This window comes from Paenibacillus sp. 10L310 (assembly GCF_056395745.1).
In genome coordinates this window covers 115,344-346,029 of record NZ_JBFTKC010000001.1, presented here as the reverse complement: position 1 = coordinate 346,029, position 230,686 = coordinate 115,344, and the positions used below count along the sequence as shown (strand labels likewise).

Below are 230,686 nucleotides of genomic sequence, written 5' to 3'. Positions count from 1 at the left end.
TGAACTGTTTCATCAGATACAACCCGAGTGAATAGGCAAATGCCGGAATAATAACAGCCCAGTACGTGTCGATCCATCCGAGCCATGACATGATCATATAGTTTGGAATTGCCGTTACCGCAGGTGTGAACATCAGTGACAGTACGACCACTTGGAACATGAATACTTTGCCCGGAAACTTGTGTTTGGCAAGTGGGTACGCCGCTGCGGAAGCTAGCAGTACATGGCCTACGATACCGATGCCTGTAATAAATACCGTGTTGAATATATAACGTGAGAAAGGCACCCACGAGTCACTCAGCAGATTCAGCAGATCTGTAAAGTTGCTGAACGTGGGATTTTTGACAAACAGCGTTGGTGGAAAGGTAAAAATCTCATCCAATGGTTTAAATGCATTGTTGATCGCATAGATCAACGGCAGCACCATGAAGGCACCAAAAACGAGCAGAAGGGCAAACAGGGAGAGGCTTCCCGATAGCGAGCGATTCACCCGCTTTTTGCCTGTCGCAATTGCAGCCATAGCTATTCTCCCACCCTTCGAAGCAGTTTCTGGACCAGCAAGTTGGTGCCCACCATAATCATGAACAGCACGGTGGCAATCGCCGATGCATACCCCATCTCAAACCGCGTAGTACCAAAGTCGATCAAATGGGTCACCACAGTCTCTGCTGCATAGTTCACACTTGGGAACCCGGCCAGCGCGATCGACACATCGGCCACGGCAAACGAGGTTGTCAGCTGAATGACTGCGCCGAACATCAACTGTGGACGCATCGAAGGCAGGGTAATGTACCATAGTTCCTGCCAGCGATTTTTGATCCCATCCACCGCTCCCGCTTCGTACAATGTCCGGTCCACCGTCTGCAAACCAGCGATAAACGCCAGAAATCCGGTTCCGAGACTCAGCCATAGCTGCACGAGAATGAGAATAGGCATAATGTAGGCTTCCGTCTTCAGCCACTGGATTGGCTCCAGCAGAAAACCCCATTTGATCAACAGCCCATTGGCAATACCATAACGATCTCCCGAGAAGATCATCAGCCAGATAAAATACACATTGCCCGAAATGGAAGGCGCGTAGAAGATCAGCGTCATGAACGCTCTCCATTTCGGTGTTAACTCATTAATGATCCACGCGAAGACAAAGCAAGCAATATAACTGATCGGTCCGGTAATGATGGCGAACAACAACGTATTCTTGATTGCAATCAGGAATACATCATCCTCCAGAAACAGGCGAGTATAGTTCTGCCAGCCAATAAAACGCGGGAATTCCAGCATGTTAAAGTAGGTGAAGCTGAGTATGATCGAGATGACAACCGGAATCACGGTAAACATGAGGAACAGGAGCATATAAGGTGCAAGCAGAACATAGGAATGTTTGCTGGCCTTCATTTCCTGGAGCTTCCAGCTCCACCACGATTTCATGCCCATCCTTGACGCTTTCTCAGGAGGACTGTTTTGTCCGTCTCGGAGTGATATTTGTGGCACGATTAACCCTCCCTCTGCTTACGGAAGACTAAATTCATTACGTTTGACTCGAATCTCGTCCTGAATATATTGGGTATAATCCATGATGGATTCCCTGGCTTCCACTTGGCCAACAACGGTTTTGTAAAATGCATTGAACAGATGGCGGCCTGTAAAATAACCACCGGGTACTTCAGGAATGCCCTTCACCGTTTCGAATTGTGCCTTGAGATTGGCGTAATCCTCCGCAGGCCACGGCAGGGAATCCAGCGCCTTGATGTTGGCCGTTGGATACCGGGCAGCGGCACCCATCAGCCCTTCCATCTCCCGCCCGAATTCAGCTTGAATCGGTGTACTGGTCCACCACTTCATGAACTCCCACGCCGCATCCTGATCTTTGGCACCCTCCAGCATCATGACTGCGCTACCTCCACCCGGTACGTCCCGATTCAAGGTTCCATCTGCTTGAACGGTTCCCGGGACAGGAACGAATCCCCATAGTCCGCGAATCTCCGGTGCAAATACGGACAATTGGTTGTACATGGTGTAATCCGTTAGTCCGATAGGCATCTGTCCTGTCCGGAAACGGTTGGCAAAATCATATTCCCGCTCTAACTTGTAATCGGTATAGAACTCCGTCCACTGCTTGAACGTCTCAATTCCGATCCTTGAATCCAGATCCGACTCCTTGTCATCGTTACGATAGAAGGCGCCGCCGTTCTGAAGCAGCATCGTGGCATACTGAGAGTTCGGCGGAATATTGACACCCTGCATATTCGCTTGGGTCACAATCGGCATACCAAATTCCATATGATTTTTGCTCAGAATCGCGAGCAGAGCTTCGACATCTTCCCAGTTCTGAGGCACTTCAAGTCCGAGTTCTTCGAGCACGTCTTTACGATAAAACAGCATGTTAAAAGTTTGCGTTTCCGGCAGGGCATATACGCCTGAATCATAGGCATACGGCACGATTGCACTTTCCCTGAACTCCTGTTCCACGGTGCTATAATCACTGAATTGCGTCAGATCTACAGCCGAGTTCCGCATCGCAAAGTTCACCGGCAGATCATTGCCGATCTGCATCGCTACATCCGGTCCTTCACCGGACAAAGTCGCTGGTAGCAAGGTTCCCATATTCACCAGCTTCAGATTGACATTGATACCACTGTCTGGTGTGAAGGTCTTGTCAATCATCGCTTTCATCGTATTCGCCTGATCACGTCCGCTACCAATCCAGACGGTTACCGTACGCTGATCTTCAGATGTAGCTACATTACCAATCTGGTTATAATCAATGAAGAACGAATGATAGAATATCTTCGCTTCATGACCAAGCTTGGCAAGTGGCCCCATACCTGTTCCAGGAATATCGCGGTCAATCGAAGTGACGTACAGTGCATCGATTTCAAGGGGCTGCTCTCGTGCCTGCTGCACCCATGTGCCGAGACCGCCTGTATTGGTTTTATAAGCCGCAAGCCGTCTTGGAATGGTATCTGGCTTGTCAATCATCTCGTCCAGTTGCAGCGCCATCGTCTTAATCAGTGCTTCCTGATCGCTGGACTGTCCTGACAGAAGACGAAGCTGTGCGGCCACGTCCTTGAGACGTTTACTTTCTCCGCTGAATACTTCCAGCAGGTTCGGAATCTGTTTTTCCACCCGGTAATCACGGAATTCATCAGGCTTGGTGCCTGTAATCATCAGAATACGTCGGTACATGGAGTTCAAGTTGTACAGACTGTCCTCCACATTGCGGATAAGCGGTGCGAAGTCCCCGAGGCTGTTCTCCAGCCGCAGCACATGTTTTCCTTTTTCCATGTGAAACTTGTATGCTTCCTTGCCGCCCATCACGTCAATACGATAGTCACTTTCATAACGGAAAGGTGCTTTCGCCATCTCTGCAAACGGAACTTCACCATCGATGGTCAGTTTGCGTGTAGAATAGATGCCTTTGACAAAATTCTGCTGTGCGGTAAAACCGATATGATAAAGTCCACTCTCAGGCACATCCACTTCCCATTCAATCCATTGTCCTGGCAGACGCCAGTTAAAGCCGCCAATCGTATTGATGCGTACTTGGGAAGCGCTGTAAGGAGATACAGCAGAACTTGACCTCTCGCTGGTCGGGTATAACGTAGGTGAAGATTTGGCAATCGCGGCTTCTCCTTCAATGCGAATAAGTACATCCTTCGGCTGCCCGGAGGAATCCGACTGTTTTGCACCTGCAGTTTCCCCGTAAGGAACAGCTGTCTTCTCATTGAAAAGGCGAATGGACCGGATCACCATGGGTTCACGCGATGATTTTAGCGTTAGCGTGTGTTCCCCTTTTTCCAAATAAAACTTGAATGGAGTCTGTTCGTACCCGTCGGAGTCCTGAAACGTTTCTTCCAGCCAGCGTGGTTGCTCCACTTGTCTCGGGCGAAGGTCATTGCCTTGGTTATCCTGTTCAACGACATCTTTCTCATTCGCCCATACCCGGTCAAACTGCAAATAGGCGGCTTCCGCAAAAGGAAGTTCACCATCAATGTACAATGCACGCTCAATGGCCGAACTCTTGCCTTCTACGGGAAAATAGATTGCGGACAGGTTATACAGCCCGGTCTCCGGCACATTAATCGTCCAATCGACTTGTCCGGTCTCTCCGGTATGGAGAGATACACCATCCATTCCTTCATAATTAGTCAGTTTGCGGACGTCTTCACCTTCGGCTTTTATGTAATCTCCTGCTTCAATGGTGATGTCCACATTCGGCTGTGTAGCCTGATCCGTTCCGGATCGATACTGTTCGTATCCCTTTTTCTGCCGGGTCTGCTGCAAGACTGCATCCACTTCAATGGCAGGCAGACTGCCAGGTGGAATGTTTGCACTCTTTCCATCAGCGCCGGAAGTTATATATAGAATGATGCAGGCTGCCGCCACGATGATTACTGTGGACAATATCCATGTCTTACGTTGTAGAATTCCAGCCATCCTACGAGTCCTCCTCATCAAGGCTGATGCCAGCAATGCCGATTTGGTGGTTCAGGAAAAGGGGCTCCGTGCAACATTGCCGACACGAGCCCCCTGCCTGAATCGTTTGCTGGTGATAAGTGTTGTTATTGTTTGCCGAGTTTATCAATTGCAGCTTGTGCCTGTGCTTTGTATTTCTCGGCTGTTGCTGTCACGGAAGCATTGTTTTTGATGATATCGTTCACATAATCCCCGAAAGGGTATCCTGTGTAGGCATCATCCAGCAAGATGCGGCCGGTTCCAGCGATGTGCTCGCGAATGATCGCAATATCCTTCTCGTCGGTATAACGACTCTCCAGATAATCTTGACCTGGATACTCTTCAATCTGCGGGATGTCGAAGGTCTCTTCATAGATTTGGTAGACGATCTTTGGATCTTCCACACCTTTTGGAATGAACTTCGCTGATGCTGCATTGTTTGCATACGTTACCTCTTTGCTACCCTGTGGCCCGTTCGGAATCGGCACAACACCAACAGCAAAGGTGAGATCGCCCAACTGCCATTCAGCAGCGGTGAACAGAGCTACATCTCCATCTTTGAACGTATTGCTTTCCTCCCAATTGGTTTTGTCGCCGGTTTTGACCTTCACGACATTTTCCACGTTATACAGGCGTTTGACGAATTCGGCAGCTTCAATCGTTTTCGGATCGGACAATCCTTCTTTGCTATTGGTATCATCCACGATCGTTCCACCATTGGCTGCGGTAAAATGACGAACGACATCAAGCGCCCAGCCAGAAAATCCGTATACGTCAGTTTTGCCGTCGTTATTGGTATCTTTGGTTGCCTGTTTGGCAAGTTCCATGAATTTGTCCCAATCCCATTTGCCTTGGTTATACAGTTCTTGAGGATCAGGCAAAGATAATTTTTTGAACAAGTCACGGTTATAGTGAAGTCCCAGACCAATGCTGGTTGGAGATTCGAAGGCATATTCGTTGCCTGCAATGGCAGGAAATTTTGCAATCAGGTTAGCCTCTTGGTTGATGTTATTCTCAGGTGTAGTGAATTCGGAGATGGGCAATAGTTGCCCTTTGAGGATGGCGGGTAGTGCGGATTTGTACTCCATCTGAACGATGTCGGCGAACGGTTCGCCAGCCAGTGCAGACGTTGTGAATTTGTTCATGTATTCTTCAAAAGGTACGTTAACAAACTCCAGTTTTACGTTGTATTTCTTCTCGACCTCTGCAATTTTATCAAGTCTGGCCTTATCGGAGGCCGTCTCTCCCGCCGGTTTCAAGTCCCACCAGGCCGCGACCTTGATGACACGCCCACCCAGATCAGGCACATTAACCACAGCTTCTTCCGCTTCGCCCTCTTTCTCTGTCTCAGCGACCTCGGTGCTGTTACCTGAGTTCGTTGTTCCCTCTGCTTCGGTCCCCGTCTGCGCTGTCCCCCCACCACTGCAAGCGGATACAAAAATCATCACAGCCAATAACATCAGAGGTAGAACATTCCATCTTCTCATCATGATTTTAACAACCTCCCCGAATGTGTATACCAATCATGGTTCACCCTAAATCGTTAACCCCATTCATCAACCAATCGAAAATAAACAACCACCACCATTTGTTATTTCTTTGTTTGCTTTAGACAAACAAAATTTAACACAGCAAAATGTAAGCGTCAACATTTTTGTTGTTAACATTTTCTAATTTCTCTGATAAAATGCTGATTAAGCTGTAATATTCCTGTATCACAGCTTATTCAAAATCCTGGACTCTAAGTACAAACATATTAAACCTTAATTCTAACTTTGTTTATTTTGTTATTTTTATAAAATAACAAAATAATAATTCAACAGACAAAATTCGTCATACTATCTGAAAATATGCTTACCGTCACGTTGAACGTTCTTCCTAAAATACTGTGCATCACTAACATTTTGAATTCTCTGTCCGTTATTAGATTAAGAGAAATACATCATGTTATACTAGGGCGTGTCTTAAATCTCACTTAAGGGCATCTTTCACCGCCTTTTCGCCCCCTGCTGCGTCACTTTCTCTTGACGTACCCCGGTACGCCTGCGAAAAAGTTCCTGGCCTGGAACGAAAATTCGGCAAAATCTGCTCCTTTCGGAGTTATAAGATACGCCCCGGGATCAGTTGGATATCGCTCCAAATAAGGAATACGGCAGAACTACGAGTGTAAGGATGGTATGATGAAGACAAAGGTAACAATTCAGGAGATTGCACATTTTACGGGTTTGTCGAAATTCGCGGTGTCACGAGCTTTGTCTGGAAAATCGGGAGTTAGCGATCAAACGAGGGATGTCATTCTCAAGGCCGCTGGCAAACTTGGATATTTCAAAGATAACAGCATGTTGTCTGGTGAACTGTATAACAGCCATGAACTTCAGGAACCAAAGAACACACGTTCAAGCGGAACGGTCTTGATTTTGTTCCCCAATGTTCGGTACCAAAATCAAGACTCCGTATACTGGGGACCCGTCTTTAACGGGATCTCTTCCAAGCTGAACCAAAAAGGGATTAATATTCTGACCTTGACGGAACCCTCAGCAGACCAGCTATTTACCCTGCTCAACCCGGATGCCATTCGAGGAATCATTACCGTTGGCTCTATCTCTACCCCGATTCTGCTTGAAATCAAGCGTCTCAGTATTCCGGTTGTGATGGTGGATCATCTGGACCCTGTTTTTCACAGTGACAGCATATTCACCGATAACTTTGCATCCATGCGAGAGATCATGCTCTATTTGCTCCGCAAGGGCTTCAAAACATTCCAGTTCGTTGGCAATATCGGGGATGCTCATAGCTTCTATGAACGCTGGATTGCGTATACTTCTGTGCTTATGGGTCATGGGATGGAAATACATCAGATTCCCGAGCTGAGTAATCAGGCATTGGATGAGTTCCGCCAGACGTTCACTTCGGTGATCAGTGAGGATAACCTGCCTGAAGTGTTTGTATGTGCGAATGATTTCTATGGGCTATACACCATAGAAGCCCTTGAGAGTATGGGTATTCGTGTACCCGATCAGTGTGTTGTCACGGGATTTGATAATCTATACGACAATATCCCATTACTTGCCACAGTTAATGTGAACAAGGAGTTACTCGGTGCGCGTGCAGTGGATCAGATGTTATGGCGCATTGCGAATCCAGAGAGCAATGTCGAGAAAAAGTTGATTCTTGCTGATGTCATTATTCGTGAACAGTTTGGCAGACATAGTGGGTAATATGGCAGAATATCAAATACCCCTTTAACCGTATTTGTGCGGCTAAAGGGGTATTTGCATTGTTGTATGTTGTGTCATTTTTATTGTTTATTTACAATAGGCCGTCACATCATCCCGTTCTACGTATCTGTACGCACATCATCCCACGCCAGATCCAGATAACAGATCAGCCAGTTCAATGCACGGTGACGTTCATAAGCCACTCCACCATTCAGGCCAGCGGGAGGTGTTTTGTCATTCACCCGACTATCCACGCACACCCAGTTATAACGGTAGATCAGATCTGCTTCATCCAGAATCTCGCTTTTGTTACGCAGAGATGCATCGGAGAGAAAGTCGGTAAAACTATCCTTCTGCTGCAAATAACCGACATCCTTCCCTACGTTACATAACTCCGTTGGTGCACCTAGTTCCTTCACATAACCAAGCGCCCACAACATTACGTGGTACGCTTCATATCCCCAAGAGAAGGAGATAATCTCCTGCTGCTCTGCTCCGTGCTGGTCGATAAACCTCTTCTCTGCGGGTGAGAAAAAGGATTCAGCCTCATACTTGTCGATCACTTCCTGAACCAGTGCTGCGGTATCATCCGCACTTTCGCCGGCTCCCAGACACTCACCCTTAAGCGCGGCAAGACATAGGGCAACCGCACGACGCGCGACTTCCTCTTTACTCCGAATCGTGGTGTGCTCGTCTCCGGCCCTTACGGGCAAGTTCGCATTATACGGAATGCCTTGTTCAGTCAACAGTTGCTCTGACCGCGCTTTACGTTGAATGCCCGACTCCGACTGCGGTCTGTTACCGTCAAGGAAACTGGTGTGCGCTGTCACCTTGTAATCCTCCACCTCAGATTCTCTATTCACATCCAGCAATAGCTGACCTTGTGCATTCAGCAGAGATCCACCTCCCCAGAAGATAACAGCATCCAGCGCATCAGCCAACCGTAATAACTCGCCGAAGAATTCTTCCGAGATATCCTCTTCCGTCTCAATACCAACCACCATGTTCAATGTGGAACATTTGATCAATACCTTTTCCTGTAGCGAAGCATTGCGCCCTTTAATCTGACCCAAAAATCCAAGCATCCCCTGAATCATTGTCGTAAATTCCTCAGGATGTGTCTGGCTGGTCATGATATTAAAGCCTTTGGTTTTCTTACTGAGCCATTTTTTCTGAGTCACTTGAATATGGGTCTTGTCTTCCCGGCGTTCAATCGTACCCTCAGGATAAATGGATTGAATCACTTCAAACAGCTGATCCAGGTCAAACTGAGAGCTATATATCGCACAATTTCTCATGAAGTTCACCCTCTTTTCTAACTAATCCTTGTATGGATCGAATTCATTACCTCCGGCCATGGCGACACCAACGGGACGCAGCACATGGTTGATCTTCAACGTATTCGCATGTGCGTTCAGTACGTCTTGCAGTTTCTTGTACACAAACGGACTTTCGTCTGTGCCCGCTCCCCGCAGTTCGACACCATAGGCACGAATCGCCTCATGCATCTGTGCTTCGCTAATCTCACCGCCCATGCGTGTGCGCAGCTTGTAATTCATTTTGCCAGCCGCCTGGGTTCGACTCATCGTGCGCCCTGCCCCATGTACGGTGCTGCGGAATGACTCGGTATTCTCCTCGCTGTGGATCCCTTCCACAATTACCGAGATATCACCCATACTGCCTCCGACAAAACCGAGTTGCCCGGATGCAAGTGGCGTTGCACCTTTGCGGACCACAACTACCTCTTCACCCATGTGTTGTTCCTTCCAGGCAAAGTTGTGATGGTTATGTACGGCGTATTCAGCACTTGCCCCCAGAATACCGAGCACCTGTTCAATAACATAGTCACGTCCTGCATATGCGTATCGGCCCGCCAGAATCATTCCATCCCAATACATATCACCCATTTCGCTGTTCAGGTCAAACAACGTAGGCGGTTGATCCATCGATTCGCCAGGAGCTTTGCCACTGAACTGACGTCCTGCCGCAAGGTTAAGGAACCCACTCGCCACTTTATGACCGAACCCGCGGCTGCCAAAATGATTTGCAATCCACACCTTCCCCGTTGCCTCTTCTACAAAAATATCCACGAAATGATTGCCACTGCCTACGGTTCCAAGTTGGTTGCGTGCAAGTGTCTTCAGCTTATGTTGTAATCCCGGTTCAATGGTATCAAACAGCTTCCAGCTCGCGTCGTCGAACAGCTCATGATCCACGGGTGTTGGATTGTTACGACCCACGCCGAAAGAAATGGTCGAATTGATGTCATCCATGATCGTTACAATCTGATCCCCAATATCTTCCCACATCAGATTTGTACGCACAGCCTTATTGCCACAGGCAATATCATATCCGACACCTGACGGGCTGATCATATTCCGATAAGCGACAACACCACCGATGGGTTGCGAGTAACCTTTGTGATGGTCGGCCATCAGAGCCACACCCAATACATCTCCATATTGCGAGCAAGTCACCGCCTGACTTACGGCGTTCTCCAGCGGCTCCCCCCAGACTTTAATGTTATCTACGATCCGCATGATTGTGTTAACCTCCTATGTACTCTTCTTAACTCGTTTAATTTAATCCATTCTATCAGAACTCTGACTCTGAGACACGAAATCCGTATATGGGGAGTATAGGCCAGCTACAGAGAGCCAATTCCATATATATATGGCCTGCTCCCATCATCCTAAATTCACTAGATAAGTCCCAACATTTGCAAAAATACAACATTAGTACTAACATTAAATATAGTGTAATTAAATCCATATATAGCCTTTATCTCAATCATTTTCATTTTATTCACTATTAAAGGAGGTATTTATTTGTATCATTTCAGAAAAAGGAAAAGAAAAAGAGTTGCCGCTCTTACATTAACCACAGTTATTTTGGCTACTGCAACGTTGTTTCCCACAGGGCAAGTCCATGCCCAATCTTCCATCGAGACCATACAGGGTCATGTGACTGAAGTACAGACAGCAAGAACATCAGATGAAAAAATTGAACTGTGGAAACAATGGGCCAGAGAACATGCTTACCGGATAAAGAGTATTACACCTGTTCATGAAGATATTGAGAGTAATAGCTTTACAGACTTGGATATGTTAAAACCACTGCTCCAGGATAAACGAATCGTATTTCTGGGTGAAAGTTCCCACGGAGTAGCAGAATTCAACTTAGCTAAAACCCGATTAATTCAGTTTCTACATAAAGAGATGGGCTACAATGTGCTCGCCTTTGAGAGCGGTCTCTCTAATACATCACTATCTAACGCCATAATAAATCAAAAAAGCGCAGAGCAAACAATGCAAAGCTCCATTTTCGGCGTCTGGTGGTCCAAAGAAATTTTACCCTTGTTTGATTATCTCAAAACGAGTGCTCAAACTGAACAGCCATTAATTCTGACGGGTTTTGACATGCAACTGCAATCCCCCCTACTTGATGGTCACTGGCTGAAAGATCAGAAACTCGCCAAACAACTAGCACAAACAGAAAAACAATTGTCCGAGTTTTATATCGGGGCTGACCTTCAATCCTACCGTGCAAAGAAACAGGAAATGATTCAAACTTACAAAAATATTTTAAAATCACTGCAATCCAAAGAGAACCAAACCTATCTGCAACAAGAATATCCCAATCATCCGGAACTATCCAAGTTGCTGGAACGAAGCCTCGAAGATCGAATTCGTATGGCTCAGGAGTATATTGAAATTTCTATCCGTTCCATGATTGAATTGGAGGAAGGGAAGATGGATGCATTTCTGGACTCCCTTGTTTGGCGGGATAAAGCCATGAATGACAATCTGATCTGGTTAGCTACGGAAGTATATCCGAACGAAAAGTTCATTGTGTGGGGTCATAACGATCATATACGTAAAGCAAACAGCAAAGTGATGGATTCTTCATATCCAGTTCCACTAATGGGAGAGATCTTCCCCGAGGAATTGAGAGAAATCAGCTATGTTCTGGGGTTATATGCTTCAAGTGGACAAACAGCGGATAATGCAGGCGAAGTTCACAATGTCGAACCAGCGTTGCCTGGTTCAATTGAAGCTATCATGTCTGCGACAAATACACCCTACAGTTTCCTTGATCTTCGTTATCAAAAAAGAGAGGCAGGGAACGCCTGGATGTTCGAACCTCGATTTGCTTATAGCTGGGGCATATATCCAGAGAGCTTTGTTCCAAAAGAGCAGTTTGATGGTATTCTCATGATCGACAATGTTCATCCACCTCAATATATGAGATTCAACTCGTCTAACTCGAAAGAGTAATTGTAAAAGTAAGATCACAAAGAGAGAGAGCCACTGCCTCTCTCTTTTATGCATCTTTAGTTAAAGATGCTTTCGGTAACCCTGAACCTTCTCATCCTTGAAACCTAACTTCTCATAAAATATATGTGCTTCCTTACGCTGATCGCCAGACACCAGAATCATGTAACCACAACCCATATCTTTTGCAATCCGCTCAATCTGGAGCATTAACCTCTGCCCAATGCCCTGCCTGCGTACCTGATCCGATACAATCACATTCTCCACAACCATGAACGGTTTGCATGGCCCCACCAGATCCATACACTCAACCCCCATAACGGACCCAACCAGTTTGCCATTGTAAAATGCCCCAAGCACATGATAATGACCATTCTGCTGTATGTAATGAAACATCTTTTTCATCTGCTGTTCATTGGTAGGCATTCCCATCAACTCATGGTATAGCTGGCTTAGTGCCGGTAAATCTTCAAGTTCGATTCCTTTAATGGTAACCATGATAACCCTCCTGATTTTGTCCTATTTCGCACGCTTTGTCTTACATGAGGTCCTTTTTAAAATAATAATGACTGTGTCCAGTCGGTGCATTCTCGATCGTTGTGATCAATTGGTAGCCATGTTTCTTGTAAAATTCCGGTGCTTGATAGGAGAATGTGTTCAACATGACAAAATCACAAGATTTCTCTCGCGCAATTCGCTCAACTTCAAGCAACAACTGGGAACCATATCCCCGATCCCGTTGTTCAGAATCCACCCAAAGAATATCAACCTCCAGCCAGTTCCAGCAAAGTGTGCTAAGCACACCTGCAACAATCTCGCCGGTCTCATTTTTGATATTGAAATTCAGTTCTTCGTACCGATGCCTTAATTCCTCGCTCACATGTGCAGCATTAAATGCGATAAGTTGCTGGCGAACATACTCTGAATCCTCTGAAGTACTTGGATTAATATTTATTTGGGACATCTCCTAATCACTCCTTTTATCTCAACAGTTTATAATTTACGATAATGTAATTCATTCCGGATAAGAGAGTAACGCCTGTTGCAACCCATAGCAATGCCACATCTACTCTGATATCAGTCAGCAAACTAAACGGAACATTGTTCAACAAAATGGCAATGATGGCTGCCACCTGAAGCACCATTTTGATTTTTCCATAACGATCAGCTGCAAGAGCAATACCCTGTTCTGTGGCTACCATTCGCAATGCAGTAATGACAATTTCACGTCCTATAATGATTACAGCAATCCATGAACTGATCATATTCTCCTGAACCATCATGACCAGCGCAACCGCAATCAACAGTTTATCCGCCAGTGGATCAAGCAACTTTCCCAGATTCGTGATTTGGTTATATTTCCTCGCCACATATCCATCCAATTTATCCGTACCTGCCGCTACTGCAAATATAATTAGTGCAATCATCACGCTTTGCTGATTGAGAAAACAGATCATAAACAATGGAATCAACGCGATTCTAGCCAACGTGATTTTATTTGCCAGATTCATTAGACATCTATTCTCCCCTCATCCATGTTGGCTAAGTGACCTTTTTTCCATTTACGTAATCGGGTCCGAAAGGATTTAAAAGGAGCTACCGAATTAATCTGGATCCACTTCACCATAGCCCATCCGGGCTTGGTCCCCGTCCACTGCCTTATCCCTTGTACAAATAATTCCTCTTCGCTCAGCGAGTCAATCCAGTTCTGCCACTTTTGTTCTGTCTCCCGAAACAAAGAGCGCAGCTCCTCCAGCGTATAACCTGAATACTTTTCGTAAAATGATTCATTTAATTGCCCCAGTTGGTTCCATTTATACCCTGGTGCCGGCATATGACATTCATGTCCCAACTGTTCATTTCTCTCCCACTCCATCACCAGGTTCATCCATCCCAGCTGGTACGCGATCATCTGGGCAGGCGTCTTATCTACACCTTCAACCCACTTATCTTTGTCGCTGTTATGGATGTCATTGAATTCACCCTCAAACAATTCATAGGTGCGTCGAACCGTCTCACTTAACTCTTTCTTCGAGGCATATAGAACTCCAGGCACGCTACTCCCCTCCTCTTGTTTCACCGGTATACATGAATCAGAAGCATGGACTCTATCATCATTTCGACTCAATTCCATAATCATCCTTTTTTTCATAAAGCTATATTTATTTCTGCAAGAAAAAAGGGCAGTCTGTAAACAATACAGCTGCCCTTTACTCAACCTATTTTGCTATATCAGCATACTCGTGATCCCAATTCTACAAAGCTTCCTTAATCACCCGTTTATAGTACCACACAGACAACAGACCAAAGATCGAATATAACAATGTATAGACTATCATGACAATGACCGTAGGTGTCGCCAGCTCCGTACCAAAGAAAAACCAACCTGATTTCACGGCAAAGTAACTATGACTCAACCCCACCATAAGCGGAATACCAAAGTTAAACAACTGCTTGATCTGAATTCCACGCAACAGATTGCCTTGCGTAAATCCGAGTTTTCGCAGAATGGTATAATTGTCCTTCTCCTCTTCACTCTCGTTCATTTGTTTAAAGTACAGGATACATCCCGATGTAATCAAGAACGTCAAACCAAGGAAACCAACAATGAACATAATTAAGCCCATATTATTACGTTGGTTATTTCTGAACTCAATCTGGGAGAAGCTCGGTGCTTCCAACTGTAGCTCCTTATATACGGCATATGCCTCTTCAGCCTGCCCCTCATTCAGAATACGTACACCATAGTAATCCGCCCACTCGGATTTTTGCAACTCGGGATCGAGATCCTGCCGCAACTGCTGGTATACCGTTTCATCTACTACCGCTACAGGCGTGCCCCCAGAATAGTATCCAGGAAGAACCCCCTTTTGGGTGGTTCCGATCAGTTGTTGGTCTAGCGTTCGCTTCAATCCATGCAAGACAATTGGACCTGTCTCCTGAATGGAAATCAACTGCTGAATGGCATTTCCGTATCCCATGAAGACCGCTTCGCCTGGTTGCAGATCAATGTTATCTACCATCTTGTCACTCAACACACTACTGAATAGGTACTTTTCCGTCATGGACTCATCCATCACTTTATGAGCATCAATTTCAATATAAATGGGCTGTCTATGCTTCTCTTCATATGGAATCTGTTTGTGTTCCAAATCCGTTACAAAGCGATTTTTCACATCAACCTGAGCAAAAGAGAAATCCTCCGGCAAGCTTTCTTTCGCCTGAGCCTCTGCGGAATAATACGAAATGTAACTGAGTGACAGCATGCCAATAGCAAGCGCCGATACGGTTGTAATAATTGTAAGCAACAATGCATTGGACTTCATGCGGAACATGATTGAAGATAAAGACAACACCTCATGAATGGATAGGTAGCCGTTTTTACTTTTGCGAATCAGATTAAAGATAAAACTTACCGAACCCTTATAGAACAGGTATGTCCCCAGTATGACCGAGAAGAGAATCAGGATCATCGTATACATCAACTGCTGCATATCCATTGCCTCACCGCTGAACAGCCGTGCAGACATGAAGTATCCATACACAATCAGAGCAATGCCCAAGACGCCAACAATCATCTGTCCGACAGACATCTTCTGCACCTGCTGCTCCGAAGTGGCCGACACCCGAAAGAGTGAGAGAATGCTCTGTCTCTTGATAAAAGTGTAGTTCATCAGCATGATGAGCAGATACATGATCGTAAAAACAATCACCGTTTGCATCAGTGCCATCGGAGAGAAGTACAGTTTCGTAATCGCATCCACACCGAGAATTTTGAACAATATCATCAATACCAGCTTGGACGCAAGAAACCCAATTAACACACCGATAGCCATGGAGCCAAAATAAAGAATACTATTCTCCGCACTCAAAATGCCAAAAATCCTGCCTTTTGTCAGTCCGATCAATTGAAATAATCCAATCTCTTTGCTACGCCGCTTGATAAAGATCGTATTGGCATAGAGCAAAAAGATACCAACAATGACGATTAACAGTACCGAAGATGCGCCTATAGCCGCCGCACCTTTTGTTGAAGCAGCCACCTCATCCATGGAAGGATCATACTGTAACGTCACAAAGGAAAAATACAAGGCCACACTGAACACAAGCGCAAATACATAGAGATAATAATTCTTCAGATTTTTTCTGAGATTGCGGAAGATAATATAATTCAAGCTCATTGCTGCACACCACCCAATACGCCCTGGGTTTTGATAATATCGTTGAAGAACGATTGCCGTGACTCGTCTCCTTTATTCAACTGGGTGTAGATCTGACCATCTCGAATAAAGATCACTCTGCTGCAATAACTTGCGGCAACCGGATCATGGGTAACCATAATAATAGTCGCTTTTCGTGCGCTGTTCATATCACTTAACTTGCCGAGCAGATCCGAAGCGGACTTGGAATCCAGCGCTCCTGTCGGCTCATCCGCAAAAATGATACTCGGCTCGTGGACAAATGCTCGTGCTGCCGAAGTCCGCTGCTTCTGACCCCCTGAAATCTCAGATGGATACTTGTCTTTCAACTCGTAGATTCCCAGTTCACGTGCGATCTGTTCAAACTTCTGGTGTGCCTCCTGCTTTGGAATGCTCGTAATCGAGAGCGGTAATAATACATTTTCCTTCACCGTAAGGGTATCCAGCAGATTATATTCCTGAAAAATAAAGCCCAAATGATGTTTGCGGAACTCAGCCAGCTGTTTCTCCTTCATTCCGGTGAATTCCTTGCCCTCAATATCAATCGTGCCCTGGCTCACCCGATCAATGGAGGAAAGTACATTAAGCAGCGTTGTTTTACCCGAACCCGAAGGCCCCATAATACCAACAAACTCTCCCTTGCTTACCCCAAGATCAATTCCCTTCAGCACTTCCTGTTTATTTAATTTATTACCATAGACTTTATGAATTTTTTTGGCTTCCAGTATCCACATATCCCGCTCACTCCTCTTAGATCTTCTGCAAAATGCTCGTGTCTATATCATAATCGGAATGTGCAGTGTTATCGTGTGATTCACCGAACAAAACCAAAAAGCATGTGACATTGTTGTCACACGCCTGCAAGATGCAACATGTCGTTTTTTCGCGGAAAAGTAAGTGTGACGGTTGTGCCCTCGCCAAGAGAAGATTCTACTTGAATGTTCACATGAAGCGTCTGGACCACCTGACGAACCAGATACAGCCCCATCCCGGTAGCCGCCCCATCCATTCTGCCTCGGGTGGACGTAAATCCTTTATCAAATATACGCGGCAGATCTTGAGTCTCAATCCCTCGCCCGTGATCCTGAATCATGAGTATGATGTGTCCATCCTGTTCCCAACTTTCAATGAGGATGTCCGATGAATCGCTATATTTCACCGCATTACTCAACAACTGCCGGAGGATGAAGCCTAACCATTTGCTGTCTGTGAGCACGCGCGATACCATTAAAGACACATCAAAGCCAATGCCTTTGGAAATGCACCACGATTTCAACGCTCGTATCTCGCTATTCAATACTGGTTCAAGTTCCGTCTCTTCGATGAACAGATCATTATGCATAAACGGAATACGCTTCTGATGAAGCTGCTGATCCAGCAACTGATGAATTCGTAACCATTCATATGTCATTTGGCTCTGTAACTTGTCATCTGGCAAGCGCTCGATCATCAGTTGCAACGCAGTCAGTGGGGTCTTCACCTCATGAATCCAGGACAACATCTCGTCCTTCTCCTGTTCCAGAGCGATAAAATGATGTGACGACTCCTTACGATACCGCTGTGTCTGGGAACTGACGGCCTCATGTACAATCTGCTCATATGGACTTTCGGCGATATCGAGCTCTCCCAGATCATAGGTATGATCCCAGATGCTCAACTTTTTATAGAAACGGGTCTCTTTCAGGTATCTCGCCCAGATAAAAACAAGGCATACCACCACATTCAGTCCTACGATATACACCACAGATTGGAATGGAATGGACGAGTCCAGGTAGGCCACCAATAAAATAATAAGTTGCATGCTTACCAGTAGCCATAACCAACTAGCCCTTTCTCGTATGTACTTTCCGATCATGCTTCTGCCTCTTCCGTTGCCATGTACCCCTGCCCTACTTTGGTTTCAATGTACCGCTCCAAGCCGATGGGTTCAAGTTTCTTCCGTAACCGATTAACGTTAACCGTCAGCGTATTGTCACTCACGAAATGCTCATGATCCCACAAGCTCCGGATGAGGTCCTCACGGGTAACAATCTGATTTTTGTGCTCCACCAGCACTTTAAGAATGAACATCTCATTTTTGGTCAACAGGACAGATTCATCCCCGCAGGTCAGTGTATTTTTCACATACTCAATAGTGGCACCGCGCCAGGTTCGAAGTTCAATATGCTCTGTATTATAGTTATACACCCTCCGCAAAGTCGCTTGGATCTTGGCAATCAATACATCGAAATGAAAAGGCTTCTGGATAAAATCGTCTGCCCCCAAATGCATGGACATAACCATATCCGCAGGATGATCCCGTGAGGACAAAAAGATAATCGGCACATTGGAGTGCGAACGAATGATCCGGCACCAATGGAACCCGTCATATTGGGGTAACTGAATATCTATAATGACCAGTTGCGGCTGAATTACGCTGTACTCCTGCAATACCTTTCCAAAATCCTGCACACCATACACGTCATACGACCATTGGGACAATCGTTCCTTGATTTCACTGAATAACGACTCGTCGTCTTCAATGAGCATAATTTTAAACAAGAGACTTCACCACGTTTCTGATCTTCTAAGGTTGAATAAGGTAATTAGACTCCGTTGTTGCAGGATCACCTTTACCGTAACGTATCGTTCTTCCGATCGCTGATTCCAGTGTACAGGGAAGTTGGGCTTATATCAAAAGGTATCCATACTTCGTAAGAAAACGAGCTGAAAGAAGTATCGTATATCATATTAGCTCTCAACAGTGTGTATAACATGGCTTGAATCACTATTTTCGTCCATCCGCTCGATCAACTGCATCGCTACGTCTCGTGGCGATCTTAATTGTCCTGCTTCATATACTTGATTGAACATACCTGCAAGAGCGAACTCCTCTGCACTTTTGCCTCGTGCAACAGCCTGCAATTCCGTATCGACCATCCCCGGATCAAAAGCAATAATTTCAACAGGGTTCTGTTGGCCCGTTTGCTCCAAAGATACGCATTGGGTGAACATGTTCATCCCAGCCTTCGATGTACAGTACACTGCCATTGAAGGCGCGGGATAACTTCCCGAACCAGATGAGAGATTGACAATTTTACGTCTGGCGGACAGATGATTTGTTTGTTGAATAAAAGAGGAACTCAATATCATTGGTGCTGCGAGGCTGATGTTAAGACTCTGACTTATCTCTGCCGCACTGCATTGATCGATAGGTTTTAGAGGCTCCAGCATCGCTGCATTATTAATGAGTCCAATGAATTCAGCTTCCTGAGAAGGTATTTGGTCCAATATGCGTGTAATCAAATCATCGATCCCATTCAGGTCGGCAAGATCATACTGAACATGGCGGTAACGCCCGCTCCATTCCTCGCTTGATTCCAACAGATCCGAACCCCCGCGTGAAATACCGTAAACGTAATCCCCCTTAGCCAATAATAACTCTGCAAGTTGTAAACCGATCCCTTTGGATGTGCCTGTAATAATAAAGTGTCTTTTTCCTGTTTCTGTTCCCATTCCGATACCACTCCTCCTCTATTTTCAATGCATGTTTATTTCACTATTCTTACGAGTTTTTCTTTCTCCACAACGTGGCCCAGAGAAAAGGTACACCAAAATACGGTTCATGTTGCTCCAGCGACTTCATTGCACGGAACTCCACACATTCAAAGCCATCTTCCAGCATGTAGCGAAGCTTCTCCTCCGTGAACGCAAGACCACCGCGCATCGACTTCTCTTGATACACCTGCCAATCATTCATAACGATCTCAGGCCCACCAATATCGCCAAAACCAGGAGCAAAACAAGTCATTCCAAAGTATCCTCCAGGCCGGAGTGCATTGTGGATCATCTCTATGTAGGGAATGCGCTGATGTGGCAACAGATGGTGCAGACAACCCGAGTCGTAGACAAGATCATATTCTTGCTCTGGGGATAATTCGAACACAGATCGACATTCAAAATGCACGTCCAGTTGCTCCTCTGCCGCCCTCTCTTTAGCCCAAGCAATAGCTGTCTCCGAAAGATCATAAGCATCTACCTGATATCCTTGGCGGGTTAAATACAACGCATTTCTGCCCGGGCCACACCCCAGTTCCAGTGCCTTGCCGCCGCTCAGCACACCTTCGTTCACATGCGCTACCAGATTCTCATCCGGTTTGTTTGGGAAAAAGGGGATTGGTCTGTTCCGATCCTCATAGAAAGGTTCCCAAAACTGCTTGGCAGATCTGAAATCCGCATCGAGCATATCATATAGATCCTGTACACTTTTAATCGTCTTTTCCACAACCACATTCCTCCTTAACTGCTCCATTCAAACCTTCATTTTCGATTATTCATTCCTCGGCATTTTCGTTAAATCAGCCACACTCTATTATAACATTTTTACCCAGTAGTTCTCTATTTTTCTTGCGTTTTTCTACTCCAAAACATAAGCTTTTTCCCAACAAAAAAACGACCGACATGAATGTCGATCGTTTTTTTGTTGGGGTTTTGTGTTGTAACTTACTTCGCCCGTTCCAAAACTGCAAAGTAATTCCCTTCGTTATCAGCAAAGTTGAAGACACGCCCCGTTGGCATCTCGACAATCTCTCCCACCGTTACATGTTTACCAGCCAAGTCGGCATATAACTGATCCAGATTTTCGGTGAAGAACATTAACGAAGGTGTGCCCAGATTTACACCCGCCGACATCCGTTCAACGAACTCTTTGTCATGGAGTATAATGCTTGTCTGCGAGTCTGCGGTAGGCGCAATCTCAATCCATCTCATGCCCTCGTCAAGGTTTACTTCATCCACAATGTGGAATCCTGCAACTTCCGTCCAAAATGCCAGTGATTCATCCTGATTGTTGACATACAACATAATCTGGCCGACTTTGCTAAACATGCATCATTCACTCCTCTGATCATCTAATCTCTTAACATCCTGCTTATCATTCCTCAAATTCCAATAGAGTATAACATGCAGGACAGCTTTTTGATCATCTTTCTTTGCAAGTCCATGCAACTTAAACTGAAGTACACTTTTATGCTTCCACTTCAATTAGTTTTTTGAAGTTTCCTTATAATGTTTTAACAAGTGAAAGTCTATGAAACCCCGAGGTATAATAGTTCATATCAACACCTTCTTTTTGAAAATTCATTCGTTCATAAAATAGGAGCGCTGCTTCATTTTCTTCATGATCAAGTGTGTAAAGCATGACATCACCACTGCCGAATTCAGCTATTTTTATACATATTTTTGTAATTAGTCCACGTGCTACTCCCTGTCGAAGGTGTGATTTGCATGTAACAACGCCAACGATTTCATATCGGTTAACAGTAGGATGAAAGATATAACCAGCATGACCTATGACAACATCTGCTTCGTCAACCATGACATAATAAGCACTGATACGTTCATCCGTCATTTTTAAAAATAAATCCCAGCGCGCAGGATACTGATCGCGTATAAACGAAGGGAATTGAAAATCATGATCCGTCATCATTTTCAGCACTGCTGGTTGATCAATCGCTTGAAAAAGGCGAATAGTCATCTTTTTATCCCCTACCCTTAGTGTGCATGTAGACATCTTTTAAGTTACCAGCTTCATAATATGGATACTCTAGTTTTTGTTGAACTTGAAGGACGATCTCCGTAGACGTTAACATTTCGACCAAGTATAGTCCCAGGTCAATGGAAGCCGTAACCCCCGCACCCGTTACCGTATTACCATCACGCACTACACGCGCTGAGATCACTTCTGCACAATAAGGATTCAATAAATCATAAGCAGATGAGTTGGTAGTAGCCCTTTTTCCATTCAGGAAACCTGCTGCCTCCAACAGTAAAGCCCCGGTACAAATAGATGTTTTATATGTGACATTTTCTGCCGTTCGGACCCATCGCATAAAATCCTCATCAAATCGAAGCGTTCTAGTTGATAATCCACCAGGAAAAAATACTAGGTCAAAATCCCCTAGATGAGGTAATACTGCATCGGATTTCATTTTCAGCCCACGGTCATCCGAAATTTCCTCCTTATCTGCGCAGAATGTCCATGATACGTTTTCCTTTGCTTTCAGAATCGCTAGCCAAGTCACAGCTTCATAAAATCCAGCTAAATCCATGCTTGTCATTCCATCAAATAAAACAAACGCCATTTTCATTGCCGCCACCAGTCCTTTCGTTCCCTGAATAATAAATAAAGTGTTTGATCAAAAGATCAAACACTTTGCCCAGGCGTACGGCATATAATATATGTGCTCCCTCGTGGTTCACTCCACGTTTACGCCAGTCACACATAACAGATATTTACAACTAATATACATGACATCTTTCATATTGTATATATTATGAAATTATTGCGTGGCTTTTAACTTCTTCGTAAGATAAAGTACAACATCGTCGTCCATAATCGTTTCTTCACCCGGCTGAATGTAATGATCATGTTTGTGTACACCGTGACCGTCTGGTATGTACCCGCGATGGGCATATAGAACTTGCGCTTTGCCATAATCGGAAAACACACCTACACCAATGCCTGCTACATCCGTTCGTTCCAGAATAACTTCCTCTGCTCGGTCCATCAACCGTGAACCAATACCTTGGCGCTGGAACTTCATTAGTACATTAAAATCGTTAATTTCGGGAATGCCTTGTTCCCTGAAAGACGGGTAGCTGGAATTCCACAATACATTCACGTATCCGGCAAATTCTCCATTCAACTCGGCTACCAAGGTTACGCGTTCCCCATTCTGTTGTTCAGCCAAGTAATGAAGATACTGCTCAGGGGATCTCCCCCAACCCTGCTCCTGAAACGCCTTTGATATGATTACAGGATCGTTCTCATTTAATAGTCTGATATGTACACTCATTGATGAATCCTCCTTAAAAGATATTTCTAATAGCTATATTCCCAATCTATCCCGAAGCGATGTGATGTGAGCAACATGGTGTTTGCCGTGCCAAGCATACATGCCCAGATTGTAATCCAGTCTTGTCGTTTCTTCCGATGAGGGATGATAAAATTGTTTGGCATAATCTGCATCTGTCAGCGCGTTTAACAGAAACACCCAACGACGATGGAGGGCATCCAGAATCTGAAGCGAGAATTCGACATCCAGGTCTCTTGAATCACTCAGTTCAGCCCAGCGCTCTTCATAATAAGGCCGAATCGTTGGTGTATCCTCTGTCAGTGCCAACTTGAAACGAATCATACTGTTCATATGGCTGTCTGCCATGTGGTGAATAACCTGTTTGAGCATCCATCCACCTTCTCGATACGGCAGACTTAATTGCTCTTCACTCAGTCCCTTTACCGCTTCTCGTGCGCGTTCAGGCAACTCAGCAATGTCCTGAATCCACTTCTCCCGTTGTGCCAAAGTAACTTCACCCGTGTGTACAAATGGTCCTATCGGAAATCTTTCATCCATCCATTATTCCTCCTTGTTTATATGATTCAAATAACTTTAAGCAGGATCTACAGGGCATATTCCATAAGCCAACAGTCTCGCATCTGTCCTTCGTGCTGCTCATGTTTCTCCAACAGCTTAATCTTTTGGAAACCACATTTCTCATAACAGGATATCGCTCGCAAGTTCCAGGATTGAGGGTCCATAACCACTTTACGGGCTTGTTTTTCATTAATCAGATAAGCCAGCATGGATTGCATCAACTGTGTACCAATGCCTTTATTCCAGTATTCTACCTCACCAATAAACTGATCCGTTCCATAGATGATCTCATCCGTGTCTCCATAACCATACTCCGTTCGTTCTTCTTCCTCAAGCTCATAGAACTGAATGTATCCAATCGGATGTCCTCCATACTCAACGATACAACGAGTAGCACCATCTTTCTGATTGTAAAAATGCTCTCTCACCTGTTCCAGATCATGCGGCCGATCACGCCCTTCATAGTATTGAAGAACTTCCGGGTCTGACAGCCACTTCACCAGATGTTGTTCATCTTCTGTGTCCAAGAAACGTACAGTGATTTCATTCGATTCATATACATTCATCATTCTGATTACTCCTTATTGATCTCCAGATTCTCACTCGTAACCCAACTCAGATCCTTCCCTAACAAATGCTCGTTGTGAACATAATACACCACGGGATTCTCAAGCGGCTGAGTCGTTCCATCCAAAGATCTGAGCGTTAACCGCAACTTGTAGCTCCCTATCTCATCAGGTATCGCAAATCCTATCAGATTATCAGCTGATTTCATGGTCTTCCCCTGCGCCTTTAGATACTTTTCCAAAATGACTTGATCAAGATAGGAGCTGCCAACAGACGAAGGCATGTACCACGCTTCATCTTGTTCTTCAGTGAATGTGACCCCTTCCCATCCAGGGACAACGGGATACACCATATGTTGATCCTTGTCTTCTCTTTTTCGCGTTATCTCTAACTCTACCTCAACTACATCCGTATCAATCTGCCTGATTGTGCCTGCCATCACAACATCCTGGGCACTCACACTTGGAATAACATAGCTGTATATGAGCAGAGTCACCAAGAGAATTATCGCTATTCCCGTAATCCAAAATATTGTACTTTTACGCATCTGTCTGATCCTCCCCTCTGGTTAATCATACTTCTGGAGTAGCTTCTTCTCAGTTAAAGATTGAGTTAACCTATCCAACTCAGGGGATGCCGTCCAATCACTGGATGTATTCAATCCATGCTTGATGGTATGTATCGCGCTATGTGCAGACATGTATATATTATGGTGGATTCCAGGTTGGACAATGATGTGCTCTCCTGCACGCATCACTCGAATCGAAAACATCTGATCGTCTCCATAACTGGCATACGCAATCCATCCGGTTTGCACCACATAAAACTCCGTTAGATTGATATGTACATGACTGTTTTGCCATGCTCCGTGGGAAGAAGCAACGGTTCTACAATAATAACTGCCATCCTCGGCTATCATTTTATATTTCTGTTCCCCGTTAGCCATCTGCTCAAAGCTGGTTTTAACACCCGTTTCACCATATTTCTGTTCTGAAAATTCTGTGTTCAATCGGCTTCACCTCCTGACAAAAATTCCCTTTATTTAAACATTCGACATGGGTACGTCGATTCTCCTGTTTGGATATACGATATATCTTTTCTAAAATATGAAACGCTTCTCTTCCAGCTTCCGTATTAAGGTCGAAGCCGTATGTATCCCATATAATAAACCATCTGATCTGGAGGTAAAGCGCATGTCATTTTTCAAGAAAATGTTAGCCAGTGTAGGTGTTGGAGCAGCCAAAGTAAATACGGAATTGCATACACCAGAGGTCACGCCTGGAGGAATCATCTCGGGGGTTGTGTACATTGAAGGTGGAGATGTGGAACAGAACGTAGATCGAATCTATCTTTCAATCAAAACCCATTACATACGGGAGCACGATGATCGTAAAGTAAAAGAAACAGCCGTCATAGCCAAATATCTGCTCACCGAAGGTTTCACCTTACAGCCTGGAGCCAAATTGGAGAAAGACTTTTCATTTGACCTCCCAGAAAATCTGCCAATTACACTGCATCGTGCAGAGGTATGGGTGGAGACGGGCCTCGATATTTCAAGTGCTGTAGACCCCTCAGACCGGGACAGACTGCAGGTTGTTCCCAGCAAAGACATGAACACCGTGCTCGATGCAATTGATATCCTTGGTTTCAAACTGCGTGAAGTGACCAATGACTATGCACCAAAGCTGGGTGGCAATCTGCCATTTGTGCAGGAATTTGAATTTGTACCAACAAACAAATTCCGTGGGCATCTGGATGAGTTGGAAGTGCTGTTCTATCCGATGGGCGATTCGCTGGAGCTGCTATTACAGATCGACCGCCGCGCTCGTGGACTCAGTGGAATATTCTCCGAAGCGATGGGAACGGATGAGAGCTTCGTCCGCCTGCATCTGTATGAAAGACATCTGGAGCGGGGTGCGCATTCTGTCGCTCAAGGACTGGAAGAAGTCATATCCAAACATATTTAATCAATAGTTTGTGTAAACGAATAAAAACCGTCCTTTATCAGACAAATCTGATGAAGGACGGTTTTTCCCTTTCGAAAAGGGGATCAGAAAAATCTGGGGTTAACAGCGATCGGAAGGTTATTCTGTCATCGGAGTGTCAGTCGAATTATCCTTAGTGAACTTATATATTAATACGCTTCGGTACTTTTTAGACTCAACGTTTCACATACAAGTTGGGCAAAGGCATCGAAGCTGCCACAGGAGCGCAGGCTTTCCAACTTCTCCTCCTGCCGGATCAATTCTACAAACAGATCATAGATCCCCATCGCCTGTTCGTAATCCTCTTTGCAGATAGATAACATAAATACAGCATGTACTTCATTCTCCTCATCCCACGGAATCGGCTTCTCGAGCAGACATACCGATACGGTCGTACGAGTTGAACTCAGCTCCATGGGATGCGGAATCGCCATACCTCTTCCAAGCGCGGTTGAAGCCATCTTTTCCCGCTCCTGCACAGCTGGCCAGAATTGCTCCGTCACGATTCCCTTCTCCAACAGCGCTCCGCTCATCTCAGCCATAAGTGTCATTTTGTCAGGCTGATCGGACCGAAACATGAACAACGCTGGATCAAAGTAACGCAGTAGCGTCATTTCCTCCTGCTCATCACTAGTTCGCACCAGATGAGTGATCGTTGCCATGTCTCGTTCCGATGGAATCGCAGCAATGACAGCTGACGGCTTGCCTTTGGACTCCCGTAACCGGATCGTGGAAATGACCAAATCTTCGGGCACACTCCCCATCTCCTCGTACTCCCGTAGCGAAACTACACGTGAGACCTCCAGCTCTGCAAATAAAGAACGCAATCTGGATTCAAGAATACGAGCTGTGCCGTATCCTGACCCACAGACGAGTAATACGGATTTCCGTTTGCGATGAGGAATCTGGTATTTACGTTCCAATGCTGCACCAATATGAAGAGCCAGGTAACCAATCTCACTGTCATTGATTTCATGAGGTACGTATGTCTGTAGCTGTTTCACTGCACTTATCGTAATCTCATAGGCGAGTGGATAATATTTACGTATATGTCCCAGCAGTGGATTCCGCATATTCATGCCATGTTCCAGGCGAGTAATCATGGGCTTCAGATGGGCATACAGATCATTTGGCAAGCGTTCATCATCCCGCAGATCATAGGTGTACCGATCATAGATATGACCCAGCATCTGCTGTACAGCAACATATAACGGGTCACTTCGAAGTCCATTCCAATCGGTAGTGGTCATTTTTTTGCTAACAATATGCAACAGCAGATAATCTCGCTCTCCAACTGGACAGTGAATGGAATATAACAACTCCAGATCCTGAATAATCTGCTGTGCAAGTTGCTGATCCTGAACATTGGCCTCCACTTTCTCGAATTGCTCCAGTTCATGTCCCTGCTTAATACGTAGTACCATAACAGCCAGATGCGTAATCAAATCTTTCAGTGCCACATCTGCAATACGAACATCCTGTTGGCCTACATGGCGAATGACGATCTCGCGGATGTGCGCGGGTTCGATTGGATACAACAAACGTTCCTGTGCCACGGTCATTCCTTCGGGGCCCAGTTCTTCATCTCGCGAATCGGCGTACTCGGCAAGGCAATAGCGGAACCTGTGCTCGTCCCCGACAACTTTCACACCATGTCCTGGCTTGATCTGAAGCTGAAGCTGGTAGTTCTCCAGAATCTGACGAATGATTTTCAGATCATTGTTCATCGTTGCACGGCTTATATACAGCTGATCAGCGAGGTCTTCCATCTTGATATGACCCGTTTCACCAAGCAGCTTGAACAATTCATACCGGATACGCTCATCAGGCGATCCAGGTACTGGCGCACCTTTTTGCCGATCATCCTTCCGTTCCTCCAACAGCTCAGTATACCGCTTCGCATCATGCACACGAATGGAATAACCCCGCCCACGCTTGGATTCCAGGCTCCCACCATGCCCAGCAAGGATATGATCCAACTTCTTCAGATCATCCCGAATGGTACGCACCGTAACCTCTAGTCTGTCTGCAAGTGCTTGGCTCGTCCAGGCCTGTTCCTGCCCTTCACCATGAATGAGGTGGAACAGCTTTTTCAACCGTTTAGTTGGAAAAATCATACCGATATCCGACCTCCCTTCTGATCAGGATTGTGTCAAACTAAAGTTCAGCGTATATGGATACAAGTACCGTCATTAATTTGCAATGTTCGAGTTCCGGCAAACGAACGACCTCTTCTCCCTCGGTTAACCTCTGCTGAGGCTCCAGGGGTTGTTCACCAAGAGATACACGCTCTGCATGTACAGGTTGATTAAAGTGTATGTTCACGTTTGCAGACTGCGCCAAATATGGATTGAAGACACGTACAATGTAACCCTCACTCTGCTCTGCTTTCTTGAAACTGCTTAACACCACGTTGGAATCGTCGCTGAACGACATGAGGCTGTAGTCTGTATCAAGAACACGTTCCTCATCGCGGAAAGCAAAGATCAGACGTCCGTTCAAAAAGTCGCATTGCTGATAACTGCTGATCGGTGTCAAATATTCACGTGCAGTCCGAGCTACATTCGCTTCGTCGAACCCGGAAACCTGGATATGCAGGCCGAAGGTAAAGGAGAGCTCGCCGAGCAATTGCGCGTCAGGTGTTGTCACAATTTTCTCACCGGAGGCCCGTCCGGGACGATACAAGAGATTTTCCTTACCCATGAAACCGAAAGTACGGAACAAGGTCAGGGCAATGGTATCCATTTGCTCGCCAATAATCTCGTATTCACGTACACCTTCCGTCAACACAGCCATACCATGGGAACCGTTGTTCAACCCAGCATAACTCTGCATCGCTTCAATGGTGATCGGTTTCTCCTGCCATTGTTCGCGCTCCCATACGTCCACTTCTGGCAATGAGGTTGGACGAGCAATCACACCGAAAGGCTGGTCTGCAATGGATAGGGCGGAAGCAATTCCTGTATCAAAAAGGACACGCAGACGGTGGCTGAACACCTCATTCTGCACCTGAACCTGGAAACGGATCAGATTCTCTCCTTTGCGAAGAGATATCTCCACTTGCATTGGCAATGCTCCCGACGTGATGCCTGCGGCGCGCTCTTCCAGATCGTAGGGGACATCCAGCGTGAAACGCAGGGATAGTGTCTGAGATACAGACGTTTGGGTGGTCGTTGCACTCATCTGGCTACCTGCCGAAGAAACAATCTGATCCCGCTCGGGAGGAGAATAATTGTAGGAATCTCCGTCATCCCCGTTATCTTCGAAGACCATTTGATCCGCATACACTTGGCCAGATCGCTTATCTGTAATTTGCAAGGTGCCGTTTGCTTGTAGCGCAATGCTGAAATGTTCATTTTCAATCGTGTCTCCGTTACGCCGCTCAATAACAGGTGTAGCGCCCTGACTGAAATCAAAAACAATCTGGGTGTAACCCATCGCCGGGACCTCTTGCAGTTCCACCAGCAATTTGGCGCGATATACGCGTTCTGGCAGATGCACTTTGCGACTTGGATTCAGGTCAATGTGTTGTCCAAGCACATAATCGGTCTGATCTGCTTTTTCTACAATGGTGTAATCCAGCTCGCGTCCCTTCGTATCCCGAATGACAAAGGATTCTTCCGGAATATAAGCTTCGATTTCGGTAACCCCACCTCGCACATACGGTAGCGTGTTGAACAGGGTGAACGCAAATGTCTCCTTCTGCTGTATCGTTGAAGCAATCATCCGCATATGCAGGTCGAGCAGATTGAGTGCGATATCATAGGCCTGTTTGTAACGAAACGCAACGTCCTGATTGGTTGTATCACTGTTACAACCACCGATGCTGTCATGTGCCGCATTCTCAAACAACAGCTTCCAGATATCCTCCACAATACGATGCGGGTAGTCATGTCCGAGAGAATGGCTAATCGCAAGTACAGGTTCTAGCGTGTTAGCAATCAGATTCTCAATTCGGTTATTCTGTTGCTTGAGATCTGCACGGGTGGAAAAAATGGACTTGTGAATCCGCATGTGCTTGGCTTCCATTAATTCACCCCGAAGTACAGGCAGATCCTGACTATCCGCTTCGATCTCCGCCAGAAAACGTTCCGGTTCATTCATCACATATTCGCGTTCTGTATCCAGTGCATTGAACCGTTTAATCAACTCCGGCAGATTCAATCGCACAGGCGCCTGATCAAACCCATTGGGGAAATAGATATGTTTGGTGGAGGCTTTGCGTTCCAGCGCACCAATCTGTTTCTCCAGATAAGGGACCAGACCTTCTTCATTTTCCGGAATGTTACCACCGTAGTAATACCCGAATGGCATCTGTACAGCAAATACACGACTGCCATCCGACCCTTCCCACGTAAACTCGGTATGTGGATTCGTATTATCCGAGACACCACGCCAGAACAGGAAACGTTCAATGCCAAACTCCCGATAGATCTGCGGCATCTGTGCCGATTGTCCAAATGCATCCGGAACATAACCAACCTTCATCGCATGTCCGTACTTTTGTGCTGTTTTCATACCATAATACAGGTTTCGGACCATGGATTCACTGGAAATAACCAATTGATCCGTCTGTGTATACCAGGGTCCCGTCATCAGTCGTTTGGCAGAAACCAGTTGGCGGATCCGTTCCTCATCTTCGGGACACCAGCGGATGTAATCATCCAGCAGCGAGCCCTGTGCATCCAACAGGTAATAATGGAATCCATCGATATTCTCCAGTGCATCCAATACTTCCTTGACGTGTTTGACGAGATACACTTTGGAACGGGAGGTCGTAAAATACCATTCCCGATCCCAGTGTGTATGTGGAATCACATGTACTTTGGTACGCTTGCTCTCACTCATATCTCTATATCCCTCCAGGTGCTTTTTAAAGGTTGTTCAAGATACTGAAAACCGATCTTTTTGAACATGTACTTTTAGTCAAAAACGAGTTCGATTTCTTCCCCGTTTTTCTTCACTGAAGCTTCCTGAGTCTTGGCAGGCTGTTTCTCTTCTTCATCGCGGAAGTTCACCAACATGGTGCCACCCGCCACGATCAGTGCGCCGACAATGCCTCCGGCAAGGTACGCGATTGGGGTACCTACTGACACAGCTCCATATAATCCGCCAATTGGTGGCATGATGATATGTGCTCCCAGCAGTGCAGTCAAGGCAGCGCCCGTTGCACAGGCAAACATGTTGACCAGAATCATTTTGGCAGGGTTACGCAGTGTGAACGGAATTGCACCTTCCGTGATACCGATCACACCCATAATCACTGCACCTTTTCCCGCTTCCTGATAGGTTTTGGAAAAACGTTTCTTCATCAGCAATGTTGCCAAACCATAACCAAGCGGCGGAATGCAGATGGCAATATTAATGAAAATATTCGGCAGATAGACACCGGACAGGAACAGGGCATTTCCTGCCATCCATGCCGCTTTGTTGACGGGTCCGCCGAGATCGAATCCAATCATTGCCCCCAGAATAATGGCAAGCACAACCGTATTGGTTCCGCTCTGGCTCATGTTTTGAACCCAAGCAATGAGATACTCATTCAGCGCGCCCAGCGGGCCACCCAAAATGACTGCCATCAGAAATCCGGTTAAACCTACGGTAATCAGCGGTAAAATGATTAACGGTACCGAGCCAGCAGCCGGACCTGTAATCTTAACTTTGTTTTTGACCCATAAGGTGATGTATCCGGCAAAAAAACCGGAGATTAATGCGCCCAAGAAACCGGCATTGGTCTGCTGTGCCAGCACCCCGCCGATCAGACCTGCGGCCAGCGCAGGTTTGTCAGCAATGGAGTAGGCAATGTAACCGGACAGGACAATCGTCAATAGTCCGATGCCGCTCCATCCTACATTTTGCACGAGATATAAAATATGCAAGAATCCGCTTCCATCTTTGTACGGATCAAGATCAGTAATGCCCATTGATAGTGCGATAATTTTACAGATGGCAACGACCAGGGAACCCGCGATAATGACCGGCAGCAGATAGGAGATACCTGTCATTAGATGTGTTTTTGCTTCACCAAACCATTTTCTCATCGTACTCTCTCCTCATGTGGAAGGTGGGGTTAAGCTTGTGCGTTCACAGCCTCGACGGCTTTGGTTAATACCGCTTCTGCCTGACTTACGGCATGACCGATTTTGACACGTACGACTTTTTTGTCGCCAAACCGATCCATGTCTTTCACCGTTTGATCCGCTGCAATCAGTACAAAATTTGCTGCAGCAATATCTTCTTCCGTCAGCTTATTGACTTGTCCCATGGCTCCCTGCTGTTCCACTTTGATCTCATAACCCAGTTGTTGAGCTGCTTTTTCCAATGCTTTGGCGGCCATCGGGGTATGGGCGAGACCTGCGATACAAGACGTTACACCTACGATTTTCATTATGACACCATTCCTTCCGTATATTGATGAAGCAACGTATATACATCTTCCGGCTGCACCGCTTCTGCGATGGCCTCTTTGAATGAATCTTCCAGCAATAAGGTGGCAAGTGAAGAGATAATTTGCAGATGGGATACGTCTACATGACCTTTAGGCACAAGGATGGCAAAAATATATTTTACCGGCTTGCCGTCATGAGATTCCCAATCAATGGGCTCCCGCAATCGAATGACCATCACTGCCGGACGTGTTACAACTTCACTCTGGGTATGGGGAATTGCAAAGTGATCCTGAAGTCCGGTGGAGTAGACACGTTCGCGTTCCCACAGATCAGCCGCAAGTTGTGCACGGTTTGTAGTGATGCTGTAACGCTCTGCCTCCGCAGATATAAAATCAAATACATCCTCTTTACTATGCAATGTCTGATCGAGATAAATCTGATTGGTTGTAATCATGATCTCTGTCTCTCCTCCTCTCTCTATCCAAAACGATAAGCGCTTACAAGATCATTGTAACGGATTCTTCCTTGACCTTGGATCTAGAAAATTTCCCCTTCGAAGCGGAAAAACATTAGCCATAGTAAAAACCCTGAGTCTAATGGACTCAGGGCAATTGCAAATGAAATTCAATTGGTATGCTGCAAAGGCAGCGTAAGTAAGTACAGAACATGGACTCTAAGCGGATAAAACATCAAGAACGCTGTGTCCAACGCTGCATTCCTGATCGAAGACCGTAATATGCGGCGGCTAGCAAAATAAATCCGGCAACAGCCATAATCATGGATGTTGTATCCCATTGAACACGGCTTCCAAAAGCAATCTTGGATTGCAATGGGGTAACAGAAGAAGCGGTGTTCGTAAGATCAGGTACATAATTCATGGTCATGATCATGCCTTGAACGACATTCCAAGCTACAAAACCGATGATGAATAACAAGGTAACCAAAAAGGATTCCAACGCTAATCGTTTGTTCATGATTGTCATTTTGCCTCCTCTTCCCACTCAATTAGACAAAGCGTGCTGCATCTCCTGTTTCAAACGTTCTTTATTTTCGTCCACATATTGATACAGCAGGTCAAAGCTTTCTTCGTTATCCGATTGCATGCTCAAATTCGCGGCTTCCAGTTCAATCTGCTGTAATACCTCATGAATCTGTTCCCCGTGTGTTTGCAGGCTTGTCGTGATGTCATCTTCGGACAGGCCATTCACATTATCTCGTAATTGCCCGTGCGTTACACCGCTTTCGGACAACATCTGCTCTATCTTCTTCAGGATCACGGCATCTGCATCATTGCCAATCCGCTCCATAGCTGTTATCGTCTCACCCAGATACTGTCCGCTGGAATTCTCAAGGAAACCGGTCATCCCGTTCATGGACAGCTCGGTATCCAGATCAATGATTAGAATGATATCTCTCAATACTTGCGGAAGTTCCGGCCCACTTTCTCGAATCGTCGAAAATTCAGCCCGATAAAGGTCCATGGCAACACTCCCCACCACTTCTTCACCTGACATCTCTTCAAGCTGATCAAATGGTAACAACTCCTGCAATTCTTCTTGTAACTTGTTCATCTTTCTCTGCCTCCTGTATCTCTCTGTCTAAATAGTTTGAACGTGTTTTTTACACTGGACCACTACGCGGTCAGAATAAACTTCCGATCGCTGTTATCCCCAGATTTTTTCAATCCCTTTATTAAAGGGTAAAATCCGGTGATAAAGGCGAAGTGTAAGCTTCCGAAGCAGCTTTCTTGCAGAAAGCTTTTAGCTCCGCTTCTTCAGTTTTTTTCTGCCCTCTCCGTTTCGTGTAAATTTCAAGTTCAACTACGCCGACACGTTATTACATCATATCAGAATACGCTATATAAGTTGAACTTATGGAAGTTTACATGTTCGTGCCGAAGTCATTTTACAGGGAATATCGTCAAGTTAACATGCACTTGACCTCTGGAAAATATTCCGCTGTTATGATCTTGGCATCACGAGTCTTGGGAGGGGTAATGATGCGCCTGGCCTTGTTCACAGACACCTATCTTCCGGAAACCAATGGTGTTGCTGGCACGCTCCACCGCTTGAGTAACCATCTGAACCGCAGAAGAATTGAACATCTGCTGTTTACTCCGAACTACGTCATTGAAGGAAGCCATGAGACTCAAGTCCGATCGGTTGCCAACATCCCTTTTTTTCTGTATCCCGAATGCCGCATTGCTCTACCCAACAGAGCAGACACGCACAAGCAGCTACAAACCTTTCAACCCGATCTGCTGCATATCGCCACGCCTTTTAATATGGGGTTGCTTGGTCTGAGGTATGCGCTCAAACACCATCTTCCCCATGTTGTCTCCTACCATACCCACTTCGATCGTTATCTCGAATACTACCGGTTGAAAAGTATGATTCCTCTCTACTGGAAATATATCCAGTGGTTCCACCGTGCCTGTGATGCAACCCTAACTCCATCGCAGGAAACGTTAAACACCCTGCAAACCCAAGGCATTCAGCGTCTGAAACTTTGGTCTCGCGGGATTGATTGCAACCTGTACTCCCCTGATAAACGCAGATCGGATATCCGTGAACGATACCACATCACCGCTCCCCTTATTCTACTCTACGTTGGACGCATTGCCCCGGAAAAAGATATCGCTACACTCACGACTACCATGCAGCAGTTGCCCCAGGAAATGCAGTCCCGTGTACACTGGATCATCGTTGGCGACGGCCCATCTCTCCCGAAAATGCGTCTGCAATCCCCACCCAATGTCACCTTTACAGGTTATATGCATGGCGAAGAACTTGCTGTTATGTATGCTTCGGCAGATCTGTTTGTGTTTCCTTCCTCTACGGAGACATTTGGCAATGTGGTACTGGAAGCGATGGCTTCAGGACTCCCTGTGGTGGCGGCCAATGCTGGAGGTGTAAAGGATCTGATATCCCCTCACCGCAATGGTGTGTTATTCGAGCCAGGTCAGGCTGATGCACTGATTCGGGAGATATGTCTCTGGGGAAATCACGTGAACCAATTGAGGATAATGGGACTGGAAGGCAGAAAGCTGGCTGAACAGCGGTCGTGGGAGCATATTTTTGATACACTGATCGGGGATTATGAGGAGGCTATAGAACATCGGAACAGACAAACGAAAGATCGAATTATTACAGCGTAGTTTTATGAAATCAGTTTCTTCTACCAACCCATAACTACCGCCTCTGCCCTATGCTAAATTAAACCGGTTCGCTCGTTCAGGCTGCCATAGCATTTACACTCTGCTACGGTCAGCCTGAAACATGTTTCCATACGTTTCATAACAAAACCTCCTTCTTGGAATGGGTTAAGCTATTTACACGGTATGTAGAAACATAGAAGCCGAAGTTATTGAAATTATTTAGAGTATTTTGAATGATTGTATATATAGAAAAAGACATGACCTCATTGAACTGGATCATGCCTTTTATTACAAACAATCTATTGGTTGAATTTACTGAACGGGACTTTGATATCTACAAACCCTTTAGCGTAGGGTGCAACCTCATAAGGGTGGAATCGGATGACGATACCTTTGTCATATAAAAAGAATTCAGATGTTTGATCAAGCTGAAAATCATAAATATTTTCTTCAAAAATAGAAACTCCTGCATTATACATGGCTAATAGACTGTTGGAGATTGATTTCTCTACCTTCTCCATCTGAGTATCGTCTTTGACATACTCGCTTAGCTTCAGTTCTTTTCCCGTTCTTAAATCATAGTTATATGATTTTGTCGCATCCATTCCATGTGCTCCGCCAGTGTACACATGATCTTCATATACCACAGATAACTTTTCTTTTGCATTGTATTTTACACTGGCCATGGTGATGTAGAAATATTTTTTGTTTGATTTCTTTTCTTCTTTGTCCAGGCGAGCTGCTTTCACTGCGTGGAGTTTAAATGTCTTGTTCAGCTTATCCGTCACAGATTTATTTCCACCTGTTAGATGTATGTATGGCTGTCCTTTGTAATATTGGACCTTCGTTTTCACTGTAATCGTGCTGCCTGCCTCTACATGACTACTCGGAAGAATGATAGCAATCAGTACAGTGATCAACAGGTAATTTATCCATCTCAATTTTTTTCTTTCCATTCTATATTTCAACATTATCGATTTACCCCCTTTGGCTCAAACGATATCGTTTCCTGCATTCTGTTCCATATTACCTGTGGAGTGTTCTTTAGGTCTGTTCCGCTCTGAACGTTGCCAATCCAGATGTCTTCTGCTCCTGGGTGTTGTAAATAGTGCCTAAGCGTTGCTTTGATCAGAATAGACGAATGTAAGTCCAACACCTCATCCAGTGGTATCCAGAATAACTCGCCTTCATCCGAGGGCACAAAATGTCGATGCGTCGTCTCTCCGAAATATACAAACTGCTGCCAAATCTCACCACCGTTAACTTCCAACAGAATATATCGAAGCCGAAAGTGTTCGACATCCTCTTGCGTGAACCCGGTCTCTTCTTCAATCTCCCGATAACTGGCGCTCATGGGTACGTTCAGTTCCCCTTGTTCCAGATGTCCGCCAATGCCACCCCAGAATTCAAAATCAAACAATCTGCTACCCGCCTTCTTCATCATCAGCATGTCTGAGCCATTGCTCAAAAACGCTGTAGCCATCTGTCTAATTTCCATATGTTCCTCGCTTTCCAGACTGTGATTATAGGAATTCACTTGTTTATATAACCGTCTTCTAAAGCAGTTTCTTCAGCTCACTTAGATGCTTAATCGTATGTAAAGGACTAGTCGTAATCCTGTCCTGCCACGGCTGGTTGACCTTCATCCAGATGGTGCTCATGCCTACGCTTGCCGCTCCCTCAATATCGTTCACCGGATGATCGCCAATGTAGATGCATTGCTCAGGGCTTAGACCGAAATGATCTAGCGCAAGCTGAAATATGCGTGGATCGGGCTTTTTGACTCCAGCCTCCTCTGAAACAATAATATGGTCGTAATCCTCCCGGATACCGAGTTGATCGATTTTTCCATACTGAATATCGGTCTGCCCATTGGTAATTAACCCGGTTTGGTATTTCCCCCGCAGATGCTGAACGACTTCTCGCGCCTGTTCCATCAGAACTGAACTTCGCACATACTCTCTGCCATAGAACTCCATCAGTTCTGCATGTGGTGGATGCTCTGCCCAAGGCAGTTCATTCAACAACTCGTTGAACAGAAGGGGTTTGTCCTTATAACCATCCTGGTCGAGTTCAATAATTCGTTTGCTTATATCTTCGGTTGACTCAAGGTGACCAAAATAGGTTTTAATCAAACTCTGCGTGAAGCCGTCAAAGGTCATCGTTCTGTTCAGAATTGTATTGTCCAAATCAAAAATAACGGCTTTAATATGATCCATCTTCCTTCTCCCCCAATTCCAGTACATGCGTTATCTTCTCCATACTCTTCACTTCTCTAAATCCCAAGTCGCGATAAAAAGAGCCGGCAACCGGTTGATCCGTGTACAGAACCAGTCGAGCGTAATGATTTTCCGCTTTTTGAATAACCGCATCCATCAGCCTGCGCCCAACCCCATGTCTTCGAAATTCTCTCATCACATAAAGCCTGCGAATTCTTCCGGTATCAGTCCCTTCAGAATAAGGATCTCTGTTCAGACCACAGATCCCAACCACCTTATCGTGCACTCTGCATTCAAAAAGCGCTTCATCTTCTTGCTCGAATGTATTGATTCCTGTCTCATATTCATGGATTAATCGCTCGATATGTCTGAACCCCTCACTGGAGCTTTCGACCAGCATCGCCACTAAATCGTCATGATTCCACACCGATATCTCCTGTATCTGCATGGTGTAACCGCCTCCATCATTCTAAATCAATGCTACACATGCAAACCCAACCATATATTGAACGATGGCCGGGTTTATCTTGTACAGCTCATTCTCATTTTTTCTTTTTGTGATAGTGATAACCTGTGCACAGACCCTTTTGTTTGGATTTGGCTGAACAGTTATGTCCACCGTTCTTATCCAGTCTGCCTGGATGAGCATAAGCGGAAGAGGATACACCAACAAGTACGACAAGAGACAGGATTACGATAACAACCTTTTTCATAAGTCACCCTTCGATCAACACCCTATGCTTTAGGGCTTAATACGTGCTATATCATTCTACATGAAAATCCACAATTTGGATATCCTTCATCTTTTTAGCCGATCCATTCTCATAAAATCTTAAATTGCTTCAATGCATGGAAGACCCCATCTTCACTTGCCCGCAGGGTGACATAATCAGCGCTTTGTTTAATCCGTTCTCCGCCATTTCCCATCGCAATTCCGATTCCCGCATACACTAGCAGATCCACGTCATTCTCCCCATCGCCAAAGGCCATTGTATCCTCTCTGGATATCTTCAGGTAGTCGAGAACTTTCTCTGCGGCTATAGATTTGCTGACTTCGCTCGCTTCCAGCACATTCACTACATACGGATGGAATCTCACGAATCGTAAGGAAGGAAATCTGGATTGGAATTTCTCCGTCTCCGCTTCATCCGCATATAAGCAAATGCAATATACGTCCTGTTCCAACGTGCTGATTTTCTGTGGGGAATCCATAAGTCCAAGCGTATCTCTTAAAGCGTCAGTAACACGACCATCTGTTGTACACAACCCGTTCGTCTCAAATGATTCTGTAAAATATGAAATACTGTGCCCCTGCAACTCGGCAAACTCACTGAATGCTCTAAACATCTGTGCTGAAAGTACAGACTTATGTATCACTTCATCACCTGCTTTGATCAATGCCCCATTAGCCGAAATGATTGTATCGATTCCGAGATTTCTGAATTCTTCGCATAAATTATAGGGCCTGCCTGTGACGAGTACAACTTGAACGCCTTTACGAATCAATTTCCGGATTGACTCAGCTGTACGCGGTGATAAACTCCGATCTATTTCGCTCAGCAATGTACCGTCTACATCAAAGAATACAGCTCTAATCAAATTTTTCTTCCTCCTCTGTCTTCAATTAAAAAGAGCAAGCACAGAATAACCTGATGTGGTCTTCCTGCACTTGCTCTTGCAATTAACGGGTCTGAACATCTTGGGTACGTCCCATGTACCAAGATTGAAATGATTTCGCCGTATCCAGGGAAATGTCATGTGCCCGATGATGCAGTACTGGTTTGGCGCGGTTTACCGTATGAATGGAAGCCAGACCGAACCAACGCTGTAACACATTACGGGTGATCTGCACTTCGATGACTTTCTCACGTTTGGAGATGAAGAGGGTTGAAGTGAGCGCACCGGTTCGAAGTTGAATGAAATTCTGATGCAGAATGTATCGGGTATGGAAAAAGTCCATCACTCTGCATGTTGCAATCCACACGAGCAGAATCGCGGAAATCATCCACCAGGCATGTTTCTGCCCAAACACCACTGGTTTGAAATACCACAATAAACCCGTAATTATGATCCACCCCCAGCTTGGTTTGAGCAGGCGCAGCCATAGTGATATTCGTGGAAGTTTTTCCATCTCCTGCGTAACCCGATAGGATGGCAGGATCTCCTCAATCAGGGTATAGGCTTGCTTCACAGGCAAGAAAGGATAGAGCGAGTTCACCTCCTGCTCGGATTCCCCCAGACTACCTGCAGTGGTCAGTTCTACTTCCGCTAATCCAAGCAGCCTTTTCATCGGTGACTGTGTAATTTTCACGGCCTGGACTCGCTCTTTCAAGATTGAAAATGACGTTTGCTCCATCATGCCCTTCGAGATATAGATCCGTTTGGCATCCGAGGTGATCTGGAAATTGCCATACTTTACAAAGGTTCTGACTATGCCCAGAGCAATAGATATAATCAATAAAACTAAAATCATCAAACCGGCAATCCACCAGGAATCAAGCCAGGTTAATAACAAACTTTCCGTTACTTCTTCATCAGGGAAGAAGTCCTTCACCCAGGAATAGAGCGTAGCCAGGACCGGAATCAGTACGAGAAAACTAAGCGAGGTAAAGGATGCTTTGAATATGTCCTTGCGGGTGGAATGATAATGAACAACCCGTTCCTGTTTTTCTTTTGCAGGTAGAGACATGACTTCATCCGTTATAACAGGTTCGGATTGCGCCTCTCCCTCTTCCATAACCTGAACTGCATCCAACGTATCATGTTCCTCTGTTGCTCCTGCTGTTTCTGCTTCTTCAGCCATATGACCTGCTACAATCTTCTCCAGCTGTTCCGCTTCGGAAAGTGATACAACGTGTAACTGAAAGGTAGCATCTTCTCCCTTAATTCCGGTCTCGAATCGAATCGACGTCACCCTGAATAACCGATGAAACAACGTTGTATGACGATTCACATTCTGGACCTTCGTATAAGGTATCGTTCTTCGGGTACGGTTAAACACACCACTATAGATATGAAAGGCTGTATCGTCTGCTGCATAACGCGAGGTGAACCACTTCAGGATCATGGACAGGATGCTAATGGAGACACCTACATAAAAAGCGATTCTTCCATAGAATATCCATTGGGACTCCGAGCCCTGACGGAAAACAAACAAAAAAAGGACAATAGCGAACCAATTCTTTACCCGTTTCCACAAGCTCCACAGCATGGTTAATGGATGATGTCGCTTCATATCGATCATTCATCCACCTCATTAATTCGCGCATAGGACGCAATCTGATGACGGAGTGCAAGTGCAACTTCCTCTGGCAATGCCGGGATTTCATGCGATGAACCCATCGTGCCAACCGATACGGAATAGAGTCCGTATTTTCGCATTAAAGGTCCCTGATTTGTTGTAACCGATTGCACTTTCGCCATGGGGATGATCTGATGTACCTTGGTTAGCGCCCCGCGCTTCAGTTGCAGGAACTCCTCATTCACATCATAGTACCAATGCTTGTATAACCATGAAGGCTGGATGAAAATATCCCACACCGCATAGAGCACCGATATGCCCGTAACGCCCCACAAAATCCAACCAATCCACGTCTTCCATCCATAGATGGAGTCGAGTATTAACAGTACGGCAAGGATCAGGAAACCTATTACATTCCATATGATGGCGCTAATTCTCCACAAGTTTACCGCATGAGGGGACAGCCGTTGTTTGGGTGTATTCCACTGTATTGACATATGTTCACTCCTTTTTTCCTCGGGTACATAAAAACACACATGATACAATGTACGAACAATCGTCCACGATCGATGCAAAAAGATAAAGAGATGACCCCTATACAATACAGGTCGTCATCTCTTTTGTTCATTTCATTTTACTATAAAATCCTGTACTTCACACAGCCAAACCCTATGATCTGTTCCTTCTCCCCAATAGTTGTTCGCCACCACATAGGGTTCACCGAATTTGCGTTGCCACTTCTTCTGTGCGATCTGGTAACCGCTATCCAGGCAGAATTGCTGAATTCCCAGCCGTTGCAGTTCAGTAACCAGTGCAAGAATGAGCGCCGAACCAACCCCCTGTCCTTGAACCTCGGGCAACACATACAGGCTACCCAGTTCTCCGATATCGTTCAGCCGGCCCTCTGTACATTCTCGAATCTCCTTACCACACGGTCCATACGAGATTGTGCCTACAATAACATCTCCCCTTTTGGCGACGAGGAAAAATACACTTGCATCTATATTGTCCTTTGCTTGCAATGCCTTGTGAACCATCGCTTTTTTCTGTGTTATTTCATCCTGAATATCATCTAGAAGCGAGCCTATTCCCTCCTGATCAAATGCTGCGGGAATGGTTGTCTCGAACACCTGATACACTCCATCTGCATCCGATCGCGTCAAAGGTTCAATGGTAATTTTGTCATCCACAGGTTCTTCTCCGTCCCATATACCTTCTTAATCTATACGTCGCTGAATCAGTCTTCTTAGTTGATTCGCATCCTCAAGAGGAATGCTATATCCAGTATGCGTGTCTTCCTCGTTTACTAACAAGCCTTGCATCTTGGGATCCATTCCTAGTGAAAAATCATACCGTGTTATCGAGCTGTCCGCATTTGTTATGCTCATCTTGTACTGCGTACCATAATCAATAATACCCGGCATACGCTCTGCCTTATGTATTGCATCCATCATGATTCGAATCTCGTCAGGTCGATCAAACTCAACATCTTGGCATGGTTCCGAGGCAAGGTTGGGATTACACGTTAAAGTGATCAGTACAGGAAGCCCTTCTTCCGCGTTCGATTCATTCGGTTGACTGCACCCTGCAATGAACGTGGCAAGGACAAATACGAGCAACACTCCTACATATTTCACCATACTGCGTGCCTCCCTTACTTAGTATTAAATAAACTAGTAATGAGTAGAGAAGTAATAAATACAGTATATAATGAAATGACTCAACTGCACTAACTATCTATATTCATATCAAGTTACGTAACTCCGGGTCCCATGAAGACAACATAGAGATCAGTCGCTCTACGGTCTCTTCCACAAATACTTGAACTCTCTCACCCGTGATGAACTCAGGAGTAATTCCCGGTTCTTCCCCATTAAGAAAAGAAAACGTGTGGTCCCGCCAGCGCACAATCTCATCAGCAGTTAAACGGTCCGTCATGTCATAACCCGGTGAGCTGTTGAGCACCTGCCATACTTCTTCGCTCCAACTTGAACCTTGATAGAGATTAAAATCGATCTGGTCCGTCTCCTGGTAATATAAACGCGCTAGTTCATCCTTCGATCTGCTACTGCCTGTATGATGGTCTACCTTGTTGACCCGTTCGACGAATTCGGGATGCACACTACGGAACCAGTAATAGTCTGTTAGCACATGCATAAAGTATCCTCGCACAAAGCACTTCCATCCTTCATCGGTAAGTTGTTGCATATAGCTTGAGTAGAGATCCTTCAGTTCACCAACATAATCTCCATCATCTTTCGGGTTAAAATGGGTGTATTCCTTATCATCTCTGGTTGTACCTTCGCGCATATGTATGGAATCTGGGGCGATGTTCCCCAGATAGAATGAACCTCGATCAGCCTGCATTTGCAGCGAGTCTGCAATCAGATTAGCGATATTGAGATGAACCATAGGTAACGGCATAGAGTTAATCTCCTTTTATCGGGAAGTATTCTACTATACTTAGTAAAAAGAAACGATATAACCTACTGGTGCAACGCAGATCACTGGAATAGTGAGACTTCGATGTTCCACCTTTTTTCACCGTAGATGCGTGATTATCCCTGAATTCTCTCCACTTGCATGCGGTCAAACAGCTGCTCCAGATCCGTATGGTACTCCGGGTGCTCCTTCACAAGCAGACTAATGTATTCCGACCCACATTCATAGAATACTAGACGATTAAACGGAGCTGTATCTCCAAAATGATTGCTCTCCTGCCCGAATTTTGCCCGAATCAGATTCTCAATATAACGCGCGTAACCCTCGTTCCACTCTAACCAGCTCCAGTACTCGGCTTGTTCTTCATTTAATGAAGTGAACAACGCCTTTCTAGCTGTCTGTACTTGTGTCAGGTCTTTACTCTTCAAAGCAGACAACAATGAGTTAATCCGTTCCACAACGATTTCATCTTCATACGGAAATTCATAATCCAGTTCCCATGTCACACGCTTCAGTTGGTCCATTTTATGTTTAATCTGAAGACGGTTCACGATCCGTTCATCATATTTCTCATATACATAACAATGAACATATTCGTGGAACAGATAAACTTTCTGCTCCAGATCTTTGAACGCTGTATCCGTTACAATCGCACACATTCGTCCGTTCATATGATGCACCGGCATCGCAGCAAGGCATTCATCTGGAATATATAAATCGTCCGGTACCGTCTTCACCCACTCATATTGCTGCGTTTTGGACGAATAATCATAGATATATAATAAAGCTTCATAGGCTACAACCACTGGATAATGTTCTGCAAACAAAGGATGTAGGCTAACCAAGTCTTTCTGAAGCTCGTTTAACTCGTTAATTTGCTCTAAAAAAGCATCCATGTCATTAACCCTCTCTTTACTGGATTGATGCGTTAATCATACTAGATCAGGAAAGATAAAACACTGAGAGAAAAATGATAATTCTGTTCGAGTGTGAGATGGTGAACGTTAAAAACGCTCTCCCCGTTTCTCATACAGGTAGATATCCAGTGCCTGAATCCCACGTCGGGCTAGCTTAATAAACAGGATCAGCGCATACACGCCCAGTCCATATAACAACACATTAATCAACATTGCAAATATCGTAACTATAGAACCAACCATCATTATTATTCCTCCTAATTGACCCTTTTAAATGTTCACTCCCTATTCTAGCATATTTTTCCTTAGTTCATTTTTGGGTAGATGTAAGAGTTGTTTGGTATGTTTAGTGGTTCAAAACGAAAAAACTTCCACATCCGTATGTGAAAGGTGGAAGTTTTGTAATCCGGTATACAGTTTCCTAAGTTCGCTCACCACTGACTATATGCCAATGCTGATGCTTCGAGTCTTGATAACTGCCCAAGTTAGTTATAATCTTCGACGAGCCTGTCTGAGCTAACAAGTCAGCAGCAATCTTTTTAATGACACGCATCATTTCTAAGAGTAGTTCATCATTATTCTCTTCCTCTTCTGAAATGAAGGACTGAATATGAATCTTGGGAATCACCACGATATGGTGTTCGTAGTATGGTCGGGTATGGTGATAAGCCATAACGTTATTTGTTTCCATGACAACTTTGACTTGCGTTTTACCACTCAGCACCTCATCACAATAGAAGTCCTGCGTCATAACATACCCTCCTCTTACTAGTTAGTTCTAATATATCCTGCCTTCTTCAACACATATTCCGTAAACGGATTGATCTCAGGGATCGGCTGATTCAGATCAAAATATCGGAGTTCCAGCCCTTCATCATCCAAAATGGTTGGGCTGCCCTTGATACCTGAAGCTTCATAAACAGCCATGACGTTGTAAACTTCATCACCATGTGGGTACTGATAGTACATGTCCTCACCTGAAAAAATGCTAATGAGTTTGAATGATTCCGCTCTCAGTCCGGCCTCTTCATACAATTCCCGCGCAGCTGTTTCCTCCAAAGACTCCCCGGGTTCCATGGATCCCCCAAGTGTCCCCCAATCCAAGCTATCTGTACGTTTTTGTAGCAACAGGTGACCTTCCTCGTTGAACACGAGTACACATGAGCCCGCCATAATTAGAGGACGCGGGCCCACCAGTTTTCTTAGCTCCATGATATACCCCATTCATGCTTCTCCCCCATCTTCAAAGTGCATACGTGAAACCTACCCTTATGATTTGGTCAAGATTCCCTGATCTACGGATTTCTGAATAAGCTGCTGCGCATACTCCCACAATGTTTCGGAACCGTTCGCAATCTCACGGTTTCTGTTTAATACCTGATCACTTGTAATGTTATATTTCTGCCACGTATCTCCCTCATTCTGATGATTATGGATCAGAGGCTGCAACCGATCCAGAGATGAGGCAAATTGTGCTTCAGGCGTCTGCTTTGCTTCAAACTCTAACCATAAATAGAGTAGTTCTTCCGCCTGTTCCTTAGGCAATATACCAAACAGCCGATGAGCTGCTTTGAGTTCACGATCATATTTATCCGTGTGTCCCACCGTATCATAAGCGAACGTATCTCCGGCATCAATCTCGACCAGATCATGAACGAGAAGCATCTTAATGACTTTGAGGATATCCACATCCTTGTTGGCATGACTCTGCAAAACCAAGGCCATCATCGCCAGATGCCAGGAATGCTCCGCATCATTTTCAAGTCTCTCACCGTGCATAATTCTCGTCTTTCGTTCAATCGTTTTGAGTTTATCAATCTCAATGAGAAAGTGAATCTGATCCTGTAATGATTCGCTCACAGCACATCCTCCTTCATACCCATCTATGTGGATAGATCATACCAGTAAACTCTATAGTTAAAATCGAGTGACATCCCCACATCTTGTGCCAGACGAATTGAGCCTGCATTGTCCGGTGAACAATCCCAATACGGATGTATACCTACACGACTGCATTCTTCCACAAAAGCTTTTGCCACCATCGCACCATAATTCCTTCTTCTGTAGACTTCAACCGTTTCAATATCAACCGCATGTGTCTGATCTACGATAAATGCCGAAAAGCAAACACTCGCGATATCATCGTTATGCACTGCAATATAGCCAAAGCCATGTTGTAAAAAATCATCTATTGTCTTCCAAAAGTGAGAGATTTTATCTTTCAGGAATGGAGAATTGTTATATCTTTTCTCTCCTAATAGTACTTCATCTATCCTGAGAATTCTGACTTTCTCGTCCTGTGAAGCACATATGTCGAGAGGTGCTTGCTGACTTATCGAATTTGGATTCAACTTGAATACATGCTGAATATCACTGGAGATATCTCTTTTCCCGGAGATGTGCCGAAGAACATCTTCCCAGGCTTCGTCCACCACACCAATTTCAACAGCATGCATATGTAAGTCCAATAACTCAGGTTCAATACGTTCCCGCATGTACTCTTTCAATTCATTCAGAAAGGGCTCACTTCGAGAGTCGCCGATCAACTGAAAACCAGATTGTCCATGTACCCAAATTAGAGCTGCTGTGATATTCTCTGCATCATCTACATAGATCCGTCCCGGGTTCAAGCCAGACGCCACCGCCTTGACTTCAATATTCTGACACGAGTCCGTGAGATGTTTTACTTTGTGGAAATCATGTTTATTAATCTGGGTAATCATAGGTTCATTCCTCCTATAACGACAGCTCAGGAATTATTACATCAAGCGTGTAATCAAACCAAGTATATATTAAGCAACTCTTGAATCCTAAGATTATGCTTTTCCAGCCAATTCATGTTCCTCTCAAACTGTTCAATCATAAATGTGAAGTTGTGTTCAATCGTTGCTCCGGCATAATACTGACCAATATAGAAATGAAGTACTGCTATATAATAGATTTTTGTAAGTAAAGGTAAGTAACTAAACTCAAGCGCTGAATGCTTGCGTTCACTTCCATATCCTTGAAGAAAGGACTCAATCATTTCCATTGATCCTTGGGATTCCTGAACCACATGGTTAAAGCTAATTGTGAATTCCATAAACGCAGCATCCATACCAATAAAATCAAAATCCAGTACACCAGTGATCTCCTCATTCTGAGCCAGCAAATTATAAATCAACAAATCATGATGAACCAACTGTTGTGGTAATATCTCTAACTGCAGATTAGAACTCATAATTTCTTTGATCATTTTCTGATAAAAGGTAACCTTTGAAACTGATAATTCAAAAGGTAGATTTTCATAAAAAACTTTAATCGATTGACGATTAGCTAACGGATGAATTTCGTACACTTTAGTAAATGAAATTCCCCTGTAAACTTGCTTGCCTATTGGGAACCCTTGCATTCGTGTCGAAAACTCACCCACCAGCTGCCCAAACTTCTTAGATTTGTCTACGCTAGACAATTGGGGTACAGTACCTTCTAGAAAGGTAGTAATAGCCGCAAGCGTCCCATTTTCTAATAATAAATAGTGTCGGCCATCTATAGCACTATGAAAAAGTGGGATCTGAAACGAAGAATGAGTGCTTTCAAGGAAAGCTGTCACTTTACATTCCAGTTCAATACCATCGATCGTTTTGAGATGTCTATTATAGATACGAACGATAAACCTCTGTTCTTGTATTTCAAGGATTTTGGTCGTATTCGTCAAGCCAAATGGAACGGCTCTCAAGGTATACTCGATATCTTCGAAATAATGAGAAATGATTTCATTAAATCTTATATTCATAGATTCTTGTCTCTTCATCATCAAGCAAATATCCTTTACCGATATAGGCCCAGTTATTTTTTTCATAATAATCAGTCAGATCAGTACACAAATACAGCTTGTCATACCCTTTTGCTTTCACCTCATTCATCGCATGGGTCTGAAGTTGTCCACCCAGATTCTGGCCCCGATATTCTGGATCAACATGAAGACACGCAAACCAGGGAAAAAGATCCTGCCTGCTATTCAGATCACTTCGCAACAAAGCGCACCCACCGATAATTCGGTCTCCGTCCAACATCACATAAAATCTTGGTACATCACTCTCTGTATCCACAGAACGGTCTATACAATCCCGATAGAAATGGAAGCTTGATTCCGAGCCCCATTGTTTCCAGAAATACTGTACTGCTTCTTGCAACACCTCCGGCTTCTGCCGAATATCAAAAATTTGCAAAATGTTAATCTCCCTTCAATTGGATCTGATTCAACATATATTTCGCATACTCCCGAAGTAAGGCTTCACTCAAATTCACATTCTCCAAATCACCATTGTACTTTGCAAGACATTGTGAGATGACTTCCTTGTATTTAGTGGGAAGGTTTGTAAGTGCCCATTCTCCTGCTTCTCGCTTGGAATGAATGACTGAATCTTTCACGTACAAAAGAACCCGGGATAGACTCAATACATAGTAGACTGGGTTGTCCGCAATTTCTTCCATAGCTGAACTCACGTCCGATGTAATTGAGGCAATCATATGTTCACGATTTTCCGGTTGGAACAGATCCTTAATGGGTTTACCATCCAGCACAATACCTCGATCATAGATGACAGCCATATGTGCTACCAGATCCGGATCTTCATATCCACCACAGAGATATTGCTCATCCGTTCGATATTTCTCCCGGTGATAGGCAGAATAATGAAATTCGAAAGGAGTAGGGTATGCCATACTTACAATCGTAGATTCCAGTACAATACTGAGTTCAAAACCTTTCGTAATGTGCATCTCATCTTCAATATGCATTAGCTTTTTTGCTATCCTTCGATAAGTGTCGGCAGATCGCTTTTCCCGGCTAACGACCAATATATCGATATCACTCTGATTTGGATGAAAGCATCCCATGGCCATGGAACCGTGTAAATATATTCCCACCAAGGCATCCGTTAATTCTTCTTTCAAGACACGAGTAACGCTATCTAAAACAGTCTTTTCATTCAATAACAGTCTCTCCTTTATGTAGAAGATCAGGTGTCCAATTCAACGTTCAGTTCACGCACAAAAACAGCTGTCCCCTTCATTCTGACATCCATATCCTCACCATCCCGAATCACACTCACTTGAACCTTTCCATCTCTACCAATCTCATGCCCTTGCTCTACCACAAACTGTACCTCATCAATCTCCGGTTTCACATAGGTTAAATAATAAGCACCCATCACCCCGGAGGCTGTTCCAGTCACTGGATCTTCCGTCGTACCAGAGTATGGTGATGAAAAATGTCTGGCATGCATCATCGCATCGAAATCACGGGTTTCGAAACAAAAGGGATGCAGGGAAGCTTTGGGATTCTCAATTAAAATTCCTGGGAACAGGGAAGAATCCGGTTTCATTTTCATAAAGGAGTTCAGTTCACGAATCGGGATTAATAACGTCCAGGCTCCTGTACTTCCATAAACGATTGGCGTAGAAAGGTCAACATCATCCAGAGTGAGATTGATGGCGCTTACCAGCTTCTCGATATCCCCCTGGAATGGTATAAACTGCGGCTGATCCTGTTTCATTTCCATGTAAATGGTGTCGGCATTGCGCTCAAATCGTATGGGTAATGTACCTACATTGGTTTCAATCGTGATTAACTCTTTGTCACTCAACATCCCACGCGTCTTCAAACCATACAGTGATGCCATTGTGGCATGACCACACAGATTAATCTCATTCCCCGGTGTAAAATAACGTAGTCTGACGTCAGCTACTTCAGAGTTCAACACAAATACCGTCTCATTAAAACCAACCTTATAAGCGATCTGCTGCATCTCCGTCTCACTGAAATGATCAGCATCAAAAACCACTCCTGCCGGGTTACCTTGACCCGGAACGGTAGAGAAAGCATCATAATGATAGACCGTAATATTACTCATGACCAGACCCACTCTCTCTGTAATCTAAGAGACGCACATGTCCATACAACTCTATGCTTTCACCATCCATTACAAGCCCGCCACCATCTTGGCACGCATAAACCGCCGTACGGTTAACGCGCGTATACTCTCTTAATGAATTCAGGGTATCTTCCGAACCATCCCAGTGCGGTGCAATCTCAAAATCAACGAGCCCCAGCGCTTTTATATCATTCAAACCCACTTTATTTTCATCTGCATCTTCCCCATACCCAGCTATCTCTATCGTAGGTGTAGTCAGAACACTGCCTGCGCTGACCCCAATCAGAATGCCGCCACTCTTCACATACGAACGTAGCAAACCAACCATATTTCTCTTCTGTAATAAACTTAGAAAATAAAACGTATTTCCGCCGGATAGATGAATCGCATCACATTCGAAAATAGCACCAAATGTGCTCTCCTCATACTCCAGATCAAGATCATAATATTGCAGGTTATCTATTCCTATTTGATTATAATAACGTTTAGTATGTTCATAATATTTCCGCTCCGGGTCAGAGCACGAAGGGATATATCCGATGGAAGGCTGTTCACTGTTGAATAAGCTTCGTATTCTCTGATCCAATTTATCATTAGACTCGAAGAGCAAATCACTTAACAGAACCAACGTAGTCATCTTATTTCCTCCCGTACCTATTAGACTGACTTAAATTCTCTATCCAAAATCGAGAAAAAGTACTGGTCGGTCCACTGATTGTTCCACCATAGCTCTTCCTGGAAGATGGCCTCCCGTGTCATACCCACATGCTGCATCAGTGCGGCTGAGCGAACGTTTTGTGAATTGCACATGCCGACGACCTTATGAGCTTGTAACTCTTGAAACGCAAATCGTAACAAAAGACGGGTAGCCTCGCTCCCATATCCGTTGCCTGCGTATTCTGAAAGTACAGCGAATCCAAGTTCCCAGCTTTTTCGGTAATCCACATAACTCCACATCTGAACTATACCAATGGGGGTATCTTCCGGATCATTTATGCGGCGTATAACGAAATCATAGGCATATGGTTTCTCATCTGCGAGAGCAAAATGGCTGCGATATTTCTCGCGAACCTTCTCCTCATCCGTCTCAACAGTTTCCTCAAAGCTCCATATGTTTGCGTCACATTCAAGTTGACATATGAAGTCGAGGTCCTGCTCTGTGACTGTTGTTATTCTTACTTTCTCTCCCACGAATTCCATATGAATTCATCTCCTTTGGATTATGCCATCGTTCCCATAGACTACTGCATTTGCCCATTAATATACCTTCTGTGACTTGTAGCTGCTTCCTGAACCCACAAATCCAACTCCACTCTACTAACAAAAAAATTATCCTGAACCTTAATGAACGGAAACATTCTCCCATCAAAGAAACCTGACACCGTAAAACTCCCTTGCTCAGCCTTAATAATACTCATCACCTGTTCTTCAGTCATACTTAGATACTCGGCAGTTTCTTGAATCGTCATTAATGCTTTATCATTAGGTACTTTTTGCTCTGCTGCCTGAGTCAGTTCACTATTTCTCTCCTGAGTCGTTAGCAATATACAGCCAATAATAAACGAAATACCTAAAATGACACTGGCTATAAGTATAGAGAACGGAACAGATTTCATTGTTTAGGAATCTCCCACTCTGTATTGAGCACACCTCTACCAATATTCCATTTGGCAAGCAAAGCCCTCTGTCTGTTTTCCAGATCAAGATAGGGTGCTGCAACACAGGATAACGTGTCAAACATATGGATAAAATGAGGCCCTTCCTTGAAACGTCGAAGCCCTCCATATTCTTCATCATCTGCTGCCCATACAATCTTCTTAATCCCCGACATTAATATGGTGCACGAACACATGGGACAAGGCTCACAGGTAGTATAAAGCGTCAAGTCTTTCTTCTTCGAGAATTTCTTCTTCTCTACATCCAGCAAATGTTTTCCTGCCCGACGAATGGCATCCACCTCAGCATGTGCGGTGGGGTCGCAATCCGAGAAAACTCGGTTCCTGCCTTTACTCACGACAATCCCATCCACATCCACGATTATCGCACCAATCGGATACGTTCCTTCAATAAGTGATTGTTCTGCTTCTTCCAGAGCCAAAGTTAAATATTCATAATCCGATAACTTCATTTGAAAGTCCCCCTAAGTGCAGTTATAGTCGCTTATAAAGCAGATTCCTTGTCTAATGTGTAGTAAAAGAGATTGACGGAATCTCCTTAGATCGTTAAAAGTTCCTGATCGTGTACTGCTCTGCTTCACCAAGAAAATCACTTTTGGTTAACTCTTTTTCTCCGAGTAACATCCTGTAGTTCGATATCGTACCATCATGTGAAATGATAAACGTATTGCCGCTCTGTTGCCTGCACCACTCAAGAAGCTGTTCAGCTAATATCTGGAACCGATCTGCATCCATCTGATTAATACTTTCTTCCCAACAATCCAACCCCAAATTAAGCATTCTTATGTCAGTATACTGACGACTGAGCTCTTCCTTGGAATAGATCTGATCACAGATGAAAGGAACAAACTCTGGATTCTGAGGAAACATTCTTGGGCCAACCAGCGGGCTGAAGAATACAAGATTTTTGTTAGTGGTTAGGAGTTGTGCTGTTTCAATAGTACGTTTCGTTGGACTAACCAAAATGACGTCTTCAGGCGCAAAAACCACTTGTTTACGCAACGCTATGACTTGACTTTCTCCCAATTCAGTGAGGCCAGGATGCAGACAATTTAATTGGTTTGGATAATCCATCAAGTGTTCGCCATGACCATGACGAATAAATGTAATGTCCATAGGCACCTATTCCTCTATTTCTGAATGAAGTGTTTGATGCCTTTTGCATCAAGAAGGTTAGTCAGTTCCTTTTTCAAAAACACAGGATATACTTCCATCCGCTCCAGTTCGTCCAAGGAAAACCATTGGAAAGTTAACTTACCGTTATCTTCTAAACCTTTGAATTCAGTTTCACTATATAGCTTATGGGCTTCCGGCAATGTGATGAGATAATAAAAGCCAACTTCATGATACTTCAGGCCATCATATTCAAAGAAATCTTCACTAACATATGCGAGCCTTTCTGCTTCTACATGAACACCCAGTTCCTCCATCATTTCTCGTACAATAGCCGCTTCTGTTGTCTCGTTTAATTTCACCCGACCTCCGGGCAGATTCCAGAAATCATCCTGTTCAGTCGTATGCAAAAGAACTCTTCCCGCATCCATCACAATACCTGCCACACGGAAGTTGAATTTGTTGTTATTTTGTTCATACGATACATTATTGTTATCTGCAGTGGTCATCTCGCTGACCATCCATCAGCAAATCCGTCCATGAATCCCATGATGAATGAGGGAATGATGAGTACGAGCAATAAAATTAAACTGGCTATGCCCCATCTAAGAATTACTTTCCGTTTGCTTCGAACACCTATAATAATTAAGATTGCGGTTGTTGCAATTAAGGCTACTCCATAAAATGTCATAAAACTGACCTCCGGTATGTATTCGTATTTCATTAAGGTTACTGCAAAATCTTTTCTAGTTTGCGCCTACAAGCCTCGCGGTCATAATCCGAATTATCCAGCCAGACCTTATCCATCTGAAGTAACCCATAGATTTTGGACTCTAAATTCTTTCTTTCCTGCAAAACCTGTACCGTACCTTCAATACCCTTATAACCCTGTGCTTGCCCAAGACCCTGATTCGTATAGTAGTCAATAAAACCTTCTGACCATTCTTTTGGTCTTTCACTAACTGCCTTATCAAATGTATAGGATATATCTTTCTGGTCGATATAGATGAGAAGCGGATTCAGATCATGAATGATACGCCCCAGTTCCAATACATACTGCACGTTCTGCTCTTTGGATTGATTGCATTTTACAAGACCCATAGTTAGTGGATTCTGGATAAAACAACACTCAAATATCGTGATGCAGTCATCATTCGTGCTTAACACGTTTTGGGCGAAATCTTGCCACTTCTCGGTGATCAGCTTAACATTTTGCTCAAAAGGAATTTCGTAAATATCTCGGCTGAAAATATCCTGTACAATGTGATCGGGCAAATCTATTCCCCACTGTTCTTTCATCTTACGATAAGGAATCAGGAAACCTTGATCATGGACAATCGCATTGCTTTCCAAAATCTCTCTGTATTCTTCATGTGTTTTCAATAAAGCCTCGAAGTCTCCAGCATAATAAAAAGATACGCCTTCGTAATCAGCAGGGTGATCCAAGTCCCCTTCTTGAAATAGTTGTACCGTCTTGCCTTGTTCTATCAAAATTTCGGATACCATATTGGCAACCGTCGACTTGCCTGAACCCGGTAACCCTTCAATGAGTATTAATCGCCTATCCATCATTACATCATCCTTTAGGTTGTATAAAATTTTCAGCTCCATGATCAAGACAGTGTTCTACTGTGCTTAATCAATGTCTGCAAAAATCCATTGCGCGTTATCGCCATCTTCTTTCTTTTTCCAAAACACCATCGTATTGCTATACTCTTCGTCGTTCTCATTTAACTCATTAACTATCACCACTGCCTGATAGAGTTTCCTTTGCTCCTGTATAGTGATATCGCTCATGGAAGTAACCTTTAGAACTTTGTATCTTCCCATACCTGATATAGGAGATTCAGGATCAATCAAACTCATATATGCTATTTCATCCTTTTCGTATAAATAACGTATACGGGCATTCATAAGTTTGACGATTTCCAATTTGTCACCGGTATAGTTTGTTTCATCGAGATACTCTGGTGGGATGTCTTCCTTCTCATGGGATGTCGATATTTCTTCATCCTGTTGTGTCTCTTTTGCTGTGACACTTTGAGCCAAGGAATCTATTGATTGTTGTGCATCTTCAGTGTTTTCCTGGTTCTGACAGGCCACCAGAAGTAGTAATAATAATGAAACTACGTTTAACTTTTTCATAGTCAGCCCTCCATTCAATCATGGATAATACTCCCCTCGTAAAGACCTTAAATGCCTTTAATTTAAAATAGAGACTTCCTATGTATGTAAAATTTTCTCTCAAGGTACATCATAACCCATAATGTGGAATTTGCGAATAAACGAAGTTAACCATCTCTGTTTCTATCGCTTTATACGCAAAAAAACACGCTTCTCTGCACGAGTTACATCATGCAAAGCGCGTGGTTATCAGCAGAACTTTCACTCAACTTTTGTAACTGTCCACAATCAATCTACCTATCTATCAAATAACATATTCATTATACCGACCGCTTCAATCTGGATCTCTTTTTCTTCATTATCCGCAAAACGGTAACTGTATGTTGAAAAAATCCCTATATGCCCTATATGTCCGCCTTTATAGTGAAGCTTCTTTTCCTCACCGTCGATCGTCTGCGTAAACGTCCTGCCATCATTCACATCATACGAAGCATGGATGTCATGTTCACTTGCGAGCCACGCAACAAAATCTTCTTCGTTTGGATTGGTCATGACTAGAATAACGAGCAGAACAACAAGAACAACAATGCCCGTTCTTAGTCCTGCGCCCTTCTTGCCACCATGCTGTGTGTATTCACGCTCCATCCCGTTCACCCCGTTTCAATAACCGATATTTCTACGTTCTTTGCCAAAACCCAACCACTCAATCCATACGAGGATGAGATCACCATGTACTTGTATTTCTCCTCGATCAGGTGGATTTGCAATTCATCATAGGAATCATAACTGACAGGCCACCCTTGACCCATCCCCGATTCTAACAACTCTCGATTATAATGGATAAAATGCTCTATATCCCACTCATCCAGATCCAAAATAATGCTGCCATGCAGCGGTGTATCAAACATATGAGCCATAACACCAGAGAATAAAACATCCATATTTTTCGGCACATCATGACTTGAACGAGTACGCATCCTGATCCTTTTGTTCTCTAAATCAACTTCGTAGCTTAATATGATGTTGTCATGCAAACTTGGCATAGCCCCCCTCCTTCCAGTATGTCTGTTTGCTCGTTTATTCCATGCCTATGAATTACCTCATCCCGTATGTTCATATATTAAACACCATAATATTGTTTATAGTTTGAGACCCATTCCGCGTTGGAGAAATCAACAAAGTCATACGGCTCGCACTGTTTAAGGTAAAGCAACTCCTTGTGCGCCTGTTCCCCGTCCATATTATTTTCCAGGTAAAACAATGTCTCCTCATACCCTGCACCACATAATAATTGCACATCAATATAACTGCCCGTATCCTGATTCTTTCGTTTGGCTTGCCAGATCAGCCTGGTGTCCTCCACATTTCCAATACAGAATAACATGATGCACAACAGTCTCAGAACCTCGTTATCCTCTGACTTCCGGTTCTCAATCTCTTGCTGAAGCAGCTGTCGGATGGCCTCCCGGTTTACCTCATCAGGTTCCAATCCGTACAACTGCAACAGTTCTTCCTCGTTCATACGTGTACTCCCTACCTACTTGAGAATGTTATTTAACTCTTCCGCTTTTTTCCTGCTATCTATTCTAGCATAAAAATAAAAAGCGATGACGTGTAGCACGATAGATAATAACCACATGCCGGGGAACCAGGGAGCGATGAATTGGAACATGTCTACCGAGAATAACCATATCATCGCCATACCTCCTGCAATATTGAATGTGGAAGAAATGACGATATTCCATACCGGTTTTAACGTAAAATAGTTCCACAGTATGTTATACATCATTCCAAACAACAAAGCTGCAATAAAAGCAATACCCGCTATGTTCCTTAAATAGGACATCTGAATGGGCAGATCACCAAAGAATATTGTAGCCAAGAGTGTGATCCATAGCATCATTATAGTGAATACTTGAAAAAAAGAATTTCTAAGTTGAGTAATCATGATAATTTCCCCCTAAAGTTTTTAATATAAAATCGGCTTACGAAGTAACTGGAGCTATCGCTCAGGTCTACCTTAATTCGAGCTTGGTCTGTTGCAGAGAATGCGGTGATGTACCGCGTATTGATGATCGTTTGATTATTTATTTTTACAAAATGAAGGTCATCCAGATCCTCTTCTACAAATTTCAGACGTTTATGAAGCAAGTACCTCTCACCTGAGATCACCCGGACACAGCACATCCGATCCTCTGATTCAAAGGCAACCACCGAGCTCAACTGGATCTGTATATTGCGATTATTCTTGGCATGGATGACCGTTAATTGAGTTTCCGATTCACAGATTGCCTTCTGAATACGGTCCCACTTCGACTTCTCCGCAGGATGGGTTATGACCTTGGCTAACCTTTTTTCAACTGTCGTGTCCTCTTCAAAAATGACTTTCATGTGTTTGCCCCTCCTCTCACAACTCATATTACAAGCATAGTTACGGCAATCCCACTGTATTGCGTTTTGTTGCATGATTTTGCAAGTTTGTTGCATCGGTACTGCATAAATACTAAAAAGAACCACTCCATGGGAGCAGTTCTTTTAATATAAGGAGGTGCTACGTTAACCTTACTCAATCTCCAGATACATATCCCGATTTTGCAGGATCATCTCATTCATATGTGTAATAGCTGCTTGCGCCACGGTCTGATAGGTGTCATATAACACCTCTGTTCTCTGAAGCAAGATTGGGTCCTTATCCAGATCTGTTGCCAGCACCTCAAGCCACTCTTCACCCACTTTATTTTTGTCCGTAATGAGACTTTCAATCTGTTCAAGTACATTAACCATCTCATCTAAATGAAAAAAGTGCATCCCATTTTTTATTCCATTCCAGCTTTTGATCTCAATGATGTTATATGCCGAAAACCAATAAAATTCTGCCAGACTTTTCGTGTGATTGTGATAGGAATAGAACAGAAATAAAGCTTGTTGCCCTTCGTGTAACATTCGGTATATCTCTGTTTTGGCTGCCATATCTCTGCCCCGTACCGAAACAAGCATTGGTTCAATACACAGCCAGCTAAGTTGCTTTGAATATATATCTTCTGGTCGAAGTTTAGCCTTCATAACATGCCCCTTTCTTTTTACCTATTTAAGGATTCTCTGGTACTTCCACGGCCGGGTCATTCTCTCCGCCCATTCTGCGTCTGGATGTCTCCATTTTCCCTGTCGAAGGCACATGGTCAGAAGCTTTAGCTAATCCGAATTTGGGCATGTTGGCGTATATGGTCTCGAAGGAACCCGACTGAGCCTTGTATGTTTCATGATATATCCCTACTGTTCCGTCAGTACCAATGGATCGGTTGAATTTTTTCCAAGCTTCCAAATGTAATCCGCCTCGTGCGTATTTCTCCAATTCATCGTAAGAGCGCCAGTATTGTAGTAGCGTCACCCCACGCCAACTTATAAAATACTCTGTACTCAGAAATCCAGTCTCCGGATTCATATACAGTTCTTTAATCATCGGTCCCATGGACTTAAAGACAGGCAACCATTTGTGTATAGCCCACAGACGATTGATCCTCATTCCGATAATAAAAACAACAAATTCTCCCTCAATCTGAGCGGAGTATCTTCCCTTATGTATGTTCACCATGTCACCCCTCCTTCTCGTCAAACACATTCGATTTCATCGGATCTGGACGACCCTGCCTATCCGCTCATAGGCATTCAGGGGAAATTCAAAACTCCACCGTTTGTGATATTCCTCCGGTCCCATTTCCTTCATTCTGCTTAATTCTCTGTAAAATAGCTTAGTCAACTTGACCAAGGATAACTCCTCAGACATAAGCAATCGCCCCTCTGTAACGGCTTCCGTGCTAAAGTTATCACTCATCTCATACACCATGAATTGAACGATTACCTGCGAACGTTTCTTGATCCAGAAGCGATATTCTCCAGGTTCGGTCTGCATGGTCATGGTTACCTCCGTGGCTCCTTTGTGCAATGCAACGAACTGACGTGTTATCTCATCCACCGCATCCGACAAAAAAGAAACCGGAATCTCAATCTGTTCTCCCTGTTCGGGTTGAACCAGGATATCCAGCCATCCGTGCGGTTCAAGCGTCATAACGATGTCCATAGTCATCCTCCTTTATGTGATTTCATGATGCAAGATTAACTGGAGATCATGTCTTTCAGATATAACCGCTGTGCCGAAATATTTCCTTCATTTACAGCTAAAATAATCTCATTAATCTCCGAATGCAACTCACAAACGCATTTGTGCAGTGCCTTCATTGCTGCGTAAATCTTCATACACATTCCAACTTGTATACAATTCTTTTAGCGCTAACGCCGTTTTATGTATGAACTCTTCCATAGCTTCCATGGATAACATATTTAAATCACCCAAAGGTTCGTTGTCAGGGTTAACTAAAAACTCAAGTTTCTCTTCTCTATACTGGTACACCTCAGATTCCAGCAATCCGCCTAAATCAAATGCTCTTCCCACATTCAGCTCATTTAACCAATCATTGGCCCTGTTCCAATTCCGTAAAATCATAAACTCCAGCTTTGTGACATCCTGTGTATACACACTTCTTCCGTTGGGATGGACTTCATATGCAGGATAGATATCGAATGTCCACGCGCGATCCGTATAGATATGGGCGATGTAACCGCACAGATATTGCAGGAATTTGGGATCACTATAAGCTAATTTCTTGTTGGATTCAAAAAATCCTTTAAGTTCTTCGTCTGTTGCGAATCTTCCTGCCTCTGGCATGAGGTGGGTTTTCGCCTTTTCTGTACGAAGATTAGTTCTTACATGGATCGAATCAGGAGCAAGGCTCCCCAATAACAATTCAGGGAATGGTTCGGATATCAACTCGGATGCAATTGCAAAATGTACCATCGGCCAAGGCAATGTAAAAACTCCTTTCTTTATTAAAAGGCTCAACTATGATGTTGTATGACTTACAAAGCTAAGTGCTCACTCTCTTGCACATGTATCAATTCAATATCCTCACAATAAAATCCTAATATTCCGTCCTCATAGTCTTCAACGTAATATTTCATCGGATGATATCCGTGGTCTTTCAGATCTTTAATATTAAACCCACTTATCTGAACTAGAACACCATGAGGCTTATAATGAAAACTTTCAATATTAGTGAATCTAAAAAGTAATTCATATGTAACATTTAATAATTTTATTAAAAATGTAATATCTGCAATCGAAATATTTTCATAATATTTGTCTTGTTTTATATACAGATTCAACCCAGCAACCCACTCCAAATTTTGAACAGAAAATGCTGGAATAAAAGGTTGAATTATTGCCATGTTTTTCACCATAATCTAACCTCTATTCATTTTGGGCTATTATATTTACGCAATCACTGGCGTAGCAATTTAGACTCTCCTTGCTTCAAATCTACAAATATAGGCTTCTGCACATTGTTAATTGTGGAAATATCAATCTCATCCAGACTTTTAAAAACAAGCTGTAATGACTCCTTCTGTTCATCTTCAAATAAAAGAGTTAATTGATCATCACAGAGTTTTCCTTCCAACTCCGCAATAACGTCAAATAAAAACATTACAAATACTACTTCATTTCCATCCGGATACGTATAGTGCATCCTCTCGCCCGTATAGATGGAGGCCAATTCATAAGAACTCACCTCAAGCCCTGTTTCCTCTTTCACTTCTCTAATCATGGTTTCTTCGATTCGTTCACCTGGTTCCATACCACCACCGGGTAATCCCCAATCTCCATAATCTGATCTCTTTTGCAGCAGAACCCTCCCCATATAATCTCGAATAATAGCTCCACCCGTAACTACAATACGACTAGTCATTACTCTTGCTCCTCTCTGTTGGGTTGCTTTCAACAGCTTACGATTTTAATCAGGAACCTTTTCTATTGATTCATATTCCAAAATGCACAATGCATTTCCCATTTTTCTCAGCATACTTTGCCATGTTCGCAAGCTTATGTAATTCGTTGATTAATTCAACTCTGTTGTACACGAGTTTCTCGTAGTAGCCCTTCCGTTCTTCTCCATCAAAACAGTAACTCCCTGTCAGAACAATCGGATCCGCCGCATGGCTGAATAGATCAATCCAGGCCTGAATCAGTTGATGAAACTTCAACAAAACATCCTGCTCTTTAATCACGGTTATTCCATAGTTGTTCAGTCCACTACATCTCATACACGTAGATGGATTCCATGTATCCAACCAGCAAAGGGAATCATAGATGTACGCAATGAATTCGTCTTCCAGGGTCGCATGATTCTCTGGCGTTAACCCACTTTTATGTATCAAGTCCTGAGAGTCCCAAGAGTAGGAAGTATGGATATACTCGTTTACTTCCGCTTTGTTTTCAATAACAAAATGATGCTTCGGCATGCTTATGCCCCCCTCAAACACTTCACTCCCATAGACTCCTCTTAATTCATCATAACCCATGTATTGGAAAATGGAAATTGAAAAAGATCCTATCTATCTCCCAACTCAGGAGAAGCACATAGGACCTTGAGAAAAAATTCATTACATTTAGAAAATCCTTCTTTTACTCAGAAACTCTGTTCCTTCTTCACGATACATCTCTATAAATTCATTGGTCACATGATCATGCCTCAGTGCTCCCATATAATCTGTTCCAGGTTTGTTCGATCTATAATCTGAATCAATCGTGTAGATATTGAAGTGCACCTCATCTTCATCCTCTGACACATCTGTTTTATCAAAAAGTGAAATCACTTCATCTTTACCAAGAAACCTAAATGGAGAATCCTGACGCTCTATAATATAAAAAGGATATGTGATTTTCTCTACCTGAACGAATTCCTGGTATTCCTTAAGTTCATCAGGTATGAGATCCATGTACAGTCTAGCTACTTCTTCTGCCTGAAATACACCTGAGACCCACTTCGAACTCCCTTTGGTTGCTACGATAATGAACATACTAATCACCTTCTAATTTAAATATTCCTATGATATACGGTTTACTGTTTGTCTAAATATTGTGTAAATACCTTTAATACGTATTCATTATCTGCATCATTCTCATTAGTATCTGTATCTTGGGTTATCTCAACATAAACATTCGACTTCAAAAAAAGATCTATAATTTCATCAGGCTCACTCACATTCTGAATTTTGCATCTGAAAGGTAGCTCCTTATTGCTATCCGAGATTAGATTAAATCTTAATTGACTCGCCATAAAATCAAACCATAGATAAAATATCAATCCGCTCTGCTTATTCGAATGATTAATCTGATTCTGACGGTTGGCTATGACGTTCATAATAAAAGCACTAAAATCACTCAAGTTCACTTCATTAGACATTTCTTCTGAAATTGAAATACACCACATATTCGTTTCTATTTCTTTCTGAAGTTCTGAATCAGAAGAACCTATATAGATCACATCATGAATAATTTCTTCGAGGTCCTTGAAATATTGCTCTTTAGACATTTAACCTACTTGCTCCCTTCATACTTCTATACCGTCATCCACGTACAAAAGTCTGAGACAAAATCCGGTGGCTACCAGCGATGTTGTCAATCTCAATGTTATATTCAGACTCAGTGTATTCAATCTGATGTTGCTCATAATATTTTTTCCAGAACGAAACTGCTGCCGCATTATTAGCAAGCTGTTCCACTTTAAATGTACCCTCAAATTGAGCAAAAACCAAGTCAATCGCTTGTGCTGCCAGCCCCTGTCCGCGATATTTTTTGACCAAGAACAGCTCTTGCACGGTATAATCCACACCTTCCGGCACATATGGAGGTGAGCAGACCAGTACGAATCCAATAACCTTTCCTTCATACTGAATCAAAAACGGATGTAATTCATCGCGTTCCAGATATAGATAGGTGTTCGTTGGATCATATTTCCCCTCTTCAAGTAGATCCTCGCCAGAAAATTCGGACAGATCATATAAGTACAAGTTGTACAGGTTGAGGAACAATTCCTTTTGTTCTGCCAAAATACTCGTAATTTGCACATTCATCTTCATTGCACATCTCCCTTAGTTAATGAGTTGGTTAGTGGTCCATACATGACATTACCGATGTCCACAACGAGTTTGCTGTGCCCTGTTCTCAATATATCCTTTCAACCACAGCAGATATAGGCAAAGTTTGGTTTAAACCATGGAGTAACCTACTTTCACAGTGGACATGAACAAAAAAAAGACTCCCTAAAGAGTCCGATTATTGGTCTTGTCTTTATTTTTCACCAAATATCCACTGGCAAGCGCTGCGGGAGCGATAAAAGGTAAGAACGTCAACCAATCCATGAAAAGAAGTATAGGAACGAAAATAAATATTACACTGAAATACATCATGACTGGAGATTTTTTCTTCAACCCCTGAACACCGAAAACAACTCCTGCCAATGAGATCAATAGGACAAAAGCAACGTTAAGCACGTTCATAACCATCACCTCCACTGGCATGTAGCCAACACTTATTGAATCAGATAATCAACCACAGGATATGAGATCACATTGCGATCTCTGTACGTTGAAGCCACCGCTTCGGGATGTGTGCTAAGAATTCCATTTTGCAACATCACCGGACGGAAACCTCGCTCCATCGCTCCGTTGTAGGTGAATAGAACACATTCCTCTGCGGCAAAACCGGCGATGATCACCAATTCAACTCCATGACTCTTCAACACCTGCTCCAAATCGGTCTGCCAGAAGGCATTGGAGGCTTCCTTGGTAACGGTGAGATCCTTCTCATTCACATCCACCTCGGGTATGATGCGATACTCATCTGACACTGCCTCCTCCATGCCCTCCACATCCTGCACGTAAACGACCGTATGATCATTCGAGCGCAGCACATTAGCCACATGGTTAATGTACTCACAGGCATGGTCTATCGAAGTCTGGTCCATCTTTTTACGCACAATACTCTCCTGCATATCAACAATCAGCAAACCTACTTTCATCCAATCTCTCCTCATAAATAAATTTCATGTCGCATGGTTGAGTGACTTCCCTTGTTAAACTGAGAACTTAATCTTTAAATAATTCATTCAGCATCCGGTCGCGATTCTCCAGAAAGCTGCGAGTAATCTGATAGTGATCTGTCTCCTCATAGGCTATCTCTTGAATATGGCTATCGTCAAAACTTAAAATCTCTGCCCCCGGATATCCCAGCAAAATGGGTGAATGCGTCGCAATAATGAATTGTGAAGTGCCTGACAGATCATGAAGGATACGCAATAAGGAGAGCTGCCTAGCTGGAGACAAAGCGGCTTCGGGCTCGTCAAGCAGATAGATGCCTTTGGAACTGAAGCGATTGACGAACAGACTGAGAAAAGACTCCCCATGTGATTGTTCATGTAATGAACGCCCGCCATAATATTGAAGCGACGCCGGCATCTCATCGACATGTGATGCGAATTGATAGAACGATTCAGAGCGCATGAAGAAGCCATTCGTTATTTTGGGTAACCATGCCAGCCTGAGATAATTCCCGAGCGAGGATTCTGAAGCATGTGTCTCATAGGTATTATTCCTGCCGCCCCCTGCGGTATTGAATCCACATTGATGAGCGATGCCTTCGAGCAGCGTAGATTTCCCTGAACCATTTTCACCTACAAAAAAAGTAACGTTATTCGTGAGCTCCAATCGTTCCAAGGACCGGATCGCGGGGATGTCAAAAGGATATTGGTTCCGATTCTCGATCTTGGCCGACAGGAGTTCCACACTTCGAAGATACATAATCATCCTCCCACATTTATTTTATATAAGTTCAACAAAAGAACATTTACACTCGAACTTCGCACACTTATCTTCAAATTAAAATTAAGTTTACTCTGATTGGTCCAGCCATGGACGAATGATGTCCTTGCGGGTTATGATCTCCATCGTTTTCATGAAAAACCAGGTAAACCCCGCATAAAAACCGATAGGAGGATAACGAAAAGCTGCGGGTTTATTGCCTTCATAATAGAAGTGCCCCATCCAGGATAAAACGTAATGGGTTACAGCGAGTAGGAGCGTGACTTTGATATCAATAAACAAAAAATTCCATGCCACAAACGCCGACAAAAACGCGAAGTAATGCAAAATGCGGTTTTTCCGATCCTGATGCTCCTGAAGGTAATAACGCAAGTCCTTGCGCACACGATTCAACATCAGTCCACATCCATTTCACCTAAAATAAGGCTCCTTATATCCCACTCCATCGTAACCTATTTCGGGGTACATATGAAACCGTTCCAACCAAAAAAGAGCAAGCCATAGGCTTACTCTCTCTTCAGAGTTAATAGACAAATCTGCGCTGTGCCCAATAGCTGAACAGGAAGATGGATACCTCGGTCAGCAGCTTAGCTGTGAGCAGCGGGATAATTAGTTTTTCATTATAAAAATACAATAAACCGTAGTTTAATAACAGCACCAGTAGGACAAGTGAGAAATATTTGGGCAAAGACTGCCGAACCTTAGAGGTTCGTCCAGCGGAAAATACGTACTTCCGATTAATCGTATAGTTGAAGATGGAGCTGCACAGTCTTGCTGCGACAACCGACAGAAACAGATTATGCGTCAAATACTGGATGACGAACAGTAATCCAAAATCAATCAGTGCCGATAGCACCGAAGATGTGCTGAACATCAGGATTGGCATATAGATCCGGAACGAATCAACCAACGGGCGGAAATGGGAGGACTCATTGTGATCCAGATACACCGTATCAATAAACTCCTCCGTAATCTCATACCCTTCCTTGTGTGCCGTTAATAACATGTTCATCTCATATTCAAACCGATCCCCAGGAATCTGGTTCAGCCAATCCAGCATGGAGTAAGGAAAACCACGTAGACCCGTCTGTGTATCATATACCTGGGTACCTGTTGTGAGGGAAAAGACCGCCCTTGTGACTGTATTGCCAAACCGGCTACGTGCTGGAATTTTACCACTGAAGCGACGGCTGCCGAGTACAATTCCTGGTGTCGTCTGTGCGAGTAGCACTTCGAAGATACGCTTAATATCATGCGGTAGATGCTGTCCGTCACTATCTGCACACACCACACCGCCCTGTGGTCCAAACTCCTTAATATACTGAAAGCCCGTCTTCAACGCCCTGCCCTTACCTAGATTGACGGGATGTGTCAGGACCGTACAGCCATAGGCTTCTGCCGTTTCAAAAATCCCACGGTAACCGGGGCCGCTGCCATCATCCACAATCACAATAGGGCCAAGTTTAAATGTTTGCAGTTGCAGAACGAGATTCAGTAAACGAACATCGGGTTCATATGATGGAATTAATATCGTCATGATCCTTGTCCCTCCGTCAGATAAAGAATGTCACTTACGCCACGTTCCTGGTTACGCCCCAGCGGGTTATTGACAACTCTGCCCATAAAATACATCGTGGATGAACCGCCGCCGTCTAGATTGTAAGCCCCGGTTGCTCCGAGGCCTTTCATGACATCCGCCAGTTCTGCCAGAGTCATGCCACGGCTGTTGTCCTGCCGTCCGTCCACCACCACAAAGACATAATGATTCGGAGCAATCATGCCGATCGCTGTTCTTGGATTTGCGTCTTGAATGGAACGATTACCGAAGTTATTATCGATTTTCACACTGCTAAAATCACTGACAATCTCGCCATCCTGAATCAGAATGGGCCCAAAGGATAGTGTATCGGTTGCACCTTCGGCCAGCAGTTCCGAGGAAGAAATCTCGTTCTCGTTATATGTTTTCATCGTACCATCGTTGAACAGGGCAAGTGCATCCCGCGTGGGGCTGTCCCGATACAACGTTCCATTTCGGATAATGACACCATCATCACGGAATCCGTAGTAGTCACCATTAATGGCAAAGATCGCATTGTTGGCTGCGGCAATCTCTGACGTATTCTCGGTGATGTTCGTTCCAAAACTGTTGTCCGCTAGCGCAGTTCGCAGGCTGCTTGCATCCGTTAGCTGAACATCGGCGACATAATACGTAATCTGATCCGAGCCAGAGCCGGTCTGTACCTTTTCAATATTGACTTTCATATCATCACTCGAATAATTCCAATCATCTGACGTTGCACTCACTTCAGTTGCGGTGGTCGAAGTACTGCTGGAATCATTGTTGGTGCCCGTTGCTACCGTTGCCGTGTTCTCATCCGCTACAACCACCTGTACATGCCGGATCAGGTAACGGTCAGCCAGACTATACAGGATTCCACCTACCGCAAGCACGATGACAAGTGTGATGATGAGCCATCTGCGCTTTCTTGGAGAGATCGGTCGTTTATGTGGTTCTTTCCGGGTTGGTTTCTCATCAATCTTCATCATGTGAAGCTCACCTCTTCATCTAAGTTCTTAAAGCCATATTAGGCCAGGTAGCTTAAATGAATCTGAAACCATATCAATTGAACTAAAGATTATTTACACTAGCCACTCCGATGACAGAACAACCCTCCAATCGCTGTTATTGTGTAACTGAATAGTTCAATAAAAAAAGGTGATCCGTTTTCCCATTGAGGAAACCAGATCACCTTGATTTCAGTCTATATAACCCTAAATGTCACTGTTATCGTGTACATATTCGTTCAACATTCATATCACATATCTTCATCAGGTCTTCCTGTTATGCGTCTGCAAAAAGAGCATCGTACGCGGGACAAGGCCGCTTTTCCAAAAACTCCGTTAACGCCGGCGGCTGCTGGGTATAGATATCCTTCAACGACGTTCCATTGTAGATGTTGCCAATCACCACAGGATGGCATAACTCACAGATGATAATATCCCCGTTGCCGTGCAGGTGCAACTGTTTCGTGCCATCCACACAATTAGAGAAATACACACCAGGTTGTTCGCGCAAATTCAACTGTTCAGCGAACCGATCCATACAGGTGAAATAGAGCGTTGTATCTGGCTTTTTATGTTTAATTAATTCCGTAACAGATCGAACAAGGGACTCTTTGGATACAATCTGGGTCCAGTCGGTATGCGGCATCTTAATACTGTTCTGGATCTCATGGATGCGCACACCCAGATCATACACCTTATCGCTAATGGCCTGCATGTTCGCTTGATTACCTTCAAATAGTAACGTTTCCAGCACCGTCTCCAGACCGGCTTCCGTGCACAGACGGATATTCTGCTCCAACCTTTCATACATGCGAGGATGCACGCGGTAGTACGTAGCATACGACTCCGCATCCGTATAATTGAACGAGATATGAATGTTGGACAAGCCTGCATCACGCAACGCGATGATTCGTTCTTCAGTCAGCAGACTGGCATTACTGTTCAATTGTGTATCGATGCCATGTGCCGTACAGTACGTCACAATCTCCAGGCAATCCTGGTATTTCAGAGTAACTTCTCCCCCTGACAATCGCACTCTCTTGAGACGAGGAAGCTCACTAATAATACGGATGACTTCCTGACTATTGATACACGCTCCATCATCCCGATTGTAGGCGCAGCAGTAGTCACATTTATAATTGCAGTTCGATGTCACTCCCACTTCAAGCCCTTCTAGCTCATATACGCCGGGGGTTTCCAGTTCGAGTGATTTATATCTGTTTTTGGTCGTCAATTCGTTGTACCTCCTGGTTCCTTCATTCAATCCATGTTTTAATAACTTGAAGATTATAGCGGAAAGCATCAGGTTCAAGATATGACATTATGTACGTTGCTTGCTGAAAACAAAAATAAAACCCATATCCTCAACGATCAGGAATGGGCCAAAGCTAGGCATATAATTATTGAATTAGACAATATAAAATACGATACCTTGACCTTTTGATGTAGCAATTCAAGCTATTTCTTACTTCTGCTTTTATTGTGTATCACTGATAAATTTAGGATTATAGGAAAATCTATGGCTCGCCAGCATGATAAATGACACACGACTTTTCAATAACACGTTCTTTATTTAACACGAGTAGAAGTCTTCTTTTACGATAGCATACATCTTCAGATCTTGAAGCTCATTTTTTACCTTCATGTATTTCCTCAGCACACCTTCGAATTGCATGCCTGCCTTCTCCATGACCTTGGCAGAACCTGTGTTTTCCACTAAACATCTGGCCTGGATTCGCTCGAGCCCCACTTCATCAAATCCAAATTGGATGATTCGTTTCACTACCTCGGTCATGTAGCCCTGATTCCAAAATTGATTAGATAACACATATCCCAGTTCAACTCTCCTGTTATCGCTGTCACACCCTAGATAGTTACAACTACCAATCAGCCTCTTAGTGTGTTTATCTTCAATCCCCCATGGGCCTATTAGATCCGTTTCATAGCGACTCATGACAAAATCTAAAAAAGCTTTAGTGTCTTCTTTGCTCTGATGCGCGTCCCAGGTCGTGAACTCCGATACAGCAGGTACAACGCAGTAACTGTACATATCCTCCAGATCATCATAGGTAAGAGGTCGGAGTAACGTCCGTTCGGTTTCCAACATGGGAAATGGTTCGAAGAAACTTTCAATCGTTTTCATAGATTTATCCTCCCTCAGATTGTTAGGAAAAAGAAACACACAGCAGCTCGCTTCATATTGCCTGACTCATCTGTTGTACAATCAAGGCCACAATCTGAGTGACTTCCACTGCCCATCTTGCATCACATATTGGACTCGTACATGCTTGCGTTCCGAATCTCCCTGCCAAAACTCCACCTCTTGTGCATTCACGGCATATAAACGCCAATGAGGTGTAACAACACTGGGGTCACGTCTTATCTTTTCCTTCTGAGCTTCAATGGAACTATCCAGCACTTCCTCGCTATCCAAAACCTCACTCTGATGTCCTGTCATAGCAACTGCTCTTGCTCCAGCTGAACGTTTGCGGAAATCATCAGCACCCGCTTCATCTCCCCGATCCTCCGCAATTCCCCTTATCCGAATCTGTCTTCCAAGGGAAGGCCAGTAGAATGTCAGAGCGACATGAGGATTCTCCTTCAACTGCTGCCCTTTTCGGCTCTCCGAACTGGAGGCAAAATAAAACGTTTCGTCGATTACGTTCTTCAAAATCAACACCCGCGCATCAGGATAACCGTCTTGATCCACGGTGGATATTGTCATAGCATGAGGTTCTTTCACTTCGTTCTCAACCGCCAATCTCAACCACTCCAAAAATAACTTCCCCGGCCGATCCGGTAACTGCCCCATATCCCACGTTGGAAATGGGCCGGATAAAGATTTTAAACGTTGCAACAGTTCGATTGGTTTATCGCTCATGTCATCGCCTCCATCTTCTCTTTAGTATATTCGTTTATTTTTATCCTTCACTCTCCGCTTCCCATGTAAGCAGATCTTTGTCTTCTTCAAAATAAATACTCAAGAGCATCCGTGGTTCACCCATTCCATCTACATATAACTGCACCAGATCACTTTATCCTCATTTTTTCCAAGCTCAGTTACTTTCTTAAAATCCATAATAAGTTCTGCTTCCTTTATTCCAACGTACTCTCCAATATCTGGATTATAATACTGAATGATTTCTACCTGATACGTTCCGTTTTGTAACTCAATTCTATATCTGGCGCAATTATCGTCTGGTACGATACAATCTTCAAATTGAGCTGCCATGGTCAGACAGGTGTAGTCCACCAGATATAACTGATTATCAGTAACCTGGATGTATCCTTTAGCTCTTCTATAGCAGCTTTCAACGTCTATATTATTTTCAAAAGTAAACTCCGTTGTCCATGAATGCTCAACACCTTCATTAGTCATTTGGAGAACTAATATGTTTCCAATCTGCATCTCCTGAACAAAATGGTTTAACAGCATATCCAGCTCCCAGTCTTCACTTACGTACGTCTTGTATTGATCCGCGTTGACTAATGCAATAAAATTGGTGTCTCCGTATTCCATCCTAAACCCCATGTGTCATCTCCTTAATATGTATCAAATAAACCCGACCTCAGATAGCTTCTATCCAAGATCGGGTATTTCCTGCTTACCATTTATCTTACAAATGTATTATGAACTCGCTCGGATTTGATAAAATAAGGAATCCAAATGGCACAAGTGATGACAGATTTAGCAATTTCTCTGATCGAGCTTCCATCTTCCAATTCTTTTGCTAACGGAATCTGGAGCAATAATAGGTAATCAATAATACCTACAATCAGACTGAGACCATAGAAGATTATCATCAGACGGGGTAATATTGCTTTCTTGCTATAAAACACAAAAATTGTATATACACTGAATAATAAAAACAGCGTATTGTACACCATCTCAAAAATAAGTACTGGACCCCATAATGGGTGATAATAGTCTGATTGTTTGGAAGTTAGCATTTCCCAAGTCTCAGTTGTGAATGTGGGTATTATCTGCTGAAATAATTGCACTGCAAGTAGAATTACCGTAACAAATAATCCAATCTGGATGAGAATCAGCCAACCACCCAATCCCGACACACCTAGTGGACGGTAGTCTGTTTTTTGCTCTTCAATATGTGGTTCCACCTCGTAACACTTCCTTATGCAGTTTTGTTTTTCTGAGATGAGTCTTCCTCGTAATAGTAATAATGCCAATCGAATCTACGGGTGCTTCTATCCCTTTACTTCACGTGCGTTGTATGTATTTTCACACTCTCCTTATAGCGATCTCTCCGTCCTCCTCTCATATAGAATTTTACACAACTTCCTTATTGTACTACGAGTGTCAAGGCACAGGTTACTAGTTTTATCAGGTAACGATGAAGGAGATTACTTCCGTTGTGGATTAAATGACAGGAGTGAAGAGGGTCATTTCTTAAATGACAATCCCTCTTCTTCCAATGCGTTTCGCAGTTTAGGCATGGCAGATGGCCCGATTCCGTGAAGTTTCAGGATCTCTTTCTCAGTGTACTCCGCAAGTTGCAGTAGTGTTGTGATGCCTTCATTCTCCAAGGCCCGTCTGGCGGGAGCTGACAATAAGGCTAGAAATCCCTCTGTCGGTTTACGTTCAGCTTCGCACGTCGGACAGGTTGGGCAATCACTTTTTTTATAATACAAATGTCCTTGTTCGCATGTTCTGAGTGTTCCTTTATCGTTTGCCATGTGGGCATCACTCCTTATAAATTGTATAATATAACCAAGGCAACCTGAATGATAGTTTACTCATAGGAGTGTGTAGAATGGAATTAAAAGACAAGTTGTTATTAATAAAAGAGAATGACTACCAAGCACCTTCAGATATATTTCCATTAGTACAAGAAATGATACATAACATCGGTTCTTTGGATGCCCAGCTACGTGATGAATTAATTTACACAACCTTATCGAATTGGATTCCTGCTCATGCTCTGACTGTGTACGAACTAGAGCAAATCTTACCCGTAGTCTTGGATGAAAACCATTTGCATTTTAGACTTGGAGACACGAATTCAGACGCTGTATTCACTCGATCTTTCTCTATGTTGGTTATATCACTCTTTTTATCCAGACATAGAGAATCACCATTTCTCTCAAAAGAACACATTCATCAGATCAAAGAGAACGTATTCTACAATGTACAAAAAGAGCGTGATTACCGTGGATATGACGAAGTAAAAGGCTGGGCTCATGCCATAGCACACGCAGCAGATGTTTTGGATGATTTAGCTCAATGTACCGAACTAGATGAGACGGATCTCTTAACTATCCTCGACCTAGTTTATCAAAAGATAACCGTTACAGACTGCGTATACTCCGATGGGGAAGATGAAAGAATGGTGAAATCCATCATTAGTGTCTTAAATAGAAAGATACTTAGTCAGACTTACATAAAGCAATGGATTGAACGTTTTGGTGATGTCGAGAAAGACCCAGAATTTCTTCCCTCGTTTAGGCAAAAAAATAATATAAAAAACTTTCTAAAAAGTCTATATTTCAGGATTAAATTTCACCAATTGGATGCTGATCTCGGTCCAACTATTGAGCACACATTATATAAAGTAGAACCCGTATATTACTCATGATTATCAGTCCTTCCAAATTAACACCTTTATCTCAGACATATTACTGGAAGGAACGGTAAACATGGGACGTTTGTGCTTAAAAAAAATGGAGAAACCCGGTAGATTGAGCAAGGGGTAGAAGATTGAATTGATAAATGAAGATGATCAGCCTTTCAAGCGGGCACGGCAGATGGCCCGATTCCATGCAACATCAGGATCTCTTTCTCCGTGTACTCCGCAAGTTGCAGTAGTGTCGTAATGCCTTCATTCTCCAAAGCACGTCTGGCGGGCTGACAGAAAGGCTAGAAATCCCTCTGTTGGCTTACGTTCAGCTTCGCACATTGGACAGGTTGGACAATCACTTTTTTTATAATATGAATGTCCTTGTTCGCATGTTTTGAGTGTTCCTTATTTAAGTATTCAACCAGATCTTAAAATCTGAAATCATATTTTCGTATTGTTTTAAAGCATCTAAAGTCCAAATGACTTGTGATGTTCCTACTAACTGTTCATCTACGTCCGTACATTCAATCCACAGTGACCGTTTTAGACTATATTCGAGCCAATCCAACTTTCCAGCAAAACCATTATCCAGAACCACTTCCCAATTGGCTGTTAGACTACCCACTCTCTTCTCATATCCAGCTATAAAAGCCAAGAACTTCCCCTTGTTTAAACTTCCAGAGCTATCTACTGACCAATACACAGCTGTTTCTACCAGATCATGCATTGGATTAATATAACCTGCCGATTCCCAATCTATAATAATAGGTATGTCTTCTCTCCACATCACATTCTTAGGCTCCAGATCTCTGTGACTAATAACATTATCGGATGCTAGAATTGAAGATGAATTCTTAGCCTTCATGCTCCACTCATACAGCTTATCCATATTGGAATCCAAAATCTCAATCCATTCCGAATTCTCATTTTTTCCTTTGTTCAGATAAAACATCCAATCTATTTTTTTAGAATTAGTCACCTGTGAACTATCCAATTCTAGTTGTCTAAAATCCGTTTTGTGGATATCTGCAAGGATCGTTCCCATCAGAAAACTGTTATTGATAGTAACTTCATCTTGTTCCAAACGTTGACCCTCAATCCAATCAAATATTAGATAGAATTGATTATCAATGTTATGCATATAAGCACCCTTTAACCTTTTTGCAGGTTGAGCATGGATATGTTCAGCTACCACGCTTGCTATTTTTTCTGAATCAATATAATTTTGCACAGCAGTAGGTCTTATCATGATCTGGGGATTCAATGCCTTAACTGCATAATTAGCTTGCGTCGTTTCAATGGCGTACATTCGATGAAGAAGTCCACCTGAAATCGGCTTGGGCGAACTAATCAAATCACCAAGCTGTAATTCATTACACAGTTTCTCAAAATTTAAATTATATTGAGTATCGTTCATATGTTATCCCCTTTCATTTTGGCTATTTGTCTGGAGCAAAGTTTACAATCCATACTCGGCAAAAACGGCTGCATATTTCTTTTCTAATATCGTCCAGCGCTTTTCGGCTCCGTATTTGGCGTGCAGTTGCTGTAAATAATGCTTGGCTTCTTCCGTATCGCCGGCTTTTAGCAGGAAGCGGAAGGTTACTTCGCTTAAATGTAGCGCTGTCTTATCCATATAATAATGGACTATATCTCTGGCCCCTGTCAGCGAGTGTAGGAATGAAATGCCCTCTTCCAAATGTGACACCAGTTCTTTCGATAAAGCGTCTGGATCGATATCAGGCGTTAAGGTATAGTGGGCCGGAGCGGCAGGGGCTATTTCTCTGATTCGGCAGGTAAAATGAGATGTGAACTCCAATATGTCTCCATTCAATCCAACGGAATGCAACTCCGCAAGTTCGGTGGAATGAACACCACAATTAACATAAAACTGGACTTGACGAATGGTGTTATACTTTGCTCTTTGAATGTTGAACTTGTATGCGAGATTTCCATCCGCTTTGTAGAAATTCAGATTTTTCTTGGAATAGCCGTGTTTGGCAAATACGGGTTTGACTTCTGTATTGATGATCTTCTTAAAAAGTTCCTGCATTAGATATCACTCCCAAGGCAAAGTTTATTTAATACGTTGTTACCTTTTTTTGTTCAAAATCATGCTTGTTCTAATTTATAAAAATACTATTTAGCTTCTTCTCGTAGCATATGAGCCAGTTTGTACATTTCTGCAATGTCATGCCTGTTCTGTTCCTGGAATCTTCGGATCGCCTCATCAATCTCTGCTACTTCAACTGCAACCACCTGCTCGCCATCTTCCGGATTCAGCGGATCACCGACAAGTTCAACATCTCCATATCCAATGATTCGTACAAAATGGGGATGCGGGATATGCGGTCGATACGGTTCCAAAGCACTGGATGTGCAATAGAATTGACCAAAGATCTGATAGGACCGCATTTCTGCCCCAAGTTCCTCCATCAGTTCACGCTTCAGTCCATCCATATAATGCTCACCTGCTTCAAGCGTCCCCCCAGGCAGCTCCCAAGCTCCATTATCCAGTTGGAAGACAACACATTGATCCCCGACAAACGGAATGATGCTAATATTACTCACCAGCTTTTCATCCACGATGTCGTTCAATCTAAACTCCGCCTCAATAATTCCCCAATGAATCGACGTACTCAGCGCCGGAAATAGTTCCGCACTCAAGCTACTCATCCGCACCCGATCCTCTCTATCTAATTCCTCTATTCTTCCAATTATAGTCGAAAACACAGAAAGAAGGCCACCTTCCCACCGGGGATACGTGACCCTCTTCTTATACTCTCTGCCCTTAAGCCTTGGATCAGTATTCTCTCCAGACTCTCAGACCATCTCCTTCTAATGCTGCACAAGTTTCCCATTTTCCAAAAAAAGAACCCGGCTACAGAGCGGCAAAATCCGCTCATCATGCGTAACCATCACTGCACTCTTGCCCTGCTCTTTCACGAGCCGTGCAATCATGCCGACAATATCCAGCCCACGTTCCGCATCCAGACTGGCTGTCGGTTCATCTGCGAGCAGGACAGCCGGATCGTTCATCAATGCCCTTGCAATGGCGACCCGCTGACGTTCTCCGCCAGACAGCTTCTCTGCATATGCCTTCCGCCGATGGGTCAAGCCCACCGTGTCTAATAGCTCATGAACGCGCTTCTCCGCCTTGTTTTTTTCCGTTCCGGCGAGCTTTGCGACCACCATGAGTTGTTCTTCTACTTTCAGATACGGAATGAGGTTAGCACTTTGAAAAATAAAGCCGAGCTGCTGAAGCCGCATATCGGATATCTCCTGTTTGCCTTTACCCATAATCGAGGCCCCATCCAGTAGAACCTGCCCCTCCGTAGGTTCAAGAAGTGCGCCAGCAATGGACAGGAATGTACTTTTACCCGAGCCGGAAGGCCCCATTACGGCCACAAGTTCCCCTTCGGCAACCTCAAGGTCCAGTTTGTCCAGAATCGTGCGTTTGCTGCCGCCATCTTCAAAGGTCTGTGTAATTCCCTGTAATACCAATCGGTTTCTCATGCTGCTGTCCTCCCAATCGCATCAAGTGCATCAATTTTGGTAACCTTCCACACCGAGAATAACGAACCCGCCACAGACATGAGTATGAATAATACACAGGTCAGTGCGAGGGTGGACAAGCCTAATTGAAACGGCATCGATGCTGGTAGAATGGACTCGAACAGTCGAACCAACAGTACGCTAATGACCAGACTGCCAACCGACAGAACTAATACTTGTAACGAAACACTACCCGCCAGATAACCATTCCGTGTTCCGATGGCTTTTAATATCCCGAACTGACTCGTTTTCTGAATCGTGATGACATAGAAGAATACCGCAAGTACAAACGCCGAGATGACATATAGAAAAGCGATCATCATGAGCAACGATCCCTGCTCTTCCTTATATCCAGGAATGGCCGATACGGCATCCGACTTTGTGATGACTTCCATATTAGGCATTGCAGCACTCAGGCGGTCTACCTGATCGCCCCCATCCTTAATCGCAATAGCATTGTATATCGGAGCATTGGCATTGGTGTCTGCTGAACCTTGCGAAGTTCGTGAACCTCCTTGAAGCGTAAGCCATTCCTGTTCATTCAGGAACATCACTGGGGAGTGACTGAAGGACTCATTTTGTACAAATCCACCAACGGTCCACTCCGTTCCCGAAGCTTGATCGACCAGAACGGTACCAATCGTGACACCAGATTCAGACAACTTTTGGTCCACCACAACCTGCCCTTTTGTCTGATCCGTAATCGGAGACCCTTCAGTCACCGTTGGAGCAAGCCAGCCCTCCGGATTAACCATGAACAGCGTGACATCGATCTTTTTTGTGTCGCCGGTTGGACTGACGGTTGTCATTTTCACACCGAGTGGCTCAGCGTTCTCTTGCCCCACTACGGAGCGAGCTTGATTAAGTTGATCCTGATCCACTTGTGACCGGGTAAAGCGATGATTCGAATCCTGCTCCAGCACAAAGTGGGTTGCTGCCATATTTTTGACCGAAGCTGCGTTATCATACGCCAGCCCCTGTGCAAGACCTGTAACAAACAGTACCAGAAATGAAACCAGCACCATGATTGTAGCAATTAAGGCATAGCGCCCTTTGGCATACCTCATTTCCCGAATAGCCAAGTACATGTTCTGTGACCTCCCTCTTGATAATCCAAGTATAGGAGGCGAAAATGAACGGCAAATGAATAACAGATTACATCTGCGGAAGTGTCACGATAAAGACCGTACCCTCAGGCGAACTGGAAACCTCGATTGTACCGTCATGAATTCGGATAATTTTCTGCACAATGGCAAGTCCAAGCCCGGTTCGTCCAGAAGAACGTTCCCGCGCACGATCCACCCGATAGAATCGATCGAACAGGAAAGGCAGATGCTCCGCAGCAATTCCGTCTCCTGTATCCCGAATCTGAATCACACACTGGTTATCTGTCTGCTCGGCGTGAATCTCAATGCTTCTTCCCTGTGGTAGATGGTTCACCGCATTGCCCAGTAGATTCATCCAAACTTGCATGAGCAGCACTTCATTACCGACTAGCTGGATGGATTCAGGCACCGAAATCCGAAGCAACAGTTCTTTTTCTTCCAATTGCCATTGCAGCACCTGAACGGCTTGCCGGAATTGATCTCGCAGAGAGAACTTTACTTTGCTCAGATCTTCGTTGCCTTGTTCTAGGGAGGACAGGAGTAGCAGTTGTTTGCTGAGCAAAGAGAGATGACGGCTCTCCTCCTCAATGATTGATGCATAGTGCTCTCTTTCCTGTTCAGGCAGATCCCGATCCGCCACCAATTGGGCAAAACCCTGAATCGAGGTCAACGGTGATTGAATCTCATGCGATACATTCGATACAAACTGCTGCCGCGCCTGATCTACCCTCTCCAATTCACGACTCATGGTCATGAAATGCTGGGCCAATTGCCCAATCTCGTCACGCCGTGCGGTAGGCAATTTCAGATTATATTTTCCTTGCGCAATCCGTTTGGTTGCCTCGGACAGACGTTCAATCGGATTGACCAGATAACGGGTACTGATCAGAAAGATCAGGATACTAATACCTATCGTCAATGCTCCAATCAGCGCAAAAAAGATCCGTAGCTCACCGAATTGCAGAATTACATCCGGACGCATAAAGAGGGCGTAATTCGCACTGCCTAGCTGTAGATGAACACCCACGGTATTGCTTAATTGATTATCAAAGAAGCCGGTAATGAACGGTTTGCTTGGAAACTGGGCGACGCCATGGTATACCTCACCATTCAACACCAGTTCTACAACTTGCTTGTCCAGATCTTTCTCACGGAATTCGCGGCCGTAGAATTGGTCGTTGCCTTTTCCATCCGTCACATAGATTTCGTACCCGAGTGCGGCAGCATTGTTCAGATAATCCTCCATTGTACCGGGTTGCTGTTCCACAAATTGCTTCATTTGCATCGCGATGCCCACCAGCTTCTCATCATTGAAATCCTTGAGCTTTGTATGATAGTAGATGTTGGACAAAAGAAAACCAAGCATGCCGCTGACCATAATCACGGCAATTGTAATGAGGAATACCCGGACGTACAAGGTCCTCAAGGTGCTTTCACCTCCATCTTGTAACCAATACCCCGCACAGTCTGGATGATGAAATCGTCCGTATAATCGGCAAAACGATCACGCAATCGCTTGATATGTACATCAACGGTACGGTCATCTCCTTCGTAGTCTGCTCCCCAAACGAGCCGAATGAGCTCATCCCGCGAGAACAACCTCCCTGGAAACTGGGCAAGCTGTGAGAGTAATTCAAATTCTTTCATCGGTAAAAAGAGAATGGATTGCCCATCGGTAACCTCCACATTGTTACGGTCAATGACGATCCGGTTCATACGGATAATATCGCTGGATGTGCGATGGTACCGACGAAATAACGCCTTTACCCGGTAGACTAATTCTTCCGGTTCAAATGGCTTGGTCACATATTCATCTGTTCCTTTCAAATAACCATCTCTCTTGTCAGATAGCTGATCTCGTGCCGTCAGCAACATAATTGGAATATCGTAGTGCTGCCGAATGTAATCACATAACTCCAGTCCGTCCATGCCGGGCATCATCACATCGAGGATCGCCAGATCGATCGGCGTTTCTTGCATCAGTTTGACCGCTGCCAATCCATCCTGCGCTTCATGGACCCGATACCCTTCTTTAGTCATGACATGCCGCAGGAGTGCTCGAATATTGGCATCATCGTCTGCCAGCAGCAGATGTTTCATATCGTTGTCCGCCCTTCTATGTAGCGAGTATATCTCACTTTGATCCTGCACAGATGGTAGCATAAAAGCAATCTTATTCGCCAGCACATGCATGGAGACACCCTGGACATGTTTATATTTTCTTAAATCTGGTTGACACTACTAAGAGGCAGAACTATAATAAATCCATAACATATGAACGAACGCTCATATATTCATTTGTAGATGATCACACATTGCCAAAAATCATCTATATTCCACACTAGAAATCATATTACATAACGGAGCAAGGCTCCAAAGGAGAGGATTTATATGTCCGGACATCATCACAGTCATAACCATGGGCAAGATCATGGACACAACCACGCTCACACCACCAATAACAAGAAAGTCCTGTTGTTTTCCTTCATTATTATTACCATCTATATGATCGTTGAAGCCATTGGTGGATTCATCACCAACAGTCTCGCGCTTATCTCGGATGCAGGTCATATGTTGTCCGATTCCATTGCGCTCGGGATCGCTTTGCTGGCGTTCACCTTTGGTGAAAAAGCGGTGAATACTGGCAAAACGTACGGATACAGAAGATTTGAAATTTTGGCCGCTACGTTAAACGGAATTACGTTAATCGCCATTGCACTCTACATTTTCTACGAAGCGATTGGGCGTTTCATCAACCCGCCAGAAGTCGCAACCGTAGGCATGTTGATCATCAGCGTCATTGGGTTGCTCATCAATATTCTGGTGGCCTGGATCATGATGCGAGGTAGTGATACGGAAAATAATCTGAATATGCGCGGTGCTTATCTCCATGTCATTAGCGACATGCTGGGATCGGTTGGGGCCATTGCGGCAGCCCTGCTCATGATGTTCTTTGGCTGGGGTTGGGCCGATCCACTTGCAAGTGTAATTGTCGCGGCGTTGGTATTACGAAGTGGTTTCTATGTCACCAAATCATCCCTGCATATTTTGATGGAAGGCACTCCAGCCAATGTCGATGTGAATGAACTGGTGCAGACCATCAAACAAGTCGATGGCGTTAAAGGCGTTCACGATGTGCACGTCTGGTCCATTACCAGTAACTTGAACGCGCTGACCGCTCATATCGTGGTGGATGGAACGATGGATGTCTATGCATCCGAGATCCTGATTCAGAAGATTGAACATATGCTGGAACATAAAGAAATCAAACATGTGACGCTCCAAGTGGAGTCCGAAAAACATCTGCATGACACCTCGGTATTATGTACCGTCAAAGGCGACGCACCAGATGCCCATGCGCATCATCATCATTAATTAATTCCACGTTACTGATAGTGCAAACGAAAACAGGGCAAAGCTCCGTAAGATGGAACTCTGCCCTGTTATTTATTTAGTAAGTACTTCTCTGCAAACCGGCTGCCTGCCACCAAAATTATATTTTACATTCAATATAACTTGTGTAAATAACGTGCCAGCATTTGTTCCTCCACAGACAATCCAAGCGAAACAAATCGGTTGTGGATCGCTCGAAACACATCACTATTATCGAATCCTTGTGCCTGAACATCTCGTAATAAACTAAACAGTCCTACCTGCTCTGCACTGGAGATATAGGATATAAGCTGTTCATCTTGATCATACGAAATTTCCTTCTCATGCCACGGATGAGGAACTACTCTCTTGGAGTAATCCACCAATGCATCTCCCACTCCAACACCAAGACCATCTAAGGTATCTAAAATAACTTCATTTCGCCTTGTTTGCCGAACTTCCTTACTATAGGAGTATCCGTCATGGATAAGCTGAAATCCAAAACGTTGCACAGCCAAATCTCTCACCTTCTCTTGTTCTCGGTCCCACTTTTTCTTGTCAAAATACTCACTTTCGCTCGTGTTGTCCTCTTGCTCCTTCACGTAGTCCAAATATTGTTGTTTCGATTCAAATTCATTCAACAGAAGTCCCTCATGTCCCGAGAATCCAAAGGCAAAAAAATCTCTAATATTTCTAGCTACAATCCTCGCATAACTTCCAAAAGCCATGGGATCAACCCGAACAATAGGCACTACACTCAAATCAGTAACATTTCCAAAATCAGTCAAGAAGGAGAAATGAATACCACCCATTCCGGTACGTGCAAACATGATTGCGTCAACTGGAGAACTCATATACCCGCCATTATCATGTGGATCAAATTGTAGAAAATAACCTGTTGGTGTCTCCAAATAAGGAACTTCCTGTTTAATCTCTTCCTCCCATGTGATGATTTCTTTCAGCAAATGGGGTATCTCGTAGGAATTTGTCATTAAGCGATCTCTCCTCCCTATAAAAGCAATACATATTCACTATAGTTTACCTCATTAAGTCCGTTAGCTCTTCAAAGATGAGCCGCTATAAAAAAACAGCTGACTATATAGCCAGCTGCCTGCCTAAACCATTACTGTGATAACAATATAAGGACTATCTAATCTTTTTGGACCTGCAAGATTCGATCATTAACCATTGCTTTTAGAAAAAAGAGCTCATCCCCCACCGGAACACGCCGCTGTTCTCTTTCAAACAAACTTATGGCCTCCTCCAAGGAAGCAGTTTTCACTGATTTACTGCAAGCGATTAGCTGTTCGAAGAATATTTTCATCTCTTCAGAATCACATATGGACTCGTGCCCTAACAAGAAGTGCTCCGCATCATATCGCTCGATATCCTGTATCATCGGTAATAACAAATCCTGCTTATAATGAAATAACGAACGAGTCGTTGTAGAATACGGACTGTCTCCAAGGAAAATCGTCTTTTCATCCGGAATATATACAATGGTTGAATCGTCCGTATGTGTACTTCGAATCTGATCCAGCATGCAGACCTTGTTTCCTAGATCGATCTCGAGGTATTGTTCAAAGACGATACCCGATCTACCCAACACAAAAGACTCCCTTTCAGGTATCTCATTCTGTATAACCGCCATACAGTGTGCACTAATCTTTTTGGCCTCTACATACTTACATAGGTAGCATCATCAAATGAATAATCTCTCCATTCATTCAAGCGCTTATTAGTTAAACGATTAACGATAATCGTCGCACCGAATTCATTCATTCCCAAAAAATGATCCCAATGCGCATGCGTAATAACCACATACTGAATGGGCGGCACATCTAAGCATCGAATTTCCTCGATAAAATCTCTGGCATGTTGAACCGAATTTCCACCATCGATCACCAGACTATGTTTTTCCCCACACACCAAGCCTAGTACCGGTCTTTCTCTATCATTATCGTTGGACATATAATAAATGGAATTGCTTAATTGATTTAACATGTCAATTCTTCTCCTCTATATGAGTATTTTCATATCATAGGCAGAGAAAAACCGCATGTTTATTCAAGCTAATACATGGATTTTTCTCCGTTTATGGATTTACCAATGGAATCACCTCTTTCAATCTGTGTTCCCATACACTTCTCGTAATCAGATTCAAAATCGTCCCAAGTACTAAATACGCGACGATAAACCAGATTGCTGTCTCTGCAAAAACAGACCACTGAGGCCAAAACAACCCTGCTTTACTCAGAACAATGATACCCATGAATGCCAAAATCGCAATCTGAACTATGCAGGCAAAACGCATGGAGATGGGGTATTTCCCGGGAAACTTCCCACCCATAGCATACTCGCCCCACGGCACACCTACCGCTAAAGCAACTTGAAAGAGAATCACGATTAGGATCAGGAAGGTAAATGCTATTGCTGACGTTAATACGATCATGACCACACTCCTAAATCATAGGTGATTATAATGGTTTATCATAAGTACCCGGGCTTGATCACAGTTCAATGGTTCAGTAAAAGGTACTTCCAGGAAGTATCCAAGCTGCCACTGCAGGGTTTTGTGAGCCTGCTTACTTGTTGGCTTGTCCCAAGGCGGATATACACGTATGGCGCGCTTGCCACCTTTGCCTTGATCCGATATGATATCTCGCTGTAACAATACATGCTTTGGAAATACAAATTGACCAAAGTGGTTGCCTGCGCGCGTACTAATGACATACACATCTGCTGGATCTGATCCATCATATGGCTGTGTCGTTCCATCCTCACTCCGCTGCCATAGGGTAACAAATTGTCCAATCTTGGTTGGCGTGGTTTTGGCGACGCGAAATCGAATGGAGAGAGCATTTATGGTGAACACATATGCACCATATTCAGCATTTTGTGCTTCTTCATGTGGTTGTGAGCATACAAAGCCACACTTGTCATAGATAAGTTCTTTACTGGCAAGTAAGTCACCATGGTGCTTGTCTGAGGTAATCCATGAATTATGGCTGTTCGAACTATTCTTCTCATCCAAATTATAAGGTCTTCTTAAACTCCCCATTTGATTATTCAACAAAATGCTCCCTCTCTTCCTGTTTGAAACTGAACACATAATCTGGATGCTTTTTGGCGTGAGGTGGAAGATGATGTACAGGGGAAAATTACAGATCCTGCATTCAAATACGAGCGCTACGTATTCAACTTGATGACTATTGGGAATTGAAAAGATTATATAATTTCCGTCTAGTGGCAGTGAATGATTGCTTGGTTTGATTTCGCTTAATCGTTCTATTAATTCTGCAACTTCAGATTTCCTAGTTACTGCCATCACTTGAACTTCATTCTTACGAATACCTTCACTATAAATCTCAGCGCTAACCCCCTCTATGTGAAAAAGAACATCATCATTAGCGAAGGTAAAGCCCAATACTTGAATATTAGTTACCGATGCTATGCCTTCTTGGATTCAACTATCGATTGCACGTTAGCAAAGCGGCTTATTCGCATTAACATCTAGCACATAGTCCATACCTATATTTAGTGAAATCCAACTTATGCTTTAACTTGGATTGAAAGAAATCTTGATGATCTTGCATTATTCTAAAATATCCAAAAACAGGATGCTCTTCTGATAAACCAAATACCTCGCGGTATTCCTCTAATGAAACATGTTGAACTTCCTCTTCACCAATAATGACTGGAACATCTGCGCCCACTTCACTCCATTCAACCGATCTTGTTACATCAGATTCCTCAAAATAATAGGGTGAAGTACATTCTTCAACGAATAAGTTTTTACTTTCAGCAAATTTAATGGCCTGATATGAATCATGACTACTACCGATGAACATATAATAGTCCCAACCAAAATGCACAAAAAAATGATCTTTGGCATACAATTGACAGTCAGCATAATTTCTTAATATCATCTTACATATCGTGCGAATTTCAATAATGCTATACGTCATATCTTCCTTAATACCGATGTCGCTAAATTCTTCTTCATATAACACAGATCGTTTATCTTCTTGTGAGATCGATCGATCCGATACTTGAATAGCCCGTAGAGTCTGCTGTCCTGCTTCCTTTAGAAACGCCATGATTGTATCTATGTACGCATTTTCAACGATAAGATATTGTTCAAAAGCGAATACATTCCCCTTAATTACCTTTCCAATTTCGGATGGGCATGTCCATTCATCTAGTACATTTTTGATTTGCCATTGATAATTAATTTTAATTCTCTCCTATAGGCATAGTTTGTTCTACTGCTCTTAGCTCAATAGAGCAAAACTTTAATACAAGTCATTACATTTCTTCTTAAACATTAATCTCGTCCCAATGTATAATGACATATCCAATTTGAATTAAAATCAAAACCAGATAACTTATACTTACAACGAAACTGAATGTAAAATTTCTCTGATTAATCATATACTCTTCTGTACTGATCTTACCATAATGTAATCGGGATTTAAGTCTAGTCTTTGTTTTCAATATTAAATATACCTCTATAATTCCGAATACTCCCATCCCAAAGTAAACAGCAATAATCCAGCATTTGAAACAGACAATAAAAAGAGTACGCCCTCATCCGAAGACACTCTAAATCTAAAACTTAAATTTACTACTAGGGTTAGGATAAATAAAACAATGCCAATGTAACTATAATACGGTGTGTATTTTGAACTTCTCAAGACCACTCTTCCTTTAGGGTTATTCTCACTCATTTCTCAAAACCAAAAATCGTAAAATTCTTCCGAAAACCAAAACCATAAAATCCCCAACATCATCATAATACTTCCAATTACTTTTAATAGCACTTCTACCCATCTTGGAATCTCACTGCTCGGTGGATTGTCTTCAAATTCCCAATTGGGTTTAATACGTCTGTATCTCAAGAGGACGAAACACTTATATAGAATATCTGAAAAAAAATAAACGATTACACCCATGAGAAACACCGGGATTGATATATAACCAAATGTACTGCTGGTCCACTCCATATTGATCATTTCTATTTTATTTCGATACAGGTTCAATGGATTATCTTTCAAAATGCGCCCGTTCCTCTTGGTTGGAACTAAAAATATAATCTGGGTACTGGTTTGCCATGGGTGGAAGCTGATCCTCCGGGAAAAACTGCAAATCCTTCATCTCCTCATTATCGGGAGAAAGTTGTCCGGATCTGATCCCGCATTCAAATACGATAGTCAAATATTCAACCTGATGACCATTGCTGTATGTAAACCGTCTGGCTTCACCCCCGTATATTCCGATAATCTTCTCCGGTTCAACAACTAGACCTGTCTCTTCCAGTACCTCTCTTACTATCGCTTGCGCCGGTGTCTCACCAAGCTCGATTGCTCCAGCAATCAGCCCCCAGGTTGATTCGTTATGTTTACGACCGAACAGGATCTTCCCTTGTTCATTTCGGATAATCCCAGCTACACCCGGCATAAAAACAAGCTCGTTGCCGATCTTGTCCCTCAGGTTTTTGTAATAGTCTGACATGCCCATACACAGGTACCTCCTGTCTTTTATTCTCTGAATTCCCTTCCATGAATGATCCATTGTACGGCATCCCAAATATCTTCTGCGATATAATCAGGTTCGGTCTCCGTCCATTTGTCTCTGAATTTGGTTAATGAAGATTCCCCCCAGCCTGTTCTCACCATGATCTTGGTCGCTCCTACGGCATGGGCAGCAAGCATGTCTGTATCTCCTACATCTCCAATAACGATACATTTGGATAAATCCAGACCGTGTTCCTCTGATGCCTGTAATAACATTCCGGGTTTAGGCTTTCTGCAACTGCATTCTTGCTCATGCGGACATATATAGGAGTGATCGAATCCGTACTCGCGAAATTGCTCTTCAAAATCCTCAACACTCGCTTCTCCACGTGAGATTCGATATTGATTCGTAAAAGCCAGTACCATAATTCCTTCTCGCTTTAAATGCATAATTGCTTCTTGAGCATTGGGGTATAATCTGAAATCTCTCGGATGAATAAAATGACCTGTACCACCAATTGTTCCATCTCTGTCTATAAAAACAGCTTGTACGTTCACCTGTGGGTTCATCAAGGTCCGTTCCCTTCTCAGAAAAATTTCAAGGTGTTCATCTATACTTTCTCATCAATAATATGCTTGCTACCATCTTGCTGCTTATGGTGTTGCAATTTTTTAATTTCAGTTTTCAGATAGTGTACTTCTTTGATTAATACATCCAGCTTTTTCGATGTTCTGGATGAATCTATCGCATAACGTACAATTGCTGCAAAGATAAGAACGACAATTAAACTTATAATTGAGATCACTAAAGTCCAGATAAATTCAAAAATGGTGTCCAACTCCTTGCTGTCAAAATAATAAGTCATAAAACTCTTTCGAAAACCAAAACCATATGATCCCTAGTATAACCATTATGGTGCCTAGTACTTTTAATATTATTTCGATATGTTTAGGGATATCACTATTAGGTGGGTTATCTTCAAACTCGTAATTCGGTTTAATTTCTCGATATCTCATCAGGACAAATATTTTGTATAGAAAATCAGGAAAGAAGTAACATGCAAAGCCCACGACAAATACGGGAGTAGATAAATAACCAAAGGTACTGGTGGTCCATTCCATCTCTATTTCCTTCATCCTCCTTTTTCCTTACTGAATTCCTGCCGTACCAAAAGTATTTTCGATGGCCTGTTTATAATTTTCCCAACCAAAATAAAACGGGCCTACCTGTAGGTTCTTGTCGTTCAATATGAAATCTCTCCAGATCACAATATCCTCTTCCCTATCAATCTTTACAGAAATAAATCCACACTCCTCATCCCCACACCAGGGACACACTAAAATGGGATATCTATAATACATGGATTCATGTGGTTTCTTAAGTAAAAAATAATCAATAAGAAGCCTTTGATATTCATCGCTTCCCCATCCGAGACAAGGTACCAAATCATGTTTTTTCAGCCTTTGATAGAGCGATGTACCATCAATAATAATGTCAGAGAACTTCGTATTTTTATTCCCATCCTGTTCAGGATCGAACTCATTGTATCTTGAAGCTAATTTGGTTTCTAAGGTGCTAATCTTCACTATATTTCCTCCATGTTCTTCCCCTTAGGCTCTCTCATTCTTCCTCTACGAGGATATCAGCACAGCGAACAATCAATTCAGGCATATGCTCTCCATCAAATAGAACATGAAGCTCATATCCGTTATCGATTCGATACAGCTCTTGATACAGCCAGTAACTGCCTACAATCCCACCGTCTTGCTTGATGATTTCGGGTGCAACCAGCGTAAGTTTATTTATGTTGGTGAAGCCCCCACGGGTGTCAAAACGAATGACGACCTCATCACCCGTCAGTAATTCCGTTACCGTACAATCATGATATTGAACCCGATTATGTATTTCATCGGAAATATCCTGTGCCATCATCACTTCTCTAAATTCTTTCGATATGCGTTCCATTTCTCTTCTATTCTCTGCACTCTGTTTATTCAGCTGGAGCATAACTTCTCTCGTGCAATAACCCAACGTAAAGACACGAATATCCGCAATTTGTTCAACGATTTCCTGTGGCAAATTCTCCGCCTTGTATTGAAAATTCCACTCTATCGATTCTTTGTACTCTTCCTTACATTTCTTCTCATCAAACGGAGGACGTACATCATATTCTGCAATGAGTTTCTCGATATGCGCTCGTTCTTCCGGAGGCATGTGATAAACGATCTGATCCTCTTCTGTCACTTCTTCCTCACCGAAAGCTTTGTCTACACGAGTAAGCACCTGTCCATCATGCTCCAGCATGAAACGTGGGTCCAAGTTATATAGCTCTCGCTCCTGCTTCACATGTGCTTTTTCCTTTCTTTTATACAGCCTTAAAAATAGATTCTCATCTGACTCGTTAGCTCCGTTATGTACTCTTAAACCAAAATGAAGATGTGTCTGTTGACACAGCTCATACCATTCTTTCGTTAGATATCTCATAAGCACCTCTCCTACTGGTTTTTAGAAATCTACGTCAATAATCGTGTTAGCGATAACAGATCTCGTAAAGCCTAACACCTCGACCACTTCAGATCGATCTCGTTAGAAATTGCTCTATTGTTTGCATCGCTACTCCTCCAAAATCTTCAGCCCCAACGATTCCTTATACTCAACAGACGTACTGGTCTACCCCACGGTTTGAAAAAATTTATGTTTGATCTCTTTGTCGTTTCGCGCCGCCCATTCATGCACAGCTTCTACGCCTGCGGACTCCTGACCTCGTTGAAAATAAAAACATAGATCCATCGGCACTAACCGTTTACCATAGAGTTTGATGCCAATCCGTCTGTAATTCATATAAATACACTCAATCTGAGATGCATCATATCTCTGGTTTTTCGTAGAAATCACATGATCGCTTTCCAGCGTAATACTGGGTTTAGTGAAAAACAAACGCCAGAGCAGAAAAACGATATAACCGAGAATAAAGGTCAATATAACGATCAGGAAATACTTCAGAATACCATTTTCATCATAAATAATATTTCTGAAAAACATAGCTTCAATGACCAACATACATAATAGGCTCAACCATGCTCTTGGATAAATCGTCTTGTATGTGATGAGTTCCACCTCCTAATTATTCTCTTCATTAATCCGAAGCCACTCGGAAGGGGCTTTTCTGGCAAAATGCTTTTCAACAAAATCCAAAATGTTATCAATCCCAGGCAATGCCGCATTTTCTTTGGCTTCGTCAAACGTCATCCATTGGTACTCGGTATGTTCATGATTTAACCGGACAACCTGGCTTTCATCCACATATCCTACGAATACGGGAGCGGTATAGATATACTCCCCCATGGGTGAATAATATTGTTCGAATTGATTGGCAGAATACAACCGGACTTCCGTAATACCTGTTTCCTCATGAACTTCTCTGAGTGCAGCTTCCCATGCCTTCTCGCCCTTTTCTATCCCGCCGCCAACATAACACCACTCGTTATGCAACATACGACCAGCCCGCTTTAGCATCAGTACACGGTATTGATCGAGGCTTTTCTTCAACAGAACTACAGCCACGCCTTCACAACGAATGGGAACTACCTGTTTCACGTGCTCTGCACCATCCACCTTCTCGTGCCCCTCTCTTCAACTTTCCTGAGAATCGAAATCCTCCAATACTTTAAACTTATCCCCGTGGATTTTGTCCAGATGCTCTTCTCCCCAATAACATAAATGGTCCAGCGCGGGCTTGAGTCCCCATCCGTAGTCCGTCAACTCATATTCCACTTTGGGAGGCACCTCCGAATATACTTTGCGCTGTATGATCTCATCCTTTTCAAGTCCTCTGAGCTGTGTTGTCAGCATCTTCTGTGTAATGTCCGGTATCAATCTTCGAAGCTCCGACGTGCGTTTACGTCCTGTCATCAAATGATAAATAATCAAAGGTTTCCACTTCCCGCCCATCACTTCCAGGGCCGCTTCCACGCCTACTTTATATTTTTTTGGAGCACTCGTTTCTCTATGTTCTGTCATTTTTGAACCCCTCCATAAATAGGCTGTATCCCAAGTGAAAATATAAACTTTTTGCTACTCTTCTTTCTATTATTCAAGCCCATTTCGAGCCATCCATTTAGGGTACTTTAATGTTCCTATGGCACTTCATTCTTCCTATAGAACATCAAAGTGCGTACTTCCAGATGTTTTCATACCTGTTTATAATAGCATCAGCCACTGATTTATGGCTACAAGACTGCAATCCAGAAAGGTAGTGAAAGATAAGATGAACGTACTCGTTGTAGTATCCCACCCAAGAAAAGACTCCTTGACCTTTCAGGTAGCTCAACGTTTTGCACAGGGTCTTACCGATGCCGGTCACGGTTATGAGATATTGGATTTGCATGGGATTGGCTTCGATCCAATTCTCCGAGAGATGGATGAACCAGACTATACCCAAGAAAATCAGGTGTTCTCGCCTGAGGTTGAAACCGAGATTAAGCGGTTGAAGAAACACGATGCTGTGGCTTTTGTGTTTCCTCTCTGGTGGTGGCATCTGCCAGCCATGTTGAAAGGTTATGTAGATCGTGTCATGAACAACGGATTTGCCTATGGCGCTAATAAGCTCTCTCATCAGCAGATATTGTGGATCGCTCTTTCGGGTGTGACGGAAGAACAGGTGCAGAAGCGCAACTATGGTCAATCGATCGCCAACCTGCTCAATGTGGGAATTGCCGATTACTGCGGCGTGTCCCAATCGAGGGTTGAGTTTTTATATGAAACGTTGGAATCCAAGCCTGAGCATTATGAGACACTGCTGAACCATGCACATCACTTGGGACTGAACTATGCCAACGATATTCCGACTCCATGATCGTATGAGAAAAAAAGGTATGACCCGAATATGAATTCTGAAGTTTAGTGGTACGTTCAATGGCGAATCACTACGCTTGAACACGGCAAAAAGGTCGCTCCGAAGAGCGACCCTGCCTGTGTGTCTTTCATTATTTTACTGTCGAGAGAAGAAACTTCTCCAACATAGTGATATCGGTAATGCTATGGTTGCAAGCTGTGTTATCCATGCATACGTACTGGGCAATGGAAGAAAAGTTATCCGGCGAATGAGCCTTGGTCTTCACGTTGAAGAATCCGAGCTCCTGATGACGATGACAGAACATGCAGTACCCTTTTTTGTTCGTGGGTGTAATCCGTCCCTCAATACCGAGGAATCTGCCTTCGTACGGGTACACGATGAACAAACGGCTCGTCGCAATGTCAGTCCATCTCAGATAGGTAGTACGTGCGTAATCGACTAACTCCAGATCCGGCACTTTGAGCTTTTTGGCCTTTGGAAACAGCTTTTGGATCTGCTTTGCCGATACTTGCGGATATGGAATCAGATATGATTCAAGCTGATTCAGATACGTCTGCAATTCATGTGTCGTCTCGTACGTGGATAACTGCTCCAACAGTTGCTTCTGCCCCGGAGTGAGTTCATCGAAGTTGCTCACCGCATTTGTGCCGACCGTATAACGGACGGTTTCCAATACTTTGGGATCCACAACCGAGCGTAGCGTTTTGAGCAGGAAATCAGCTTGTTTTTGAATATAATTATATTGATGATTTTGAATAAATGGTGTTTGCATGGCGTTCAGCCCCTTATTTTTATTGGAAGAACAAATAAGGTGCAAAGCCTGCGGGATGTAACATTATGTTGATATTGATTTCAGGGCAACAATCTCATTTTTGTCGCGCCCTACACAAAGTCCGCCCCTATTCAGGCTTTGCGTAAGGCTTTCTAGCGAACGAGCAATCCGGCATTATCCATATTGCCACGTCATAACCCCCAATACGATAGATATATCGAAATTATAACAGGGCATCATAGTGTAGGCAACGGGCTTCGTTCCAATTTCCTCTGTTCAAGAAATATGATTACATCTCAGGCTTTTTTCCCATTTTCCACGAAATGATCTACCGCTGACTGCTCAATGGCCAGTCCTTCTGTGTAACGCTCCATGAACAAGGCAAATCCATTCACATCCGCGCTATTTGGAGAAACCTCTTGTCCTTCTGCATCAATAAACACCTTGGTAGTAAGGTACTCCGCCAAACCCTCGTGCTGCTGCTTATTAACCATGTAGGAAGCCAAAATAGCCATTCCCCATGCGCCACCTTCACCAGCGGTAGACATGACCGACACGGGAATATTCAGTGCGGTTGCGCACATTTTTTGAGCGACTAGTGGGGTTTTGAACAATCCGCCATGCGCCCAAATGTGCTCAATCGTTACGTGCTCCTTCTGTGTGAGAATATCCAGCCCGAGCCTTAGTGCAGCAAACCCAGCAAACAGATGGACTCTCATAAAGTTTGCCAGATTGAAGCGGCTCTCTGGAGAACGTACGAACAATGGACGACCTTTTGCAATTCCTGTAATGTTCTCGCCTGAATAGTAGCCATAGCTCAGTAAGCCACCGCCATCAGCGTCAGCTTTCAGTGCTTCATTGAACAACACACTGAATAACTGGTTCATATCGGGCTTCTGTCCCATCGCCTCATAAAACTCACGGAACAAGTCGACCCAGGCATTAATATCGCTGGAGCAGTTATTCGCAAGAACCATAGCCACAGGATTGCCATCAGGTGTAGTCACGATGTCAATCTCAGGGTATACCCTAGATAGGTTTTTTTCTAATACAATCATGGCAAAAATCGATGTACCTACGGAAATGTTACCCGTACGTTTTTGGACACTATTCGTAGCAACCATGCCTGTTCCAGCATCGCCTTCCGGAGGGCAAAGTGGAATATTGGATTCCAAGTAACCTGATGGATCTAACAGTCGGGCACCAGCTTCACTAAGATATCCGGCATGTTCACCTGCAGTGTACACTTTAGGTAAAATATCTTTAAGATTCCACGTGTAGCCTTTGTCGGCAATTATATCGTCAAACTTCTTCAACATATCTTCATGGTATTCCAGTGTGGATTCATCAATTGGGAACATACCTGAGGCATCCCCTATACCAATAGCTTTACTGCCAGTTAACAGCCGATGTATGTAACCCGATAACGTCGTAATATAATTGATGTTCGTAACATGCTCTTCTCCGTTCAAAATCGCTTGATACAAATGTGCGATGCTCCAGCGCTCTGGAATTTTAAACTGGAATTTCTCGGTTAGCTCTGATGCAGCCTTCCCCGTTGTGGCATTACGCCATGTACGAAACGGAACCAATAACTCCCCATTTTGATCAAGTGCAATATAACCCTGCATCATAGCAGAACATCCGATTGAGCCAATTTTTTGTATCGTTACACCATAATTTTTTTCAATCTCTTGCTTTAATTGATGATAAGTTTGTTGCAACCCATGAATCATTTCATCGATATGGTAAGTCCAGTAACCGCCAATCAATTGATTTTCCCACTCATAACTGCTTGAACAGATGGTATTAAAATGGTGATCCATGAGTACAGCTTTGATTCGTGTGGAGCCAAATTCAATGCCTAGCGAAGTTTCTCCCCTGACTATTGCTTGTTTCAAGTTTTGATCCATCATCGTATTCATCCTCTCTCAATTTGGGCTTCGCCCGATTCGGAAATAGGTGATTTGAATAGCCCAAATCAAGGTGTAAATTTCATGAAGAAAGAGCAGGATTGGAGCTGTAACGGACAATTACAAAGTTAATACCGCCTGTACTTCGCCACATGCCAATATTTCACCAGTTTGAATAAAACCAAGAGAGTCATAAATTTTCTTCGCAGCTAGGTTTTCAGGTTTGTAGGTGAGTTCTACAACTTTGGCTTTTCCACGTGGGAAAGTTCTCGCATACTCGATTGCTTTTACTACCATTTCTTTACCATATCCCTTACCTTGGTATCGCTGGTCAATCATCATCTTGAAGATGCCATAACTGCTATAATCAAAATTGCCATCCCCGTCATCATAGTACATCGAAATAAAACCTACCATATTATCTTCCTTATAGACTGCAAAAGTAATAATAATCTGCCCCTCATCTGAGGCAACGTACGCTTCAGCAAGTGCATGTTGGTTCGAGGATATGAATCTTTGTTGGTCTGGAGTGACTTTAAGTTCAATACATTCGATAAAATTATCCCAAGTTATTCTTCTAAATTCCATTTTGAATTCCCTCCTGCATTTATTATCATTACTATTTTCTTCTCTATCTAACTGCACTAGTAAAACTCGCTTTAAAAATAAGATCATATTTCTCATCGTACCATTTTATTCAAATAAAGGTAATACACTACATATATGCAACGTTCTTTATCCATACACAAAAAAGAAGCCACCTCCCTGGCCTTCCCCAGTTCAGTGACTCCATTTTACAATCCTATTCATTTCCTACATTCAACTACTCTTTCACAGCCCCAACCACGATTCCGGTCACAAAAAAACGTTGCAGGAACGGATACACGAGCAGGATTGGCAGTGCACTGATGAAAATCTGTGACGCACGAATCGTGCGCTGAGACAGATTGGCGACAATTTCCGGGTCAACTCTCGACATATCGGCCTGCACGATGATCGTCTGCATGAATGTCGCGAGTGGCAGTTTTTCCGCATCACGGATGTAGATGATTCCGTCAAAGTATGCGTTCCAATGCCCAACCATCATGAACAGGGATACTGTAGCAATGACAGGCACAGACACGGGCAGATAAATTTTGATAAACGTCTGAAGGTGTCCTGCTCCATCGATAAATGCAGCTTCTTCAAGATCTTTGGGCACGGTACGGAAGAAATTGAGCAACAGAATGATATTAAACACTGCAACCAATCCTGGCAGGATCAGGGCCAACAATGAGTTCATCAGGCCAAGCTTCAAGATCAGGATATACCCCGGAATAAGGCCGCCGCTGAATAACATTGTAATGACAAAATACCATAGATAGATGTTACGTGCACGGAACACCCGTGTCTCCTTGGAGAGGGCGTATGCTGCAATTGTGTTCACAATTAGCGCTAGCCCTGTACCAAGCACCGTCCGCTCAACGGACACCCACAAGGAGGAGAGAAAATTGGCGTTAACAAACGTCTTCGCATAGGCCTCCAGTGTAAAACCAATCGGCCAGAGCGTAACTAACCCCGCATTGGCAGGTGCAGATGCGCTGAGCGATACCATAAGTAAGTGATACAAAGGCAGCAAACAGAGCAGGGAAATGATGGTTAAGAACACATTGTTGAATATGCTGAATATGCGGTAGGACATCGTTTTATGATACATCAGTTCGTCCTCCTTTCTAGAAAATTCGGTATCCGGCGAATCGGTAAGCCAGTCGGTAGGAGATCACAATCAGGATCAAACTGATGACGGATTTGAACAGGTTCACCGCGGTAGCGAAACTGAACTGCCCACTTAGCAGACCTTCTCTATACACAAACGTATCGATAATATCCCCCTGTTGATATATTAATGGACTATATAAGTTAAAGATCTGGTCAAAGTTGGCGTTGAGCACATTACCCAATGCCAGCGTTGCGATTACGATCCCAATCGGAATAAGAGCCGGGATGGTAATATAGACCGTTTGTTTCCAGCGTCCCGCCCCATCTACTTCAGCCGCTTCATAAAGTGATGGATTAATGCCGGATAATGCCGCGAGGAAGATAATCGTGTTGAATCCAAACTCTTTCCAGACATCACTTGCAATGACCGTAAATCGGAACCAACTGCCATCCCCGAGGAAGAAGATTGGTTTGATGCCAAAGATCGAGACTAGAAACTGATTTAGAATACCCGTCTGTGCCAGAATGTCGATCAGAATACCAGACAGGGTGACCCAGGACAGAAAGTGAGGAAGATACACAAGCGTTTGAATCGTTCTTTTCAGTGCCATCTTCCGTACCTCGTTGAGCAATAAGGCGAAGACAAACGGAATGATCAGGTTCATGATGATCTTCGTACAGGCAAAGAACAACGTGTTCCACGTAATCTGCAAGAAATAATCATTTTCCCACATGTACCTGAAGTGCTTCAGTCCTACCCATTCGGAATTGAAAAATCCCAGTGCAGGTTTATAATCTTGAAATGCCATCAAAATCCCGGACATCGGAATGTATGAAAATATAAAGACCATAATGGCCGCCGGCAACACCATGAAGTGCAGAATCCATGGCTGTTTGTAGCGTTTTTTTCTCTTTTTATCCAGCTTGTTCCCAACGCTTTCCTGCGGGATCCGCTTACCCTCCAATTTAGCCTCCATAGCGCTTCTCCTGTTCCCAAAAAAAGTTTTTGTGTGTGATCGGGTTCTCTGATATAAATAGTATCAAGCCATACTGAGGTCTGCTATATAACATTGTTAGGCTTGATAGTGTTTTGTTAGGGTATCATCAGAAGAGGTAGTTTACACACGAATTAGAAGGAGACTTTTTATGTATATATGGAAGCGCTTAATGCCTTTTCAAGGTAAAACCAGATCCCCATTCAGTCTTTTTGCCAAAATAAACTTGTTAATTGTGGTCTTGTTCATCCCCATTCTAATCATGTACACCTACTCGAATAACGTCACCTACGATGTCGTCAGCAAAGAACTGCAGATCTCCAACACAAAACAGCTCACGTTTCTGTCCAGTCAGATCGACTCCCGCATCAACCAGATGATGGATTTCAGCCTCATTCTCTCCCGTGATCCGAATGTCAGAGCATTCAACGGCCTCAATATGTGGGATGATCGGTATGACCGGATGCAGACCCGTTATGTGATACAAGAGAAGATGACGTTGCAAACCGGCGTTACGGATATATGGCCTACCCGATATGCGGTGCATTCACAGCAGAATGAGGATGTCATCGCCAACTACAATCGAACCACAGGATATGATGAGGAGTATCTGAAAAAAAATATGAGCGGACGATGGACCTATGGGGATCAAGGAGCCGTATCAGAGGATGAACTAAATTCCTTCTATTGGTTCTATACCGATTCCTTGGCACAGCCGGGGATGCTCACGGGAAGCAATCTGGTGATTGAAGCCAGCTTCAGTTATGAGAACATTCAAAATATGCTGGATACGTATAAAGCGGGTGGACAAGGCGATCCTTTCTTGTATCACAAAGGAAATTCACCCATTCTGAATCGCAGCGCGGACAAGCAGTTGTCCACAGAACTCATTCAGTATCTGGACACGCATTCTCCGGAAGATACTACACAGGATGTCGTAGAGCTGAACGGTAAGAACTATCTGGTTAGCTCCGTGAAGTCCACTTATCTGGATTGGCATCTGGTTGACGTGATTCCACTGTATCAGATTTTGAAACCTATCTCGCTGAGTCAGAATCTGTTCTACACCTGTATGATTTTGCTGCTAGTAGTGGGTATCTCTGCGTCGATCCTGCTGTACCGGAATGTTCAATATCCGATCAAAAAGCTGATCAAAGGTTTACGCCGTGTAGAACAAGGGGACTATTCTGTCCGACTGTATAGCAAAAACCAGAATGAGTTCTCATTCCTGTTCCGCCGATTCAACGATATGTCCCATCAGATTCAGGATCTGATCGAGAATGTTTTCCATGAGAAAATTAGAGCCCGGGAAGCTACGCTGAAACAATTACAAGCGCAGATCAATCCGCATTTCCTATATAATTGTCTAGGTTATATCATCAACATGGCCCAGATGAAGGACGAGCAAGCCGTGGTCTCCATGGCGCATAACCTAAGTGCGTACTATCGCTACACCACCCGTATGGAACGGGAGACGTCGTCGCTACAAGAAGAGATCAAGCTGCTGATCAACTATCTGGATATCCAGAAACTGCGCAATGGTCGCATCGAGTATCACATCGATATCCCAGAGGATATGCTTGCCCAGTCTGTACCACGATTAATGCTTCAACCGATGGTCGAGAATTCCGTGATACACGGCGTGGCGAAGTCCTATTCATCCGGGGAAATCCGAATTACCGGGGAGCGCTTGAATGGTTTTGGCAGAATATACATCGACGACGACGGCCCAGGCTTAAGCCCGGAACAATACGAAGCGCTGAACTTGAAGATGCAGGAACCCTTACAAGAAGAAATGGGCTGCGGCCTTTGGAATACGTACCAACGAATCACGCACCTGTTCGGCAGCCATTCCTACCTCCTATTTGGCCCATCCCCACTTGGCGGATTCCGAACCGAAATCATCTGGGAGATACCAAAAGAGGATACCAATTCCGATAAAGGAAATACCGATACGAATTTAAGTTAATACAAACAATAAATTGACGATTTAATTTTGAACAAGATCACGTACACGATAACGCAGAGGACAGAAAAAACCTGAAGAAACGGAGTGCTCGCCTTTATCACCAGATTTACACATTATAAAATTCATTCAATAAATCTGGGGATAACAGCGATCGGAAGGTTATTCTGTCATCGGAGTGGCAAGTGTACAGATGTCTGGGTTCAACCACCAAGGAGACTATACAAACATGCAAATGATGATCGTAGACGATGAAGCTCACTGGGTCGATAACCTGTCCATGACCAAGCCCTGGCATACGCTGGGGATCGAACATGTGCATAAAGCATACTCAGCACACGAAGCACTACAAATGATCGACACCCACCCCATCGATATCGTGATCTCGGACATCCAGATGCCTGAAATGACAGGTATTGAACTGATCGAACGCATCCGCATCCGGGACAAAAAAATAAAATGTATTCTGTTATCCGGATATTCCGAATTTGACTACGCCAAAAAAGCCATCCAGTTCGAAGCTGTGGACTATCTGTTGAAGCCGCCAACAGACGATGAATTAATGGGCGCTGTCCAGAAGGCCATTGATCAATTGAACAATGAATGGGAAATGGTCAGTTCACTGACACGAACGCAGTTTACGTTGCGAGAGAATCTCCCCCATTTGCGGGGACGACTGCTTCTGGGGGCTTTGCAGGGACAACGAATCGCCGCTGCGGAATGGGATCGGAAGCTCGCCAATTATGCTCTGCCCTTTCACACCGGGGATGCCGCATTAATGCTGGTTCGTTTGGAAGAAGAATTCGGACACTATGACAGCAATGATCAGACCCTGATCGAATATGCGATCATCAATATGGCGGAAGAGATTATGGGTGAGTTTATGGAAGTGTGGGGCGTCAAGGAGGAGCACGGATATCTGGTGTTTTTGCTTCAGTTGAAAGAACGGAAAGGCGATATTGGGAAAGAAACCATTCTGGAGAAGCTATCGATTCAGCTCCAATCCAAAGTAAAACAGTTTCTGAAAGGCTCCCTCTCCATCGTTATCACCGAGTGGTTCACCTTTCCGGATCAACTTTACGATCGTTTCCGCCAGGCTTCCGCCTATTTCCGGCAGATTGTTGGCGACGAACGCGAATTTGTTATGCGCGTGAGCGATGTTGAGACACCTGCGGCGCAAGGTCCCTTGGACGTGCTGTACACCCCACCCACCTTTATTAGTTTGCTAGAGAGCGGACAATGGGATGCCGCCGAAGAGAAAATACGCGCGGTCTGCGCGGAACTGGATGAGAAATGGTCGGAATCCTGGGAACATTGCATGGAGGCTGGTTTTCTCATTACGGCCTCATTCACCAATATTGCCCATCGGAACAAGCTGACTCTGACCACTTTAATGGGCAATGATGTCGAGGATTTGCAAAGTGGGGAAGTTTTCGCTACCATCAGCAAACTTCGGAAATGGTCGCTCAGTGTGCTGGGCAAACTCAAGGAAGGCACGTCCAACGAGATCAAGGACATCCGTTCCGAGTATGTGAAGAAGATTCAGGATTTTACAGATAAGAACCTGCATCTGGATGTGTCTTTGCGTGTGCTCGCTGACCATGTTAATCTGCACCCGACCCATTTGTCCAAGATCTATAAGATCGAAACGGGCGAAGGCATCAGTGATTATATCTCGCGCCTGCGTATGGATCGGGCCTGCCACAAACTGGTCACGACCACCAAAAAAGTGTACGAAATCAGCATAGAGATTGGTTATATGGACCCTGCTTATTTTATCAAAGTGTTCAAACGCCAGTTTGGCGTTACCCCGCAGGAATACAGAGACCAGCACAAATAACATCTTAGAGGTTGTTCAAAAAATCCGCTTTTGATTACGAAGGATGCCTCACGGCATCATCAGCATCGAATATGGAATTCAGCCGAAATGTCCGTTGCTCACGTAGTTTGCCTACGCTCCGCTACTCCATTTCTATCTTCATTCCATCTTCTCGGTACTGAAAACCGAATTTTTTGAACTTCATTTGAACATTCATTTGAACATTCACTAATAGAGTCCTATGGAAACTAACAAACTCATATAGATGCACTCCCGCACAAATTGGTACAGTTACACTGTAAAGATCATACACCGTAGGGGGATTGAACAATGATCAAATTCAAAAAAACATGGTGGTCAATGCTCATGGTTATCGCGCTCATCACGATCACTGCGTGCGGCAGTGGCGAGACAGGCAGTGACAATGGTAATAATACGCCCGGAACTGTCGGCTCAGCTGAAGCAGAAGCTGCTTTTGCTAAAGGAAAATATGACCCACCCATCGAGTTCAGTTCGGTATTGATGCCGAAGAAATACGTGCAAGGGGATACCAAAGAAAATAACGTACACGATCGCTGGATGCTGGAAACGCTGGGCATGAAGCATAAAGATACCTGGTATCCAGCCAGTGATGATCAGTACAGACAGAAACTTCAACTTGCTGTCGCCTCTGGTGAGAAACTGCCTGATTTCGTAACGGTACCCACCAATGCGGTATTGACGAATCAATTGATCGACTCTGGTCAATTCATCGCCATTGATGAGTTGTTCGACAAGTATGCGAATAAAACGCTCAAGGACCATGCGGCAGCGCATCCCGAGCTCTGGTATCCGTTCACCAAGGATGGCAAGAAATACAATATGCCCATCATGGAGTACACGGATAACGACGATACCCTGCTGTGGCTTAGAGAAGACTGGATGGAGAAGCTGAATCTGGAGGCTCCTAAGACTATCGCAGATCTAGAGAACATCATGGATAAATTCAAAAATGAGAATCCGGATGGCCTATCTCCAAATGAAGTTTTCCCACTCGCAATCTCGCTGAAAAGTAATACGAATACCTGGATGGGCTCGCTCGACTGGTTATTCGGCGCATACGGAACAGTCCAAGAGCAATGGAACAAGGACGCGAACGGTAATCTGGAATACGGCTCTGTTAATCCCGGAGCAAAACTAGCACTTGCCAAGCTCAGTGAATGGATGGAAAAAGGATATATTCATGCCGACTCCGCCCTGTGGGACGAACGTAAAGCAGCCGAAAGCTGGACCAAAGGTGCCGCAGGTATTCTGCCTGGTGCCAACTGGGTTCCAGACTGGCCTGCTCCCGACCTCATCAAGAACTTACCTGACGCCAATTATAAAGCTTATCCCATTCCAGAAGGTCCAGATGGCAAAATCGGAACGAAGTGGCAGAACTCTGGCGTCAACGCGAGCATCATGATCAACAAGGATGCGAAACATCCCGAAGCGATCTTCCTGTACTACAACTATCTGCTCGATAACCTGGCGAACCCCGCTACGGGCAGTGAATATGAACACGGCTTCGCCAAAGGCTACGATTGGGACATCGTAGATGGACAGCCGACCAGTAACAGAGAGAAGATCAAAGACTTCTCCAACGAATTTCCGTTCCTGACTGGTCCGGCCCGTATCCCGGATCTGTATATGAAAACACTCGTGAAACTGGCTAACGGCGAGAAGCCCGAAACACCTTACGAGAAACAAATGGCTGAGTTCCGTAAACCGGAAAACTGGGACGCTGCCAAAGTCGTGATGTCGCAAATCGACATCCGTAAGCAAAACTATTTCACTGGCGCTGCAACACCAACCATGGTATCCAAATGGAACCTGCTCCGCCAATCCGAGATGGAAACCTTCAACAAAATCATCTACGGCAAACTGCCGGTTGATGCCTTTGACCAATTCGTCGCCAACTGGAAATCCAATGGCGGAGATCAGATCACGCAAGAAGTGAATGAATGGTTTAAATCGGTAAGTGCGAAGTAAGGATCGAAGAAGTAACACTAAGTAAAATAAAAGAATTAAAAAACAAGCCGAAGCGTGCATTGTCATCGCTTCGGCTTGTTTTTCTATATCTAGTTAACCCAGCACTTTATAATACAGGAATTTCAACAGAATCTGTGCCCATAACTCTTTTTCCAGCTTTATCTTCTGACCCGACCTCAATACCAATGTTTAATGACTCAGAGGGGGACATCCCCTTTTTATCTGGACTTAATTCGATCACAATCGTTCCAGTACCTCCGCCATTTGCTATGTAATTTCGTTCTCTCCCAATTTCAATCATTGTGCGCCATGAAGAGTCATCAGAAGAATCCATCCAGGTGGATACATACTCAGCAGGCTTCAACTTCGATTGATGTTCAGGATAACTGCTGGTGATGCTGGAGACACTCCATTGATCAGGGATATAGAATGCAACACCACCCCAGTCAGCGGGGTCAATCTCTATATGTGCTACTATTTTGATATGATCAATATGCTGCTTCTCACTCTCAACGAATATCGATCCTTGTGTCATTGTCTTTAAATTCGTTGATTTGGCATCCAGATCAAAGTTTTTGACTTGAATAATATTACCATTAACCACTGGCTCATTGGCTTCATTTTTGTTGGTATTCGAAAAAAGCAGAACAAACACAATCGCAATAAACATAAAAAGCACGATTAAGTATTTAAATCTTTTTTTCATAATAACCATACCTCGCTTCTACCCTTGTTTCTTTAAGCTTAACACATACTCAATGCCCTCCTTTCCTTAATTTAGAATTTGGAAAAGTAGAGCATTAAAACCGGAGCCGAAGCGATAGATTCACGCTTCGGCTCCGGTTTTTAAGTTAAGATTTAGGCAGCTTCCCCTGACTTATGGGTTCGCCTTAGTGGATCAAGCTTCAGTATCGGTCTCCTCTGGTATCGAATGACCTAACAAGGATACTGTGAGCTGAATGCCATCTCGTAGTCCCTGCATATACAACCTCTCATTTTCTATGCCTTTGCTGACAATATAACGATTCTCCCACTCGGTATATTCAGGTGTTTGCTCGACATCTTTACCTGCAAACAAAACTTCAAATGCTTCGTCTGTTCCCCCACGTACTCGACTCAGTTCAGGATCATGTTCAATCCGGGCAGTCACCTCATCCAGCCTTGCTTGAATCGCTCGTTGCATCCACGGTGGAAAATTCATTGCTTCTCCTCCCCTATATGTACCGTACTCATCACCGTACCACTCGACTATGCTTCGCCCTCATTTCACTAACTCGTGCCACCAGTTCATCCACCCTTCGGCTCTGTTCCTGAACCTCAGGGTTCTCCCACAACGGAATCGCTTGCTTCAAGGATGCCTCACCAAGCTGATTAAGCTTGCGCCGTTCCTCTTCCAATAAGTCAAGCAACCGGCTGCTCATACATGCACCTCTCTGATGGGTCTATACTGCGCCATGTCTTGTTAAAACTAGACGTGAGCAGTCATTTTTAATGCGATTATCTGTGTTCAGAAGCTGTGTTCAATATCTTCGTCTAATCCAAATTGTAAGATAATTTATAAAACCATTAATGCAGAAACCGAATTAAAATAAAAAAACACCGAAATGAACATACGGTGTAAAACAATTATTTGATCCCGGATTGTAAGTATCAGTAAAAGGGCTTGCTCAATTGTTTCACTTAAAGACGTAACAACATGAAAATAAAGCTACTCGAACGGCGTGCCTATTGCAACCGAAACGGGACTCACTTTATGCACTAAATCCGCTTGGAAGGAGGTCCGACTTTTGTAAAGAACAACTCGTGGTGAAAATATAATTATTTACCTCATTGTTGTCTTGCCTTCTAATTATTGGTATTTTAAGTGTTCAAGTAGCAGGGGCTAGTGGATTTAGCACCACTACCACTAATGAATCGGTGCATACGTTATCCCTACTGAGGATGGCAGTACATTGGAAGTTTCAATTGTAGAAACAGTCCACTCAATATATATTTAAGATAAGTTGTCGCCATTAATGTTAGCTTCAACTACTTATTCAAAGGAGATATGATGTATAGAAAACTAATAATTATTGCTTGTCTGATAGAAGTGTCTTTTTTAATTTTTTTACAAAATCGTTACAATAATATTTTGAATTTGTTTCCTTTTATTGGAGTGTTAGTTTTTTTCATGGTGTTGAGTTATTTCTTAAAAGTTCAACTAAGCAAAAAACGTAAAGAAATAACACTTTTTTTTACAAACACTCTCTTTGATATTTATTCCGATTTATGTAATTACAACCCTTCCTCAATACACGTATGAAAGTGCGGTAGATAAGGTCACTCAGAACTTAGAAGAACTTTATGTGGTTAATAAGCAGAAGAATACGTTATTAAAAAATGAATCTAATGAATTAAAAAAAGGTTATATGTTTTCTGTGGAAAAAAATTCAAAAGTAAATTCATACGTTTTTGATCCGTGGACGGGTATCTATCATGAAGTACGAGATTGAGGTAAAACTGGCTACTCGGTTAAATTGATGTAGAGATTGCTATCATGTGAGAATTGTTTTTTTAACGCCTTGATAATGAAACTTACTTAGAGAATCGGTTCGCCGATTCTTTTTTCTTTTACGTTCTTACGCTTCATATCATGCATACCGGCGAATACAAGACCCAGAACGTGCAACATGAATATGTAAGCGGAGTGCGGACAGTATAACTTACACATTAAATTCTAATTATTATTATTTATGTAAATTGATCTATTATTTTCCTCACTTTTACTATTTGATTTGGTTTTATAGGCATAATCAATTCATAGATAAAGTAGTTATGGCTATGAAATAATATCTCTACCTTTGTTCCCCCACATTTTTTCTTTTCTTTATAATCTTTAAAGCTTTCTTAACCTAGAAGTTCATTTAAAGGAATTTAAGTTTAAGTTTAAATTCCATTTAATAAATTAATTCTGTCGTATAACGTTCCTCGCATTCACGAACCTCCGAAGGAGGTTGTCCGTAGCTCCAGCTTCCCTCGAAATCTCGTTTGTGGACCGAGGCGCCAGTCCGATGCGTGAATGCCGTGTTATATAGAGTTGCTGACTTCTTGGGTATCTATACAAGTCAATGATCTAATCACTTTTATAAATCTTTTTAAACTCTTTGAATAGATGAGTTAATTTTTTTTGGCCCTTCAAATACGTCATTTTCATTTGGTTTTCTTACAAATTGGATACATCTCTCTTCACAAGCTCCAAATTTAAGAAAATTAGATTGTCCCTCTCTTAATGACACTACATTGGCCCCGCCTGCATAATCAGGATCATCCAATTGAACTCCATCATCTTCCCAAAAACAAATACTACAAATGTTATATGTTCCAGATGGTTCTTCATCTAGTGTTTTATATCCACAACATGGACAAGTAAATAAATTAGTCATTAAATCATTCCCTTTCAAGAATTTCAGCACTTTCATATAACGTTTCTGTATCCATGAATCCCAAAGGGATTATTCGCTGAAATTCCTCTTTGGAAATCCATCTGGCGAACCAAGGCTCCGTTAAGAGTCACAGCTTGGATATTATGTTAGCTGAAATTCAATTCTTCCTGAGCAACTCTCTTAATTCATGAACTTTCATCCAAGGTCTTCTTCTGTGAAGAATTTTATGACAATTCGAACATACAAGTTTTAAATCAGAAAATTTAGTACCTTTAGTTTGATCTCCATAATATGAAAGAGGCACATCGTGATGACATTCTATATATCCCTTTCCAATCTCGCCATAGTACTTATAGAAGTCAAATCCGCATACTTCACAAAAAAGTTCCCCATCTTTCTCCTTTTGTTCCTTTAGCTTTTTTATTTCTGTAGTATTTCGTTCTCTTAATTTATGAACACGATATATGATATTTCCTTCGGGGAACTCATCATCTTCCTCGGCTAAGGAAATATCAGTCTGAATATTATCTATTATTATTTTAGAAACAATCTCCAACTCTTTCTTGTTGCTAAAATAAGTATCCCAAACCACTTTCTCAAGTTTACTACCTTGTTTTAATCCAACACCTTCATATGTAGGATCATATCTTAGAAAGTTGCATAACTTCATGTATACTCCATTAGGATTTCTAAATTTTCGAGTATCAACTTTTTTTATATTGGCCGAAAGTTCATTCAATTGTTCACTTAGTTTTATAACTTCAGGATGGTTTTTATTTATGGCACTAGGTTTATATTTGAAATAGAGATTCAAAGCTAAAGTCAACTCGTCCTTAGTCCAAGCAGGATTTCTCTTCTTTACTGCATCTTCCACGATGTCCACCTTCAATACTTTTTTTGAATTTCACCTAACGTTCCTGTATTCACGACCCGACACATGTCGGGTGTCCGGCGAATGCCGGGCCAAGGACGTATGTCCGCAGCGTGAATATTATGTTATACGAAGCATCTGACTTCTCCGATTTAGCGAAAAAAATTATGGAAATAAATATTTGCTTAATGCTGATACATTCATTTGTTTATGTAACATTGATTTATTAATTGTTTGCCTTTGCTTTGTATTATTTATTAATAGTTTTGATTTATCCAATGGCCTATATTTAACATCCCATTTTGTGGGGGTTGAAAATACCAGGTACAAAATAATAATCTCCCCATGAGGGTTGTTGATTAAAGATGTATGAATATTTCCCCATACTTTTGTATTTACGGTTGTTTTGAGTTGGATGTATTTAGTTTGTCCATCGCAATGCAAAACCACATCATATCCAAACTTATCTCCTGACTTTGTCATTAAAACATCGACTTTTTTATTTCTATTTGCTAAAGCTTCCATTAATTCAGCTATAAACTTGAAAGTCGTTACACTTTCTCTATACGTTGATTCTTTATATGAATCATTTAAACCAAACATGCTTTGCAATGTCATATGCTCCTCCAATTTTAAGATATCTATTTAGATGATTTCCTATAACGTTCTTGTATTCATGACGTGCGCCGTAGTCGGATGTGTCTGCTGAAACGCTTCCTTGAAATCCTTCCAGCAGACCTAGGTTCTGTAGGGAAACGCAGCTTTGAATATTATGTTATGAGATGTTATTGCCATCTTTGAAATCTCTCTCAAGTTGGTTCCCATGAAAAGCTTTTATCATAAACTCTCTGTCTGGAACGTTTAACTGCTCAAAAGACTCCAAAAATGCTTTATTATCATATGTGGTTCCTATAAGTTGAACACTCATTGTTCTTTTTTGCACTTCTACTACCGCGTACCTTGCTATTGCATAATCATTACAACCTAATGCTCCAGGATTCAAATAAATCCTTTGATCTACCTTGAAGTAATGGATTGGATGATGATGACCAAAACAAACGAGACTATAAGGTGAGTCTTCATACCTTGCGTCTAATTTTAATCCCGAAGGGGTTTCATCTATTATTTCTCTTTCTCCTTTCTTCATATGGTAATGCGTTATTAATATTTTTTGCCCCTCTATTTCAACTTCTAATGTCTGAGGAAGATTTTCTATAAATTTGATATTTTCTTTTTTTAGTTGCTTACCGATCCACTTATGATGTTCAGCGATCATTTCATGGCCCGGTAAGGTATCCTTCCCTTGCAGTAGTTTTAAAACTGCCTCTTCATGATTACCAGAAACCGCCGTTACATCCTTTCGATTCATTATCTCTTCAAGCACTTCGTTAGAGTTAGGACCAATGCCAATCATATCACCCAGACAATATATATGTTCGATGTCCTCACGGGAATCAATATCAGATAATACCGCACTCAATGCCGGATAATTACCATGAATATCAGTTAGAATTGCAATCTTCATTTAGGCCGCTCCTTCAAAAATTATTATTTATCTTTGATTTTTCTTGCAATAATTTCTCATAACGTTCCCGTATCCATGACGTCCCACCGACTTAAGGCTCCGCCAGGAGCCGGCCGCGATGCGGTTAGTCGGTGCAAGATATATACGCCTGAATCTACTCCCTGCAATCCTCTTCGGGCGGAGCCGCCTGGCTCCGAAGCCTGGATATAATGTTAGCTGAAGATCCTGACTTCCTGAAATGCATTCATAAATATTCGTCTTTCAAAAACCAGTGAAGCATTTTTTGCCTCATTCGATTTGCTATTTCTACATCTCTTACCTTAATCCATTTATATAATGGTTCTTCTATAAATCCTAATAAGTCCTTTTTGCATTTCTCTAGGCTTTCTACCAGTTCATTACTGGTAAACTTAATGCTTAATAGTTCTTCCTTATGTGTTTCCGGATCATCTGACCATACTAAGGCATAATCATCAAAATACTGAATTTCAGGCGATGGGTCATGTCCAAGCCATGGACTTTGTTTAGCTTTAATTGAATAATCTATTGATTGTATTTCTTCAAGTCCACAACAGCAGCTAGGCATGATAAATGTCTCATTATCCTGTAAAAAAGCAACCCCACCTAATATCGCTACTTCATCTTCGTTTAATAGTACTTTAAAAGATTCTTCAAAAGAAATTGAGGCATCAATTCTGTTATATCCAAATAAATGCAATAAAAACAATTCTACTTCAGCTTCACTGCTATCCGAGGATAAAAAAGTGAACTCCTTTCGAGCCACTTCATTTTCAATCCATATTGGTTTATCGTAATAAGGTTCTCGAATTACTGGTTTCATATAAGACATCTTGAACTCCACCTACTTAATCTTTTATATCGATTTAAGGAGTTTCAGCTAACGTTTCGTATATTCACGACGCTCGACGAAGTCGTGTGTCCACAGCAATTACATCTCGAAGCCGCTTCTGGGACCGAGGGTGCAACCCGAAGTGTGAATATGTTGTTATCTGATTTTTCTACCCTCTTCGAATAACTTTTACATTTCATTCCTAATGATTACTTGAGTCCGTTTTTCTCGTGTAGATTGATGCTTCGAAAGACCACAAAGTGAGGTATTTGTACTTCTATACTATTACTTGATTTTTACTCTTGATCTTGAGTAAGAACAAAACCCACCATAGTAATAAAAATAAATTACCCAAAATTATATACATAGACCAAATTTCCCCTTGTTGTAATTGACTAATTAAATGTTCATATTCATTTATTCCTTCTGCCCTTCCAATACTATTTATCAGCCCAATAATTGGAATCGTTACAGTGAAAGCAATGGCTACCATGGATAAACTTCTTATTTTCTTTCGTATAACAATAAATACTGCAGTTACTAATGTTGTTAATAAAAACAAGTAATATAGTACCCAAAACCAATTAGGAAGGGTTTCCCAATACATTTTTTTTCAACTCCTCATAATAAGTTGGATTAACCTAAGATCAAGTAACTCTCATTTGGATTTGAATGGTTTTCAATATTGCAGATGTTTCAGATAACGTTCAAAGGTTCACGACGGGCTTCAAACCTTAGATAGCTCTTATCTTAGGATGAAGTCTGTGTTGGTGATTTACTTCTATTGTATTCACATCTTCCAAACAAGGACGAATGTCCGCTGCGTGAAACTTGTGTTATAGGATGTCAGCGCCTTCTTCGATTCACATGCAAAAGGTCTTTTATTCCTTGTTAACTTATAGAGTAATTTCTTTAAGAATCTTATCCTTACTCATCTTAACTTGTTCAATCATATGCCCAATATTACCCTCACCTGCAAACAATGACATATCGAAAAAATCCTTATTTAAATCGGACCAGTATAATTCATTTTCATCCCCGTAGACGTCTACATCATAATTTAACTTGCCAAAATAAACTTCCACGTAACATTCTTGAATATAGTATTTGAAGTCCATTAAATGATGTAGAATAATATCTTTATTAGATATGCCAGTCTCTTCAAATAATTCTCTATATGCCGCCATAATGCCGGATTCTCCGTGTTCAATTTTACCGCCAACAAGATTACTTAAACCCTTATATGGATTCCTTGATCGCTTGCACATAAGTAATTTATCCATATCTTTGCTGTAGATCATGAGCACATTATACCCTTGCACTATTGATCCCCCTTTTATAGACATTTAATATTGTGTGCTAGTTGATTTTTAACATATGTCTTTAATATGTTCTTTTGCTCTTAAACAAGCATTTTTATAACCTTCACTTCTCATACTATCCGCAAGAAAAACCATTTCAATTATTGGATCACTTGGTTCCAACTCGTATGCTTTTGAAAGCATGTTTTTCCCTATGCTTTCCCAATGCTCATAGTCTCCAAAATGATGAGGAAACAACGTTATCATATAACCGAAAATCAATAAAAATTGCGTTTCTGTCAAGAAATTATGTATCCCTTCCTCTGTAACTTCGTTTAATGTCAATTCAATCATTTCATAATCGTTTTCATTAAGACCCTGAGTAACAAACGTATTTCCAGATTCGACACTCAAATACCAGGATAAAAAACCTAAATTCAAGCATATACTCAAATCACGCTTCCCTTTGTCCCACTCTCTTTTCGTCGACAGAAAGGCTTCTTGATAATTTTTTGCAGTCTCAAATTCATTTATCTGATCTCCATCAAGCATCATTTACCTTCCTTTCAATTTCGCCTCGGAATTTCACTTAACATCTAATCTATGTACTTCGTAAATACCACACATACTGCCTGATATCCGAACTACGTATATGATAACCTATACGGTGATTTTTGCGAAGAAAAATTTGGTGAAAAAGGGAGAATTATAGGGATGCTCAATTCCCGTATCCATATGATCCGATTGGCTTTGAATACGATGAATATTTTTCATACTAACATGCGTATAGCGCTGAGTTTGTTCGTGCACACGTATAACCGAGTAGCACCTGGATGTACCGTAGATCTTTCCCGTTTTCCAGCAAATGAGTGGAGAAGCGCATGAATACTCACCTTTTTTTGCAATCCCTGCACGCTGTCTAGCTTCTTCAAAAAACTGCTGTAACGATTCTTTGATCGATTGGTTTTTTACTTACTAGCAATTCATTGAAACAATCTACTTACAGATAACGGAAAATACTGATAGAATATACGGATGATCAAGTTGTTTTCACACAGTGATATTGTTAGTAGTACACACATAAGGATGGGGTATATTTGAATAACAAGAAGCTAATAATTAGCGTTGTCACACTTTGTATTCTAATCATATTGGGTTTTCTCAGGTGGGATAGTCTTGAATCCAGCGCAGACTTTCATTATAAGTATGATCGATGGGCAGGTCAGAAATGGGTAGAGTTCTATCCGCCGCTAGCTGCTTCTTCCAACAGCATGGAGTTTCCACTTATATATAGAGAGGAAATTCATCCGAATGATATAAATAAATATTTAGGAAAACAAGCTCTCTCTGGAGAGTTAGTGAATAAGTGGATTGAACGAACAAAGCTAACAGATGGATATATAGGTCTATTATTATTGAATATTCTAATGGTCATTTACAGTTTCTTCAAAAGCCAAAGAGCGTATAAACACAAAGACAGCAGTCCCCGATGAGGAACTGCTGTCTTTCACTCCAATCCATCTTCATAAGTGCCCTCCTAAAAGTACAAATCCCATCCCACAATAAAAGTAGCAAATAGGAAAGCCGATACTCCGGTCATGATATATACGACCTTTCGCTTTTTGCTGTAACTTATCTTCCACAGTTTGTAGATTAGCAAGACAAGATATGCTAAAGCTAGAATCACATAAATCAGGTTAAAGATGAGATGAATTCGTAACGAAGAATAAGAGGCGTTTAAACTCAATGCTCGCATGGCTAGTACTGTAGTATTCAGTAGGAATGCCAGACCTGCAATATTAATGGCAACATGATATTTATCAAACCCTGTCCCGGGTCTTTCCCATTTTTTCAATCTGTAAAAACATAATCGGATAAAATAGCCAATCACAGCTCTCAAATTGAATACGATGGCTATTGCAAGAGCTATTAAAGAGGCAATGATCCAGATCATCGTTGAGCTTGATACACGTACATAATCATTGTAAGTAAAGGATACCTTCTCAACGACACCATCTTTCTCAACAACATTGGTGAAGTTACTAAGATCAAATGTGGAATACTTTTTCAGCAAGAGAATCGAATAGAGCTTCGTAAATCCAGAACCGGAACGTCGTGTAGTGAGATAATATCCATCATTTCCAGAGGTTACAGAGCTAGTGCTGTAATTATCCCCAAACAATTTCTGGACAAGACCGAAACAATATACCTCTTCTTCGAACTGGTTGGTCATCACCACTAACCCAAAATTAGATTTCGGGTCAAAGATCAATTTATTCGAAAACCCCAATGTATTTCCACCGTGTTCCAGTGCAGGTGTCCAGTACTCTACCTCAATGAATCCATGTGCGATTCGAGGGATAGAAGTTCCATCATAATACAGACTGGTTGACAGCATTTCGTTTAAGGTTTCTTTGTTCTTGAATAATAAATTACCACCATTGATTGGCATCAGGGCTGCTAGGAATTTTGTTGCATCTTCTGCGGTGCCCATGGCACCTCCTGCAGGATATATGTTCATGTATACTTTGGTTTTGGGGATGCGTTCGGCATTAGCAGTATAGCCTTGAATCTGGTCCCTTCTCAGCACGAGGTCTGGACGATCTTGATGTGACGGATGAATCGTAGTTTCTTTCATATCCAGTGGTTTAAATATATGTTCATTCACATATTCGTAAAAAGATTGTCCACTCTGCACTTCTACGATGTAGGCAGCCATAGCAACACCATAGTTTGAATAAGCAAATACACTCCTCGGTTCATAGATCTGTCTTGGCTCAAATTTTTGCAATGTTTCTCCCAGATCCATAACTTGATTCTCGGATAGATACCATAACTCAAGCATCCTATCCTCCCAACCAGCTTGATGATTCATAAGATCTAATAGCGTAATGGGGGCATCATACTCCAGCTTCTTTAGAAACCCTTTCGGTAGATATTCCTGAATATTAGTATGTAGATCAAGCTTTCCCTGCTCGACAAGTTGCATTACACTCGTCCAGACCAACAGTTTAGTGACGGAACCCCATTCAAAAACAGTAGAGCTGTCCGCCTTTCTCTGTTGCTCAATATCTGCATAGCCATAGGCCTTACTATAAATCGTTTCCCCGTTCTTGATAGCCAAAATTGAAACGGCAGCGGTGTTTTTCTCATGCGCAGCCACATAAGAATCGATCGTCTCCTCTAGCGAGGACAACGGGATTCTGGAAGGCGTAGTCTCCACATTCTCTATCTCCGCGTAGACAGGTACCCCGCATGCCATAATGAAAAACACGAATAACAGAACACAGGCGACCACTTTGTTAGCATAGCGATGCCTTCGAACTATTTGCATTAGCTACTCTCCTTTAACATTAAAAATAACTGTGATCTCATTACGATATAAAGGTATTAGGGTAGCGCAACCTTATAGTCCTGCATTTGCTCCGCCTTTACGAATGCGTTTTCAAAAAAACCTAACCAAACCAGAAAATCATTCTTACATCTTCCGCACTCCCTAATTTCAATAACTTTGGAATGGTTACATTAATAAATTCAGAGCATGTATTTTTAATATTTCTGTACTCCATAAATTGATCACAAAAATAACTTTGATCCCAATTGAACTGAATGATCTCCTCCAGTAAAAGCCAACTGTGGTCATAAAAATCTTCTTTATCCTCAAGTACAATTTCATTTAAGTCTGGCGAGGTATCTACCGGAATTCCTCGTGGCGAAGATATGAAAGGCAGATTTTGATCATTCCTGGTGTTTGATAAAACACTAAACAAATCATAATTACGCCCCCCACTATAAAATTCATGAGGATCACTTGGTTTCAATTTAGAGATCTTTTTTTCTGGAAACAAGTAATAATCAGGATTAATCATCCACTTATCCATACTGATCCAGCGAGCAGTACTATTCAATTCTTCCTCACTCTTTGTTATTTCTCTTACAGCACCATTAATCCATTCATATTCTCTCCTGTAATGCCTTACCTCTACAAAGAAACAAATGTCTGTACCCATGTAACCTCCTGATTTGTTTGTTGTGCAATCTATTCTACAATGTTCTCTTCAGACCTTTGGGATATCTGAGAGCCTAGCTTCTTATGCAATGATTTTACCTATCCATTTTGGCGTGACCGCTGAATTACTTCTTAGAATAATCATACACGTTATATCCATCGTACTTCACATAGAATCCCTCACTTATTAATTTCTGTTCTTCCGTTTCAATTCCGAATGAGAACGATGCTTCTGGACCAATACCTGTCTGTCCTACGGAGAGCTGATTCATGTTTTTATCATATAACCGTACTTCCTCTGGTGAATAAGTAAACGTTCCACCCGCATTAAACAGACCATTATATATGAACTCCCCAGATGGATCATCCATATTAAACGTGGTCCTAAAACTAAAATAAATATCATCATCTCTGTTCTGCACATCTAATATCAAATTGCTGCTATGAGTCTCTAATACTTTGATATCTCTTTTAAGAGGTTCACCTGCACTGAATGGAATCCATTCAGATTTCACAAAAATTTGAATCGGCATTTCTGGAGTTCTCAGCGTCAGTGCATATCCATCTTGATTTAGAACCTTGTTTGTTATACCCTCATTCGTATAGTTTAACGTGTAGTATTTATAGATGAATAAGAAGATTAAGATAAAACTGACGGATAACAAGACCACTATATTTCTCTTCCTCATATTCACTCTCCCCCTCATTTTCCTAATACAAATCGATCTGTTCCTCCACAGAAAGCAACTGAATTCAAGAATCTTTGGACTATCCACACATCCTAGTCAGTATCTTAGTTACATCTATGATGACGATGTCACCTTCGAGGATCTTTCATTAGTATTCACCGTTATATTCAACGAAACTGGTTTGTTTAAACCGTGTAATATGATAAGGAGTATACATATTCTTAGTAGCTGGACTGATTTTTTCAATTAAACTAATTGCTGCATCTATATGCCCATCTGATGAAAAAACGTCCTCATCTAGGAATCCACTTAAGAGTGCTGCATCATCTTTATTTTTCAAGCAAAGATATCCATACCCAGGATCAACTATTACTAGATTTATTATGTCAGCTTCTGCTTGTTCTTTAGATCGATCAAAAAACCTGATTATAGTGTCATTGTCTTTGAGATAGATCTCAGTATCACAAGAAAAATTCTTATAATTAAACTTCATGCTGTTTGCTCTCCCACTTTTATACGTCTGTTTTTATTCTAATTGTAACTCTTTCTTGTAACCTGTTATGTTCACGAGTCTGTAATCCTTAAGTGACTAACGAGGATGATTCGACAGCCTGAGAAGTGCAAATTTGTCCATTAACCCCACTGATATAGATCTAAGATAAATACTTCATTACCTAGCGAAAAATAAATCTGTTCCCAATCAAACTCATCTTTCCATTCAATCTCTGCCATCTAATTCGCTTAGTCCTACATATTTAATATCTTTGTGATTTTTTAAATTACTATCAGTATTATGAAGTTCTATTGCTCGTTCTATTGGCGAATCAATTTTTATAAACTGATATTCGTGCCCATAACATCCTCCGAAGTAGTAATTAAATTACTTACCCCTTCTAAATATCCATTAATTTTGTTGAATAGTTCATGATTCATACAGTCACATCCAATATCTTAGTAAATTGATTTTGTCTGTTCTACAATTAAATTCTTCATTTAATCCATAAACTCTTAATATCTTCTACTATAGTTTTTGAAATATGTTTGGATGAATCCTGCGGATACAACCATACTGTTACGATAAGAGTTAAACATATCGTTAATCCTAGAATAACTCGCCCAACAACTCTATATCTGGTGTATCTAAGCAAATAATAAACTAAACTGGATAAGATCAGAATAATCATACCATTCACCAAAAAGGTCATGGGCAGGCTTATAATCCTGCCTAACCCGGTGTTAGGATATTTTAATAAAAGTAAAATCTCTAATACTATAAATGGAACTGACAGTAGAACAATATAAAAAAAATGACTTTTGAATTTTCTCTCCACCACTGAACTCACCTACTCTAACTCTTTTAATACAATTGCACATAGCGTTCTTGTGTTTACGAGCCCGAGAACCCTAACTGACCAGTAATTATTCTTTCTTCCATTGATGTGATTCGTGTAGTTTACCAGTTTCATAAAAATACTTTAGCACTTCAAGCATGGGTATTAATTCTATACAAATGTTATCGCAATAATTTCCTAACTGACCACCAATAACTAGAGAAATTTCACTATTTCCCTGCTTATCGTTCATAAGCGTATATATATGTTCATCCATTGTAATAGACACTACAAAATATTCCGGTCCGCCTCCAACTAATGCTGAACCTGTGTCAGATACCTCAAAAAAAACTAATGTAAATTTATCTCCATCGAGCTTTCTCAAAAAACGTAAACTGTCTGCCCATGTAGGGTTCATAACTATCTCTTCATTAAATGTGGTCCCATTCCGTTCATCAATGCTAATAGAGTTTATCATTTTTTTCTTTTTATCCTCTTTAGATCATTTTATTTGTTTAGATCCTCAAACTTAAATGCTTCACTATAGATTTTACGCAGCTCAGTTGAGTTGTCATGCCACTGAATGAGCATACCATTGATGATCTGCACCAACACATCCCGACACCTATGCCATCCTGCGGCGGTATTCACTGCCCATGAATCTCACACCCTCGTTCATTCATCACATATATCCATCTTCAGGTTCACCAACATCAAAACCCAAAACTTTTGTCGCTTCCAACTTAAATGTTTCTATCCAAGACATCCATACATCGCTATTCATCTGTGCATAAAATGATAATCCACTAGGCTCAACGGATGCTTCAATGAAAACATCATCCTCTTCAGTTCCGAACCAATATGGAATTTCACTTTTATAACCAATCCACCCTGGCATCCGCTCATATACTTTAGAAACTTTAGCCCACACCTCATCAGGCAGGTCATATCTTATATTTAGATTGCAATTATGAGAGCTTAAGTTGTTCATTTACATTCTCTCCTTCTACCTTAGACGTATATCAAAATTCATCCTCTATTTTTATGTAAAGTACTACAACTCTTCCACCACTTGCTCAAAGTTGTATCTCTTGGTCCTTATAGACTTTTTTCGTTTATCGTTTACCAAATATCTTCTCCCTTTAAGATTTCTTTTGTGGGCTGGTCTACAGCTAACCAAGTAGAAATATCCTCTTCTATTTTTCTCTTCCAAGCTATTAAAAAATGTACTTGGCATATCTGGTGGGAATTAATCTCTGTCATAGATACTTCAATGCCTTGATCAGAATGTAAGACAAAACTACACTTCTCAAAAGCAAAGTTCAAAGCAAGAGATTTAGGAGTCCTATCACCTTGTTTTCTTTTTCCCATTATCAGTGGTTCTTCTTGGGTTCCTATGTGTAAGCGGTACTGTTCATTCTCATATTCGACAGCTTCAAGATTTTCTCCCGTGTCAGATCCGTAATCTTCCCAGCTGTATCCCTCTTTCCACAAAGCAGAAAAGCTACAAGTGCTTATCTGATGATATGCATTGGGTTTGATTCTAAATACGGCTCCCCAGCATTCGTCTACTTCCTGAGGTGAAGAAAGATTGTGGTTCAGATTACAGAGCACTAACTCGCAATCAAACGAGTCGTAGTAATATTGGTAGAGCAATCCGCCATGTTTGAGCTGAGAACAGTGAGTAGGAAGATAACATTCGCTGGAGACAACAAGAGAGAGTTCAATTGTTCCAAGAGGCGTATATATTGAAGGTTTTATAAGATCAGTCCCTTGAATTAAGGCTTCTTTTCCACGAAAAAGCTTCATTATGTCCCTCCTTATAGTCTTTCACTTAACGGTTAGCATACTCCAAGTTTTTTAATACTTTTCATCAGTTCCCCAAAAGAGTTTTATAGAGAGTTTTATAAAGTGTTCGTGTCTCTACAAACCCTCACTACCTTAAAGCGTGCAGCGACTTGCCGCAATGCGGTCAGGTCGTGCAGGGTTACCTGTGACTGTTTCCTTCGAAGAGCCGTCCTCTAAGCTTTTTATCACATTATCTAATTAAAGATTGATTCTTTTATACCCATTTGAGTTCCATGATTTAGTTTAACCGTGTATTCAACTTCTTGATTATCTTTGTACGCTTTGAATTGATAGTTGAAGTACATGCTTATTACCAATCCAACCATTAGTATGATTATTGCTATATTTTTTTCATTGAATCCCCTCCTACTAGTGCCTGAACTACGTATATGATAACCCATATTGTTACAAATGCGAAAGGTAATTGGCGAATAAGGGAGATTTATTAGTTTTCTCAAACCCTTATCCAATCGATCCAATGGGCTCTGAATACGCTGAATATATGCAGGGTTGTACAGGACGCGAGTATGCAGTCGAACCTTTCGTTATAGTAATAAAACAAAAAGGCCCTTCTTCATCCCATAGGGAATCCGACGACCTTCCGATGCTTTGGAACATTTATGATGTTGTAAAAGTAGCGATGAGCATAGCAAGTTCAATAGCAAACCTCTACTCCATGTAACTTCACCAAAGCATACACTACTGATCAATTTGTCCTGATGGATAACAGTAGACGATTGAACCAGCTGGTATTTTGTTTGGGGAGATCCCTTTTCCCAAACATAAACCGATATTCTTCTTGCCAGCAATAGAATGGTTAATTTGAGTAGAAACAACTTCAAATACTTGCTCTTTCCCATCCGTTTTTTTGATGATAATCTGGTCACCGATCATCTCTTGGATTGTTGAAGGAAGTAGTTCATCCAACTCTTCATTGGCCCCCATAACGATGGTTCCGAATTCCGGTGTATCGAAGACTAAGCCAACGCCAAACAGCATTTTAGCTTCCATTCTGTGACCACCTTATCTCTGATCTATGAATAGCTCGCCTTTGACATCTCTTACCCTGAGATTGGCATTACGAAGTCTAACCATGGCATCTATCAATAATGCTTAAGTTCCCCATTTAGCCTCTGCCCTTCTAAACATACAAATTCCATCCCACAATAAAAGCAACCAAGATGAACGCCGAGATGCCAGTCATGATGTACATCACCTTTTGCTTTTTGCTATAACTGTTCTTACGCAGTTTGTACATAAGCAAGCCAAGATACGCCACTGCTAGAACAACATATAGTAGGTTAAACATTATATTGATGCGCAACGAAGAATACGCAGGATAATTTGGAAACCTCAACTTCGTCTGTAGGATGAAAAGATTAAGAAGGAGTACCACACCAGCAAAGTTAATTGCAAGATGATATTTATTAAAATTGGTGGTAGGATTTCCTCGTTTATATAGCTTGTTAATAAGCATCTGGATTACATAGCCGATCAAAGCAATTAAACTGAAAATGATGGCTAGCGCAACAGGAATAAGAGATATCTTAAGTAAGTTCACCTTTACATTCGATACAGGCAAATAATCAATGTAAGGAGTAAAGGAAATTTTCTCAACAACACCATTATGCTCGACAACGTTATAAGAACTACTTAATTCAGCTTTTGTGAATTTCTTTATATCAAGGGCAGTAAATAAATTAGTAAATTTAGATGCTGCCCGTCGTGCGGATTGAAAATATCCTCCCCCCTCCGAAGTAACTCTATTAGAATTGACGTTATCACCGAAAATCTCTTTAGTAAGTCCGTAATAATAAATTTCCTCAAAAGATTGATTTGTCATGACCACCATCCCAAATTTAGATTCGGGATCAAAGACAAGTTTACTGGAGAATCCTTTCAAATTCCCCTCGTGCATCAGTGTAGGCACCCAGTATTCCATCTCAACGAACCCATGCGCAAATCGGGGAGTAGAAGTACCTTCATAATATAGACTTGTTGACAACATTTCGTTTAACGTATCCCTGTTCTTAAATAATACATTGCTATCATCCACAGGCATCAACGCTGCAAGGAATTTGCCTAAATCTTCTGCTGTCCCAATCGCTGCCCCAGCAGGATAAAATGTTAAGTATACTCTATTCTCAGGGATCAGTTTCAAATCTTTTGTATACCCTTCAATCTCATTTCTTCTATGTACTAGGTCTGGATGATCTTGTCCCGTTGGATGAATTGAAGTGTCGTTCATATGAAGCGGTTCGAAAATATGTTGATTGACATATTCATAAAAAGGTTGGCCACTTATCTCTTCCACGATGTAACCAGCTAGACCAACGCCGTAGTTCGAATAACCCACTATGCTATTCGGTTTATAGATCTGTTTCGGCTCATTTTTACGCAGCGTTTCTCCTAATTCTAACGTTTCATCCTCGGAGTAATAAAACACCTCGGCCGCTGTTTGATCTTCCCAACCCGCATTATGATGCATCAGGTTCATTAGGGTAATCGGATCATCGTACCTCAGCTTTTTGAAAAATCCCTCTGGCAGATATTCTCTGATATCCGTCTCCAAATCAAGCTTTCCTTGTTCGACAAGCTGCATCACACTTGTATAGACCAACAGTTTCGAGATTGAAGCCCATTCAAAAACAGTAGAGGTATCCGCCTTTCGCTGATTCTCAATATCTGCGTAACCATATGCCTTATTCACAATGGTTTCACCATCTTTGATAGCCACAACCGAAACGGCAGCGGTGTACTTCTCATACGAGGCAACATAAGCATCAATCGTTTCCTCTAACTTGGATAAAGGAATTCTGGATGGTGTAGTTTCCACCTGTTTCTCTTCAGCGTGGGCAGGTACCGCTATTGCCATAATGATAAATATGAATGACAGAACACAAGCAATTACTTTGTTTACCGTGTGATATCCACGTTTCATCTGCATTAGCTTCTCTCCTTTTATTTAAATGATAATTACATAGTCTTGTTTTCACGTATGCGTTTTCAAAAGAGTCCACACGAATCTAAATTATTTTCAAATGCAATTACACTCCATTCAGGAGAGAGGCCGAAGAATTTCACCTTTCCAATTAACGATGTTTATTTCTTTATCTTTCAAGAGACACCAATCAATCATTTCACCTATCAATTTTGGCGTGATGATCTCATCGCTCCATTGAGGTGTTAATACTCTTCTGTATCCTATATATTCTGTTGTCCAGCCTTCAAATTCTTCTCCGATGATGACTATAAATGGGGGCTTGTTCTTAATACTGTGTTGTCCCACTTCATAAGTGACGATTAACTTCTTATCCTCAGAAACGATATGTAACTTGATTATTCCTTCATCGTCAATATCCGGTTCAACATACCAATAAAATAATCGATTAGAGCGAATGATTTTACGTTTATATTTTTTTCTTACGCCCATAACCCACCTCATATATTTCTTTTTCTTTGATCGCAGTATTTGGTCAGTTATCCAAGACACAGCTAGAATAGCTTTGAGATCTGATATCAAAAGCCACACTAAGATTAAGGAGTAGTACTCTTGTAAAAATCAATTACTCTATCAAAGATTTCGATCTCTCGTTTTTTTATGTCCGGTAATGTCTCGCTATGCTTTACAATATGATGTATATTATCTGCTACAGTCTCTGCTTTATGAATCCCTACATATCCTGGTACCAGTTCATTAAGATAATGGAAGTATCTCATTTGAGGTTCAATCATGCGCAGATGTTTATCAAAATTTCTTCTGGATCTTGTCTGATCCATCTCCTTTCGCTTGCGCAGCTCGTCTTCTTCAGCCCAGAACAGTACATAAGCATCCGGTAATGATATTTCATTCTTCAATAACTTCTCTCTAAAAAAGTTCGCTGTTTCATCTAAAGATAGGTGCTCATAACCATATATCCAGCTGTACCAAATCTTAAATACATCGCCATCCAAAATCACATACTCATGTTGTTGATTCTTCTCATATGCTATATGCCATCTATCGATTTGTCTCTCCAGCAACCACATCATAAGTTCCTTACCGTCAAGTTGAGGAGATTCAAAAAGAAGCCCTGTTTCTGGAACAATAAATGCATCATATTGTGTAGCGAACTGCTGACAAGTGGTACTTTTACCTACAGAACTGGCACCTTCGAGACAAATTATCGTCATTCAATTACCTCCAAATATTACTCACAAAATGATTAATCAACCTTCACTGGCTCTTAAGCGATCATGTTGAATTTCATTAGACTATGTACTGTAGATTTCTTTGATCTTTAGCCAAGTTTCATACCAGAATGTTTTTCTTTTAAGAGGTTTTATTACCTTAATCTCGACTTCTTTTCGTTTCAAATAAACCGTGCCACCCTCTTCAATGAGTCTATCGCCAAATGAAAATACAATATTCTTGCAGTCTTTGTGATACTGGTTCTCTCTTGTTTCTGACCACTCCGCTTTTTCAATAGAATGTCGTTTTCTCATTATTTAAGATCCTCCTTTAAGAAAAACACCACTATTTTCAGCAAAAAGGATACCTGTCACACATCATAAACACTTTGTTATCCGATATTGATGAGCCTTAAGGTTCGTTTATTCCTATGACTTGTTCAAATGCTATATTAAATTCTTTAACATTAATGTTTAACTTGATTATTCCTTCTTTATCAAGCCCTTTAGTATCTAATTTAAAAGTACCTGTCAGTGCTTCCGAAGTATTACCATCAACTTTCTTATTTATGTCCAATTTAATGTCTCTATCGATTAATCGCTCCTGAATCCCATTACTTATAATTGGTTCAACTGTTTTTAGGATTATTGATTTATTGGTCCTATTCCATAGATTGAAATGATATGTTACGACTGTAATACCTTCATCTCCTTCGCTCCCTCCCAGTCCAATTGATATCGAGTTTATGTTCAACCCATTCTCAACAGTTTCATCCGTCTTCACACTGTTTGAACTACAACCAGTTAGGGCTAGTAATATTAAAAGAAATAACAAAATTATTGAACGCTTTTGATTCTTCAATTCGGAAACTCCTTTAATTTTTTCTCTTCATCTTGAAGATCCCTATTTGCAAGTTCAAGTGCAATCGCTAGTCTAATCTGTGAATATTTACTAAGTCCTTTTAAATAGACATTGTCTAGCTGTTTGCTTTCAAATATAGGTTCGTTTTGATTTATTAATTTCTGGAATGTACCAGCATCACGACGCCCCCCTTTAGATAGCCTTATCTTAGGGAATGGATGTAACTGCTTATCCATTTCACAGAAATATTACGGGCAGATCAAGGGGCGCAAGCCCCTACGCGGGAATATGATATTATACGAAACCACTTCTAATTTAATTTTAACTTGTATATTCTGAAATTTTGTCAAGTGGCCCTCTTGCTATCGCATAAGACTACAGAGGTCTCAATTTGTCTTTCTGGAACATTCCAATAGGTATTTAATAGCTTTTTCTTCTCATCAGGTGATACCAGTTTAAAACCATTCTTTAAGTAAAATTTCTTAGCCCATTCAGCTGAGTCCCATGTCCCTATTAAGATCGGTTTATTTGTTAAAGCCACCATATGAGATAAAAGCTTCGTACCTATTCCGCTATTCCTTTGGTTTGTTCGTACATATGCGTGTCTAATTAAACATACATCACCCTTATCTTGAATTCCCATAACTCCTAATAATAGATTTTTTTCTTCAAACCCCCAAAATACTACACCATCGTTCATTTCGCACTTTAGCTCTTCCAATGTCATATAAGGCTCATGATACCTATCGTCAGGAATTACTCCTTTGTATGCCTTTGCTGCATCATTAATAATCTGATACATTACATCCGTATCCATGCTTTTACACAATCTAATCACGTAATTGGCCTCCTTATGGTTTGATGTCGTTTCGTAGATGCTAACCCACCACCGGCTTAAAAGCACCCGAAAGGGTGCGGCTGCATGAGCACAGTTAGTTGGTGCGGGGTTATCCGCCTATATCCATAGTCTCTCACGAACTCATTATAAATTGTATTTCATTTTCATTCTTTCATATAACTTATAATCCGTATTTCGATTTACAATCTCTCCAATTAACTCTTTCCATTTGTTTTCAATCCACTTAGGACTTTGTTCTTTCAGAATATCCTCGTTAAATTGACTATCGATATACTCCAAATCTTGTTTAAGCACTCCTATATCCTTAATCAGTTGATTTCTCGATTCTTTTTCTAGCGATATCTTATTCGATAAAATTTCGCCTATGATTTCTACTCTTATATGCGTATACATATCTCTAAACACATTATAGATTAAATAAGTTGATGATAATTGATCTTCCCTGAAGTCGGATTTCAGGAACACGAATGATTCTTCGCCAACTTTCAAAGATACCGCCACATTTCCTAAGGCATATATGACTGTTTCCTTGGAAGAGCCGTCCTCTAAGCTTTTTATCACATTATCTAAATTGTAGATGGATTCTTTTATACCCATTTGAGTTCCATGATTCAGTTTAACCGTGTATTCAACTTCTTGATTATCTTTGTACGCTTTGAATTGATAGTTGAAGTACATGCTTATTACCAATCCAACCATTAGTATGATTATTGCTATATTTTTTTTCATTGAATTACCTCCTCCTAGTGCCTGAACTACGTATATGATAACCCATATTGTTACAATTGCGAAAGGAAATTGGCGAATAAGGGAGATTTATTAGTTTTCTCAAACCCTTATCCAATCGATCCAATGGGCTTTGAATACGCTGAATATATGCAGGGTTGTACAGGACGCGAGTATGCAGTGGAGCCTTTCGTTATAGTAATAAAACAAAAAGGTCCTTCTTCATCCCATAGGGAATCCGACGACCTTCCGATGCATTTGGAACATATCAAATTTTCTAAAAGGTAGAACGTATCGCTTCGCCACATCATCTGAATGTCATAACTTCGTGGATTGATATTCAGGCTTTCTACATTACAACCCTGTGCCGATCTTTGTTGCTGCAGAATCTGCATACCACTGTTCGAATATCTCAGCTCAGCATGCTGTGCTCCCTCCGGTCTCTGAAGTCCTCACGGTCAGCTTCCTCCATCCTGTGAATATATCGTCGCAATGCTTCTTTATGCGCCTCCAATTCATCCATTCGGCTGGATGTCCCGTTCAGGAAAGATTGCATTTTGAATCCTAGCGTTGTGGCAGCATTTCCTGCCCAATCTTGCTCCAGTCTACTATGTATTGAACGCATCTTCTGCTCCTGCTGCACTAAGCGCTCCTGCAACTGCTCACATTGCTGAACGGCTCTTCTCAGATCGGATAAAGATACCGATATTCTTCCCATGTCAATTACCTCCCGTTAAGAACTGGTCTGCTTGAACGAAATCTTCGTGCTTGCGTTCAATGTACTCGGCAATCTCGCTGATGGATTCCTGATACCAACGGTTAATTCGTTCCAGTGTCGCCGTAGCTTCGTACGCGATTGACGTGAAGGAATGGCTTTCACTTGTGGAAGTATAAGCCTCGAACATTCGGATGGAAGCTTGTGCATCATTGGAAAACCCGCTCAGACTAAAGCGCATTTCCTTGGCTGCCTGTGCCAATTCCTCCGGCGTTAGTCGGATTGTCCCACCACCTTGACCTGACTTTCCATTGGATACAGCCGCAATCAAGGGAGCCACAAACCCGCCAACGAGGTTTGACAAAGCCATCCGTGATTCCTGATAAGCATTCCAGCGTGGTGAGATGTCAATTTGTTTCCCCGTGGCGCGATCTATAAGTGGACCGACCAAGTTTCCCTGTTCATCAAACTGATACTGGTTCATCGAGTGATATCCTTTGCCTTCTTTTTTGGAAAACGAGTCCATCAATCGAACAATATTACCGACCTGAAACTTGTCCAGATCGATATCAATTGGGAAATTGTATGTGACTAACGGGCCGCTGGGCCCCATCGGACGAATCGGTACCATGAGCTGGAATTGCAGCCTCCAGTTTTGGTACATCGCATTGGCCGAGTCAAAATCCTGGCCTTTGTAGTACGTGCTGCCAACATGTCTGTCATATTCAAAAAGTCCTCCTGCACCTACTGAATCGTTTGGCTGAACGATGTTTACCACTTTTTTATCATAATAACCTTCGTTCACTTTCGCCAAGCTTGCATCGTCCAGCAGATTGGTTACACTCGGAGCACTGTATGTCATGGCCGACAAATCCTGTCGTGCTGCCACATATTGTGCTAAACCACCTCCAAGCGAATGTCCCGTAAGAGAGATACTTGCGTCAGGATATTTTGCTTTGACTTGTTCATAAAGTACTTCCGCCTGATGAAATTGATTGTTCTCCCAATTGATATCGTCCTTAATGGATTGAATAAAACTTTTCTTGAAAATGTTATGATGATTAGGGTCAGTTACGGCATCCTCCAGTTCTCTGGTGCGTCCACCTAAAACATCGAACACGTCTGTTTCGTAATCGGCTGCTCTCCCAAGCCAGCTCCCACCTGGCTCTGTTCCGCGGTAACCGATGACAATCTGATTCGTCTGATTGTTGTGGAGGATGACGGAATCGAAACCCGACACTTTATTGTGGAGCTCGGCACCTTCAGGTTCAATGACCTTCCATTGTGCATAATCTCCCTCTTCTGTAAGCGGTGCTCCGGCAGTAACGTTGTCCTGGTAGGCTAGATCAGATATTTCCTTATACAACTCATCGCTAATGTAATCGTTCCGCATAAATACCTCCTGAATTGAACATTTCGATATGATTATGTAAACTAGTGATATTTCAATCTTTATAGTATATTAATACCAGTCTATGAAAGTAGAGGTGTCCCTTTTGAGAAAACCTTTCTTCCTATTCGTACTCTTAATCATCTCATCTCTCTTACTCGGAGCATGTGCCTCCGAAGAGGAAAAGATGATTGTATCCTCCGCCGAGAAGTTCGCTGCAAATTATGTTCTTGAAAAATACGGTGTAGCCGTTCGTTTTACGGAGTATAAATTCTCTCCTCCCGATCTAGCCAAGTCGTTAGGCCTCCATGGCTACATTGAAGGCGATAAGAAAAAGAAGGTATTTGTTTTCGTGAACTACGATCCTTTAAGTATTAAGACACTATCGCTTCCTGAAGGTATATCCAAAAAATCAAATTCCAAATAGAGAGTTGAAGTTATTTTTAAAACGATCAATCTATATAAACAATTTGAAACTATAGGGAATATATGGATTGTATCTTTCGTCAATTACTTCTGTCAACGTTCTCCGTAACAATAAAATGAAGAAACAACTGCGACCTACATAATAGAATGATTGTGTTCTTAAGTTAAGATACACCTCTGTTTAAAGAAGTTATCCACTAATTCGATGAATTCTGAATATACAGAAATAGAGGGAGTCACATCAGAACTCCCTCTCATCCCAACAACGCCTGCTCGATTTGATCCACTATCCCATTAACTCCTGTCGGCCCATAACAGCCGATCCATGTTGCAGCATCAACAGAATGTACACACTGTTGCTCACCCCCAGCCAGCATTCCCAAAACCCTTGTCTCTGTCGCAGATATCCCATCCTGCATAAACTCATTACTCAGCAAAAAGTAGTGGCTAGCTTGTACTGCCGGTAATCTCTCAACCGAGATATGATAGGCCGTGTCGGTGGTATCTGCCACAAATAACGGAACGGGCAAACCCAGATCCCGGTACAACACAGCGCCTGTGCGATGAGCAGCAGAATGGACGCGCACGAGGGAATCGAGTGGACGTATCAATGCCACACTTTTTCCTGCCAGTACAGAGGACAATTCCTCGGATAGCAAAGCTGTTCGGCGATGATAATCCGCGATAATCTGCTTGGCCTCTGCTCGCTTGCCTGTCAGTTCACCGAACAGACTTAGAATCGTCTGCCAGTTTTCGTTACGCTTGAACATGAGTACTGGAGCGATTCCACTTAACAGTTCATGGTGCTGATCATGCACCTCGGTGCAAATAATCAGATCCGGCGCAAGTCGCTCTACCGCCGGAAGATCGGGGTATTCATACGTACCAAGTAATGCTGTATGCTGGAGTCCTGACCGGAGTGATTGAGGGAACGTTAACACGGTACTTCCTAGTCCGGCACTTCCTACCGGAGGCAAGCCCAGTGCAAGCAAATGATCAGCATATTGCACATCGAGGACAGCGATACGCTGTGGTATTTCGGTGACGGTGTACTCCCCGCGCATATGGCAGATGACCGGGCCTTCGGCTGATTCATAGGAAGAAGCTGTGCGATTTTGCAGCAAAGCATTCGCATAGTCTGCATCTCTTCTCGAAGCGGCGGCATGCCGGTAATGTAGCGGTGGGACGCCATTATATTTTTTAAATGCCCTACTGAAGTAATACATATCGCGGTAGCCCATTTTTTCAGCAATTTCCCCAATGGACGCATCCGTATGACGCAGCATGCGTGAGGCACTTTCCATACGCAGCTGAATGACGTATTCCATCGGTCCAAGCTGCTTCTCTTGTTTGAATCGTCGCTGCAACTGTCTTACACTACAGCCCGCCAGGGCTGCCAGCTCTTTTAGCTCCAAGTTTTGACGATAGTGCGATGTGATATAAGAAGCGACTACATCCACCATGTCGGACTCCGCTCCCCCTTGACCACGTTCATACTCCATGATCAGCTCGTAGATCATTCCTTGGAGCAAAGCGTTGGCATAGAAACGTTCCAGTCCTTCACCGCGGCGCCATTTGGCAACGATTTTTTCGGCGTTTTCGATCCATTCCGCATGGGTTGCCGAGTTTTGAACAAATGACCTGCGCAGCGGATGTTTTCGGTACGAAGGCATAGCAATAGAGGCTCCCTCCATGGAAGAAGCCTTGTATTTGATCACAATATAATGAATGTCCTCTGATCTGGCCGTCAGCGTAAAGGATGATCCCTTCACCACATGACAGGCAAAAGAAGCTCCAATGTGGCAACCCTCGCCATCCATTGCAAGCTCCCCTTCCCCTCCATATGCCAGCAGCAGCACATTTGAAGTTAAATCCGTTTCGTGTAAAACGCTACCTGTCTGCAAAGTACCGCTATACCCGTCAAGCATCTTGATCGCCGTATCACTCCATAGACTTGTCTGTTCTTGCAGCGGCATTTCTCTCATCTCCTGACAATAGCAAAGGTAAATTTGTTGCTGTTGTCATTTTAGTTGAGATTCTTTCTCATTGTCAATTTTCGGACATTTGAGACAATATTCGCCTGACATCTGGTAATAGAAACAACAGGTAATTCGCTCGCTTTTGGCAACATGCACATTCTCCTTACAATCGGTGAAGCGGGTTAACGGATTCTTCCTCTCACCAAACACTTCCCCGGATGCCACCTGCGTCAGATATGAAAAGTCCTCACGAATGATCTTACTTTCCTGCTCAGTCTCGGCTTCATCAGGAGCGAATAGTCGGCCGATACGTACCATGATATTCTCCCAGAGAATACTCATTGAAAGTGGTGCAATTGCAGCAAGCGTCTTTAATAGGGGTGTAAGCTGTACCGCAAACATCTCCTCGACCACCTTTTCCCGCCACACTGCCCTGTCTCCCGTTAGTCCTTCAGCCTGAAGTCCATTCACCGCTAGAAAAGGAAATCGTGTGCCTCCCTCATGATCTGAGAGCGCCGAATGATAGAGAAAGCTGTTCTCCAGCTGAAACGAAACATGCTGATGATGAAAAGTCATCGCGGTCACCAGCGGAGCCGTCCACAGATAACCAATCCGTTTGGCTAACATCGAAGCGGCAACCTTCATGTCAGGGGCATCGATGTACTCCTGAAACCAACCGATATACTCTCGGCATGCCACTTCGTCATGCAACTCACTTAGAGCAATGGTACGGACACTATGTTCAGGTGGCTCACCGAGCAAGATCGAATAATCCTCCACTGTCTCTTTCCATAAGTCTGTCGAGAGATATGGGTTCATATTAATTCGATCCGAGCAGGGCTTCCGATGCCTGATCTACAATAAGATTAATCGCAAGCGGTCCGTAATATGCAATCCACAATGTTGAGTTAACGTCATACGTGCGGTTATTTTTCACAGCATCAAGGGACTTCCACACGGGATTACTCACCATCGCCTCTGCCTCTGCCGCAAACAGCTCATCCGACAGCACAAAATAACGATCTGCCCCAATGTCAGGAACCTTCTCCATCGAGATTTCAACGGAGGTATCATCCTTGATTTCCTTAACGAGTTCAGGCATATTTAAACCCAAATCCTGATACAAAATGCCGCCTGTGCGATGCTCGATACCATGAACACGAATGCCTTCTTTTCTCGGACGAATAAGAGCTACAGTTTCATCACCCATCTTCTCCGCCAGCTTGGTCTTCATTCCAGCAACTTTTTCCTCATAGGCTGTGCGAACTTTCTCCGCCTCGTCCTGCTTGTCTGTAATCTTAGCAACTGTGGCTAACGTATCACGCCAATCTTCGTAAAAATCAAGTACCAGGGTAGGTGCAATTTTGCTTACACTCTCATACTGCTTCTCCTGGAAGTCCGTCATGATAATCAGATCTGGGTCCAAAGCTACAATCGCTTCCAGATTAGGCTCGTCCCGTGTACCCAGAACCTGTACATCACTTGGCTGATCGCCTAAGTACTCCGGAAAATCGGTGTTACCTCCAGCGATAACACTACCAGCTGGCTTCTCGCCAACCGCTAACATTTGATCCAGAAATTTAACATCAAGCACCGCAATTCTCTGTGGTTTTTCGTTTAGCGTCAGCTCACCCTTCATGTGTGTGATCGTTACGGGAAAAGCTCCTGCATTCGCAGGTGTCTCCGCTGGCGTTGCCGCAGATTGTTTACCGCTATCTGTACCTGTTCCGGCACCGCAAGCCGTCAGGACAAGAATAAGGGCTAACATCAAGCCCATGAATAATCGTGATTTGTGAGCAGCATATGCCTTGCTTCCGGCAGCCTGCCCCTTTGTTCCTTGATTCATGATGAATCCCCCTTATGTATAATACTGATAATGATTTTCATTATCGAAACATAAAGAGAGTATAAACGATCTCCGTATCGTGTTACCATGTACTTTTGCGACATTTGAGCCGGACTAATGCGACATCGTAAGCCGCTTATCCGCCCTTTAATGTTTCAGTGATATATGCTTGCAGTCGGTAAATGTCTGAAAGAAGCTCTTCTTCTTCCGGCGTATTTCCATACTCCCCTAGCCAGCGCGGTGTGCGGATATGCCACTCATCTGTCAGGTATTGCTTTACATCGCGATACTCTACAATATGTCCCAGGAAATAATCTAAAGAGCCGAAGGATTGTTTATGACTATCTTTGATAATGGATTTTGTTTTCTCAATGATTACCTGTAACATGTGTTGGATATGATCTTCTGGATTCTTAGCGTTAATTTCCATCGGTGACCTCCACCTATCTCTACAAAAAAAATGAATTAGTATATTATTTAAATGAGCCTAATATTTCTAAACGTTGAATTCTGTTCTGATTAAATACAATAAATCGATGCCCAATGAGTATTGAGACATCGATTCATATCATCTAATTATGAGGTGAATCATGAATATGCGACCAAACATGAAGTTTAGCATTATTGTTAGCGCAGTTATTATTGTCGTTGTTCCTATTATCATTGGATTTTATATGTTGAACAAGGTTGTCGATCCTGACGAGACAATGGTTACGAGAACTGAAGTTTCTCCTGAGCTTATTACTATAAAAGGTGGATTTGCAGACAGTATTAGCAGATATCACGGCTACTACCTCTCACATCATAACAATTCATTATTCATTCAGATTAAAGGCAGTAAACTTCCTATCGGTGGTAGTAAAGACTTCACAATTTCATTTTCTAATGCTTATGGGAGTGTTGATGAAATCTACTTATTAGGTCCTGGCAACTCTAAGAAAAAGATTTGGCCGAATCCCTAACTTTCATTTGAAATAGATATCATATGATCTGACGCAATCAGCTGCAGTCTCTTAGTCTCTTCTGCTTAGCTTCCTAAATGCCAAGTATTCCTGATCAGACTTCATATAACTTAATATCTTTTCCGCACATGCAACTGAGCTAAGCTCTTCCGTATTTACTTCCAGGTCATATTCATCATAGGAGTAGATGTAGTCGAACTGGGAATGGGCAAGTCCAATCTCGCGATCTCCCCTGCTCTGCTCTCTTCTGGTGAGTTCTTCTTTTGAGCACTGCACGCCTACAAACAATATCGGATAATCCGATAGTAACTCATAAAAATCATTAAACCACTTGTCATTGCTGATGACCGTATCCACGATGACATTCAAACCCATTTCCGAAAACAGCTTAATGGTTGCACAGTACATCGAATTGATGGGGTCGAACAGGATATCTGTCATCACATGGTGTTCTAATTCTCTTGTTGGTTTCATATCTGGGTATGTAGTATCGATGAATTGATCATAATTTTGCAGAAATTGATCTACAGATAGATGATGAAACGGAATGTCTCCCTGATTTTTCATTTCCATCGCAATGCTTGTCTTCCCCGAACTTGATGTTCCGTTCAAAAATATAATGAGTCCTCGTTCCATATTGATCACCCTTATCATTCAAAATTGGGTAACACTGTTCTGCCGAATCACCACTCTCTCCATTCTTCCGTAATATCTTCATCCTCCTGGATGTCTAATCCAGCCAGCCTAGCCGCCTTGTCTATAAAATCAGCCAATTCTTCACGTTCCATCGTTTCAATAAAGTAACCATTGGCCTCATTCATTTCATTAAACCTAACCACAACTTCCTCTACAGCCTTCATCATGCGCTCAGAATCTTTCGTTTCTTGTAATGCTATTAATTGGTGCAAATATGTATCCAGGGCTTGATCAGACATCAGTAATCTATCTTCTGTGAAAAGCTCATCTCCGCCTTCAATCATTCTTTCATTCCATAACTTCGTTGGTTTTTCATGAAACAAGTTTTGTAATGTCAATGGAATCAATCCCTTCCATATTTAATGATATCTATATTTTACCTGTAACCAAAATTATGAACAAGCGTTCTCGCTTATTCACTTTCACCCTGTTCGCTCCATAGCCTTGTCACGTTCTCTAATTCCATCTCGTCATATTGTAATCGATAAATGTCCGGTTTCTTGGTTTGATTCATAAAATCCAATCCGTAACTCGAATCAAAGTAGTTCATCATCAACGTCATTACATGTCCGTGTGTGCCGATCGCCACTTTTTTACCCTTGTATTCTTCTAAAATCTGTTTCAACACTCCCACTGCTCTATTCTGGCAAACCGTGTTCGACTCGCCTCCTGGCAATGCATAATTGGGGTCATCAAACATCTTCTTCGAAGCAGGCTCGAACTCTTCATCCGCAATCATATCATCTGAAAAATGCCTTTCCCGCAGATCCTCCATGATCTGAATATCTAATCCTAACGCTGCTGCCACACCCTCTAAGGTTAGAATCGCCCTGGCATAAGGACTTGAGACAATGGAATGTATTCCTTCATTCGTTAATATTTCCGTTATTCGTTCTGCATTTATCTTGCCTTCCAGGGTAAGCCCCCTCGTTCTTTCCGTTCCTTCCGTATACGGTGACTCCGCATGCCTTACCATATAAACGATGGTCTTCATAGGACCCTCCTTGAGTTTCTTTTATCAAAATTTACTGCCTTCTTTAATCTATTTCACTTCTTTATCAAGACTAACGTCAAATGTTAAAGTTATCGATTTTTGTCTAAAATCATTGGGTATCACTTTAATCTTCACGTTTAGATGTATAGATTCAGGCAAAGTCATTTCAGTTATATTCTCATAACCGATGAAGTAATAATGCTTTTCGTCCAGTTCTATCAAACCTCCACCTGTTGAGCCAGAAGTTGAAATCAAATGTCCGTCACGATAAAGCTCACATGCAATATTATATTCCTCCAAACTTAACCCTTTCACTTCATATCCAACCTTGATTTGATTTTCCGTGTAATCAGCATTTCGTAAACTGATCGCACCGCCATCGACCATTTGGGTTTGAATTGCAATATTTGCTTCGGGCATCTCTGGTTTCTTTAATAGATAGCCTACTTTTAGGTACCATATAACTCCTAATACAATTACAGCAAGTACAATTATAGCAATAATAAACTTCTTCTCTTTTTTATCCATAATCCATACTCCTTACATCGGAACACTCTTAAAATTCTTTTCAAACCTGTGTTTCAAATAATACATTATCCCTGCGCGATCACATCTGAAAACTTCTGCTTTAGATATATCCAATACTGTAGTTGCAAGTAATGGAATTAATAACTACAATGGGGTTTTAAATTTATTTAAATCCTGGATACACGGAGTAGGACAGTTAGGTTATTAACTAAAGATGGCAGGGATGTTGTGTGAAAAAAACACTAATCATTTCACTTTTTTCAGTCATTATAATTTTAGTTGGGGTTTATTGGTATGCTGACAGGGAACTAATTGCTCTCAAAACTGGTTCGACATTGCCATTACAATGGGATACTCCATATAATAACGATGAAGAACCCATTCAGCTCACAGAACAGAATCAAGATTTAAAGAATCCAAATATACATCTTACAGAGCTCTACTACCTACCAATTTCAAAAAAACTACAATTTGGGTTATGGTACAGTAAAAGAGACTATCAACCGGATCAATCGGAAAAGATTCCAGATCGAATTTTCCAAGTTATGATCCGAGATAAGAATGGTAATTTGTTTGAAGAAGATACCGTTGTTAAAACAGATGGCCTGTTTGATGAGTTTCAGCTTAGATCAATTTTTATAGATTTGGATAATCAAGACTCTATAGAAATAACGATTTCCTTAATTGAACAAGACGGAACGACTATAACCCCAATCGAATCAGCAAGCATTAACGTACCGTTAGATAAAATAAAACAGTGATAAGCTTAACAATGTACAACACCCTTAGGTGTGGAGAGAATCTTATTACTGCAACTTTTTCGAAAAAAATTATCTACAACAAGCCGGGTGGTTAAATTCTCGGCTTCTTTGCTTTTCTCAATCAAGCTAAGTACGAATCGATTAACGCATGAATATTACAGTATACCTTGTATCTAACTTCTCTGAGCTACCTAAAATATTTTAATGATAATTCCACAATTAATAGGGATTATCATTAATTAAATTTTAGGTTTTCCTGTATTATCCTAAAAATACCTTGTTAATTCTGTCTCTATCATAATCTAAAATCCAATCGTTATATTCTCTATAGGTATCCACTAGCTCTTCCCTTGATGCTGAAATAACATCGCAACCTCTATCATCATAGATATGAAATATCGTTTTCTTACTTATATTAATGAAATACACCCTATGATATATCTTTGGCTTAATTCCAACCTCATGATTACATATAGCTTTGATTAACTGATTATATCTCAAGTCCTCAACTCTACATTTAGTCCAGTACCTATACATGTTGTTCCTTGGGTCTGAGATGTCGTCCGTTTCACAATCCAAACCTGGAAATATCTCAAGGCTCAAGGCTCTAATCGGCCCTTTCTTCTTGATATATTTTCTGTACAGGTTCAATTTCTTCGCTTTGTGTTTGGGCTTATCTGCAAAATAAGCTTGAGTTATTAATAGGATTTCATCTTCTTGATCATGAAGAGCCTTAAATAATTCAATTGATCGCTGATAAACTTGTCCCATGTAATTCTCCGTATTCATGCCAAACATCAGCGGATTGCCAAGTTCGAATCGTATTGCAACATCCCAATTATAAAAAAGAGGCGGCTCTAAGATCAGGTTTGGAAAATGCTCTGCCAGGTACGTCTTCAGATCCATTCTGTGACCTCCGTGTCTTCTATGGTTACTGGTTTGACATTTAAATCTTTTAATGTCGTTTTTGTTGCTTTGAAAATAATCACGCACCATTCCCCTTCGTACATATAATACCTTAATATGAGAACTTTGCTGTTGTAAAAAAAAGCGCCCCGACCTCATAGTCGTGGCGCTTCCTCTTGCTACATGGCACAAATTAGCCCATGTAGCTCATTTCAGGCCGCTGCACCTACATGGCAGCGGCTTCTTCTCCCAGCGGCAGGGTGTAATACTGCGCCTGCTGCCCTTCATGCTGCTGGTACACAACGACCAGCAGCGTCCGGCCTTTCGCGGCAAGCGGGCTGGCGCCAGCTAGCACACGCTCAAGCCGGAACGGAAGCACATCCAATACGGTGTGCTTCTGTAGTTCCTTTTCGCCGAGACCAAGGTCGGCGAAAGCACGGGCACCCATGACCGTCTGTGCGGTCATGGCCGAGGTCATCGGCAACGCACGCGAAGCGTTGCCGTCCACCATGTCCGCCGCCCCATCCGCGGCGGACCCTGTTGCGTCGCCCGAAGCAAGCGACGCTTCACCCCCGGCTTCGCTGCCGTTCACACCCGCCGCATCTGCGGCAGAGCCTTCCTCGGCAGCAGCCGAACTTCCCGCAGCGGCACTCGGACCTGTGCCGCTGCTTTCCAACCATGCCGTGCCTGCGGCGCCGGCAACACGTGGCAGTCGAACGTCTTCCGGACGTTCAGCCAACGTTTTCATATAACCCGCCCACTGGTCTTTCTGAAGCGGATCTTCCCACCAGATTTTGCGTGGTTTGTATTTGTGGCCGAGGAAATAATCCAGCTTCATCAGGCCAAGCACGATATCCATATGCGGCGTGTTCCGTGACTCCAAGAAGCTGTGCAGACGGGTGAATAGATCCTCCAGTTGGTGACCAATCTTCTGCCACCCCTGACCTTCCCAGTAATCCCCGAACGCCTGGAAGAAATCAAACGGCGAGTTGAACTCCTGCTCCATCAGGTACTTCAGTGTGTGGTCCATCCGGTGTGCGTTCCAGTATTTCTCCAGCACATCCTCCAGCCGCTTCAGGCGTACGATGTCACTGAACGGCAGCACATCACTGCCCAGAATCTCATACGGTGCATGATCCATGTACGTATAGTTGTACTTCTCCGCATCCAGACGCAGACCCGTACCACGCAGCATTTTGAGGAATCCCAGCTGAAGCTCTTCTGGTCCTAGGGCAAACACATCGTTAAACGTTTTGCGGAACGTATTGTAATCTTCCTCCGGCAGTCCGGCGATGAGATCCAGATGCTGGTCGATTTTTCCACTGGCTTTTACCTTGTTCACGGTCCGGCTCAGCTTTGTAAAGTTCTGGCGACGTTTCACCAGTTCATTGGTCGGATCGTTCGTAGACTGTACCCCGATCTCGAACCGGAATGTGCCTGGTGGCGCATTCTCTGCCAGATAATCGAGTACCTCGGGACGCATAATATCCGCCGTAATTTCAAACTGAAACACCGTCCCCTGATGATTCTCGATCAGGAATTTGAACATTTCGAGCGCATAATCCCGTTTGATGTTAAACGTCCGGTCCACAAACTTGATCAGCTTTGCACCCTTCTCGATCAGATACAGAATGTCCGACTTCGTCCGCTCAATATCGTAATATCGCACGCCGACCTCAATACTGGACAGACAGAACTGACAACTGAATGGGCAGCCCCGACTGGTCTCAAAATAAACAACCCGTTTCCCAAGCTCCGGGATATCCTCATCAAATCGATGCGGTGACGGCAGATCGTTCAGATCTGCTTTTGGCCGTCCTGGCATGAGAATGACCTCTTCCCCTTTGCGATACGCCAGTCCATAGACAAAGTGGAACTTCTTGCTTCCTTCCAGCTCCATCAAAAGTTGATGCAGCGTCTCTTCCCCTTCACCCATCACGATGAAATCCACATTTGGAATCCGGTTCATCCAATATTCCGTGTCGTAGGATACTTCCGGCCCGCCCAGCAGAATTTTCACGTTCGGCATAACCTTTTTCAGGTTATCAATGACCTTGATCGTCTCTTCAATGTTCCAGATGTAACACGAGAAACCAATCACGTCCGCACCCCGCTGGTACAGATCAGACACAATATTCATCACTGGGTCCTTGATCGTATACTCCGCAAGGTCAATATCAAAATCCTTCTCACTGTACGCCTTCAGACATCGCAAGGCCAAGGAGGTATGGATGTACTTTGCATTTAATGTAGAAAGAATAACCTTCATGGTTCACAACCTTTGCCTGGACACCCAGACCATATTTTTTTGGTAAAAAGAAAGCTGCACAGCCATCCTACCCCGGATGCTGTTCATCTAAACCCTTTTGAACTAGCCATTCCATGTCTCATGGACATATCCAACTTTTGTCTTTCAAAGAGTGGACACTCTTTTCAAAAAGACATATACACCGTACCCAACCAAAACTACAACATACAGTATAAAATCCGCACCTTCAACCTACATGTTGTACACGATACGGTCAGCCATTCCTAACGCCAATGTCCACCATTTGAAAGACAATTCGCCACCATTTGTCCACTCTACAGAGACAAGACAACCAACTTCAAAGATTGGAAAGTGAAAATTAACAATTCATACTCAATTCACTCATACTCATACTAATTTCACACTCACTCATACTCGTAAAACGCATCATCATCCGTATCCACTTCTTCACCCGATTGCTTTTGGAAAAACTCCAGGAACGGCAGTCCGTACTTGCGGTACTTGACCTCACCGACCCCTTTGATATCCAGCATGTCACGTTCTGTCTGTGGACATACCACACTCATCTCACGCAGGGTCGCATCATTGAAGATAATGTACGATGGTACATGCTCTTTCGCCGCCAGATCACGCCGGATTAGGCGAAGCTGTTCAAATACCGTCTCATTAACCGCAGATGGCATTGCATCGCGTCCACGACGTCCGCCGTAATTCGTACCCGAAGCCGTTGCCGCTGTCTTGCGGACGACACGTTGCATCACTTCACGCTGGCCTTTGAGCACTTCCACCGCTAGTGGTTGCAAACGTACAACCGGATACTGTCCCTCGGACAACATCAGATATCCTTCGGATACCATCACGTTGATGATCTCCGATATCTCGCGCTCTGTCCGATTACCCATCACGCCGTAAGTTGGCAGAGAGTTGAAGCCGTAATCGAGCACTTTTTTGGCACGGGAGCCTTTGAGCACCGAAGCGACCAGCGATACACCATACCGTTCACGCATGCGGTGAATACAGCTGAATATTTTCTGTGCATCAATCGTCATGTCTACCAACTCACGGTCGTCCGTACAGGAACTGCAAGTACCGCAAGGTGTATCGTCATGCACCTCACCGAAATAATCCAGCTGCGCACTGCGCAGACAACGCGTTGTGTAACAGTAATCCACCATCTGTTGCAGCTTCCGGTAATCGTTCTGTTTACGGTCGCCGTCCATCGGATTCTGCTCAATCAGGAACTTCTGGGTGATAATGTCCTGTGCCCCGAATAACAGAATACACTGGCTTGGCTCTCCATCCCGGCCTGCACGTCCGGCTTCCTGCACGTATGCCTCCATATTTTTCGGCATGCTGTTATGAATAACGTAACGCACGTTCGACTTATCAATCCCCATCCCGAAAGCATTGGTCGCCACCATCACTCGGATATCATCGTACAAAAAAGCTTCCTGGCTCTGGGACCGTTCATCGTCCGTCATCCCGGCATGGTAGCGTCCTGCGGGCAATCCCGCTTGCAACAAACGCTGATGCAGATCGTCCACGTCCTTACGAGTCGCGGCGTATATAATCCCCGGCTCGCTGGCATGCTCGCGCGCATAATTCAGGACAAAGTCCTTCTTGCTCTCGCCGCGCAGCACGCTAAACGCCAGATTATCCCGCCCAAGTCCAGTCACATATGTCTGCGGGTCCTGCAAACGCAGCAACCGCAGAATATCGCCCATGACCTCGGGCGTCGCTGTAGCCGTAAAGGCCGCAACCACCGGCCGCTCCGGCAAACTATCCACAAACGGCGCTACTGCCAGGTAGCTTGTCCGAAAATCATGTCCCCACTGCGATACACAGTGGGCCTCATCCACGGCAACGCAAGAGATCGGCAAATAGCCCATCTCCTCGCGGAACCAATCCAGCTCCAGTCGCTCAGGCGCGACATAGAGCAACTTCAGCTCACCGCGCTGCGCCGCGCGGATGCGATCATTCACTTCTTTGCCGCTAAGTGTACTATTAATATACGCGGCAGCAATTCCGGCGGTCGTCAACGCATCGACCTGGTCCTTCATCAATGAGATCAACGGGGAGACAACAAGCGTCAGACCCGAATATAACAGAGCGGGGATCTGATAACAGATCGACTTACCGCCCCCAGTTGGCATAATACCCAACGTATCTTCACGTTCCAGCAGACTGGCTACAATCTTTTTCTGTCCCTCACGGAAGTCGGGGTAGCCATAATATTTTTGCAGGAGACCCTGCGCTTCTTCTAATGTAGGTGTTTGCACACTCATGTAAAGACTCCTTACTTATCACCGGTGTTTTTCCACCAGCTTGGTCCGATCCGATTCTGACATCCGAAAGCGGCACATATCCCGCATCCTTGACAACAAAATGGCGTTCTCATGACTTGTCCGTCAAGCAAACGCCGCTCCCTTTAGTTTAACGGCCCAGCCCCGAATGAGCAACCGCGTTTTACTGTAAAACGTTTGAAGCCCCTTCATCAAAATAAAAACAACCGTCCTGCCCTAGTTGGACAAAACGATTGCATTTAATTTTGACAATCTACCACACCCTCCAGAGACTGTTTCGTACTGGTTGTACTTCTCATCTTTCTGTGACTAAATTTCATACTCAGATAAGCCGTTTGTTTTGGCAATCTTCTACTTCAATTTATTTTCTCTATCTTCTACTCCCGCTTCAAACCCTTCTGTCCTCATCTGTCCCAGTTCGTCTCCCTACTTACGCGGTGACACTTCACCACGTTCTTCCCGCTCCTTCATCTCTTTGCGTACCACCACTTCGAGCTTCTGGCGATTGGCAAGCAACCCGGGATCGTTGGGCAAATACTCACGGGCTTTGGTGTTATGCATGAGTGCCTGCTCCCAGTTGCCCAGATGAGCATAACAAAGGGATAAACGGGCATGTGGCAGCCAGGTACGGCAAGCCATAGGCACCGGGCGCAGACCCGGATCGCGGCTACTCACGTCCACCGCCTGCATATACCAGTAGATCGCCGAGACGGGTTCCTGCCGTTCATGAAAACAGGCCGCAATGGCGCAGCAGAAATCGGCATGTGGCAGATCATACTGGAACGACTGTAGCAATGCTCCGAGCTTACGGCCCGGCTCACCCAGTCGTTCATAACATTCCGCCAGCCGCGCGCAGGCAATCAGGCGATCCTCGCGGTATCCGCTTGGCTGCTCCAGCAGCTTCGTGTACCCGCGTGCCGCCGCCGCATAACGCTGGCGGTCATAACATTCGCCTGCATAATAAAATAGCAGGCGACCTTGGGCTACGCCCTCTTCGGCGATCCATTTGCGCAGAATGCGCACGTTTCGCGCCGAATGATGTCCCGCTTCGCGGCGATGCGTGACGGCAATATCTGCCGTAATGACCTCGCCTCGCGGGAAGTTAAGCTGCTCGTGCAGCCGGCCATGCCAGCGGCACCCGGCATCCCGCTTGACCAGGCGAAGGCGTCGGTCCGTCACAAGTGGACTCCCCTCCGCTCCCTCGGCCAGCGTGTAGTTCAAGATCACAGCTTCCGTCTTCCCCCCGGACGGAAGCTGCTGCTTCAACACCTCCAGCTTCGCCCGTTCCGCGGGCAACAACACATCATCCGCATCCAGCCATAGGATATACTCCTGCGTGGCCTTGGCGAATGACTCATTCCGCGCTGCGGCAAAGTCTTCCTTCCATTCATACGTGTAGACCTGGTCGGTATACTGCGCAGCGATGTCCATCGTGCGATCCGATGAACCGGTATCCACAATGACGATCTCGTCCGCGATGCCGGCAACCGAGTCCAGACAGCGCGCCAGCGTGCGTTCCTCGTTCTTCACAATCATGCACAGACTGATGGTGATCACGTTTTGAGCCCCTTCCTGTCGTACGCGTATTGCGAAATGTCGTAACGATTTGCTTTCGTTGGTTAAATACTTCGAACAACGCACTATCTTAAGTTGAACTAAAAAATATTTACACTGGACACTCAGATGACAGAAACTTTCCGATCGTTGTTATTCCCATTTTTTTAATTCCTTTTATAAAGGATAAATCCGGGGATAAAGACGAAACATATGCTTCCGATGCAACTTTCATTCAGAACGCTTTTAGCTCCACTTCTTGATATTCTTTTTGTCTTCTCCGTTTCGTGTAAATGTTTAATCCAATTTATTTGGTATTGGTATTGATCACGGAATTCATTTCATCTTCACCTTGGCTAACGAACTGAGGTGACGCTATTTGGTGTATTTCAGCCACTAGGTAAATGTAACGAATCTGAGACCCGCTATCCTCGCATTATAGGCATCCATTCGTCGTTTATCGCAGCTTCCAGATGAAATAGCGCCGCTGAGATTCGTTACATTTCTCATCTCGTCTAATTCATCAAAATAAGACGTGTGAGATTCGTTAGAACATAGAATAGCTCTGTCGTCATACTAAACAGCAGTGTGGAATAGAGATGATCCAGCTAGGTGATCTGACAAGTGCCCTGACAAATGCTCTGGGAAGCTTGCAGAAGCTACTTTCGAAACCATCCCTTGAATCTAAGCGGGAGCGCCCTAGTCTCCTTCAAAACAAGAACCGCAATGATGCTCCAGAGCACTCTCCTATTCACATTTACGCAGGCAGGAGTTTTCCCCTAGTCTTAAAATTAAAGTTTAGATTTACGTTTGCGTTTGCGTTTGCGTTTGCGTTTGCGTTTGCGTTTGCCTCTGCTTCTACAGTTACTCGCAACACAGTTGCAGTATCCTACCTTTACCTTACAGTTACTTGCAGCACAGTTTCAGCGTCAGCGCCCTTATACTTGGGTTTGGGTTTGGGTTTGGGTTTGGGTTTGGGTTTGGGTTTGGGTTTGCCCTTGCCTTTGGTTCTGCCCTTACACTTGCAGTGTCCTTAGCTTTGGCTCCTACCCTGCTCTTACCCTTGCCGCTGTCTCTGTCCCTGTCTCTGTCCCTACCTTCATAGCTACCCTTCCCCACTCTCCTGACGACGAAGCCGTTTCACCTGCTCCACCGCACTGTCCAGTGCCTTCTTGCGCTGTTTCATTACGCGGAGGTGCTGATGTTCCACCTCAGCAAAATGGACATGATCCAGCTCCATCCACTCCAGCAGTTGATCCAAAGTCGGCGATATATGCAGCTGTGTACTCCGCCGTTTGCGGGCCACGCAACATAGATATTTATGATGAACTTCGAGTTTCAATACTTCAAAATACGGCATCAGGGTCATCGCCAGGCTTCCCGCATAGAAGGTCTGCTTGTGGTCATAGAACGGGTGATACCCATACGGCACAGTCACAACCAACGTCCCATCTTCTTGCAACAGCCGATGAATCTGGATCAACAACGTCTCCGGATGAGCAAAATGCTCCAGCACTTCTCCTAGCAGCACAGTATCAAAGGTAGTCCTTACTTTCCATTGCGTAATATCCAGCATTCTAAAATCCACATTGTTCCTAACTGGCCTAGACTCTTTGGCAAGCTCAGCTTGCGCATATCGAACACTTTCTTCTTCCAGATCAATCCCTGTCACACGAAATCCTTCACGTGCCAGCAGAATGGACGTAATGCCCTGACTGCACCCGACATCCAGGATGCGTTTGCCTGTCGCCTCACGGCACATCCAGTGGATACGCGTTCTCGTCGCTTCATGAGAATCCTCCGAATTAATCTCGCCATAGTAGCGTTCACTCACTCGATCATGATTCGCCATAGGTTTCTCCCGTTTTCACTCGGTGAACCGGCTGACCCAGCACCACAATATTTCCCCCGAAACATCCAGCCGTTGCATTGCGTGTATCAAAAATCAGCTTTGCATGATCTGCCATCTCCTGATAATCGAATGCCGAATGATCCGTGGTGATGATCACCAGATCAGCTCCTGTCCACAATTCCGGCGTAGCCGGCCAGGATTGAAGCACTGTACCATCATCCTTACGGAAGACAGGCACCATTGGATCGGTGAAAACCACATCTGCACCCGCTGCGCTCAGCAGCCGATAAACGTCCAGCGCTGGCGATTCACGCAGGTCATCAATGTCTTTTTTGTAAGCCATACCCGCCAGTACAACACGTGCTCCTCGCACAGTTACACCATTCTGCTCCAGCAGCTCCGAGGCACGCTTCACCACTCTCTCTGGCATTTGCCGATTGGTTGCATCCGCCAGCTGAATGAATTGCAGCTCCGATCCCTGACGGTTTGCAGCCCAGGACAGATAGATCGGATCGATTGGGATACAGTGCCCTCCGATGCCGGGACCGGGATAGAATGGCATATAACCAAACGGCTTGGTTGCCGCCGCATTCAGTACTTCCCAGATGTTTACCCCCATCTGTTCACAGGCCGGGGTCAGCTCATTCACGAGTGCAATATTGACACTGCGAAATGTATTTTCGAACAGCTTTGCTGTCTCCGCTACCGTTGTTGAACTTACCGGAACAACTTCGTTGAGGAACGAGCCGTAGAACTGTTTACCATAATTCAGACAAGCGGGTGTCGAACCGCCAATAATCTTCGGGGTATTTTTCACACCATAATGCACACTGCCCGGATCTACCCGCTCTGGAGAATAACAGACGTAGAACTGTTCTCCAGCTCGCCAGCCGTTTGCCGCTTCAATCGGTTGTTTGACGCGTTCCTCCGTTGTGCCCGGATAGGTCGTGCTTTCCAATATAACCAGGCTGCCTTCCTGCAAATACGGAGTCATGCCATCCACCGCCGCCGAGATATACGAGATATCCGGTTGATGCTCGGCGGTCAGTGGGGTGGGCACACAGATCACAATGACATTGGCCTGTGCCACCGCTGCATAATCGGTGCTTGCCGTGAATAATCCAGCCTGCATAAGCGACTGCACAACATCATCTTCTATACCTATGACATACGAATTCCCGGCGTTCAGCTTGGCTACCTTGGAAGTATCGATGTCAATCCCGTGGACTTGATAACCGGCCTGTGCTATCTCTACAGCCATGGGTAAACCAACATAACCGAGACCGATGACAACAGCTTTTAGGGAGCGGTCATTAATATGTTGTATTAGGGCACGTTGCTGTAACTCTTCATTTCCTTCGTGCTGGTTGTGCTCATGATTTTCTTCCATTCCTTCCACCTCCAAACGCTCCGCCTCCCCTCGGTGGGTGTGTCTGAAAACTCCGAACGAGTTTTGAGACACACCCTAATCGATATAGCCACCTGCACGCAAAAACCGGGCAATCGCTGGTTTGTTCATCATGGCACTGTCCGAGCGATACTCGGAGAAGTTCACACGTGGCAGACTGCTGTACTGATCCGTCAGGCTCTTGTCCTTGTGCTCCGGCAGGATGACATAATACTGTGCATCGTATTGGTACGTACGCGGCGCTTCAAAGGGCGAGATCAGCACTTCATGTAATTTCTCGCCTGGACGTATTCCCGTCACCTTATAATCGAAGGATGGACGACCTGCCTGTTCCAACATGACGGATGCAAGTTCCGTCATCTTGCAAGCTTTCATTTTCATCACAAAAGTCTCTCCGCCCACGGCCGCCTCAGCCGCCTTAAGAAGTAAATGTATAGCTTCGGTACGCGTCAGGAAAAAACGGGTCATGTCTTTGTCCGTAATGGTCGGGCTTTTGCCTTCATCGATCTGACGACGGAACAAGGGCACAACACTGCCGCTGGTTCCAAGCACATTGCCCCCGCGGATGCAGACAAACCGGGTACCTTCACTTAGCCAGTTGGCACGGATCATCATTTTTTCACCCAAAGCCTTTGTCATGCCATATACGTTAATCGGATCTACTGCCTTATCGGTGGACACATCGATGACTTCGGCAACCTGCATACGTATCGCAGCCCGAATAATATTCTGCGTCCCGATTACATTGGTCTTGAACGCTTCATCTGGCTGGTCTTCGCAGACCGGAACATGCTTCAGCGCAGCCAGATGGAAGAGCACATTCACACCTCTGCATGCATCTTCCACTGCCCGATAATCGCGGATATCCCCAATGATGAATCGCAGACGCGGATCATGGTTGAACTCTCGCTGCATCGCAATCTGGGCGTATTCATTACGTGACAGAAGGCGAATCTCAGCCGGGTCCTGCTCCAGCAGCACCTCGGTCAGCTTTTGACCCCAGGAGCCTGTTCCTCCGGTGATCAGAATCGTTTGTCCTTGAATCATGGATGAATCCCTCCCTGATCAGATCATGAATTCGCGTAGTACCTGTGCCATCTCATCCCGGCTTAACCGGTCTTTGGGCGGTACCTTTTTGGTTGAAGTATTGCTCGAATGCACGATGTTGACATAATTGCGCGGAGCAAGCAGCTCGTGCGGCAGTTCAATGACATTGCCATGTGTACCTCTGCCCGGGAGCTTGACCCGGTATCCTGCTGCGTATTCGGCTGTCTTATATAAGTAGACATAGAACTGTGGAGAACGGTGAAACGCTGGGGCCATCTCGTTATTCACACTGTCCCACAGATATCCGTTCTGGTTAATCAATGCCATCGTCTGCTGCTGTGGTTGAATATCGTAGAGCTGTTGAACAAAGGTTTTATGGTATAAATCATCCGAATCCAGACGGGCAATATAGAGTTGCTCCGAACCATTGGCAAACGCCAAAATGGCACGTACACTCTCCATATTGGTTCCAAAACGAATATTGGAAGGAAGCGGCTCCTGACCCGCCAGAATCTCCTGCATTAATTCCCCGGATTCCTTGGACAACTTCACCACTGTGAGGAAATCCTGATTCGTCTGCGCCTTCAGGCAATGCAATGTGAACGTGCGGAAGATGCCCATCCGACGCTCCAGCCATTCCCGCGTTAATCGCTGTGGGTCCATCCCGTAATTGTTAAAGTTAATCTCAATCACAACTTTCCTGGACATAACATGCCTCCTCATGAACGCTGCAAGTTCCGTTTACCGGATACAGACTGTTTTCATAGTTTTGATGCCGTCTTCCTACGAAGACCATCTTCTATCTATCTGATCGCTTTCAAGCCACATCTCGCTTGTGAATCCAGCACTCTATATCGTATGAAACGTTGATAGAAGCGGTACCGACAGATGTACTAACTTTCATATAAATAGATTGATATTCAACCGAAGATGGCGCCCTTTGGGTCGAACGTACATATCGTTACGGTAGTCGCAACATAGAATAGAACAGTTCAATTTTCAAAGGAGGCAACCCATCAAATGAATTCGATCTATCTTGAAATGGAAGGTGTGCTTGATCAGCTCGAAGCGGCACTTCGGGAACACCGACCGCTGTCTCTTGTAAGAGTCGGTGATGGCGAGAATATCGTCATGTCTCAAGAAACCGTATGGCCCACGGAACAGGTACTTCAGGAGCGTTGGGCCAAGAAAGCCAACCTAGGGCAAAAGGGACTTCGTCTTCCCAACCCGAAACTACGGGATGAAGTCGCCGCTTCCTTGCAACGTGCCGATATCGTGGGCATTCTTCCTCGTGGTGACAGCACCATTAATGCTCCCGATTATCTCAAAAGACCCCTGACCGATATGGTATTTGCACACTTTGGCATCTCTCCTCCGATGACTTGTCATGCCTGTGTTAATCGGGAACTGGCGCAGAACCCGCGTTTCTGGCAGATGCTTGCAGGTAAGCGTGTGTTACTCGTTACTCGTGAGATTGAGGCACTGCGTGTCATGCTCGAACGTGATCCGTATAATCTGAACATTGTGACTGCCCTGCCCTTCGACAGCTATGATCAAATGGATGAAACGCTGCACTGGATTCAGAATAATCAACATACCTTCGATGTCGCTCTCTTCTCCTGTGGCGTCAACGCAGTTATCCTTGCGGAGCGAACAGCTGCACTTGCAGGCAAAGTGGCCATTGACTTTGGCAAAGCCAACAACATCATTCTGAAAGGCCGTGCCAACTGATCCTGGACAGTTTCAAACTTTAGTTTCGTGATTTGTATTGAAACGTGCAGTTGCTTGTACGGCAAAAACCCCCGACTTCTTGAGCCGGGGGTTTCTTGCTGAGCGCTAGTCGAAACCTATCGTTGCATTGTCTTGCGTATCTGGGGTATGAAGCGAACTCTGCCGTCAACAGAAGTGATGACGAAGCACTCTGCCTGTTATATTTCGCCTTTCACTACTAACCGGTGGCTGCAATACCGTATAACATCTCCGGCCCGGTTCTTACTGCTGTGGACACCCCCGAGATGAACGAAGTATACACACTTTCCAATGCTGGTGGTGCAGACAGATCCTGAGCTGTGAACGAATGGAATTCGGCACCTCCGTTCTGTCCAATCGTACCTTCAGCACGGTAGATGATATAGAAAGGATCATATAAAAAACCCCGCACAAGCTCCACAACAAAGGTATCTCCCAGTTCTCCCGTAACACCTACTGTCCCGTTCAACGTAATAATGGGATTCACCACACCCTGCGTCTGTAGACCAATGGTGCCAAAAGCTGTCGGGGATTCTGACAGTGACAAACCGGGCTGTCCTACGGTTGCCGAGTTCATCGAAGTTCTCATATCGAGAAACACGCCCATGATAACACCTCCAATGCTATGGGATACCCTATCCTATGAATCTCACTACTCTTATGATTGGATGTATAACAGATTGCATGAACCTATTTTTATTTGTCGACTGTTAATGGTATATTGAACTGCATAACGAAAATGAACGGATCGTATGCACACAAGCGGTACAGGCTGTTCAGAAGGAGATTACTATTCATGAATAAACGCAAACGTCCAACCAGCAAGACATCGGCCTCGGCCAAGGGGAAATCTTATGCAGGTTCATCTTCAGCACGTTCCGGCAAGTCCAACTTCTCATCTGCCAAAACATCAGGTGCTTCCGCATCACGCAATACGGAGGAGAATAAGAAGCCAATAACCGCGAAATCATCGGGTGCACCCAAGAAAGCTGGAGGCAACAAACCCAAAAATGCCAGCGCATCCAAACGACCAGGCAATTCCTACTATCGCAAGCAGGAACCACCACGCCAGTACAAAGTGACCGAACCGGATGAACTGTTGAACTTCCTGTTGCAGCATTTGAAATCAGGACGGAACGCAGTGAAGTCCATTCTGGGTCGTGGACAGGTATCCGTGGATCAGAAGGTTGTAACCAAGTTTAATGAAGCGCTGACGCCAGGTCAGATTGTCTACATTCGAAAAGAAGGTGCAGTCGCTGCTCCATCCTTGACGGGAATTAACATTTTGCATGAAGACGATGATATCATTGTGATCCGCAAGGAAGCTGGACTATTGTCCATTGCCGCTGACAAGACAGATGACCTGACGGCTTATCGCCAACTGACAGAGCATGTGCGCCGCACCAATCCGCTCAACCGGATCTTTGTTGTCCATCGTCTGGATCGGGATACATCGGGTGTGATGATGTTTGCCAAAAGTGAAGAGGTGCAGCAGAAGCTGCAAAACAACTGGAAAGAAAATGTGCAGGACCGCGTCTACGTTGCCCTTGTTGAAGGTTCGGTAGCCAAAGAAGAAGGCACCATCTCTTCCTGGTTGAAGGAAACCAAAACGCTGAAAATGTATTCCAGCTCTCGTCCGAATGATGGACAACATGCCATCACACATTACAAACGTCTGAAATCGAACCGTGAGTTCTCCTTGCTGGAAGTGCGTCTGGAGACAGGGCGTAAAAATCAGATTCGTGTGCATATGGAAGATCTCGGACATCCGATCGCCGGTGACAGAAAATACGGCGCACGCACAAGAGACCTTGGCCGTCTCGGACTTCATGCACGTATACTCTCGTTTATCCATCCCACAACGGATGAGTTAATGTCATTTGAAACGGATATTCCGAAGCCATTCCTGTATCCGTTCCGTGCAGAAACTCCACCTACGAAATAACTGCACCTCTAATGTGTGCATATATAGAAAATTCACTGATCGATTGATCATGCCTGAAAGGAGGAACGGACACTGAAAAACCTGTTAATCACCGGTTACCGGGCACATGAATTGCAGATTTTTGGACAAAAGCATGAAGGTATTCCTTTTATCAAAAAAGCCATCTCCTCCCGTCTTACTTCCCTTGTCGAAGATGGTCTGGAATGGGTGCTGACGCCTGGACAATACGGTGTGGACCTGTGGGCCTGCGAAGTGGTGATTGATCTGAAGAAGACGTATCCACATCTGAAACTGTCGATCATCACTGCCTTTCAGAACCCGGAGGAGCAATGGAAAGAAGACAAGCAGGAGTATTACCGTTCCATCCTCTCGGGTGTGGACTATTACGGTGCGATTAGCAATCAACCTTATATCGGGCCGTGGCAGTTCACTGCACGGGATGACCTGTTGCTGCGTAAAAGCGACGGTCTTCTGCTCGTATATGACGAAGATGCCGGTGAAGGCAGTCCCCGTTTTGTGAAGGAAAAAGCCGTGAAGAAACAGCAGAACGAGGACTATACAATCATCAGTGTCACTTCAGAGGATATTCAATCTGTAGCTGAGGATGAGCGCATGAACGATATTGCGGACTTCGACGATTCTTCATTCTGAAAAAATGTAGATCATCTGAAGTCCTTTCATGCATAGCTGTGATCAGAGGAAAATCGTATTTCGAATGACGTACATATGTTTTTTTTCGAGGCAGGTTGGGTATAAGTAGTATTATAACTGCGATGATATGTCGTATGGGATAAGGGGAACTGCAACCATGACAATTACGCCAGAGCAGCGCATTCAACTGCATGGATTTAACAACCTGACCAAGTCGCTCAGCTTTAATATGTACGACATTTGTTATACCAAAACCAAAGACGAACGCGAAGCTTACATTGAATATATTGATGAACAGTATAACGCCGCCCGGCTGAGTAAAATTCTGAACAACGTCTCCGACATCATCGGAGCCCACGTGCTGAATGTCGCCCAGCAGGATTACGTGCCTCAAGGTGCGAGTGTTACGATGCTTGTCTCGGAAGGTCCAATCGTGGAGATCCCCGAAGAATCACTCGATGAATCTCCCGGCCCTCTGCCCGATAACGTTGTCATGCAGCTGGATAAAAGCCATATCACTGTGCACACCTACCCTGAATTTCATCCTAGTGAAGGTATCAGTACCTTCCGTGCGGACATCGATGTCTCCACCTGCGGTGAGATCTCACCGCTTAAGGCGCTGAATTATCTGATCCACTCCTTTGATACGGACATTATGACGATGGATTACAGGGTGCGTGGTTTTACGCGGGATACGAGCGGACGCAAGCTGTTCATTGACCATGAGATCGGCTCGATTCAGAATTATATTCCGGATGAGATCAAGAGCAGCTTTGACATGATTGACGTGAACGTCTATCAGGAGAATATTTTTCATACCAAATGTAAACTGAGGGAATTCGATCTCGACAATTATCTGTTTGGGTACACCAAGGATAAGCTCAGCAAGAAGGAACAACAGGAGATTACAGAATGGCTGAAGCTGGAGATGGACGAGATCTATTACGGCAAAAATATTAATCGTCCCTCTTAAAGAGGTTGTTCAACGCTGATCCATGAGGGCAAAATCTAAGACAAGATTTCATGAAGGCAGGGTTCTTCTTTTCGGGGGACCTCCGGCATGTGCTTGTCTTTTTCTTTGTTATGTTGACAGTGTGCAACTTTATTTCTTATTATAGAAGTAACTGTACAATCTACAGTGAAGGAGACTGAGCCCGTGATCGAAACGAATACGACAAGACGTAACGAATCACTGTTACAAGCGCTTACTGCACAGCATAATGCCATTACCAACAACATAGCCAATGCAGACACGCCTAACTACAAAAAGAAAACGGTAGAGTTTCAGGAAGAGCTGAGACGTATCGTTGAAAATGACAAAACAGATCAGCTCGCCATGAAGCGGACTCATGACAAACACTTTCCTATCAGTGATCCCAATTCTTCGATCGTACAGTACCGAATTGTCGAAAACAACGAAACAGCCATGAACAATAACAACAATAACGTTGACATTGACAAGGAAATGGCGAATCTTTCGGAGAATCAGCTCATGTATAACTACATGGTTGATCGGGTCAGTGGACATTACAAAAAAATGAAGAATTTATTGAATGATCTGAAATAATGAATGTACAAGCAGCCCGAAACGGCTGCTTTTTTTGTTGTTTTTCCCTGAGTGTAGCTCGTTTGGTGCCATTTTTCGGTATCCTCTCCTGTTCGTAGTATAATGGGGAGAAACGATTGATTTCATATCGAATAAAAGAGGTGCAACATGTCTCCACGTCATTTAAATGGTTTTCAAGGTTCCAAAGTCAGATTAGCGGCCCCATGCCCGGAAGATTGCATGCGTCTCTCCCGCTTCACAGATGATTATGAATATTTGCGCAACATGGATACCGATATCGCGATCCCGTTAACGCCGGATGAAACGGGTTCTTCGTCTGTCCGCCGAGACAACGGATTTGAATTTGCATTACGTACACTGGAGGGTAACCGATTCATTGGGTTCACAGCCCTCTACCGAATTGAATGGAACAATCGGTCGGCTCGTCTGGCCATTGGTATCGGCGAAGAAAATGATCGAGGTAAAGGTTACGGAAGCGACGCTCTGGCTCTGATTCTTCGATATGGATTCCACGAATTGAACCTGAACCGGATTGCGCTGGAAGTCATTGAATACAATGAAGCCGCGAGACGTGCGTACCTAAAAGCCGGATTCCGGGAAGAGGGTCGCCAGCGTTCAGCAGTTTTGCGGGATGGCATGCATTACGACCTGATCTCAATGAGTATCCTTGCTGAAGAATGGTCCGCACAGGCTGGGCTTCCCTTGTCATTCCAGTCTACTCGTACTCCTGAATCTGGGGATATGGTAGCGGGTGGTTTTTCACAACGTAATGGGAACGAACAAGCTACGCTGTCAATGTCGGAATTAAGTTCTGTTCCAAAAGGTGAATCTGAAATTTCACCTCGCATCGGCGTAGGTGCGGTCATCCTGAATGAACGGGGCGAAGTGCTTCTCGCCTGGCGGAATCGTCAGCCCGAGCAGCACACCTGGAGTATTCCTGGCGGGAAAGTAGATCCCTATGAATCACTGGAGACTGCCGTCATCCGTGAAATCAAGGAGGAAGTGAATCTGGATATCGCCATCGACAGTCTGCTCTGCACGGCGGAGACGATCCAGCCACAACAGAAGGAACATTGGATATCCGTGCTCTATTCCACCAAGGTGATTGGCGGCCATGCTCGTAATCTGGAAGAAGGCGGAGCCATCGGTGAGATCGGCTGGTTCCCGTTGAATGATCTGCCCTCTCCACTCGCCTGCTTTGCCGTACCGGGGCTGGAAGCTGTGAAGAAGTTGTTTAATGAATCCCTGTAAATTCTAATATCTCATCAGATGGAGGTATTCCTTTATGAATCATGCAGAACAGATGAATCAACTATTTCAGGCTGCACAGTCTGGAGATGTGGCCAACCTGCAATTATTGCTCGCTTCTCACCCAGAACTCACCAATACTGAAAATCAGGATGGGTTAACTCCGCTGGGATATGCCTCTCATTATGGACAAGCAGGAGTAGTTCGTCTTCTTCTGGAGCATGGAGCGGATGTTAACGCCCTTTCTCATTCCAAGATTTCCTTTATTCCGTCCAATACTGCACTGCATGCCGCACTTGCCGGAGAACGTTCACCAGAAGTTATCCAACTTTTACTCGAACATGGGGCATCCACGAATATTCTGGACAGCGATGGACAATATGCGTTGCACTCGGCAGCATTTCATACGGATCAGATCGAACTTATCGAGATGTTACTTCAGCATGGAGCTGATCCAAACGCGCTAAACTCAGCAGGCCAGACCGCACTAGAGATTTCACTTGAAAGTGGTAACACGTCTACAGCTTCATGTCTGCGAGCAGCCGTTACAGCGCATCAGCAATAATGATTAGATAACGTGAGTAATACGCGAATAACCGTCAGGACTCTTTTTGGAGTACAAAGAGAAAGGTCTGACGGTTATTTGTTGTCCGATTACATACCTCTATCGGTGAGAGGCTATATAAGTTGAGCTAAGAATATTTACACTTGCCACTCCGATGACAGAACAACCTTCCGATCGCTGTTATCCCCAGATTTTTTTAATTCACTTTTACAAAGGTGAAAATCTGGCGATAAAGGCGAAGTGTATGCTTCCGAAGGAGCTTTCTTTCAGAAAGCTTTTAGCTCCGCTTCTTCACGTTATTTCTGTCCTCTACGTTCTCATGTAAATACTTCGTTCAACCTCTATAGAAATCCCGATACATTATATTTTTTCCAGGGAGTAAGAACCGTTTGATGCCTTACACGGTCTAATACTCAACATATCCATGAAAGGAGGAGCCATGTGACCCCTACTCAGCTCACCATCGCCGCACAAAAAGGGGATGCCGAGGCTTTTGCAGCCTTAATGGAATTACATCAGAGCCAACTGTACCGTATCGCCTATGCCTACCTGCATAACGAAGGTGATGCGCTCGAAGCGATTCAGGAATCAACGTTCAGGGCGTTCCGTAAACTCAAAAAATTAAAAGAACCATCCTACTTTGGCACTTGGCTCATCCGCATTCTGCTCAACTACTGTGCGGACGAACGCAAACGCAAAAGTCGGTTCAGTCCCGTCACCGAGATTCATGAATCCAGCAGCTGGGATCGTCCTGCGGACCCCGATCTTGCTGCGGCCGTATCCACCCTTGACCGGGATTGCAAACAGATTATTATCCTGAGTTATTTCGAAGGTTTCTCCTTAACTGAAGTTGCCGATATTCTCGAAATCCCGACCGGAACCGTAAAATCCCGATTACATCGGGCACTCGGACAGCTCCGTGATCAACTTGAAACGAAGGGAGATGTATCCTCATGACGGATGAACAAAACTCATTCGACACATTGGAAGAACGTCTGAATGCTCGAAAGACGGAATACGAAACCATGCCTGTGCCCGATTCTGCCGCCTATCAGGCTGTGCAGTCCGGAATCCGCCAGGCTGCCCGTAAGCGAAAGTCCCGGCTGCGCTGGTACATGAGTTCCATCTCGGCAGCGGCCTTCATCCTGCTGTTTACCGGATGTATCCGTGTCTCTCCCGCTTTTGCATCCTTCGTGGAGCAATTGCCCGGAATGGAGGGCATTGTGAGTATGATTCGCCAGGACAAAGGATTAATGATGGCCATCGATAAGTCCCTCTTACAGCAGGTCGGTGTCACCGACGAGCATGATGGTACTTCCTTGACCGTTGAAGGCATTATCACAGACGAGTCACGTATGGTTATTTTTTACACGATGAAAGGTATGAAAGATCCCGAGAAATTCAACTATGACATTGATTTGCTGGATGAGAACGGTAAAGACCTTCCTGTTGCATTTAGTTACGCTTATCCAACGCCTTCTCCAGACGAGAATGTGTATGAGAATATGATAGACGTGATCTTCACGGATGGAACCTCTCCTCCTGAAGAGCTGAGCGTCGTGTTTAAGTCCAGAGATACAACGAGTGCAGAAAAGTGGAAAATAACGTTCCCGGTAGACAAGAATCTTACCAAAGGTATGAAAAAAGTTATTCCCGTCAATCAGACGTTAACGGTGGATGGGCAGCGTATTGATGTGAAACAGGCTACTCTGTATCCAACCCGTCTTGTACTTGATGTGAATTTTGATCCAAATAATACCAAAAAGGTATTTGGCCTCAGCGATCTTCAACTGGTCGACGAACAAGGTCGCGCGTGGAGAACAGATACCTCGACAGGTGGAGATGAACGCTCCATTTACTTCGAAAGCATGTACTTCTCCATACCGAAAAAGCTGACCTTGCAGGGATCTGGCTTCTCGGGATTGGATAAAAAGGATCTGGATCTTTCCCTTGATCTGAAGTCACGCCAGATTAAAGGTGGCCCTCCTGGATTGAAGATGCTTGGCAGCAAGGTTGAAGGCAAAAATCTAATTATCGACTTTTCTGTTGCTGGTAGTATGAACGGCGGGTACGTTCTAGCTTTCAATAATGTTACAGACAGTGCAGGGAAATCATATGAAGTTCCTGGCTCCAGTTGGAGTAGTGGAGAGGGAACGGATGACAGTCATACGATCGTTTCCTCTACTGTCGAAAATGGAGCCAAGATGCAGGGGAAAATCCAAATGCACATTTCCACCTATCCAATGAAAGTGAAGTCCCCATTCTCGTTGGATATTCCTGTGAATCCTTAATCTAAACTCAACAAGCTTTCAATAATCGGATTAATCTATATAATGGAAATATTCATGAAGATGAGCAATGTTCACAAGAAAGGGTGTTTCCACAATGAATAATCGTTCTATCCGTTATCCGCAACCACTCGCTCCGGGAAATACCATAGGTGTGGCAGCCCCCTCCAGCGGTGTAGGCGAATCCCTATACCATTATCTTGAGGAGAGCAAACGCAATATGGAGCGCCTTGGTTTTGACGTGCTGGAAAGCCCATCGCTCCGCCACAACATCAAATGTGTGAGTGCCTCCAAAGAGGAACGCGCTGCAGAGATGAATGAATTTTTCCACAATCCAAATATTCAAGCTATTATCCCTCCATGGGGCGGGGAATTTCTGATGGATATCCTCCCCCTGCTGGATTGGGAAGCTTTGAGAACATTACCGCCCAAATGGGTCATGGGATATTCGGATATAAGTACGTTCCTGTTCGCCTATACCCTGATCACCGGAACAGCATCAGCACATGGCACCAACTATGTTGATCTAAGATCAAACGCCCTCGATCCCGTGACTGCGCGCTGGATTGATGTGTTACAGACCAAATACGGCGGACAGATCACACAATCGTCTTCTACACATTATCAATCGGCATGGAAACCGGAATCTCCTGGATTTAACCTGGATACACCTTCGCGCTGGAAACAGCTCGGCCACTCGGAAGATGCAGACACCGCTGTGTCGTTCTCCGGTCGGCTGATCGGTGGCTGTATGGATACGATCACTAGTCTGATTGGTACGCCGTATGCACCCGTCCAATCGTATTTGGATCAGTACTGTGCAGATGAAGGAACGATCTGGTATCTGGAAAGCTGTGAAATGAATGCGGGGGATATCTACCGTCATCTGTGGCAGATGAGACAGGCCGGCTGGTTTGCTGGTGTGAAAGGTTTCATGTTTGGCCGACCTGCGGGTTATTCCGATACAGCGGATTTTAATTTCACCGATGCCCTATCCTCTGCACTTGGGGGTCTGGATGTCCCTGTACTGTACGATGTGGATCTCGGCCATGTTCCACCCCAGCTCACCTTTGTGAATGGAGCATTAGGCAAAGTCGCTTATGAAAATGGACGCGGGAGCCTTGAGATGGCGTTTGTGTAATCACCTTTTATAGGCAGATGCATACCTTGAAGTAAGAACTTATTTTGAGGAAGGGTTGTGCATCATGTCTGAATCCACATCCACGCCATCCACACGTGTCGTGTATCAAGCCAATCAACCGATGCTTCAATCCGTGCAAAGTGTGCGGAATATGCTTCATCATACAGCCCGGCAGCATGTAGGCAAGAAGGTACAAGTCCAGAATATCGATGGGCAAGTGTGGGAAGGTGTCATCATCAGTGCAGACCGGGGAATTTTGTATCTCCAGGTTACCCCGATGCATGGATATCCTGAACCGCGCGCCTTGTTTGGACCAACGATTTTGCCGCTTGTGCTGTATGAATTGTTGGTTATCACACTGTTGATGTAGTGGTATTGTACTTCTATATCCTAACCTGTTCCAAGAAGCTTCGCTCCTGAGATCTTCAAGTCTTGGGAACGAGGCTTTTTTATCGTCTTGGCGATGGTGCGGTATGATTCCTTGCGAGCGTGTGAAATATGATACAATGGTGTCGCACCACCCCATATCTCATATGAAACGGAGCTTGATCCGGTTGGAATACATACGTCATGATTCATCACCCGTATCACAAGCCGAGACGGGTATGATTGGCAGCAATCCTACTGAACAATCACGCGTGATTGCAATCTGTCTGCTCGCAGGCAAAATCATGCTGCAAAGCGGTGGTGAAACCTACCGTGTGGAAGATACGATGAAACGTATGGCAGCTGCGCTGGGCTTACCCCATTCGCACAGTTACGTTGTTCCGACAGGCATCTTCTTCTCTGTTGATGCAACCGAACCTGCCAAGCTCATTCGTATCTCCGAGCGTACGACGGATCTGGACAAGGTGTCCGAGGTGAATGCCGTCTCCCGTCGCATCGGACAAGGTGAGCTATCCGCTCAGGAAGCCCATGATCTGTTGATACAGATCGAAGGAAAGCCCTCCTCCTATTCAACGGCTGTGCAGCTTACGGCCGCAGCGTTATCCAGTGGTTGTTTTACCATCATGTTTGGCGGAGGCTGGAGCGACTTTCTTCCGGCGCTAATCTGCGGGGGTATAGGTTATGCAGCCGTTATTGCCTTTCACCGGTTGGTGCGGGTCAAATTCTTTGCCGAGCTTACGGCATCCTTTGTTATTGGCTTACTCGCTTTTCTCCTGATCTATATGGGAGTAGGTCATGAACGGGACAAAATCATTATTGGTTCGGTTATGCCGCTGGTTCCGGGGCTGCTGATTACCAATGCTGTACGCGACCTGATGGCCGGACATCTCGTCTCCGGATTATCCAAGGGAGCCGAGGCATTTCTGACTGCTTTTGCTATAGGTACAGGCATTGCAGTTGTATTTTCACTTTTTATGTAAGACGGAGGAATGCAGGATATGCTCCATTTTATTGAACAAGCCTTGACCAGTTTTGTCGCTTCAGCCGCGTTTGGGATCATCTTCAACGCACCACGGCGCATGCTGCTCCACGGTGGATTTGTCGGCATGATCGGCTGGATTATCTATATCGTGCTTGAATATGCAGCGGATGCGGTTCCTGCTACACTTGCAGCGACCATAGCCGTAGGTGTCATCAGCCAGGTATTCTCTCGCATGTTTCGCGCACCCGTTATCATCTTTAGCGTCGCAGGCATCATCCCTCTGGTTCCTGGTGGACTGGCGTATAATGCGATGCGAAGTTTTGTGCAAAATGACTACAGTGCCGCTATGGAGATGGCCGCCAAGGCACTCATGTTATCCGGCGCTATTGCCGTAGGCCTCGTGTTGTCCGAGGTATTAAACCAGATGATACGCCGAATTCCCGCCTCACTTCGGGCAAAATCATCATCGAAATAATCGTTCTTTTCACATATTCAACACACGTAAGGCCCGTTAGCATACAGGATAAAATCTTGTATACCTACGGGCCTTACGTATCGCTTTTTATAGAGCATTATAGAGCAGCAGATCAATCAATATTCTATTTACTTCACAAACGTATTTTTCACACGTACCGACCTTAGAAAATACGGGATAAAGATACAACATGTCAGAATGGATCGTATCGTCAAATTAAATGCTGATGTTGGATCGAGCACATGTTGCTCTCTCGGAATCTCAATTCGTGCGATCAAGATCCATGTCACGATTCCAATCAATACATTTGCAATGTACAGAATAATCATCATGCGCGGAAATTGCCTTTTTTTCTTATACAGCAGTACGAGATTCACGATAACAATTATTAGTAAAATGACGCTGCTTATGACCCCGAACCAAAGGAGCGGGCGTATCCCTTCAGTATAAAGTTCCGGATCAACACCACGGACACCCTCCCATCTCACCGGATCCATAATGACATTTACCTGCGACATATCCGCAATAAGAAGCACCAGTGTGACCCACAGGCCAATCTGAATTAATATAAGCCATCCGCCTAATCCGGAGATGCCAGGCCGTTCCGGTCTAATACCACTTTTAGGCTGCAGCGAGCTTGTATCCAGTTCCGAGTTCCTATATTTATAGTTCATTTCAGCCTCCGTTTACGATAGATAAGACACATATTATACATTAGAAGCTATATTCTGTGTTATCCAAGAGAAGGAAAGAACCATCTGGACTAAGGTCTCTCTCTTGCATTCTATTGGGTAGCACGTCTCATCACTGTTGCGAACAACTCCGCTGCAACACCACTTCCTGACCTCATATAATGTTCTTCATCCGTATGATCAAATCCCATCCAGACCGCCGCAGTCCAGCTGCTCGTATAGCCCACAAACCACAAATCCCGATTGGCCTCTCTTCCCACACCAGGTAATGCAGCCTGTGTTGTTCCCGTTTTCCCTGCTACCTTGTGCTGACCGAGTTGTGCCCGGCTTCCTGTTCCCTGACTGACTACATTTTGCAGCATTCTGGTCATGGCATTCGCCGTACTGGAGGACATTACCTGCTTATTTTCCGACTTATGAGCAAATATTGTCCGTCCTTGTGAATCTGTAATCTCGCGTATCAGATGGGCTGTATTCAATTTGCCATGATTCGCAAACACCGTATAGGCCTGCGCCATCTTCATTGGCGACACTCCCTGATGCACACCTCCCAAGGCAATTGAGAGGTTTAGATCTTCTTTCCCCAGTTCAATACCGAGTCGTGCCGCAAATTGATGTGCATCGTTCAGTCCTGTCTCATGAAGCAGCCATACGGCTGGGGCATTGATAGACTTTTGCAAGGCTTGGGACATGGCTATTGAACCACTGTAACGCCCACCGAGATTGGAAGGTTGATAGCTTCCATATTGCATGCGTTTATCCAGTAGTATACTCTCAGGCTTGAACTTCCCCGACTCCAACGCAGGGCCATATGCAATAATCGGTTTAAAAGATGAACCTGGCTGCCTTGCATCCATAATCGCCCGGTTGATGCCCCCTTTTAAAGGATTACGTCCACCCATCATCGCTTTCACTTCACCGTTGTGCTGGTCGATAATAACCATACTTGCCTGGACCTGCTCGTCTTGGCGATCATCGGGGAATCGGGTAGCGTCTGCAAATGTTTCTTCCATCGCCAGTTGTGCCTGTTCGTCTAGCCCAGTTTGAATAACCCAACCTGCCGATTGAATCTCTGCTTCACTTTTACCTGTGAGCCGAGAAGCCTCCTGAATCACAGCATCCACGGCAGACACATATGCGGGCTCGCTCAAGCCCGGTGAAGTTGTTGCATTCAATACGGTTTCAGGCGGCGTGAAATCGACATCACGGGCTTGGAGCATCTGCTTTCGTGTAATTAGTCCCTGTTCATGCATTAGTCCAAGGATAACGGCACGTCTTTGTTTGGAAAGTTCAGGATAATCTACTGGATTGTATATGGATGGACCTTTAGGCATTCCAGCTAATGTAGCAATCTGCCATAGTTTCAATTGGTGCATATCCTTAATTCCGAAATACCGCCAGGCTGCCGCTTTTACACCATACTGCTGGCGTCCCATGTAGATCTGATTCAGATACATTCCCAGAATTTCATCCTTGCTATACTTCTTCTCCAGGGCCATCGCAATCGATATCTCATTCACCTTTCGACTCAACGTTTTATCCCCATTCAAATACAGATTTCTTGCCAGTTGCTGCGTAATGGAGCTTCCTCCCTGACTCAGATTCATATGTAAGATGTCTTGCATAATGGCTCTGCCAAGTCCGATGAAATCCAGTCCATCATGGTTGTAGAAACGTCGATCTTCTGTAGCCAAAAAAGCCATCTTTAATAAATCTGGCATAGCGTTCAGTTCAGCATATTCGGAATACCCTTTGGTCTGCGTATGCAACCTCGAAATTTCGGTCCCCTCTGCATTCGTAATAATGGTTGAAGAGGCCACCTGCATGGCCTCTGGACGATTGCGAAGCATTCCTTCGCCATAAGTAATCAGATAGAGATAGAAAAGGGTCAATATCAAAACTACAACCACTGCGGCATCAAAAACGTAATACATCCATCGCTTGCTCACGTGTTTCAACATTCAGGCTCCTTGTGTACCCGTTCAATTGAAACTTCGTGTTCCTGTCTATCTCGTTGTGTAATCTCCAGAGCATGATGAAGCAGCAATGTCTGTTCATACGCCAACTTGACCCAATGCTGAACTTCCATCTCGTCCTGACACCGCCCTTGGATAATCTCATCCAGAGAAGATTGAATACCGTAGAGAGTAAGTTTTATCGGTAGGTCAACCTGTGTAGAAATAGTTTGAGTGTTCTCCTTGTCTTCTTCATTATGTTGCTGAAGGCCGGGTTGCTCATACAGGAGAAACGTAATTACATTCAGATTGGCAGCAATTTGTCGTAGTTCACCACCACTTAGAACATCAATTCTTCCAGGATTGTGGCCCAATGCAAGTTCGGCTGTTCCGCGTGCAAGTTGACTGAGATCTTCCGCAATCTTCTGGGATCGAATCCAGAAAAAGATCGCAAACATGGCTCCTCCAATGAAGATAAAGAGCGGCTTTGTTCCGATATGGTTGATTCCCCAGTTCATCATACGCGTTATCCATGCTGCATCTGGAAGGATGTGATTGTGGGCAAACCGTAGCACGTGATAAACGACAAAAAGGAGCGCTGCGCTCAGTAACGCGCTTGCTCCTCCAATGTATATGTATCTTAGTCTTACTGTACTAAATTGAGACTTCATATTCGGTATCCTCCTCTATACAATAATATGGTAATAGAGGTAGAATACCGAATATTTCTTAATGAGATAGTGGCTAACTTCTTACCAAATTCTTAATTTTTATTCCTCTGAGTAATTACTTGGTGAAGCAGCGGTTACAGGGAAACGGGTAACAAAATCCGTTCTGCCATTTTCATTGTAAGCAACGATACTTCCTCGATGTAATTCAATCATCGATTTGGCAATCGCCAGGCCGAGACCGGTACCTCCCGTATCGCGGGAACGGGATTTATCTACCCGATAGAATCGATCAAATAGATGTGGCAGATCTTGTGCCGGAATCGGATCACCATAATTACTGATGCGGACTACAGCCTCTTTACCTTCAAGGGCCAGCCCAATCTCCATTCGTTTACCTTGCGAACCATACCGAATGGCATTGCTGAACAGATTCTCATATGCTCTTACAAGCTCCCCCGGAGCAGCCTGTATCCATAGTGGGTCTTGCCCGCCGATGATCTTGTAGGTCATGCCAGCATCCTCCAGCATGGGAGTAAACTCTTCAGCCAGCTGCATCAGAAACGAATTCAGGTTCAACGCTTGCAGAGATAACGGAAGGCTCCCGCCACTCACACGCGTATATTCGAACAAGTCATCAATTAACTTGCGAAGGGTCAAGGATTTCTCATAGGCAATGCTAACGTAATAGCGCATCTCAATCTCATCTTGGTAGCGATCCTTCTCGATGTACTCCAGAAATCCCAGAATAGAAGTGAGTGGTGTTCTCAGATCATGTGATATCCCCGTAATCAGATCGTTTTTGGCAGCAACTGCATTACGCTCTTCCTGAAGCGATAACTGCAATTGTTCAGCCATCTGATTAATGCTTGCAGCAACGACTCCGAATTCATCCGAGGTTTTCACTTCGATGCGATGGGATAACTCTCCTTTGGCAACCTCCTGAATCCCCGCCGTAATTTCATCCAGGACCCGCATCACCTTGCGTGAGAACAGGAAAAAAAACAGCACAAAACCAAGCACGCCTACCACAATCATCAAAGGCACCGAACCGATATTATTCACCAACCACCTGATCCCTTGGGCTGGAATGGAATAATCCGGATACGTCTGAGCTTCCAGGATGGTCTGCCCCACCTTACTACCCCCATACAAAATAACTGCAGTTAATATACCGCTCAGCAGAAATGCATAGATAAATTTCCATCGGACTGTATTAATCAACTTTGAATTCATAGTAGGAACTCCCTGAATGTGTTCATGTTACACGACATCCTGTGAATGTACATGTTTATTGCGGTTTGATCATCTTATAACCAACACCCCATACGGTCTGAATAAACTTGGGGTGTTTGCTGTCGAGTTCAATCTTCTCACGAATCTTGCGAATATGTACCATGACTGTATTATTCGACTCCATGAATTCTTCTTTCCAGACTTGACGATAGATCTGTTCCATACTAAGTACTGAACCTTGGTGACGAGCCAGTAATTCAAGAACAGCAAATTCACGCGGAGTCAGACGAACCGGCTGCTCATCCACCCAAACTTCATGTGTATCGGTATTTATGACCAGATCATCAATAACCCACTCGTGCTCTTTGTTCTCCCGACCTTCATTGAAGGTATGATACCTGCGCAGCTGGGATTTCGCCCGTGCGACAAGTTCAAGCGGGTTAAACGGCTTGGTCACATAATCATCGGCACCGATGCTTAGCCCTGTGATTTTATCCATATCCATACTTTTGGCGGACAGCATAATAATCGGCATTTTCTGCTCTTCCCGAATTTTCATACAAGCTTCGATTCCGTCCATATTTGGCATCATGACATCCAGAATAATGAGATCGATCGACTCTTTTTTCAATTGTTCCAGTGCTTCAAGCCCATCATTCGCGGTGAGAATCCGATAACCCTCGTTGCCAAAATAAATTTCCATCAGTTTAATAATCTCCTGCTCATCATCCACAAGCAGAATGGTTGCTGGCTGTGCCACGGCATTATTCCTTTCCCTTCCATAATTCCTTACCTGTTCAAAGTATACCACCGAGGGATGAAACTGCGAAAATCATCGTGATCTTCACGGACACGCTCGATCTTGGCCATCATCTCAAGCGTCTCTTCAGGCTTCACCTGCTGAATCCACACCACAGAAGACACCAGCGCCATAGCCGTATACAGTGAATACAATCTCCAGAATAACTCATCCGGTTCATTGCCATCGAAATAGCCTTGAATTTGACCTATGGAATATGGAATACTGATCTCCGAAGCAAACAAACCCAGCTTCAAAAATTCATGAATGGGATCACCTTGATCATAACGATTAAAATCAATCACTCCTACGAGTTTATCCTGCTTAACGACAAGATTGCTCGGGTGAAAGTCATCATGCTGAAATCCATCTGGACGATTTTTCATCCAACCGAGATGGTCTGCAATAAACGTTAGAATAACATGATCCTCTTTCATCACAATAGGGCACTGTTTATAGCGCTCCACGTAACGTTGATGCTTGGTGCTCTTGCGTATGTACCATGATTCGATCTGTTCCTCCATCGGCAACTGGTGAATCAGCTGTAGCTGCGCTCCTGCTTCCAAACCAACCGCCCACTGCTGCTGTTCATTCAGCTGAGGCAATCTCTCAGAAGCATCTTCGCCTTCAATGTAGCTAAGAATCATATATCCGTTCTTCTCATCCAATCTACCTGTGCCCAACGTTGCTGGACACAGTACACCTAATTGTTGCATGCTCTGCAAATATTGATATTCCCTTTGCTTCATCCATTCCTCAGCAATATCATACACCCTCACCAGCACATGGCCTTGACCAGGGACAAACATTTTGAATTTAGTATCTGCTGAATAACCCTTCATAACAGGTTCAATCCGCGTGGCCTGACCAAGTTCAGGAATCTGTTTTAACCTGTCAATCAACGTATTGTCCATCGATGCATTCCATGTATCGTGTTGTTCCACGTCCCGAATCCTCCGTTATTTCACGTATGGCGTGTAGTATCGTCGGTCTATTCCCACTTTAACCCATGATATTTCCTATAACATGCTTATATGTATTCTATCCGTTTCTATTTAAAAAGTACTGATTCGGGTTCTTTGCCCGTCAGGGTCAGCATCGTATACAATTGTCCTCTGTGATGATATACATGCCCCATAATCTCAAGTAACCACTCCAGCCGACTATAGGAAGCTCCCCAGTACGAATCCGTCACATGTAATAACTCTTCCGTGTTAAACTGCCTGTACCGTTGGTATAGATACATCTGGTTATCAATCAGAGCCTGCTTGATCTCACCGAGCGAATGCACCTGATTCTCTGCATAGAATTGAGCCATCTCTTCCTCCGATGCACCTTCGGAAATATAAACATCCGCTCGGCAGATCACAGAAAGATGGGCTAGTAATTCTCCAACAGGTCGTTTACCTTCAATTGGAGTCAAAGCCAAGTCTTCTTCCGACAGCTGATCACATATATCGATTAAAGATGTTACAGCCACGTCAATATGTTTAAACGCAGATTGAATCAACAGTTACACTTCCTTTTTATCCCATTATACAGAACATATGATCGGTTATCAACCAAGATATCCCTCCTTAATATATACCCCAAATCTATATAAATTGAACAAAACATTTACACAAAACGGAGAAGACAGAAAGGACCTGAAGAAGCGGAGCTACAAGCTTTCTGCAGGAAAGCTACTTCGAAAGCATACACTTCGCCTACAAGCTTTCTGCAAGAAAGCTACATCGGAAGCATACGCTATCCCCGGATTTCCCCTTTATAAGAGGAATCAAAAAAATCTGGGGATAACAGCGATCGGAAGGTTGTTCTGTCATCGGAGTGTGCAGTGTAAATATTCTTTAGTTCAATTTATATAACAATCTACGAACAAAAAAAGTCCTTCCTCCTTCATATAGACGGGATTCAGGACATTTTGTTGCCTATTTGTTTTCAAATCTTTGCTCAACTTGAGTATAACGAACAATACGTTTGCTCGAATCGTCCAGCCTCCAAGTCAGACTTGCGAATGAAAAATTGCAGTTCCCCGCAATCCCACCATTGGAAACCAATAGCATCATGTGTATCTATCTTCAACAGCAGTAGCGTATCGGATAGTTCCTGCCATGTCCGATCCTCATCACCGCCGTAATGTTTGGTCAGCTTCTTCTCACACTCCTGCTCATTATAATCGTACTCTTCTCCCAGTGCGATCTGTAACAAGGCACGATGCTCGGCATCCGGATGCTGCCCGTCAGGATATCCAAACATACCACCCCAATTCAGCGTACTTGGATGATTCCAACTCGACTCGAATTCAAGGTAACGGTCATACAGACTCACTTCCGCTTCGGCCTCATCGGTCTCAAGCAGAGAAGGCGAGAGCTCATTCAGCGCGTTGGCGTCAATATATGCATATGTAGGAAACTCAAGATTAGGCAGCACAGTCACCGAATGTGCAACAAACGGTGCTCCATCCAGCGCGGTATCACCTTCAGGCTCTCGCCTTATGAGGTTATGAGAACTTGGCTCAAAAATCACACGATGTTCAATGGGACAAGCAGATTCATCCTTGCCAACGAAAAAGTATAACATTCCACGTTCAGGCAAAGTCCCGCGCCCATCATTCGGCGTATACGGCGACAAATCCACCAGGTTCAGTTGGGCCAGGAAAGTCATTGGAACTCCTTCTTGTGTTACGGGCCATTCCATGCGACTTGGCAAATCCGGATGTCCACCCACACGTGAGTTTCCTGTTCTGCGATATTCGTCCAGTGTGGATACATCGAGGCGAATTCCCCAGCGGCTTGAGGACAACAGCAGATCAGCAGCAACTCCCAAACCATATTCCTCAAGTGTTTTACGGGCTTTTCTGGTCAGACGTTCACATTGTTCTGGCTTAATCATATAGATCCTCCCCTTTTGACAATACACCTATGCTGAGACATATTCAGGTTCACACCTGTATATTCTTCCGCCCGGACGTCTTTCCCTGCTTCTAGCAAAAAAAGAGACTGACATCCCCTGTCAGTCTACTTCTTTATCCTATATTCCATTTAACGATTTGGATCAGAAGACTTTTCCTGGTAAGCACGCATATGCTCCTCACCGTCCAGGAATTCATGGGCCTGATGGGCTGCCATCACACCATGATAACTGATATCCAGACCCAGATCTTCCTCTTCTTCTGTCGAACGTACAGGCACAATTTTGCCAATCAACTTCAGCCCGATCCAGGTCATGGCGAATCCCCAGATGACCAAGGCTGTAAGGCCAAGTGCCTGAACACCCAGCAACCTCCAGCCGCCGCCCATAAATAATCCACCATCCGTGGCAAACAGACCTACAGCAATCGTGCCCCACATTCCTGATGCGGCATGCACCGGGAAAGCACCAACCGGATCATCAATCTGTCGACGGTCCAGCCAGTTAGTGGCAGCCATCATCAACAAGCCGGATACTGCCCCAATGAATATCGCTGCTACATCGCCAACAAAAGCACAGCCTGCCGTAATACCGACCAGTCCTGCAAGCGAACCGTTAATGACCGAGGGTGCATCTGAACGATTGAAGCGGAATAACGTATACAGTAGCGTAACTGCACCACCCGAAGCCGCAGATAACATCGTGACAATCGCAATGTGACCAATTCTTACATCTGTCGCGCTGAGTGTACTACCCGCATTGAAGCCAAACCAGCCGAACCATAACAGAAATGCACCTACAGATGCCAGTGGCAGATTGCTCGGGAGTGCAATGGCACTTACGCCAAGTGGCGTGTACTTCCCTTTACGCGGGCCGATGATAATCGCAGCCGCCAATGCCGAGAATCCGCCGAGTGCATGGATGACAGCCGAACCGGCAAAGTCCTGCATCCCCAGCTGACTAAGCCAGCCGCCGCCCCATGCCCAGTGTCCACCAATCGGATAGATGATTGCCGTCATCAATATGATATACAAAAGATAAGCACGGAAGTTGATCCGCTCGGCTACCGCTCCCGAAACGATGGAAATAACGGCAATGGTAAAGGCCGCCTGGAACAACCAGAATGTCTCCAGAGATACCGGCACGTCCAGGTGAGACAAATCCCCATTCAGGAAAAATCCCGTTACTCCCGCAAAACCGCCAACGTCCGAACCATACATCAGTCCAAAACCGATCGCATAGAACAGTAACGTCCCAATCGTAATGTCAGCAAATACCTTCATAATAATGTTCACACTATTTTTATAACGCACAAAGCCAGCCTCGAGCAGGGCGAATCCACCCTCCATCAATAAAATCATCGCTGCACTCAGTACGACCCAGACCGTATCAATCCCGGTGCTTAACGTCTCCAAAGTCATGCTTGTACATCCTCCGTTTCACTAAGCTGTCTGAGCTCACGGATTGTATCGGGCGCAAGCTCAATCTCGTCCCGCTCAATGCTGTCCGGATGCTTAATTCGTTCTGAGATCTGATCTAATTCACGTATGCGTCTGCGAATCTGTTCCATCTTGCGAAAACGTTCCTTCACCTGCACCATATACTCCACCGCCTGATGATGGGATGCGGGGCGGCCCGCGAACCATTTGCGTACGGGCGACAACGATTGATAAGCGATCTCTTCCGCTCGACGCTTTTGTTCGAACTGTTCGATCTTCTGCTTGAGCGTTTGGATCTCATTTTCTTTTTTGACCTTCAGCCGTTCGATAAGGTACAATAAATCGGACGATGATATTTGCAATGCTGTATGGTGATACACCTCGTCGATTACTAACATATCATGTCAGGACTCCTTACATATCAAGTTACTTGTACCGATTATAGTTTGCCGGGGTCAGCCCGTCAATCTTTTTTTGGACTTGGGATGGATTTAAATGAACCGTTCATGGAGAACGGCTTTTTTTATTTGCCACGAATTACATCTAACAAAGGATAATGTTGCCCAGGTTCGCATTCACTCTTTCCATTCTCAATGCTTATAGAATAAGCATCCACATTTGGGGTAATGAACATACACAGACTACCCGCATCATAGAACCTGTATATAAGGAGAGGATTCCACAATGTTTACTCGTAATGACAGTATACGCAACCAAATCTGGGAAGCAGTCTCTGGACTCGAAGAAGAACAATTGAACCGAAAACCTTCACCCCAACAATGGAGTATTATGCAAGTACTACGACATCTGAATCTGATGGAAAATGTTATTGGAAAACAAGCCCGCCTGGCCCTCGAGAAGGAACAGACGGTGTCTGTGGACAAAAAACCATATGAATTATCGTTGGACCGCAGCCGCTCCGTCGAGGCACCACCCCATCTTCAGCCTCCAGCAGCGCCTGAAGCACTTGCAGACGTACGCAGTGATCTGGACGAATCTCACCAAGCGTTAAACAACTTTGCATTGGATCATGATCCTGACCTGTTGCGTAGCAAGTCCTTTCCTCATCCCGTATTTGGTGAGATGGATCTTACCCAATGGATTGACTTTACAAGTTATCATGAGGAACGTCATCTGGGACAGATTCAAGAGATTAAAAAGCAGCTTGGCGTGTAAGCACAACCTACACTTTCACATAGCATAGAATATAGTCGAACGACAAAAAAACCTCCAATCCTATTAATTTAGGTTGGAGGTTTTCAGTGTTCTTATGTTACGAATAAGAACGACACTTATATTTTTTTGCCCAAAATCGCCAGATCTCTATTCACACCATCCAACACGGCCACTTCGGGATAATATCCCCACTGTTCAAAACCATGCTTGCGCAATAACCCCAGACTCGGTTCGTTATGCCCGAAGACAAATCCAAGAATGGTCTTAATTCCAAGTGCAGGACATGCTGCAAATACCGTTTCGAGCAAACGTCCACCAGCCCCAATTCCGCGGCATTGCTGATCCACGTATACACTGACTTCCACCGTTCCATTATACGCAGGACGTCCATAGAACGAGCTGAGACTCGCCCAAGCTACCACCTGTCCTGCCTGCTTCATCACCCAAAGCGGACGATGTTCCCGTGTATGTTCCTCGAACCAAGGCAAACGTTGCTCCACCGTCACTGGCTCCAAATCCGCTGTTGCCATACGGCCCTCAATAGTAGAATTATAAATCTCCACAATCCTCGGCAAGTCCTCCAGGCGCGCATATTCAATCTGCACATCTTCCAGTTTCATCGCTATTCCTCCATCATTCCAGATCAAACCTCTAATTATAGAAGATATTATAACGGAGAAGAGAAGTCTTCGTCATCCCTAACATTCTGACAGAGAAATCTGTATATGTTTAAGTAAACATTTACACGACAACGGAGAGGACAGAACCAATCAGAAGAAGCGAAGCTAAAAGCTTTCTGCAAGAAAGCTACTTCGGAAGCATACACTGCGCCTTTATCCCCGGATTTGCCCCTTTATATAAGGGAATCAATAAAATCTGGGGATAACAGCGATCGGAAGATGGTTCTGACCGCGTAGTAGTCCAGTGTAAATTCAATGCTTTAACTTATATATAGCATTACTCTGGCATTCCCTGTATTGTGTTACCACGAGTGAACTGCTGGCTCTGGTCTGCCCAGCGAATATTAATTGAGCGAGATGTGAACAAATCCGCTCCATCCGACACCTGGAAATGCAGATGAGCTTCACTGGAATTTCCCGAATTACCAAGCTCACCGATAGGGTCTCCCTGCTTGAGCTTATCTCCTTTTTTGACCGAAACACTGCCTTCCTTGATGTGTCCTGTGATGCTGTATTCACTGTTGCCATGGTCGATTACCACGTAGTTACCAGCCGGTTCTTCCGGATTCATGACACCCGGTACATTGTCCGGTATATCATTTTTGATATCGACGACAGTACCATCGGCAGCTGCATAGAGCGGTTCACCAAAAGCATAGTAGTTTTGATTTTCCTTTGCATCACCTTGATAACTGGATTGCTCTTTGGTCCGTACGATATCCAGCGCATACCGCTGCGTTTCGTGCTCATAATGATAGTTCGACAACACATCATTACCTCCCCAGAATACATACCATTCTCCCTTCATCGGCAATTGAAATTCCGTTTTGGTGAATTTGGCATCCGTGTCCTCATGAGCTTGCAGCGGTTGGATCGAGAGACCTTCAATTTGATTTTCATCGGAAAAATAGGCTCGAATTCCTTTCGTCCCAGTCTGATCCTTCCAGGCCACCTCGGATATTTGATTCATTTTGGCGTCTACCACTTGCTCCCACGATTCAACACCCTCCAGAAAAGGATCAGCAGTCGTTTTGAACTGTTCAAGTGTTAACGTCCCCTTTAATTCCGGAGAGAACTGATTATAGATTGCATCCTTTGAACCGTTCATCAGCGTATCTATGAAATTGTCCGGTGTAACCACCGCGCTCACCTCTGAACTTGAGTTCTGCTCCTGATTGGAGTTCTGGCTCGCTTCATTATTGGACGCCTGTTCTGCTGACTGCTGCTCTGCCTGGTCGGAAGTAATGGAGTTACTGTTGCCGCAAGCAGACAGTATTACGCAAGCTCCAAGGGTAATCGCAAGCACCTTCCAGCCCTTTCTATTCTGTAATTTTGAATGTGTTTGTTGTTCTGATTTCAGATGACCTTCTCTGTTCATTCTCAACATCCCTTCTGCTAATATTATACTTTCCAGTTAAGTGTACAGAATGAGTCTTATCCTTCGTCTAACCCCATCTTACATGTAGTTAAACTTGCAACGCCTTTTGAGGTTATATAATTAAGATTCCGTTAAGATAGCTAGTACGCTATACAGCCTTCTTGGATGGTATGATTAGCAATACACACAACGGAAGGATCAGGAGGTCATTTTTAAACTATGGATAACGTCTCATTACTGCTTGTGGATGATGAACAGGCTATTCTGCATATGCTCAAAACCGTTCTGCTCAAAGAGCAGTTTCTCGATATTGATACCGTTACAACAGGCGAAGCTGCCATCGAGGCATGTAACAACAAGACGTATCATTGCATCGTGCTCGACATCATGCTTCCTGGCAAAAGTGGACTGGAAATCTGTCCTTTTCTACGGCAGGTCACCGATGCGCCCATCCTGTTTCTGACGGCCAAAACAACCGATTATGACAAATTAACCGGATTCGCTGTTGGTGGCGACGATTATGTCGCCAAACCCTTTAATCCGCTGGAAGTCGTTGCTCGAATTAAATCATTACTGAAGCGTTATTTACCATCTAAAACCGCAGCGATCTCGGATCACGTCCCATCTAACGTAAATACGTCATATCCCAGCACATCGGAAGGCGTGTACGACTTTGGACGGTTTCAAGTGCTGGAGTGGGCTGGTGAACTTCGTGTTGAAGGTGAGTCCGTATCTTGTCCGGCACTTGTGTTCCAACTGTTACTCTTTTTCTGCAAACATCCCAATCGAATCTTCACCAAATCAGATCTATATGAGCGGGTCTGGGGCTCGGAAGCCATTAGTGATGACAATACCGTGATGGTTCATATTCACCGCATTCGGGAGCGCATTGAAGCCGATCCTTCCAATCCCGTGTTTCTCGTAAACGTCCGGGGTCTGGGTTACAAACTGATTCAGCCTGAACATGTGTCACGCCCATGAGTATTCGTCGCAGGTTAATGACCCGGTTTATCGGGATGCTTGCCGGTGCAGTCGTTCTTATCATCCTGCTTGGTTCTGTAGCCACTTACTGGGTCGTGCAAAAGGTAAATGAAGTGAATCTGATCGATGATTTTGCTCTTAACGGTCTGGACCAATTGATTAGTACAGCAGAGATCATGCCGGATAATACCATCCGGTATGACCCTGCATTGCTGAAGCAAGTGGACAAAAATCAAGGCTGGCTCCAGGTTCTGGATGAACAAGGTTACGCCATTGATGAATATCACACACCTGCCGATGTTCCTACTCACTATAAACCGGGGGAATTGATTGCATACTGGGAAAGCCAGAAGCCGTTCCCTTATCAGATCGCCATGCTAATCCGGGAGAAGAACGGAAAGGATTTTACCTTGTTATATGGTGAGCGTAACCCGGCCAAGTCCTTAATGAATAACATTCGTTCAAATCTTGCTTTTACCAACGGGAAGCTTAATCTTCAGCCCAACCAACAGGAAGCCCTTCGTACTGCCAATGCTTATCTTCAAATATTGGACCCGTCAGGACGTGAAATTTCTTCCTTCAACAAACCAGCCATGGGCGTACCGACCGAATACACCATTCAGGAACTCGTTCTGCAAGTTCGCTATCCGAGTCGTTCTGGCCTGTCTGTTGCAACGTGGTACGACGAACAGAGTGAAACCACTTGGCTGATTAGCATCCCTGTTGATCCGGCGGTGAACAGTGATCAGAACCCCTACAATTTTATTCTGGAACCGGCATTGGTCGTATTGATTGTATCCATCATCATTCTGCTCATTTTGCTTGCCTTCTGGTATGCCAACCGATTCGGTTCACCCATGCTGCATATGCTCCAATGGTTACAGCGTCTGGAACGAGGACATTACGAGGAACCTACCGGAGCCTTTGGAGTGCCTCGCAGTCAGCGTCGTAACGGAAAGTGGAAGCGAAAATACAACGTGTATGCTGAAGTGCTTCGCTCCATGCAGGCCCTGTCTCACACTTTGAAGCAAGATGAAGAACTTCGGAAACAGACCGATTCTCTGCGGGAGGAGTGGATTGCTGGCATAACACATGACCTGAAGACACCCCTCTCCTCCATTCAGGGATATGCTCATATGCTTGAGGCGGATAAGTATAGTTGGACCGCGGAGGAAGTCAGGGAATTCGCAGGCATAATGCTCGATAAGTCCATGTATATGGACAGGCTTGTCAACGACCTTGCCATGACCTATCGATTACGCAGTGGTGGATATCAACCTGTGGTGGAAGAGACTGACGTAAATACGTTACTCCGTGATCTGATCCAGCGCGCAGAACGGAATCCGGCATATGGGGAAGGTCGCATCCTATTTCAACCTTCCGAAGTGCCTGTGTATGGACTTGTCCATATTCCGTCGTTTGAACGAATTGTGGATAATCTGACCGCCAATGCCCTTCTTCATAATCCGCCCGAGTCCATCCTGGTTGTCAGTGTGCATTCTGGTAAGCAATCAGATGAATTCAGCATTCAGTTTGCCGATAATGGAAGAGGCATGGACTCCGAGATGGTATGGAAGTTATTTGAACGATACTATCGCGGTACAGATACAGGTACATCGGACGTTGGATCAGGGCTGGGCATGGCGGTAACCAAAGGTTTGATCGAAGCCATGAATGGTCGTATTGAGGTACAGTCCACCCCTGGTGAAGGAACGATCATTCGCTTAATATGGGATGGGCCGTCCGAAACCAATTAAAATGTTCCGCTTGACCTTTCCATTTTCAGTCTATATAATCGACACTCAATAACACCTGTTCCAATATATTAATATTGAATGCAACACATTTCAGAATAATTTGAATGAGTTGATCTAACATATTTGGCGATGACCAGAGACATGATTTCGTTTGCGTGCTGCCCAGAGAGAGAGGGGATTGGTGAAACCTTCTTCAGCGAACGGACCGGAATTACCCCTCTGTAGCCGTGACCTCGAACCTCAGCATTTCGAACTTCCCTCGGATGTTTGGCTTGCTGCCAGTAGAGTTCACCGCCTGATCCCCGATAACGGATTCCAATGAGGGTTATGATGTTTTCTGTTCCGGCGGCTGGCCGAGAGCAGGGTGCACCATAACCAAAATTAGGGTGGAACCACGAGCCAAGCGCACTCGTCCCTTTTCCGGGACGGGTGTTTTTTGCGCTTTCATTTTAAGAAATGGAGAGTGGTTCACATGAGCAAACAAGAAAACAGTAACTCAGTAAGCAACAAATCAGGTAACGAAATAAACAACCAAGCAAATGATCTTCAACCATCCAGTCATTCCATTGAGGTCCATCTGCAAGGTGGCGCGATACGTTCTTACGAAGCAGGCATCACTGTAGGTGCGGTTGCCTCATCTATCAGCACAAGTCTTGGGAAACAGGCTATCGGCGGTATTGTAGATGGTCAAAATGTCGATCTCGATTGGGTGCTCCAGCAAGATTGCGAACTTGTTATCGTTACTTTAGAAAGTGCGGAAGGTCTGTATCGTTATCGTCACAGCGTAGCACATGTGCTCGCACAGGCACTCAAACGCATCTACGGTGCAGAACAAGTGAAACTGGGTATCGGCCCAGTCATTGAAGATGGATTCTATTACGATGTTGATCTGGAGCATGCCTTGTCCATCAGTGATCTGGCTGCCATCGAGCGGGAAATGAACAAAATCATTCAGGAAAATCATAAGATCAGTCGCCGGGTCGTTAACCGGGAGGAAGCCCTCCGTATCTTCGGAGAAATCCAGGACCCTTACAAGCTTGAACTCATTCGGGATTTGCCAGAGGACGCCGAGCTTTCGATTTATGATCAAGGAGAGTTCTTCGATCTGTGTCGCGGTCCCCATCTTCCATCCACTGGTCGGATCAAAGCGTTCAAGCTGTTGAATGTAGCTGGTGCGTACTGGCGGGGGAACTCGGATAATAAGATGCTGCAACGTATCTACGGCACTGCTTTCCCGAACAAAGCCCAACTGGATGAACATCTACACATGCTCGAAGAAGCGAAGAAACGGGATCACCGTAAACTTGGCAAAGAGCTTGAACTGTTCATGTTCTCCGAAGAAGCGCCCGGCATGCCCTTTTATCTGCCCAAAGGTATGACTGTTCGCACTGAACTGGAGCAATTCTCGCGTGAGCTGCAATTACAGGAAGGTTATCAGGAAGTTCGGACTCCTCTCATGATGAACAATCGTCTGTGGGAGCAATCCGGTCACTGGGAGCATTACAAGGACAATATGTATTTCTCAGAAGTGGACGATGCCACTTTTGCACTGAAACCGATGAACTGTCCTGGGCATATGCTGATCTTCAAAAATACACTTCATTCCTATCGCGAATTACCAATTCGCATGATGGAATTTGGTCAGGTTCACCGTCATGAATTCTCAGGTGCCCTGAACGGCATGATGCGTGTGCGGACATTCTGCCAGGATGATGCCCATCTCTACGTCATGCCAGAGCAGATCGAGGACGAGATCAATCAGGCGATCTCACTGATCGGACGTATGTACGATATCTTTGGATTCGAATATAAGATTGAATTGTCCACTCGTCCAGAAGATTCCATGGGATCTGAGGAACTGTGGGATCAAGCGGAACGCGCATTGCAAAATGTACTAGATCGTCGGGGCGTGGAGTATCGCATTAACGAAGGGGACGGTGCCTTTTATGGACCGAAAATTGACTTTCATATCCTCGATGCGCTGAAGCGCAGCTGGCAGTGCGGAACAATCCAACTTGATTTTCAAATGCCGGAGAAATTCGACCTCACTTACATTGGCGAGGATAGCCTGAAACACCGTCCGGTCGTGATCCATCGTGCCATCTATGGTTCGATCGATCGTTTCATCGGCATCCTGACTGAGCACTATGCAGGAGCGTTCCCACTCTGGCTCGCACCTGTACAAGTGAAGCTCCTACCTGTGTCAGATCATTATGCAGACTATGCACTCCAAGTACAGAGCCAACTCCGTGCTGCGGGCATTCGGGTAGAAACAGATCTGCGCAGCGAGAAGCTCGGGTACAAAATCCGTGAATCCCAGATGGAAAAAGTGCCTTATTCGCTCGTGCTTGGTGAGAATGAGAAAAATGCCTCATCCGCCTCTGTCCGTGCATACGGTCAGGGAGATCAAGGCATCCAACGTATTGAAGCTGTTATTGAAATGATCCAACAAGCTGTGAAGGCAAAAGTATAAAAGATGTAACGACTCTATTCATGAGTCACTCATCAGCTTGTGCTGAATTACAACTTCTCGTCATCTCTTAGCCCCACCTGTTCTTCGCTCCACGTCCAGAAACGCTCAGCTGAAGCATCGTCAACGGCATGTGCCTTCAGCTGCTGCTCTTTCTGTTGATAGAAGTAACGACCGGTGATGCCGACGACTTCAGGGCTTGTGGCCAGATAAACAGCCGTTCGCGCCCCTTCTTCAGGGGACAGAAAGAATGGAAGTTTACCTGCAAACGCCATAATGCGTGTGCCAAATCCGGTATTGCGATCTACGCCAATACTCGTTCCCACCGCACCAGGGTGTAGACAGTTCACTGTGACAGACGTACCTGACAGTTTGCTAGCCAGTGCACGAGTGAACAGCACGTTCGCCAGTTTGGATTGAGCATAACTTTTGATCGGATTATAACCTTTGTGCAGATGTGGATCTTCGAAGTGGATTTTGCCGGCCTTGTAGGCACCTGACGAAACGTTCACAACCCGTCCCTGCTTCGCAGCTTTCAGAGGTTCTATCAAAAGTAAGGTCAGCAGGAAATGTCCCAGATGGTTAATACCGATACTTTGTTCGAACCCGTCTGAGGTTTCCTTCCGCTTAACCATCACTACCCCCGCATTATTAACCAGAACGTCAAGGTGATCATGACGCTCGCGGAATGTGCCGGCAAACTGGCGTATACTTTCGAGTGAACCCAGGTCACACAGCATCAATTCAATCGCAGAAGAACCGGACTGACGCACAGCTTCCTGAAGAGCCTCCTGTCCGCGCTTCTCACTGCGGCATGCCATAATTACGCGATATCCTTGCCTTGCAAGTTCAATGGTGGTTGCCAACCCCATACCTGAGTTAGCTCCTGTTACAATTGCTGTCTGATTGGACATGAGGTACTTCCCTTCTGAACCTGAGGTTCCGAAATTAGAGGCGCGACGACGGACAATATGAGATAATGATAGGATCACATCTCGGTTTCCATGGGAGGACAAGTATGCTGACCAAAAAGGATTTTAAAAAAGTTAAAAAACAAGCCAAACTTGAAATCGCACTACTCGAACAGGAATATCAGGAAATCTTGCAGAACGTTGATTCTACGCTGTATGAAAAATACGGTATTTTGGACAAAGAAGAAACACGTGAGCTCACCCGAAAACGTAAAAACCGAAGATATGCTTCACTGGTCATCGAACTATGCGCCATTATTGAACAAATGTTACATCAACTGTACAGAGACGTATATCAGAAAAAGTTTAATTCGACTCAGCTGATGAAAACTCCTGCCTACCGTGCACGCTCCAACATGGAGATTATTCAGGCCGAACTGAGTAAAGAGTTCATTGCTCTGGAACCCGAAAAAGAAAACTTCGCTGAAGCCCTTAGCCTGGTGTTTCAGACGAGGAACAAACTTGTTCATGATAATTTCTCATTTGTCACCATCGTTAAGGACGGCAGTAATGAAGAAGAAACGTTCGAAGCACTACTCCATACGGTAAAAAAATATAGAAAACACTTGAAATATAATCGCCCTGAATAACAACAATCATCGCTAAAAAATATAAGGAGGTGTACCGGACTACGGTCCGAATAACCATGAGCCATCCAACAACTTCGATTACTGTGCTAAATCTTCAGATTCCCACACCTTCCGGGAACAGCCCCATATTCCCCGTCATGCTTCGTGATGTAGATGGCGTTACCTTGGTGGATACAGGCATGATCGGACAATTTGCAGAACTTCAATCCGCATTGGAACAAGAGGGCGTACAGCTCTCGGACGTCAAACGTGTGATTATTACTCATCAGGACATCGATCATATCGGTAACTTGGGAGCTCTGCTGGATGCCATCCCTGATCTGGAAATCTGGGCACATGCCGATGAGATTCCATATCTAACAGGTGAGAAACCATTGATCAAGTTCACGCCTGAACGTCGTGCTCTGCTACCCGCGCCCGTTTTGGCACTGGCAGATCAACTGCTCTTGCAGTTGCCTGAAGTGAACATTAGCAGAACGCTGGCGGACGGAGACTTGTTACCCCTTCAAGGTGGTACACAGGTCATTCATACACCGGGACATACACCAGGTCATATCTGCCTGTATTTCGGGGAGCAACAGTTCCTGCTCGCTGCCGATGAACTTCGTGTGGTCGATGATGAACTGGTTGGCCCTGCACCACAAGCGACACCGGACATGCCTGAAGCGCTACGAAGCCTGAAGAAACTGACTGACCTTAAGCTCAATAAGGTTCTCTGTTATCACGGTGGAGAGTACATGAATGATCCGGCTCAGCGTATTGCCACACTTGCGGAGAGCGCAGAATAGTGAAGAACGCGGACTTGTGAGTATTTTTGGAATGACACAAGCATCCTGTTAACGTTGTTTCTCTTCGTGCGGCATTGTGCGTTGTAGCTCATTCAAGATTAGGATGACACATACATTACAATCAAGGAGCTGTCCCATAAGTCATGAATTTGACGGGGACAGCTCCTTTAATTAATTAACCACGCATTTCTACTACTCTACTGCACTGGTGTTGATCGTATGGTAGCACCTATTGCGCACGCTATTCATACAGTATGCACGCAGTATCTTATATTGAACTACGACATGTGCACAGTATCTTTCCCCTGCCCGTTTGGCAAATCAATTCACCGGAAAATCCGTAACGTAAGTGTCTACTTATTGACTGAGGTCCGCCTCTAATGAATTGGGCACAGTCTAAACGCTATAGTTGTTTTGTAACGAATCTCAGACACCCTATACGCAGTATTTTGAGTATCAAGATTTTCTAACGAACTCCAGACACCCTAGTTACTCATTTCATTGGTTTTTCGGCAGGTTTCTGGTGAGTTTTGGCGATATAGCGTGGCTGAGGTTCTTTAAATCCTACGATCGTCACCAAACCTCTATTTAAGGTGCGTCAGGTTCGTTAGAAAAATTTTATTTAGAGCGATTCAGATTCAGGGCACTTCAGGGCTTTAGCTCAAGATAAGCGGCAACCGTTCGTTTTAAACTCACTCCATTCGCTACCTTACGGCGAGACCGATTCGGTGCGACGCTGTCCTGCAACACTGATTTTCTCTCCCCTGACCCCGACTCAACTCTCCGGAGTAAGCACTATCAGCTTGTCATCTCCATCACGTGGCGATCCCCGTCCATCCCGGTTGTTTGTAAGCACATATAACTTGCCATCCTCGCCAGCACTCACATTACGAATTCGACCCCATTCATCTTCGAAGATGGGTTCCACCTTCTCCACCTGTGTGCCATCTTCCGAAAGAGTAACCTTCAGCAACTGCTCTCCACGCAGATTTGCAGCAATCAGTGATCCAGCCCAAGGTCCTTCCTCAACAAAAGCTACACCAGACGGCGCCCATGTATCATTCCCACTATGTGCAAGCGGAGCCTGATATGCGCCATTGTCATCGTCGTCTCCCTCCACCTCGGGCCAGCCATAATTCTCTCCGGCCACAATCCGGTTGATCTCATCATGATTCCGCTGACCATGCTCAGTAGAATAGAGGTAACCGTTGTCCGGGTTCCATGCCAGTCCCTGTGCGTTGCGGTGTCCCATACTGTATACAGGTGAATTCGGCCATGGGTTGTCTGCTGGGATCGATCCGTCGAGACCTATCCGCAATATTTTACCTCCAAGGCTATCTTCGTTCTGTGACAATTCCGGTTCATAACGCTCACCTGTCGTGATATAGAGCAACTTGTCCGGGCCAATTTTGATCCGCCCACCATTATGATTGGTTCCGCCTGGAATGTTACCAAGCAACTCTTGATCTATGACGGCTTTGCCATCATTCACCTTGAGGCGTAACACTCGATTCGCAATGTCGTCGCCTTCCAGGTAGGAGTGGTATGCATACAAGTAACCGTTATCCTCGAAGTCCGGATCAGCTGCAAGACCCAACAGACCTCCTTCACCTTCTTCATTAAACGGGGCTGAGAATTCAATCAGTGGTTCAGTGGCCAGTTTTCCATCCTCAATGATCCGAATTGCACCAGGGCGTTCCGTTACAAACATCCGACCATCAGGCACACTCACAATCTCCCATGGTGCATTCAATCCTTCAACCAGAACAGAAGCCTCATACGGAATAACCGTCTCTCCCTGCGCTCCACTCTCGTTTCCACTCGCACTGCCATTGCCTCCGTTGGCCGTCTGTCCCTGACCTGTTCCCTGTCCCTGAGACGTCTGCTCTGTTCCTCCCGTAGAAGGTTCGCCTGAAGAACATGACGCGGTTAACAGTGCCACACTTAATAATGAAGCATACAGCGGAACGGTTACTCGATTATTCATGATTACATCTCCCTTCGTATTTCGTTCTTCTGTATAAAATAAATAAGCCAAGCTTCAACGTATTGTTAACTTATTGTTCGCTATAGTTGTGGTGTTATTATTCATCTGTAAAGCGGTTTCGCCCTGTATTACCCTTCATACCAACCACTTAAACCGAGAATTCAAGGGATTTCGAGGACATGAAATCACTGCGGTTTGGAATTCCATCATAATCTTTTATAATAGAAGGATAGTATGAATGGAAAGGTGGACAACTACACTTATGAATCAAAACCCTTTATCTCGTCTTGAAGCCAATCTGTCCGGGCAAGGATTGGACGCCATGCTGATCACAGATCCAAAACATATCTACTATTTAACTGGATTTGCGAGCAATCCGCATGAACGCTTCCTAGGTCTGGTTCTCGCACGCGGCGAAGAGCCCCTGTTGATTGTACCTGCGCTCGATGCTGAAGCTGCCGCAGCCGCTTCTTCGGTATCCAACATTGCCACTCACACGGATACGGATAATCCATACGCTTTGTTTGATCGTTATCAGGGGCGCTTGGGCCGGGTTGGTCTCGAGAAAGAATACGTGACGGTCGCACGTTATGAGCAGCTGACCGCCGCGCTAGGTGCTGCCAGCTTTGAAGATGTTGGCCCCCTGCTTCGCACATTACGTGTGAAAAAAACACCGGATGAGGTAGCCCGCATTCGCCACGCCATTTATCTGATTGAAGAAACATTGCGTCAAGGCCTCTCTCATGTTCGCACAGGTGTAACCGAGATCGAACTTGTCGCTGAGATGGAGTATCAGATGAAAAAGCTGGGTGCCGATGGTCCTTCCTTTGATACCATGGTGCTCACGGGACCCAAAACAGGTCTGCCACACGGTACACCGGGTGAACGGAAACTGCAACATGGTGACCTGTTGATGTTTGACATGGGTGTGTATGCTGGAGGGTATGCCTCGGATATCACACGTACATTCGCTTTTGGTGATATCTCCCCTGAACTCAAAACCATCTATAACACTGTGCTCGCAGCGAACGAAGCTGCTATCCAAATCGTGAAACCAGGCATTACCTGCGCCGAAGTGGATCGTGCAGCACGCCAGGTCACGGAAGAAGCGGGATACGGCGAGCGTTTTATGCATAGAGTAGGCCATGGATTGGGTATTGACGTGCATGAGTATCCTTCTCTCCATGGAGAGAATATGGACATCCTGAATGAAGGTACCGTATTCACGATTGAACCGGGCATCTATACCGCAGCAGGCGGCGTCCGTATCGAAGATGATGTAATTGTGACCGAGACGGGTATCGAAGTTCTGACGACATATCCAAAAGAACTGCAAATCCTTAGCGACTAATTCAATTGGATCTATGTCAAAAATAGCCCAGATACATCAATGCTCAGCCGATATTGTGCATCATGAACTAAACTGCATAAAACTGTGCTGAACTGTATCTTCAAAATAATATACTCCTTTCGCGTACGCCTCAGGCCTGTATACAGAAAAAGTAGCAAGTACACACGCGAACGCAAAAATCCCGCAATTCCATGAATATCATGGGTTGCGGGATTTTAATTAATACAAAGCATATCCTAAATTACTCCGTCTGCATTCTACGTAATTTTATTCCTGCTCACTCATTTACCATTAGTCAAACTCATGCGTGATATCCTGCCAAGACTCCAGCTGTGGCAGCTGTTGCTTCCCCCAGTAATCCAGAAACCATTGAATAATCCCAGTCGTATCTGTTGTTCTGCAGCTGTAATGTCGGAAACCGCCCTCGCCTTCCTGCAAACGAATCTCCGCCACCATTTGCCCCGGTTCCTCAAGCGCAGCAGCCTGCATATACATACTTCCCTCCACCAGCTCGGAAGGTACAAGTACTACGAATTCCTGCAATTCCAGATTGGAGATCAACTCCACCAATAACGAGGCATTAATGCTATCATTCTCGTAGGTTGTGCCATTGCTTTCCAGTTTATAACGCAGTGTAGAGTACATGTGCGATTCCCCTTTGTATGAAATGATCGTTCCTAATTGATACACGCTCATAACGACAGGTCGTTTATATTATAACTTTTTCATAAAAATGTAAAAAGGATTTTTCTTGTTTCGGGTCTTTTCTATGAAAAAAAACCCTTGCAGAGTCTGAATTACAATTGACTACGCAGAGGGGTTTTTTAAGTGATACTCTTTGAATATTGTCTAAGCCTCATCCTTAAACTTAAAGCTACGTGCAGCATACAGAAACGGCGTTCCAACCGCAGTTAATACAAATTTGATAATATACGTCGTCAGGAAGATTTCCAGCCAAACATCCCAAGGGTAGATAAACGCAAACGCGATCGTGCAGAACACCAGTGTATCCACAAATGAACTGATGATCGAACTACCGTTGGTGCGAATCCACAACTGATTGCGCCCTGGAGCCACCTTGCGCAGCCAGGAGTACAATCGAACATCCAGGAACTGGCTTATGAAGTATGCCGTCAGACTTCCGAGTGCCAAACGTGGCAGCAGACCAAACAATGTTTTCATCGAATCCTGTGCAAAGTCCGTCGGTGCCGGGTCAAAGTACAACACCATCTGCATCAGAACCGTTGTCATGATGAGCGTGAAGAATCCAAACCATACGGCCTTGCGTGCCTCACCTGGTCCATATTTCTCATTAAGAAGGTCACTGGTCAGGTACATGCTGACATACATCGTGTTGCCTAACGTCAGTACAATTCCCATGATATCTATCGTTTTGGTCACCTGAATGTTGGCTATAACCGTAGCCACACCAATCCAGGCATAGAGACCTTTTTTACCGAACAAGCGGTAACACAGCAGGAAAAATCCATAAGTTACGAGAACAAAAACTGCTCCCCACCCTAAGTTAAACATAAATACATACACTGCCTTCCTAGTTTTGATTACGCGGGATGGTTACGAACCGCGGTTTGGCTCAGGGCCAAAACATGAATACTCTATCACATTTCTCGTCCCATGAACAGAACTAAATAACTCCAAGCGTGCCTGAGTGACTACGACCCCTTCTATATTCCTCCCACTTCCCTCTCTACCATACTAGTTTTTCCTACCTCTATTCCCCTTGCACCGTATATCGAAAAAGAAGACTGCATCACCACTGTGCACAACATAGTTTTATTGCCGCAAAAAAACCGCCCTCCGGATTCCTCCGAAGGACGGCTTTTCTCACTTGATTTGTAGACGGCTCTAGCTATCTTAATGTGAGCTTCTATCTAATCCATTCTGTATTAAGCCTGAGCCGCAGAATCCAGCTCACGACTCCGATCGTTAAACGTGTCCCGATCGTTTTCCTTCAAAATTCTGCTCGTCACGAGTCCTGATGTCATCGACCCGTTCACGTTAAGCGCTGTACGACCCATGTCGATCAGCGGCTCCACGGAAATGAGCAGTCCAACCAGAGCCACAGGCAGATTCATGGTGGACAATACGATCAGGGAAGCGAAGGTTGCCCCGCCGCCAACGCCAGCTACACCAAACGAACTGATCATGACTACGAGGATCAAAGTCACAATGAAGTCCCAGCTCAACGGGTCGATGCCGACCGTCGGAGCAATCATCACCGCCAGCATGGCCGGATAGATCCCGGCGCAGCCGTTTTGCCCAATCGTAGCACCAAAGCTTGCAGACAGGTTCGCAATGCCGTCCGATACGCCGAGTTTCTTCGTCTGTGTCTCCACATTCAGCGGGATTGCCGCTGCACTTGAACGGGATGTAAAGGCAAATACCAGTGTTGGCAGCACCTTCTTCAAATACGTAATCGGGTTGAACCCGGACAGCGAGATAATGATCAGGTGAATAATAAACATCACGATGAGGGCCACGTAGGACGCAATGACGAATTTGATGAGCTTTAATATCTCTTCCGCATTGGTTGTCGCCGTTACCTTTGTAATCAGTGCTAGAATCCCGTAAGGCGTAAGCCTCAGCACCAGCGTAACAATTCGCATAACCACCGCATATACCGCATTAACCATACCGCGGAACGTCTCCGCCTGCTGAGGTTTTTTGCGATCCAGTCCAAGTACGGCTACACCGATAAACGCGGAGAAGATAACCACCGCCAGTGTGGATGTACGACGTTCTCCTGTCATATCTGCAAATGGATTCGAAGGAATGAATTCCAGCACTTGCTGCGGGATGGTCTGATCCTTCACATCAACAAGCCGTTCCTCCACCTTCTGAATCTGCGCATTCTCCCGGTCTCCTCCTTGAATCTCAATGGAAGTCAGGTTGAAGCCCAGACTGGTCACAATGCTGACCCCTGCGGCAATCGCTGTGGTGATCAACAGAATGGCAATAATGGAAACACTCATCTTGCCGAGATTTTGCTTGCCCTTCAGATTCATAATGGCTGAGATGATCGACACCATGATCAATGGGATCACGACCATTTGCAACAAACGAACATATCCTGAACCGACCAGATTGAACCAATCGACTGATTTCGTAACTACATCAGAACCTGATGTGTACACCAATTGAAGAATAACCCCGTAAACAACCCCCAGTCCCAGACCCGCAAATACGCGTTTCGTAAAGGAGATATGCTTTTTCTGCATCCAGTAGAGGATACCAAGTAAGGCAAGTATAACCACTACATTCAATATGACTAGAAAAGTATCCATTTCTTTAAATCCTCCTCAGGCATGTGTGTAACCGGAGAATATCCGGTTTTCTCTTCTATCTTTTGTACTTCCGACAAAGACATTTTACAATATAACATATAACAAACTATTCTGGTAGGTATTAATTGATATTATGTAATATGCATGTAACAGATTCATCTATTTCTGAAAAAAATACACCAAATCGTGAAAATTGTTCTATTCAACCTCCGGTTAATTTTGTAATATAGGTATATCCGCTTATTCCCAAGTTTTCTCAATGTTCAATTTAGGTCTTTCTTCATTGGTAGATAGGTCTTAGGATTACGGAAAAGCGACAATGTTAATGAACTTGACGTGAAAGGATGATCATATGTTTCGTAATCGCACCGTTGCCGGTAAAATCAGAGGCACCTTGTTCCTCGTTCTGCTGGTTGCTTCCCTGTTGTTCAGTATTAGTTTTTATGCCGTATCGATGAATATTATTCAAAGCTACGTGCTACCGCAGTTTGACAAAGTCCTAAACACGTCCATTCAGGATATATACAAGAATACTTCAGCATCCAAAATCCTACAGGTACAGAGTGGCGGAGCCGGTTCTGAAGGTGCTGCCATGACCGTGGAATCGTACCTGGCAGATAAAGCAAAAGAACATAATTTGGATGCGGCTTACGTTGTTGCTATTCAAGATGGCTCAGCCAAAGTCGTTGTGGCCAACCCTTCTTCAAACATGAAAGCCCAGGATGAGATTAGTGTAGAACCCGCAATGAATGCAGCTATTGAGAACAAAGAAATGGTAATCAGTGAGGTCTACTCCGATTCCTTTGGTGTACATAAAGCAGCCTTTATCCCCATTGCAGGAAGTAACATGATTATGGCTGTGAGCATGGATGCCCAGTTCATTCAAGACAAGATTACCCAGATTTTCTGGTTGTGCCTTGGGATTACAGCATTAGTGTTTGTGCTCGGCTGGCTTATCTCCACTAGTATGATCAAAAGAGTTACCAAACCAATCATCAAGCTCGTCCAACATAGCAAACAAATATCCCAGGGTGATCTGACCGCTGAACTAGAGATCAAAGGTAAAGATGAAATTGCCCAGCTTGCCGCAAGCTTCCAGACGATGACGCATAACCTGAAAGAAATGATTAGCCGTGCCTTGTCCACGTCCAATGAAGTTGTATCAGGCTCCAATGACCTGCTTCAGCGAGTTGAATCGATGTCCGGTATGGTTCGAAACTCCAGCCGCTCTGCAGAAGATGCAGAAAAAGGCAGCATCAGCATTGCGTCAAGCGCATCCGAGAACGCCAGAGCTATGGAAGAAATTACGCAAGGTATCATGCATATTGCTTCTTCTTCTGCTGAAGTGTCTGACCAGATTGGTGAAGCAGCCAACGAGGCAGTTAACGGTAACCGACTGGCTCAGAATGCCATTGAGCAGATGGAGCGTGTAGGCCAGACAGCAAGCGAATCGTTGCGATATGTTGAAACTATGAATGAACGTTCGGTAGCCATCGGCGCCATTGTAGCTTCCATTTTTGAAATCACCAAACAGATTAACATGCTGTCACTCAATGCCTCCATTGAAGCAGCACGTGCCGGAGAGCATGGCCGCGGATTCGCTGTTGTTGCTGGAGAAGTTCGCAAACTTGCCGAGCAATCCAAGACAGCCACCGAAGAAATTTCGGATTATCTGGGTACCATTCGTGAAGATGCTGAGCGCTCGGTTGATGCAATGAACCGTGTAACCCAGGAGATTGGTTCAGGCACAACTGTTGTTCAACAAGCAGGCTCAGCCTTCCAGCAACTGAATGAATTGATTCAGAACGTGAATCTGACCATTCAGACCGTCTCTGCTTCTACACAACAAGTATCCGCTGGTGCTGAAGAAGTGAGTGCATCCGTTGAAGAAACGGCACAGATTACGACCAAATCCCGTGAAAGTATGCTACAGATTGCTTCAACAGCAGATCTTCAGCTCAGCGAGATGGATTCACATTCGAATACAGTTCGTCATCTGCATGAACAAGCTGTAGAGCTGCAATCCGCTATGAAAAATTTCAAAATAAACTAACAGGTTAACCATTAACCTATCATCACCTGTTTTAAACCTCATTTAATCATAGGATATACAATACACCCCCATGCCGCTAATATGCCGTTTCTAGAGAACGGTTTGTCGGACATGGGGGTATTGTTGTTTCACTCGGGTGCCTGAACACCCATAATCTCGTACACACGCTTCATATCCAATGCCAAACGCAACGATTCGGCTACCCGATCAAACTCCATCTCCTTACGCTCATGTGCACTATACGTCTCCTGAAGTGGAGCCAGTCCTTTTCCTGCACGCAAGGCATTCAGCCACGAACGTCGGAATTGATCACTTTCAAACAAACCATGCAGGTAGGTTCCCCACACCCTGCCATCTACTGAACCCCAGCCTTCTTGGAAAGGTTGACCACCTGGATGCGAGATTTCAAACAACGCCGTTACACGTTCAGGCTCGTGACACTCCGTAACGCCCATATGAATCTCATATCCGTTAATGGGTAATGAAGCATCTGCTACATCTTGCTCACCATACAGACGAATCGGGTGATCAGGCTGCACCCGTCCGGAAGCTCTGACGGTCTGCTTTTCCTGAAGAAACGTTGTCGATAGCGGGAGCCAGCCAAGTCCTTTTGCTTCCTGGATCTGATTCGCCTCCACAGCAAACGGGTCCTTCAGATGACGTCCCAGCATCTGGTATCCGCCACATATTCCTACGAGCTGAACATGCTCACGCTCGGTCTGGCTCGCAATCGCCTGTTCCAGTCCAGACTCACGCAGAAATTCCAGGTCACCTATGGTATCCTTCGTACCCGGTAGAAGAATGGCATCCGGACTGCCCAATTCCTCTGGCGAGGTCACGTAACGCACATTCACATCCGGTTCACGGGAAAGTGCATCAAAGTCTGTAAAGTTGGAAATTCGCGGATATCGGATTACCGCCAGATCCAGCTCTGTTTTGCCGGATTTCCCATGACGCATGGAGTCCAGCACCACTGAATCCTCTGCTTCAATCTGAATATCTCTTATGTAAGGTAAAACACCTAATACTGGAATGCCTGTCCGTTCTTCGAGCCAGTCGAGTCCTGGTTGCAACAGGGACAGATCACCGCGGAACTTGTTAATAATGAACCCTTTAACTCGCGCCACCTCATGGGGTTCCAGCAGCTCCAGCGTACCTACAATGGAAGCAAACACTCCGCCCCGATCAATATCGGAGATCAGAATCACCGGCGCATCGGCCCAGCCTGCCAGATTCATGTTGACGATATCCCGGTCCTTCAGATTGATCTCGGCCGGACTGCCCGCTCCTTCCATCAGCACAATATCATAGGTATCCCGTAGCCGGTTCAACGCATCCATAACCGTCTGCTTTGCTTCAGGCAGGAAATGCTGACGGTAGTCCGATGCACTCATCTGGGCAAATGGTACACCATGTACCACGATCTGCGAATGCATGTCCCTCACCGGCTTGATCAGGATTGGATTCATATCGGTTGTCGCCTCAATACCACAGGCTTCGGCCTGTGCCCCCTGGGCCCGACCAATCTCCTTGCCATCTTCCGTCACATAGGAATTCAGTGCCATATTCTGTGACTTGAACGGAGCAGGCTTGAAGCCATCCTGCTTAAAAATCCGGCACAATGCCGTTGTGATGACACTTTTGCCTACATCGGAAGCCGTTCCTTGCAGCATCAGTACCGCCGCTGGTTGTGATGGCCTATCTTCCACGCTCTCTCCCCCTGTCTCCGTGTTATATCCAGATCACCTTTCTCCCAACCTCATGCGTAACACTTTCCATACTGCTTCTTACTTCAAAAGTTACAGCCAGAACAGTCCTTGAAGCACGCTCAGCACGGTCAACAAAGCCGCCTCCAGCAGCTCATTCATGGCACCATACGTATCCCCGGTTAAACCGCCGAGCCGTTCACTGATCCGGGCAGCCACGAATCGGCCGATATAATAACACGCCACAGGCAGTATAATAACTGCCGTCACCGGGTATAGCCACCATGGCAGTGTTCCCAGTCCACTCACCATCGCATCCGCAATCCCCATATCCGGCTTGAAAAGCCACACCGAGGCAAACGTAAGTGCCCCTGCGACCAAGGTCAGGCCCACAGCTGAACTTCGTGCACGCTGGACCTCCTTCCGCTCCCCGAGACCTTTAAACAATACAGCAAGTCCATCATCTTCGCGCGCATTCGGCCAGGCCGACATCGCATACACCATGAACCAGCGGCTCCAGATCATGGGCAGGATCAGCAACGCACCGTACACCCAGTGGCCCCGGGCAATAAAATCAGCGATCAGCGCAGCCTTCATCATCAGAAGCAACACGCAGGCGATCACGCCCATTGCCCCGACACGGCTGTCCTTCATAATCTCCAGCATCCGTTCACGGGTACGATAACTGAGCAAGCCATCCGCCGTATCCATCCATCCGTCAAGATGGAGCCCTCCGGTAAGCCATACCCATAACGTCAAGGTCAGGACGGCAGCCGGAAAGGCCGGAAGCACTGCACCGCTTAAGGCTCCCGCGAGCCAGACACACAGACCGATTGCAGCACCGACCAGCGGATAAAAGATAACACTTTCCCGCAGCAACGGCGGGACAAAATCGATTTGCATTTTGACAGGGAAACGGGACAAAAATTGAAAAGCGGCTGCCGCCGCATGTTTACGCTGAGGAGCAGGCGTGCCATCCTTCATAAGCGGTACTCCTTGCTTTTTAGTTCAATCGCAATGCCTACGGTCACCAGAAACACTTCACCGCATATCGCCGCAATACGCTGATTCAGTACACCGGCCAAATCCCGATATTTCCTGCCAAGGGCATATTCCGGTACGATCCCATCTCCCACTTCATTTGTAACCAGAACAAGCAAACCGGGATAGGTTCGAATCGCTTCAACCAACGCGTCCAAATGTCCCTGTAACACCTGCTTCTCGTCATGCTCATGCGCTAACAAAACATTTGTCAGCCATAGCGTCAGGCAATCCACCAGAATGGTGGGTGCAGAAGTCCCTGTATGCCCTTCACCCATGCGGCTTATCAAAGCAGGTAGATGTATCGGCTCTTCTGTTGTATGCCACAGATACCCCGATGCCTCGCGCTGATGCTGATGCATGGCGATGCGCTCACGCATTTCATCATCGTACGCCTGAGCTGTCGCCACATACCAGGCCTCCGAGGAACGTTGCATGCAGAGACGCTCGGCAAAGGAACTTTTGCCACTGCGTGCGCCGCCTGTCACCAGTACACTCATCGTGAACTCTCTCCTTGCAGGGATGAATCAACCGACGTAGCGGAATCTGGAGCAGGGCTTGTTCCATCCGAGACACCCGCGCTTGCAAAGGTTGCCATCTCATTCAGAATGAGACAGGCTGCGTCAATCAGATGAAGACTAAGCACGCCGCCCGTGCCTTCACCCAGACGCATGTCCAGATCCAGCATCGCTTTCAGGTCCAGTTCACGCAGCAGCGCTTCATGTCCATTTTCGTGTGAGGTATGAGAAGCGATCATATAAGCTGTACTCAGAGGTGCAAGTTGTCTCGCCACCAGCGCTGCGGCGGTAGAGATGAACCCGTCTACAACGACCGGACAATGATGAGCAGCTGCTGCGAGGATAACCCCTGTGAGTCCGGCAATCTCCAGTCCACCCACCTTGCACAGAACATCCAGTGCATCTTCCGGGTTTGGTGCGTTTACGCTAAGCGCCCGGCTGACTACAGCAGCCTTGCGCTGCAAGCCTGCATCGTCAATGCCGGTTCCTCGCCCCACGGCGGCAGCTGGTGCAACTCCGGTTAACGCGCTCATTACCGCAGCACTTGCAGTAGTGTTGCCAATTCCCATCTCCCCGGTGACAAACAGCTGTGTTCCCTTCGCCACCTCTGCCGATACAACTTCGGCTCCTGCAAGGATAGCCCGAACTGCCTCATCCCGGGTCATCGCTGCCCCTCGGGCCATGTTGGCCGTGCCTTTGCGAATTTTGCGGGAAAGCAGGTCCGGATGTTCAAGATCGGCATTCACACCAATATCCACACAGATCACACCAGCTCCGGCGTGACGGGCAAGCACATTCACTGCCGCACCTCCAGCGAGGAAATTCAGGACCATCTGCGGGGTCACTTCGGCAGGAAAAGCACTGATGCCCTCTTCCACTACACCGTGATCCGCGGCCATGACAATGACCGCCCTGTGATCAAAACGCGGACGTGCATTGCCAGTCATGCCTGCTAGGCGGATCACCAGCTCTTCCAATTTGCCCAGACTCCCCGGCGGCTTCGTCAACGAATCCACGTGCGCAGAGGTTTCTGCCGCCACTTCCTGATCAGGAGCAGTAATCTTACTTATTAAATGCTCCAACACCTGTTCATTATTCATACAACCAGCACTTCCTTCATCAAAATATGGGTTGCCCCGTTTCATTTAATCGATGTCCCGCCGCAACAGCAGTTGAGGTATGGCATGGTCGGGATGAGAGACAATCGCGGGTTTGACGCGAAATATATCCTGGATATTCTCATCGTTGATCAACGTATGAGGCGTACCCTTTCCAACCGCCATGCCCTCACGTAGCGCCAGAATGTGATCGCAAAATAACGCGGCCAGATTCAGATCATGCAGCACAGCCACAATCGTAATGTTATTTCTCTGTCGCCATGCCGATAACAATTCCATGAACTGCAATTGATATTTAATATCCAAAAACGTGGTCGGCTCGTCCAGTAGCAGTAACCTCGGCTCCTGAGCCATAACTTTGGCTAGTGCGACCCGCTGCCGTTGCCCGCCGCTGAGTGCATCCAGCGGTCTGTCCGCCAGCTCTGTCAATCCAAGGTCTTCAAGCACCCTGTCCACTACAAGTGCCCCATCGCCCACTTCCCGCCCCAGCCAGTTCTGGTATGGATATCGCCCCATCTCCACCACGTCTCGTACAGGATAGGAGATGGCTGGCAAGCCATCCTGTTGCAATACGGCGATCATGCGCGACAGGTCCTTACGGCTGTAAGAGCCGATGTCTCGACCATCGATACGGATCTGACCTTTGCTTAACTGTTCCGTTCCGGCAATAAGCTGGATCAGGGTGGACTTGCCACTACCGTTTGGTCCGACAACTCCCCACCAGTCACCTTCGCCAACATGCCAGTCTACATTGTGCAGTGCCTGATGATTGCCATATGACTTCCCTGCTCCCTTAATGGAGATAAGTGAAGTCGAGTTGGAACTGGTACTGGAATTCATGGCATCATCCCCTTCTGCAACTTTTTGTTCCGGTTCAGCAGGTAAGCAAAGAACGGCGCACCAACAAAGGCGGTGACAACACCGAGCGGAATTTCAGTTGGTGCCAGCAACGACCTTGCGATGGTATCGGCCCACACCATGAAGATCGCTCCACCAATGGCAGACAAAGGTACCAGCAGTCGGTAATCCGGTCCCACCAGCAGCCGCAACATATGCGGGATCACCAATCCAACGAATCCGATGACACCCGATACCGAGACAGCCCCAGCGGTCAGCAGTGTGCCAACTGCCAGCACGGACAGCTTGAGTCTGTCCACTCCGATCCCGATATGTGCGGCTTGACGTTCTCCCAGTGCAAGCACATTCAACGAGCGTGCGCGGCTCCAGAGAAAGACCAGCCCTAACAGAAAATACGGGAAAAGGATGGCCGTATACGACCACCCACGCAGAGCCAGACTTCCCATCGTCCAGTATATAATTTCATTAATCGTCTGTTTCGACATGGTCGACAGGAAGGAAACAACTGCGCCCAGGAAACTTTGCATGACCACACCAGCCAGAATGAGGCTATGTGTAGGTATTTTACGCCCTTCACGAGCCAGTGCCATAACAAACCATAACGTGATTACACCCGTCAAAAACGCCACCAGTGGCAACGTCCAGATTCCGATCAGTGCATACTGCAATCCGAAGAAAATCAGAAAGGCTGCACCCACCGAAGCACCGGATGATACGCCCAGGGTGAACGGGTCTGCCAGCGGGTTCCGAAGAACCCCCTGGAATCCCGTACCGGCAATCGCCAACGATGCGCCCACGAGCACGGCAAGCAGTACACGTGGGAATCTGACTTTCCAGATAATCTGTTCGGCTGCCTTATTCCAATCCGGTGTAATCCAATCGCCTACCCATGGAATTTTGTGAATCAGGATGCCTGCAATATCCCGGATCGGCAACGCTACTGAACCAATGCCCGTGCAGATGAGCACGGTGAGCACCAGCAGCACCATGCCCGTCGTTCCGAACAGGATCAGCTTTTTACTCATTGGAACAAGTCAGGGTAGATCGCTTTGGCTACTTCTTTCAACCCTTGAGTTACACGTGGACCCGGACGGCTCAGCAGGTTGGCATCCAGGCCAATAACCGCGTCATTTTTCACAGCCGTAATTTGATCCCAGCCGCTGCGCGCCTTGATGATCTGATCCAGTGTTTTAGAGTTTTCGTCAATGACATCGTTGGCATACAGGATCACATCCGGGTTGGTGGCAATCACGTTCTCTTCATTAATTTCGTACCAGCCCTCTTTGTCCGAAGCAATATTGCTACCACCGGCTACAGTGATGAGTTCATCCATAAATTCGCCTTTACCCACAGTCCAGCCTGGGGAGAATTCAACATATACTTTTTTCTTCTCTTCCGGTTTAACTGCCTTCACCGCTTCGGTTACATCCGTCACGTCCTGTTTCATCTGGGTGATTAACTTCTGTGCCTGCTCCTGATGATCGGTAATTTTACCGAACGTTTCGATATTACTCATGACATCGTCGATGGATTTGGGATCCGTTTTGAATATGGTAATACCCAAATCACGCAGCTTTTTCACCGCATCCTCGCTCATTGAAATCCCTGTGAACACGATGTCCGCATCTGCTGCAATAACCGTTTCTTCATTTGGCTTGTTAATGCCACCCATTTTCGCTTTGGTTTTTGCTGCTTCCGGGTAATCGTCATAATCGGATACACCAATAATCTCATTGTCCAGTCCGAGGGCAAACAGGGATTCCGTCTCAGCCGGAGACACGGATACGATTTTGGCCGGTGCCTTTTCAAAGGTGAACGATTCACCCGTTGCATCCGTAACGGTAAGTGGATATTGTGTTTTGAGGTCCGTCTGCGTCTGGCCTTGGGACTGCTCCTGTGCCGGTTGCTGTGAAGTACCTGTGCCCTCGTTTGTTGTTGCATTGCCACATCCGGCCAAAGCCAGTGCGAGTGCCGCTGCACTTAGCAGGGACGCTACGTTTTTCCAATTCTTGAAATTCATTCTGTTATTCTCCCCTTCTCTATTTGTACTATTTTCTTGCATCGTGCTCGAACTCTTATTCCCCATGTCTTGGTGTTCCTGTGTAAGGTTTGAACTGCAACATTTACACGCTAACGGAGAGTGCAGAACCAATCTGAAGAAACGAAGTGTTCGCCTTTATCACCGGATTTTCCATTTCAAAAAGGGAATCAAAAAATCTGGGGATAACAGCGATCGGAAGATGGTACTGCAATCGGAGTGACCTCGTGTAAAATTGGTCTCGGTTCATCTTACATGAACAATAAAAAAATCCCCAATCCTTGGACAAGGATCAGGGATGACGTCTCGCATATGGCGATCTGTACATGTTCAACCAAGGGTTGTCCATGCGCATAGAATAGCCCGAAACGCTGTCCTTTCCTCGAAGGAACACCGGTTTGTACGTCCAGGGCAGGTAACCTGACTTACAGGAATCATCCTGTTTTACAGTGGCGGGACCGTGCCGGATTTGCACCGGCTTCCCCATTTCACCCTTGTGTGTTTCATGACTCGTACTAAATTTGCCATGAAAACAGCCTTCACACGCGGGACCCTTGGTCGCTGATATGGTAAACCATTGTCGTGTAATTTCTGCATGCTACATACTCGTTCAGGCTTCACACCTGCAGCGTATCTGTATCCATGCTGAAGTCACACTTCTGTTGTGATTATAGGGTATATTGTACATCCTTACAACCCGATCGGCGGAAAAGTCACTCTGCTGCCAAACCATTGATTCCCCTGTTGTTCAAGCTGAACCTGAATCGCCTGTCCCGGGACAACATGTGTATCCCAGAACCCAAGCCCGGCAATCAGACGGGACAAGGCATACCGGATGACACCACCATGCGTAACCACAACTATGGTTGGCACTTGGCCCTCATCAACGTGCATCGAAGAACGCCCCTCCAACAACATCTCTCGAAGAAAGGAATCTAACCGTCCGGTAAACTCCTGCCACGACTCCCCTCCGGGCGGAGTGACCTCCTGCGGCGCATCAATCCAGTTTCGGTATTCAGGGTTATCCTTGAGTTGCTCATACGTCAGCCCTTCCCACTGTCCAAAATCATTCTCGCGCAGACGCGAGTCGAACTTCACCTGTCCGATGGCATCGGGAAGAATCTGTTCCAACGTCTGCCGGCAGCGAAGTAGATCACTGCAATACACCTCGTGCCACGAAACACCGCTCAATTGTTCATGAAACGGAGCCAGTTCTTCTTTGGCATTTGGCAGCAGACCGATGTCGGTATGCCCCAGGTATCTTTTTTCCACATTCCACAACGTTGTCCCATGACGGACCCACAGAATGCTTCGTTTCAGCGGCCCGGGTTGATCCCTATGTACTTCATTGCCTGCATTCTCTTCATTTACGGCCATAACAACGTCCCTCCTGCCAGCCACACACCCAGCGTTATGAACACGCATAGTACCACAAAAGCCCCTGCACACCAGAACATCAGACGTGATGTTTGCACAATATCCTCGGCCTCCATCGGCCGTGTGGATTCACCCATGTAGGCACGAAATGAAGCAACTCCGTGATACACGTTATGTCCGCCAAGCCGGATGCCCAGTGCTCCAGCCACCGCTGATTCGGGAAAACCGCTATTCGGACTTGGATGTAATCTTGCATCCCGTGCAACCATGCGTGCTGCTCCTTTGGCGTCCAGCTTCATGACCCAGGCACCCACGATTAACAGAATCGCGGTCAGCCGGGCAGGTATCCAGTTCGCCACATCATCCAGACGGGCCGAGGCCCAGCCAAGATGCAGATACTTGTCATTTTTATATCCGACCATGGAATCCAACGTGTTGACGGCGCGATAAGCCATGGCTAGTGGAGCTCCTCCAATGAGCGCATAGAATAAAGGCGATACAATGGCATCCACGATATTTTCGGCAACTGTCTCTACCGTTCCCCGCACAACCTCGGGTTCATCCAGATGCGCCGTATCACGTCCAACAATCATGCCCAGTGAACGTCTGGCCGCCGGCCAATCCTGCTGCTTCAGATGACGATATACTTCCATGCCTGCATCCTTCAGTCCTTTTGAAGCAATGGTCGTTGCTATGAGCACCACTTCAGCTACTGTTGCAATGACAGGGTCGATTAGCCCAAGCAGATATACGAGTCCCCATGTGATGGCAAAAGAACCCCCCGCAATCACCATCGGGAACAACAGCCCGGCTCTCTTCAGTCCCGAATCTGTGATCACACGCGAGCGAATAACACGCTCCAACGCCGAGATGCCTTTTCCCATGCCAATCACGGGGTGGGGAATCCAGCGCGGATCTCCGATACATCGGTCCAACAGGTACGCTAGTATAATAATCCAGGCTCCCGCCATGCCTGTCCAGAACGGCCAGGTCCATAGATGCTCCAGCTCAAAAGTCATTTGTTCCTGACCCTCTCTTTCCATAACAGTCCGGCCCGAAGGCTCTCTGTCACCGTGTCGTATACCAATCTGCCAATCGCCGCCCCTGCCGTAGTCGCTGTCCCGGCATAAGTGATCATCGGCTGAGGTTCCTCCACTGCCTGACCTACCGCAATCACAATGGCGTCGGTTGTGGTGCCGGTAGCGGGCAACCCGTTCTCCGAATCCAGAACACCCGCATCCGCCAGCGCGGCCGCTTTGGCTTCCACCGCCGTCTGTACTGCATTCACCATCGCCCCGGTGGTCATGCGTCCATTCAACCAGAGCATGATGTTAATTGTACCCGGGACATAGGATGGCATCGTCAGATTCCGTGCTGAAGGAGCAGAGCGCTTCCTGCCGGAAGACATCGTCTTATTTCCCGCCGCATCAAATACCGTTCTCTCCGACCCCGCTCGTGCGGCATTTGATACACCCGCAGTGGTGCAGCACAGAAGGCCAAATTCATCACTTGTATATTCCTGAATGGAGGTATGCTCCAGCCTTACGGCCGTCAATAATCCGGCACATTGATCGCGTGGCTCATGCCATTCATTCAGCGCTTGTTCGATATCACGCGGCGGATCATCACAGCGGTAATGTCTGTCCACATAGATGTTAAATATGCGATCCAGTTCAAGCATCCCGCCGCCATATACCGCACTCGACAGCGCTTGGGCAGACCTTGGGCTCTGAGCTTTGATATGTCGTTCATGTGCGGATATGTTCAGTCCCGGCCAGGAAGAGGAAGCATATTCATTCTCTTCTGTTTCTCCATTCGTAAAGTAGTTATAAAACGGGAGTGTCATTGCCGCTTCCCTCCCTGTTCCTCATCTTTCGTCTGATCGACATTCGGATATCCCTTGGTTTCCAGCACGCTGCCCAGCACTTCCAGTAATGTAGCATTGGCATCTGCATCCTTGACCGCGAAACGTACATGCCCTTTGTCAAGCCCCGGATACATGGCACAGCTGCGAATCAGAATGCCTCTTCGGCCCAGCGCCTCCTGCATTGATGTTGCTGTCCATGGGGCCGGCATACGTGCCAAAATAAAATTCGCCTCTCCCGGTGTCACCGCACATCCGTACGCCTTCAGCTCTTCGATGAGATGACCCCGTTCCCGCGTGATCTGTGATATGGTCTCCTGTTCGTACCGTTCTCCGCTGCGCAGACAGGCTTCACCTGCCATGAGCGCCAGACCGTTGACACTCCAGGTCACCTGTTTCTTCGTCATCGCCTGAATGTATTCGGCACGGCCCAAAGCATATCCGAGACGCAAACCCGGAATGGCATAAAACTTCGTCATCGAGCGAATGATGATCACATTCGGATAGTCATTCAGTTGTGCTGCCAGGGACTGACGCCGGTCTACCGGAATAAAATCCATAAAGGCCTCGTCAATGACAAGTACGGTTCCCGTTTCTTCCGCTTTGCGTGCAAGCCTTTGTAATACCTCAAGTGGATATTGTACACCGTTTGGATTGTTGGGCTGGCCGAGGAAGAGCAGGTCTACCTTTTCCATGAGCTCCTCGATGTCCTCGGGTTCCGCTCGCCACGCCAGTTCTTCTCTTCCCTCCGTATGCACAACCTCGGCACCGAATTGTCGTGCCAACGCACGGTACTCCGAGAATCCCGGTTCCACCGTACCAACCTTGCGCGGGGCAAGTCCGAGCAGAATGAGCGCCATACTTTCGGCTGCACCGTTGCCCACAGAGATCTGCTCCTGCATCACACCAAGGCGCTCGCTCAGCAGTGCTTTGAATCCCCGATGCCCCGGATCGGGATAGCGAATCACCGACTGCATTCCTTGCTGTATAGCCTCCAGCACTCCTCTGGGCGGACCCAGCGGATTAATGTTGGCACTGAAATCCAGAAAATCAGCGGCTTCCCTCCCAAATCGTGACGCAGCCGTCTCCACGTCCCCGCCATGTCCGAACACTTCGATATAACCGGTCATTCTTCCGTCATCCTTTCTGTATGTCCTTTTTATTATGGATGGCACGGGAGGTGTGGGTCAATCCTGTTTTCTTTGTGTCCCAACCATAATTCGTTTACAATAGAAGAGGAATTTCGGTTCCTTTTGATATACAAGGTTCACTACATAAGGGACTAGCAATCCCTCACATACATTAATGGAGGAATGACCATGCTGTTTGTAGACAACCAGGGCATTACAGATCCTTCTGTAAACCTTGCGATTGAGGAGTACATTCTGAAACATCTGCCGATGGAGGATGACAGCTATCTGCTGTTCTACATCAACCGTCCGTCGATCATCATCGGAAAACATCAAAATACGATTGAAGAAATTAATATCGAGTACGTTCAGGATAACGGTGTGCAGGTGGTTCGTCGTCTTTCGGGAGGCGGAGCGGTATATCACGATCTGGGCAACCTGAATTTCAGTTTTATTACAGCGGATGACGGTCAATCCTTCCATAACTTCCGCAAGTTTACCCAGCCAGTGGTTGAAGCTTTGCACGAGCTTGGTGTAAATGCCGAGTTGACCGGACGTAATGATCTGCAAGTGGGCGAAAAGAAAATTTCGGGCAATGCCCAGTTCTCTACACGTGGGCGTATGTTCAGTCATGGCACATTGATGTTTGATCTGAATCTGGAGCATGTTCAGGCTTCCCTGAACGTCAATCCCGAAAAATTCAAATCTAAGAGCACCAAATCCGTGCGCAGCCGGGTCGCCAACATACGGGATCTGATTGACACCAACCTGACGATTGAGCAGTTCCGCGATGAGCTGTTACGTCACATTTTCAGAATGGAGCCACAAGACGTCCCGCAATACAAGCTGACTGACAAGGACTGGGACAAAATCAAGGAAATCTCCGCTGAGCGTTATAACAACTGGGACTGGAACTATGGCTTGTCTCCGGAAAGCAATGTGAAGCACACTCGCAAATTCCCTGTTGGCATCATCGATCTGCGCATGAACATCAAGGATGGACGCATCGAAGATATCAAAATCTTTGGGGACTTCTTCGGTGTAGGCGATGTGGCAGATATCGAAAATATGCTGCGCGGCAAGCGTTATGAGGAATCCGAGGTGCGTACAGCTCTGGAAGGTCTGGATGTAAAACATTACTTCGGCAACCTTGAGCTGGAAGACTTTATCGGCCTTGTTTTCCTGGAAGAGTAAAATTTAGATGTAAGTATAGTTTTAGAACGAAGTCTAAGATTACACGTTAACGGAGAAGACAGAATTCATCGGGAGAAGCGAAGCGTTCGCTTAAAGCTTTTTGGAAAAAAGCTACATCGGAAGCATACGCTTATCAACGGATTTCCCCTTGGGGAGATGGAATCAAAAATCCGGGGATAACAGCGATCGAAAGATGAATCTGTATTCGGAGTGGCCTCGTGTAAAACTTATTTTTTCGTTCGTTAATATAGATACAGATAAAAAAGGAGAGAAATACAGATGACCTACAAATTGATTGCAATCGATATTGATGACACACTGATCAACGACAACAAAGAAGTAACCCCTGCTACACAGACAGCACTGGAACAAGCAGTTGCCCATGGTGTAACTGTAACGCTGGCGACTGGACGTGCTTATGCTTCCGCACAAGCGCTGGCTCGTCAAACCGGACTTAACGTTCCGATTATTACGTATCAAGGCGCATTGGTGAAAAACCTGCTGGACGAAAAAGTCCTCTATGAGCGTTACGTTCCACAGGAAGCTTCCCGCAAATTGTATGATTACTGCCTGGAGAACAATCTCCACCTTCAAACATACATTGACGACAAGTTATATGCCCGTGAGGAAAACGACAAGCTGCGTGATTATGCCAAATTAAACGGCACCCAATATTACATCGAATCTGATTTCATCAAAGTCATCGAACAAAAAACACCAAAGCTACTTATTATCGATGAGCCAGACTACTTGGATAAGGTTGCCGTTGACTTACGTGAATTGCTCGGACCTCAAGTGCACATCACAAAGTCCAAACCTTACTTCCTGGAAATCATGCACAATGAAGGAACTAAAGGTCACGCCCTGACCTTCCTGGCTGACCATTTCGGTCACCAGCTCAGCGAGTGTATTGCTATCGGCGACTCCTGGAACGACCATGAGATGCTCGAAGTTGCCGGTCTTGGTGTAGCGATGGGAAATGCCATCCCTGCGCTGAAAGAGCTGGCGGACTACATTACGGCAAGTAATAACGAAGACGGTGTAAAAGAAGTTATCGAGAAGTTTGTGTTGAACGCAGAGTAAATGAGATCAACGAACAGCCCAGTCGGCGAATTTCGCCGTACAGGGCTGTTTTTTTGATTTTAAAAATATGTTCATTATCCTATTTAGCGATTATATTTGGTATATTTTTCTGTTATTTTTTATGTTTTGAGAGCAACAATGCGGTAATCAAGGATAATTGTAGTGAAATCGTAATCGCCATAGATAAGATGACACGATTTGTATCTGGGACATCGGCAAAAAATAAAACAATAAAAAATACAATAAATGAGATTACAATGCTAGCTATGAAATTTAAAATTATTCGTTTCATGTTTTGCCTACTTTCACGCACCACGATTCATTGTTTTACTTGCTCATGGCATGCTGGAAAGACTCCAGCAGTTTTTTGATTTGCCCATCAAATTCCAGTTGAAATGACGGAATGATCTCATCTATTCTTTGCTGGAATAACTCCGGATCTTGGACACCAAGCTCTGCTCTTAACTCCATTTCTTCTTCGGAACCGTTGTCGTTCAGGATCATGTTCAGGATTTCACCTTTAAAGTATTCACTTGGAGGAAGGATTAGAGCATTCATCAGGAACTGGGTAAAAAAGAGATGTTTATTATTTTCCTGACTCGCCTTTTTCATCGCCTGCTTAGTAAACAAGTTTATATACTTCTGAGCAAAAGTAACTCCTTTCATTCGGGAAGGCCCAACATGTTCGACCCCTTTCCAACGCAGATCGGCCACAGAACTAAGCCACCAGGCCGGTTCAATGGCCTGCTGCATACGAAGCAACACTTGGCGCTCAAACTGCGGCTCAGGATGCATTCGCTGCTCATCCAAGCATTTCCCTATGGTCTCGGCTTCAATTGCAGCGACCGTCATGCCTTGACCATGGATCGGATCGAAGCTGCAGAATGCATCGCCAAGGACAAGTAATCCGGAGGGCCAATTCTCCATCAGTTCAAAATGTTGACGGACAGACTCGGAAATACGGTATCCCCGAGGCCCTTGAAAAGGCTCCAGCTGGTCTGCCAATGCTACGATTTCATCCGAAGCAAACAGATGTTTGATTTGCTCTTGGAACTCATCCGGATGAGTTGAAGGATATTCGTCTCCCCCTGCGTTGAACAGTAACAGTCCGGCGATATCATTTTCAATGCGCCACAACATGCCTGCACGAATTCCTTGCACAGGATCGGACTCTGTTATCACCGTTCCCCAGTCATTTTGAATAGAGGATGGTATCTTATAATAGCGGGTGCTGTAACCAAGAGACACCTTCAGCACTTCCGGCTCAGGCACGGACAACCCTATCTGTTCAAGCCATCTGATCAATTTGGAAGAACGTCCCGCGGCATCAATAACCATATCTGCTGCAAGCATTGCTTCCCGGTTATCCCGACCTCTTTCTTTGGTATACACGCCTGTAATCGAACGCTGATCTTCTGATGCCATTAACCCGGTAACCTCCGTACTCGTTAAGAAACTTATATGATCTATGTTCTGGACTCGCTGACGCAGTACCCATTCCAGCAGGGCTCTGCTGCTCGATGCAATTTTGAATGAGGAAGCAGCATTCGCCATATTAACTAATGTACCGTAGCGATTGGCAATCATAAACTTCTCTTCATGTGAAGGAATGGCACCAAGCGCGACCAATTCGTCATTGTATCCGGGAAAGTAATGTTCCAGAATGAGTCCGCCGCGCGGTAATACACGATGTGGATGAAAGGATTGAGGCACACCCTGCCGATTTGCCGGCTCAGAAGGCAATTCATCTCGCTCAATGATACATACCTCATCATAATAATCAGATAACATCCTTGCAGTGATTAACCCTGCAATACCTGCCCCGATCACCACAGCTTTTTTCATGTCGGACATCGCCACTTCATCCTCTCTAATCCATCATATTTTATCTACACTTGTAGCCCTATCAAAAAATTACTTATAATACCAATATACACTTGAAATCTCGTTCCATGTAAGAATCAATGTGTTGATACTATATAGCTAAACTACAATAAGGAACTGATGTAGATGAAAATGATTGATAAAAAGGTGGATTTGAGAGTTACCCGAACTCATAAATTGTTAACGATGGCGCTACTCGATCTGTTATGTGAGAAAGGCCAGCTATTCAGCAACCTCACAATTAATGAATTATGTGACAAAGCTATGGTTCACCGAACAACGTTTTACAAACATTTCAAGGATAAATTTGCTCTACTGTCCTCCACCCTAACTTGGGTCCTTCGGGATTATTTACACATGAATGTAGAAAATCGATTACAGCAGCCTTTGCAAAGCGTATCTAAAATTCTGTTTGGAAATGTACTGGAGACCATCGTGCAGAACCAACAGAAGGATGAGGGGTTTAACAACTTTTTCATACATTATATCGGAGAGATATTCAGACGGGATTTTCTGGAATTGAAGAGAAGAGGTAAACAATTTTCACTTCCCATAGAACTTGTAGCGGAGTTTCACTCGGGGGTGATTCGTTTACTTGTGACGTGGTGGATACAACATTTCGAAGAAAATGTTACGGCAGAACAGATGGATGAATATTACTACCTACTGGTGAATGAGAACATCATGTTGGAATAACAAACAGCTCAACCTAAAATCAATGGCTGATTTTGAGATTGAGCTGCATACTTTCAAACTTTACCTATTTTAAAACAGATTCGGAAGCCTGCACTGTCATCCTCGCACGACTTCTTTTCTTCAACCAGCCACTCACCTTCTCATTCATCGCCAGCAGACCTGAAACGACCAGCACTACACCGATCCATGTAACCCAGCTGACATGCTCACCGTAGACAACAGCACCAAGCCCTACGGCAATGGGTGGTGAAATGTATAACCATGTTGCTGGAAACAATGGGTTGGTGCGCGACATAATCCAATAGAACAGACTATGCCCCACCATGGAGCCGATGACAGTCAGATAGATCACCGACGACACAGCAGGCACCCAGTCGAGAGCAGACATATTCCACGATTCCGTTCCGACCGAGAGCAGGGATAACAGCAGTCCCCCATACATCATCTGCACCGCATTGATCGCTACAGGACTAGCCTCCTTGAACTGATGAATGACCTTTTTGGAGTACAATGCACCTGCTGAATAACAGACCTCCCCCACTAGTACCGCGATACAACCCCACATGAACAGGGAACCTGCACCAAGCGATACACCTGGCAACACAACCAGTACCACACCGGTGAACCCGATCAGGCAGCCCACAATCATACGGGCAGATGTTTTTTGTCGTAACAGCGCCGTCTGCATCAACATAATCATCAGCGGCCCTGTCGCCGACAGAATGGCACCCACACCCGAGCTCACATGCTGTTCGGCCCAATATAATGTGGCAAAGGTGCCGAAGGTCAGCCCCGCTCCCGTCAACAGCATCTCCTTGCGGAACAGGAGCGACCAGCTCACTTTGCCCTTCATCCTCATCCATGCAAACATCAGCGCTCCCGCGATTAAAAATCGCAATCCGGCTGACAGAAAAGGAGGCATGCCTGCCTCTACTCCAATTTTAATAGCCAGAAATGTTGTACCGAAAATAAGACACATAACCGTAAATGCAATCCCCACCATGATAACCACTCCTTTATCTGTTCTCCATCATATCTCATGGTCTACAGAACAGAATGAACAAAACAGAACAGTTTTCTCCCATTAGCTGTTACAATAGAGTTCAAAAGGAGTGTGAGCCGGGTGGGCAGAACCATGATGATGACAGATAACAGCCTGAAATTATATGAGCAAGTCATCCATTATCTCGTTGTACGTATAGAAGCGGGAGAGTGGGCCGAACATGAAAAACTGCCATCTGTACGAAGCCTGTCCGAGCTACTCGGCGTACATCGTCTGACCGTATTCAAAGCCTATCAGGAGTTAAAGGAACGTGGGAGTGTTTATGTGAAGGACAAATCTGGCTATTATGTCAGCCCAGCGACTCCATTCTCAGTAACGGATCAGGCGGATGATCCCGCCGTGTCTGCCTGGCTGCATTGGGATTCACTAGCACGGGTACAGTCCCTTGAAGCAGAATACCAGTTTTCCAAATCGTTAATCGATCCCTCTCTGTTGCCCAACCGTTATTGGGGAGAACTAATGCGTGATCTGCTAGATCAATATCCCCGTTTGCTCGGAACGTATTCCACGATTCAGGGAGATCTGGAATTGCGAAGTGCGCTGGCAAGCCATCTAACGAAAAAAGAACGCTTCTATCTCTCCGCAGACGAAGTGCTCATTACTTCGGGGGCGCAGCAAGCGATTGATGTCATCTCGCGGACGCTGGTCAAACCCGGGGATCGGGTGTTGATGGAACGGCCTACGTACGGACCGGCAATGGAGATTTTCCGCAAACAAGGTGCTCGTCTGATCTTTACGGATATTCACTCGGATGGTTATGATCTGGAGCAGATCGAACATCTGATGAAATCGGAGAAACCACGCTTATTCTACACGACGCCAACTTTTCATAATCCAACTGGCGTTAACGTTCCAGTAGAACAGCGCAAGCAGTTACCCGAACTTGCAGAACAGTATGGATGTTTTTTGCTCGAAGACGATAGCACCTATGATATCTATTTTAAGGAGAAACCTCCTGCACCCATTTTCACCTACGACACTACTGGACACACCCTGTACATCCGCAGTTACAGCAAGTATGTTGCACCCGGGCTACGGATTGCAGCCATCATATGCCGCCAGCGATTCATGCCAGGACTACAGGCTGTAAAATCACTGACAGATAACGGATCGCCCCTTCTGAACCAGAAGCTTTTTCTCCGTTATTTTCAGTCAGAACGCATGCATCAACATCTGTCCAAGCTGCGGACCGCCATCCAGCTACGGATGGAAGTGATGGAACAATCTCTGCTGGAAACGGACTGGACGTGGACCCGGCCGGAGGGCGGACTCAACTTTTGGGTAGAGCTTCCTGAGGGTGTGGATACAGGGAGACTGCTTCACCGATGCATGGAACAATCCGTTGCCTTTGTACCCGGAACCGTATTTGATTCTTCGGATCATTCAGCCAGTCGCAAGCTGCGCCTGTCCTTCTCTTATGCACATGAGCAGCAGATTCGGGAAGGCATGAACAGGCTCATTACGCTTGCGAAAGAAATGTAACATTTTGATACTCTTGGATTGAAGCCAATCCGAAGAATATCAAGTGCAATTTGTCACTCGTATCGCTGCATCAAAAAAAGTCGCCTTATGGCGACTTTACTTTTGGTGTTCTATAGTATTTACCTTATTTACCTGCACCCGCTCTGTGCTTAGAGGTCTTTTCTTGCAAACAAGCGAATGGTAATGAGATAGGACAGCAAAAACAAACCTATAATGCCTACAGAAACCAATGCCATTGTCGTTGTGGTAATTATACCGTTCTCGTTGGCCATATTCATCAGGTACGCAACGGGTTGCGCCAGTATAATCATGCAGACCATGAATATCGCATTGATGATACCAGCACCTTTTTTGCTAAGTCCGTAGAAAAGAGGCATGTATATGGAAACTAATACAAGCACCATGCCTACGGCAATGACAATATCCCTAAGTGAATAATTCGGCTTGTTCAGTTCAGGATAATTCAGGTTCACAAGCTGGTGAATCCCAAACGACGCGAGTACCCCGAATAACGTATAGATTATAGCAGAAAGGTACTTGGCTTTTACAATCTGTTTGCGGCTAACGGGGAGTGTGACCAGGAAATTGTGATTATGGTTCTTGATATCAATCATGGTTGCCAGCATGACCGAACCAAAGGCTGTGTAGATGCCTACAAAATACATTGACATTTCACTCTTAGGTATAAAGGCGAGACTAAATACCACCAGGTATAACCCAATCGTCCACAGTGAACTTTTTAGTACAATGAAATCTTTACGAAGCAAGTTAAGCATATTTGCGTCCTCCCTTCGCCGTAAAATAAATGAGGTCTTCTAACGTAGGTCTTTGTAAAAGAGCTAACCTGCCAAATAACTGTTCGGCCTCTGCCTTATGATCCGACAATGCTTCAAAACCAACGGCTGTCTCGCGTATTCCGATGAAATGTTTCCGAATGTCGGAATCAAGCAGACCCATATCCCCTTTTACAATCGTATACCTTTCCAGCACATCATCTTTTGCCTCGTTAAACACCAGTTTCCCTTGATGAATAAACGTAATGTAGTCTGCAATACGTTCCAGATCCGTCGTAATATGCGTTGAGAAAATAATAGACCTTGTTTCGTCCTGTATCATATCTGCAAGCAGATCAAGCAGTTCCCGCCTAAACACAGGATCAAGCCCGGATGTCGGTTCATCCATAATCAGCAGATCCGCTTCATGCGACAAAGCTACGGCGAGAGAATACTTAATCTTCATGCCTTTGGACAGATCCTGGATTTTCTTTTTGGGAGACAGTTCGAACTGATCCAAGTAGTCATTGAACGCTTTATTATCCCATTTGGTGTAAAAAGGAGCGATCATTTGTGTCATCTCCCGGATCGTTAGATGCTCATAATAAAAGCATTCATCTGACACAATGCCCAGGCGTTGCTTGATATCAACTTCCTGATTTGGCATCTCACTGCCCAATGTCTTGAGGCTCCCCTTATCGGGCTGGATCAGACCCGTGATCATTTTGATCAAAGTACTCTTTCCCGCCCCATTCGGACCAATAAGTCCCGTGATATACCCTTTTTTCACATCCAGAGATACATTATCTACTTTAAATAAGGGATACGTTTTGGTTACATTACGTAATTCGATAGCGTTCATTATGCTTATTCCTCCTCAACCAACAATGTAAGATGATGGATTACATCCTGTGAACTCATGCCCAGTTCTCTGCTCTCACGAATCACTTCGAGCATCTTCTCTTCCAATTGTTTCATCCGCCGCTCTCGAATAAAGTCCTGATTGGCTCCGGATACAAAGCTCCCTTTGCCTACAACTGAATCGATCAGTTTCTCCTTCTCCAGCTCTTCATAGACACGTTTAGTTGTAATAACACTGACTTGCAGATCCTTGGCGAGCTGCCGAATGGAGGGAAGACTATCTCCAGCAACCAATTCTCCGCTCAAGATGCTCTGTCTGATCTGAGTTAGAATCTGCATGTAGATCGGATCGCTCGAAGCATTCGATATTAAAATGTTAATCTTTCCTCACCTCATTGATGTTACGTAGTTTCCAGTAGGTATAGTGTGTATATATAATATACACACTATACCTACCGATGGTCAATCTTTATTTCACATTATTCTCAATCTGATTCGATCCATAGACACGGGCTAGCTAATCTGGACGACAAAAAGAGGACGTCAGTTTCCTGTTCGTCCTCTTGATTAATCAAGCCCGAAAGGTCATATGACCTCCCAGGCTAATGTTACGTGCTGGATATGACCTTATCCACCAATCCATATTCGACTGCTTCCGCAGCGGTCAGGAAATAGTCTCGATCCGAGTCCTTCTCAATCCGCTCAATTGACTGTCCTGTATGGTCGGCTAACAGCTTGTTAAGACGTTGACGATGCTGAATGATGCGGTTAGCATGAATCAGCATATCGGATGCCTGCCCTCGCGTACCGCCATGTGGCTGATGGATCATGATCTCACTGTTGGGCAGCGCCATACGTTTACCTTTTGTTCCACCGACCAGCAGTATCGTGCCAAAGCTTGCCGCCATACCTGTACAGATCGTGGAGATATCCGGCTTCACAAATTGCATCGTGTCATAGATCGAGAATCCCGCAGTCACCGACCCACCAGGGCTGTTGATGTACATCTGGATGTCCTTTTCCGGGTCCTCTGCAGTCAAAAACAACAACTGGGCCACGATGGCATTTGCCATCTGATCCTCAATTTCTCCGGACACCATAATGATCCGATCTTTGAGCAAACGTGAATAAATATCATAACTCCGCTCTCCGCGAGCTGTCTGTTCCACTACATAGGGTACTACATTCATGTGTGTCGCCTCCTCGGTTTAGGCAACCATGTTGACCGTGTATCCGCCTCCATACGACATCGAGTTCATGCCAGAAGTAGAGTACCCGTACATCATTGGTTGCATGGTTGGAGACGGCAAAGTATGCTGCAAAATCGTGCCCGCCACAGCCATCGGGTCATCGGTCCGGTTCAGGCACAGATCAATCATTCGGGCTGTATCCCCATTACGAAATGCCAGCAGATAGCTGCGCAGTTCCTCCCGATTGTCCTCCACTGCGCCTTCCTCATACTGCAATTCAGCGTCCGATTGTTCCAACCTGTGCCTCACTTCAGCTATGGCAGAGCGAGCACGACTTAACGCTGCTTTCACAGCGCCTTCTGTCGTATCCAGCATTTCCGCAGTCTCTGCCGCCCTATAACCCATTAATTCACGTAATACATATATCACTCGCTGCCACGGTGGTAGCGTATTTACAAGAAGTTGTACGGCAGACTCCAATTCCTCGAATCGCCTTTCCTCCTCCATTTCGTGAAGGAGCGGCTTCAAGCTATCCAGTTTATAAGCCAATTTCTCCCGCTGACGTAAGATATCAATCCAGCTGTTGCGAGCAATACGAATCAGATAAGCTTCCCAGTTTATATCTTTATTCATCCCGGAAGTTCCAACCACTCTCGACGACAACACTTTGAGACAGGTCTCCTGAACCAGATCCTCCGTGTCTGGAACTGATTTCGTCAGAGATAGACAATACGCATACAACGAACCCATCAGATCGGGTAGTACGGTATGGATGCTTGGGTTCAATTGATTTTTTCTGTCGTTGCCATTAAATTCAATATTGAATTTATCTTGTTTACCATCATCATGTGGTCTGTTGATTCTGCAATCCACGGACTTCACAAAGGCCATCTTGGGGGCCCCCCTTTGCTGGTTCCTGATTGATTTTGACTTACACTATGTAAACGAAGAACCCCTTGTAAAGGATACGCTCTTCTGAATTTATTTTTGTTACGCTAGTTAAGTTGAGTTACGCATTCGTTTCCAGCTTTAATGTTCCAAGCGGCACCTTCATCCCGGTAAGGGCAATCGTAATACTTCCATCCAGATTATAATTCTGCCGTACATCGACGTCATGAGACATATGTGTAAAATATGTATGACCTGGCTTCAGTTCCCACAGCAGCTCCTGCGCCTCACGCATATCGTACACGGAACGTGTTGAGAATTCCGCAAGTTCATGCACAAAGCTTGTTCCAAGCACCAGCAGATCCAGTCCGTGCAACGGCTCTTTCTCGGCATCCTTCAGGTCAATAGCATCTGAACAGTACGCCCAGCTATACCCACCCTGATCCAATCGATAGGCGTACGAATACCCGTTATGTCCATGGCATACTTTCCAGGAATGTACCTTCCAGCCGCCTAGTTCAATATCATCATCCGTTTCCAGAAAGTCCATATGACGACCCAACCAGGGAAACTGTCCCTGAATGGTGGCAATCACTTCGCGTGGTGCATACAAACGCCCCTTTACACCCAACCACCGGCATGCATCCGCCCATTCTGGCAATCCTCCAATATGGTCAAAATGGGCATGAGTGATGAGCAGCGTATGCACCATACGCAATCCCTGATCCTCCATCTGTGATCTCCAGTCTGGTCCGCAGTCAATCATGAACTGTTCACCCGCACCATCCCCACCACCGTCAATCAGAACAGAAGAGCGTTTCCGTTTATTCTCCCCCGTAAGCCTTGCCTCTGTACATACTTCGCAATCACAATACACACGTGGAACGCCCATCGCATCGCCAGTGCCCAGAAATGTTAGCTGATTCAATCCGCATTCCCCCTGAATTAATGATATGTAGATTGTAATCGTCCACCTCCGTTTTTGCAAAAAAAAGACCATCCCGCTGCAGTTCTCCACTGCAATTCGGGACAGTCTGTGGTCTGACCGTTCACCGTCAGACTTTAATTCCATGCTTCGCTCCATTCGGGAGCGTACGCTTCGTCAGCATGTGATGCAACCTTATAAGCGGGTCATCCGCATGAAGATCAGGCCTTACCTTTTAAACAGGCCACGACCGATTAATTCGAGTCACATCCACTCCGCGCTGGAACTATACCAGTGCCCGCAGCTTCAACGTCAGTTCCTGACCCGCAGGTACATCCTTCGAATCCGTAATGACCCAGTTCGATGCAAGCCGCTTCGCCAGTACCTCTGCCTGCTCCGGTTTCAACTGTAATCCGGTGATGATTCCTTCACCCACTGTGAAGTCTTTCTCGGGCTGTACCTTGAAGGCTTTCTCCAACCAGATTCCGAGTCCACCACGCGTGTTAAAGGTAATCCGGTAGCCATCTTTTACTGCTGCCTCCAGATTTTCACCATGTTCATCCGCATACGAGAAAAATTCGGTATATCGGTATTCCTCTTCAGACACGGCGTCAAAAGCGGAAACGTCTTTCGCTTGAATAGCTTTTAAAATTTCTTCCTCAGGCATCCCCTTACCGCGGGCCTGCTCCAGTCGAATCGCTGTACTTTGGGATAATTTGATCTCTGTGTTCATACTATCACGCCTTTCTGCAACATCCATTCGAATTCTATTCGTATAAGCTCATTATATCCTGTCCTGATACCTGAATACAAAGTATCCCGACAACACTTGCAACCATTCCGATTTTTCCTCTCGGCTGCGAGCGGAAGCATCGATGTCTCCGCTACAGATTGGTGGCATCGTGTCGTATACGCCAAGATCAGGTACAGGAATCGCCCCCAGCAAATCTGCATATACGGACGCACCGGATCACAATGCAATTCCTCCGTTGGTGCGACCTTAACCAGCTAACCAAGGTACATGCCGGCTTTTAATCGAAGAAGTGAAGAACCATAGACAGATCATGGACTATGAACAGATAAGTCATTCCTAGTTCGGCCTGTAAACCCTTCAACAGATTGACCAACTGTGCTTATACTGAAACACCCCAGCGCAGACAACGACCCATGACAGAGAATAAAATCGGGATTGACTGATAGAGCACGGGCAATACTCAAACACTGACGTTGCCCTCAGCTGAAATCATGCGGATAACGTTCAACTTCAAGCCTACTAGTTCATGAGGTAAGCATTGTGCCTTCATCTCTACCTTCAAACCTCACCACGGGTTCACTGATGATCAGCAGAATCTTCATGCCTGAATTTAGTGAGGAATACGGGTCCTGAAAGATTTTCTCTATCCGTTTGTATAGCGGCTTCAACTGCCACTCGTTCATCTTAGCAACATCCCGTCCACCAAATATAGCACTAATATCCATCACATCAAAACAGTCTTACATATTAGATTTAAATAGGACAAATTAATATTATTGACAATCAATACCATAATATATATATTATAGATGTCCGGACTTAGTACATTTCTTCACATTATTTTAAAGGGAGGCTTTAAATTGGAACTAAAAAAACTTCTAAAAAGCACTACATTCACTCTTATCTTCACTGGAATGCTGGCTTCAAGTGCTTTTGCTGCTGGTACTGGTGATAACCCAACACCCACGATGGACATTCCAACCCTAAAACAACAACAGATGCTTCCAAAAAAAATGAAAGAATTACAAATTCATAAGGATAGAGCTGAAAGTAAGTACCATATTATGGCTCTAGGTGATCTACAAACCGTAGGGGTTACTCCGTTCAAACAGGAAACAACCTATTGGTGCGGACCTGCTACTACAAAGCAAGTATTAAATTATCTAAATAGTAGTTCTGAATCACAGTCTTACTATGCTAAGAAATTAGGAACTACAAAAGATGGTACTGACTTTACAATCGTTGACGATGTTCTAAACAATCTTCAATCGCAGTACACTTATTCGTACTCAACATCACTCAATTTTGAAACATGGAAGTATGCAATCATGTATTCATCGGATAAATACCATCCAGCTGTATTAGATTTAAAAATTACTGGTAATGAATTAGAAAACTACACTGGTACTGTAAGCGGACATATAATCAATGTTTCTGGCTATGACTTTAGAACAAATGATGCAAAGGTTAGGCTTACAGATCCTTATGATCAGGGTAATAGAGGAAAAACACACGGTAACAAGTGGTATAGCCTCGATAAAGTGTATCAAGCCAATCAAAACCACTTTAGACAAGCAATAATATGGTAATGATTCGTTAAAAAGAAGGGAAGCAAAGCTTCCCTTCTTTAATAATGTACGGGAGGTATTATCATGAAAAATAGATTTATTTTCTTTTACATCGCCCTTCTAGTTGTTTTATTACTTACAGCCTGTAACGAAACCACTACATCCGATCAAACGGTAAACCATAATCCATCTGAAAAACCTTCTAGTACGTTGGAAACTACACCTGAAATTGACTCATCTACTAACCCTACAACAACAGAACTACCACAAACTAAACCCGATGTTAAATTTAAGCTTCCTTACACTATCGATTCAATAACTATTAAAAATGATATTTTGGAGCGTAACACCATCGTTTCCAGTTATAAAAATGACAACGATATTGTCATTTTTAGCAGAGATTTCTCCACAACTGATGAGATGGAAATGGAAATTATTCAGTTTGACACGAAAAAGAATACCTATGTCTCTCAATATCGTGCTGCGAAAGGCATGATTATTAATACCTTAGTGTCCGTTGGTGATGACTTATTTTGGGTGGAAAATCCATCTCATTCACCAGATAATAATACTCCTTGGAAAATGATGCGGATGAAACGAGATGATCTTGAAGCAAGCCCTACCATTTTTACCGAAGGGATTAGTGAAGATCAAATTGCCGTCCCTGTATTAAGAACCTATCAAGATGAGATTAGCTGGATAGAGAAGAAGATCAACAATAAAATTGTTAAAAATGAAGCATTTATTTATAATGTAAAAAGCAATATTAAGACTAAGGTAACCACACAATTGCTAAATGAAAAAACAAAGAATAAAAAGGGCATTTTCCTTGATTTACAAAGACCTGTCAATGAAGGATTATTGATACAGCAAACGGTCTTTGGAGATAAAGATGCAGATACAGAAAAACGGTTTGACATTGTTATGTATCCTAAAGATCATTCCGAACCTGAGCTTATTATTAAAGATCGTGAAGACATTTATGATTTCACAGCAAATGAGCAATGGATTGTATTAACGACGGAGAGTACTACTGAAATTTTAGATAGAAATACAAAAAAATTGATCTATACCATTGTTCACGACAGTTCGCTACTCGGTGGATACTCCCCTTTTCTATTGGAAAATCAGCTTATCTACAAACAATCGCCCTATATTATGGCTGTAGATTTAACCACAGGCCATAAGCAACGAGTAATTAATAAAGAAGGAAGCTACACATCTATTTATAACTTCGGTGATATTCTCACCTTTACTCGCATGGAATATGAAAAAGATAGAACACAAGCAGAATTATTTTTCATCCACTTGAATGCAAAAGATCAATAATATATTTAATGAATATGCCGGAGCAGTTTGGCCTTAACCCCCTCTCAGGTAAATGGCCTCCCCATAGTTAGACATGATCTAACCATGGGGAGGCCATTTCAATGCTATACGATTCCCTAGATTCCCGCAAGCACCTGATACCACACGCCGCGTTTGGAGTACAACGTACTGCGTACCTCGTCCCATCCACCCAGATAGTTGATATCAAATAGTCCTTCTGGCGTTGGGAATGTCGACTCCGTCTGTGCAAATACATCCGGATCTACTGAACGAAAACCATGCTTGGCAAAAATACGCTGCGCTTCTGGTGTACGCAGATATGCGACAAAGGCTTCTGCCAGTTCGCGATTTCCATGTTTATCAGCATATTTATTCACCACAACTGCCGGGTTCTCAATCAGGATCGTATTTTTTGGAATGACGATGTCATAATCTACACCTTTGGCGATCCGGGCAAGCAATTCATTTTCATACGTGACGATGACATCACCCACACCATATTCGAATGCCGCCATCGAAGAACGCCCACTCTTGTCCAATGATTCAACGTTACGATGTACCTGTTCGAGAAAAGCCTTGGCTGCGGCAGGATCTTTCTTCCCCTCTTGCTCCTCCGACAGTTTCAATCCAGCACCGTAAATGGCATTAATATCCCATTGTGCGCCTCCGGATGTCTTTGGATTGGGGTACAGTACCTTCACTCCTGGCTTGGTTAAGTCCTGAAAATCACGAATACCGAGCGGGTTGCCCGCTCTTGTGCCCAGAACAACAATTGAACGGGTGATCATGCCCTCATTAGGGGTCTGTTTCCAATCAGAGCTAACCAGATCGGCTTTGACCAACTTCTCGATATCACTCTCCATCGCGAGCAAGGCCACATCAGCCTCGAATCCACCAACGATGGCTCTTGCCTGTGTGCCCGAAGCTTCATAGGACTCTTGAAAGTTAATCGTCTGTCCCGTTTTTGCCTTCCACTCCTCTTGGAACTTGGGCAGCAATTCGCCTACAGCATCTTTCGCTACACTATAAGCACCAATCACCAGCGTATTGGATGAATCGTTACCAGAGGGCTCGTTCTGTTCGCTTGACTCCTCCTGCTTGCTGCATCCAGCGGTCATGCAGACGAGCAGAAGCATGAGGGCAACATATAAGAGTATGGCTTTCTTCCTCCTCGTCTGCATGGGCAGCCCCTTTCTTCCACTTGATCTAAATCATCACCGGCATCGGATCTTCCTTCAGTCGGTTCTCAACCACCCAACTGTTGGAGTCATTGAACAGGTATGCACGGTGTACAAGGACTCGAATTTGTTGACCGATCTCCAATGTCGTTTTCTCCAGGGAACGATAGGTGATTAACTTATGACCCTGTACGTCCACCTCTACCATCCATTCACTACCGCGGAAATGAAGATGTTTGACTGTACCTTTTTCCGTTGCAGACAACATGGTGAACTCGTTCTTCAAGCCGATCTCAATATACTCCGGTCGAATCAACGCTTTGGTATGTTCACCCTCGACGGCATGTTCGAATCCTTTCAACTGGGAGGCATCCTCCACAACCGTAGACTCCCCGATAAATGTAGCCACAAACGGTGTCTGAGGGTTTTTGTAGATATCCCAAGGTGTGCCCTTCTGTTCCAGACGACCCTGACTGATAATCATAATCTCGTCCGCCACTTCAATCGCTTCATCCTGGTCATGCGTTACAAATATCGAAGTGATTCCTACCCGCTCGATTAGCTCCCGCAACCATGAACGCAGTTCCTGACGGATCTTGGCATCAATGGCCGCGAACGGTTCGTCCAGCAATAACAGCTGTGGCTCCGGGGCGAGTGCTCTGGCAAAAGCAACACGTTGACGCTGCCCACCAGATAACTGATGTGGATAGCGCTGCTCGAAACCTTTTAACCCGGTCAGTTCAACCAGTTCCATCACCCGATCACGGATCTGGGCTTTTGGCGTCTTCTTGACCTTGAGTCCAAAGGCGATATTCTCAAATACCGTCATATGTTTGAACAAGGCATAGTTCTGGAATACAAATCCGATGCCCCGCTCCTGTGGAGGCAGGTGGTTCACGACTTTTCCATGAAAGCGAATCTCTCCGGAACCCGGATTCTCCAGACCCGCCAGCATCCGCAGAATGGACGTTTTTCCGCCTCCGCTGGGCCCAAGCAGACCGATCAGATGGCCTTTGGCAATATCGAATGAGACATCTTTTACCGCATGAAAATCACCGAAATGTTTGTTCAAATCACGGACTTCTACATGCATATCAATGCACTTCCTTTCGCTTCTTGGCCCATTCCATCATGAGCAGCAGCCCGACGGAGAAGGTAACCAGCACCAATGCCACACCATTTGCGGCAGCCACATTAAAATTCTCAACATCCTGATACACCAAGGTTGTTGCTGTCTGCGTTTTGTTCATAATATTCCCGGATACAACCAGCACTGCACCGAACTCCCCAAGCGAGCGCGCAACCGTCAAGACTAGACCATACACTACCGCCCAGCGGATGGAAGGCCAGGTCACACTCCAGAACGTCCTCCAGCCGTAGGCGCCAAGTGTGGATGCGGCCTCCTCTTGCTGTGAACCGAGTTCCTGCAGTACAGGCATAACCTCTCTGACCATCAGTGGAAAGGTGACAAATAACGTTGCGATCACCATACCCGGGAAGGCATAGACCACATTGAATCCAATCCCTTCAAAAAAAGCGCCCATAATGCTGTTAGGTCCCAACATCAACACAATCATCAAGCCGCCAATGACAGGAGATACGGCATAAGGCAGGTCTACAATGCTGTTCAGCAGCCCTTTTATCCGTTCACTCAGCCATCCGGCACGAACCAGATACAGAGCCATCATGATGCCAAACAATGTATTTAACAGGGTGACCACCAGAACCACCAGTCCGGTCATCATCAAGGCATGTAACGCCTCAGGGCGCATTAACCCTTTCAGGAATCCACCTGCCCCGTCTTCAAATGCGCCAATAAAAATGCGTCCAAGCGGGATGATCAACAGTACAATAAATACCGCAAACGTCAGTCCGATTAACAGTCGTCTCATCGTCTTCTCCCCCGCATCTGCACCAGATTGATCAGCCAGAGGATCAGTAAGGAGAGCGTCAGGAGTAACACGGATACCGCGGCGGCTCCCGTTGGATTATCACTTTCAATCTCCCCGTAGATAAATACGGAAGCAGTCAGTGTTCTTCCCGGAATATTACCAGCCACCAGCACAACAGCCCCGAATTCAGCCAGTCCTCTGGAGAAAGCCAACATCCCCCCACTGATCATGCCAGGTGCCATAGAAGGCAGAATAACCTGCATGAACGTGCGAGCCTTGGATGCCCCCATCGTGTACGAGGCCTCTTCCTCGGAAGGATCGATTTCTTCCAGCAAAGGCTGCACTGCACGGATAACAAACGGAAACGTGACAAAGGTCATCGCGATAACAATGGCGGGCTGGTGAAATACAATCTCAAATCCCATGGATTCTGCCAGTTTCCCGATGGCACTGACCGGACCCAAAAGCAGCATAATCATCAAGCCACCCACCGCTGTTGGCAGTGCAAACGGGAGATCAACCAGACTGTTAAGAAACGATCGGCCCACAAAGCGATACCTCGTCAACACCCAGGCGATCATCGTGCCCAAAACCACATTAATCAGCGTGGCAATCACGGCCAGCCGAATGGTCAGCAGTACGGCTTTCCACGCGATGGGGTCCATAATGCTCTGAACAAAGTTGCTCCATCCTTCAGAGAAGGAATTGACGTACACACCGATGATTGGAAGTACAATAAGTACGATAAAATATAACAATACGGTACTGCGGAATCCCCAAGTCCATCCCTTATGACGAAGAACGGTATTCATTGTTGCGTTCCCTCCCAGCCTCCGGCTTTAACTCCGGTCGGCAGTCTTCCTGGCTTTAATACGACATTTTTCCTAAGTTGGATGATATTACTTTAATATTATTCCCATTAGTCTACTTGGTTTTGCTTTTCTGATACTTTACCAGTTTGCAGTGCTAATCGTCAATGCTTTTATTGAATATAATTAGGCCACATATAAGAACGATTAACAAAAATCGCACTGTACACTGCGCGGCCGAACAACCTTCCGATCACTGTTATCCCCAGATTTCTTTGATCCCCTTTTTTAAGGGGAAATCCGGGGATAAAGGCGAAGCTTATGCTTCCGAAGCAGCTTTCCTACAGAAAGCTTTTAGCTTCCGCTTCTTCAGGTTATTTCTGACCTCTCCGTTATTGTGCGATTCACATATCCGTCTTCATATGTGGTTTGTTTCGTATGTAGTGGTTAAGGTACAATCGTGGGTAAGAAATGAGATTCTAAGGAGTGATTTAACATGTTATACAAGAAGAATATATCCACTTCCACACGAGATGAAATGAAGGATATCACATGGGACGTGAAGCAGGTTGTCCAGAGTAGCGGGGTTCAGAATGGGACGGTGCTCATCTACTGTCCACATACGACAGCGGGTATTGCCATCAACGAAAATGCAGACCCGGATGTGAAACACGATGTCTTGTTACGCCTTGACGAAGTGTACCCTTGGGAGCATCCCGAGTATCGACATGCCGAAGGCAATACAGCCTCTCACCTCAAATCGATCACAACAGGGCCATCACAGACGGTAATTATTCACGAAGGCAGGCTGCTGCTTGGCCGCTGGCAAGGCATTTACTTTTGCGAATTCGATGGACCACGTGAGCGGGAGTACTTTCTCAAAATCATGGAAGGTTAGTTGGGTCCAATAGACCTACCACCAACTCGTTCATTTTTTGCAAACACAAACAGGCGGTCCACCCTCATTCCGGGTCGGAGCCGCCTGACTTGGTCTGCTGCGCATATTAACTTTCGCGAGACAACGTTATAAAGAATTAAAGTTATGACAAATCACCGCCCTGAAGTGTAGGGGTGCAACAACAGCACCATTATTGGTCGCCAGGCTGCTGACCCAGATTGCGGCACAGCACTTTGACATGAGACAGCGCAGACGATTCAATCTCCACAAACGTTAAACGGTCCTGAATGTAATAAGAAATGAATCCGTGCATAGCCAAAAATAGCGTACGCGGTACCCTTTGAATATCCTCTTCCGTACAGTTCGCTTCATTCATATACTGCCTTATAATCGATGCAAACAATTCGAAGCAACGCCCCTGTTCGGTACGACAATAAGACAACAGTTCTTCGTCCCTGATCATAAACATAATTTCGTATTGGTATGGATTCTCCAGACCAAAGCGAATAAACTCCATCATAATGTGCTCTACCTTGCTCACATCATCACGAACCGGCCTGACCATGGCTTGCAGCAGCAAATGCCCCAGATGATTAAAATCTTCAACCACGATGGCATAGAACAGCTCTGCCTTTTCCTTAAAGTGATAATACAGCGACCCATGACTATAGCCCAGATGCTGGCCGATGCTTCGCATCGAAATGGCGCGGTATCCTTTGGTAATAAAAAGGTGCCTCGCCGCCTCCAGTATCCGCTCCCTCGACAACTCCTGTTCGACTGCTCTTCTAGCCATATATTTTATTCCCCTTCAATAAAATAAAGCCGCTGTCCCTCCGTGATCCGGGATTGCCCTTGCGTCAAATCCGTGATCCAGGCTACAAAAGCCTCGGTTTCACTATCCGGCGGAAGACAAGTCAACGTAACCTTATCGGTGAATCCAGTTTCACCTGTACGGACTTCCCGGCTTCTTAACTCATTTTCCACTTTACCCAGCCACGTATAATCCAGTTCAACAAACACTTCACGATGCAGTACGTTGGTAATGGCTTCTCCGGCTTCAATAGCTGCTACAGCTCCATCCGTATAAGCACGAATTAACCCGCCAGCTCCAAGCATAATTCCCCCGAAGTATCGCGTAACCACAATTGCCACATTTTTCAAGTTCTGATTTTTGATCACTTCAAGAATGGGTTTCCCTGCTGTTCCGCTAGGTTCCCCGTCATCGGATTGCTTCTGGATCTCGTCCCGCTCCCCAATCATGTATGCAGAGCAGTTATGAGTTGCATTCCAATGTTTTTTCTTGATCTCATCGATGAAGGCAACAGCTTCTTCCTCTGTCGTGACCGGCATAATATGACCGATAAATCGCGACTTCTTGATTACAATTTCCAGATTGCCCGGTCCTCGAACCGTGCGATAACGTTCAATCATTCCGAATCCAACTTTCTGATCTTTTCCTGAGTCCATTTTACAAGAAAGCAGTTCACCGCGCGAACGCGGACGAACTGCCCTGGTTATCTACATCCGGGAACCCTGCATCTTACACGAACAGTGATTCCCGGTTAGATTTACATTACCTTATTCAACTATATGAGCAAACTAATGAATTATTCGGAAAGTCTCGCTTCGAGCGCTGCTTTCTCTTCTTCAAAGCCTGGTTTGCCCAGCAATGCGAACATATTTTTCTTGTAAGCTTCCACGCCTGGTTGGTCAAATGGATTGACGCCCAGCAGGTAGCCACTGATACCGCATGCTTTTTCAAAGAAGTATACCAGATATCCGAAAGAATATGGAGTCATATCTGGAATGTTCACAATCAGGTTTGGTACTTGACCATCCGTATGTGCAAGCAGTGTTCCTTGGAACGCTTTTTTGTTAACAAAGTCCATAGTTTTTCCTTCAAGGAAGTTCAAACCATCCAGATCGTCCGGATCGGATTTGATTGAGATATGCTCAGCAACTTCAGTAACCTGGATAACAGTTTCGAAGATATTCCGGCTACCTTCTTGGATGAATTGACCCATGGAGTGCAAGTCTGTAGAGAAATCAACGGATGCAGGATAGATCCCTTTGTAGTCTTTACCTTCACTCTCTCCAAACAGTTGTTTCCACCACTCGGATACGAAGTGCAGGGATGGCTCATAGTTTACAAGGATCTCAGTGCCTTTGCCTTTGCGATACAATGCGTTACGAACTGCAGCATATTGATATGCTTCATTCTCAGCTACATTCGGGTTGCTGTATTCTTTGGATGCGTCAGCCGCACCTTGCATCATTTCTTCGATGCTGATACCCGCTGCTGCGATTGGCAGCAAACCTACAGCTGTCAGAACGGAGTAACGTCCACCTACATCATCCGGGATAATGAAAGATTCGTATCCTTCTGCATTTGCCAGTTCTTTCAATGCACCACGTGCTTTGTCTGTTGTAGCATAGATGCGTTTCCGAGCTTCTTCTTTACCATATTTCTCTTCCAGTGCTGCACGGAAGATACGGAAAGCAATTGCCGGCTCTGTTGTTGTACCGGATTTGGAGATAACGTTGACGGAGAAATCTTTGCCTTCAACCAGATCCAGCAAATGAGTTACATATGTGGAACTGATATTGTTTCCTGCAAAGTAGATTTCAGGCGTTTTGCGTTTGTCTTTTGGCAGATTGTTATAAAAAGAGTGAGTCAGCATTTCAATCGCTGCACGTGCACCCAGGTATGATCCACCGATACCGATAACAATCAGTACTTCGGAGTCGCTTTGGATTTTGGCAGCCGCTTTTTGAATGCGAGCGAACTCTTCTTTGTCATAAGACGTTGGCAGGTCAATCCAGCCCAGATAATCGGAGCCTGTTCCTGTTCCGTTGTGAAGCTGCTCATGAGCCAGACGAATCGGTTCTGCGAAATAATCCACTTCGTGCTGATTTACAAATTGCAATGCCGTGCTATAGTCAAATGTCACTTTTTTTGCCATGATCTCAAAAACCTCCTGATTTCGATTATAGTGCGTGTTCAAACTTTGTAATCAAAAGCGGACTTTTTGAACAACCTCTTATATTATGTCCGTATTCCATTCTAAACAACTTGCCTTAAGGATACTTCAAATCCACGGGGCTGACAAGCTTGCAGCTCGAACTTTGTCGTTAGAATTCAAGAAGCAAAAAGGGTAAACCGAATCYGCGGGTTGCGGTTCTGCTTACCCTTCTTATGTTATTCCGCCGGGTACGAGCAGACGTAGTCAGTAACGCTGCGTATCTCCAGTTTGAATTTGGATTCGGCAGGCACGTGGAACGTAGCTTGACCTTGAATCTCTTGCCACTCTTCTTCTCCGGGAAGCAATACTTTCAGATCTCCGGACAGAATCTCCATAATTTCACGGGAATCCGTACCGAACTCATAACTGCCTGGAAGCATGATGCCCAGAGTCACTTTGCTGCCATCCCCCAAAATAACCGTTCTGCTGGTTACCTGACCATCATAATAAATGTTGGCCTCTTTCACTACACTGACTTGATCGAATTGTGACATGCGTACCCGCTCCCCTGAAGTTAATGAAAACAAAAGGCAAAACAGATCAGGGCGATCATGAGTCACCGCCCATCTCTGCGGAAATAACTTACTGCCATGGATCAGGACAGCATGATGCTCTCCCAACCATAACAGCGCTTATGAAGCTAATTGCGTGTTCAAAAAGTCAGGTTTTTAGTACCAAGAAGATGGGATGAAGCTAGAAATGGAGTAGCGGAGCGTAGGAGAAAACTACGTGAGCAACTACAATGTTTCCGAAGGAAACATACTCCGTAAGCATATTCTTATTCGGTTGAATCCCATATTCGACGCTGATGATGCCGTGAGGCATCCTTCGTAATCAAAAGCAGACTTTTTGAACAACCTCTATTACAGCAATGCTTTTACGCGGCTAACCACGTTATCCACTGTAAAGCCGTATTCTTGGATAACACGGTCGCCAGGCGCGGAAGCACCAAATGTGCTGATTCCGAGAATGTCACCTTGATCGCCAACATATTTCTCCCAGCCCATAGGATAAGCCATTTCGATTGCAAGACGAGCTTTAACATCCGGAAGAAGAACGGACTCTTTATAAGCTTTGTCTTGTTTCTCGAACAGATCCCAGCTTGGCATGCTGATTACGCGAACTTGGATGCCTTGTTCTGCAAGTGCTGCTTGAGCTTTAACAGCCAATTGCACTTCAGAACCTGTAGCGATAATTTGTGCTACCGCTTTGCCATCTTTTGCATCAGAGACAACATAAGCACCACGTTTCACGTTCTCACGTGAACCTTCAACCGTACCTTCCAGGATCGGCAGGTTTTGACGAGTGAGTACAAGTGCAACCGGGTTGCTCTTGTTCTCAAGCGCGTAAGCCCAAGCAGCCGAAGTTTCATTACCATCAGCCGGACGAATAACCGTCAGGTTAGGAATGATACGCAGGGATGCCAATTGCTCGATCGGTTCGTGCGTAGGACCGTCTTCACCAACAGCGATACTGTCGTGAGTCAGAACATACGTTACAGGCAATCCCATCAGGGCAGCCAGACGAACAGCTGGACGCAGGTAATCGGTAAATACGAAGAACGTACCTCCGAATACTTTCACACCGCTGTGCAGTGCCATACCGTTCATTGCTCCAGCCATACCGAATTCACGGATACCGAAGTAGATGTTACGGCCGGAGTAATCTTCAGGTGTGAAGTTCTCCAGGTTGTTCAAGTGAGTCATTGTGGAGCTTTCCAAGTCAGCAGATCCACCTGTCAGTTGTGGCACGTTGTGCGCCAGACCGTTCAGAGCGTTACCGGATGCTACACGAGTGGAAAGAGCTTTGTCTGTTGCTGCATATTTAGGAAGATCACGGTCCCAACCTTCTGGAAGGTCGCCGTTAATCGCTGTTTCGAATTGAGCTGCCAGCTCAGGGAATGCTTTTTTATACTCGGCAAATTTCTCATCCCAAGCTTTGTTAGCAGAGATACCACGATCTTTCACTTGTGCAAAGTGATCGCGAACTTCAGCTGGTACGTGGAAGTTTTCTTCGTAAACCCATTTGTAATACTCTTTAGTCAATTTGGCTTCGTCTGCACCCAGTGGAGATCCGTGAGTACCGCCGTGGCCGCCTTTACCTTGTTTATTCGGGCTACCATAACCGATAACCGTTTTAACTTCGATCAGTGTAGGACGCAGTGTATCTGCTTGACCTTCCTGAATTGCTTTTTCGATTGCAGGCAGATCGTTACCATCTTCAACGCGCAGCACTTGCCAGCCATAAGCTTCAAAACGCTTCGCGATGCTTTCAGAAGAAGACAGATCCAGTTTACCATCCAACGTGATGTCATTGGAGTCGAACAACATGATCAATTTGCCCAGGTGTAAACGTCCAGCCAGGGAAGCTGATTCATGAGATACGCCTTCCATCAAGTCGCCATCACCACAGATTGCGTAAGTGTAGTGGTCAACTACGTTGAATTTGTCTTTATTGTATGTTGCGCCCAGTTGAGCTTCAGCCATCGCCATACCTACAGCCATTGCAATACCTTGACCCAGTGGGCCGGTTGTTGCATCAACACCTGCAGTATGTCCGAATTCCGGGTGACCCGGAGTTTTGCTTCCCCATTGACGGAACTGTTTCAGTTCTTCCATTGGAAGATCATATCCGCTCAGGTGCAGCAAGCTGTACAGCAACATGGAGCCATGTCCTGCAGACAGGACAAAACGGTCCCGGTTAACCCAAGTTGGGTGGTCCGGGTTATGAGTCATCGTTTTTGCAAAAAGTTGGTACCCCATTGGAGCGGAGCCCATAGGCATACCCGGGTGTCCGGAATTTGCCTTCTCAATTGCATCAATCGCCAAAGTACGTACGGTAGTAATCGACAGGTTGTCGATTGTAGTGTTCTCGTCCTTTTGAATCGCTTCGTTCTTGTCAGTCATGGTTTGTCCTCCTCATGTCTTTAGATAAGTCGGGTGCGCAAGCGAATCCCTCTCATCATACAAGCAAACCGAATTTCACAATAAGTGAATCCGCTTGAGTGTTTCATTTTGACTTATTCACTTTTGTATTGTATCACTTGGCGTGAAGCTTTTCCATAACCTTCTTTTAGAAGTTCGTGAAAAATTGGTGGTTTGTGATGAATAATCCTTGTCCTATCAAGCAAAAATCGTACTGTACAAGGTACTAAATTCCAAAAACAGACTTAAGGAGCCTCGCAAATCCATCGCATGAAGTATAACCTTTAACCTGAAAACCATGCATTTTTTAGATATTCATCCTCAATTCACATATAATGTTCCTTAATATGGATTACAAAATTCGGGCTGTGGTTTACTTTTTTCAGATGTACACGCGTCAATCATAGGAGGTCTCGATCATGCCAGATCCTGCTGCTCACCCATCAACATCGGCAAATCACTCATTACCCTGGATATCCGGTATTTTAACGGGAATTCTCTCGGGAGTTGTCCTGGGATTTTTCCTCAAAATGATTCAGGCCATCACAGGTGAACAAGTATATACTCTGCTGCTGAATATTGATTTTGTGCCTGGTCTTCCGCCAACCTTACCCGAATTCATTGAATTTGCTTTGCATCTCATCGTGTCCGTTGTCATCGGTATCTTCTATCTGTGGTGGGTAAGGCATTCAGGCCGCCCTATGATCAAAGGAATTTTACTTGGTGCAGTCTCGTCCTTGCTCTATATCCCACTCTCTCAATTGTCATCACGTGTGCCAGACCTGTACGATGTGTCCGCCATCCTCTACTGGATTGTAGGACATCTGCTGTTTGGTATTATGCTTGGCTTGTGCGGAAAGTATATCAACACAACAAAAAAAGCGACTCCCATTTCGTAAACGAATTGGGGTCGCTTTATTGTTAGTCTATTACGTGGTTCCGAATCAACCTTGCACAGTATTAAAGCGTGAGCTTAAAATACAACGGTTTTATTTTCGTGAACAAGAACACGGTCTTCGACATGCCATTTCACGGCACGTGCGAGCACAACACGCTCAATGGTACGTCCAATACGCTTCAGCTCGGTTACATCGTCCCCGTGGCTTACACGCTGCACATCCTGTTCAATAATCGGGCCGCCATCCAGTTCTTCCGTAACATAGTGCGCTGTCGCACCGATAATTTTGACACCGCGGTTGTACGCCTGCGCATACGGTTTACCACCCACGAAGGCTGGCAGGAACGAATGGTGAATATTAATGATTCGATTGCGGTAATGCTCAATGAACATCGGAGAGATAATCTGCATGTAACGAGCCAGAATGATCACATCCACATCGTTGCCGATGACGTCCAGTTGGCGCTGTTCCGCTTCTTTTTTCGTATCTGCTGTAACTGGGATATGATGATATGGAATGCCAAATGATTCTACATAGTCCTTCATGTCCAGATGGTTGCTGACCACAAGCGCAATATCTGCATCCAGGTCGCCTGCCTGCCATTGCCACAACAATTCAACCAGACAGTGATCTTCTTTGGATACAAAGATAGCCAGTTTCTTCTTGCGGCTGACCGCAGATAACGTCCATTCCATCTGGAAACGGCTTGCTACTTCTTCAAAATCAGCTTCCAGTTTCGGCAGGTTGATTAACAACTGCGGAAGATCAAACTCAATTCGCATAAAGAACATGCCGCCAGCAGGGTCCATTGTATACTGGTCCGACTGAACAATGTTTGCACCATGCTGGTGCAGGAAATGAGATACGGCAGCTACAATTCCTGGACCATCCGGACAGGAAATAAGCATGCGCGCACGATCGGCGCGGTTTTTAGAATCAGGGCGTACTTGTTTAGCGTGGATCTCCATCGGGTTATTCTTCCTCCTTCAATTAAGCCATAACCTGCGGGATTAACCCGCAAGCCATGCAATCAAGCGATGATTCAGTTGTTCTTCATTCAAATGCGGGAATAGTGCAGCTTCAGTCACCATGTCATAGAGGCGTTCCAGTGGTTCGCGCGGATCTGCCTTTTTGGCTTTAGCATCATTTTTGAGCAACGTCCACACATCCAGAATATACGAACGAGACTCAATCTCTTTACCTTTGAAAAAGTGTTGCAACTGTTCTACTTCTGTCAGGAAATCCTGGCCGAATCGACCGGCAACATCCCCACGAAGCAGGGCAATCTCCACCTCATACATTGGACGCTGTGTCTTGGCCTCTTTACCAATCCAAGGTGTCTCCAGAATAAATGGACGTCCTTGAAGCTTATCATGGTTGACGATGCGGTTAATCGCTTCAAACCCGATCCAGCCAGAGCCAATTGGTGTATGACGGTCCTTGTGCGCACCCACAGCATTCTTACTATCATTAATATGCATTACGGCAATGCGGTCAAGTCCTACCGTACGATCGAATTGTTCCAGTACACCGTCAAAATCATTAACGATATCATATCCGGCATCATGAATGTGGCATGTATCCATACACACAGTCAGGCGCTCGTTATACGTTACTTTCTCAATGATCTGGGCGATCTCTTCGAAACTGCGACCCATCTCCGTACCTTTGCCAGCCATGGTCTCCAGAGCGATGTTCACATCCGTGTCTTTCACACCCTCCAGCACTTCATTCAATCCTTCCGCGATCCGTCCGATCCCATAGTGGGCATCTTTGTCTGTAAATGCGCCGGGATGTAATACGATGTTCTTCACACCAATAGCATGTGTCCGACGAATCTCTTCCTGAAGGAAATCTACAGCCAGTCTAAACGTATTATCTTTGTATGAGCCAAGATTAACAATGTACGGTGCATGGACAACGATATCTTCCATTCCACCCTCTTGCATGGCAACCTTGCCTTCTTCAATATACATGGACTCAATTGGCTTGCGACGTGTATTCTGTGGTGCACCCGTATATATCATAAACGAACTGGAACCGTACGAGGACGCTTCCTTCGTTGCACTCAATAATCCCTTGTCCGAAAAGGACACGTGGGAGCCGATTTTCAGCATTATTGATCCCCCTTATTCTGAATTATCCCTTATTCTAACGCGATTATCGAAATAAATCTAGAAATGCGCTATAATTCGGGATAGAGGCTATTTTTTACAGCTAATATGTGGAACATGGGTAGGCGGAATCCGTCTCTCCGTGAAAATCAATGAACCGAGGTGACTCCGCAATGATTTTCGACTCCTACGCGATAATACTGAACAGCTATTCCCCCAGCAATTGGTTTATGAATACGATCGCATTCTGGACTTTTTTATTGCTAGGTAGCATGTGTATCGGTGGATTTTTCATGATGCGCAAGTTTTTGAAAGTGCTACCAAAAGCAGACGGAAAGTCCAAACTGGATTGGCAGAATTATTGGGTTGAAGCCAGCCGTCACTTATGGACAGATGAAGCCAAAGCTTTTTTGGATCAACTAGTGGAGCCTGTGCCCGGGCCATTTCGTGACATCGCCAAACATTCCATTGCTGCAGAGATCGGTAAGATTGCAGTTGAAGACAATGCCACGGAAGTATCGAGAGATCATTGCATCAAAGGATACATTATTGCCACACCGAAGCGGGATAATAAGTTTTTGGTA

Annotated in this window: 253 protein-coding genes, 2 pseudogenes and 2 riboswitches (2 of these 257 only partly in view); of the genes and pseudogenes, 44 read left to right on the top strand and 211 right to left on the bottom strand. The window is 44.6% G+C overall.

All coding sequences use genetic code 11. The features are described from left to right. The 4 genes from AC1DE7_RS01835 to AC1DE7_RS01820 all read right to left on the bottom strand — a co-directional run. Window positions 1-520, bottom strand: the 5' portion of a protein-coding gene (locus tag AC1DE7_RS01835; RefSeq protein WP_017689719.1) for a carbohydrate ABC transporter permease. The gene continues 344 nt to the left of window position 1, outside the view; 520 of the gene's 864 nt are visible here — the first part of the coding sequence; it begins with the start codon at window positions 518-520; its stop codon lies off the left edge, out of view. Between the two features lie 2 nt (window positions 521-522). Continuing rightward, window positions 523-1,434 (bottom strand): carbohydrate ABC transporter permease, encoded by a 912-nt coding sequence (locus AC1DE7_RS01830; RefSeq protein ID WP_047842211.1) that lies wholly within the window; start codon window positions 1,432-1,434, stop codon window positions 523-525. Between the two features lie 75 nt (window positions 1,435-1,509). Further along, a complete protein-coding gene (locus tag AC1DE7_RS01825; protein ID WP_477533621.1) occupies window positions 1,510-4,437 on the bottom strand; it encodes an extracellular solute-binding protein in 2,928 nt (975 codons plus the stop codon). 125 nt (window positions 4,438-4,562) lie between these two features. Then, window positions 4,563-5,942, bottom strand: a complete 1,380-nt coding sequence (locus AC1DE7_RS01820) for an ABC transporter substrate-binding protein (RefSeq protein ID WP_047844197.1) — start codon at window positions 5,940-5,942, stop codon at window positions 4,563-4,565. A gap of 693 nt (window positions 5,943-6,635) precedes the next feature. Between AC1DE7_RS01820 and AC1DE7_RS01815 the strand changes: the two genes are divergently transcribed. Beyond that, window positions 6,636-7,673: a LacI family DNA-binding transcriptional regulator gene (locus tag AC1DE7_RS01815; protein ID WP_477533620.1), complete on the top strand. Its 1,038-nt coding sequence runs from the start codon at window positions 6,636-6,638 to the stop codon at window positions 7,671-7,673. 119 nt (window positions 7,674-7,792) lie between these two features. Here the strand turns inward: AC1DE7_RS01815 and AC1DE7_RS01810 are convergent, their stop codons facing one another. Both AC1DE7_RS01810 and AC1DE7_RS01805 read right to left on the bottom strand, forming a co-directional pair. Continuing rightward, window positions 7,793-8,971, bottom strand: a complete 1,179-nt coding sequence (locus AC1DE7_RS01810) for a DUF4272 domain-containing protein (RefSeq protein ID WP_477533619.1) — start codon at window positions 8,969-8,971, stop codon at window positions 7,793-7,795. Between the two features lie 21 nt (window positions 8,972-8,992). Beyond that, on the bottom strand, window positions 8,993-10,213 hold the full coding sequence (locus tag AC1DE7_RS01805; RefSeq protein ID WP_477533618.1) for an RtcB family protein: 1,221 nt from the start codon (window positions 10,211-10,213) through the stop codon (window positions 8,993-8,995). A gap of 288 nt (window positions 10,214-10,501) precedes the next feature. On the opposite strand from AC1DE7_RS01805, the gene AC1DE7_RS01800 reads away from it, so the two are divergent. Further along, on the top strand, window positions 10,502-11,950 hold the full coding sequence (locus AC1DE7_RS01800) for an erythromycin esterase family protein (RefSeq protein WP_405158874.1): 1,449 nt from the start codon (window positions 10,502-10,504) through the stop codon (window positions 11,948-11,950). 60 nt (window positions 11,951-12,010) lie between these two features. Here AC1DE7_RS01800 and AC1DE7_RS01795 read toward each other — a convergent pair whose 3' ends face one another. The 18 genes from AC1DE7_RS01795 to AC1DE7_RS01710 form a co-directional block, all read right to left on the bottom strand. After that, a complete protein-coding gene (locus AC1DE7_RS01795) occupies window positions 12,011-12,445 on the bottom strand; it encodes a GNAT family N-acetyltransferase (protein ID WP_076252535.1) in 435 nt (144 codons plus the stop codon). 40 nt (window positions 12,446-12,485) lie between these two features. Next, a complete protein-coding gene (locus AC1DE7_RS01790; protein WP_477533617.1) occupies window positions 12,486-12,911 on the bottom strand; it encodes a GNAT family N-acetyltransferase in 426 nt (141 codons plus the stop codon). A 16-nt stretch (window positions 12,912-12,927) separates the two neighbouring features. Then, window positions 12,928-13,458, bottom strand: coding sequence for a CDP-diacylglycerol--glycerol-3-phosphate 3-phosphatidyltransferase (gene pgsA, locus AC1DE7_RS01785; protein ID WP_036610288.1), 531 nt, complete (start codon window positions 13,456-13,458; stop codon window positions 12,928-12,930). After that, complete coding sequence (locus tag AC1DE7_RS01780) at window positions 13,458-14,003, bottom strand: ClbS/DfsB family four-helix bundle protein (RefSeq protein ID WP_477533616.1); 546 nt, start codon at window positions 14,001-14,003, stop codon at window positions 13,458-13,460. The genes pgsA and AC1DE7_RS01780 overlap by 1 nt, the downstream gene beginning before the upstream one ends. A gap of 199 nt (window positions 14,004-14,202) precedes the next feature. Continuing rightward, on the bottom strand, window positions 14,203-16,128 hold the full coding sequence (locus AC1DE7_RS01775) for an FtsX-like permease family protein (protein WP_477533615.1): 1,926 nt from the start codon (window positions 16,126-16,128) through the stop codon (window positions 14,203-14,205). After that, on the bottom strand, window positions 16,125-16,880 hold the full coding sequence (locus AC1DE7_RS01770; RefSeq protein ID WP_036669625.1) for an ABC transporter ATP-binding protein: 756 nt from the start codon (window positions 16,878-16,880) through the stop codon (window positions 16,125-16,127). Before AC1DE7_RS01770 ends, AC1DE7_RS01775 begins: the two co-directional genes overlap by 4 nt. Window positions 16,881-16,996: 116 nt before the next feature. Beyond that, on the bottom strand, window positions 16,997-18,001 hold the full coding sequence (locus tag AC1DE7_RS01765) for a sensor histidine kinase (protein WP_477533614.1): 1,005 nt from the start codon (window positions 17,999-18,001) through the stop codon (window positions 16,997-16,999). Further along, the gene (locus AC1DE7_RS01760) at window positions 17,998-18,687 is read right to left on the bottom strand and encodes a response regulator transcription factor (RefSeq protein ID WP_036610298.1); all 690 of its coding nucleotides are present in this window, start codon (window positions 18,685-18,687) and stop codon (window positions 17,998-18,000) included. Before AC1DE7_RS01760 ends, AC1DE7_RS01765 begins: the two co-directional genes overlap by 4 nt. Before the next feature lie 189 nt (window positions 18,688-18,876). Beyond that, window positions 18,877-19,641 carry an SDR family NAD(P)-dependent oxidoreductase gene (locus tag AC1DE7_RS01755; protein ID WP_036610299.1) on the bottom strand — a complete coding sequence of 255 codons (765 nt, stop codon included), beginning with the start codon at window positions 19,639-19,641 and terminating at the stop codon, window positions 18,877-18,879. Between the two features lie 49 nt (window positions 19,642-19,690). Next, window positions 19,691-20,437 (bottom strand): class I SAM-dependent methyltransferase, encoded by a 747-nt coding sequence (locus AC1DE7_RS01750; RefSeq protein WP_036610302.1) that lies wholly within the window; start codon window positions 20,435-20,437, stop codon window positions 19,691-19,693. A gap of 191 nt (window positions 20,438-20,628) precedes the next feature. After that, a complete protein-coding gene (locus AC1DE7_RS01745) occupies window positions 20,629-21,012 on the bottom strand; it encodes a VOC family protein (RefSeq protein ID WP_076327101.1) in 384 nt (127 codons plus the stop codon). Window positions 21,013-21,187: 175 nt separating this feature from the next. Beyond that, complete coding sequence (locus AC1DE7_RS01740) at window positions 21,188-21,661, bottom strand: GNAT family N-acetyltransferase (protein ID WP_340983051.1); 474 nt, start codon at window positions 21,659-21,661, stop codon at window positions 21,188-21,190. Between the two features lie 4 nt (window positions 21,662-21,665). Next, window positions 21,666-22,274 (bottom strand): DJ-1/PfpI family protein, encoded by a 609-nt coding sequence (locus AC1DE7_RS01735; RefSeq protein WP_477533613.1) that lies wholly within the window; start codon window positions 22,272-22,274, stop codon window positions 21,666-21,668. Window positions 22,275-22,334: 60 nt separating this feature from the next. After that, a riboswitch (ZMP/ZTP riboswitch) is annotated at window positions 22,335-22,416 on the bottom strand. 50 nt (window positions 22,417-22,466) lie between these two features. Further along, the gene (locus AC1DE7_RS01730) at window positions 22,467-22,982 is read right to left on the bottom strand and encodes a GNAT family N-acetyltransferase (protein WP_017689739.1); all 516 of its coding nucleotides are present in this window, start codon (window positions 22,980-22,982) and stop codon (window positions 22,467-22,469) included. Window positions 22,983-23,015: 33 nt separating this feature from the next. Beyond that, window positions 23,016-23,540, bottom strand: coding sequence for a YfiT family bacillithiol transferase (locus AC1DE7_RS01725; RefSeq protein WP_036610311.1), 525 nt, complete (start codon window positions 23,538-23,540; stop codon window positions 23,016-23,018). 47 nt (window positions 23,541-23,587) lie between these two features. Beyond that, window positions 23,588-24,127 (bottom strand): GNAT family N-acetyltransferase, encoded by a 540-nt coding sequence (locus AC1DE7_RS01720; RefSeq protein WP_315370630.1) that lies wholly within the window; start codon window positions 24,125-24,127, stop codon window positions 23,588-23,590. An 8-nt stretch (window positions 24,128-24,135) separates the two neighbouring features. Beyond that, window positions 24,136-24,675, bottom strand: a complete 540-nt coding sequence (locus AC1DE7_RS01715; RefSeq protein WP_076327102.1) for a hypothetical protein — start codon at window positions 24,673-24,675, stop codon at window positions 24,136-24,138. A 21-nt stretch (window positions 24,676-24,696) separates the two neighbouring features. Then, the gene (locus AC1DE7_RS01710; RefSeq protein WP_477533612.1) at window positions 24,697-25,137 is read right to left on the bottom strand and encodes a hypothetical protein; all 441 of its coding nucleotides are present in this window, start codon (window positions 25,135-25,137) and stop codon (window positions 24,697-24,699) included. Window positions 25,138-25,321: 184 nt separating this feature from the next. Between AC1DE7_RS01710 and AC1DE7_RS01705 the strand changes: the two genes are divergently transcribed. Then, window positions 25,322-26,095 (top strand): sporulation protein, encoded by a 774-nt coding sequence (locus tag AC1DE7_RS01705; protein WP_076327104.1) that lies wholly within the window; start codon window positions 25,322-25,324, stop codon window positions 26,093-26,095. A 167-nt stretch (window positions 26,096-26,262) separates the two neighbouring features. Here AC1DE7_RS01705 and AC1DE7_RS01700 read toward each other — a convergent pair whose 3' ends face one another. The 7 genes from AC1DE7_RS01700 to AC1DE7_RS01670 all read right to left on the bottom strand — a co-directional run bounded on the left by AC1DE7_RS01700 (window position 26,263) and on the right by AC1DE7_RS01670 (window position 34,073). After that, on the bottom strand, window positions 26,263-28,230 hold the full coding sequence (locus tag AC1DE7_RS01700; RefSeq protein ID WP_477533611.1) for a BglG family transcription antiterminator: 1,968 nt from the start codon (window positions 28,228-28,230) through the stop codon (window positions 26,263-26,265). A 40-nt stretch (window positions 28,231-28,270) separates the two neighbouring features. Further along, window positions 28,271-30,961 (bottom strand): mannosylglycerate hydrolase, encoded by a 2,691-nt coding sequence (gene mngB / locus AC1DE7_RS01695; RefSeq protein WP_477533610.1) that lies wholly within the window; start codon window positions 30,959-30,961, stop codon window positions 28,271-28,273. Between the two features lie 74 nt (window positions 30,962-31,035). Then, the gene (locus AC1DE7_RS01690) at window positions 31,036-32,154 is read right to left on the bottom strand and encodes a PTS fructose transporter subunit IIC (protein ID WP_036610325.1); all 1,119 of its coding nucleotides are present in this window, start codon (window positions 32,152-32,154) and stop codon (window positions 31,036-31,038) included. A 29-nt stretch (window positions 32,155-32,183) separates the two neighbouring features. Next, the gene (locus tag AC1DE7_RS01685; RefSeq protein ID WP_017689749.1) at window positions 32,184-32,501 is read right to left on the bottom strand and encodes a PTS fructose transporter subunit IIB; all 318 of its coding nucleotides are present in this window, start codon (window positions 32,499-32,501) and stop codon (window positions 32,184-32,186) included. Beyond that, window positions 32,501-32,956: a PTS sugar transporter subunit IIA gene (locus AC1DE7_RS01680; protein WP_477533609.1), complete on the bottom strand. Its 456-nt coding sequence runs from the start codon at window positions 32,954-32,956 to the stop codon at window positions 32,501-32,503. The genes AC1DE7_RS01685 and AC1DE7_RS01680 overlap by 1 nt, the downstream gene beginning before the upstream one ends. A 235-nt stretch (window positions 32,957-33,191) precedes the next feature. Continuing rightward, window positions 33,192-33,476, bottom strand: coding sequence for a hypothetical protein (locus tag AC1DE7_RS01675; protein ID WP_155985062.1), 285 nt, complete (start codon window positions 33,474-33,476; stop codon window positions 33,192-33,194). A gap of 27 nt (window positions 33,477-33,503) precedes the next feature. After that, window positions 33,504-34,073 (bottom strand): DMP19 family protein, encoded by a 570-nt coding sequence (locus tag AC1DE7_RS01670; protein ID WP_477533608.1) that lies wholly within the window; start codon window positions 34,071-34,073, stop codon window positions 33,504-33,506. A gap of 428 nt (window positions 34,074-34,501) precedes the next feature. Between AC1DE7_RS01670 and AC1DE7_RS01665 the strand changes: the two genes are divergently transcribed. Further along, window positions 34,502-35,659: a glycosyltransferase family 4 protein gene (locus tag AC1DE7_RS01665; RefSeq protein ID WP_477533607.1), complete on the top strand. Its 1,158-nt coding sequence runs from the start codon at window positions 34,502-34,504 to the stop codon at window positions 35,657-35,659. A 299-nt stretch (window positions 35,660-35,958) separates the two neighbouring features. On the opposite strand, the gene AC1DE7_RS01660 is transcribed toward AC1DE7_RS01665, so the two are convergent. From AC1DE7_RS01660 to AC1DE7_RS01380, 57 genes are all read right to left on the bottom strand, one after another. Continuing rightward, on the bottom strand, window positions 35,959-36,615 hold the full coding sequence (locus tag AC1DE7_RS01660; protein WP_164783125.1) for a DUF3298 and DUF4163 domain-containing protein: 657 nt from the start codon (window positions 36,613-36,615) through the stop codon (window positions 35,959-35,961). Between the two features lie 14 nt (window positions 36,616-36,629). Beyond that, window positions 36,630-37,196: an NUDIX domain-containing protein gene (locus AC1DE7_RS01655; protein WP_477533606.1), complete on the bottom strand. Its 567-nt coding sequence runs from the start codon at window positions 37,194-37,196 to the stop codon at window positions 36,630-36,632. Window positions 37,197-37,215: 19 nt separating this feature from the next. Beyond that, window positions 37,216-37,878: an HAD family hydrolase gene (locus AC1DE7_RS01650; protein WP_477533605.1), complete on the bottom strand. Its 663-nt coding sequence runs from the start codon at window positions 37,876-37,878 to the stop codon at window positions 37,216-37,218. Beyond that, window positions 37,865-38,326, bottom strand: coding sequence for a GNAT family N-acetyltransferase (locus AC1DE7_RS01645; protein ID WP_477533604.1), 462 nt, complete (start codon window positions 38,324-38,326; stop codon window positions 37,865-37,867). The genes AC1DE7_RS01650 and AC1DE7_RS01645 overlap by 14 nt, the downstream gene beginning before the upstream one ends. A gap of 94 nt (window positions 38,327-38,420) precedes the next feature. Further along, window positions 38,421-38,591, bottom strand: a complete 171-nt coding sequence (locus AC1DE7_RS01640) for a YHYH domain-containing protein (RefSeq protein WP_094030640.1) — start codon at window positions 38,589-38,591, stop codon at window positions 38,421-38,423. Window positions 38,592-38,700: 109 nt separating this feature from the next. After that, the gene (locus AC1DE7_RS01635; RefSeq protein WP_477533603.1) at window positions 38,701-39,477 is read right to left on the bottom strand and encodes a Cof-type HAD-IIB family hydrolase; all 777 of its coding nucleotides are present in this window, start codon (window positions 39,475-39,477) and stop codon (window positions 38,701-38,703) included. An 82-nt stretch (window positions 39,478-39,559) separates the two neighbouring features. Beyond that, complete coding sequence (locus AC1DE7_RS01630) at window positions 39,560-41,122, bottom strand: PH domain-containing protein (RefSeq protein ID WP_282318851.1); 1,563 nt, start codon at window positions 41,120-41,122, stop codon at window positions 39,560-39,562. Then, on the bottom strand, window positions 41,119-41,616 hold the full coding sequence (locus AC1DE7_RS01625) for a PH domain-containing protein (RefSeq protein WP_477533602.1): 498 nt from the start codon (window positions 41,614-41,616) through the stop codon (window positions 41,119-41,121). Before AC1DE7_RS01625 ends, AC1DE7_RS01630 begins: the two co-directional genes overlap by 4 nt. A gap of 132 nt (window positions 41,617-41,748) precedes the next feature. Beyond that, window positions 41,749-42,309 (bottom strand): GNAT family N-acetyltransferase, encoded by a 561-nt coding sequence (locus AC1DE7_RS01620; protein WP_477533601.1) that lies wholly within the window; start codon window positions 42,307-42,309, stop codon window positions 41,749-41,751. A gap of 27 nt (window positions 42,310-42,336) precedes the next feature. Then, window positions 42,337-42,759 carry a YhfM domain-containing protein gene (locus AC1DE7_RS01615; RefSeq protein WP_282318854.1) on the bottom strand — a complete coding sequence of 141 codons (423 nt, stop codon included), beginning with the start codon at window positions 42,757-42,759 and terminating at the stop codon, window positions 42,337-42,339. Window positions 42,760-42,862: 103 nt separating this feature from the next. Continuing rightward, entirely contained in the window at window positions 42,863-43,543 is a 681-nt protein-coding gene (locus AC1DE7_RS01610; RefSeq protein ID WP_282318855.1) for a zinc dependent phospholipase C family protein, read from the bottom strand. A 134-nt stretch (window positions 43,544-43,677) separates the two neighbouring features. Further along, the gene (locus AC1DE7_RS01605; protein ID WP_340032269.1) at window positions 43,678-44,457 is read right to left on the bottom strand and encodes a hypothetical protein; all 780 of its coding nucleotides are present in this window, start codon (window positions 44,455-44,457) and stop codon (window positions 43,678-43,680) included. Between the two features lie 108 nt (window positions 44,458-44,565). Continuing rightward, window positions 44,566-44,721 carry a hypothetical protein gene (locus AC1DE7_RS01600; protein ID WP_164783126.1) on the bottom strand — a complete coding sequence of 52 codons (156 nt, stop codon included), beginning with the start codon at window positions 44,719-44,721 and terminating at the stop codon, window positions 44,566-44,568. 178 nt (window positions 44,722-44,899) lie between these two features. Beyond that, window positions 44,900-45,229: an HIT domain-containing protein gene (locus AC1DE7_RS01595; RefSeq protein ID WP_127544653.1), complete on the bottom strand. Its 330-nt coding sequence runs from the start codon at window positions 45,227-45,229 to the stop codon at window positions 44,900-44,902. Window positions 45,230-45,246: 17 nt separating this feature from the next. Next, a complete protein-coding gene (locus tag AC1DE7_RS01590) occupies window positions 45,247-45,690 on the bottom strand; it encodes an NUDIX hydrolase (protein WP_390925994.1) in 444 nt (147 codons plus the stop codon). A 57-nt stretch (window positions 45,691-45,747) separates the two neighbouring features. Then, window positions 45,748-46,338 (bottom strand): HD domain-containing protein, encoded by a 591-nt coding sequence (locus AC1DE7_RS01585; protein ID WP_127544656.1) that lies wholly within the window; start codon window positions 46,336-46,338, stop codon window positions 45,748-45,750. Between the two features lie 23 nt (window positions 46,339-46,361). Next, entirely contained in the window at window positions 46,362-47,201 is an 840-nt protein-coding gene (locus tag AC1DE7_RS01580) for a GNAT family N-acetyltransferase (RefSeq protein ID WP_340903081.1), read from the bottom strand. A gap of 53 nt (window positions 47,202-47,254) precedes the next feature. Continuing rightward, entirely contained in the window at window positions 47,255-48,274 is a 1,020-nt protein-coding gene (locus AC1DE7_RS01575; RefSeq protein ID WP_477533600.1) for a phosphotransferase, read from the bottom strand. Further along, a complete protein-coding gene (locus AC1DE7_RS01570) occupies window positions 48,237-48,689 on the bottom strand; it encodes a GNAT family N-acetyltransferase (protein ID WP_477533599.1) in 453 nt (150 codons plus the stop codon). Before AC1DE7_RS01570 ends, AC1DE7_RS01575 begins: the two co-directional genes overlap by 38 nt. Window positions 48,690-48,693: 4 nt before the next feature. Further along, window positions 48,694-49,455 carry an aminoglycoside adenylyltransferase domain-containing protein gene (locus tag AC1DE7_RS01565; protein ID WP_477533598.1) on the bottom strand — a complete coding sequence of 254 codons (762 nt, stop codon included), beginning with the start codon at window positions 49,453-49,455 and terminating at the stop codon, window positions 48,694-48,696. A gap of 26 nt (window positions 49,456-49,481) precedes the next feature. Continuing rightward, window positions 49,482-50,375, bottom strand: coding sequence for a PhzF family phenazine biosynthesis protein (locus AC1DE7_RS01560; RefSeq protein ID WP_477533597.1), 894 nt, complete (start codon window positions 50,373-50,375; stop codon window positions 49,482-49,484). Then, window positions 50,368-51,033: a Type 1 glutamine amidotransferase-like domain-containing protein gene (locus AC1DE7_RS01555; protein ID WP_477533596.1), complete on the bottom strand. Its 666-nt coding sequence runs from the start codon at window positions 51,031-51,033 to the stop codon at window positions 50,368-50,370. Before AC1DE7_RS01555 ends, AC1DE7_RS01560 begins: the two co-directional genes overlap by 8 nt. A 20-nt stretch (window positions 51,034-51,053) precedes the next feature. Continuing rightward, window positions 51,054-51,596 (bottom strand): GNAT family N-acetyltransferase, encoded by a 543-nt coding sequence (locus AC1DE7_RS01550; RefSeq protein WP_477533595.1) that lies wholly within the window; start codon window positions 51,594-51,596, stop codon window positions 51,054-51,056. 41 nt (window positions 51,597-51,637) lie between these two features. After that, window positions 51,638-52,012 (bottom strand): hypothetical protein, encoded by a 375-nt coding sequence (locus AC1DE7_RS01545; protein ID WP_340903071.1) that lies wholly within the window; start codon window positions 52,010-52,012, stop codon window positions 51,638-51,640. Further along, window positions 52,009-52,524 carry a nucleoside deaminase gene (locus AC1DE7_RS01540; protein ID WP_036610381.1) on the bottom strand — a complete coding sequence of 172 codons (516 nt, stop codon included), beginning with the start codon at window positions 52,522-52,524 and terminating at the stop codon, window positions 52,009-52,011. Before AC1DE7_RS01540 ends, AC1DE7_RS01545 begins: the two co-directional genes overlap by 4 nt. A 94-nt stretch (window positions 52,525-52,618) precedes the next feature. Continuing rightward, a complete protein-coding gene (locus AC1DE7_RS01535; RefSeq protein ID WP_127544685.1) occupies window positions 52,619-53,188 on the bottom strand; it encodes a phosphoglycerate mutase family protein in 570 nt (189 codons plus the stop codon). Between the two features lie 14 nt (window positions 53,189-53,202). Beyond that, window positions 53,203-53,694 (bottom strand): NUDIX hydrolase, encoded by a 492-nt coding sequence (locus AC1DE7_RS01530; RefSeq protein WP_340903068.1) that lies wholly within the window; start codon window positions 53,692-53,694, stop codon window positions 53,203-53,205. Then, window positions 53,691-53,876: a hypothetical protein gene (locus AC1DE7_RS01525; protein WP_036610391.1), complete on the bottom strand. Its 186-nt coding sequence runs from the start codon at window positions 53,874-53,876 to the stop codon at window positions 53,691-53,693. Before AC1DE7_RS01525 ends, AC1DE7_RS01530 begins: the two co-directional genes overlap by 4 nt. A 38-nt stretch (window positions 53,877-53,914) precedes the next feature. Beyond that, complete coding sequence (locus tag AC1DE7_RS01520) at window positions 53,915-54,754, bottom strand: adenylyl-sulfate kinase (protein WP_253506780.1); 840 nt, start codon at window positions 54,752-54,754, stop codon at window positions 53,915-53,917. A 66-nt stretch (window positions 54,755-54,820) separates the two neighbouring features. Then, window positions 54,821-55,330: a hypothetical protein gene (locus AC1DE7_RS01515; protein ID WP_036610394.1), complete on the bottom strand. Its 510-nt coding sequence runs from the start codon at window positions 55,328-55,330 to the stop codon at window positions 54,821-54,823. 276 nt (window positions 55,331-55,606) lie between these two features. Next, the gene (locus tag AC1DE7_RS01510; RefSeq protein ID WP_127544694.1) at window positions 55,607-55,954 is read right to left on the bottom strand and encodes a hypothetical protein; all 348 of its coding nucleotides are present in this window, start codon (window positions 55,952-55,954) and stop codon (window positions 55,607-55,609) included. Window positions 55,955-55,959: 5 nt separating this feature from the next. Next, window positions 55,960-56,352: a hypothetical protein gene (locus tag AC1DE7_RS01505; protein WP_340983071.1), complete on the bottom strand. Its 393-nt coding sequence runs from the start codon at window positions 56,350-56,352 to the stop codon at window positions 55,960-55,962. Window positions 56,353-56,429: 77 nt separating this feature from the next. After that, window positions 56,430-56,831: a hypothetical protein gene (locus tag AC1DE7_RS01500; protein WP_127544700.1), complete on the bottom strand. Its 402-nt coding sequence runs from the start codon at window positions 56,829-56,831 to the stop codon at window positions 56,430-56,432. A gap of 15 nt (window positions 56,832-56,846) precedes the next feature. After that, window positions 56,847-57,257 (bottom strand): hypothetical protein, encoded by a 411-nt coding sequence (locus AC1DE7_RS01495; protein WP_477533594.1) that lies wholly within the window; start codon window positions 57,255-57,257, stop codon window positions 56,847-56,849. After that, window positions 57,254-57,700 (bottom strand): LytTR family DNA-binding domain-containing protein, encoded by a 447-nt coding sequence (locus AC1DE7_RS01490; RefSeq protein ID WP_047842163.1) that lies wholly within the window; start codon window positions 57,698-57,700, stop codon window positions 57,254-57,256. The genes AC1DE7_RS01495 and AC1DE7_RS01490 overlap by 4 nt, the downstream gene beginning before the upstream one ends. A 171-nt stretch (window positions 57,701-57,871) precedes the next feature. Beyond that, window positions 57,872-58,372: a hypothetical protein gene (locus AC1DE7_RS01485; protein ID WP_076252611.1), complete on the bottom strand. Its 501-nt coding sequence runs from the start codon at window positions 58,370-58,372 to the stop codon at window positions 57,872-57,874. A 25-nt stretch (window positions 58,373-58,397) separates the two neighbouring features. Further along, the gene (locus AC1DE7_RS01480) at window positions 58,398-58,901 is read right to left on the bottom strand and encodes a DUF4188 domain-containing protein (protein WP_076252614.1); all 504 of its coding nucleotides are present in this window, start codon (window positions 58,899-58,901) and stop codon (window positions 58,398-58,400) included. A 33-nt stretch (window positions 58,902-58,934) separates the two neighbouring features. Next, window positions 58,935-59,387: a hypothetical protein gene (locus AC1DE7_RS01475; RefSeq protein ID WP_340983072.1), complete on the bottom strand. Its 453-nt coding sequence runs from the start codon at window positions 59,385-59,387 to the stop codon at window positions 58,935-58,937. A 129-nt stretch (window positions 59,388-59,516) separates the two neighbouring features. Further along, window positions 59,517-60,173 (bottom strand): hypothetical protein, encoded by a 657-nt coding sequence (locus AC1DE7_RS01470; protein ID WP_127544709.1) that lies wholly within the window; start codon window positions 60,171-60,173, stop codon window positions 59,517-59,519. A 50-nt stretch (window positions 60,174-60,223) separates the two neighbouring features. Next, window positions 60,224-60,604: a hypothetical protein gene (locus AC1DE7_RS01465; RefSeq protein WP_315372473.1), complete on the bottom strand. Its 381-nt coding sequence runs from the start codon at window positions 60,602-60,604 to the stop codon at window positions 60,224-60,226. A 41-nt stretch (window positions 60,605-60,645) separates the two neighbouring features. Continuing rightward, window positions 60,646-61,110, bottom strand: a complete 465-nt coding sequence (locus AC1DE7_RS01460) for an NUDIX domain-containing protein (RefSeq protein WP_315372474.1) — start codon at window positions 61,108-61,110, stop codon at window positions 60,646-60,648. Window positions 61,111-61,180: 70 nt separating this feature from the next. Continuing rightward, a complete protein-coding gene (locus AC1DE7_RS01455; RefSeq protein ID WP_340983074.1) occupies window positions 61,181-61,663 on the bottom strand; it encodes a hypothetical protein in 483 nt (160 codons plus the stop codon). 147 nt (window positions 61,664-61,810) lie between these two features. Further along, entirely contained in the window at window positions 61,811-62,221 is a 411-nt protein-coding gene (locus AC1DE7_RS01450) for a hypothetical protein (RefSeq protein ID WP_253506746.1), read from the bottom strand. A gap of 41 nt (window positions 62,222-62,262) precedes the next feature. Further along, entirely contained in the window at window positions 62,263-62,736 is a 474-nt protein-coding gene (locus AC1DE7_RS01445; RefSeq protein WP_127544720.1) for a hypothetical protein, read from the bottom strand. Window positions 62,737-62,770: 34 nt separating this feature from the next. Beyond that, entirely contained in the window at window positions 62,771-63,283 is a 513-nt protein-coding gene (locus AC1DE7_RS01440; protein WP_235431534.1) for a GNAT family N-acetyltransferase, read from the bottom strand. A 183-nt stretch (window positions 63,284-63,466) separates the two neighbouring features. Next, entirely contained in the window at window positions 63,467-63,703 is a 237-nt protein-coding gene (locus AC1DE7_RS01435; protein ID WP_282318875.1) for a hypothetical protein, read from the bottom strand. A gap of 32 nt (window positions 63,704-63,735) precedes the next feature. Further along, the gene (locus tag AC1DE7_RS01430) at window positions 63,736-64,224 is read right to left on the bottom strand and encodes a cysteine hydrolase family protein (RefSeq protein ID WP_282318876.1); all 489 of its coding nucleotides are present in this window, start codon (window positions 64,222-64,224) and stop codon (window positions 63,736-63,738) included. A gap of 67 nt (window positions 64,225-64,291) precedes the next feature. Continuing rightward, entirely contained in the window at window positions 64,292-65,002 is a 711-nt protein-coding gene (locus AC1DE7_RS01425; protein ID WP_036669450.1) for an AAA family ATPase, read from the bottom strand. Window positions 65,003-65,092: 90 nt separating this feature from the next. Beyond that, complete coding sequence (locus AC1DE7_RS01420) at window positions 65,093-65,419, bottom strand: DUF962 domain-containing protein (RefSeq protein WP_340983075.1); 327 nt, start codon at window positions 65,417-65,419, stop codon at window positions 65,093-65,095. 127 nt (window positions 65,420-65,546) lie between these two features. Beyond that, window positions 65,547-66,560 (bottom strand): bifunctional glycosyltransferase family 2/GtrA family protein, encoded by a 1,014-nt coding sequence (locus AC1DE7_RS01415; RefSeq protein WP_340983076.1) that lies wholly within the window; start codon window positions 66,558-66,560, stop codon window positions 65,547-65,549. After that, entirely contained in the window at window positions 66,557-67,570 is a 1,014-nt protein-coding gene (locus AC1DE7_RS01410; RefSeq protein WP_477533593.1) for a phosphodiester glycosidase family protein, read from the bottom strand. Before AC1DE7_RS01410 ends, AC1DE7_RS01415 begins: the two co-directional genes overlap by 4 nt. Window positions 67,571-67,865: 295 nt before the next feature. Further along, entirely contained in the window at window positions 67,866-68,822 is a 957-nt protein-coding gene (locus tag AC1DE7_RS01405; RefSeq protein ID WP_340983078.1) for a radical SAM protein, read from the bottom strand. Between the two features lie 339 nt (window positions 68,823-69,161). Beyond that, entirely contained in the window at window positions 69,162-69,731 is a 570-nt protein-coding gene (locus AC1DE7_RS01400; RefSeq protein WP_315371939.1) for a GNAT family N-acetyltransferase, read from the bottom strand. A gap of 81 nt (window positions 69,732-69,812) precedes the next feature. Then, window positions 69,813-70,469, bottom strand: coding sequence for a pyridoxine/pyridoxamine 5'-phosphate oxidase (locus tag AC1DE7_RS01395; protein WP_340983079.1), 657 nt, complete (start codon window positions 70,467-70,469; stop codon window positions 69,813-69,815). Between the two features lie 129 nt (window positions 70,470-70,598). Then, window positions 70,599-71,120 (bottom strand): hypothetical protein, encoded by a 522-nt coding sequence (locus AC1DE7_RS01390; RefSeq protein ID WP_127544748.1) that lies wholly within the window; start codon window positions 71,118-71,120, stop codon window positions 70,599-70,601. Window positions 71,121-71,200: 80 nt separating this feature from the next. Then, window positions 71,201-71,707: a DUF2569 domain-containing protein gene (locus AC1DE7_RS01385; RefSeq protein WP_036610454.1), complete on the bottom strand. Its 507-nt coding sequence runs from the start codon at window positions 71,705-71,707 to the stop codon at window positions 71,201-71,203. A gap of 282 nt (window positions 71,708-71,989) precedes the next feature. Next, on the bottom strand, window positions 71,990-72,283 hold the full coding sequence (locus tag AC1DE7_RS01380; RefSeq protein WP_340983080.1) for an RNA polymerase alpha subunit C-terminal domain-containing protein: 294 nt from the start codon (window positions 72,281-72,283) through the stop codon (window positions 71,990-71,992). 77 nt (window positions 72,284-72,360) lie between these two features. On the opposite strand from AC1DE7_RS01380, the gene AC1DE7_RS01375 reads away from it, so the two are divergent. Then, window positions 72,361-73,182: a DUF2785 domain-containing protein gene (locus AC1DE7_RS01375; RefSeq protein ID WP_340983081.1), complete on the top strand. Its 822-nt coding sequence runs from the start codon at window positions 72,361-72,363 to the stop codon at window positions 73,180-73,182. A gap of 152 nt (window positions 73,183-73,334) precedes the next feature. Here the strand turns inward: AC1DE7_RS01375 and AC1DE7_RS01370 are convergent. From AC1DE7_RS01370 to AC1DE7_RS01335, 8 genes and pseudogenes are all read right to left on the bottom strand, one after another. Continuing rightward, a pseudogene (locus tag AC1DE7_RS01370) lies at window positions 73,335-73,566 on the bottom strand (helix-hairpin-helix domain-containing protein); the annotation flags it as partial. A gap of 7 nt (window positions 73,567-73,573) precedes the next feature. Beyond that, the gene (locus tag AC1DE7_RS01365) at window positions 73,574-74,581 is read right to left on the bottom strand and encodes a phosphotransferase (RefSeq protein WP_340983082.1); all 1,008 of its coding nucleotides are present in this window, start codon (window positions 74,579-74,581) and stop codon (window positions 73,574-73,576) included. 42 nt (window positions 74,582-74,623) lie between these two features. After that, on the bottom strand, window positions 74,624-75,217 hold the full coding sequence (locus AC1DE7_RS01360; RefSeq protein ID WP_340983083.1) for a DUF4304 domain-containing protein: 594 nt from the start codon (window positions 75,215-75,217) through the stop codon (window positions 74,624-74,626). 86 nt (window positions 75,218-75,303) lie between these two features. Then, the gene (locus tag AC1DE7_RS01355; RefSeq protein ID WP_127544766.1) at window positions 75,304-75,840 is read right to left on the bottom strand and encodes an NUDIX hydrolase; all 537 of its coding nucleotides are present in this window, start codon (window positions 75,838-75,840) and stop codon (window positions 75,304-75,306) included. A 162-nt stretch (window positions 75,841-76,002) separates the two neighbouring features. Further along, window positions 76,003-76,680 carry an ABC transporter ATP-binding protein gene (locus tag AC1DE7_RS01350; protein ID WP_315372201.1) on the bottom strand — a complete coding sequence of 226 codons (678 nt, stop codon included), beginning with the start codon at window positions 76,678-76,680 and terminating at the stop codon, window positions 76,003-76,005. Then, the gene (locus tag AC1DE7_RS01345; protein WP_405158829.1) at window positions 76,677-77,807 is read right to left on the bottom strand and encodes an ABC transporter permease; all 1,131 of its coding nucleotides are present in this window, start codon (window positions 77,805-77,807) and stop codon (window positions 76,677-76,679) included. Before AC1DE7_RS01345 ends, AC1DE7_RS01350 begins: the two co-directional genes overlap by 4 nt. Window positions 77,808-77,874: 67 nt before the next feature. Further along, on the bottom strand, window positions 77,875-79,251 hold the full coding sequence (locus AC1DE7_RS01340; protein WP_315372199.1) for a sensor histidine kinase: 1,377 nt from the start codon (window positions 79,249-79,251) through the stop codon (window positions 77,875-77,877). After that, the gene (locus AC1DE7_RS01335; protein WP_282322204.1) at window positions 79,248-79,925 is read right to left on the bottom strand and encodes a response regulator transcription factor; all 678 of its coding nucleotides are present in this window, start codon (window positions 79,923-79,925) and stop codon (window positions 79,248-79,250) included. The genes AC1DE7_RS01340 and AC1DE7_RS01335 overlap by 4 nt, the downstream gene beginning before the upstream one ends. 291 nt (window positions 79,926-80,216) lie before the next feature. On the opposite strand from AC1DE7_RS01335, the gene AC1DE7_RS01330 reads away from it, so the two are divergent. After that, window positions 80,217-81,200: a cation diffusion facilitator family transporter gene (locus AC1DE7_RS01330; protein WP_477533592.1), complete on the top strand. Its 984-nt coding sequence runs from the start codon at window positions 80,217-80,219 to the stop codon at window positions 81,198-81,200. Window positions 81,201-81,331: 131 nt separating this feature from the next. On the opposite strand, the gene AC1DE7_RS01325 is transcribed toward AC1DE7_RS01330, so the two are convergent. The 14 genes from AC1DE7_RS01325 to AC1DE7_RS01260 all read right to left on the bottom strand — a co-directional run bounded on the left by AC1DE7_RS01325 (window position 81,332) and on the right by AC1DE7_RS01260 (window position 90,734). Further along, on the bottom strand, window positions 81,332-82,189 hold the full coding sequence (locus AC1DE7_RS01325; RefSeq protein WP_127544787.1) for a hypothetical protein: 858 nt from the start codon (window positions 82,187-82,189) through the stop codon (window positions 81,332-81,334). A 158-nt stretch (window positions 82,190-82,347) separates the two neighbouring features. After that, a complete protein-coding gene (locus tag AC1DE7_RS01320; protein ID WP_477533591.1) occupies window positions 82,348-82,803 on the bottom strand; it encodes a hypothetical protein in 456 nt (151 codons plus the stop codon). Window positions 82,804-82,874: 71 nt separating this feature from the next. Beyond that, window positions 82,875-83,201, bottom strand: coding sequence for an MBL fold metallo-hydrolase (locus tag AC1DE7_RS01315; RefSeq protein ID WP_477533590.1), 327 nt, complete (start codon window positions 83,199-83,201; stop codon window positions 82,875-82,877). Window positions 83,202-83,292: 91 nt separating this feature from the next. Further along, complete coding sequence (locus AC1DE7_RS01310; protein ID WP_339286191.1) at window positions 83,293-83,649, bottom strand: hypothetical protein; 357 nt, start codon at window positions 83,647-83,649, stop codon at window positions 83,293-83,295. Window positions 83,650-83,664: 15 nt separating this feature from the next. After that, entirely contained in the window at window positions 83,665-84,258 is a 594-nt protein-coding gene (locus AC1DE7_RS01305) for a MepB family protein (RefSeq protein WP_477533589.1), read from the bottom strand. A 445-nt stretch (window positions 84,259-84,703) separates the two neighbouring features. Further along, the gene (locus tag AC1DE7_RS01300; protein ID WP_282318893.1) at window positions 84,704-85,297 is read right to left on the bottom strand and encodes a DUF7683 domain-containing protein; all 594 of its coding nucleotides are present in this window, start codon (window positions 85,295-85,297) and stop codon (window positions 84,704-84,706) included. A gap of 946 nt (window positions 85,298-86,243) precedes the next feature. Next, on the bottom strand, window positions 86,244-86,717 hold the full coding sequence (locus AC1DE7_RS01295) for an NUDIX domain-containing protein (RefSeq protein ID WP_282318894.1): 474 nt from the start codon (window positions 86,715-86,717) through the stop codon (window positions 86,244-86,246). 20 nt (window positions 86,718-86,737) lie between these two features. After that, window positions 86,738-87,283, bottom strand: a complete 546-nt coding sequence (locus AC1DE7_RS01290) for an HAD-IIIA family hydrolase (RefSeq protein ID WP_477533887.1) — start codon at window positions 87,281-87,283, stop codon at window positions 86,738-86,740. Between the two features lie 41 nt (window positions 87,284-87,324). Continuing rightward, the gene (locus AC1DE7_RS01285; protein ID WP_405158825.1) at window positions 87,325-87,579 is read right to left on the bottom strand and encodes a hypothetical protein; all 255 of its coding nucleotides are present in this window, start codon (window positions 87,577-87,579) and stop codon (window positions 87,325-87,327) included. A gap of 283 nt (window positions 87,580-87,862) precedes the next feature. Next, entirely contained in the window at window positions 87,863-88,303 is a 441-nt protein-coding gene (locus AC1DE7_RS01280) for an oxidoreductase (RefSeq protein WP_477533886.1), read from the bottom strand. 31 nt (window positions 88,304-88,334) lie between these two features. Next, window positions 88,335-89,198 carry a DUF4085 family protein gene (locus tag AC1DE7_RS01275; RefSeq protein WP_477533588.1) on the bottom strand — a complete coding sequence of 288 codons (864 nt, stop codon included), beginning with the start codon at window positions 89,196-89,198 and terminating at the stop codon, window positions 88,335-88,337. Window positions 89,199-89,384: 186 nt separating this feature from the next. After that, window positions 89,385-89,774 carry a hypothetical protein gene (locus AC1DE7_RS01270; RefSeq protein ID WP_477533587.1) on the bottom strand — a complete coding sequence of 130 codons (390 nt, stop codon included), beginning with the start codon at window positions 89,772-89,774 and terminating at the stop codon, window positions 89,385-89,387. 60 nt (window positions 89,775-89,834) lie between these two features. Further along, window positions 89,835-90,329 (bottom strand): NUDIX hydrolase, encoded by a 495-nt coding sequence (locus AC1DE7_RS01265; protein WP_477533586.1) that lies wholly within the window; start codon window positions 90,327-90,329, stop codon window positions 89,835-89,837. A gap of 18 nt (window positions 90,330-90,347) precedes the next feature. Continuing rightward, on the bottom strand, window positions 90,348-90,734 hold the full coding sequence (locus AC1DE7_RS01260) for a winged helix-turn-helix transcriptional regulator (RefSeq protein WP_100529635.1): 387 nt from the start codon (window positions 90,732-90,734) through the stop codon (window positions 90,348-90,350). A 247-nt stretch (window positions 90,735-90,981) separates the two neighbouring features. Here AC1DE7_RS01260 and AC1DE7_RS01255 point away from each other — a divergent pair, with 247 nt between their 5' ends. Then, entirely contained in the window at window positions 90,982-91,569 is a 588-nt protein-coding gene (locus AC1DE7_RS01255) for an NAD(P)H oxidoreductase (RefSeq protein ID WP_405159372.1), read from the top strand. A 130-nt stretch (window positions 91,570-91,699) separates the two neighbouring features. On the opposite strand, the gene AC1DE7_RS01250 is transcribed toward AC1DE7_RS01255, so the two are convergent. From AC1DE7_RS01250 to AC1DE7_RS01230, 5 genes are all read right to left on the bottom strand, one after another. Then, window positions 91,700-92,341, bottom strand: a complete 642-nt coding sequence (locus tag AC1DE7_RS01250) for a FusB/FusC family EF-G-binding protein (RefSeq protein WP_127544812.1) — start codon at window positions 92,339-92,341, stop codon at window positions 91,700-91,702. A 296-nt stretch (window positions 92,342-92,637) separates the two neighbouring features. Next, window positions 92,638-94,254, bottom strand: a complete 1,617-nt coding sequence (locus tag AC1DE7_RS01245) for a xylulokinase (protein ID WP_477533885.1) — start codon at window positions 94,252-94,254, stop codon at window positions 92,638-92,640. 120 nt (window positions 94,255-94,374) lie between these two features. Then, window positions 94,375-94,842 (bottom strand): GNAT family N-acetyltransferase, encoded by a 468-nt coding sequence (locus AC1DE7_RS01240; RefSeq protein ID WP_100529638.1) that lies wholly within the window; start codon window positions 94,840-94,842, stop codon window positions 94,375-94,377. A 235-nt stretch (window positions 94,843-95,077) separates the two neighbouring features. Then, window positions 95,078-95,950, bottom strand: coding sequence for a carbohydrate ABC transporter permease (locus AC1DE7_RS01235; RefSeq protein WP_127544821.1), 873 nt, complete (start codon window positions 95,948-95,950; stop codon window positions 95,078-95,080). 16 nt (window positions 95,951-95,966) lie between these two features. After that, entirely contained in the window at window positions 95,967-96,824 is an 858-nt protein-coding gene (locus AC1DE7_RS01230) for an ABC transporter permease (protein ID WP_174806429.1), read from the bottom strand. Between the two features lie 274 nt (window positions 96,825-97,098). On the opposite strand from AC1DE7_RS01230, the gene AC1DE7_RS01225 reads away from it, so the two are divergent. From AC1DE7_RS01225 to AC1DE7_RS01215, 3 genes are all read left to right on the top strand, one after another. Beyond that, a complete protein-coding gene (locus AC1DE7_RS01225; RefSeq protein WP_477533585.1) occupies window positions 97,099-98,916 on the top strand; it encodes a sensor histidine kinase in 1,818 nt (605 codons plus the stop codon). Between the two features lie 226 nt (window positions 98,917-99,142). Next, window positions 99,143-100,753 (top strand): response regulator transcription factor, encoded by a 1,611-nt coding sequence (locus AC1DE7_RS01220; RefSeq protein ID WP_477533584.1) that lies wholly within the window; start codon window positions 99,143-99,145, stop codon window positions 100,751-100,753. A gap of 309 nt (window positions 100,754-101,062) precedes the next feature. Further along, entirely contained in the window at window positions 101,063-102,742 is a 1,680-nt protein-coding gene (locus AC1DE7_RS01215; protein WP_477533583.1) for a type 2 periplasmic-binding domain-containing protein, read from the top strand. Between the two features lie 106 nt (window positions 102,743-102,848). Here the strand turns inward: AC1DE7_RS01215 and AC1DE7_RS01210 are convergent, their stop codons facing one another. From AC1DE7_RS01210 to AC1DE7_RS01070, 29 genes are all read right to left on the bottom strand, one after another. Beyond that, entirely contained in the window at window positions 102,849-103,448 is a 600-nt protein-coding gene (locus AC1DE7_RS01210) for a hypothetical protein (RefSeq protein WP_477533582.1), read from the bottom strand. A 192-nt stretch (window positions 103,449-103,640) separates the two neighbouring features. Next, a complete protein-coding gene (locus AC1DE7_RS01205) occupies window positions 103,641-103,943 on the bottom strand; it encodes a hypothetical protein (protein ID WP_127544838.1) in 303 nt (100 codons plus the stop codon). 31 nt (window positions 103,944-103,974) lie between these two features. Then, on the bottom strand, window positions 103,975-104,163 hold the full coding sequence (locus AC1DE7_RS01200) for an aspartyl-phosphate phosphatase Spo0E family protein (RefSeq protein WP_127544841.1): 189 nt from the start codon (window positions 104,161-104,163) through the stop codon (window positions 103,975-103,977). Between the two features lie 1,713 nt (window positions 104,164-105,876). Beyond that, the gene (locus AC1DE7_RS01195) at window positions 105,877-106,200 is read right to left on the bottom strand and encodes a CPCC family cysteine-rich protein (protein ID WP_477533581.1); all 324 of its coding nucleotides are present in this window, start codon (window positions 106,198-106,200) and stop codon (window positions 105,877-105,879) included. Window positions 106,201-106,321: 121 nt separating this feature from the next. Further along, window positions 106,322-107,038, bottom strand: coding sequence for an HNH endonuclease (locus AC1DE7_RS01190; protein ID WP_127544847.1), 717 nt, complete (start codon window positions 107,036-107,038; stop codon window positions 106,322-106,324). Window positions 107,039-107,200: 162 nt separating this feature from the next. Next, entirely contained in the window at window positions 107,201-107,653 is a 453-nt protein-coding gene (locus AC1DE7_RS01185) for a hypothetical protein (protein WP_127544850.1), read from the bottom strand. A 157-nt stretch (window positions 107,654-107,810) separates the two neighbouring features. Then, on the bottom strand, window positions 107,811-108,560 hold the full coding sequence (locus tag AC1DE7_RS01180; protein ID WP_255319695.1) for a metallophosphoesterase family protein: 750 nt from the start codon (window positions 108,558-108,560) through the stop codon (window positions 107,811-107,813). Window positions 108,561-108,804: 244 nt separating this feature from the next. Further along, window positions 108,805-109,410 (bottom strand): hypothetical protein, encoded by a 606-nt coding sequence (locus tag AC1DE7_RS01175; RefSeq protein WP_477533580.1) that lies wholly within the window; start codon window positions 109,408-109,410, stop codon window positions 108,805-108,807. A 277-nt stretch (window positions 109,411-109,687) separates the two neighbouring features. Further along, complete coding sequence (locus tag AC1DE7_RS01170) at window positions 109,688-110,017, bottom strand: hypothetical protein (protein WP_127544029.1); 330 nt, start codon at window positions 110,015-110,017, stop codon at window positions 109,688-109,690. A gap of 289 nt (window positions 110,018-110,306) precedes the next feature. Further along, complete coding sequence (locus AC1DE7_RS01165; RefSeq protein WP_477533579.1) at window positions 110,307-110,732, bottom strand: NUDIX hydrolase; 426 nt, start codon at window positions 110,730-110,732, stop codon at window positions 110,307-110,309. A gap of 48 nt (window positions 110,733-110,780) precedes the next feature. Beyond that, window positions 110,781-111,263 carry a hypothetical protein gene (locus tag AC1DE7_RS01160; RefSeq protein WP_164783108.1) on the bottom strand — a complete coding sequence of 161 codons (483 nt, stop codon included), beginning with the start codon at window positions 111,261-111,263 and terminating at the stop codon, window positions 110,781-110,783. Between the two features lie 985 nt (window positions 111,264-112,248). Then, on the bottom strand, window positions 112,249-114,045 hold the full coding sequence (locus AC1DE7_RS01155; RefSeq protein WP_477533578.1) for a serine hydrolase domain-containing protein: 1,797 nt from the start codon (window positions 114,043-114,045) through the stop codon (window positions 112,249-112,251). A gap of 121 nt (window positions 114,046-114,166) precedes the next feature. Continuing rightward, window positions 114,167-114,721: a hypothetical protein gene (locus AC1DE7_RS01150; protein ID WP_127544039.1), complete on the bottom strand. Its 555-nt coding sequence runs from the start codon at window positions 114,719-114,721 to the stop codon at window positions 114,167-114,169. A gap of 124 nt (window positions 114,722-114,845) precedes the next feature. After that, a complete protein-coding gene (locus tag AC1DE7_RS01145) occupies window positions 114,846-115,409 on the bottom strand; it encodes a hypothetical protein (protein ID WP_127544041.1) in 564 nt (187 codons plus the stop codon). A gap of 148 nt (window positions 115,410-115,557) precedes the next feature. Then, complete coding sequence (locus AC1DE7_RS01140; RefSeq protein WP_127544043.1) at window positions 115,558-115,902, bottom strand: hypothetical protein; 345 nt, start codon at window positions 115,900-115,902, stop codon at window positions 115,558-115,560. Window positions 115,903-116,828: 926 nt separating this feature from the next. Continuing rightward, entirely contained in the window at window positions 116,829-117,158 is a 330-nt protein-coding gene (locus AC1DE7_RS01135) for a hypothetical protein (RefSeq protein WP_127544045.1), read from the bottom strand. Window positions 117,159-117,422: 264 nt separating this feature from the next. Next, entirely contained in the window at window positions 117,423-117,731 is a 309-nt protein-coding gene (locus AC1DE7_RS01130) for a hypothetical protein (RefSeq protein WP_477533577.1), read from the bottom strand. Window positions 117,732-117,862: 131 nt separating this feature from the next. After that, window positions 117,863-118,549: a hypothetical protein gene (locus AC1DE7_RS01125; RefSeq protein ID WP_477533576.1), complete on the bottom strand. Its 687-nt coding sequence runs from the start codon at window positions 118,547-118,549 to the stop codon at window positions 117,863-117,865. Between the two features lie 738 nt (window positions 118,550-119,287). Further along, a complete protein-coding gene (locus AC1DE7_RS01120) occupies window positions 119,288-119,599 on the bottom strand; it encodes a hypothetical protein (RefSeq protein WP_255319670.1) in 312 nt (103 codons plus the stop codon). Between the two features lie 130 nt (window positions 119,600-119,729). Beyond that, window positions 119,730-121,535: a serine hydrolase domain-containing protein gene (locus AC1DE7_RS01115; RefSeq protein WP_477533575.1), complete on the bottom strand. Its 1,806-nt coding sequence runs from the start codon at window positions 121,533-121,535 to the stop codon at window positions 119,730-119,732. 111 nt (window positions 121,536-121,646) lie between these two features. Next, entirely contained in the window at window positions 121,647-122,021 is a 375-nt protein-coding gene (locus AC1DE7_RS01110; protein WP_477533574.1) for a hypothetical protein, read from the bottom strand. 104 nt (window positions 122,022-122,125) lie between these two features. Then, entirely contained in the window at window positions 122,126-122,761 is a 636-nt protein-coding gene (locus AC1DE7_RS01105) for a P-loop NTPase family protein (RefSeq protein ID WP_036610570.1), read from the bottom strand. Between the two features lie 81 nt (window positions 122,762-122,842). Beyond that, complete coding sequence (locus AC1DE7_RS01100; protein ID WP_036669362.1) at window positions 122,843-123,073, bottom strand: hypothetical protein; 231 nt, start codon at window positions 123,071-123,073, stop codon at window positions 122,843-122,845. Window positions 123,074-123,170: 97 nt separating this feature from the next. Next, window positions 123,171-123,620, bottom strand: a complete 450-nt coding sequence (locus AC1DE7_RS01095) for a hypothetical protein (RefSeq protein ID WP_477533573.1) — start codon at window positions 123,618-123,620, stop codon at window positions 123,171-123,173. After that, window positions 123,617-123,856 carry a hypothetical protein gene (locus tag AC1DE7_RS01090; protein ID WP_127544057.1) on the bottom strand — a complete coding sequence of 80 codons (240 nt, stop codon included), beginning with the start codon at window positions 123,854-123,856 and terminating at the stop codon, window positions 123,617-123,619. The genes AC1DE7_RS01095 and AC1DE7_RS01090 overlap by 4 nt, the downstream gene beginning before the upstream one ends. Window positions 123,857-123,966: 110 nt before the next feature. Continuing rightward, window positions 123,967-124,458: a GNAT family N-acetyltransferase gene (locus AC1DE7_RS01085; RefSeq protein WP_127544059.1), complete on the bottom strand. Its 492-nt coding sequence runs from the start codon at window positions 124,456-124,458 to the stop codon at window positions 123,967-123,969. Window positions 124,459-124,602: 144 nt separating this feature from the next. Then, complete coding sequence (locus AC1DE7_RS01080) at window positions 124,603-125,208, bottom strand: oxidoreductase (RefSeq protein ID WP_477533572.1); 606 nt, start codon at window positions 125,206-125,208, stop codon at window positions 124,603-124,605. A gap of 409 nt (window positions 125,209-125,617) precedes the next feature. Continuing rightward, window positions 125,618-125,923: a WXG100 family type VII secretion target gene (locus AC1DE7_RS01075; protein ID WP_024633865.1), complete on the bottom strand. Its 306-nt coding sequence runs from the start codon at window positions 125,921-125,923 to the stop codon at window positions 125,618-125,620. 1 nt (window position 125,924) lies between these two features. After that, on the bottom strand, window positions 125,925-127,313 hold the full coding sequence (locus AC1DE7_RS01070) for a Tle-like phospholipase domain-containing protein (protein ID WP_477533571.1): 1,389 nt from the start codon (window positions 127,311-127,313) through the stop codon (window positions 125,925-125,927). Between the two features lie 82 nt (window positions 127,314-127,395). Here AC1DE7_RS01070 and AC1DE7_RS01065 point away from each other — a divergent pair, with 82 nt between their 5' ends. Then, window positions 127,396-127,737 carry a hypothetical protein gene (locus AC1DE7_RS01065; RefSeq protein ID WP_164783110.1) on the top strand — a complete coding sequence of 114 codons (342 nt, stop codon included), beginning with the start codon at window positions 127,396-127,398 and terminating at the stop codon, window positions 127,735-127,737. A gap of 253 nt (window positions 127,738-127,990) precedes the next feature. Here AC1DE7_RS01065 and AC1DE7_RS01060 read toward each other — a convergent pair whose 3' ends face one another. The 4 genes from AC1DE7_RS01060 to AC1DE7_RS01045 form a co-directional block, all read right to left on the bottom strand. Continuing rightward, a complete protein-coding gene (locus tag AC1DE7_RS01060; RefSeq protein WP_477533570.1) occupies window positions 127,991-129,712 on the bottom strand; it encodes a helix-turn-helix domain-containing protein in 1,722 nt (573 codons plus the stop codon). 45 nt (window positions 129,713-129,757) lie between these two features. Beyond that, window positions 129,758-130,534: an IucA/IucC family C-terminal-domain containing protein gene (locus tag AC1DE7_RS01055; RefSeq protein ID WP_477533569.1), complete on the bottom strand. Its 777-nt coding sequence runs from the start codon at window positions 130,532-130,534 to the stop codon at window positions 129,758-129,760. 1 nt (window position 130,535) lies between these two features. After that, the gene (locus AC1DE7_RS01050) at window positions 130,536-131,561 is read right to left on the bottom strand and encodes an ABC transporter substrate-binding protein (RefSeq protein ID WP_127544073.1); all 1,026 of its coding nucleotides are present in this window, start codon (window positions 131,559-131,561) and stop codon (window positions 130,536-130,538) included. A 136-nt stretch (window positions 131,562-131,697) separates the two neighbouring features. After that, window positions 131,698-131,991: a hypothetical protein gene (locus AC1DE7_RS01045; protein ID WP_477533568.1), complete on the bottom strand. Its 294-nt coding sequence runs from the start codon at window positions 131,989-131,991 to the stop codon at window positions 131,698-131,700. A gap of 160 nt (window positions 131,992-132,151) precedes the next feature. Between AC1DE7_RS01045 and AC1DE7_RS01040 the strand changes: the two genes are divergently transcribed. Then, a complete protein-coding gene (locus AC1DE7_RS01040; protein WP_127544077.1) occupies window positions 132,152-132,523 on the top strand; it encodes a hypothetical protein in 372 nt (123 codons plus the stop codon). A gap of 51 nt (window positions 132,524-132,574) precedes the next feature. On the opposite strand, the gene AC1DE7_RS01035 is transcribed toward AC1DE7_RS01040, so the two are convergent. The 4 genes from AC1DE7_RS01035 to AC1DE7_RS01020 all read right to left on the bottom strand — a co-directional run bounded on the left by AC1DE7_RS01035 (window position 132,575) and on the right by AC1DE7_RS01020 (window position 134,741). Next, window positions 132,575-133,159, bottom strand: a complete 585-nt coding sequence (locus tag AC1DE7_RS01035; protein ID WP_477533884.1) for a chloramphenicol phosphotransferase CPT family protein — start codon at window positions 133,157-133,159, stop codon at window positions 132,575-132,577. 47 nt (window positions 133,160-133,206) lie between these two features. Next, complete coding sequence (locus tag AC1DE7_RS01030) at window positions 133,207-133,542, bottom strand: hypothetical protein (RefSeq protein WP_477533567.1); 336 nt, start codon at window positions 133,540-133,542, stop codon at window positions 133,207-133,209. Between the two features lie 89 nt (window positions 133,543-133,631). Then, entirely contained in the window at window positions 133,632-134,213 is a 582-nt protein-coding gene (locus AC1DE7_RS01025; RefSeq protein WP_477533566.1) for a histidine phosphatase family protein, read from the bottom strand. Between the two features lie 48 nt (window positions 134,214-134,261). Continuing rightward, the gene (locus AC1DE7_RS01020) at window positions 134,262-134,741 is read right to left on the bottom strand and encodes a hypothetical protein (RefSeq protein WP_477533565.1); all 480 of its coding nucleotides are present in this window, start codon (window positions 134,739-134,741) and stop codon (window positions 134,262-134,264) included. A gap of 230 nt (window positions 134,742-134,971) precedes the next feature. Between AC1DE7_RS01020 and AC1DE7_RS01015 the strand changes: the two genes are divergently transcribed. After that, window positions 134,972-135,502: a hypothetical protein gene (locus tag AC1DE7_RS01015; protein ID WP_477533564.1), complete on the top strand. Its 531-nt coding sequence runs from the start codon at window positions 134,972-134,974 to the stop codon at window positions 135,500-135,502. Between the two features lie 261 nt (window positions 135,503-135,763). Here AC1DE7_RS01015 and AC1DE7_RS01010 read toward each other — a convergent pair whose 3' ends face one another. The 8 genes from AC1DE7_RS01010 to AC1DE7_RS00975 all read right to left on the bottom strand — a co-directional run bounded on the left by AC1DE7_RS01010 (window position 135,764) and on the right by AC1DE7_RS00975 (window position 147,549). Continuing rightward, window positions 135,764-136,408 (bottom strand): DUF3885 domain-containing protein, encoded by a 645-nt coding sequence (locus AC1DE7_RS01010; protein ID WP_477533563.1) that lies wholly within the window; start codon window positions 136,406-136,408, stop codon window positions 135,764-135,766. Window positions 136,409-136,634: 226 nt separating this feature from the next. After that, a complete protein-coding gene (locus tag AC1DE7_RS01005) occupies window positions 136,635-138,677 on the bottom strand; it encodes a B12-binding domain-containing radical SAM protein (protein WP_477533562.1) in 2,043 nt (680 codons plus the stop codon). A gap of 404 nt (window positions 138,678-139,081) precedes the next feature. Further along, entirely contained in the window at window positions 139,082-140,962 is a 1,881-nt protein-coding gene (gene recQ, locus AC1DE7_RS01000; protein WP_076251653.1) for a DNA helicase RecQ, read from the bottom strand. A 444-nt stretch (window positions 140,963-141,406) separates the two neighbouring features. Continuing rightward, entirely contained in the window at window positions 141,407-142,537 is a 1,131-nt protein-coding gene (locus tag AC1DE7_RS00995; RefSeq protein WP_477533561.1) for a glycosyltransferase family 2 protein, read from the bottom strand. Window positions 142,538-143,639: 1,102 nt separating this feature from the next. Continuing rightward, a complete protein-coding gene (locus AC1DE7_RS00990) occupies window positions 143,640-144,386 on the bottom strand; it encodes a class I SAM-dependent methyltransferase (RefSeq protein WP_477533560.1) in 747 nt (248 codons plus the stop codon). Continuing rightward, window positions 144,373-145,776 (bottom strand): nucleotide sugar dehydrogenase, encoded by a 1,404-nt coding sequence (locus AC1DE7_RS00985; protein ID WP_127544093.1) that lies wholly within the window; start codon window positions 145,774-145,776, stop codon window positions 144,373-144,375. Before AC1DE7_RS00985 ends, AC1DE7_RS00990 begins: the two co-directional genes overlap by 14 nt. Before the next feature lie 75 nt (window positions 145,777-145,851). Then, on the bottom strand, window positions 145,852-146,841 hold the full coding sequence (locus tag AC1DE7_RS00980) for a polysaccharide biosynthesis protein (RefSeq protein ID WP_477533559.1): 990 nt from the start codon (window positions 146,839-146,841) through the stop codon (window positions 145,852-145,854). An 18-nt stretch (window positions 146,842-146,859) separates the two neighbouring features. Further along, complete coding sequence (locus tag AC1DE7_RS00975) at window positions 146,860-147,549, bottom strand: glycosyltransferase (RefSeq protein WP_076251635.1); 690 nt, start codon at window positions 147,547-147,549, stop codon at window positions 146,860-146,862. Between the two features lie 312 nt (window positions 147,550-147,861). On the opposite strand from AC1DE7_RS00975, the gene AC1DE7_RS00970 reads away from it, so the two are divergent. Continuing rightward, window positions 147,862-148,572, top strand: a complete 711-nt coding sequence (locus AC1DE7_RS00970; RefSeq protein WP_100527935.1) for a GT-D fold domain-containing glycosyltransferase — start codon at window positions 147,862-147,864, stop codon at window positions 148,570-148,572. A 217-nt stretch (window positions 148,573-148,789) separates the two neighbouring features. Here the strand turns inward: AC1DE7_RS00970 and AC1DE7_RS00965 are convergent, their stop codons facing one another. Further along, a complete protein-coding gene (locus AC1DE7_RS00965) occupies window positions 148,790-149,197 on the bottom strand; it encodes a hypothetical protein (protein ID WP_036610660.1) in 408 nt (135 codons plus the stop codon). 189 nt (window positions 149,198-149,386) lie between these two features. Here AC1DE7_RS00965 and AC1DE7_RS00960 point away from each other — a divergent pair, with 189 nt between their 5' ends. The 13 genes and pseudogenes from AC1DE7_RS00960 (at window position 149,387) to AC1DE7_RS00900 (ending at window position 159,839) form a co-directional block, all read left to right on the top strand. Next, window positions 149,387-150,535: an RluA family pseudouridine synthase gene (locus AC1DE7_RS00960; protein WP_477533558.1), complete on the top strand. Its 1,149-nt coding sequence runs from the start codon at window positions 149,387-149,389 to the stop codon at window positions 150,533-150,535. A gap of 72 nt (window positions 150,536-150,607) precedes the next feature. Next, a complete protein-coding gene (locus AC1DE7_RS00955) occupies window positions 150,608-151,186 on the top strand; it encodes an SLOG family protein (RefSeq protein ID WP_338708914.1) in 579 nt (192 codons plus the stop codon). Window positions 151,187-151,343: 157 nt separating this feature from the next. Then, window positions 151,344-152,159 carry an adenosylmethionine decarboxylase gene (gene speD / locus AC1DE7_RS00950; protein WP_036610662.1) on the top strand — a complete coding sequence of 272 codons (816 nt, stop codon included), beginning with the start codon at window positions 151,344-151,346 and terminating at the stop codon, window positions 152,157-152,159. A 183-nt stretch (window positions 152,160-152,342) separates the two neighbouring features. Continuing rightward, the gene (gene flgB, locus AC1DE7_RS00945; RefSeq protein WP_477533557.1) at window positions 152,343-152,753 is read left to right on the top strand and encodes a flagellar basal body rod protein FlgB; all 411 of its coding nucleotides are present in this window, start codon (window positions 152,343-152,345) and stop codon (window positions 152,751-152,753) included. Window positions 152,754-152,900: 147 nt separating this feature from the next. Next, window positions 152,901-153,389 (top strand): annotated as a pseudogene (locus AC1DE7_RS00940) (GNAT family N-acetyltransferase); the annotation flags it as partial. 159 nt (window positions 153,390-153,548) lie between these two features. Next, a complete protein-coding gene (locus AC1DE7_RS00935) occupies window positions 153,549-154,004 on the top strand; it encodes an NUDIX domain-containing protein (RefSeq protein ID WP_477533883.1) in 456 nt (151 codons plus the stop codon). 34 nt (window positions 154,005-154,038) lie between these two features. Continuing rightward, entirely contained in the window at window positions 154,039-154,566 is a 528-nt protein-coding gene (locus AC1DE7_RS00930) for an ankyrin repeat domain-containing protein (RefSeq protein WP_477533556.1), read from the top strand. 441 nt (window positions 154,567-155,007) lie between these two features. Next, entirely contained in the window at window positions 155,008-155,523 is a 516-nt protein-coding gene (locus AC1DE7_RS00925) for a sigma-70 family RNA polymerase sigma factor (RefSeq protein ID WP_076327227.1), read from the top strand. After that, window positions 155,520-156,857, top strand: a complete 1,338-nt coding sequence (locus AC1DE7_RS00920; protein ID WP_127544105.1) for a DUF4179 domain-containing protein — start codon at window positions 155,520-155,522, stop codon at window positions 156,855-156,857. Before AC1DE7_RS00925 ends, AC1DE7_RS00920 begins: the two co-directional genes overlap by 4 nt. Before the next feature lie 94 nt (window positions 156,858-156,951). Continuing rightward, window positions 156,952-157,995 carry a S66 family peptidase gene (locus AC1DE7_RS00915; RefSeq protein ID WP_477533555.1) on the top strand — a complete coding sequence of 348 codons (1,044 nt, stop codon included), beginning with the start codon at window positions 156,952-156,954 and terminating at the stop codon, window positions 157,993-157,995. Between the two features lie 64 nt (window positions 157,996-158,059). Next, window positions 158,060-158,365 (top strand): hypothetical protein, encoded by a 306-nt coding sequence (locus AC1DE7_RS00910; RefSeq protein WP_047842070.1) that lies wholly within the window; start codon window positions 158,060-158,062, stop codon window positions 158,363-158,365. Between the two features lie 235 nt (window positions 158,366-158,600). Further along, window positions 158,601-159,362, top strand: a complete 762-nt coding sequence (locus tag AC1DE7_RS00905) for a threonine/serine exporter family protein (RefSeq protein ID WP_036669533.1) — start codon at window positions 158,601-158,603, stop codon at window positions 159,360-159,362. Between the two features lie 18 nt (window positions 159,363-159,380). Beyond that, window positions 159,381-159,839 (top strand): threonine/serine exporter family protein, encoded by a 459-nt coding sequence (locus AC1DE7_RS00900; RefSeq protein ID WP_036610676.1) that lies wholly within the window; start codon window positions 159,381-159,383, stop codon window positions 159,837-159,839. A 128-nt stretch (window positions 159,840-159,967) separates the two neighbouring features. Here AC1DE7_RS00900 and AC1DE7_RS00895 read toward each other — a convergent pair whose 3' ends face one another. The 10 genes from AC1DE7_RS00895 to AC1DE7_RS00850 all read right to left on the bottom strand — a co-directional run bounded on the left by AC1DE7_RS00895 (window position 159,968) and on the right by AC1DE7_RS00850 (window position 169,936). Further along, entirely contained in the window at window positions 159,968-160,513 is a 546-nt protein-coding gene (locus AC1DE7_RS00895; RefSeq protein ID WP_477533554.1) for a DUF2569 domain-containing protein, read from the bottom strand. 110 nt (window positions 160,514-160,623) lie between these two features. After that, the gene (locus AC1DE7_RS00890) at window positions 160,624-162,492 is read right to left on the bottom strand and encodes a transglycosylase domain-containing protein (protein WP_477533553.1); all 1,869 of its coding nucleotides are present in this window, start codon (window positions 162,490-162,492) and stop codon (window positions 160,624-160,626) included. Next, complete coding sequence (locus tag AC1DE7_RS00885) at window positions 162,486-163,157, bottom strand: HAMP domain-containing protein (RefSeq protein WP_477533552.1); 672 nt, start codon at window positions 163,155-163,157, stop codon at window positions 162,486-162,488. The genes AC1DE7_RS00890 and AC1DE7_RS00885 overlap by 7 nt, the downstream gene beginning before the upstream one ends. Window positions 163,158-163,256: 99 nt before the next feature. Continuing rightward, entirely contained in the window at window positions 163,257-164,390 is a 1,134-nt protein-coding gene (locus tag AC1DE7_RS00880) for a sensor histidine kinase (protein WP_477533551.1), read from the bottom strand. Between the two features lie 55 nt (window positions 164,391-164,445). Continuing rightward, window positions 164,446-165,150, bottom strand: a complete 705-nt coding sequence (locus AC1DE7_RS00875; RefSeq protein ID WP_026081203.1) for a response regulator transcription factor — start codon at window positions 165,148-165,150, stop codon at window positions 164,446-164,448. A gap of 29 nt (window positions 165,151-165,179) precedes the next feature. After that, the gene (locus AC1DE7_RS00870) at window positions 165,180-166,133 is read right to left on the bottom strand and encodes an aminoglycoside phosphotransferase family protein (RefSeq protein ID WP_143781382.1); all 954 of its coding nucleotides are present in this window, start codon (window positions 166,131-166,133) and stop codon (window positions 165,180-165,182) included. Between the two features lie 107 nt (window positions 166,134-166,240). After that, window positions 166,241-166,699 (bottom strand): DinB family protein, encoded by a 459-nt coding sequence (locus AC1DE7_RS00865; protein ID WP_051449640.1) that lies wholly within the window; start codon window positions 166,697-166,699, stop codon window positions 166,241-166,243. Between the two features lie 440 nt (window positions 166,700-167,139). Further along, window positions 167,140-168,081: a DUF1963 domain-containing protein gene (locus AC1DE7_RS00860; protein WP_036669159.1), complete on the bottom strand. Its 942-nt coding sequence runs from the start codon at window positions 168,079-168,081 to the stop codon at window positions 167,140-167,142. A 149-nt stretch (window positions 168,082-168,230) separates the two neighbouring features. Next, on the bottom strand, window positions 168,231-169,520 hold the full coding sequence (locus tag AC1DE7_RS00855; protein ID WP_036610695.1) for an ammonium transporter: 1,290 nt from the start codon (window positions 169,518-169,520) through the stop codon (window positions 168,231-168,233). Continuing rightward, entirely contained in the window at window positions 169,517-169,936 is a 420-nt protein-coding gene (locus tag AC1DE7_RS00850; protein ID WP_076251604.1) for a hypothetical protein, read from the bottom strand. The genes AC1DE7_RS00855 and AC1DE7_RS00850 overlap by 4 nt, the downstream gene beginning before the upstream one ends. A gap of 286 nt (window positions 169,937-170,222) precedes the next feature. Here AC1DE7_RS00850 and AC1DE7_RS00845 point away from each other — a divergent pair, with 286 nt between their 5' ends. Continuing rightward, on the top strand, window positions 170,223-170,714 hold the full coding sequence (locus AC1DE7_RS00845; RefSeq protein ID WP_477533550.1) for a DinB family protein: 492 nt from the start codon (window positions 170,223-170,225) through the stop codon (window positions 170,712-170,714). A 116-nt stretch (window positions 170,715-170,830) separates the two neighbouring features. On the opposite strand, the gene AC1DE7_RS00840 is transcribed toward AC1DE7_RS00845, so the two are convergent. Further along, the gene (locus AC1DE7_RS00840) at window positions 170,831-171,334 is read right to left on the bottom strand and encodes a GNAT family N-acetyltransferase (RefSeq protein ID WP_127544127.1); all 504 of its coding nucleotides are present in this window, start codon (window positions 171,332-171,334) and stop codon (window positions 170,831-170,833) included. Window positions 171,335-171,671: 337 nt separating this feature from the next. After that, a complete protein-coding gene (locus AC1DE7_RS00835; protein ID WP_477533549.1) occupies window positions 171,672-172,772 on the bottom strand; it encodes a M23 family metallopeptidase in 1,101 nt (366 codons plus the stop codon). A gap of 219 nt (window positions 172,773-172,991) precedes the next feature. Here AC1DE7_RS00835 and AC1DE7_RS00830 point away from each other — a divergent pair, with 219 nt between their 5' ends. From AC1DE7_RS00830 to thrS, 3 genes are all read left to right on the top strand, one after another. After that, window positions 172,992-173,753, top strand: coding sequence for a response regulator transcription factor (locus tag AC1DE7_RS00830; RefSeq protein ID WP_074094036.1), 762 nt, complete (start codon window positions 172,992-172,994; stop codon window positions 173,751-173,753). After that, entirely contained in the window at window positions 173,750-175,510 is a 1,761-nt protein-coding gene (locus AC1DE7_RS00825) for a sensor histidine kinase (RefSeq protein WP_477533548.1), read from the top strand. Before AC1DE7_RS00830 ends, AC1DE7_RS00825 begins: the two co-directional genes overlap by 4 nt. A gap of 472 nt (window positions 175,511-175,982) precedes the next feature. Next, window positions 175,983-177,983 carry a threonine--tRNA ligase gene (gene thrS / locus AC1DE7_RS00820; protein WP_477533547.1) on the top strand — a complete coding sequence of 667 codons (2,001 nt, stop codon included), beginning with the start codon at window positions 175,983-175,985 and terminating at the stop codon, window positions 177,981-177,983. A gap of 47 nt (window positions 177,984-178,030) precedes the next feature. On the opposite strand, the gene AC1DE7_RS00815 is transcribed toward thrS, so the two are convergent. After that, window positions 178,031-178,894, bottom strand: coding sequence for an SDR family oxidoreductase (locus AC1DE7_RS00815; RefSeq protein WP_339189045.1), 864 nt, complete (start codon window positions 178,892-178,894; stop codon window positions 178,031-178,033). A 104-nt stretch (window positions 178,895-178,998) separates the two neighbouring features. Between AC1DE7_RS00815 and AC1DE7_RS00810 the strand changes: the two genes are divergently transcribed. Together AC1DE7_RS00810 and AC1DE7_RS00805 are read left to right on the top strand one after the other, a co-directional pair. Continuing rightward, a complete protein-coding gene (locus AC1DE7_RS00810; RefSeq protein ID WP_477533546.1) occupies window positions 178,999-179,541 on the top strand; it encodes a hypothetical protein in 543 nt (180 codons plus the stop codon). A gap of 56 nt (window positions 179,542-179,597) precedes the next feature. Then, a complete protein-coding gene (locus tag AC1DE7_RS00805; RefSeq protein ID WP_051447176.1) occupies window positions 179,598-180,329 on the top strand; it encodes an MBL fold metallo-hydrolase in 732 nt (243 codons plus the stop codon). 775 nt (window positions 180,330-181,104) lie between these two features. Here the strand turns inward: AC1DE7_RS00805 and AC1DE7_RS00800 are convergent. Then, window positions 181,105-182,316, bottom strand: a complete 1,212-nt coding sequence (locus AC1DE7_RS00800) for a PQQ-dependent sugar dehydrogenase (protein WP_477533545.1) — start codon at window positions 182,314-182,316, stop codon at window positions 181,105-181,107. A 262-nt stretch (window positions 182,317-182,578) separates the two neighbouring features. Between AC1DE7_RS00800 and AC1DE7_RS00795 the strand changes: the two genes are divergently transcribed. Continuing rightward, a complete protein-coding gene (locus tag AC1DE7_RS00795; protein ID WP_036669140.1) occupies window positions 182,579-183,667 on the top strand; it encodes a M24 family metallopeptidase in 1,089 nt (362 codons plus the stop codon). Between the two features lie 291 nt (window positions 183,668-183,958). On the opposite strand, the gene AC1DE7_RS00790 is transcribed toward AC1DE7_RS00795, so the two are convergent. From AC1DE7_RS00790 to AC1DE7_RS00780, 3 genes are all read right to left on the bottom strand, one after another. Beyond that, window positions 183,959-184,312 (bottom strand): hypothetical protein, encoded by a 354-nt coding sequence (locus AC1DE7_RS00790; RefSeq protein ID WP_127544142.1) that lies wholly within the window; start codon window positions 184,310-184,312, stop codon window positions 183,959-183,961. Window positions 184,313-184,516: 204 nt separating this feature from the next. Beyond that, window positions 184,517-185,200 (bottom strand): queuosine precursor transporter, encoded by a 684-nt coding sequence (locus AC1DE7_RS00785; protein ID WP_100527911.1) that lies wholly within the window; start codon window positions 185,198-185,200, stop codon window positions 184,517-184,519. Between the two features lie 374 nt (window positions 185,201-185,574). Then, a complete protein-coding gene (locus AC1DE7_RS00780; protein ID WP_477533544.1) occupies window positions 185,575-186,972 on the bottom strand; it encodes an L-cystine transporter in 1,398 nt (465 codons plus the stop codon). 352 nt (window positions 186,973-187,324) lie between these two features. Between AC1DE7_RS00780 and AC1DE7_RS00775 the strand changes: the two genes are divergently transcribed. Next, on the top strand, window positions 187,325-189,025 hold the full coding sequence (locus AC1DE7_RS00775) for a methyl-accepting chemotaxis protein (RefSeq protein ID WP_315371785.1): 1,701 nt from the start codon (window positions 187,325-187,327) through the stop codon (window positions 189,023-189,025). 128 nt (window positions 189,026-189,153) lie between these two features. On the opposite strand, the gene AC1DE7_RS00770 is transcribed toward AC1DE7_RS00775, so the two are convergent. The 11 genes from AC1DE7_RS00770 to cobD form a co-directional block, all read right to left on the bottom strand. After that, window positions 189,154-190,698: a cobyric acid synthase gene (locus tag AC1DE7_RS00770; protein WP_353882303.1), complete on the bottom strand. Its 1,545-nt coding sequence runs from the start codon at window positions 190,696-190,698 to the stop codon at window positions 189,154-189,156. Between the two features lie 126 nt (window positions 190,699-190,824). Further along, window positions 190,825-191,715, bottom strand: a complete 891-nt coding sequence (gene cobS / locus AC1DE7_RS00765; protein ID WP_047842053.1) for an adenosylcobinamide-GDP ribazoletransferase — start codon at window positions 191,713-191,715, stop codon at window positions 190,825-190,827. Next, window positions 191,712-192,272, bottom strand: a complete 561-nt coding sequence (gene cobU / locus AC1DE7_RS00760) for a bifunctional adenosylcobinamide kinase/adenosylcobinamide-phosphate guanylyltransferase (protein WP_036610730.1) — start codon at window positions 192,270-192,272, stop codon at window positions 191,712-191,714. Before cobU ends, cobS begins: the two co-directional genes overlap by 4 nt. Next, window positions 192,269-193,390 (bottom strand): nicotinate-nucleotide--dimethylbenzimidazole phosphoribosyltransferase, encoded by a 1,122-nt coding sequence (gene cobT / locus AC1DE7_RS00755; protein WP_477533543.1) that lies wholly within the window; start codon window positions 193,388-193,390, stop codon window positions 192,269-192,271. Before cobT ends, cobU begins: the two co-directional genes overlap by 4 nt. 45 nt (window positions 193,391-193,435) lie before the next feature. After that, window positions 193,436-194,248, bottom strand: coding sequence for an ABC transporter ATP-binding protein (locus AC1DE7_RS00750; protein ID WP_477533542.1), 813 nt, complete (start codon window positions 194,246-194,248; stop codon window positions 193,436-193,438). Next, window positions 194,245-195,291 carry a FecCD family ABC transporter permease gene (locus AC1DE7_RS00745; RefSeq protein WP_036610733.1) on the bottom strand — a complete coding sequence of 349 codons (1,047 nt, stop codon included), beginning with the start codon at window positions 195,289-195,291 and terminating at the stop codon, window positions 194,245-194,247. The genes AC1DE7_RS00750 and AC1DE7_RS00745 overlap by 4 nt, the downstream gene beginning before the upstream one ends. Beyond that, a complete protein-coding gene (locus tag AC1DE7_RS00740; RefSeq protein ID WP_477533541.1) occupies window positions 195,288-196,286 on the bottom strand; it encodes an ABC transporter substrate-binding protein in 999 nt (332 codons plus the stop codon). The genes AC1DE7_RS00745 and AC1DE7_RS00740 overlap by 4 nt, the downstream gene beginning before the upstream one ends. A gap of 411 nt (window positions 196,287-196,697) precedes the next feature. Then, a riboswitch (cobalamin riboswitch) is annotated at window positions 196,698-196,815 on the bottom strand. 179 nt (window positions 196,816-196,994) lie between these two features. After that, on the bottom strand, window positions 196,995-197,681 hold the full coding sequence (locus tag AC1DE7_RS00735; RefSeq protein ID WP_477533540.1) for a histidine phosphatase family protein: 687 nt from the start codon (window positions 197,679-197,681) through the stop codon (window positions 196,995-196,997). Beyond that, complete coding sequence (gene cbiB, locus AC1DE7_RS00730; protein ID WP_315370970.1) at window positions 197,672-198,652, bottom strand: adenosylcobinamide-phosphate synthase CbiB; 981 nt, start codon at window positions 198,650-198,652, stop codon at window positions 197,672-197,674. The genes AC1DE7_RS00735 and cbiB overlap by 10 nt, the downstream gene beginning before the upstream one ends. Before the next feature lie 44 nt (window positions 198,653-198,696). After that, a complete protein-coding gene (locus AC1DE7_RS00725) occupies window positions 198,697-199,527 on the bottom strand; it encodes an adenosylcobinamide amidohydrolase (protein ID WP_477533539.1) in 831 nt (276 codons plus the stop codon). Continuing rightward, complete coding sequence (gene cobD / locus AC1DE7_RS00720; RefSeq protein WP_477533538.1) at window positions 199,524-200,675, bottom strand: threonine-phosphate decarboxylase CobD; 1,152 nt, start codon at window positions 200,673-200,675, stop codon at window positions 199,524-199,526. The genes AC1DE7_RS00725 and cobD overlap by 4 nt, the downstream gene beginning before the upstream one ends. 189 nt (window positions 200,676-200,864) lie before the next feature. Between cobD and AC1DE7_RS00715 the strand changes: the two genes are divergently transcribed. After that, a complete protein-coding gene (locus AC1DE7_RS00715; protein ID WP_237176486.1) occupies window positions 200,865-201,869 on the top strand; it encodes a lipoate--protein ligase in 1,005 nt (334 codons plus the stop codon). Window positions 201,870-202,148: 279 nt separating this feature from the next. Continuing rightward, a complete protein-coding gene (locus AC1DE7_RS00710) occupies window positions 202,149-202,952 on the top strand; it encodes a Cof-type HAD-IIB family hydrolase (protein ID WP_062833159.1) in 804 nt (267 codons plus the stop codon). A gap of 327 nt (window positions 202,953-203,279) precedes the next feature. Here the strand turns inward: AC1DE7_RS00710 and AC1DE7_RS00705 are convergent, their stop codons facing one another. Beyond that, a complete protein-coding gene (locus AC1DE7_RS00705) occupies window positions 203,280-204,806 on the bottom strand; it encodes an NAD(P)/FAD-dependent oxidoreductase (RefSeq protein ID WP_339286060.1) in 1,527 nt (508 codons plus the stop codon). A 156-nt stretch (window positions 204,807-204,962) separates the two neighbouring features. On the opposite strand from AC1DE7_RS00705, the gene AC1DE7_RS00700 reads away from it, so the two are divergent. Beyond that, window positions 204,963-205,532 carry a TetR/AcrR family transcriptional regulator gene (locus AC1DE7_RS00700; protein ID WP_477533537.1) on the top strand — a complete coding sequence of 190 codons (570 nt, stop codon included), beginning with the start codon at window positions 204,963-204,965 and terminating at the stop codon, window positions 205,530-205,532. Between the two features lie 64 nt (window positions 205,533-205,596). Here AC1DE7_RS00700 and AC1DE7_RS00695 read toward each other — a convergent pair whose 3' ends face one another. Then, window positions 205,597-206,535 carry a DMT family transporter gene (locus tag AC1DE7_RS00695; protein ID WP_127544168.1) on the bottom strand — a complete coding sequence of 313 codons (939 nt, stop codon included), beginning with the start codon at window positions 206,533-206,535 and terminating at the stop codon, window positions 205,597-205,599. Window positions 206,536-206,655: 120 nt separating this feature from the next. Between AC1DE7_RS00695 and AC1DE7_RS00690 the strand changes: the two genes are divergently transcribed. Then, window positions 206,656-208,077, top strand: a complete 1,422-nt coding sequence (locus tag AC1DE7_RS00690; protein WP_339286056.1) for an aminotransferase-like domain-containing protein — start codon at window positions 206,656-206,658, stop codon at window positions 208,075-208,077. 149 nt (window positions 208,078-208,226) lie between these two features. Here the strand turns inward: AC1DE7_RS00690 and AC1DE7_RS00685 are convergent, their stop codons facing one another. The 9 genes from AC1DE7_RS00685 to AC1DE7_RS00645 form a co-directional block, all read right to left on the bottom strand. Further along, the gene (locus AC1DE7_RS00685) at window positions 208,227-208,853 is read right to left on the bottom strand and encodes an ABC-2 transporter permease (RefSeq protein WP_036610749.1); all 627 of its coding nucleotides are present in this window, start codon (window positions 208,851-208,853) and stop codon (window positions 208,227-208,229) included. After that, the gene (locus AC1DE7_RS00680; RefSeq protein ID WP_036669112.1) at window positions 208,846-209,712 is read right to left on the bottom strand and encodes an ABC transporter ATP-binding protein; all 867 of its coding nucleotides are present in this window, start codon (window positions 209,710-209,712) and stop codon (window positions 208,846-208,848) included. The genes AC1DE7_RS00685 and AC1DE7_RS00680 overlap by 8 nt, the downstream gene beginning before the upstream one ends. A gap of 5 nt (window positions 209,713-209,717) precedes the next feature. Beyond that, window positions 209,718-210,092 (bottom strand): GntR family transcriptional regulator, encoded by a 375-nt coding sequence (locus AC1DE7_RS00675; protein WP_036610760.1) that lies wholly within the window; start codon window positions 210,090-210,092, stop codon window positions 209,718-209,720. 227 nt (window positions 210,093-210,319) lie between these two features. Continuing rightward, complete coding sequence (gene clpP / locus AC1DE7_RS00670; RefSeq protein ID WP_036610761.1) at window positions 210,320-210,901, bottom strand: ATP-dependent Clp endopeptidase proteolytic subunit ClpP; 582 nt, start codon at window positions 210,899-210,901, stop codon at window positions 210,320-210,322. An 18-nt stretch (window positions 210,902-210,919) separates the two neighbouring features. Beyond that, complete coding sequence (locus AC1DE7_RS00665; protein WP_477533536.1) at window positions 210,920-211,792, bottom strand: RNA polymerase sigma factor; 873 nt, start codon at window positions 211,790-211,792, stop codon at window positions 210,920-210,922. 118 nt (window positions 211,793-211,910) lie between these two features. After that, window positions 211,911-212,717, bottom strand: a complete 807-nt coding sequence (locus AC1DE7_RS00660; protein WP_477533535.1) for an MBL fold metallo-hydrolase — start codon at window positions 212,715-212,717, stop codon at window positions 211,911-211,913. Window positions 212,718-213,000: 283 nt separating this feature from the next. Then, window positions 213,001-213,447, bottom strand: a complete 447-nt coding sequence (locus AC1DE7_RS00655) for a hypothetical protein (RefSeq protein ID WP_477533534.1) — start codon at window positions 213,445-213,447, stop codon at window positions 213,001-213,003. Window positions 213,448-213,498: 51 nt separating this feature from the next. Further along, entirely contained in the window at window positions 213,499-213,660 is a 162-nt protein-coding gene (locus AC1DE7_RS00650; protein WP_477533533.1) for a hypothetical protein, read from the bottom strand. Between the two features lie 332 nt (window positions 213,661-213,992). Further along, complete coding sequence (locus AC1DE7_RS00645) at window positions 213,993-214,193, bottom strand: hypothetical protein (RefSeq protein ID WP_477533532.1); 201 nt, start codon at window positions 214,191-214,193, stop codon at window positions 213,993-213,995. 135 nt (window positions 214,194-214,328) lie between these two features. On the opposite strand from AC1DE7_RS00645, the gene AC1DE7_RS00640 reads away from it, so the two are divergent. Together AC1DE7_RS00640 and AC1DE7_RS00635 are read left to right on the top strand one after the other, a co-directional pair. Continuing rightward, window positions 214,329-215,057, top strand: a complete 729-nt coding sequence (locus AC1DE7_RS00640; protein ID WP_179198464.1) for a C39 family peptidase — start codon at window positions 214,329-214,331, stop codon at window positions 215,055-215,057. 63 nt (window positions 215,058-215,120) lie between these two features. After that, a complete protein-coding gene (locus AC1DE7_RS00635; RefSeq protein ID WP_477533531.1) occupies window positions 215,121-216,365 on the top strand; it encodes a hypothetical protein in 1,245 nt (414 codons plus the stop codon). A gap of 116 nt (window positions 216,366-216,481) precedes the next feature. Here the strand turns inward: AC1DE7_RS00635 and AC1DE7_RS00630 are convergent, their stop codons facing one another. Genes AC1DE7_RS00630 through cysT form a run of 4 tightly spaced genes read right to left on the bottom strand, consistent with a single transcriptional unit; the run spans window position 216,482 to window position 220,247 of the window. Then, window positions 216,482-217,546 (bottom strand): sulfate ABC transporter substrate-binding protein, encoded by a 1,065-nt coding sequence (locus AC1DE7_RS00630; RefSeq protein WP_477533530.1) that lies wholly within the window; start codon window positions 217,544-217,546, stop codon window positions 216,482-216,484. A gap of 25 nt (window positions 217,547-217,571) precedes the next feature. Beyond that, a complete protein-coding gene (locus AC1DE7_RS00625) occupies window positions 217,572-218,636 on the bottom strand; it encodes a sulfate/molybdate ABC transporter ATP-binding protein (protein WP_036610770.1) in 1,065 nt (354 codons plus the stop codon). Window position 218,637: 1 nt separating this feature from the next. Next, entirely contained in the window at window positions 218,638-219,435 is a 798-nt protein-coding gene (locus AC1DE7_RS00620; protein WP_017689977.1) for a sulfate ABC transporter permease subunit, read from the bottom strand. After that, window positions 219,432-220,247: a sulfate ABC transporter permease subunit CysT gene (gene cysT, locus AC1DE7_RS00615; RefSeq protein WP_477533529.1), complete on the bottom strand. Its 816-nt coding sequence runs from the start codon at window positions 220,245-220,247 to the stop codon at window positions 219,432-219,434. Before cysT ends, AC1DE7_RS00620 begins: the two co-directional genes overlap by 4 nt. A gap of 493 nt (window positions 220,248-220,740) precedes the next feature. Here cysT and AC1DE7_RS00610 point away from each other — a divergent pair, with 493 nt between their 5' ends. Continuing rightward, window positions 220,741-221,142 carry a secondary thiamine-phosphate synthase enzyme YjbQ gene (locus AC1DE7_RS00610; protein ID WP_036669103.1) on the top strand — a complete coding sequence of 134 codons (402 nt, stop codon included), beginning with the start codon at window positions 220,741-220,743 and terminating at the stop codon, window positions 221,140-221,142. A 190-nt stretch (window positions 221,143-221,332) separates the two neighbouring features. Here AC1DE7_RS00610 and AC1DE7_RS00605 read toward each other — a convergent pair whose 3' ends face one another. From AC1DE7_RS00605 to tkt, 5 genes are all read right to left on the bottom strand, one after another. Beyond that, on the bottom strand, window positions 221,333-221,935 hold the full coding sequence (locus tag AC1DE7_RS00605) for a TetR/AcrR family transcriptional regulator (protein ID WP_036669101.1): 603 nt from the start codon (window positions 221,933-221,935) through the stop codon (window positions 221,333-221,335). A gap of 5 nt (window positions 221,936-221,940) precedes the next feature. Beyond that, window positions 221,941-222,573: a YigZ family protein gene (locus AC1DE7_RS00600; protein WP_477533882.1), complete on the bottom strand. Its 633-nt coding sequence runs from the start codon at window positions 222,571-222,573 to the stop codon at window positions 221,941-221,943. A gap of 176 nt (window positions 222,574-222,749) precedes the next feature. Then, on the bottom strand, window positions 222,750-224,105 hold the full coding sequence (locus AC1DE7_RS00595; protein ID WP_282319032.1) for a glucose-6-phosphate isomerase: 1,356 nt from the start codon (window positions 224,103-224,105) through the stop codon (window positions 222,750-222,752). Between the two features lie 236 nt (window positions 224,106-224,341). Beyond that, window positions 224,342-224,659 (bottom strand): pyrimidine/purine nucleoside phosphorylase, encoded by a 318-nt coding sequence (gene ppnP / locus AC1DE7_RS00590; protein ID WP_017689983.1) that lies wholly within the window; start codon window positions 224,657-224,659, stop codon window positions 224,342-224,344. A 369-nt stretch (window positions 224,660-225,028) separates the two neighbouring features. After that, complete coding sequence (gene tkt / locus AC1DE7_RS00585; RefSeq protein WP_036610788.1) at window positions 225,029-227,071, bottom strand: transketolase; 2,043 nt, start codon at window positions 227,069-227,071, stop codon at window positions 225,029-225,031. 437 nt (window positions 227,072-227,508) lie between these two features. Here tkt and AC1DE7_RS00580 point away from each other — a divergent pair, with 437 nt between their 5' ends. Beyond that, the gene (locus AC1DE7_RS00580; RefSeq protein WP_127544188.1) at window positions 227,509-227,988 is read left to right on the top strand and encodes a hypothetical protein; all 480 of its coding nucleotides are present in this window, start codon (window positions 227,509-227,511) and stop codon (window positions 227,986-227,988) included. Between the two features lie 74 nt (window positions 227,989-228,062). On the opposite strand, the gene purU is transcribed toward AC1DE7_RS00580, so the two are convergent. Continuing rightward, the gene (gene purU, locus AC1DE7_RS00575; RefSeq protein ID WP_339189074.1) at window positions 228,063-228,956 is read right to left on the bottom strand and encodes a formyltetrahydrofolate deformylase; all 894 of its coding nucleotides are present in this window, start codon (window positions 228,954-228,956) and stop codon (window positions 228,063-228,065) included. 42 nt (window positions 228,957-228,998) lie between these two features. Beyond that, window positions 228,999-230,105, bottom strand: a complete 1,107-nt coding sequence (locus AC1DE7_RS00570; protein WP_477533528.1) for a deoxyribonuclease IV — start codon at window positions 230,103-230,105, stop codon at window positions 228,999-229,001. Between the two features lie 170 nt (window positions 230,106-230,275). On the opposite strand from AC1DE7_RS00570, the gene AC1DE7_RS00565 reads away from it, so the two are divergent. Further along, window positions 230,276-230,686 carry the 5' portion of a DUF2621 domain-containing protein gene (locus AC1DE7_RS00565; protein ID WP_036610792.1) on the top strand. It continues 57 nt past the right edge of the window, so only the first 411 of its 468 coding nucleotides appear in the window; it begins with the start codon at window positions 230,276-230,278; its stop codon lies beyond the right edge, outside the window.

Coding starts and splice junctions, on each gene's coding strand:
- AC1DE7_RS01830 (WP_047842211.1), bottom strand. CDS start 1,434: ATGGGCATGAAATCGTGGTGGAGCTGGAAGCTCCAGGAAATGAAGGCC.
- AC1DE7_RS01825 (WP_477533621.1), bottom strand. CDS start 4,437: ATGGCTGGAATTCTACAACGTAAGACATGGATATTGTCCACAGTAATC.
- AC1DE7_RS01820 (WP_047844197.1), bottom strand. CDS start 5,942: ATGAGAAGATGGAATGTTCTACCTCTGATGTTATTGGCTGTGATGATT.
- AC1DE7_RS01815 (WP_477533620.1), top strand. CDS start 6,636: ATGAAGACAAAGGTAACAATTCAGGAGATTGCACATTTTACGGGTTTG.
- AC1DE7_RS01810 (WP_477533619.1), bottom strand. CDS start 8,971: ATGAGAAATTGTGCGATATATAGCTCTCAGTTTGACCTGGATCAGCTG.
- AC1DE7_RS01805 (WP_477533618.1), bottom strand. CDS start 10,213: ATGCGGATCGTAGATAACATTAAAGTCTGGGGGGAGCCGCTGGAGAAC.
- AC1DE7_RS01795 (WP_076252535.1), bottom strand. CDS start 12,445: ATGGTTACCATTAAAGGAATCGAACTTGAAGATTTACCGGCACTAAGC.
- AC1DE7_RS01790 (WP_477533617.1), bottom strand. CDS start 12,911: ATGTCCCAAATAAATATTAATCCAAGTACTTCAGAGGATTCAGAGTAT.
- pgsA (WP_036610288.1), bottom strand. CDS start 13,458: ATGAATCTGGCAAATAAAATCACGTTGGCTAGAATCGCGTTGATTCCA.
- AC1DE7_RS01775 (WP_477533615.1), bottom strand. CDS start 16,128: ATGAGCTTGAATTATATTATCTTCCGCAATCTCAGAAAAAATCTGAAG.
- AC1DE7_RS01770 (WP_036669625.1), bottom strand. CDS start 16,880: ATGTGGATACTGGAAGCCAAAAAAATTCATAAAGTCTATGGTAATAAA.
- AC1DE7_RS01765 (WP_477533614.1), bottom strand. CDS start 18,001: ATGATCGGAAAGTACATACGAGAAAGGGCTAGTTGGTTATGGCTACTG.
- AC1DE7_RS01755 (WP_036610299.1), bottom strand. CDS start 19,641: ATGGGAACAGAAACAGGAAAAAGACACTTTATTATTACAGGCACATCC.
- AC1DE7_RS01750 (WP_036610302.1), bottom strand. CDS start 20,437: ATGGAGCAGTTAAGGAGGAATGTGGTTGTGGAAAAGACGATTAAAAGT.
- AC1DE7_RS01745 (WP_076327101.1), bottom strand. CDS start 21,012: ATGTTTAGCAAAGTCGGCCAGATTATGTTGTATGTCAACAATCAGGAT.
- AC1DE7_RS01740 (WP_340983051.1), bottom strand. CDS start 21,661: ATGACTATTCGCCTTTTTCAAGCGATTGATCAACCAGCAGTGCTGAAA.
- AC1DE7_RS01735 (WP_477533613.1), bottom strand. CDS start 22,274: ATGAAAATGGCGTTTGTTTTATTTGATGGAATGACAAGCATGGATTTA.
- AC1DE7_RS01730 (WP_017689739.1), bottom strand. CDS start 22,982: ATGAGTGTACATATCAGACTATTAAATGAGAACGATCCTGTAATCATA.
- AC1DE7_RS01725 (WP_036610311.1), bottom strand. CDS start 23,540: ATGGATGAAAGATTTCCGATAGGACCATTTGTACACACGGGTGAAGTT.
- AC1DE7_RS01720 (WP_315370630.1), bottom strand. CDS start 24,127: ATGAATGTATATGAATCGAATGAAATCACTGTACGTTTCTTGGACACA.
- AC1DE7_RS01715 (WP_076327102.1), bottom strand. CDS start 24,675: ATGCGTAAAAGTACAATATTTTGGATTACGGGAATAGCGATAATTCTC.
- AC1DE7_RS01705 (WP_076327104.1), top strand. CDS start 25,322: ATGTCATTTTTCAAGAAAATGTTAGCCAGTGTAGGTGTTGGAGCAGCC.
- AC1DE7_RS01700 (WP_477533611.1), bottom strand. CDS start 28,230: ATGATTTTTCCAACTAAACGGTTGAAAAAGCTGTTCCACCTCATTCAT.
- mngB (WP_477533610.1), bottom strand. CDS start 30,961: ATGAGTGAGAGCAAGCGTACCAAAGTACATGTGATTCCACATACACAC.
- AC1DE7_RS01690 (WP_036610325.1), bottom strand. CDS start 32,154: ATGAGAAAATGGTTTGGTGAAGCAAAAACACATCTAATGACAGGTATC.
- AC1DE7_RS01685 (WP_017689749.1), bottom strand. CDS start 32,501: ATGAAAATCGTAGGTGTAACGTCTTGTATCGCAGGTCTCGCCCATACC.
- AC1DE7_RS01680 (WP_477533609.1), bottom strand. CDS start 32,956: ATGATTACAACCAATCAGATTTATCTCGATCAGACATTGCATAGTAAA.
- AC1DE7_RS01675 (WP_155985062.1), bottom strand. CDS start 33,476: ATGAACAAACGATTAGCGTTGGAATCCTTTTTGGTTACCTTGTTATTC.
- AC1DE7_RS01670 (WP_477533608.1), bottom strand. CDS start 34,073: ATGAACAAGTTACAAGAAGAATTGCAGGAGTTGTTACCATTTGATCAG.
- AC1DE7_RS01665 (WP_477533607.1), top strand. CDS start 34,502: ATGCGCCTGGCCTTGTTCACAGACACCTATCTTCCGGAAACCAATGGT.
- AC1DE7_RS01660 (WP_164783125.1), bottom strand. CDS start 36,615: ATGGAAAGAAAAAAATTGAGATGGATAAATTACCTGTTGATCACTGTA.
- AC1DE7_RS01650 (WP_477533605.1), bottom strand. CDS start 37,878: ATGGATCATATTAAAGCCGTTATTTTTGATTTGGACAATACAATTCTG.
- AC1DE7_RS01645 (WP_477533604.1), bottom strand. CDS start 38,326: ATGCAGATACAGGAGATATCGGTGTGGAATCATGACGATTTAGTGGCG.
- AC1DE7_RS01640 (WP_094030640.1), bottom strand. CDS start 38,591: ATGAAAAAGGTTGTTATCGTAATCCTGTCTCTTGTCGTACTTGTTGGT.
- AC1DE7_RS01630 (WP_282318851.1), bottom strand. CDS start 41,122: ATGATCGATATGAAGCGACATCATCCATTAACCATGCTGTGGAGCTTG.
- AC1DE7_RS01625 (WP_477533602.1), bottom strand. CDS start 41,616: ATGTCAATACAGTGGAATACACCCAAACAACGGCTGTCCCCTCATGCG.
- AC1DE7_RS01615 (WP_282318854.1), bottom strand. CDS start 42,759: ATGGTGAAATATGTAGGAGTGTTGCTCGTATTTGTCCTTGCCACGTTC.
- AC1DE7_RS01610 (WP_282318855.1), bottom strand. CDS start 43,543: ATGCCGTTACCTATGGTTCATCTCAATATCGCTAATCTGATTGCAGAC.
- AC1DE7_RS01605 (WP_340032269.1), bottom strand. CDS start 44,457: ATGGATGCTTTTTTAGAGCAAATTAACGAGTTAAACGAGCTTCAGAAA.
- AC1DE7_RS01600 (WP_164783126.1), bottom strand. CDS start 44,721: ATGGTTGGTTCTATAGTTACGATATTTGCAATGTTGATTAATGTGTTG.
- AC1DE7_RS01595 (WP_127544653.1), bottom strand. CDS start 45,229: ATGACGCAGGACTTCTATTGTGATGAGGTGCTGAGTGGTAAAACGCAA.
- AC1DE7_RS01590 (WP_390925994.1), bottom strand. CDS start 45,690: ATGGAGCTAAGAAAACTGGTGGGCCCGCGTCCTCTAATTATGGCGGGC.
- AC1DE7_RS01580 (WP_340903081.1), bottom strand. CDS start 47,201: ATGATTACCCAGATTAATAAACATGATTTCCACAAAGTAAAACATCTC.
- AC1DE7_RS01575 (WP_477533600.1), bottom strand. CDS start 48,274: ATGATGAAGAGACAAGAATCTATGAATATAAGATTTAATGAAATCATT.
- AC1DE7_RS01560 (WP_477533597.1), bottom strand. CDS start 50,375: ATGAGTAATATTACGGTCTATCATTATGATGCTTTCTCTACCGTTCCG.
- AC1DE7_RS01555 (WP_477533596.1), bottom strand. CDS start 51,033: ATGACTACGTTGGTTCTGTTAAGTGATTTGCTCTTCGAGTCTAATGAT.
- AC1DE7_RS01550 (WP_477533595.1), bottom strand. CDS start 51,596: ATGGAATTCGTGGGAGAGAAAGTAAGAATAACAACAGTCACAGAGCAG.
- AC1DE7_RS01545 (WP_340903071.1), bottom strand. CDS start 52,012: ATGAAATCTGTTCCGTTCTCTATACTTATAGCCAGTGTCATTTTAGGT.
- AC1DE7_RS01540 (WP_036610381.1), bottom strand. CDS start 52,524: ATGAAGTTATCGGATTATGAATATTTAACTTTGGCTCTGGAAGAAGCA.
- AC1DE7_RS01535 (WP_127544685.1), bottom strand. CDS start 53,188: ATGGACATTACATTTATTCGTCATGGTCATGGCGAACACTTGATGGAT.
- AC1DE7_RS01530 (WP_340903068.1), bottom strand. CDS start 53,694: ATGACCACTGCAGATAACAATAATGTATCGTATGAACAAAATAACAAC.
- AC1DE7_RS01525 (WP_036610391.1), bottom strand. CDS start 53,876: ATGACATTTTATGGAGTAGCCTTAATTGCAACAACCGCAATCTTAATT.
- AC1DE7_RS01520 (WP_253506780.1), bottom strand. CDS start 54,754: ATGGATAGGCGATTAATACTCATTGAAGGGTTACCGGGTTCAGGCAAG.
- AC1DE7_RS01515 (WP_036610394.1), bottom strand. CDS start 55,330: ATGAAAAAGTTAAACGTAGTTTCATTATTATTACTACTTCTGGTGGCC.
- AC1DE7_RS01510 (WP_127544694.1), bottom strand. CDS start 55,954: ATGGAGCGTGAATACACACAGCATGGTGGCAAGAAGGGCGCAGGACTA.
- AC1DE7_RS01505 (WP_340983071.1), bottom strand. CDS start 56,352: ATGCCAAGTTTGCATGACAACATCATATTAAGCTACGAAGTTGATTTA.
- AC1DE7_RS01500 (WP_127544700.1), bottom strand. CDS start 56,831: ATGAACGAGGAAGAACTGTTGCAGTTGTACGGATTGGAACCTGATGAG.
- AC1DE7_RS01495 (WP_477533594.1), bottom strand. CDS start 57,257: ATGATTACTCAACTTAGAAATTCTTTTTTTCAAGTATTCACTATAATG.
- AC1DE7_RS01490 (WP_047842163.1), bottom strand. CDS start 57,700: ATGAAAGTCATTTTTGAAGAGGACACGACAGTTGAAAAAAGGTTAGCC.
- AC1DE7_RS01485 (WP_076252611.1), bottom strand. CDS start 58,372: ATGAAGGCTAAACTTCGACCAGAAGATATATATTCAAAGCAACTTAGC.
- AC1DE7_RS01480 (WP_076252614.1), bottom strand. CDS start 58,901: ATGGTGAACATACATAAGGGAAGATACTCCGCTCAGATTGAGGGAGAA.
- AC1DE7_RS01475 (WP_340983072.1), bottom strand. CDS start 59,387: ATGGACATCGTTATGACGCTTGAACCGCACGGATGGCTGGATATCCTG.
- AC1DE7_RS01465 (WP_315372473.1), bottom strand. CDS start 60,604: ATGGTGAAAAACATGGCAATAATTCAACCTTTTATTCCAGCATTTTCT.
- AC1DE7_RS01460 (WP_315372474.1), bottom strand. CDS start 61,110: ATGACTAGTCGTATTGTAGTTACGGGTGGAGCTATTATTCGAGATTAT.
- AC1DE7_RS01455 (WP_340983074.1), bottom strand. CDS start 61,663: ATGCCGAAGCATCATTTTGTTATTGAAAACAAAGCGGAAGTAAACGAG.
- AC1DE7_RS01450 (WP_253506746.1), bottom strand. CDS start 62,221: ATGTTCATTATCGTAGCAACCAAAGGGAGTTCGAAGTGGGTCTCAGGT.
- AC1DE7_RS01445 (WP_127544720.1), bottom strand. CDS start 62,736: ATGTCTAAAGAGCAATATTTCAAGGACCTCGAAGAAATTATTCATGAT.
- AC1DE7_RS01440 (WP_235431534.1), bottom strand. CDS start 63,283: ATGAAGATGAATGTGCAAATTACGAGTATTTTGGCAGAACAAAAGGAA.
- AC1DE7_RS01435 (WP_282318875.1), bottom strand. CDS start 63,703: ATGAACGTGCTTAACGTTGCTTTTGTCCTATTGATCTCATTGGCAGGA.
- AC1DE7_RS01430 (WP_282318876.1), bottom strand. CDS start 64,224: ATGAAAGTAGGTTTGCTGATTGTTGATATGCAGGAGAGTATTGTGCGT.
- AC1DE7_RS01425 (WP_036669450.1), bottom strand. CDS start 65,002: ATGTATCTTCGAAGTGTGGAACTCCTGTCGGCCAAGATCGAGAATCGG.
- AC1DE7_RS01420 (WP_340983075.1), bottom strand. CDS start 65,419: ATGTTGAATCGTGTGCGCAAGGACTTGCGTTATTACCTTCAGGAGCAT.
- AC1DE7_RS01415 (WP_340983076.1), bottom strand. CDS start 66,560: ATGACGATATTAATTCCATCATATGAACCCGATGTTCGTTTACTGAAT.
- AC1DE7_RS01410 (WP_477533593.1), bottom strand. CDS start 67,570: ATGATGAAGATTGATGAGAAACCAACCCGGAAAGAACCACATAAACGA.
- AC1DE7_RS01400 (WP_315371939.1), bottom strand. CDS start 69,731: ATGAAAACGATTGAAAGTTTCTTCGAACCATTTCCCATGTTGGAAACC.
- AC1DE7_RS01395 (WP_340983079.1), bottom strand. CDS start 70,469: ATGAGCGATAAACCAATCGAACTGTTGCAACGTTTAAAATCTTTATCC.
- AC1DE7_RS01390 (WP_127544748.1), bottom strand. CDS start 71,120: ATGGGGTTTAGGATGGAATACGGAGACACCAATTTTATTGCATTAGTC.
- AC1DE7_RS01380 (WP_340983080.1), bottom strand. CDS start 72,283: ATGGCAAACGATAAAGGAACACTCAGAACATGCGAACAAGGACATTTG.
- AC1DE7_RS01375 (WP_340983081.1), top strand. CDS start 72,361: ATGGAATTAAAAGACAAGTTGTTATTAATAAAAGAGAATGACTACCAA.
- AC1DE7_RS01365 (WP_340983082.1), bottom strand. CDS start 74,581: ATGAACGATACTCAATATAATTTAAATTTTGAGAAACTGTGTAATGAA.
- AC1DE7_RS01360 (WP_340983083.1), bottom strand. CDS start 75,217: ATGCAGGAACTTTTTAAGAAGATCATCAATACAGAAGTCAAACCCGTA.
- AC1DE7_RS01355 (WP_127544766.1), bottom strand. CDS start 75,840: ATGAGTAGCTTGAGTGCGGAACTATTTCCGGCGCTGAGTACGTCGATT.
- AC1DE7_RS01350 (WP_315372201.1), bottom strand. CDS start 76,680: ATGAGAAACCGATTGGTATTACAGGGAATTACACAGACCTTTGAAGAT.
- AC1DE7_RS01345 (WP_405158829.1), bottom strand. CDS start 77,807: ATGTACTTGGCTATTCGGGAAATGAGGTATGCCAAAGGGCGCTATGCC.
- AC1DE7_RS01335 (WP_282322204.1), bottom strand. CDS start 79,925: ATGAAACATCTGCTGCTGGCAGACGATGATGCCAATATTCGAGCACTC.
- AC1DE7_RS01330 (WP_477533592.1), top strand. CDS start 80,217: ATGTCCGGACATCATCACAGTCATAACCATGGGCAAGATCATGGACAC.
- AC1DE7_RS01325 (WP_127544787.1), bottom strand. CDS start 82,189: ATGACAAATTCCTACGAGATACCCCATTTGCTGAAAGAAATCATCACA.
- AC1DE7_RS01315 (WP_477533590.1), bottom strand. CDS start 83,201: ATGTTAAATCAATTAAGCAATTCCATTTATTATATGTCCAACGATAAT.
- AC1DE7_RS01310 (WP_339286191.1), bottom strand. CDS start 83,649: ATGATCGTATTAACGTCAGCAATAGCATTTACCTTCCTGATCCTAATC.
- AC1DE7_RS01305 (WP_477533589.1), bottom strand. CDS start 84,258: ATGGGGAGTTTAAGAAGACCTTATAATTTGGATGAGAAGAATAGTTCG.
- AC1DE7_RS01300 (WP_282318893.1), bottom strand. CDS start 85,297: ATGGCGTTTCTAAAGGAAGCAGGACAGCAGACTCTACGGGCTATTCAA.
- AC1DE7_RS01295 (WP_282318894.1), bottom strand. CDS start 86,717: ATGGGCATGTCAGACTATTACAAAAACCTGAGGGACAAGATCGGCAAC.
- AC1DE7_RS01290 (WP_477533887.1), bottom strand. CDS start 87,283: ATGAACCCACAGGTGAACGTACAAGCTGTTTTTATAGACAGAGATGGA.
- AC1DE7_RS01285 (WP_405158825.1), bottom strand. CDS start 87,579: ATGACTTATTATTTTGACAGCAAGGAGTTGGACACCATTTTTGAATTT.
- AC1DE7_RS01275 (WP_477533588.1), bottom strand. CDS start 89,198: ATGAGATATCTAACGAAAGAATGGTATGAGCTGTGTCAACAGACACAT.
- AC1DE7_RS01270 (WP_477533587.1), bottom strand. CDS start 89,774: ATGTTGGTCATTGAAGCTATGTTTTTCAGAAATATTATTTATGATGAA.
- AC1DE7_RS01260 (WP_100529635.1), bottom strand. CDS start 90,734: ATGACAGAACATAGAGAAACGAGTGCTCCAAAAAAATATAAAGTAGGC.
- AC1DE7_RS01255 (WP_405159372.1), top strand. CDS start 90,982: ATGAACGTACTCGTTGTAGTATCCCACCCAAGAAAAGACTCCTTGACC.
- AC1DE7_RS01250 (WP_127544812.1), bottom strand. CDS start 92,341: ATGCAAACACCATTTATTCAAAATCATCAATATAATTATATTCAAAAA.
- AC1DE7_RS01245 (WP_477533885.1), bottom strand. CDS start 94,254: ATGGATCAAAACTTGAAACAAGCAATAGTCAGGGGAGAAACTTCGCTA.
- AC1DE7_RS01240 (WP_100529638.1), bottom strand. CDS start 94,842: ATGGAATTTAGAAGAATAACTTGGGATAATTTTATCGAATGTATTGAA.
- AC1DE7_RS01235 (WP_127544821.1), bottom strand. CDS start 95,950: ATGTATCATAAAACGATGTCCTACCGCATATTCAGCATATTCAACAAT.
- AC1DE7_RS01230 (WP_174806429.1), bottom strand. CDS start 96,824: ATGGTGTTGCCGGCGGCCATTATGGTCTTTATATTTTCATACATTCCG.
- AC1DE7_RS01225 (WP_477533585.1), top strand. CDS start 97,099: ATGTATATATGGAAGCGCTTAATGCCTTTTCAAGGTAAAACCAGATCC.
- AC1DE7_RS01220 (WP_477533584.1), top strand. CDS start 99,143: ATGCAAATGATGATCGTAGACGATGAAGCTCACTGGGTCGATAACCTG.
- AC1DE7_RS01215 (WP_477533583.1), top strand. CDS start 101,063: ATGATCAAATTCAAAAAAACATGGTGGTCAATGCTCATGGTTATCGCG.
- AC1DE7_RS01210 (WP_477533582.1), bottom strand. CDS start 103,448: ATGAAAAAAAGATTTAAATACTTAATCGTGCTTTTTATGTTTATTGCG.
- AC1DE7_RS01205 (WP_127544838.1), bottom strand. CDS start 103,943: ATGAATTTTCCACCGTGGATGCAACGAGCGATTCAAGCAAGGCTGGAT.
- AC1DE7_RS01200 (WP_127544841.1), bottom strand. CDS start 104,163: ATGAGCAGCCGGTTGCTTGACTTATTGGAAGAGGAACGGCGCAAGCTT.
- AC1DE7_RS01195 (WP_477533581.1), bottom strand. CDS start 106,200: ATGAAAGTGCTGAAATTCTTGAAAGGGAATGATTTAATGACTAATTTA.
- AC1DE7_RS01185 (WP_127544850.1), bottom strand. CDS start 107,653: ATGACATTGCAAAGCATGTTTGGTTTAAATGATTCATATAAAGAATCA.
- AC1DE7_RS01180 (WP_255319695.1), bottom strand. CDS start 108,560: ATGAAGATTGCAATTCTAACTGATATTCATGGTAATTATCCGGCATTG.
- AC1DE7_RS01175 (WP_477533580.1), bottom strand. CDS start 109,410: ATGTCTTATATGAAACCAGTAATTCGAGAACCTTATTACGATAAACCA.
- AC1DE7_RS01170 (WP_127544029.1), bottom strand. CDS start 110,017: ATGTATTGGGAAACCCTTCCTAATTGGTTTTGGGTACTATATTACTTG.
- AC1DE7_RS01160 (WP_164783108.1), bottom strand. CDS start 111,263: ATGCTTGATGGAGATCAGATAAATGAATTTGAGACTGCAAAAAATTAT.
- AC1DE7_RS01155 (WP_477533578.1), bottom strand. CDS start 114,045: ATGCAAATAGTTCGAAGGCATCGCTATGCTAACAAAGTGGTCGCCTGT.
- AC1DE7_RS01150 (WP_127544039.1), bottom strand. CDS start 114,721: ATGGGTACAGACATTTGTTTCTTTGTAGAGGTAAGGCATTACAGGAGA.
- AC1DE7_RS01145 (WP_127544041.1), bottom strand. CDS start 115,409: ATGAGGAAGAGAAATATAGTGGTCTTGTTATCCGTCAGTTTTATCTTA.
- AC1DE7_RS01140 (WP_127544043.1), bottom strand. CDS start 115,902: ATGAAGTTTAATTATAAGAATTTTTCTTGTGATACTGAGATCTATCTC.
- AC1DE7_RS01135 (WP_127544045.1), bottom strand. CDS start 117,158: ATGAACCCTACATGGGCAGACAGTTTACGTTTTTTGAGAAAGCTCGAT.
- AC1DE7_RS01130 (WP_477533577.1), bottom strand. CDS start 117,731: ATGAACAACTTAAGCTCTCATAATTGCAATCTAAATATAAGATATGAC.
- AC1DE7_RS01125 (WP_477533576.1), bottom strand. CDS start 118,549: ATGAAGCTTTTTCGTGGAAAAGAAGCCTTAATTCAAGGGACTGATCTT.
- AC1DE7_RS01120 (WP_255319670.1), bottom strand. CDS start 119,599: ATGGAAGCTAAAATGCTGTTTGGCGTTGGCTTAGTCTTCGATACACCG.
- AC1DE7_RS01115 (WP_477533575.1), bottom strand. CDS start 121,535: ATGCAGATGAAACGTGGATATCACACGGTAAACAAAGTAATTGCTTGT.
- AC1DE7_RS01110 (WP_477533574.1), bottom strand. CDS start 122,021: ATGGGCGTAAGAAAAAAATATAAACGTAAAATCATTCGCTCTAATCGA.
- AC1DE7_RS01105 (WP_036610570.1), bottom strand. CDS start 122,761: ATGACGATAATTTGTCTCGAAGGTGCCAGTTCTGTAGGTAAAAGTACC.
- AC1DE7_RS01100 (WP_036669362.1), bottom strand. CDS start 123,073: ATGAGAAAACGACATTCTATTGAAAAAGCGGAGTGGTCAGAAACAAGA.
- AC1DE7_RS01090 (WP_127544057.1), bottom strand. CDS start 123,856: ATGGATAAGCAGTTACATCCATTCCCTAAGATAAGGCTATCTAAAGGG.
- AC1DE7_RS01080 (WP_477533572.1), bottom strand. CDS start 125,208: ATGAAAAAAAATATAGCAATAATCATACTAATGGTTGGATTGGTAATA.
- AC1DE7_RS01075 (WP_024633865.1), bottom strand. CDS start 125,923: ATGGGAAGAATATCGGTATCTTTATCCGATCTGAGAAGAGCCGTTCAG.
- AC1DE7_RS01070 (WP_477533571.1), bottom strand. CDS start 127,313: ATGCGGAACGATTACATTAGCGATGAGTTGTATAAGGAAATATCTGAT.
- AC1DE7_RS01065 (WP_164783110.1), top strand. CDS start 127,396: ATGAAAGTAGAGGTGTCCCTTTTGAGAAAACCTTTCTTCCTATTCGTA.
- AC1DE7_RS01060 (WP_477533570.1), bottom strand. CDS start 129,712: ATGCCGCTGCAAGAACAGACAAGTCTATGGAGTGATACGGCGATCAAG.
- AC1DE7_RS01055 (WP_477533569.1), bottom strand. CDS start 130,534: ATGAACCCATATCTCTCGACAGACTTATGGAAAGAGACAGTGGAGGAT.
- AC1DE7_RS01050 (WP_127544073.1), bottom strand. CDS start 131,561: ATGAATCAAGGAACAAAGGGGCAGGCTGCCGGAAGCAAGGCATATGCT.
- AC1DE7_RS01045 (WP_477533568.1), bottom strand. CDS start 131,991: ATGGAAATTAACGCTAAGAATCCAGAAGATCATATCCAACACATGTTA.
- AC1DE7_RS01040 (WP_127544077.1), top strand. CDS start 132,152: ATGAATATGCGACCAAACATGAAGTTTAGCATTATTGTTAGCGCAGTT.
- AC1DE7_RS01035 (WP_477533884.1), bottom strand. CDS start 133,159: ATGGAACGAGGACTCATTATATTTTTGAACGGAACATCAAGTTCGGGG.
- AC1DE7_RS01025 (WP_477533566.1), bottom strand. CDS start 134,213: ATGAAGACCATCGTTTATATGGTAAGGCATGCGGAGTCACCGTATACG.
- AC1DE7_RS01020 (WP_477533565.1), bottom strand. CDS start 134,741: ATGGATAAAAAAGAGAAGAAGTTTATTATTGCTATAATTGTACTTGCT.
- AC1DE7_RS01010 (WP_477533563.1), bottom strand. CDS start 136,408: ATGGATCTGAAGACGTACCTGGCAGAGCATTTTCCAAACCTGATCTTA.
- AC1DE7_RS01005 (WP_477533562.1), bottom strand. CDS start 138,677: ATGAAGGTTATTCTTTCTACATTAAATGCAAAGTACATCCATACCTCC.
- recQ (WP_076251653.1), bottom strand. CDS start 140,962: ATGAGTGTGCAAACACCTACATTAGAAGAAGCGCAGGGTCTCCTGCAA.
- AC1DE7_RS00990 (WP_477533560.1), bottom strand. CDS start 144,386: ATGGCGAATCATGATCGAGTGAGTGAACGCTACTATGGCGAGATTAAT.
- AC1DE7_RS00985 (WP_127544093.1), bottom strand. CDS start 145,776: ATGGAAGAAAATCATGAGCACAACCAGCACGAAGGAAATGAAGAGTTA.
- AC1DE7_RS00980 (WP_477533559.1), bottom strand. CDS start 146,841: ATGATTCAAGGACAAACGATTCTGATCACCGGAGGAACAGGCTCCTGG.
- AC1DE7_RS00975 (WP_076251635.1), bottom strand. CDS start 147,549: ATGTCCAGGAAAGTTGTGATTGAGATTAACTTTAACAATTACGGGATG.
- AC1DE7_RS00970 (WP_100527935.1), top strand. CDS start 147,862: ATGAATTCGATCTATCTTGAAATGGAAGGTGTGCTTGATCAGCTCGAA.
- AC1DE7_RS00965 (WP_036610660.1), bottom strand. CDS start 149,197: ATGGGCGTGTTTCTCGATATGAGAACTTCGATGAACTCGGCAACCGTA.
- AC1DE7_RS00960 (WP_477533558.1), top strand. CDS start 149,387: ATGAATAAACGCAAACGTCCAACCAGCAAGACATCGGCCTCGGCCAAG.
- speD (WP_036610662.1), top strand. CDS start 151,344: ATGACAATTACGCCAGAGCAGCGCATTCAACTGCATGGATTTAACAAC.
- AC1DE7_RS00935 (WP_477533883.1), top strand. CDS start 153,549: ATGTCGGAATTAAGTTCTGTTCCAAAAGGTGAATCTGAAATTTCACCT.
- AC1DE7_RS00930 (WP_477533556.1), top strand. CDS start 154,039: ATGAATCATGCAGAACAGATGAATCAACTATTTCAGGCTGCACAGTCT.
- AC1DE7_RS00920 (WP_127544105.1), top strand. CDS start 155,520: ATGACGGATGAACAAAACTCATTCGACACATTGGAAGAACGTCTGAAT.
- AC1DE7_RS00915 (WP_477533555.1), top strand. CDS start 156,952: ATGAATAATCGTTCTATCCGTTATCCGCAACCACTCGCTCCGGGAAAT.
- AC1DE7_RS00910 (WP_047842070.1), top strand. CDS start 158,060: ATGTCTGAATCCACATCCACGCCATCCACACGTGTCGTGTATCAAGCC.
- AC1DE7_RS00905 (WP_036669533.1), top strand. CDS start 158,601: ATGATTGGCAGCAATCCTACTGAACAATCACGCGTGATTGCAATCTGT.
- AC1DE7_RS00900 (WP_036610676.1), top strand. CDS start 159,381: ATGCTCCATTTTATTGAACAAGCCTTGACCAGTTTTGTCGCTTCAGCC.
- AC1DE7_RS00895 (WP_477533554.1), bottom strand. CDS start 160,513: ATGAACTATAAATATAGGAACTCGGAACTGGATACAAGCTCGCTGCAG.
- AC1DE7_RS00890 (WP_477533553.1), bottom strand. CDS start 162,492: ATGTTGAAACACGTGAGCAAGCGATGGATGTATTACGTTTTTGATGCC.
- AC1DE7_RS00885 (WP_477533552.1), bottom strand. CDS start 163,157: ATGAAGTCTCAATTTAGTACAGTAAGACTAAGATACATATACATTGGA.
- AC1DE7_RS00880 (WP_477533551.1), bottom strand. CDS start 164,390: ATGAATTCAAAGTTGATTAATACAGTCCGATGGAAATTTATCTATGCA.
- AC1DE7_RS00860 (WP_036669159.1), bottom strand. CDS start 168,081: ATGATTAAGCCAGAACAATGTGAACGTCTGACCAGAAAAGCCCGTAAA.
- AC1DE7_RS00855 (WP_036610695.1), bottom strand. CDS start 169,520: ATGACTTTGGAGACGTTAAGCACCGGGATTGATACGGTCTGGGTCGTA.
- AC1DE7_RS00850 (WP_076251604.1), bottom strand. CDS start 169,936: ATGTTAGTAATCGACGAGGTGTATCACCATACAGCATTGCAAATATCA.
- AC1DE7_RS00845 (WP_477533550.1), top strand. CDS start 170,223: ATGTTTACTCGTAATGACAGTATACGCAACCAAATCTGGGAAGCAGTC.
- AC1DE7_RS00840 (WP_127544127.1), bottom strand. CDS start 171,334: ATGAAACTGGAAGATGTGCAGATTGAATATGCGCGCCTGGAGGACTTG.
- AC1DE7_RS00835 (WP_477533549.1), bottom strand. CDS start 172,772: ATGAACAGAGAAGGTCATCTGAAATCAGAACAACAAACACATTCAAAA.
- AC1DE7_RS00830 (WP_074094036.1), top strand. CDS start 172,992: ATGGATAACGTCTCATTACTGCTTGTGGATGATGAACAGGCTATTCTG.
- AC1DE7_RS00825 (WP_477533548.1), top strand. CDS start 173,750: ATGAGTATTCGTCGCAGGTTAATGACCCGGTTTATCGGGATGCTTGCC.
- thrS (WP_477533547.1), top strand. CDS start 175,983: ATGAGCAAACAAGAAAACAGTAACTCAGTAAGCAACAAATCAGGTAAC.
- AC1DE7_RS00815 (WP_339189045.1), bottom strand. CDS start 178,894: ATGTCCAATCAGACAGCAATTGTAACAGGAGCTAACTCAGGTATGGGG.
- AC1DE7_RS00810 (WP_477533546.1), top strand. CDS start 178,999: ATGCTGACCAAAAAGGATTTTAAAAAAGTTAAAAAACAAGCCAAACTT.
- AC1DE7_RS00805 (WP_051447176.1), top strand. CDS start 179,598: ATGAGCCATCCAACAACTTCGATTACTGTGCTAAATCTTCAGATTCCC.
- AC1DE7_RS00800 (WP_477533545.1), bottom strand. CDS start 182,316: ATGAATAATCGAGTAACCGTTCCGCTGTATGCTTCATTATTAAGTGTG.
- AC1DE7_RS00795 (WP_036669140.1), top strand. CDS start 182,579: ATGAATCAAAACCCTTTATCTCGTCTTGAAGCCAATCTGTCCGGGCAA.
- AC1DE7_RS00790 (WP_127544142.1), bottom strand. CDS start 184,312: ATGTACTCTACACTGCGTTATAAACTGGAAAGCAATGGCACAACCTAC.
- AC1DE7_RS00785 (WP_100527911.1), bottom strand. CDS start 185,200: ATGTTTAACTTAGGGTGGGGAGCAGTTTTTGTTCTCGTAACTTATGGA.
- AC1DE7_RS00780 (WP_477533544.1), bottom strand. CDS start 186,972: ATGGATACTTTTCTAGTCATATTGAATGTAGTGGTTATACTTGCCTTA.
- AC1DE7_RS00775 (WP_315371785.1), top strand. CDS start 187,325: ATGTTTCGTAATCGCACCGTTGCCGGTAAAATCAGAGGCACCTTGTTC.
- AC1DE7_RS00770 (WP_353882303.1), bottom strand. CDS start 190,698: ATGCTGCAAGGAACGGCTTCCGATGTAGGCAAAAGTGTCATCACAACG.
- cobS (WP_047842053.1), bottom strand. CDS start 191,715: ATGAAGGATGGCACGCCTGCTCCTCAGCGTAAACATGCGGCGGCAGCC.
- cobU (WP_036610730.1), bottom strand. CDS start 192,272: ATGAGTGTACTGGTGACAGGCGGCGCACGCAGTGGCAAAAGTTCCTTT.
- cobT (WP_477533543.1), bottom strand. CDS start 193,390: ATGAATAATGAACAGGTGTTGGAGCATTTAATAAGTAAGATTACTGCT.
- AC1DE7_RS00750 (WP_477533542.1), bottom strand. CDS start 194,248: ATGAATTCCAGTACCAGTTCCAACTCGACTTCACTTATCTCCATTAAG.
- AC1DE7_RS00745 (WP_036610733.1), bottom strand. CDS start 195,291: ATGAGTAAAAAGCTGATCCTGTTCGGAACGACGGGCATGGTGCTGCTG.
- AC1DE7_RS00740 (WP_477533541.1), bottom strand. CDS start 196,286: ATGAATTTCAAGAATTGGAAAAACGTAGCGTCCCTGCTAAGTGCAGCG.
- AC1DE7_RS00735 (WP_477533540.1), bottom strand. CDS start 197,681: ATGGCCGTAAATGAAGAGAATGCAGGCAATGAAGTACATAGGGATCAA.
- cbiB (WP_315370970.1), bottom strand. CDS start 198,652: ATGGCGGGAGCCTGGATTATTATACTAGCGTACCTGTTGGACCGATGT.
- AC1DE7_RS00725 (WP_477533539.1), bottom strand. CDS start 199,527: ATGACACTCCCGTTTTATAACTACTTTACGAATGGAGAAACAGAAGAG.
- cobD (WP_477533538.1), bottom strand. CDS start 200,675: ATGACCGGTTATATCGAAGTGTTCGGACATGGCGGGGACGTGGAGACG.
- AC1DE7_RS00715 (WP_237176486.1), top strand. CDS start 200,865: ATGCTGTTTGTAGACAACCAGGGCATTACAGATCCTTCTGTAAACCTT.
- AC1DE7_RS00710 (WP_062833159.1), top strand. CDS start 202,149: ATGACCTACAAATTGATTGCAATCGATATTGATGACACACTGATCAAC.
- AC1DE7_RS00705 (WP_339286060.1), bottom strand. CDS start 204,806: ATGTCCGACATGAAAAAAGCTGTGGTGATCGGGGCAGGTATTGCAGGG.
- AC1DE7_RS00700 (WP_477533537.1), top strand. CDS start 204,963: ATGAAAATGATTGATAAAAAGGTGGATTTGAGAGTTACCCGAACTCAT.
- AC1DE7_RS00695 (WP_127544168.1), bottom strand. CDS start 206,535: ATGGTGGGGATTGCATTTACGGTTATGTGTCTTATTTTCGGTACAACA.
- AC1DE7_RS00685 (WP_036610749.1), bottom strand. CDS start 208,853: ATGCTTAACTTGCTTCGTAAAGATTTCATTGTACTAAAAAGTTCACTG.
- AC1DE7_RS00680 (WP_036669112.1), bottom strand. CDS start 209,712: ATGAACGCTATCGAATTACGTAATGTAACCAAAACGTATCCCTTATTT.
- clpP (WP_036610761.1), bottom strand. CDS start 210,901: ATGAATGTAGTACCCTATGTAGTGGAACAGACAGCTCGCGGAGAGCGG.
- AC1DE7_RS00665 (WP_477533536.1), bottom strand. CDS start 211,792: ATGGCCTTTGTGAAGTCCGTGGATTGCAGAATCAACAGACCACATGAT.
- AC1DE7_RS00655 (WP_477533534.1), bottom strand. CDS start 213,447: ATGAACACAGAGATCAAATTATCCCAAAGTACAGCGATTCGACTGGAG.
- AC1DE7_RS00645 (WP_477533532.1), bottom strand. CDS start 214,193: ATGGATATTAGTGCTATATTTGGTGGACGGGATGTTGCTAAGATGAAC.
- AC1DE7_RS00635 (WP_477533531.1), top strand. CDS start 215,121: ATGAAAAATAGATTTATTTTCTTTTACATCGCCCTTCTAGTTGTTTTA.
- AC1DE7_RS00630 (WP_477533530.1), bottom strand. CDS start 217,546: ATGCAGACGAGGAGGAAGAAAGCCATACTCTTATATGTTGCCCTCATG.
- AC1DE7_RS00625 (WP_036610770.1), bottom strand. CDS start 218,636: ATGCATGTAGAAGTCCGTGATTTGAACAAACATTTCGGTGATTTTCAT.
- AC1DE7_RS00620 (WP_017689977.1), bottom strand. CDS start 219,435: ATGAGACGACTGTTAATCGGACTGACGTTTGCGGTATTTATTGTACTG.
- cysT (WP_477533529.1), bottom strand. CDS start 220,247: ATGAATACCGTTCTTCGTCATAAGGGATGGACTTGGGGATTCCGCAGT.
- AC1DE7_RS00610 (WP_036669103.1), top strand. CDS start 220,741: ATGTTATACAAGAAGAATATATCCACTTCCACACGAGATGAAATGAAG.
- AC1DE7_RS00605 (WP_036669101.1), bottom strand. CDS start 221,935: ATGGCTAGAAGAGCAGTCGAACAGGAGTTGTCGAGGGAGCGGATACTG.
- AC1DE7_RS00600 (WP_477533882.1), bottom strand. CDS start 222,573: ATGATTGAACGTTATCGCACGGTTCGAGGACCGGGCAATCTGGAAATT.
- AC1DE7_RS00595 (WP_282319032.1), bottom strand. CDS start 224,105: ATGGCAAAAAAAGTGACATTTGACTATAGCACGGCATTGCAATTTGTA.
- ppnP (WP_017689983.1), bottom strand. CDS start 224,659: ATGTCACAATTCGATCAAGTCAGTGTAGTGAAAGAGGCCAACATTTAT.
- tkt (WP_036610788.1), bottom strand. CDS start 227,071: ATGACTGACAAGAACGAAGCGATTCAAAAGGACGAGAACACTACAATC.
- AC1DE7_RS00580 (WP_127544188.1), top strand. CDS start 227,509: ATGCCAGATCCTGCTGCTCACCCATCAACATCGGCAAATCACTCATTA.
- purU (WP_339189074.1), bottom strand. CDS start 228,956: ATGGAGATCCACGCTAAACAAGTACGCCCTGATTCTAAAAACCGCGCC.
- AC1DE7_RS00570 (WP_477533528.1), bottom strand. CDS start 230,105: ATGCTGAAAATCGGCTCCCACGTGTCCTTTTCGGACAAGGGATTATTG.